We start from the raw sequence: 230,004 nt of genomic DNA, 5'->3' as shown, positions 1-230,004 counted from the left end.
CTTCCAGGGTCACTACTCCCGCTTCCAGGACATGCCGAGCGGGATGTAGGAACTCGGGTCGCCGCCGGCGTGCGGCGACCCCCAGGTCCGCCCAGCTCGGGGCGATACACTGAATCCAGACTGTGAAGGGGAACAAGTGAGCATGTCTTTCGCGCGAGACGGGAAATCCGGGGAATCCTCCGTGGCACCTCACCGTCGTGTCGACCTCTCGTTGCTCCTGCGCGCGGCGCTGCTCGCCGCGATCGGCTTCGCCGTTACCTTTACCGCGCCCCTGCACGAGGACGTCGCGTTCAATCGGTCCATCTTCGTGGTCCTGTGCGCGGCACTGGTCGCGCTTGCGGCAGCGCAGTTCTTCAGTGCGCGTCGCGCGGCTGAAGCGATAGACCGCTGGGTATTCGCGCTCGGCGCGATCGCCCTGCTTGCTGGCGTCGCCACGCTCGCCACTTCCGGGGCTGCGACCTTCGCCTTCATCGTGACGGTCTGGGCCGCTCTCGGCGCCGTGATTGAGCTCTGGCGCGGGCTACGCTCGGGCCACCGAGAATCGATCATGATGGGCGTCCTCTCCGGACTGCTCGCGATCGCGCTCACGCTCGCAGGGGGCGACCCGGTCGCGGTCATCGGCTTCCTCGGCGCCTACGGCATCCTCGCTGGCGTGTACCTGGCGATTGCCGCTTTTGACTTCTCCCCCGCGGCCGGCGCCACGCCGGTTCGCGCGAACCCCCTCGACACTGAAACCGCAGGATCATGAGCGCACCGTCCCCCAAGCCCGTCCCGAACACCCCGTCAACTCGCGACCGGCTCAAGCCGCTCGAGCTGCTCGGATTCTCCGGAATCCTCGCGATCTTCACCGCACTGATCGTGCTCATGGCGACGCGCGACTGGAAGCTCATGCTGATCTTCGGCGGCGCCGCCTTCATCATTTCGGTGATGATGATCGCCCTGATTGGCCTCGGCATGAAGCCGAACGCCCAGGACGTCGAGGCGCGCAAGGACCTCGGTACCGATGCAGGTGGCACGGATTCGGCCGGCACAGGCGTGAACGGCCACTAAGTAGTCAGACAAGAAACGGCCGGCAGGCCCCACGCTCGTGGAAACCTGCCGGCCGTTTCTTCTGTCAGTCGCTGCTTACAGCAGGTCGAGCAGCTCCGCCGCCGCCCCCGTGTAGGTCTCGGGGGTGAGCGCGAGCAGGCGCGCCTTTGCGGCATCGCCAATCTCGAGGCCCTGCACGAACTCGATGAGGTCGGCCTGGCCGATCCGGCGCCCGCGGGTCAGATCCTTGAGCGCCGCGTAGGGGTCAGTGATCGTAGAGCGTCCGGCGGTGACCTCGGCGCGAATCACGGTCTGGATCGCCTCGCCCAGCACCTCCCAGTTCGCGTTCAAGTCCGCGGCGAGCACCTCGGGTGCAGCGTCGATCTGGCCGAGCCCCCGCTTGATGTTGTCGAGCGCCAGCACCGAGTGGCCAAGGCCGACGCCAATGTTGCGCTGTGCCGACGAATCGGTGAGATCGCGCTGCAGGCGGCTCGTGACGAGGGTCTGCGCGAGGGACTCGAGGATCGCGTTCGAGAGTTCGAGGTTCGCCTCGGCGTTCTCGAAGCGGATCGGGTTGACCTTGTGCGGCATGGTCGACGAACCGGTCGCGCCCTCCACGGGGATCTGGCGGAAGTAGCCGATCGAGATGTAGGTCCACACGTCCGTCGCGAGGTTGTGCAGGATCCGGTTGGTGTGCGCGATCCGCGAGTACAACTCGGCCTGCCAGTCGTGCGACTCGATCTGCGTGGTGAGCGGGTTCCAGTCGAGCCCGAGGCCCTCGACGAACTCGCGCGAGATCGTGAGCCAGTCGGCGTCGGGGTCGGCCGCGAGGTGCGCGGCAAACGTGCCGGTGGCGCCCGAGAACTTGCCGAGCGTCTCGATCTCGCCGATCTGCGCCACCTGGCGATTCAGGCGGTGCACGAACACCGCGAGTTCCTTGCCGAGGGTGGTCGGGGTCGCGGGCTGGCCGTGCGTGCGGGCCATCATCGGCAGCTCGCGGTACTGCGCCGCCTGGCGCTCGAGTTCGTCGATGACGATCTGCAGCTTCGGCAGCCAGACCTCGGCGACCGCCTGCTTGATGGTGAGCGCGTACGAGAGGTTGTTGATGTCCTCGCTCGTGCAGCAGACGTGCGTGAGCTCGGCGATGCGCGAGAGGCCCTGGCGCTCGAGCTGCTCGCGGACGAGGTACTCGACGGCCTTCACGTCGTGCTGCGTGACAGCCTCGATCTCGGCGAGCTTCTCGATCTCAGCCTCGCCGAAGCCGGCGGCCCAAGCGCGCAGCTCGGAAAGCTCGGCGTCAGTGAGTGGGGTCGAGCCCAGGAGCGAGTGCGAGGTCAGGTACGCGAGCCACTCGACCTCGACGTGCACTCGAGCCCGATTGAGCCCGGCTTCTGAGAGGAAGTCGCCGAGTGGCAGCACCGCGCTGCGGTAGCGGCCATCGAGCGGGCTAAGGGGCTGCGGGGGCAAAACGGTCATTGCGAAATCTCCGAGGCTCGGTGGGGACTCATGTGTGGCGCAGAGAGGTTGCGTCCGCCTCTATTCTCCCCCACGACGCGAAGGCTTGGGTCCAGGGCGCAACCCGGCGCCCCACAGGTAGCGGACGGGACGAAACTAACCGATGACCGGTCCCCCAGTGAGCTGCGAGAACACCCCAGACCCGGCCCAGATCAGCGCAAGCACGATGACGATGAGAACGGGAGAGAGCAGGATGAGGACCGCGAGGATCAGGGCCCAGACACCAGCGGACTTGCGGGCGGACTGCACGAGCCCGATGACTGCCAACACCAGCGCCACCGAGGCTGGAATGAGGGCGAAGAATGCCAGCCCGTCCGAGAATGCGCCGACGCCGGCCAGCGCGATCCCGAGGGCAGAGGCCGCGAACGACCACCAAACGAACGGCGAGGTGCGGGACTTCGCCCGCGGAGCGCTGGCTGCGACCTGTGGCGCGGGCGGCGGCGGGGCAAGCTGACCCCAAGCGGCACCGTCCCACCACTGCAACTCGCCCCGGGCATTCGGATACCAACCGGCGGGGACTCCCGTTGCATGGCTCATGCCGGCCATTCTTCCGGAACACTCCGGTTCAACGCCAGCAGGAAGCCGAGCTAGCCCTTGGGGATCTTTGATTTCGTCGTGCCGAGCAGCCCGTTGAAGATGGCCGTCAGGATGGACAGCACGAGCGCGCCCAGCACGCCCCACCAAAACCCGTCGACGCGCAGCCCGAAGCCCGCGAGGTCCGAGACCCACGCCACCACCAAGATCAGGGCGCCGTTGACGAGCAGGCCGAAGAGACCAAGCGTGAGGACCCGCAGCGGCCAGGTGAGGAAGCGGGCGACGCGGCCGAGTGAACCGTTCACGAGGCCGAACAGGAGCGCCACGAGGACGAACGTGCCGATCCTGCCCCAGTTGTCCTCGCTGATCGGTTCGACCCAGAAGTGTTGGGGCTCGCCGCCGCCCACGATAAGGGTCGTGAGCCAGAGGGCGAACGCGCACACCAGGATGCGAATGATGGTCTTCATGTCCACAAGTTTTGCAGGTGAAACCGAGAGTTTGCGAGGGGGACGGCGAGCGTGGCGCGCGTATCCCGGCTCGGACATTCGGCCTCAGTACACTGGCAAGGTGAGCCCGACGACCGAGCCCCCCATCCGGATTCGTTCCGAGATCCTGGCAGTTCCCCCCTACCGACAGGGGGCTGCGCCGACGCGCCCGGGCTTCAAGCTGTCGAGCAACGAGAACCCGTTCCCGCCGCTGCCGGCGGTGGAGGCGGCGCTTGTCGCCCAGACCGGGATGAATCGCTACGCGGGCGCTGCGATGCCCGAGCTCCGCGCTGCGATCGGCGAGCGCTTCGGCCTCGATCGCGCCGCCTCCCAGCAGGCGGTGCACCTCGCGCCCGGCTCGGTGGCGATCCTGTATCAGCTGATCCAGGCGGTCGTCGGACCCGGCGAGAGCTTCGTGCACGCGTGGCCGAGCTTCGAGGGCTACCCCTTCCTCGGCCTGGCGTCCGGAGCCGAGTGCGTGAAGGTACCGCTCGCCCCTGGCGCGCGGCATGACCTCGACGCCATGGCGGAGGCGTGCACCGAGCGCACCCGCGCGGTGATCCTGTGCTCGCCCAACAACCCGACGGGCCCCGCGATCAATCGCGACGAGTTTGACCGCTTCATGGGCCTTGTGCCCGCAGACACCCTCGTGATTCTGGACGAGGCATACCGCGAGTTCGTCACCGACCCGCAGGCGGTGCGCGGTGAAGACGTGCTCGCGCTGCACCCCAACCTCGTCGTGCTGCGCACGTTCTCGAAGGCCTTCGGCCTCGCGGGCCTCCGCATCGGCTACGCGGTCGGCGACCCCCGGGTGCTCGACGCCGCCCGCACCACGGCGATCCCGCTGGCCGTCACGGCGCAGGCTGAGGCCGCGGCGCTCGCGACGCTGGCGCCCGACTCGCTCGCGACGCTTGAGCGTCAGATCGGCGACCTGGTCGAACGCCGCACCGCGCTCGTCGGGGGCCTCCGCGAGCAGGGCTACGACGTCCCCGACGCGCAGGCGAACTTTGTGTGGATCGAGCTGGGCGACGACGCCGTCGCGCTTGCCGACGCGTTCGTCGCCGAGGGCACCCTCGTGCGCCCGTTCCCGGGCCACGGGGTGCGCATCTCGGTCGGCGAGGCCGACAGCGTCGCTGAAGTGTTGAGAATTACCGCGGCGTTTGTTGCTCGCGGGACGGGAGGGGAAGCGTGAAGCTGACCGAGTGGATTGACCCGGAGCCGATCCGGTTCCTGGATGACGACGGGAATTACGCCCCGTCAGCGTCGGCGGCGGATTTCGCCGCACAGCTCGCGGACGTCACCGAGGCGGAGCTGCGCGAGTGGTACCGCGACATGGTGGTCACGCGCGCGTTCGATACCGAGTGCACGCACCTGCAACGCCAGGGGCAGCTGGGCCTGTGGGTGCCGAGCGTGGGCCAGGAGGGCTGCCAGGTCGGGCTTGGCCGGGCCACCGAACCGCAGGATCACATCTTCCCCGCGTACCGCGAGCACGCCATTGCGCGCATCCGCGGCGTTCGCCTCGTCGATATTGCCGCGCAGTTCCGCGGGCTCACGCACGGCGGCTGGGACGTGACGGACCCGAAGAACGGGAACTTCCACCTCTACACGCTCGTGCTCGGCGCGCAGACGCAGCACGCGACCGGCAACGCGCTCGGGCAGCTGCTCGACGCGAAGCGCCGCGCGGGGGTCACCTCGATGGACGCCGGCGAGCCCGGCACCGCGACCGGCGAGGCCACGATGGTCTTTTACGGCGACGGCACCTCGAGCCAGGGCGACCCCAACGAGGCGATGATTTTCGCGACGAGCTATCAGACGCCAGAGGTCTTCGTCGTGCAGAACAACCAGTGGGCGATCTCCGTTCCCGTCGAGCGCCAGTCGCGCACCCCGCTGTACCGCCGCGCCATCGGGTTCGGCATGCCCGCCGTGCAGATCGACGGCAACGACCCGCTCGCCGCGTACGCGGTGGGCCGACACTTCCTCGATCAGGCGCGAACCGGCGGCGGGCCCGCCTTCATCGAGGCGCTGACCTACCGGATCGGCGCGCACACCACGAGCGACGATCCCACGCGCTACCGCGAGACCGCGGAACGCGAGGCGTGGGAGCGGCGCGACCCCATCACCCGCTTCGGAGCCTACCTGCGCGCACAGGGCGTTCCCGAGGAGTTCTTCACCGAGACCGACGCTTGGGCCGAGGCCGAGGCGAAGCAGTCCCGCGACGAGATCCTGAATCTTCCGAAGCCTGACGCGGACTCGATGTTCGCCCATGTCTATGCCGAGCCGCACCCGCGCATTGACGAGCAGCGCGAGTGGCTCGAGCGCTACGAGTCCTCGTTTACGGAGGCAGACGCATGACTGAACTGAACACCCAGGCCCCCGCGGGCCTGCAAACGATGCCGATCGCCAAGGCGATCACGGCGGGCCTGCGCGCCGCGATGCAAAAGAACGACCGCGTGCTCATGATGGGCGAGGACATCGGGCCGCTCGGCGGCGTCTTCCGCGTCACCGATGGCCTGCAGGCCGAGTTTGGCTCGGCGCGCGTGCTCGATACGCCCCTCGCCGAGTCCGGCATCGTGGGCAGCGCGATCGGGCTCGCGATGCGCGGCTACACGGCCGTCTGCGAGATCCAGTTCGACGGCTTTATCTTCCCGGCCTTCAACCAGATCACGTCGCAGCTCGCGAAGATTCGCAGCCGCCACGACGGCCGGGTGGACTTCCCGGTTGTGATCCGGGTGCCTTACGGCGGGCACATCGGCGCGATCGAGCACCACCAGGAGAGCCCCGAGGCGTACTTCGCGCACACTCCCGGCCTCCGCGTCGTCAGCCCGTCGACCGCGAACGACGCCTACTGGATGATCCAGCAGGCGATCGAGTCGCGCGACCCCGTGCTGTTCTTCGAGCCCAAGGCGAAGTACTGGCAGAAGGGCCAGGTCGACCTCAGTCAACCGCCCGCCGAGCTGCACCGCACCCGCGTCGCGCGCGTCGGCACCGACGTCACCGTGGTCGGCTTCGGGGCGATGGTCACGACGCTGCTGCAGGCCGCTGAGGTCGCGCAGGCGGAGGGCACGAGCGTCGAGGTCGTCGATCTGCGCAGCATCTCCCCCATCGACTATGAGCCGCTGCTTACCTCGGTGCGGAAGACCGGCCGACTGGTTGTCGCGCAGGAGGCCCCGGGCACCGCGAGCGTCGGCAGCGAGATCGCCGCGACCGTCGCCGAGCGCGCGTTCTACTCGCTGCACGCCCCCGTGCTGCGCGTCTCGGGGTACGACACCCCGTTCCCGCCCGCCGCGGTCGAGACGATGTACCTGCCAGACGCCGACCGCGTGCTCGAAGCGGTCGACCGTACGATGCACTACTAACCGTGAACCACAATTCGAAGGAGCCACTCATGACCGAGATGGTGTTCAGCCTCCCCGACGTTGGCGAGGGGCTCACGGAGGCCGAGCTGGTGACCTGGCTCGTTGCCCCCGGTGATGAAATCACGTTGAACCAGGTCGTGTGCGAGATCGAGACGGCCAAGTCGCTCGTCGAGTTGCCCTCGCCGTTCGCCGGCACGGTGACCGAGCTGATGGTCGCCGAGGGCGTCACGGTGCCGGTGGGCGACCCGATCCTGCGCGTGAGCGCGAAAGCTGCGGCAGGATCCGCGCCGGAGCCCGCCGCGACCCCGAGTGGGGCGGCCACCCACGATGCAGTGGTCGATGCGACCGCCAGTGTGACCCATGAGGTCGACGAGAAGCCGGGCGCGGTGCTCGTCGGCTACGGCGTCAGCGGCGCGGCGAAGAGCCGCCGCCGCCGGGGCGGCGAACCGCTGCTGGACGGTGCCGCTACATCGGCACCCTCGCACTCGGTGATTCCGGTCGCCGACGCGTACCCGGTGATCGCGAAGCCGCCAATCCGCAAGCTCGCGAAAGACCTCGGCGTCGACCTCACCCGGATCGCCGGGTCGGGCATCGCCGGGGAGATCCTGCGCGACGACGTAGTGCGCCAGGCCGGGCAGGCGAGCGTCTTCCGCAACATTGTGACGCCCGAACCGTCGGCGCAGCGCGAGGAACGCATCCCGCTGAAGGGCATGCGCAAGCAGATCGCGAAGGCGATGGTGGCAAGCTCGAATGAGGCGCCGCACGTCGGGGTCTTCACCGACGTCGACGCGACCCGCACGATGGAGTTCGTCAAGCGGCTCAAGGCTTCGACCGACTTCGCGGGGGTCAAGGTCTCGCCCCTGCTGATCTTCGCAAAGGCGATGCTGTGGGCGATCCGCCGCAACCCGGCGGTGAACTCCACCTTTACTGAGACCGAGATCATTCGCCACAACTTCGTGAACCTCGGCATCGCCGCGGCGACGCCGCGCGGGCTGATCGTGCCGAACATTAAGGACGCGCAGGAGCTCAGTCTGCTGGAGCTCGCCCAGGCGATCGAGCAGCTCACCATCACGGCCCGCGACGGTCGCACCCAGCCGGCCGAGATGGCCGAGGGTACGATCACCATCACGAACATTGGCGTGTTCGGAATGGACTTCGGCACTCCGATCCTGAACCCCGGTGAGGTTGCCATTATGGCGATGGGCACGATCAAGCTGAAGCCCTGGGTGGTCGACGGCGAAGTGCGCCCGCGCATGGTGACGACGGTGGGTGGCTCGTTCGACCACCGCGTGGTCGACGGCGACGTCATCTCCCGCTTCGTGGCGGACGTCGCTTCGGTGCTTGAGGAGCCGGCGCTGCTGCTGGACTAGGCGGGAGCGGCTTCCGCGGGCTCGCGGTGGTGGGGCGGCGTGGCATGGAGCACGTGCTCCGAGTGCTGCAACAAGTTCTCGACCAGGAGCGCGACGTGATCTCCGCCGATCCGGTACCGGATGGAGGTCCCGTCGCGCCGCGGCAGCACGAGCCCGCCAGTCTTGAGCTTCGCGAGATGCTGCGAGACCGCGGGGATGGGGCGCTCGAGGCGGTGGCCGATTTCACCGACGGAGTGTTCGCCCTCGACGAGCAGGAGCTCGAGGATGCCGAGCCGAGTGCGGTCGGCGAGTAACTGAGAGATCTGGGCGGCCCAATCGAGCTCTTCGTCGTTCGCGCGGTGCAGGGGTGCGTTGGCACTGGGCTTACCCATGGCGCGCCTCCTCTTGGTCGTTCGTCAATTGTGCCCCATGCGAGGCTGGACGCTGCCACATGGTCTGTGCTGCGACGAGGCTGAGGAGGGCAATCGCGACGAGCCCAAGGGCGGTCGGCCCGTACCCGAGCGTGCTCGCGCCCCATCCGGCGAGCGGGTACGTGATGATCCACCAGCCGTGGGAAAGCGAGAACTGGCCAGCGAAGACCTCGGGTAGATCCTCGTCACGTGTGTTCTCGCGCACCACCCGGCCCATCGGCGTGAGCGTGGCCGAGTAGCCGAAGCCGGCCACAAACCAGAGCGCGCCAACGAGGACCATGGTCTGGGACTGGGGAAGCTGGGCGCCCAGCAGCGGCCACAGCAGCGCGATAGGGGCGATGAGCACGACGCAGCCGCCCATCATGAATCGGCGCAGCCCGATCCGGGGCAGCAGCGTCGGCATGATGACCGCGGCGACGATGGACCCGAGGCCGAACGGCGCGAGGATGCCCGCGGCCTGGGATTCGCTCGCCCCGAGCACCTCGCGCGCCAGGGGAATCGTGAGTACCAGGACGACGGGGCCGACCGCGGCGATAGAGAGCTGCAGCATGAGCGTCGCGCGGAGCGCCGGGGTGAAGAGCATGAGCTTGATGCCGCGGGTGACCGAACCGCGCGCTTGCCCCGAACCGAGGGCCGAGACGCGGGGAAGCGCAACGGAGAGGATGAGTGTCGCCGAGGCAATAAAGCCGATTCCGGTGCCGAGAAACAGCATTGACGAGTGCGTGACAAGCAGGAGCAGCCCGGCCAGGCTGGGCGAAACGAGCGCCTCAAGGTCGTAGGCGAGTCGCGAGAGGGCCAGGGCGCCCGTGTACTCCTTCTCCTTCGTGAGCACCGCCGGCAGCGCGGCCTGGTACGTCGGAGTGAACAGCGCCGAGGCGGCCTGCAGGATGAAGATCAATAAGTAGGCGGCGGTGATGCCGTCAACGAACGGCAGGGCAAAGGCGACCGCCGCCCGCGCGATGTCAGTGGTGATCATGAGCCGCCGTGCCCCGACGCGCCGCGCGATGGCTGGGGCTAGCGGGGCGAGCACGAGGTAGGTGACCATCTTGATGCCGAGGATGGTGCCGAGCACTGCGGCGGCCCGATCGCCCGCTAGGTCCACCGCGAGAAAGCCGATGGCGATCGTTGCGAGGCCGGTGCCGAGCAAGGCAACGATGTGGGCCGAGAGGAGTCGGCGGTAGACGCGGTTGCGGAGGGCGGAGAGCATGCGAACAGTATTCAAGTATTTGCGTAAGAACGCAAGTAGTGGGTGGCCGAGGTGGTCGCGCAGAAGCCTGCCGTCTTGTTACTGGGGCCGGGAGGTCGCAAGTGGGGCGCAAATTGTCTATTGGTAACAATCCGCACCAGGGCGTGCCGTGGGAAGTGTCTCATTCCGGAAACGAGAACGGTAGATTGTTGACAATCTGCATGAGCTTTGCCTATCCTCAAATTTATCACGTGCAACGCCGCCGTGACTCACCCGGAATGCTGGAGCACCAATGCACAGTCTCGAAGTGACCGACCTCAAGATCTCCATTGGGGGTCGTGCCATTGTGAATGGCACCACGTTCCACGTGGGCCAGGGTCAGCGTGTCTGCCTCCTCGGGGAGTCCGGTTCCGGTAAGTCTCTGACCGCGAGCGCAGTACTCGGCCAGTTGCCGCGCAACGCCGTGACCTCGGGCAGCATCAAGGTCAACGGCATCGAGGTGCTCGGTGTCCCCGCCTCGAAGCGCGCGAACGATGCACGCGTAGCGATGGTGTTTCAAGACTCCGCCGTCGCCCTGAACCCGCTGGTGCGTATGCGCGAGCAGCTGGTTGAGCCGTTGCGGCGCCACCGGGAGCTGTCTCGTGTCGATGCGTTGGAGCTTGCCGTAGAGCTCGCAGAATCGGTGGGTCTGCCCGACCCAGAGAACATCATTGACCGGTTCCCGGCCGAGCTCTCGGGCGGCCAGCGGCAGCGCGTCTGTATCGCACTTGCCCTCGCGTGCAACACCCGACTGATGGTGGCCGACGAACCGACGACCGCGCTTGACGTCGTCACCCAGAAGCGCGTGTTGGAGGTCCTGAAGAAGTACACCGCGGGGCAGAACACCCCGGCGCTGCTCTTCATCACGCACGACTTTGCCGTCGCATCCGAACTGTGCAGCGACGCGGTTGTCATGAAAGACGGTGATGTCGTCGAGCGCGGGAACGTCCACTCGATTTTCGCCGCCCCCAGGAACCCCTACACTCGCGAACTCATCCGCGCGGCCCGTTCCGCGACCGTCGAGCCCTACATCGAGAAGTTCCGCGATGAACTCGCGGCACTTCGTGAGCAGCACGAGGCCCCGGCGCCCGAGCGCAGAATCTTCTTCGATATCGCCAATGTGAGCCGCGAGTACGCGATGCCCCGAAAGCGCCCCTTTGCTTCGCGCGAGATGAAGCCGGCCCTCAACCTGACCAGCTTGGTCATCGGCGCCGGCGAGCGGGTCGGCATCGTCGGCGTCTCGGGGTCGGGCAAGACGACACTGCTGCGCATCATGCTCGCTCTCGAATCAACGGACACCGGCGCGATCGTCTGCACCGGCAAAGAGGTCTACCCCGCCGAGGTGAAGCAGCTGAAGTGGTACCGCCGCAAGGTGCAGTATGTGCCCCAGGATCCGGCCAGCACGCTCGATCCGCTCATGACGGTGCAGGGCCTCGTCAAGGAGCCGCTGGTGCGCCTCGGCGTGCAGGGCAATCACGACGAGATGGTGAGTGAAGCGCTACACGCGGTCAACCTTGACGAGCGTTTCTTGAACCGCCGAGCGAACGAGCTCTCGGGAGGCCAGGCCCAGCGCCTCGCGATCGCCCGTGCCATCGCCACGCGGCCCGACTTCTTGCTGGCCGACGAGCCGGTCAGCGGCCTAGATCTTCCGATGCGCGAATCGATCGTCAGCCTGATGCGTCAGGTCTCACAAGAGCGTGGCACTGGAATTGTCGTGGTGTCCCACGACCTCTCGATGGTGGCAAGCCTCTGTGAGCGCACCATCGTGATGCACGGCGGCGATGTGGTCGAAGACCGGCCCACGAAGCAGCTCCTCACCAGTCCGCGTCACCCGCGTACGCGGGAACTGCTCGATGCCATCCCGAACCTCCACATGGTTCCGGAGGGCCTGGAGATTCCCGCCTAGCTAGGGCGACCGAGCCCGGTACCCGACCCAGCGGTCCAGGTGCCCACCCCAGCACATACTTTGAGGAAGGAAAGCAGATGTCGGTATCTACGCAGGCTGTTCCCGCGCTGCGCAACGCCCAACGTCGAAACGCGCTCTCAGGCTCGTCGCGTGCGGCCATTATTTCGACCCTGTCGCGCATTATCACCATCTTCGCGGTGATCTTCATGCTGGGCATTCTGCCGCTTCTCTCCGGCCGCGACATCGCCGCGTCCGTGTACCGCTCGCGCTACTCAGAGGGCGCGATTGATCCCGAAGCGCTCGAGGCCATTCGCCTCGAACTCGGGCTGAACGGTGGCCCAGTGGGGGCCTTCTTCTCCTGGTTCGGAAACGCCGTGCAGGGAGACTTCGGCGTCTCGTGGACAACTCGCCAGCCCGTCATGCCAGAGATGATCTCGGCGCTCGGCGTCTCGCTGACCCTCATGCTCGCCTCACTGGTGGTCGCCGTGGTGCTCGGAGCACTGCTGACGATTCCGACCTTCGTGCGCGGCCTCGCCGGGCGGTCCGACCGGACGGGAGGCGGAATTGCCGCCGCGTTCACCGCCCTGCCCGAGTTCCTGCTCGCCTCCGTGCTGCTGGTCGTCTTCGCCGTCTGGCTCGGTTGGTTCCCTCCATTTGGGTGGCGCGGCATCAGCTACGTCGTCCTGCCGGCACTGTCCATGGGATTGCCCACCGGCGGCTTCCTCGGACGCCTGCTCTCCGACGCCCTCGCGAACACCTTCAGCGAACGCTGGGTGGCCACCTGGCAGGTAGCGGGCTTCTCGAAGACGCGCATCATCTTCGCCGTTATTCGTCGCACGCTCCCCGCCGTGACCGCGCCTATGTCACTGATCCTCGTCGGCATTACGGCTGGTGCCGTGGTGATCGAGCAGGTATATGCAATTCCAGGCATAGGCCGGGCAACCCTGGCGGCCGTGCAGTCGCAGGACCTGCCGATGCTGCAAGCCGGTGTGATCCTCCTCATGCTGCTCGCCGTGCTACTGGGCCTCGGCGCTACGCTGCTCCGGCGCGTGCTGCTCGGCCCCGCACTGCGCTCGAACTCGCTGCCCGCGGCTGTGCCCAAGACCCCGAGTTCGAAGTGGGCGCTCGTGTTGCCCGCGGTCATGCTCGTGCTGCTCATCGTCATCGTGGTCGCCGGCCTGCCTCGCGACCCCTACGCGCTCGATTACACCCGTCTACAGCCGCCGAGTTGGGAGCTTCCGCTGGGCGCTGATGCCAGTGGACGCGATGTTCTCGCCCGCATCTCGCACGGCGCACTCTCCACCATGGGTGTTGGGGTTCTCGTCGCAGGCATCTGTCTCGTGCTGGGACTCATCGTAGGCATGTTCCCCAACGCTGGCGCCGGACCGATCGAGATCACGAACGCGGCGCCGCCCATCATCGCTGGCCTGATCGTTGCCGCGGTGCTCGGTCCGTCGTCCTTCGGCGCGGCCATTGCAGTCGCCGCCGTCAGTTGGGCACCGCTGGCGGCCCACACTGCCGCACTCGTGTCAGAGGTGAAAGCCCAACCGCACGTCAAGATCGCGCCGGTGCTCGGAGTCGGAAAGACGCGGATGATGCTCCGCTACGTACTTCCGAGCGTCATCGGCCCAGTGTTTCGTCACGCGTGTCTGCGCCTTCCTGGAATCGCGCTCGCGTTGGCCGCCCTCGGCTTTTTGGGCCTGGGCCCGCAGCCGCCGCAGTCCGACTGGGGCCTGGTGCTCGCCGAGGGCATGCCCTACGTCGAGCGAGCGCCCCTCGTGGTGTTGGTGCCGGCCGGCGCGCTCATGCTCCTTTCGATCTTCGCCGTTTCCCTCTCGAGCCTGAGTTTCGACTTCCGCAGAGGCCGCAACAAGTTTGGTGCGGGCATCGACGCGGCGGGCAATGGCTTCACCCCCGGGGGCAGCACGCTTCCGGTCCTCGCTACGGCGCCGATTCAGGTCGAGCCGGCACCGACTCCCAAACACTCTCGCTAGCACCCCCACGAAAGGCATCTCAGTGTCCCTGGAAATTCCTCGCCCCAAGTACATCTCGTTCGACATCATCGGCACGCTCATCTACTTCGAGATGCGCAAGACGGTTGAGCCCATGATTGCTGACCGCCTGGACGGCGAGCAGCTGGAGGCGTTCTTCAGTAAGTTCAGCCTCGACCGCTACGACGAGATCATGGAATATCGTCCGTACGATCAGATTCTGGAGCGCTCATTTCGCCGGACCGCCGCGCGCTTTGGCCTGGAGATCACTGACGAGCAAGTGGCCACCGTGCAGCAGGACGTGCTGAGCTGGGGCGCACACCCGGACGTACTCGAGCCCCTCGCCAAGATGGCGGATCACTTCCCGCTGGTGGGTCTCTCGAACGCCGATGACCGCCACCTGAACGCCTTCATCCCCCGCCTCGGCGCACCCTTCCACGCAGTCATCACTGCCGAGCAGACCGGGGCCTACAAGCCTCGTTTCCAGGCATTCGAACACATGCTCGCAGAACTGGACGCGCAGCCCGAAGACTTCCTCCACATTTCCTCACACCACCTGTATGACCACGTCCCCATGGAACTGCTGGGCTTCCACAACAAGGTCTACCTGGACCGTGGGTACGACATCGACATTCCCGAATATGGCGCGCAGCGAGTGACCTCGCTCGACGAGGTCAACGAGGCGCTCGGCATCAAGTAGTGCGCTGATCCCCACCGGGGAATCCAGCAGACATCAGTTCTTCAAGAAAGGTCCCACGCATGCGCACAACGTTTGGTCCCAAAGTTGCGACGACGATCGCCATCGCCGCAAGCATCACCCTCGTCATGACCGGATGCGCCGGCGGCAGCAACGCCGCAGGCGGCGAAGGGGGAGGCAATGACCGCATCGAGCTCGTCATGATGCAGCCACCCACGGCGGCCCTGAACCCCTTCAGTGACGACGTCGCAAAGCTCTCGCGCTGGAGCACCGGCGAGACCCTCGTTCGGCTAAATGAAAACCTCGAGATCGAACCGTTGCTCGCCACCGAATGGGAGCAGGTCGATGAGCTGACCTGGATCTTCACGCTGCGTGACGACGTCACCTTCCACGACGGAACCCCATTCGATGCGGCAGCAGCGAAGAACACCTTTGACCAGGCGGCGTCCTCGACGACCCCGCCGCGTGCCCTCAAGGGCATATCGGTCACGACCGAGGCCACCGGCGACTACGAGCTCACGGTCACGACCGACGTGCCTGACCCGCTGCTCACCAACCGCTTCGCCAGCCCACAGCTCTCGGTCTTCTCTGACGCCGCGTACCTCGAAGACGGCACGGTGACCCCCGTTGGCACCGGCACCGGCCCCTTCGAGCTCGTGGACGTGCAGGGCACGACGACCGCGACCCTCGACCGCTACGAGGACTACTGGGGCGATGTCGCCCTCGCTTCGGGCATTGACGTTTCGTTCGTCCCCGATGGTGCGGCACGCGCCGGCGCCCTTCGCGCGGGCACCGCGGACGTTGCCGAGACCATTCCGGTCTCGCAGGTCACCCTCCTTGACCCCGAGATGGTGAATGAGGTCTTCATGCCGCGCTCGACCATCATGACCATGAACAACACGACCGGCCCCTTCGCCGACCCGGCCGTGCGGGCAGCAGCTCGTGCAGCGATTGACCCGCAGGCCATCGTGGAGACGGTGTACGAGGGCCAGGCGGACCCGTCCACCGGCCTGCTCGGCCCGGCGATCCCGTGGGCAGAGCCGATGCGCGGTGACGTCGAATCGGGCGTAGCCCCGGCCAAGGTCGACGGCATTGCAATCACCCTCGCCACCTACACGGATCGTGCGGAGAACCCCGAGATTGCGGTGCAGCTCGAAAAGCAGCTCGAAGATGCAGGCTTCGTCGTGACGCAGGACGTTCGCGAGTACGTCAACATGGAAGAAGAAATGCTAAACCCGGGCTTTGACGCTGTGATCTACTCACGCGGCACGATGCTTGACACGGGCGATCCGCTCTCGTTCCTCGCGCAGGATTTCACCTGCGACGGCGGATACAACGTCGCCCAGCTCTGCAACGCTGACGTCGATGCCCTCATCAAGGCGAGCCTGCAGATCCCCGCGGGCGAAGAGCGTCAGCAGGCGACGATGGACGCGGAAGCCGCGATCCTGCAGCTCGATGCCGTCGTGCCGCTCGTGCACGAGCGCGTCGTGCAGGGCGAGGCCGGAACATTCACCGACCTCGTACGTGACCCGCTTGAGCGTCGCCTCATCACCGAGTACACCACGCGAGTGAAGTAGTACACGCACCTCGGCCGGTCGGAAGCCACCGCGCTTCCGCCCGGCCCCCGGCCTCGGCCACCAGATTACGCAACACACATGAAGAAGACGGAGCACCCGAACGTGAAGATGCACTCCTACTGGCTCGATACTTCGACGCCGAGCGGTGACTACACCCAGACCGATATTCCCAAGGAGGTCGATGTCGCCGTTGTCGGCGCCGGGTTTACCGGACTGTCGACGGCCTACCACGCGGCACGCGCCGGCAAGTCGGTCGCTGTCCTCGAAGCAAACACGGTCAACTGGGGTGCATCAGGTCGCAACGGCGGCATGGCGACCACCGGTCTCGCGATCGGCTTCCGCAACGCGATCAAGCGCTACGGCGAGGAACGAGCGGTCAAGTACTTCACCGAGTACAACGACGCGATCGACCTCATCGAGAACCTCGTCAAGGACAACGACTTGCAGGTTGACTACGCGCGCACCGGCAAGATGAACCTGGCCTGGAAAGAGTCCCACTTCGAGGGGATGAAGCAGACCGCCGAGGCCCTCAAGCGGCTCGTGGGGCAGCCGGTGAAGCTTGTCGACAAGGCGAATATTCACTCTGAGATCGGCTCTGACGTGTATCACGGCGCCATGGTCGACCCCCTGGGCGCCGGCATGCACGTCGGCAAGTTCGGCCACGAGCTCGGACGTCTCGCCCTCGAAGAAGGCGCGACCATTCACGAGAAGGCGGAGGTGTATGACCTCACCCGCATCGGCAGTGGCACCGTGCACGACCTCAAGACCACTCGCGGGAACATCCGCGCGGGCAGCGTCGTGCTCGGCACGAGCGGGTACACCGGCAAGCCCTTCGGCTGGCAGCAGCGACGGGTGATCCCGGTGGGAAGCTTCATCGTGGTGACTGAGCCGCTGCCCCAGGAGCTCGTTGATGAGCTGATGCCGAACCGTCGCATGGCGTCGGATAGCAAGAACTTCATCTACTACTTCCGGATTACGCCGGACAACCGCCTGCTTTTTGGTGGTCGCGCACGCTTTGCACTGTCTGATCCCTCGCAGGATCGCGAGAGCGGCGAGATCTTGAAGAAGGCGATGCACTACATCTTCCCTCAGACGAAGAACGCACGCATTGACTACATGTGGGGCGGGCTGGTTGACATTTCGATGGACCAGATGGTGCACGCCGGCCAGCACAAGGGCCTGTACTACTCGCTCAACTACTCGGGTCATGGCGTGCAGATGGCGACCTACATGGGCAAGGTTATGACCGAGGTGATTACGGGCAACCCGTCGGCGAACGTCTGGGGCGACTTGAAGAACCCCTGGATTCCCGGCTACTTCGGAAATCCGGCTTTGCACCTTCCGGTTGGCGGGGCCTATTACGCCCTGCAAGACAAGCTGAGCTAGTAGCCGAGAACCGACGAAGGAGAACGTGAGCGATGAGTACCTGTATGTGTGAAACCGTCGAGATGCCCCAGGTCGGGTTTGAGCCCGGCTTGGAAGAGCGTCGTATCCCCGGTGGTGCATATATCGACGGGAAGTGGATCACCAGCGAGCTTTCGCTCGCGGTGACCGACCCTGAGGACGACAGCCTCATCGCTCACGTGTACGTCGGCGACGTGCACGACATGGACCGCGCCGTAGCTGGAGTGGAGCGGAGTCTGCGGGAGGACCCGTGGGAACTGTGGGAGCGACGAGAGACACTCGAGCGTGCGGCGGCCATCGTCCGCGACGAAGCAGATCGGCTCGCGCGGATCATCTCAGCAGAGAGCAGTAAAACGATCACCGAAGCGACGCGAGAGGCGGCTCGCACCGCTGAGACGCTGCGACTCTCGGCGGCCTCGGCGCACTTGTTGGAGGGCGAAACCCTGCCTCTTGCCGATACGCCCCGGGGTGCGGGAAAGATTGGGTGGAACCGTCGTGTGCCGCTTGGTGTCATCGCCGCAATCACCCCGTTCAACGACCCGATGAACCTGGTCGCGCACAAGATCGGTCCCGGCCTGATCGCCGGCAACGCGATCGTGCTTAAGCCGGCGCAGACGACGCCACTGTCGGCATTGGCGCTCGTTGATATTCTGCTGCGGGCCGGCATGCCGGCAAAGCGGATGGCGGTCCTCGTTACAGGGCGGGAGGCGGGCACGGCGCTGGTGAGCGACCCGCGCGTGGCGGCCGTCTCGTTCACCGGGGGACCGGTCACCGGCGACGCGCTCGCGCGTATTGCCGGTGCACGAAAAATGCTGATGGAGTTGGGCGGCAACAATGCCGTCGTCGTCTGTGAGGACGGCGACGTGTCGGCCGCCGCCGCCGGAATCGTCGACGGCGCCTTCGGAGTCGCCGGGCAGAATTGCCTGTCCGTGCAGCGCGTCTTCGTGCACCGCAGCCGCTACGACGAACTCGTCGCACAGGTGCTTGCGGGTACCGCGAAGCTCGTTGTCGGCTCGAAGAAAGATACCGCGACCGACGTCGGGCCACTGATCTCTGAACGCGAGGCGCAGCGCATGGCGGACTGGGTGGCCGAGTCGATCGCCGACGGCGCGCGCGTCGCCATTGGTGGCGAGCGTCGCGGGGCCTTCTTTACCCCCACCGTGCTGGTCGATGTTCCCGAACGCGCGCGCGTGCTCCACGACGAGATATTCGGACCTATCGTGTCGATCCTGCCCTTTGACGACTTTGATCGCACGCTTGACCGGGTGAACGACACCGATTTCGGCCTGCAGGCCGGCATCTACACCGCGTCGATGGCCACAGCGATGTACGCGGTGGAGCGCCTGCACGTAGGCAGTGTGCTCATCAACGAGACGAGCGACTTCCGTATCGACTCGATGCCGTTTGGCGGCTCGAAGCGGTCCGGCGTCGGTCGTGAGGGCGTCGCGAGCGCGGTCCGTGAGATGAGCGAACCAAAGAACGTCATCATCAGTCGACTGGGCTGAGCCCACCGGGCGAAGTATGGGGTGAGGCCGGGGCCGGGGGAGCACACGCGGCCCCGCGCGCCGTCGCGATATCGACTGCGCAGAGTTGGAGGACGCGCATGCAGCAATTCCCTCAGGTGATTGAGCGGCTGGGTGATCAGATCAGCACTCCGGCGCCGATCGTGTTGATCGACGTGGTCGACGACAACATTGCGCGCATGCAAGAGTTTGCCGATGCTCACGGCAAGGACCTGCGCCCGCACGTGAAGACGCACAAGTGCCTCGAGATCGGACGAATGCAGCTCGAGGCTGGCGCCATCGGTTTAACTGCCGGAAACCTGAGCGAGGCAGAGATCTTCGCCGAAGACGGCTGCGCGGACATTTTTCTGGCCTACCCCCTGTGGGCGGGCGGCGCCAAGGCTGAGCGCCTGCAACGGCTGGCGCAGGAGACGCAGCTGAGCGTAGGGGCAGAGAGTATCGCCGCCATCGATCAGCTCGCGGCCGCAATGGGTGAACTCGTTGGCCTGCTCGGCGTCGTGATCGAGGTGGACTGCGGTGCAGGGCGCTCGGGCGTACCCCCGGAAGCCGCGGGGGCCCTCGCGGCGCACGCGCAGTCGCGCGGCCTTGAGCCGCTCGGCGTGTTCACGTACCCGGGCCACGGGGGCAGGCTGGGGGCCCGTGAAGCCGCTGCCGCCGATCAGGCCGACGCGTTGCGCCGTGCGGTCGCATCGTTCGCGAATGTAGGTCTTGAAGCGCACGTCGTCAGCGCCGCATCGACGCCGACCGCGGCGTACAGCACTGACCCGGTGATCACAGAGATTCGCCCGGGGGAGTACGTCTTCAATGACTACGACAACGCGCGGTTGGGAGACTGCGAGACCGGCCAGATCGGCCTCTTTGTCGCGAGTACGGTGGTCAGCGATCAGGGTCACCGGCACGTCATCATCGACGCCGGAACGAAAGCGCTCGCCCGCGAGGGTAGCCCCGAGCGCGGCTTCGGTCAGGTCCCCAGCTTCGATGGTGTGCTGGCGAAGCTCAACGAATATCACGGATTTCTCGAGCTGCCCATCGGGGGCGAGCGCCCGACTGTCGGAGACCGGATCGCGGTAGTGCCGCATCACGTCTGCCCGGTGGTCAACGCGGTCGAAGAGCTCATCATCACTGACAGCTCCGGCACCTTCCACGGGCGATGGCGTGTCGCGGCCCAGGGGCAATTGAACTAGCGGAGAAAGTGGGCGCTGCGCCCGTTACACGCGCGCCGCTTCGTGGGCCTCGTCACGGCCGTGGCGCAGTGAACCGTCGGCATCGTGCGTGTGCAGCGGGTAGTCGTTGAGTGACAGGTGACGGTGGAGCACGAGGTGCAGCTCGGTCATATCGCCGCTGCGCAAGAGGTCAGAGATCTCGCGGTGCCCAGCGACCACGCGATCGGGCTTCGGGTACGCTCCAGGAAAATGCCTCAGGCAGATGAGCGCTTCGGTGGCCAGGGTGGCATAGGCGCGCACTAGGCGCGTGTTTCCTGAGTCAGCGACGAGCTCGGTGTGGAATTCCAGGTCGATGCGTCCAAGACCGGCCCAGTCGTCTTTCGCGAGTGCGACGGACATTCGATCGATGACGGACTCGAGGCTGTCGGCAAGCGCGTTTCGCCGCTCAGGCTCGAGTTTTGTGATGATCTCGGCGGCGGCGCACTCGATGACTTCGCGCGCCTCGTACACCTCGGCAACATCTCGCACGCTGAGTTCTTGGACGAAGACGCCGCGATTGGGGCGCGCGAGCAGCAGTCCCTCTTGGACGAGACGGTGCAGGGCCTCACGGACCGGACCGCGCGAGACATTCAGCTGGCTCGCGACCTGGGCTTCGTTGATCTGATCGCCCGGCGCGAAGGCGCCCTCAATGATGCTCTCGCGAAGCTGATCGGCAATCACCACGGCCGTGGGCCGACTCGTGATCGCGGACAGTGCGTTTACGCCATTCATGGGTGCCTCCGAGAAGCTTCAGTGAGGATGGTGCCATTCCACCACAGTGATTATTGTCGCATTGTAGACAATATTCCCGCCACTGTGGTGGATGCTGTGCAAGACCTACGAAGTGACGGGAGTATTTGGGCCTACGGGTGCAGGCTGTGCTCGTGTTCGGCGTGTGGAACCGGTTCGAGTTGCAGCGTGCAGTGGCTGGTGTCGAAATGCTCGCTGATGCAGGTGTGGAGCTCGTCGAGAATTTTGTGGTAGCCGCGAGAGTCGAGATCCTGCTCGTCAATCACGACGTGCGCCGAGAGGGCGTTGACGCCGGAGGTAATCGTCCAAGCGTGCAGGTCATGCACCTCTTGCACGCCGGGCACCGAGAGCAGGTGCTCGCGGGTCTGGTCGAGGTCAACGTCCTTCGGTGTGCTTTCCATCAGGATGTGGACGACATCCTTGAGGAGGCTGTAGGCGCGGGGGGCGATGAGGAGCGCGATCGCGAAGGCGGCCACCTGGTCAACCCAGTTCCACCCGGTGAACATGATGATGAATCCGGCCACAATGACCGCACCCGAACCGATGAGGTCGCCCAGAACCTCCAGGTAGGCGCCGCGGATATTGATACTCTCCTTTTGGCCCGACTGCAGGATCAAGAGAGAGATGACGTTCGCGACCGCGCCGACAATGGCGGCGATGAGCATTGGGCCCGTCTCGATCTCAACGTCGCTTCCGATGCGCTGGATCGCGCTGTAGACGATCACGACGCAGATGACGCTGAGGACGATGCCGTTGATCATCGCGGAGAGGACCTCGATGCGCATCAGGCCGAAGGTGCGCTTCGAGGTCGCGGGTAGCGCGGCAACAAATGTCGCGATCAGGGCGATGAGTACGCCGGTCGCGTCGGTGAGCATGTGACCCGCGTCGGCGAGCAGCGCAAGCGATCCCGAGATGTACGCGCCGATGAGTTGCACGATGAAGATCGTTGCGGTGATGCTGAGGACGATCACCAGCTTCTTGCGGTGCTTGCCGCCTGACGTCGCGTGGCCGTCCAGGCCGTGGTTGTGGTCGTGGCCGTGACCGCCGCCGTCTTGCGCCTCGGGGCGGGCGGGGTGGCCGTCGCTGAACTCGGTGCCGTGACTGTGGTCGTGCTCGTGGCTGTGCTCGTCGTGGGAGTGCGCGTCATTGCGATCCGGCGGAGTGCCCACGGAATTTTTGGAGGTCATGTGCCCACGATAACAGGATTGTAAATTGTTGACAATCCTTCAATCGTGTTGGGATCATTGAATCGGGCGGAGTTCCGCCACGCTCGGCGACGGTGCCGTGCGAATTCAAAGGAGACAGAGCGTATGACCAAGGCGATTGTGATCAACGATGTGACGACCTGCGAGGCTGGCGAGCACACGGCAAAGGCGACCGCCGAGATTGCCGGGCAGACCGAATCGTCGCGGACCGTGTGGGAGTCGCCCGAGGGAATCCGGTCGGGCGTCTGGGAGGTCACTCCCGGAACGTTCGCCAGCACGCGGCCGCGTTACCACGAGATGTGCCAGATCGTGATGGGCCGGGCGACGATCACCGAGCCCGACGGCACGACCTTCGAGGTCGGCCCTGGGTCGCTGTTCGTGACGCCCGAGGGCTGGACCGGTTCGTGGGAGGTCCATGAGACGCTGCGCAAGAGTTGGGTCACCATCCCGTTCGCGGCGCTCGCGGCTCACGCAGAATAGACCTCACGCGCAGGCATGCGGAAATGAGGTCGGCCCCGGAGCGCACACTCCGGGGCCGACCTCATTTTTTGCCGATACTTACGCCTTGGCCAGGTACTTCTCGGGGTCTGCATCAAAGAGCGGGCCGCAGGCGGCGCAGCACAGGTAGTAGCGCTCACCCTGGTAGTCGCGGAAGAGATTCTGCGCGACCGCTTCCTCCTTGTTCACGAAGTTCCCGCGCATCACGGGACATTCGGCGGTGTCTGAGACCTCGGCCTCGGTGGTGGACGCGTGGTTGTGTGCCTCGCACATGGTGATTCCTTTCGTGGGTGTCGATGCGGCTATGCGCCGACGTGGACTGTCGTCTTCGACGACTGCGAATCCACCGCGTGGCTCTTGAAGGAGCGCAAGCGGAGGCTGTTACCGACAACGAAGACGCTCGAGAACGCCATCGCCGCGCCGGCGAGCATGGGGTTGAGCAGGCCAAGTGCCGCCAGCGGAATCGCGGCAACGTTGTAGGCGAAGGCCCAGAACAGGTTTCCCTTGATGGTTCCGAGGGTGCGGCGAGAGAGCCGGATCGAGTCGGCCGCGCTGCGGAGATCGCCGCGCACCAGGGTGATGTCGGACGCCTCGATGGCGGCGTCCGTGCCCGTACCCATCGCAAGGCCAAGATCGGCCTGGGCGAGAGCTGCGGCATCGTTCACGCCGTCGCCCACCATCGCGACGACGCGACCTTCTGCCTGCAGCTTCCGAATAACGTCTGCCTTGTCACTCGGCAGCACCTCGGCAACGACGCGCTCGATGCCCACCTCTGCGGCGATCTGGCGAGCCACCGTCTCATTGTCGCCGGTGAGCAGGATCGGCGTGAGGCCGAGTGCGTGGAACTGGCGGATCGCCTCGGCGCTCGTCGGCTTCACCCGGTCGGCGACAGTGATGAGGCCCCGGATCTCGCCGTCCCACGCCACGAGTACGGCGGTGCGGCCCTGCTGCTCGGCGGCGTCCTTCGCTGCCTGCAGCTCGGGATCGGCCGCAACCGACCAGTCGTCGAGCAGCGATTGGCGTCCGACGAGGACGGCGTGTCCGTCCACGATGCCCGTGACCCCCTTGCCCTCGACGTTGCGGAAGTCTTCGATGGCGGGGAGGACGATGTCGAGCGCCTCGGTGGCGCCCTTGGCGATGGCCTGCGCGATCGGGTGCTCCGAGGCGTCCTCGATCGCGCCTGCCAGGCGCAGCAGGTCCTCGCGCGACGTTCCCACGGCGGGGATCGCGTCGATCAGCGTCATCTTGCCAGTCGTGACGGTGCCGGTCTTGTCGAGCACGATGGTGTCGACCTTGCGGGTCGATTCCAGGACCTCGGGCCCCTTGATGAGGATGCCGAGCTGCGCGCCGCGACCGGTGCCGACCAAGAGGGCGGTCGGGGTCGCGAGGCCGAGGGCGCAGGGGCACGCGATGATGAGAACTGCGACTGCCGCCGTGAATGCCGAGGCGACGGGGAACCCGGCGCCGAGCCAGGCGCCGAGGGTGACAACGGCGATGGCGATCGCGATCGGGACAAAGATTCCTGACACTCGGTCGGCGAGGCGCTGCACGTCGGCCTTGCCTGATTGCGCGTCCTCGACCAGCTGTGCCATCTGGGCGAGCTGCGTGTCGGTGCCGACGCGGGTGGCGCGCACCACGATGCGGCCGCTCGCGTTGACGGTGGCGCCGGTGACGGCGTCGCCCGGTCCAGCCTCGACGGGAACCGACTCGCCGGTGAGCATAGAGGCGTCAATCGCTGACATGCCCGAGACGATGACGCCGTCCGTCGCGATCTTCTCCCCGGGTCGGACGATGAACTCGTCGCCCACGGCAAGCTGCTCGATCGGGATCCGCACCTCGCCGCCGTCTTGCATCACCGCGACATCTTTCGCGCCGAGCTCGAGGAGGGCGCGCAGTGCCGCCCCGGCCTGACGCTTGGAGCGCTTTTCGAAGTAGCGGCCGGCGAGGATGAACATGGTGACGCCGGCGGCGACCTCGAGGTAGATGTTGCCGGCCCCGTCCGTGGGGCTGATCGAGAGCTCGAATGCGTGTGTCATGCCGGGTTCGCCCGCAGTGCCGAGGAAGAGTGCGTAGAGCGACCACAGGAACGCGGCGCCCGTGCCGACGGACACCAGTGTGTCCATCGTCGCGGTGCCGTGCTTGAGATTCGTCCAGGCGGCACGGTGGAACGGCCATGCGGCCCAGACGATGACGGGTGCCGCAAGAGTGAGTGAGGCCCACTGCCAGTAGTCGAACTGCAGCGCAGGGATCATCGCCATCAAGATGACGGGTACCGACAGCACGATTGACCCGATCAGGCGCTGGCGCAGTGCGATCAGCTCGGTGTCTGGAGCCTCGCCCTCATCGGTAGCGACCGCGTCGCCTCCTGCGGACGCCTTCGGCTGGGGCAGGGCGGCCGAATAGCCGGTCTTCTCGACTTCCGCGATGAGCAATTTCGGATCGAACCCCTCCGGAGCGACAATTTTCGCCTTCTCCGTTGCATAGTTGACGGAGGCCTCGACGCCGTCGAGCTTGTTGAGCTTTTTCTCGATGCGCAGCGCACATGACGCGCAGGTCATGCCGCCGATCTCAAGGTCATAGCTGTGGGTCGGGGTATCGGGTGTCTGAGTCGTCGACATCAGTGGGTGTCCTTGTCGCTGAAGAGTGCAGGGGTAAGTGACCGGGAGTTGCTAGTGACCCTCGTCGTGAGTTTCCTCTTCGACCGGTTCGCTCGCACCCGCGGCCGCTGGGGCGGCGTCGACGATGAACGGAGCCGAATACACCTTTCCGTCGACCTGGAAGTCGAAGTACAGGAAGTACCGGCCGGCAGTGGGAGCTTCGCTCGCGAAGACGACCTCGGGGCCGGAATTCTCACCGGGGGTGGGCTCTGCGCCCTCGGGGTGCACGTGCAGATAGGCAAGGTCTCCCTCGCGGAGGGCGACCAAGTGGCCGAACGCGCCGAGGTAGGGCTCCATCGTGGTGACGGGCTTTCCGTCGCGCGAAACGGAGAGCGTCAGCGTGGAGGCAGACCCCACGAGGAGGTCGCCCTCGAGGCTGACGTCGAAGCCCGAAACCTTGGCCTCGCGTGAGGTGTCGTGGGAGTCTGCTGGGGCGAACTCGCCAGCCACCTCTACCGTGCGGGTCAGGGTGACGGGGTTCTCCGAGCCGGCGGGAACGAAGTCGGCGAAGACGCGGTAACTGCCGGCGGCGTCCCAGCTCCACGGCAGCGACCAGGTGCCAGCCGTGTCAAGCGTCGGGTGGACGTGCCGGAATTCCGCCCCGTCTGAGCGGACCACGATCAGGTGCAGTTCTTTCTCGTGTTCTTCGACGTACTCGAGCATCGGCTCGCCGCTCGCGTCCGTGACTGAGAAGCTGAGCTTTCCATCCTCGCCGATCGCGTGGGGCGCTGCGACGGGGCTGAGCTGCAGCCCATTTGAGGCGAGCGTCACCCCCCGGGTGGACTCGGTGGTCGCAGTCACTGCGGTAGCGGTCTCGCCGTGTTCGGTGGCCGTCCCGTGTGCGGCCTCGGTGGCCGCCGCGCGATCGGCAACGGCCGCCTCGGGTGTCAACGCGCCTGACAGGGCAAAGGCGGCGCCGAAGGCGGCGACCAGGCCGATCCCATAGAGGCTGAGTCGCAGGGGAGTGTTCACGGGGTGGATCCTCAATCTGGTGCCGCGGGGCGCTTGGGTGGGGTTCCCAGGCGCCTCGCTCGGCGGGTGGGCAATTAGCGTGTAGCGGCCTCGTAGCCGGCCTCTTCGACGGCCGCGAACACTGCCGCGGTATCGACGGGATCGCCGGTCGTGGTGACCGAGAGGTGGCCGGTGGCGGCGCTGACCTCGATGTTCGAGACGCCGGGGATCTGGCTCACTTCGCTGCGAATTGATCCTTCGCAGTGGCCGCACGTCATACCCGTGACCTGGAATTCAGTGGTTGCCATGATGGTTCCTCCTGCGTGTGGGCCGATATTTCGGCGATGGTTTATACCCCAGTGGGGTATTGCTACAGTCACTATATACCCATGGGGGGTATCCCTGGCAAGGGTGACTGCCAGCCAATATGCAGAAGGAGCAAAATGTCAGATTCAGCAACTGGGGTGCTCATCGTGGGCGGCGGCGCCGCCGGGCACGCGTGTGCGGCGAAGCTGCGCACGCAGGGATTCGACGGACCCGTGCGCGTGCTGGACGCCGAGCCGGATCGGCCGATCAACCGCACTCTGGTCGACACTGGCGTGCTCCCGGGATTACTGACCCCCGAGCAGATTCAGTTGCATCCTGTGGCCGGGGTCGACCTCATCGCCGGTCGCGCGGTCGGCCTCAACATGGCTCGGCGCAGCGTGACGCTCGCCGACGGCCGCGAGCTTCGCGCCGACGCGCTCGTGCTGGCGAGTGGAAGCGTGCCGCGCGGCCTCGGCCCGGCGACAACGGTCGCTCGCGGCAGCCGGGTCTACCAGCTCCACACCGCGGCTGACGCACTGGCCCTGCGTGCAGCGCTTCCCGACCCTGCACGGACGCGCATCGCGATCCTCGGCTCGGGGTTCATCGGTGCCGAGGTCGCCAGCCACTTCAGTGCGGCCGGCTCCCAAGTCCTACTGCTCGGACGTTCCGCCCAGCCGCTTCGGGCCGCGGTCGGCAGGCGTATTGCGGAGCAACTTGCAGAGCTGCACCGCGATCGGGTCGACGCACGCTTTGGCAGCGACCTCGTCGCGGTTGAACCCGGGCGCGGTGCGCGGGCCGTGACGCTGACGCTGGGTGACGGGACTCGAGAGGATGTCGATGTGCTTGTCGTCGCGCAGGGAACCGTGCCGGCCACAGACTGGGCCCAAGCGGCAGGCGGGATTCGGGTGGACCTGGCGTTGCGCGTCGTAGGCGCCACCTCGGTCTACGCCGCGGGGAGCGCCGCGGTGCTGTCGATCGATGGGTCGCCGATGCGCATCGACCACTGGGACGACGCCGCAGCGCAGGGCGCGCACGCCGCGCGCACCATCCTGCATGATCTGCAGGGAGCGGAAGATCCGGGCGCCTATCTGCCTCGCTCGGGGTTCACGCTGCAGGTGTATGGCACGGTCATCGCGGCGCGAGGGATCCGGCCGGCTCAGGGGAGTGAGCGGGACGCCGCCGCTGCGCTCGAGCTCGAACCCTCGTTCCGGCCAGAAGGGCTGCTCACTGAACACCTGCACCGCGACGGCTCGCGTGCCGGGGTTGCGGGGTACAACGCCGGGGCGACGCTTGTCCGTCTCGCGGCAGGGATCGGGAGCGGGGCCTAATGCCGGTCAGTGCCGAATCGTGAGATACGTTCGATCCATGTCTGTTCTCCCGCTGCGCATCGGCTTCGTCGTGCTGCACACCTCGCCGCTTGATGAGCCGGGGACGAAGGACGCTGGCGGGATGAACGTCGTCGTGCTGGCGCAGGCCCGTGAGCTCGCGCGTCGCGGCCACCAGGTTGAGCTCATCACCCGGCGCAGCGCAGCGGAGCAGCCCGCCTCGCTCCAGCTCGCCGAGGGGCTGCGGCTGCATCACCTCGACGCCGGGCCCCAGCGTCTGCTCGACAAGGGTGCGCACGAGACTCTGATGCCAGCGTTCACGGCGGCGCTCGCCGCGCTCCTGGGGCGGCTCCCCCTCGACCTGCTCCACGCAGAGCACTGGTTCTCGGGCATCGCGGCGCTGCCCGTCGCCCGTCGCTTCGGGATCCCGCTCGCGCAGAGCTTCCACAGCATCGCCGCCGGGTCGGACACGCCACTCGCGTCGGGTGAGCGGGCCGAGTCGCCGGGCCGCCTGGTGGGTGAGCAGACGCTGGCGCGCGACGCCGACCTCGTCATCGCGGTGAGCGAGGCCGAGGCGGCGACGGTGCGCCAGCGCCTGGGCGGCGAGCGAGTGGCCGTCGTGCCCCTCGGCGTCGACGCTGCCGACTTCCACCCCCTCGGCGCGGGCGAGCGCGCCGCCCACCTGCAGCGCCGGCGCGCCGGCGAACCCGCTGAGGTCTTAGTCGCCGGCCGCCTGCACCCGCTGAAGGGCTTCGACCTCGCGATCGACGCCGTCGCGGCGATTTCGTCACGCGAGCGACCGGTGCTGCGGATCGTCGGCGCACCCCCGCCCGACGACGACGGGTACACCGCGCGCCTCCACGCCGCGGCCGAGTGCCTGAACGGCGCGGTCCGCTTCGACGGGGCCCTGCATCGCGACGAGCTGGCCGACCGGCTGCGGCACGCCGACCTGGTGCTCGTGCCCTCGCACTCAGAAACGTTCGGGCTGATCGCCCTCGAGGCCGCCGCGTCAGGGGTCCCGGTCATTGCCGCCGCCGACGCCGGGGGCCTGCGCGAAGCCGTCCTCGACGGCGAAACGGGACTGCTTATCGAAGGGCGCGATCCGGCGACCTGGGCGGCAGCGATCCGCGAGGTGCTGAGTGACGAGGCGGGCTGGATCCGCATGGGCGAGTCCGCGCGAGCGTTCGCCGAGCGGCGGAGCTGGTCCGCCTCGACGGACCGCCTGCTCGTGGCGTATGCCGGGATCCTGCCCCGCCGTTAGCGGGCGAGCCTCGCCTCCATCTGCGCCGCGAGCTGCAACAGCCGGATCTCGCCGCCGCGGGGTGCGATGAGCTGCACGCCCATCGAGAGCGGGCGGGCGGCCTGGGAGTTCGTTGCCGGGACCTCGATGGTCGGTACCGCGATGGCGGGCAATCCCGACACGTTCACCATCGACGTGAAGGGGGTGAAGAGGCACTGCTGGCGGTAATCCTCGTCGGGGGTGAGCGCGAGGTTTGACCCGATGCGAGGCGGCAGGAACGCGAGGCCGGGCGTGAGGACGACGTCGTACTTCCCCCACTGAGCGTCGGCGTCGGCGGCAAATTGCTGCAGGATCGCGCCGGCTTCTCGGATGCGCCCGGGGTCGCGCGCGATCGAGCGTACGCGGAAGGACCGCGCCAGTGCGCCCAAGCGCTCCACTGCACCGGCGTCGAAATCGAGCAGCGCGAGCGCCGAAGTCCACGCGGTCGTGAAGGCGTCGGTGTAGCGGGGGTCGTAGCTGAAGCGGGCCTCCTCGACCCGGTGCCCGGAAGCGCTCAGTGCGGCGATCCCCGACTCGAGGGCCAACAGTGCCTCGGGGCTGAGGGCAACATCCATCGCCGACTCGAACGGTGAGCGCAGGCTCACGCCGATGCGCAAGGGCCCGAGGTCTTCGGCCCGAACGACGGCCTCGAGCGCGGGTTCGCTCGTCGTGCCGGAGACCCGGGTCATGGCGTCGTAGAGCAGCGCCGCGTCCGCCGCCGAATGCGCGAGCGGGCCCGAGGTGACCAGGCGCGGGGCCCCAAACGGGTCGGTGTCGCCGAGGAGCGTGTCCGCGCGCACGGCGCCGAACCCGGGCTTGAGGCCGATGAGCCCGCAGGCGAGGGCCGGGATGCGCACGGATCCGCCCCCGTCGCTGCCCGGGGACAGGGGCAGCATGCCGGCGGCGACCGCGGCGGCCGCGCCGCCTGAGGAACCGCCGGGGGTGCGTTCGGGGTCAAGTGGGTTGCGCGCGGGCGGCGCGACGTCGTTCTCGGAGTAGGAGGAGAGGCCGAGCTCGGGGACCTGGGTCTTGCCGAGTGAGATCGCGCCGCTGTCGCGCAGTTGTTGGGCGATGGGGGAGTCGGTGTCTGCCACGCGGTGCGGCAGCGCGCGCGAACCGTGTGTCGTCAGGGCGCCGGCGACATCGACGATGTCCTTATGCGCAATCGGCATGCCCAGCAGCGACGGAAGGCCGGGGCGATCGCTGGCGGGGGTGGCGGCAACTTGGCGGTCGGCGGCATCGGCCTCGGCAAGTGCGGAGTCGGCGTTCACGCTGACGAAGGCGCCGATTCTCGGGTTTTCGGCCTCGATGCGGCCGAGAAAGTGCTCGGTGACCTCTCGGGCGGTGAGGCTGCCGGTGCGGAGCGCGTCGCGCAACCCGACGGCGCTGGTTGGTAATTCGAGCACGCGATCCCCATTCACTCTGTCTCGTGCCAGCCTAACGAGCGGCGAATTCCTCGGCGATGACCGGGGCCGCGTGTTGTTGCGAACGATTCTCATTACCCCTAGACTGAGAGTCGTTCTCAACTAGGAAGCACTCATGCGCACTGCATCACACCGATTCACCCTCAGCGCGGCCATCGCGGCGCTCGCCGCCGGCTCGCTCGCCCTCACGGGATGTGCCGTGACCCCCGACGACGGGGATGGCGGGCATCTGCGCGTCGTCACGACCACGACGCAGCTCACCGACTTTGCGCGCATCGTCGGCGGGGACGACGTGACGATCAGCGGACTCATGGCGCCCGGCAGCTCAGCGCACCACTTCGACCCGAGCCCGGCCGAACTGCTCGAGCTCTCCCGCGCCGATGTCTTGATTGTGAACGGGCAAGGCCTCGACACCTACATCGATGGCGCCATCGAGGCCTCTGGGTTCGCCGGTGAGATCATCGACGCGAGCAGCGGGGTCGACCTTGAGGCCGCTCGCGCCGCGACCGAGCGCGCCGCGCACGAGGCGGAAGATGCGACGGAGCACGCCGAGCACGCGCACGAGGATGAGCATGCCGACGAGCACGCCGCGGAGGAAACCGCGGAGGAGGGGCACGACGGCCACGACCACGGCGAGAGCGACGTCAACCCGCACCTCTGGACCGCCCCGATGATGGCGGCTGGCATGGTCGACGCGGTCGCCGACGGTCTTGCGGCCGCCGACCCCGAGCACGCGACAGGCTTCCAGGATCGCGCCGAGGCATACCAGCAGCTGCTCGCCGATCTCGACGACTGGGCCGCCGCCCAGTTCGCGCGGGTACCCCCGAGCGAGCGGATCCTGGTCAGCGGGCACGACTCGCTCCGCTACTTCCTCGACGCGTACGAGATCGCGTTTGCCGGGTCGATCCTGCCGAGTTTCGAGGACAACGCGGAGCCGAGCGTCGCCGAGATCGACGCCCTCGTCGCGAAGATTCAGGAACAGGGCGTTCGGGCGATCTTCGTCGAGTCCACGATGAACCCGAAGCTCGCCCGCACGATCGCTCGCGAGTCGGGGGCCACCGTGATCGACAGCGACACGCTCGCGGTGGACGCCCTGGGTGTGCCCGGTAGCGACACCGACACGTATCTCGCGGCGACCGAGCACAACGTTCGTGTCATCCTGGAGGCTTGGGGCTTCACGCCGGACCCCCTGCCCGAATCCCTCCAGGAGGCCCTGCAATGAACACCGACCAGGCCGCTGCACCGGGCGCCCCGGTGATTGAGCTCCTCGGCGCCTCCTTCGGGTATCGCGGGGTCACCACGCTTGCGGACATCACGGCGACGATCGAGGCAGGATCGGCCGTCGCGCTGATCGGGCCGAACGGGGCGGGGAAGTCGACCCTGCTGCGGGGCCTCCTGGGGCTCGCCGAGCTCACCGGCGGAAGCCTCCGCGTGCTCGGCGGATCTCCCCGGGCGGCGCTCGCGCGCGTCGGGTCGCTGCCGCAGGCCGACCGTCGCGACAACGAGCTGCCAATCACGGTGCGCCAGGCCGTCACGATGGGGCTCTACCGTGCGCTCGGCCCGGTGCGCCCGGTCGGTCGCGACGGCCGCCGCCGCGTTGACGCCGCCCTCGAGCGCGTCGGCCTCGCCCACCTCGCCCGCCGCCGCTTCGGCGAGCTCTCAGGTGGGCAGCAGCAGCGCGTGATCCTTGCCCGCGCGCTCGTCGTCGACCCGCAGATCCTGCTGCTCGACGAGCCCTTCAACGGACTGGATCGCGCCAACCGCGACATGCTGCTCGCCACCATTCGCGAGCTCCGCGTCGAGGGGCGCACCATTCTCGTGTCGACGCACGACCTCGAGATCGCCCGAGAGACCTGCAGTCACGTCCTCCTCCTCGACGGCCACCACGGCGACCCCGGGGCCCGGCCGACCGGATGCCTCGTCGCATACGGGCCGATCGATGAGGCGCTGACGCTCGACGCCGTCGAGCGCGCCTTCGCCGGCTCGACCGTCGAACTGGACCACCACACGGTCACCACCACGCGCGAAACCGAACGGCCGGACGAGCCCACCTCGCCCTGGAGCGCCGCGTAGTGACCCCCGGAATCTTCGAGCTGCAGGCCGCGTTCGGGCCGCTCGACGTCTTCGCGCTGCCGTTCATGTCCCGGGCGCTCATCACCGTCGCCGTGCTCGCGGTCGCGGCGGGCGTCGTTGGCCTGTTCATCAGCCTCCGCGATCTCGAGTTCATGAGTGACGGTCTGATCCACGCGGTCTTCCCCGGCCTCGTCATCGGTTCGATCGTCGGCGGGACCGCCGCCCTCCTCCCCGGCGCCCTGATCGCGGCGCTCGCCGCCGTCGTGCTGCTCACAGTGCTGGAGCGACGGGGCGTGGGCTCGGACGCCGCGATCGCCGTCGTGCTCACGAGCCTCTTCAGCATCGGCATCGTCCTCGTCTCGCGTCAGCAGAACTACGTCAGCCAACTCGAGGAACTCCTCTTAGGCCGCCTGCTCACCGTGACGCAGGAACAGCTCGTCCAGGTCGTCGTGGTGGCCATCGTCGCCGTCGCCGTGATCGCGTTCACCTGGCGTGCCCAGCTGCTGCGCGCCTTCGACCCCGCGGGCTTCGCTGCGGCGGGCTTTCGCACCACCCCCACCGATCTCGCGCTCGGCGCCGCCGTCGCGCTGCTCGTCGTCGCGGGCGTGCAGGCGCTCGGCACGCTCATGGTCCTCGCGATCCTGACCGTGCCCATGGCGACCGCGCGCCTGCTCACGCGCCGCCTCGCCTGGCTCATCCCCATCGCGATCCTCGTGCCCTTCGCCGCGGGGGTCATTGGGCTCTGGGTGTCGTTTTCCAGCTCGGTCGGCGCTGGGGTGGCGGTCTCGCCCGGCGCGGTAGTCGTGCTCGTGCTCGTCGCGGCGTACGCCCTCGCGGTCGGCTTCCGGCTGCTGGCACCTCGGCTGCTGCGGGCGCGGTTGCGCAGGATCCGGCCCGAGGGCACGGAGGTCGCCGCGTGAGCTACCTCGCCCTTGCCGCCCTCGAACTCACGCTGCTCGGCCTGCTCGCGGGCCTCGCCGGCACGCTCATCGTGCTGCGACGACGCTCGTTCTTCGCGGTCGCGCTCAGCCACGCCACCTTCCCCGGCGGCGTGCTGTTCGCGATCCTGGGGTGGAGCGTGCTCGCGGGCCAGGCCGCCTTCGCGGTCGTACTGGTCCTCCTCATGACCCTGCTCACCCGGGTGCCCGGGCAGGGACGCCAGGTCGTGAGCGGGGTCGTACTCTCGTTTGGCTTCGCGCTCGGGGCGTTGCTTGCGAGCCTGGCCCCCTCGATCGCGCTGCCGGGTGGAGCCGACGTCGTGGGGGTCGACGCCCTGCTGATCGGCTCGCCACTGGGAGTGAGCGTGTCCGACGTCGTTACGACCGCGGCGGTGCTCGTCACCTCGCTGCTGCTGCTTGCGATCTTCGGCCGGCGCCTCCTGTTCCACACGTTCGACCCGGCGGGCTTTCGCGCCGCGGGCTACCGGTCCTGGCCGATGGAGCTCGTGGCCACCGCGATGATCGCAGCCGCAGTCGTCGCCGCCATGCCGGCGGTCGGCGCGATCCTGGGCGTCGCCGTCCTGATCGGGCCGGCCGCGGCCGCCCGGCTGGTCGCGCCGTCCATCGGCTGGATCCCCCCGATTGCCGCCGGCATCGGCGTGCTCGCGGGGCTGCTCGGGCTGTGGGGATCCGCCGCCTTCGGCGTTGCGGCCGGGGGCGCGGTGGGTGTCGCCGTCGCGTTGCTGTTTCTCGTCGCGCTCGGTGTGCACCGGGTGAGTGCTCGCGCGGGAGCGCGCCGGGTTCGATACCGTGGGGCACAGGCATAACCATCAACCAGGCCACCGGGAGGCACTCGTGAGCGGCGCTCGACGCAACACTTGGCAGCGCGAGGCGGTGCGGGCAGCCCTCGCCGAGGCGCGCGGGTTCGTCAGCGCGCAGGAGCTCCACCAGCGACTGCGCGAGCAGGGCTCCACGATCGGGCTCGCGACGGTCTATCGCGCGCTGTCGGGGCTGACCGAATCGGGCGAGGCGGACTCGGTGCAAGCGCCCGAGGGCGAGAACCTCTTCCGATCGTGCGCGATGGAGGGTCACCACCACCACCTCATCTGCCGAAGCTGCGGGGACACCCGCGAGCTGGCGGCCGAGGCCGTCGAGACGTGGTCGCGGCAGGTCGCCGCCGAGTACGGCTTTGCGGAGATCGAGCACGTCGTCGACCTGTTCGGGGTGTGCGAGTCCTGCCGAGCCGCGCGCGGGTGACGGAAACATAACAATCCCCGCGGCCGCCGCGGCCGCCCGTGAGGGGATCGCACCGAGTTCTGACACGGGAACACGGGGAATTCCCTGGTTGTCAGCGCCACTGATCGCGAACACGCGAGTTATCCACACCCCTTGTGCCGACCACAGCAGGGGCCCAAGATACGGGCATGGGAGAAACGACGGCGGTCAGAGTGGTCCGCGATCGAGAAGATGCGCTCGTGACGATCACCGGTGTGAATAAACACTTCGGCGAACTCCACGTGCTCAAGGACATCAATACGCAGGTCGGCCGCGGCGAGGTAGTGGTCGTGCTCGGGCCCTCGGGGTCGGGAAAGTCGACCCTCTGCCGCGCGATCAACCGGCTCGAGACGATTGACTCGGGAACGATCACGATCGACGGCGTCGCGCTTCCCGAAGAGGGCAAGGAACTCGCCAAGCTGCGCGCAGATGTCGGCATGGTGTTCCAGTCATTCAACCTCTTCGCGCACAAGACCATCCTCGAGAACGTGACGCTCGGCCCCATTAAGGTCCTCGGCCTCTCGAAGAAAGAGGCAGAGGAACGCGCGATGCGCCTGCTCGAGCGCGTCGGCATCGCCAATCAGGCAAAGAAATTGCCCTCTCAGCTGTCTGGCGGGCAGCAGCAGCGGGCCGCGATCGCTCGCTCGCTCGCGATGGAGCCCAAGCTCATCCTGCTCGACGAGCCAACCTCGGCGCTCGACCCCGAGATGATCAACGAGGTGCTCGACACCATGATCGGCCTGGCCAACGACGGCATGACGATGGTGGCGGTCACGCACGAGATGGGATTTGCCCGACGCGCGGCCGACCGCATCGTCTTCATGGCGGATGGCCAGATCGTCGAGGAAGCGACTCCCGAGCAGTTCTTTGACAACCCACAGACCTCCCGCGCCAAGGACTTCCTCTCCAAGATTCTCGGCCACTAGTCGATGATCGCTCGCGGGACCCATAGGGCGGGCACAACCCCGCCCGCACACCAACGAAGGTAGGCACCCATGCGAATTACCAAGTACGCACTCGTGATTGCTGCGGTCGGAGCATTGGCGCTCTCGGCCTGCGCGTCCGGCTCTCCCGGGGGAGGCGGCGAAACAGCCGCTCCCGAGGTGGCTGCCGAGACGACCTTTGAGGCCGGCACCACGATGGCGAAGCTCAACGAGGCGGGCAAAATCACGATCGGCACGAAGTTTGATCAGCCGCTCTTCGGCCTGAAGGGCCCGAACGGGCCTGAGGGCTTTGACGTCGAGATCGGCAAGCTGATTGCCGGCAAGCTCGGCATTCCCGCGGACAAGATCGAGTGGAAAGAGGCCGTCTCGGCCAACCGCGAGCCGTTTATCGAGAACGGCGAGGTTGATCTCGTGATCGCGACCTACACGATCAACGACAAGCGCAAGGAAGTCGTCGACTTCGCAGGCCCGTACTACGTCGCTGGCCAGGACCTGCTGGTGCTCAGCGGCAACCCCGACGGCATCACGGGAATCGACGACGTCAAGGGTAAGAAGGTCTGTTCGGTCACCGGATCGACATCGGAGCAGAACCTGAAGGACGCCGGCGTCGAGGTCCTCGCGACCGACACCTACTCGAACTGCCTCGAGCCGCTGCGCGCGGGTGAGGTCGTCGCGGTCTCCACGGACAACGTGATCCTCGCCGGTCTGGCCGACCAGAACGCCGGCCAGTTCGAGGTCATCGACAACCCCTTCACGGAAGAGCCGTACGGCATCGGCCTGAAGCTCGGCGATGAGGACTTCCGCACCTTCATCAACGACACCCTCGAGGAGTCGTTCGAAGACGGCGCCTGGGCGAAGGCCTGGGAGTCGACCGCGGGCAAGGTGCTCGCGACGCCGACCCCGCCGACGATCGACCGGTACTGACCCACTGGTGGCCGGGGCGAGACGCCCCGGCCACCACACCCCGACATGAGAGGCGGCCCCAGTGGACGTGTTCTTCGAGAACATCGGCGCAGTCGGCACCGGGTTTTGGATGACCCTGCGCCTGCTCATCTTTGGCGGCCTCGGGGCGATGGCGATCGGTCTCGTCGTGGTGACGATGCGGATCTCGCCGGTTGCCTCGCTGCGCGGCTTCGCGACGGTGTACACCGAGATCATCCGGAATACCCCGCTCGTCATGCTCTTCATCTTCATGGTGTTCGTCCTGCCGCTCATTGCGCCGGACAAACCGTCGTACCCGATCCTCGCGATGATTACCCTGGCGATCTACACCTCACCGTTCGTGGCAGAGGCGTTGCGGTCAGGGATCAACGGCGTCCACGTCGGGCAGGCTGAGGCGGCCCGCTCGATCGGGCTGAACTTTGGGCAGACGCTCACGCTGATCGTGCTGCCGCAGGCGCTGCGCATGGTCGTGCCGCCGCTCATCAACGTGTTTATCGCGCTCACGAAGAACAGCTCGGTCGCCGGCGGGTTCTTCGTGGTTGAGCTCTTTGCGGTCGCACGAAGCCTCACGAACGAGAACGGGCAGGCGGTCATCCCCATCCTCGTGGGCATCGCGCTCTGCTACCTCGTGATCACCGTTCCGCTCGGCCTCATCGCCGGGCAGATTGAGAAGAAGGTTCGGGTGCTGCGATGAGCACGGCAACGGTTCTCTACGACGCCCCCGGCCCCAAGGCCAGGCAGCGCTCGGTCCTCATCTCCGTCGTCGGCTTGATCGCCGTCGCCGCAGTGCTCGGCTGGGCCATCTGGCGGCTCGCCCAGCCGCAGGTGGCGGTCAACGGCAACGTCACTCCCGGCATGTTCGACGCCTCCCGCTGGGACGTGCTCGCCTACGGCGAGGTCTGGGGCGCGATCGGCAAGGGCGTCGTCGCTACGCTGCTGGCCGCCGTCACCGCGATGGTCGGCGCATTCATGATTGGCATTCTCTTCACCTTCGGCCGGCTGGCAAAGTCGATGTGGATCCGGGTGCCCGTCGCCGTCGTGCTCGAGTTCTTCCGCGGCATGCCCGTGCTGCTCATGATGCTCTTCATCCTGCTCGTCGCCTCGACCGGCGCCTTCTGGGCCGTCGTAATCGCGCTCGCCGTCTACAACGGCGCGATCGTGGGCGAGGCGCTGCGCGCCGGCATCGTGTCCCTGAACAAGGGCCAGCGCGAGGCGGGGCTGTCAATCGGGCTCACGCCGATTCGCACCCGCATGCTCATCGAGTTTCCCCAGGCGTTCACCCAGATGTTGCCCATTCTCATCGCACAGATGATCGTGCTGCTCAAGGACACCTCGCTGGGCTACATCGTGGCCTACTCGGAGCTGTCAAAGACGATCAAGGACATGGGTAACTACTACGGCAACGCCTATCTCTTCAGCTTCTGGGTCGTGGCGGTGGTGATCTACCTGGCGATCAACCTCACGCTCTCTTGGGTCGGGAGGCGCGCGGCCCGGCTGGTCGAGGCGAAGAAGGCGTGACGGCGGGCGCACCTACGGGGGCACCGGAGCCCGCGTACGTCGACCCGTTCGACGGTGCCCGCTCCCCGATCGGGGTGCCGCGATGGCGCTCGGACGGGGGGCGACCGCTGCTCGTCACCCCGGGGGGCGGCATCGGCCGAAGTGAGATCGACAGCGCCGAGCGCAGCCTCTGGCGTTACCGGGCGGCCCTGCCGCTCGCGGTCGCGCGCCCGATCAGCCTCGGCGAGGGGTGCACGCCGCTCGTGGAGCGCGACTGGGAGGGCGCGCCCGCGCGCTTCAAACTCGAATGGTTCTCGCCTACCGGGAGCTTCAAGGACCGCGGATCGAGCGTGATGCTCTCGGTCCTGCGCCAGCAGGGCATCACGCGGGTGCTCGAGGACAGCTCGGGCAACGGCGGGGCCTCGGTCGCCGGCTACGCCGCGGCCGGCGGGCTGGGGGTCACGGTGTTTGCGCCGGCCACCACGTCGCCCGCCAAACTCGCACAAGCCCGCGCGTACGGGGCTGAGGTGCGCCTCGTCGACGGGCCGCGCGAAGCGTCCCAGCATGCGGCCATCGAGGCGTTCGCGCGCGGCGAGGGGTTCTATGCGAGCCACAACTGGCAGGCGTTCTTTCTCGAAGGCACGAAGACCCTGGCGTACGAGATCTGGGAGGACCTCGGCTTCACGGCGCCCGACCACGTGATCGTGCCGGTCGGCGCGGGCAGCAGCCTGCTCGGCTGCGCGCTCGGCTTCCGCGAGCTGCTGCGCGCCGGGGCGATCGACCGGCTGCCACGGTTACACGCGGCGCAGCCGCTGAACTGCTCGCCCGTCGACGCCGCCTTCCGGGGCGAGCGCGACGAGCGGCCCGTCCGCCCCACCGCGGCGGAGGGCACGGCGATCCGGAGCCCGCTTCGTCTCGCCCTCATGGTCGAGGCGCTGCGCGAGTCCCGGGGCCAGAGCATCGCGGTTCCGGAGGACGGGATCCTGCGCGCCCGAGACGCGCTCGCCCGCACCGGAATGTACGTCGAGCCCACCAGCGCGACCGCGGCTGCGGCGCTCACCCAGCTCCGGGCGCGCGGCGCGATCCTGCCGGGAGAGACCACAGTCGTCGTGCTGACCGGGTCGGGGCTCAAGACGCCGGCGGCCGGGTAGCGAGTCGCCACCCGGCCGCGAGCATTCGGTTTTTCCTCGGACTACGCCTCGGTCAGCGCCTCGATGTCGGCCGCGGGGCCCTCGCCGCGCTGCTCGGCACGGCGTTCGGCACGCGTCGCACGGCGCATCTCGCGCCGCTCGATGCGCCTCTCGCGTCGCCGCTCGACCAGCGTGTAGAGAATTGGCACGAGGATCAGCGTGAGCAGGGTCGAGGAGATGAGCCCGCCGATCACGACAATCGCGAGGGGCTTCGAGATGAAGACGCCGCCGCCGGTGAGCCCGAGCGACATCGGGATCAGCGCGAAGATGGTCGCCGCAGCGGTCATGAGGATGGGCCGCAACCGCAGTCGAGTACCGTGCTCGACCGCCTCGGCGAGCGAGGCTCCGTCGGCGCGCAGCCGGTTGACGAGGTCCATGAGCACGATCGCGTTGGTGACCACGATGCCGATGAGCATGAGCAGGCCAATCAGCGCCGGCAGGCCGAGGGGCGTGCCGGTGATGAGCAGGCCCAGGATCGCTCCCGTCGCCGCGAACGGAATCGAGACGAGGAGGACGAACGGCCCGCGGAAGCTGCGGAACGTCGCGACCATCACGAGCAACACGAGCAGGATCGCGCCGAGCATTGCCGCGCCCAGCTGGGCGAACGCCTCGTCCTGCTCGGCGCTCACCCCGCCGAGCTCGAAGCTGACGCCGGCGGGCAGGTCCACCGTTGCGATGGCCCGCTCGACCGCGGCGTTCGCGGCGTCGAGTTGTCCCCTGCGCGGGGTCACGGTGAGCGCGACCTGGCGCTCGCCGCCGGACCGGGTGATGGACGGGGCGGTGAGTTCCTCCTCGATCGTCGCGATCGCGGACAGCGGGAGCGCGGTACCCGAGACCTCCATGGCCTGTTCCTGCTCGGCCTCGGCGCGCTGCTGCTCAGCGAGCTGCGTGGCCGAGTCGGCCTGCGCCTGCCGCAGCGCCACGAGCTGCTCGTCCATCGCCGCGATCCCGCTCTGGGTCCCCGAGAGGGCGCCTTGCAGCGCGGCAATCTGCTCGGCACGCTCGAGCTGGGCGCGCTGCATGGCGTCCTCGTCGGGCGTGAGGGGCGGGCCGGGCACCACGGGTGCGGCGCTGAGCGCGGCCAACTGCGCGTTCAGTTCGCCGACCTGGCCGACGAGTTCGGCGCGCTGATTGGCGGCCTCACGCATCTGGTTCGCGAGCTCGTTGTTCCCCTTGATGCGCGCTGCCTCGGCCTCAGCCTTGGCCTTGTCCTGCAGCGCGTCCGAGGCGATCTTTTGGGCCTCCGCCGACTGCTGCGGGGTCACCGGCAGCAGGATCTCGCCGAGCTTTTCGACCGTGCGCTCGGTCCCCGGGGTGCGCACCATGATGGTGCGCTCTTGTCCGTCGAGCATGAGCTGCCCGACGGTCTGTCCTTCGAGGGCCTCCTGGATGGCCCGCGCGACCATCGCCCGGTCGAAGCCGAGCTTTGCGGCCTTCACCTCGTCGAGCTTCACGCGCACGACCGGCTGTTCGCCGGCGAGCTCGCTGCGCACCGACTGCACACCCTTGGCGTCCGACAGCTTCGCTTCGAGCAGGTCGCTGGCCTTGCGCAGCGCGACCGGATCGTTGCCGCGGATCTGCAGCGAGATGCCGCCGCCGCCCGCGCCGCCGACAAACGCGTCCTGCGTCAGGGTCTGGAAGTCGTCGGCGTTCCCGAGGCGTTCGAGCGCCTTGCTGACCGCGGCATCGACCTCGTCGACCTTCGCCCCGGTCTCCAGCTGGACGTCGTAGGAGATGGTCGGCGGGGCGTCGCTGACGTCGAGGGGAATCGACGTCATGATGTCGCGCACCCCGTCGACCTTGGCAAGGGCCTTCTCGACCGGCTCGGCAGCCTTGATGAGGTCGTCCGCGTTCTTCGTGCCCTTCGGCGACTGGGTCAGCTGCAGGCTCTCGTTCCCGGAGGAACCTAGGAAGTCGGTGGGGATGAGGACGCTGAGTCCGAGCGTGCAGAGCAGGATCACGCCCGAGGCGACGAGGGTGATGACCGGGTGGCGTCGAGTCGTGTTCAGCGCCGGCATGATGGCGCGCTGGAGCCGATCCGGCGGGGTGTGGATCTCGTCGAGGTCGGACGTCTCGGCCACGGCGGCCGGTGCGGCGGCCTCGAGCTCGGCAGTCGGCAGGTCACCGGCAGGATCCTGCTCGGCCGGCATCGTTGCCGCAGCCTGCGGCGCGCGACCTCGCATGAAGAGGTACGCCAGCACCGGGACGATCGTGAGCGCGACGAGCAGTGAGGCGAGCAGCGCGATCGTGACAGTGATGGCGAAGGGCCGGAACAGCTGTCCGGCGATGCCCGAGACGAAGGCGATGGGCAGGAACACCGCGACGGTGGTGAGCGTCGAGGCCGTGATGGCGCCGGCGACCTGGCGCACCGAGGCGATGACGCTCTCGGGGGTCAGCTCGCCCGGACCGCGGCGGCGACTGATGTTCTCGATGACCACAATGGAGTCGTCGACGACGCGGCCGATCGCGATGGTCAGCGCGCCGAGGGTCAGGATGTTGAGGGTATTGCCGCTCCACCACAGTCCCACCAGGGTGATCAGCAGGGAGAGCGGGATCGACACCGCGGCGATCAGCGTGGAGCGCCATGAGCCGAGGAATGCCAGGATGACGAGAACCGCGAAGAGGAGTCCCAGCCCGCCCTCGACCGAGAGGTCGTGGATTGACTGCTCGATGTAGGGGGCCTGGTCGAAGATCGTGACGAACTCCGCTTTGAGCTCGGGCGCGAGACGGTCGAGCTCTGCGGTCACGGCGTGCGAGATGTCGACGACGTTCGCGCCCTGGGCGGGAGTGATCTGCAGGGTCAGCGCGGGCTTGCCATTGACGCGCGAAATGGAGGTCGCGGGGACCGTCTCCACGTGCACGTCCGCGAAGTCCGAGATGCGCACCACGCCGTCCCCCGCAGTGATGGGCAGAGCGGCGATCTCCTCGACCGAGGTGAGCGCGGAACCGACGGTGATCGAGAGCGCGCCGTTTTCCGACTCCGCCTGGCCGGCGGGGAGGGCTGCGCCGTGCGATTCGAGTGCCGGGGCGATGAGATTGGGGTCGACCTTCAGGCGAGCGGCGTCGGCCGGACGAATGTCGATGACGATCTTCTCGTCCTCGCGCCCGGCGAGCTCGGCCTTCTGAACGCCGGCGACGCCCTGGAGCGCGGGGACCACGGTCTGCGCCATCTTGTCGGCAAACACGGCCTCGTCGCCGCTAGTGCCAGCGCTCAACACCATCGCGGGCATCTCGTCGGAGCCGCCCGAGAAGACGGTCAGTTCGGTGCCCCGCGGGAACGTCGGCTTCAGTGCATCTGCGGCCGCCCGGATCGCGCGGAGCGTGTCCTCGTCATCCGTGCTGAACGGCCACTCGACGGTGATCGAGGCGAAGCCGCTCGACGTGTCGGAAACCACGCTCTTGATGCCGGGGACCGCTTGTAGCGCCTGCTCGACCGGCTCCGTCACGGTGCGCGCCATCTCCTCGGGCGCGAGACCGGGCGACTGCGCCGACACAAATGCCATCGGCACCTGCATCGACGGCATCAGCTCTTGCTTGAGCGCCGACATGGAGAAGAGGCCCATGGCCGCGACCGCGAGGGTCAAGAGGCCAACGATGAGGCGATTCTTGAGGCTCGCGCGTGTGAGGAAGGTCATGGGGCCTTTCGGGTGATGCTTCGGCGCTCGGCGCCGGGTCACCGCAGATGTGCGCGGAAACGGCGCACCGACGCACGATGGCGGTGACGACTACTCCTCTCACTCTGGCGTGAGCCGCGCCGCCGGGCATCAGCCCTGGGTATGACCGGTGTCGTCCTACGGGATGATTCCCCGAAGCGCCGAGTCGCGCATTAGCGGGACCGTGTGGGAGAGACCTCGACCCAGGCGGGGTGCTTCGCGCTGCGACCGTCGCCGCTCGAGCGGCCGGTCAGGCGTCGCCCGATCCACGGCAGCATGTGCTCACGGGTGTAGCGCAGCTGCTCCCTCGTGCCGGGTTTCGGGACCGGATCGGCCAGCAGGGTCCAGTCCGCAGGGGGCTCGTAGCCGAGGGCGCGAAGCACATTGGCGGCGACGCGGTGATGCCCGACGGGGGCCATGTGGAGGCGGTCGGTCGACCAGTACTGCGCCTTCGGGAGTTCTGGGTCATGCCAGTTGTCCACCAACACGACACCGAGCCGGTCGGTGATGCGCTGCGTTCCCTCTCCGAGGGCTTCTGCCTTCGCCCGGAAGCGGGAGCCGCCGGGAAGGCCGCCGGTGGGGTCTGCGCCGAATAGCAGGATGGGTGTGGCGCCCGACTCCACGATCCGTGTCAGCGCCCGCTCGGTCTGCGCGAGGATGCTCGCCATATTGGTTCCCGGGCGCAGCATGTCGTTCCCGCCGCCGTTGAAGGACACGAGCGTGGGGCCGAGCTCGAGGGCCGGCTCCAGCTGCTCCGCCAGGATCGGGGCGATCAGGCGCCCGCGGATGGCGAGATTCGCGTACTGCACGGGTGCGCCGGTCGCGCGGGCGATGCCCTCCGCCGTGAGGTCGGCCCAGCCCCGCACCGATCCATCAGCGAGTTCGTCGCCCACGCCCTCGGTAAAGCTGTCGCCGATGGCTACGAACTTGATGTCAGTCACGCTCGTAGCCTACGACCGAATAGGGCCCGACGGTACCGACCGGGGCGGCACCTCGGCGATCCTGATTTGACCGACTGCCCGGGCGCGTCGTAAGCTTGATCTTTGGCTGGGCGGATTTCCCCGTCCAGATCGTATGTGAGCCTCGCGTCGTACTGGGTTTTGGCCCCGAACGGTTCGTGAAACACATGCCGACAAGTGATCTTGGGTAACGCGGTCCCGCGTTACGGTACTCAGGAGGAATACATCATGGCAGCAGTGTGCCAGGTGACTGGAGCCGTTCCCGGCTTCGGACACAACATCTCGCACTCGCACCGTCGCACCAAGCGTCGGTTCGATCCGAACATCCAGAAGAAGACCTACTTCGTGCCTTCGCTCGGCCGCAAGGTGACCCTGACCCTCTCGGTCAAGGCCATCAAGCTGATCGACGTTCGTGGCATTGAGTCAGTGGTCGCAGACCTCCAGAAGCGCGGGGTGAAGATCTAGTGGCGAAGCAGCAGGACGTCCGTCCGATCATCAAGCTGAAGTCGACGGCAGGCACCGGGTTCACGTATGTGACCCGTAAGAACCGCCGCAACAACCCCGACCGTCTCGTACTCAAGAAGTACGACCCGGTGGTCCGCAAGCACGTCGAATTCCGAGAGGAGCGCTAAACATGGCTAAGAAGAGCATGATTGCGAAGAACAAGCAGCGTCAGGTCATCGTCGCGCGCTACGCAGAGAAGCGCGCCGAGCTGAAGAAGGCGCTCATCGATCCCAACGGGACCGACGAGAGCCGCGAGGCTGCACGCGTGGGCCTCCAGAAGCTGCCCCGCAACGCTTCGCCGGTGCGCGTGCGCAGCCGCGACGTCATCGACGGCCGCCCCCGTGGTGTCCTGTCGAAGTTCGGTGTCAGCCGTGTTCGCTTCCGCGACATGGCCCACCGCGGTGAGCTTCCGGGCATCACCAAGTCGAGCTGGTAACTTCTCGTCTATCAAAAACGGGCGCGAATCCTTCGGGGTTCGCGCCCGTTTTTGCGTTTCCGGATCCGGCGAAACCCGCACAGTGCGGTTTCGCGCGCAGAGAAACCCCGGAATTCCGGGATTCTTCTCCCAGGCGCACTTGCTGCCCCGGCCCCCCGCCGTCGCCACACGGAGCGCGCACAGAACCCAGTGCTGATCTGGGGAAACCTGCCAAGGATCCGAGCGCTCTGCCGCGGCTGCCCCGATCGGGGCAGGGCTGCTAGCGCAGGGCCACGGCGCGAATCTGAGAAGATCAGCCGCAAAGTTCCGCGGATTTCCGCCGATGTGTTGTAGATTCTTAGCGATCACTTGATCGAAACCCCGGCGACGGGGATACCTGAACACGATCAGGGGCTCGGCTCTCGAGTCCGGTGCCCTGGGAGGACAGAACATGTCACTGAACAAGACTGAGCTCGTTGCCAAGATCGCTGCTGACACCGGTCAGAGCCAGGCCGCTGTCGCGAGCGTAGTTGACGGCTTCTTCGCCGCTGTTTCCGAGACCGTTGCCAAGGGCGACAAGGTCTCGATCCCCGGCTGGATCGCGTTCGAGTCGGCGGACACCGCTGCACGTACGGGCCGCAACCCCCAGACCGGCGACACCATCAACATCCCCGCCGGCAAGCGCGTCAAGGTCTCGGTTGGCAGCAAGCTGAAGGCTGCAGTCAAGTAGCTCACCCCGCATCTTGTGTGATGCCCCCGGCAGGCTCAGCCTCCGGGGGCATCGCTGCATCTCCCGCACGACGGGCGACGGCCAGGATCCTGCCACCGGCAACGCGTAGGCTTGGCGGGTGCCCTCTTCGTCTCGCACCCGCTCGTTCGGTGCCGCCTCCGGTCCCGCGCGCCTCGCGCTGATCCTCGGCCCCGCGGCCCTCCTCGTATTCAGCGTCGCGGCGCTCGCCGTCGGTCTGCAGATCGGCGGAGCCGGTGCGGAGCGCCAGCTGCTCGACCCCGGGGCGTTCGTCCGCTTCGCGGGCCCCCTGGCGCGCACCCTGGTGAATCTCTCGGGCGGGATTCTGCTCGGTGCCCTGATCTTCCAGCTCTGGTCGTACTCGACCGAGAGGCGCGAATGGCAGCTCGGGCTCGACCTCGCCGCCGGTGCCGCCGCACTACTCACGGTATCGGCCGCGACGACGCTCATCGTCACGTATGTCGACGTCTCGGGCCTGGCTTTCTCGTCGAGCGAGGCGTTTGGCGCCGGTCTCGCCCAGTTCGTCACCGAGATTGAGCTCGGGCGACTCTGGCTGCAGGTCGTGCTCGTCGCGGCGGCGACCTCAGTGCTGTGTTTCGCGGTGCGTGACCGGCGGTTGGCGCTGCTGCCGCTAATTGCCGCCGGCGTCGCCATGTTCCCCCTTGCCGCCCAGGGCCACGCCGCGGGGGCTTCAGGGCACAGTCAGGCCGTGAACGCGCTGCTGGTACACCTCGTCGGCGCAGGCGCCTGGATCGGCGGCCTCGTGAGCCTCGTGCTCGTCTCGCGCTTCGTCGACCGCCCCCGCCTCGCCGTGCTTGCCAGCCGCTACTCGTCGATCGCCCTGTTCGCGTTCATCGGGGTAGCCGCCTCGGGCGTGGTCAGCGGCTGGATCCGCGTCGGCTCCCTCGAAGCGCTCTTCGGCACCGGCTACGGGATCCTGCTGCTCATCAAGACCGGCACGCTCATCGTGCTGGGCGTCTTCGGTGCGCTGCAACGGCAGTTCTTGCTGCGGAGGATCGATCGCCCGGGCGCCGCGGGAGCGCGTATTTTCACCTGGTTCGTTGTGCTCGAGCTCGCCGTCATGGGGATCGCCTCGGGAATCGCGGGCGCGCTCGGACGCAGCGAGACGCCGGTCGCGCTCGAACCGGCGCGTGGCAGCAACGGCCTCGTCTCTCCCGCCGAATGGCTTACGGGGGACCCGCTGCCGCCCGAGCTGCTGCCTTCGAGCTTCCTCACGGTCTGGAAGTTCGATCTCGCGTGGACGCTCGTGTGCGTTTTCGCCGTTGGCCTCTACCTGGCTGGCGTGATTCGGCTGCACCGCCGCGGGGACAAATGGCCCATCGGTCGCACGATCCTCTGGGTGGCCGGCATGGTCGGCCTGTTCTACGCGACCAACGGTGCCCTGAACGCCTACGAGCAGGTGCTCTTCAGCATGCACATGCTCATGCACATGCTGCTCATGATGATGATCCCGCTGCTGCTCGTGCTCGGCGCCCCGATCACCCTTTTGTTGCGCGCGACGAAGAAGCGCCAGGACGGCTCCTGGGGTGCCCGCGAGTGGGTCATGTGGATGGTGCAGACCCCGTACTCGAAGTTCATCACGCACCCGCTCGTGGCTTCGGTCATCTTCGTCGGTTCGCTCTGGGTGTTCTACTTCTCTGGCCTCTTCCGCTGGTCGATGGAAGAACACCTGGGGCACCAGTGGATGATCGTGCACTTCCTCATCTCGGGGTACCTGTTCTGCCTGTCGATGATCGGCGTCGACCCGGTGCCCTACCGCTTCCCATACGCGTTGCGCCTGGTCACGCTGTTCGCCTCGATGGGCTTCCACGCCTTCTTTGGCGTCATGATCATGGGCTCGACCGGGCTGTTGCTCGCCGATTGGTACGGCGCGATGGGCCGCACCTGGGGGGCGACCCCGCTCGAGGATCAGTCCGCCGGCGGCGGCATCGCCTGGGGCATCGGCGAGCTGCCGACCTTTGCGCTCGCGCTCATCGTGGCGGTGCAGTGGGCACGCAGCGACGAGCGCGAGACGAAGCGCCGCGACCGAGCCGCCGATCGCTCGGGTGAGGCCGAGCTCGAGGCGTACAACGCGCGCCTGGGCAAGATTGCCGCCCGCGACGAGCGAATGGGCAAGCGGGAGGGTTGATCCTGCACTGCGTTTCTCTCTCGCCCTGATTACTTCACCTCGTTCGCGCATCTAGTGAGCGCAATAGGTGCTTTCACGAATCGTGAAGCAGCACTTTGCGCTCACTAGATGGGGGCGTGGCTGCGGGTCGCGGGCCGGGTTCACCCAGGCGACTTCGCGCAGGATCCCGGCAGAGGCAGACTGTACCCATGCAGAAATCGCCGACGGCGCTGGATAGACTGGTTCGGTCCCCCAGTGTCTTGTGGGATGCCCGGCGCCTGCCGCGGCCGACGCATCGCGCCAGACGCGAGGAAGGATTCACTGCCGTGAACCGACGCATGTTCCGCCAGATGACCGCAGCCGCAGGGTTGGTTGCTGCAGCAACGCTCGTGTTGAGTGGCTGCGCATCGCCGCAGGCCGGCGAGTCTGAGGGGGGTGCCGACGGCGCGACGCAGCTCCGCATGGGCACGCAGCCCTGGCTCGGCTACGGCCAGTGGTATGTCGCGGAGGATCAGGGATTCTTCGCCGATCAGGGCGTCGAGGTAGAGCTGACGAGCTTCAGCGCCGATGCTGAGGTGAATGCCGCCCTCGCGGCGAAGAAGCTCGATATGGCGAGCGTCGCCAGCCACACCGCCCTGCAGTTCGTCGAGAACGGCGTCGACGTATCGATCGTGCTGATGCTCGACACCGCCACCGGCGCCGACGCGATCCTGACCGACGGCAGCATCAGCTCCGTCGAGGGACTCAAAGGCCAGAAGGTTGCCTACGAGGAGGGTGCGACGAGCGAACTACTGCTCGGCGACGCGCTCGACCGTGCCGGCCTCACGTTCGACGACATCGAGCGCGTGCCGATGGGCGCCGACGAGGCAGGAACGGCGCTGATCGCAGGCAGCGTGCCCGCCGCCGTCACCTACGAGCCCTACGTCAGCTCGGCGCTCGGCGCCGGCAAGGGCATCGAGACCCTCGTGACGGCCGCCGAGCACGAAGGCCTCATCTCCGACGTACTCGTCGTGCGCAACGACGTGCTCGAGGCTGAGACCGAGGCCGTCCGGGCCGTCATCGCGGCATGGGGCGACTCGCTCGACTTCTACGAGGCAAACACCGACGAGGCCCGCGCGATCATTGCGGCCGGCGTCGGCAGCAACGTGGAAGAGCTCGCATCGGCGTTTGACGGCGTGCACTACTTCACCCTCGCCGAGAATGCCGAGATGCTGGACGGCTCGTACCGCGACGCGACCCTGCCGGCGATCATCAAGGTGGCCTCGCGCATCGGCATGATCGAGGGCACGGCCGACCCGAAGTCGATTGTCGACGCCAGCTTCCTGCCCCAGCCGTAGTCGCGCAAATCCGAGCCGCATATGCCTGAGACCACCGCAGTGACTTCTGCCGTGCCCGCCGTCCGCCGCCCTCGCCGGCGGCGGATCGGCGAGCGCCTGAGCCGGCGAGCCGCCCTCACCACCTCGGTCAGCACCTTCGTGGTGCTCATTGCGGTGTGGTGGCTGGCGACGAAACTGGGACTCGTCGACCCGATGTTTCTGCCGAGCCCCGAGGCCGTGGTCGGCGCGCTCGTCGAGCAGTCGGGCAATGGCGAGCTGTGGTCGGACATCGCGGTCAGCGTCTACCGCATCTTCGTCGGCTTCGTGCTCGCGACGGTGCTTGCGGTGCCGATCGGCACGCTCATGGGTGTGAATGCCCGCGTCGAGGCGGCGCTCGAGCCGCTCATGGACTTCATTCGCTATATGCCGGTCGTGGCATTCGTGCCGCTCACGATCGTGTGGGCCGGCATCGACGACGGTCAGAAGTTCCTCATCATCTGGATGGGCACGTTCTTCCAGCAGGTGCTGATGGTGGCCGACGCGGTGCGCCGAGTCCCGGTGGGACTGGTGCGTCTCGGCGAGACGCTCGGGCTGGGCCGCATCGCCATGCTCGCCCGCATCGTCGTTCCTTCGGCGATGCCGCGCATCTGGGATGCGCTGCGCATCACCCTCGGCTGGGCCTGGACCTGGCTCGTGGTGGCCGAGCTCGTGGCGGCTTCGAGCGGGATGGGCTACCGGATCACGGTCGCTCAGCGCTACTTCGCGACCGACACGATCATCGCGTACGTGTTGGTCTTGGGCGTGCTCGGGTTGGTGCTCGATCAAACGATGCGCTGGCTGGGCCGCCGCATGTTCGCCTACCAGGAGGGCCGCGCATGACGACGCCTGCTTCCACGCTGACCCCGAAGATCCGCATCAGCGGCCTCACGAAGCGCTTTGGCGACGTCACGGCGCTCGAGGGGGTGGATCTCGAGGTTGCCGAGAACGAGTTTGTCTCGGTCGTCGGCGCATCTGGCTGCGGCAAGTCGACGCTGCTGTCACTCATCGCGGGCCTGGAAGACCCTTCCGAGGGCTCGATCGAGGTCAGCGGAACACCGGTGCTCGGCCCCGGTCGCGACCGCGGAATGGTGTTCCAGCAGGCCACCCTGATGCCGTGGCTTACCGTGCGCGGCAACATCGAGTTCGCCCTGCGCGGCGAGGCGGGCCTGTCGGCTGCAGAGCGCACCGAGCGTGCGCGCGAGTTCATCTCGCTCGTGGGCCTCGACGGGTTCGAGCAGGCGCACCCGGCTCAGCTCTCGGGCGGCATGCAGCAGCGCGTGGCCCTCGCGCGGTCACTCAGCTACGGCCCCGATGTGCTCCTCATGGACGAGCCGTTTGGCGCGCTGGACGCGCTTACGCGGCGCACCATGCAAGAACTCCTGCTCGAGGTCTGGGAACGCCACAAGCTCACCGTCGTGCTCGTGACGCACGACATCGAGGAGGCGGTGCTCACGAGCGACCGCGTGGTCGTGATGAGTCCGCGTCCCGGACGGGTCCGCGAGGAAATCGCCGTCCCGATCGCCCGGCCTCGGCACCGTGCCGACGCCGAGGCGCCCGAGTTTCGCACGCGTGCAGCCCAGATCCTGCGCCTGATTCACGAGGGGTAGGCGCGTTCGGCCGAAGGCCAGGCGTCAGGCTGGGGGCGAGTATGCCGCCTGGGCATCGCTTCGCCGAGCTGCCCGTCTGAGGCGCGCCTCGTTCGCACGGGCGACCGCCTTGCGCGCGACCTCGTTCGCTCGGGCGTGTGCTCGCTGCGCCCGCTCGAACTCGGTGCCGAGCAACGCAAGCCCGCCGATCGCGATCAAGCTCCCCGGCCCAGGCAGCGGAATCAGGGCGAGCCCGACGACGAACGTTGTGCCACCCACGACGCCGATCGTGGTGCGGTAGACGCGGTCGGTCATCGGGTTGCGTCGAATAGCGGCGCGTGTCTCTCGGCCCGCGGAGCCAGCCGCTCGAGCGAAGGCGGAAGCGGCGCGTGCAGCAGTCGAGGGTGTGTCGCTCATGAGGGGAGTGTACGAGCGTGTGCTGAGTAGCAGGTGTGCCTCGGCTGTTTCACGCCCGGAGCCGCAGGCCAAGCGCCCCTGCAAAGCGCCCTAGCCGCCGTTTGCGCCCGCGTCGGTCGCAGTGACGTCGCTGCGGTGGAAGTTCACGAACGAGCGCGAGGCGGTGGGGCCGCGCTGCCCGAGGTAGCGCGACTTGTACTCGCCCGAGCCGTACGGGTGGTCGGCGGGTGAGCTGAGCTGGAAGAAGCACAGCTGCCCGATCTTCATTCCGGGCCACAGGCGAATCGGCAGCGTCGCGACGTTCGAGAGCTCGAGCGTGACGTGACCCGTGAAGCCGGGGTCAATGAAGCCGGCGGTTGAGTGCGTCATGAGGCCGAGTCGGCCGAGTGAGCTCTTTCCCTCGAGGCGGGCCGCGATGTCGTCGGGCAGGGTGACCTGTTCGAACGTCGAACCGAGGACGAACTCGCCCGGGTGCAGGATGAAGCCCTCCGCGGGGTCAACCTCGATGAGGCGCGTGAGTTCGGGCTGGTCCTCTGCCGGATCGATCACGGGGTACTTGTGGTTGTCGAAGAGACGGAAGTAGCGGTCAATACGCACGTCGATGCTCGACGGCTGGACCATGTCGTCGGACGAGGGATCCAGACGGATCCGGCCGGAGGCGAGTTCAGCATTGAGGTCACGATCTGAAAGCAGCACGTGTCGATTCTAGCGGCGAGGGCTCCCAGCCCGCCCCAATGATCGCCTTTGGTAACCTAGAGATCTGACTGGCCCAACGGCCGGTGTGGTCGAGCAGCGCGAAAGCGACATCGGTCCGAGGCTTGAAACCTCCGGCACTCACAGAGATCCCGGAGGTCTTTTTTATGTCTATTTCCCGACGCTCACCCAATCGTTGGTGGGCGCTGGCCGTGCTCTCGCTGACGCAACTCGTCGTCGTGCTCGACGGCACGATCGTCAACATTGCGCTGCCGCAGGCCCAGCTAGAGTTGGATCTCTCGGACAGCCAACGGCAATGGGTCGTCACTGCCTACGCGCTCGCGTTCGGGGCGTTGCTGCTGCTCGGCGGCAGAGTCGCTGACTACTGGGGTCGCAAGCGCGCCTTCATGGTGGGCATGATCGGTTTCGGCCTGGCGTCGGTGTACGGCGGCCTGGCAGGATCCGGCGCCGAACTCATTCTTGCGCGAGGCCTGCAGGGAATCTTTGCTGCGCTGCTCGCGCCGGCTGCGCTCGCGCTGCTGACGGTGGCCTTCCCGCGGGGGAAGGACCGGAACACGGCGTTCGCGGTATTTGGCATTATCGCCGGCGCCGGCGCGGCAGTCGGACTGCTCCTGGGCGGCCTGCTCACCGAATTCGCCGACTGGCGCTGGTGCCTCTTGGTCAACGTGTTCTTCGTTGCTGTCGGCATGATCGGCGGGGCCTTCTTCCTGACGGAGAGCAAGGCCGAAGGAAACAACCGCTACGACGTGTGGGGCGCGATCACGGTGACGCTCGGGCTTGGGTCGCTGGTGTACGGCTTTAGCCTCGCCGAGCATGGCTGGGGCGCGCCCGAAACGGTCGGGTTCCTGGCTGCGGGTATCTTGCTGCTCGCGCTGTTTGTGTGGATCGAGACGAAGGTTGCGGAGCCCCTGCTTCCCCTGCGGATCCTTGCCAACCGCGTGCGCGGCGGTGCGTTGCTCATTCAGGCCGTCACCGGCAGCGTGATGATTGGTGCCACGCTCTATCTGGCCTTCCACCTCCAGATCGTGCTGGGAATGGCGCCCTTCCAGGCCGGGCTCGCGAGCTTGCCCTTGACCCTCGCCATCATGGTCGTCGCGCCGATCGCCACGAAGATGCTCACGGCAGTCGGACCCCGGCTCATGATGATTGGCGGTCCGCTGCTCGCGGCGGTGGGGCTTGGCTACCTCAGCCAAATCACCGCCGACGGAAACTACTTCGTGCAGGTGCTGCCCGCGCTCGTAGTGATGGGGCTCGGCATGGGCTTCATCTTCGTTCCCCTGCAGAACCTCGCGCTGAGCGGCGTCGCCGCGCACGACGCTGGAGCCGCATCGGCGACCGCGAACTCAGCCATGCAGATCGGTGGATCGATCGGTGTCTCCGTGTTCACCGCGGTCTATGTCCAGGTCGCGGGGCCCACGGCGGGGCTTCGCGGGAACGCGTTGCTCGATGCCTTCGCCGAGGGTTACTCAGCGATCTTCGTGACGGCCGCCGTTGCAATGGTGCTCGCGTCGATCATCGCGGCAGTGCTGATTCGCGTGCCCAAATCGGAGCTCCTGCCGCAGAACGAGGCGCCGGTGTTGGCGCACGTCGGGTAGGGGGCCCGGGCCCCGAGTCCCCAGCGGGGGCGCACAAGCGATTGCGTTCATTTGTCGGGCGAACTTCGCATTACGCTTGCGTTCATGCACGTCGTCGCCGACAGAGTCAGGGCCAGCGCCCGGTACCTGACTCCTCGCCACCCAGCTCAGGGCATCGCTGCAGGCTTTGGGGTGGGGATCCTGGCGGGGACGACAGCGTTGATGCTCCCGATCGCGAAGACCGGCCCGGGAGGGGCGAGCTTCCTGGATGCCCTCTTCACCGCCACCTCGGCGGTGTGCGTCACCGGCCTGGCGGTGGTCGACACCGCCCAGTACTGGACCCCGTTCGGGCAGGTCGTGATCCTGGTGCTGATTCAGCTGGGCGGTTTCGGCATCATGTCGTTTGCCGCGCTCCTCGGCGTCTTGCTGGCCCGCCGCTTGGGGCTCAAGTCGCGCATCCAGGCGGCCGTCGAGACGAAGAGCACCGGGTTTGGGGACGTGCGTTCGATCCTGCTCGGCATCTTGCGCATCACCGTTGTCGTTGAGCTCGTCGTCGCGACCTTGCTCGCATTGCGCTTCGGCGTGGGATACGGATACTCCCCGGGGAAAGCGATCTGGATGGGGTTCTTCCACTCGATTTCGGCGTTCAACAACGCGGGCTTTGCGCTCTTCACCGACAACCTCATGGCCTTCGTCGGCGACCCCTGGATCTGCCTGCCGATCGCCGCCGCCATCATCACCGGCGGATTGGGCTTCCCGGTGCTGTTCGAGCTGCGTCATCGGTACCGCACGCCGGTGCACTGGAGCATGAACCTGAAGCTCGTGCTGAGCGGAACTGCAGTGCTGCTGGTGCTGGGGACGCTGTTCATCTGCATCCTCGAGTGGACCAACCCCAGGACGTTGGGCGCGCTGGGCATTGCGGATCGGGTGCTGGCCGGGTTCTTTCAGTCCGTCATGACGCGCACCGCCGGCTTCAACTCGCTCGACATCGGTCAGATGGACCCGGCTACCTGGTTGGGGATGGACATCCTGATGTTTATCGGCGGCGGCCCGGCCGGTACCGCCGGCGGCCTCAAGATCACCACCTTTGCGGTTTTGCTGTTCATTCTCCTGACCGAGATTCGCGGGGGTACCGCGGTCAACGTCTTCGGAAAGCGGCTCTCACGATCAGTGCACCGTCAGGCCATCACTATCGTGCTGCTCGCCGTCGCGCTGGTCATTGGCTCGACGATGGCGCTCATGCTGATGACGGACTTCGGCTTCGATCGGTTGCTGTTCGAGACGATCTCGGCGTTCGCCACGGTGGGGCTCTCAACGGGGATCACCGCGAGCCTGCCCCCGGCCGGCCAACTGTTGCTCGTACTGCTCATGTTCGTCGGACGACTCGGCCCCGTCACTCTTGCGTCCGCTCTTGCCCTCCGTTCGAGCAAGCTCCTCTACGAATTCCCCAAGGAAAGGCCACTCATTGGTTAAGCACCCCATCTTTGCCGGCAAGCGGATCGAGCGGATCGCGGACGCGGACGCGGTCGTCGTGATCGGACTCGGCCGCTTTGGTGGTGCGTTGGCCTTGGAGCTCGAGGCCGCGGGGACCGAAGTTCTGGGCATCGATTCGGACGAGGAAGTTGTTCAGTCCTTCAACGGTCTGCTCACTCACGTCGTGCGTGCCGACTCGACGAAGGAAGAAGTGCTGCGCCAGCTGTCGGTGCACGAGTTTGACCGGGCCGTGGTCGGCATCGGCAGCGACCTGGAAGCCAGCATCCTCACGACCTCCCACTTGCTGCGGTTCAAGAAGCCGACGATCTGGGCGAAGGCGGTGAGCCCGGCCCACGGGCAGATCCTTGAACAGCTCGGGGTGGAGCACGTGATTCGCCCGGAGCATGACATGGGTCGCCGAGTCGCTCACCTCGTCCGAGGGGCAATGCTCGATTATGTCGAGTTCGCGGATGGATTTGCCATGGTCAAGACCAGCCCGCCGCGAGAAGCCTTGGGTAAGCCCCTTGGCGAGACTGGCATGCGCGCGCGTCACCATGTCACGGTCGTCGCAGTCAAGCACCCGGGCGCGGACTGGGGGCACACGACGCTCGACACGGTCCTTAGCGAGGACGATGAGATCATCGTCGCGGGCTCAACGTCGGCGACTGAGAGGTTCGCGGCCCTGCTCTAGGTGCGGCCGGGGCTCGTTTTTGCCCCTCCCACTAGGCGTAGGTGTTGACTGTCCCCCGGATGTGGTCTGCGAAGTTGTAGATTTCAGCGGGTACCGTGATGGGGTGTCGAGTCTCGACCTTGTCCGCATCAAATAGCCCGATGTAGTACTGCGACGTGTTGAAGTGCAGTCGGGCGATGGGTTTCCGGTTATTGTCATCGAGGAGTACGCCGAAATAGGACTTAGTGTCCCGTTGTGAGATTCGGCTGACGGGCACCTCGCTGCACGCAATCGCACGCACGATGTGGAACGCCTCAAGCTCGTCGAGTGTGGTCGCGATTCCGTCGTCTGTATCGTCGGAGATCGAATTGCGCGCCACAACCGCGCTCGCTTCCTTGCCGATAACCAATTCCTGCTCGGTGCTTGCGACTACGGCTGGTCCTCCCAGTGCCGCTTTCAGCCTGTCATTGACGCGGTCGTTCAGGAACTGCTTGCCCGAGCGCTCTACGAGGACCGTGAACTGCTCCCGCACCTTCTGCGTGAATGCGCCGCCATAAACGCGATTGACGAGGAACTTTACCCATTCCTTGTCGGGGGAACTGAACTGGGCCGCGAATACGCGCTTCAGCTCCCCGATGTACTTGAGTTCCTCCGCGGCAGAAACGATCGAGTCGAGATCGAATGTGTCCTTTGACATCTTTCGCAGCTCGGGGACGAGCGACGCGTCTAGGTCCGTGAGCGTCAGGATCAAGAAAGGCTTCTCGTCCATCATGTTGGGGGAGTCGAGGTCTGTGAAGAACTGGTACTCGTCGCCGTTGGTGAGGATCGCAATTCGAGCCTTGGTGACGCCGAAGTAGCGGTACAGCTGAGAGGCATGCTTCACGTTCAGCGGCGCACCGATGTGTTTGCATTCGATCAGTATCTGGACCGAGCCGTCGTGAACGATTGCATAGTCCACCTTCTCGCCGCGTTTGATTCCGACGTCGGCGGTGAACTCAGGTACTACCTCGTTGGGGTTGAACACGTCGTACCCCAAGACCAAGGAAAGAAACGGCATCACGAAGGCGTTCTTAGTCGCTTCTTCGGTCTCTATCGATGCACGCTGCTGTTCAATCTTCGTAGCAAGACTGACAAGCTTCTCTTGAGTATCCATTGACTCCCCTTTGGGCCCATGACTGACTGGCCCTCAGCGTACTAGCGCGCCCGAGGAATGTCTCGGAAGACGCGAAGCTGCTTTGTACGGGGAAGGGTTCGCGCCCAAAGGAAGTGAAGTGTTGTGGAGGGGCTGACGGGAATCGAACCCGCGCTATCTGCTTGGGAAGCAGAAGTTCTACCATTGAACTACAGCCCCGTGGCGGAATCTCAACGATCCCGACCGCTCAACACTAGCAGAATCGCGGTGCGGCTTCGCTGCTCGCCAACCTGTCGGCACCCTGGAACGTTGTGGGAACTCTCTGCGTGTGTAAATATATTCGTATGTACGCAGATAATGAAGAGCTCGTCAACGGCTCCATTCCCGTCGCGGTTGAGATCTTCTCGCTGCTCGCCGATGCGACCCGCGTCCGACTGATTCTGGCGCTTGAAGATGGCGAACGCTCGGTTGGGGAACTGGCAGAGGTTGTCGGCAAGCCTCAGGCCACTGTCTCCCAGCACCTCGCGAAGCTCCGCATGAGCCGCATCGTCGTGACCCGTCAGGAGGGGGTGCGGGTGTACTACCGGCTCGCCGGCGAGCACGCGATCGAGCTCGTGCGCGTTGCGCTCTACCAAGCAGAGCACGCAGTCGGGGCCGAGGTGCGCCACCCGCACCCCGCCCAGCACGCGGCAGCGCTGACCGAGGCCGGCTAGTGGGCGCGGGCCACCACCACGGCGCCGCTGCCGCGACCGGGGGCGCGAGCAATCGCCGCAGGCTCACCCTCGCGTTCTGTCTGACATTCCTCGTCTTCCTCTCCCAACTCGTGGGATCGATCATCACGGGCAGTCTTGCGCTGCTCGTCGACACCGCGCACATGCTCACCGATGTGATCGGTCTCCTGCTCGCGCTCACGGCCGCGCGCCTCATGGAACGTCCCGCCACCGACACCCACACCTGGGGGTTCCGCCGGGCCGAAGCGCTCAGCGCGAGCCTGCAAGCGCTGATCCTGCTGGCGGTCGGCGTCTACGCGATGATCGAGGGCGTGCGGCGGCTCTTCGAGCCCGCTGAGCTGGCCTCCGGCACGATGCTCATCTTCGGGATCGTCGGCCTCGTTGCGAACGTCATCGCGATGGCGATCCTCGCGGGCGGGCGGGGCGCCAACCTGAATATGCGCGCCGCGTTCCTCGAGGTCGTGAACGACGCCCTCGGCTCGGTTGCGGTCATCGTGAGCGCGCTGCTCATCGCCTGGTTCGGCTGGGAGCGGGCAGACTCGATCGCCGCGATCCTGATCGCCGTGTTGATTGTGCCCCGCACCATCTCACTGCTGCGCAGCTCGCTGAGTGTCCTGCTCGAGCAGACGCCAAAGGGGCTCGACCTCGCCGACGTGCGCACCCACATTCTGGGTCTGCCGCACGTGCTCGCCGTGCACGACCTGCACATCACGCGCATTTCAAGCGACCTGCCCATTCTGACGGCGCACGTCACCGTCGAGGCGGAGTGCTTCACCGATGGTCATGCCCCAGAGATTCTCGCCTCACTGCAGACCTGCGTCGCCGAGCACTTCCCCATCAGGATCGACCACGCGACGTTCCAGCTCGAGCCCGAGGGGCACGGCGGGCATGACGCGCTGCACGGGGAGCCCGGTTCCCGGGATCCTGCGTAGCCCGGGCCCGAGAAACAACGAACGGGGCGGTCCAACGCTGGACCACCCCGTTCGCACTAATGATTGAGACTAGATCGCCTGGATCTTCTCGGCCTGGGGACCCTTGGGGCCCTGAGCCGGTTCGTACTCAACCTTCTGGTTTTCCTCGAGCGTGCGGAAGCCCGACGACTCGATTGCCGAGTAGTGAGCGAACACGTCGGCGCTGCCGTCGTCAGGGGCGATGAATCCATAACCCTTTTCGGCGTTGAACCACTTCACGGTACCGGTAGCCATAACTTCGTGTGTTTCCTTCTGATAGCGCTTCGGGCCAGAGAATCCGGGCCCGGTCGTCGCCGGATCACACGCACAACACCGGATCGTCCCCGTACGGGGTGACCCGCGCAGACAGCGCAGGATGGCAACTCCATTCGCCACAGTATCCGAATGAATACGCGCGTAGGTCACCAAATTGTCACAATTCGGGCACGCCGCGGTGAACGGTTCCGCGGGCTGAGCTGCGGATCCGACCGGAACAGGGCTATTCGGCGGGGGCTTCCTCGGCCGGGGCCTCCACGACGACGGGGCAAATGGCGGCCTCGGCGATCTGGGCGGCACGCTCCTCGGCGGTCCAGGGAATTTCGAGCTCGCCCGGCTGGCCAGCTGCCACAATGGCCGCGATCTGGAAGGCCAGGGCGCGCGCAATGCTCTGACCCGAGCCCGCGTTGTTCAGCGCGACCACGACGGTGAAGCCCGAGGACGGGTCGTGGAACGCGGCGGTCGAACTGCCCGGCATTGAGCCGCTGCGACCCCAGAGCGGGCCGACCTGCTCGACGCCAAAGCCCCAGTTGCTGGGCGAATCGGTCACCTCGGCGATCGGGTTGCCCTCGGCGTCGCGCTCGGGGTTCTTCGTGGGGCGGACCTCAGTGGTGACGCCCTGGGTCTTCTCCGACTCGAAATCGCCGCCGAGATAGGAGGCGTAGAAGTTCTTGAGGTCCGTGACCGTGGTGACGGTCGCGCCCGCGCCCGACAACATCGAGGGGGAGACCTTCTCGACCGGGGCAGGTTCCACGTCGCAGACGGGGGCGCCGCCGGCGCTCGGGAAGCTGATGCCCTCGAGGTGGTTCCCGCTGAGCGTGACGTCGTCGGTCCCAGGGAGCGACGAGTGCGCCATCCCTGCGGGCTCATAGACGTACTGCTCGAGCAGGTCGGCCAGGTCGACGCCGCTGCGCACGCTCAGCGCGCGGCCCAGCATCGCTGCGTCAGTGTCGCTGATGTGGACGTCCAGTCCGGGCCAAGACAGCGGCGAGGTCGCGATTCCCTGCGCGAGGAGCTCGCGGATCGGCCACGGCCGCGTCGGGTTGTTCACGAAGATGTCCGCGAAGGGGCCCTTGAAGTCTGCGAGGCCGGAGGTGCCGTCGCACAGCTGTCGGTACGTGATGCCGTCGATGCCGACCTGGCGCGTGAGGTCCATACTGACCTCGCGGTCGAGCGTGACCTGGCCGTCCTCGACCATTGCGAGCAGCAGTGCGCAGACGACGGGCTGTGAGGCCTGGGCGCCACGAATGGCGGAGTCGGCGTTCGCCTGCGGATCGCCTTCGGTGGCGTATGCCTGGACGAGGTCGCCACTCCACGGCGCCCACACGCCGATGACGGCTTCGGTGGACCGGCTTGCTCCCAGCGCGTTCGCAACGGCGGCGCTGACCTGTTCGCTCGTCTCAGTTGGCATGGTCGACAGTGCGGCGGATCCCGCGTCGGCGTCGGATCCCGTGCAGCCGGTGAGCCCAAGGGCGACCACGGTCAGCAGTCCAATGGAGGCGGCAGAGACGCGCGCGCCGAACTTCGGGATCACAGAACCACCTATTCGCCGAGGGAAGAAGTACCCGGTGAGTCTACCGGGTGCCGCCTGAGAGCCATGGGATTGGGTGCCCCGCGTAGACTGGAGGAGTGAGCGTATTTGATGAACAGGCCGTTGCAGGTGTGCTGCACCACATGAACGACGACCACCTGGCGGACAATGTGCTGATCGCGCGCGCATTTGGCTACCCCGAGGTGACGGCGAGCGTCATGACCGGCTTTGACGGCGACGTCGCTCGCTGGAGTGTGACCGACCCCGCTGGCGAGCACGAACTCGTCGTGCCGTGGCCCGATGCGCCGATCTCGGAGCGGCCGCAGGTGCGCGGCTCGGTCGTGCTCGTCTACCGCGAGGCGTGCGCGCGCCTCGGCCTCACCCCGCGCGAGCACTAGCTCGCCCCACTCGTTTCCACTCTTCCGCCCCCATAGGAGCCCCACTGTGACCAGCACTGCCATTCCCTTCTCCCAGGCCCTCCGCGAGGGCACCTGGTCGGACCACTCCGACAGCGAGGGCGCCGGCTTCATGGAGGGAATCATGCGGGGAACCGCGACCCGCGAGGACTACGTCGCGCTCGTCGTGCAGCACTTCTACATGTACGAGGCGCTCGAGGCGGTTGCTGCCGATCTGGCGCAGGATCCCGCGGTGCAGCCCTTCCTGAACGAGGCACTGATTCGGATGCCTGCGCTCGAACGCGACCTCGAGTTCCTGGTCGGCGCCGATTGGCGCGAGCAGATCACCGCGGTGCCCGCGACCGAGGCCTACGCGGCCCGGATCCGCGAAGTCGGGGCTGAGGGCTGGGCTGCCGGCTTCGTCGCCCACCACTACACGCGCTACCTCGGCGACCTCTCGGGCGGCCAGATGATCGCTCGCCGCGTCGCCAAGCAGCACGAGTTCGCGGGCACGGGGGCCGAGTTCTACGATTTCAGCTCGCTGGGCGACCTCGCTGAGTTCAAGACTGGCTACCGTGCCGAGCTCGACGCTCTCGGTGCTGGCCTGAACGACGACGAGCGCGCCCGCGCGATCGACGAGGTCCGTGCTGCGTACCGCTTCAACACCGAGGTCTTCATCGACCTGGCCCGCGCGAAGGCCGCCGCCGCAGCGTAGCCCGCGCGTCGGCCGAAAAGCCGACTACGCTGAACGAGTGAATCCCTCGAACATTTCGAGGGGTGCGGCGAAGATGGCGCTCCTCTCTCTGGCCATCGGCAGTTTCGGCATCGGCATGACCGAATTCGTCGCGATGGGGCTGCTGCCCGACATCGCGCGAGACGTCATGCCCGCTGTGTGGGCGTCGAGCCAGGAGGACGCCCTCGGTAAGGCCGGCTGGCTGATCTCGCTCTATGCGCTCGGCGTCGTCGTCGGAGCGCCCACGATTGCCGGCTTCGCGGCAAAGTATCCGCGACATCGCGTCATGGTCGTGCTGGCGCTCGCGCTCACGGTCTTCAATGCGCTCACGGTCGTGCTGCCGACCTTCGAGCTGATCGGCGTCTCGCGGTTCCTCGCCGGCCTGCCGCACGGCGCCTACTTCGGACTCGGAGCGCTCGTCGCCGCCGAAGTGATGGGGCCGGGAAACCGGGCAAAGGGCGTCGCCTTCATCCTGACCGGCCTGACCCTCGCCAACGTCGTGGGGGTGCCGCTCGGCACGTTCCTTGGACAGCAGTGGGGCTGGCGGACGGCCTTCCTGGTCGTCACGCTCGTGTTCGCGCTCGCGACCGTCGCCATTGCGCGATTTGTGCCCCACCAGGCAGGATCCCCGGGGCGCACGCTGCGAGCGGAGCTCGGCGTCTTCCGCGTGACGCAGGTGTGGTTCGCCCTCGCGATCGGGGCGGTCGGCTTCGGCGGGTTCTTCGCGATGTACAGCTACATCGCGCCGGTCGTCACCGAGGTTGTCGGCGCTCCGACCTGGGTCATCCCCATCGTGCTCGTACTGATCGGGCTGGGCATGACCGTGGGCAACATCGTCGGTGGGCATCTGGCAGACATCGAGATCAAACGCACCCTGCTGTTCAGCCTGGCGGCTATGGCGGGAGTGTTGGTGCTGCTCGCGCTGCTTTCGTCTTCGCTGGTGGCGGTGTGCATCCTCGTCTTCGCGGTGGGCTTCGTCTCGTTCGTCATGAGCCCCGCCATTCAGACCCGACTTATGGACGTCGCCGGCGACTACCAGGCAATCGCAGCGGCCCTGAACCACTCCGCGCTGAACGTCGGGAACAGCCTCGGCGCGTTCCTGGGCGGCGCTGTGATCGCGGCCGGATGGGGCTTCGCCGCCCCGGCCTGGGCGGGCGCAGTGCTCGCGGCCGGCGGCCTGCTCATCGCCGTGCTCGCCTACGCGGCGGAGGGGCGTCAGCGCGCCCGATAGCCCCTCGAGCAGTCTCGATCTGCGGCATCCCCTGAATTGAAGCAGCATGTTGAGACTGCTCGAGGAAGGCGGGGTGAGGCGGCGGGCGCTCGTTTCGCCTCGGCCGTGCGCGCGTGGACGCCGTGCGTTCGGGGGTGCGGGAGGGATGCGGCAGAGGCGGAGAAAGAGCGCCTAAGGCTTCGGGGTGGCAGCCTTGCCGGTCGACTTCTTCGTGGGGGACTTCTTGGCCGCAGCCTTCGTCGCCGCTGGCTTCTTGACGGCTGACTTCCTCTGCGTCGGGGACTTGGCGGGCGCGGCCGTCGCCTTCCCGGACATGGCGTCAGCTGAATCGGTCGTTTCGGTCGACTCGGCCGCCGCTGCGGTGATTGCGGGCCCCGCCGCGGCCACGCGGCGCCCGCGCATAAACCGCGCCACGTCGGCGTCGACGATGATGTCGTTCGGGCGCAACGGCCGGGCCAGGTACAGCCCATCCATCGAGGTCACGCGGCTGAAGGCCACATACGTTTGGCCGGCGCTGAACGCCCGCGGCCCGAGGTCGATAATCGCCGACTCGTACGTCTGGCCCTGGGCCTTGTGAATGGTCACGGCCCAGGCGAGGCGCAGCGGGAACTGCTCGAACTCCGCAACGACGTCCTTCGTCAGCGTCTTGGTGACGGCGTCGTAGCGGTACTTATAGCGCTCCCAGGTCGCGGGCTCGACCTCGAACTCTTCGAGCCCGCCGCCCTGGTCGACCTCGACCCAGACCGTGCCGGCAACTTTGGTCACGGTGCCGAGGGTGCCGTTGACCCATCGCCCGTCCGGGTCGTTGCGCAGGAACATCACCTGCGCGCCGATCTTGAGCTCGAGCACTTCGTCGGCCGGGAAGCTGCTCTGGTTGAACTCGCCGGTCACCTCGGCCTCGGCCCGCATCGATTGACCCGCGAGTGATTTGATGCGCGTCTGGTTGATCCGGTTGACGATTGCGTTGGTGGTGGCGAGCGTGATCACACCGTCCTTCGGTGCGGGCCGCGCGCCGGCGTCGTTGAGTTCGCCGGCCATCTCAGCCGTCACCACGCCGTGGCGGATCCCGTTGAGCAGTTGCTTGAAGCGGTCGTCGTTCTGCCGGTGGATCTCGGTGAGCTCGATGATTGAGAGGTCTGCGCCTTCCCACACCTTCGCGTCGAAGAACCAGGGCGAACGGTACATGTCGGCGAAGTACGCGCGCTCATCGGGGTCGCGCGGTGGCACGGGCGGCAGCTGGTACGGATCGCCAAACAGGATTACCTGCACCCCGCCGAAGGGGTCGTGCCTGCGGGCCCGCGCCTGGCGCAGTGCCCGGTCGATGCCGTCCATCAGGTCAGCGTTCACCATCGACACCTCGTCGATCACGAGCGTGTCGATCGCGCCGAGTAGCTTCTTGAGCTCCGCGGTCTGCTCGATTGCGTGGTCGGCAATGACCCCCGTGGGCAGCCGGAAGAGGGAGTGGATCGTCTGGCCGCCGACCCCAAGCGCCGCGACGCCGGTGGGCGCGCACACCACGATCTGCTTGCTCGTGTTCCACGACAGATGATTGAGCAGGGTTGATTTGCCGGTGCCGGCGCGGCCCGTCACGAAGACGTGCTCCCGCGTGTGCTCGATGCGGTCGTAGACGGCCTGCTGCTCGGTGCTGAGTTTCGGCCGTCCGGCGAAGGTGCGCGCCACGGTGCCTCCTCGGCCGGCTCGGATGGTGGGGCGCCAGAGAATTGGCGCCCCACCATGCTATCCGCGCCAGGCGGTGAGGAGAGGTGCCACCCCGTCCTGGGGTTCCCTCAGTGCGCCAGCGGCGGTCGCTCGTCCACGCCCGGCCTAGAGCGCTGGCCCAGGAATCGTCGTAATCGGCGCCGTCCGCGCGGCGGATTCTGTGCTCGGCACCATGGGTGACATCTGAGTGCCGTCCGCGCGGAGGACGTTCTCGTACTGACCGACGCCCGGGCGCCCCTTCCGGACGGGGCCCTGGTCAGCGAGCGGCACCGCGAGCACCGCCGCGGTCGTGAGCTCGTGGTGCTCTCCGCGGACTCTTACGGTGATGGGGCCGCCGGACTCGAGGCTCAGGCGCAGCTCGCGAGGGAGCACGGTGACGCGAATCGTGTGCCCGCGCCAGAGGATCGGGTAGTCGAGGCTGGGCCAGCTCTCGGGCAGTCGTGGATCGAAGCTCAGACTCCCGTCGGTGTCGCGCATGCCGCCGAAGCCGCTGACGAGTGCCGACCAGACCCCTCCGGCAGAGGCGATATGCACGCCGTCCGCCGCGTTGTGGTGCAGGTCGGCGAGGTCGACGGCGACGGCCTCGGAGAAGTACTCGAGGGCGAGATCCTGGTAGCCGACCTCGGCCGCCATGATGGACTGCACGACCGCCGAAAGGGTCGAGTCGCCGGTGGTCAGCGGGTCGTAGTAGGTGAAGTCCGCGAGCTTTTCTTCCGGGGTGAACTCGTCGCCGCGCAGGAACAGCGCGAGCACCACGTCCGCCTGCTTGAGCACCTGGAAGCGGTAGATCACGAGGGGGTGGAAATGCAGCAGCAGGGGTCGTTTTTCGGGCGGGGTGTGCGCCAGGTCCCACACCTCGCGGTCGAGGAAGAGCGAGTCCTGCGGGTGGATCCCAGCCGATTCGGAGAAGGGTATGGCCATCGCCTCTGCCGCGCGCCGCCAGGCCCCCGACTCGTGGGGTTCGATGTGCAGCCGGCGTACCGCGCTGGCGTGCGCGGGCGGGTTCGTCACCTCGAGGTCGTCGAGCGCGTCTGCCGCGAAGCGCAGGTTAAACCGTGCCATCACGTTGGTATAGAGGTTGTCATTGACCACGGTCGTGTACTCGTCCGGGCCGGTAACGCCGTGAATATGGAACGTGTCGACGTCGTTGATGCGGCGCCAAAAGCCCAGGGTCTCCCACAGCCGTGCCGTCTCGACGGCGATATCGATGCCCTCTTGCTGCAGGAAGGACTCGTCGCCGGTGACGTTCACGTACTTCGCGAGGGCCGAGGTGACGTCGGCGTTGATGTGGTACTGCGCCGTGCCGGCAGCGTAGTAGGCCGAGGCCTCCTCGCCATTGATCGTGCGCCAGGGGAAGAGCGCGCCCGCCTCGTTGAGCATGTGCGCGCGGCGCCGCGCGGCCGGCAGCATGAGGGCGCGCATTCTGAGGGCATTGCGCGCGAGCCGCGGCGACGTCGCGGCGAGGAAGGGGAGTACGTAGATCTCGGTGTCCCAGAAGTAATGCCCGCTGTAACCCGACCCGGTGACGCCCTTGGCCGCGATGCCAGCGCCGTCAGCTCGGGCCGCGGCCTGCGCGATCTGGAACAGGCACCACCGCACCGATTGCTGCAGCTCGGGCTGACCGCCGATCACCACGTCGCTGCGCTTCCAAAAGTCGTCGAGCCAGGCCCGTTGCGCCGTGAAGACGTCGTCGATGCTCTCGCCCAGCACCCGATCGAGGGTGCGGCGGCAGCGATCAACGAGCTCGCGGGCCGGTGCAGTGGGGGAGGTGTGGTAGCTGATCAGCTTGGTGACGCGGATGGGCACCCCGGCCTTCGCGCGCACGCGGAACACGTTCTTGGCAATGTCAGGCTCGACGAGTCGACGCGCCGACACCTCGTTTTCCGTCTCGACGATGTGGTCGGCGGCTACGGCCAGCGTCATGCCTGACGAGCTCGTGCGGTACGCGAGGATCGACCGGTACTCCTCCTGCCAGTGTTCCTGCGGCTGCAGGACGCGGGTAGCGATTTGCTCGCTTTGGCGGGGGTCGAACGAGGCGCGCGCGGCGCGGGGGACGCCGCCGTAGACGTCCTCCCCGTCCTGGCGGTTCACGAGTTGGCTGCTGATGGTGACGGGGGCGTCGGAGTCGAGCATCGTCACGGTCATGCGCTGCAACGCGAAGTGCCGCTCGTCGAAGGAGACGAGGCGCTCCATCTCCACCCGCACTCGCTTCCCCGAGGGCGTCTCCCAGGTCAGGTCTCGGCGCAGCACGCCGCTTTGCAGGTCGAGCTCCCGCGAGTAGTCCGTGAGCTCTGCGAAATCGAGCGCCAACGGCTCGTCGTCGACGTAGACCCGCATCACCTTGGCGTCCGGCGCGTTCACGATGGTCTGCCCCACCTCGGCGAAGCCGTAGGCCTGCTCGGGATGCTGAATGGGCCAGGTTTCGTGAAAGCCGTTGATGAAGGTGCCGTGCTCGTGCGCCTGCCGGCCCTCGGGGTGGTTGCCGCGCATGCCGAGATACCCATTGCCGAGGGCGAAGAGTGTTTCGGCAACGCCGGCGTCTTCAGACGACAGGCGCCGCTCGACGAGGCGCCACGGGTCTACGGGGAAGCGGTCGCGATCGAGCATGCGGATCCTTCTTCTGTTGCTGGGCTACGCCCGTGCGGCAAGGAACTCGGAGAGATCGGACACGATCATATGCGCTCCAGCTTTGCGGAGCGCGTCTGCGCCGGCGCCGCGGTCGACGCCCACCACGAGCCCGAAGCCCCCGGCCGCCGCCGACGCGACCCCGCTCACGGCGTCCTCGAATGCGGCGGCGCGGGCTGGGTCCGCCCCCAGCAGCTCGGCGCCACGCAGAAACACGTCTGGCGCGGGCTTCGAGGGCAGGTGCTCGCGCTCCGCGGTCATCCCGTCCACGACCACCGAAAAGCGGTCCCGGATCCCGGCCGAGCGCAGCACCTCCTCCGCGTTCTTCGAGCTGGAGACGACGGCGAGCGGACGGCCGCGCAGCGCATCAAGCAGCTGCAGGGATCCGGGGAAGGGGGTGATGCCGTCCTCCCGCAGCAAGAGCCCAAAGGCGATGTTCTTGCGGTTACCGATGCCGTTCACGGTGACGGCGTCGGGCGGATCCTGCGGGGTGCCGAGCGGCAGCGTGACCCCGCGAGAACGCAGCAGCGTGTCGACGCCGTCCGCCCGCTTCTTCCCGTCTACGTGCGCGAAGTAGTCGGCGTCGGTATAGGGCGGTTCGATCCCGAGTTCGGAAAAAGCCTGGTCGAAGGTGCGTTGCCAGGCGAGCATGTGCAGCTCAGCGGTAGGCGTGAGCACCCCGTCGAGGTCGAAAAGAAACGCACTGATCTCGGCGAGGGCGCCGCTCACCTGTTCCGTCATACTGTCCTTTCGGTGGGCCGCGCTAGTTGGACTGATCCGGCCCCCAGGCCTTGCTTGGCAGGTGCAGCAGCACGAGCCCGATGCCCGCGATGACCGAGTTTCGGAACGCTGGATCGAGGCCGTTCCAGGAGCTCGAGCGCCACATCTGGAACCACTCGCCGCCGATCGTGATGAAGCCGCCCACGAAGAGCAGGATGATCATGACGAGGCCGATGGTGGAAAGGGTGCGTGCGCTCGCGAATCCCTTGCCCGCGAAGCCGCGGAAGAACTGGACGCTCGCCGCGATCAGCACGAGGGCGGCGAGCGATTCCCACACGATGACCCCGATGTAGCCGATGTTCCAAATCACCGGGTCGGTGATCGCGCGCCACATGACGTCGGGGTCGAGGCCCGTGCCGGGCTCGCCACCGAAGTTGGTGGTGTCCATTGCGAGGACGTGTTGCACGAAGGCGAAGTTGGTGTCGTAGTCGGTGATGTTGCCGAGGGCGACGAGGAAGATGTAGAGGGCGTTGACGATGACCAGGCTGGCGGCCGCTACCGGAAGGGTGCCGAGCACTCTCCAGCCGCGCGGCGCTGCGGGCTGAGTGGAGTTGTTCATGCCCTCACCATAGGACTGCGGCCAGGAAAACCATAGGCTCACTGGATGAAATCTGAATGTTGAGTGAGAGTGGCTCAAGTTTACTCGACTTGACTTGACACCCGAGGGCGACTCAGTAAACTTGAGTGCAGACGGCTCAACCCGTCACGAATTTGATCCGAGGCCGTTGGCATTCGGACTTCGACCCTGATGCAAGGAGAGTAAACAACATGGCACGTGCAGTAGGAATCGACCTCGGTACCACCAACTCTGTGGTGGCCGTCCTCGAGGGTGGCGAGCCCACCGTCATCGCGAACGCAGAGGGCTTCCGCACGACCCCCTCGATCGTCGCCTTCACGAAGGACGGCGAGGTGCTCGTCGGCGAGACCGCGAAGCGCCAGGCCGTCACGAACGTGGACCGCACCATCGCTTCGGTGAAGCGTCACATGGGCACCGACTGGACCCAGGAAATTGACGGCAAGAAGTACACCGCGCAGGAGATCAGCGCGCGCACGCTGATGAAGCTGAAGCGCGACGCCGAGACCTACCTCGGTGACACCGTCACCGACGCGGTCATCACGGTGCCCGCCTACTTCAACGACGCCGAGCGCCAGGCCACGAAGGAAGCCGGTGAGATCGCGGGCCTCAACGTTCTGCGCATCATCAACGAGCCCACGGCGGCGGCGCTCGCCTACGGCCTCGACAAGGGCAAGGAAGACGAGCTCATCCTGGTCTTCGACCTGGGTGGCGGCACGTTCGACGTGTCCCTCCTTGAGGTGGGCAAGGACGACGACTTCTCGACGATTCAGGTCCGTGCGACCGCTGGCGACAACCGCCTCGGTGGCGACGACTGGGATCAGCGCGTTGTGCAGTGGCTGATCTCGCAGTTCAAGGCCACCACTGGCGTTGACGTCTCGGGCGACAAGATTGCGCTCCAGCGCATGAAGGAAGCCGCCGAGCAGGCGAAGAAGGAACTGTCGAACTCGATGAGCACGCAGATTCAGCTGCCGTACCTCTCGATGACCGAGAACGGTCCCGCGAACCTCGAAGAGACGCTGACCCGCGCGAAGTTCGAGGAGCTCACCAAGGATCTCCTTGAGCGCACCCGCAAGCCGTTCCTCGACGTCGTCGCTGAGGCGGGCGTCAAGGTTGCCGACATCGCGCACGTCGTGCTCGTCGGTGGCTCTACCCGCATGCCCGCCGTCACCGAGCTGGTCAAGCAGCTCTCCGGCGGCCGCGAGCCGAACAAGGGTGTCAACCCTGACGAGGTCGTCGCCGTGGGTGCAGCCCTCCAGGCTGGCGTGCTGAAGGGCGAGCGCAAGGACGTTCTGCTCATCGACGTGACCCCCCTCTCACTCGGTATCGAGACGAAGGGCGGCATCATGACGAAGCTCATCGAGCGCAATACGGCCATCCCGACCAAGCGCAGTGAGACCTTCACGACTGCTGACGACAACCAGCCGTCCGTGTCGATCCAGGTGTTCCAGGGCGAACGCGAGTTCACCCGTGACAACAAGAACCTCGGCACCTTCGAGCTGACCGGCATCGCGCCCGCTCCCCGTGGCGTGCCGCAGGTTGAGGTCACCTTCGATATCGATGCCAACGGCATCGTCCAGGTTCACGCAAAGGACAAGGGCACCGGTAAGGAGCAGACGATCACCATCTCGGGTGGTTCCTCGCTCTCGAAGGAAGACATCGAGCGCATGGTGCGTGATGCAGAAGAGCACGCTGCCGAGGACAAGCAGCGCCGCGAGGCTGCTGACGCCCGGAACAACGCCGAGCAGCTCGCCTACTCGGTGGAGAAGCTCATCTCGGACAACGAGGACAAGCTGCCCGCGGACGTCAAGTCCGAGGTGCAGGGCGATCTCGACGCGCTGAAGCAGGCGCTCGCCGGTGAGGACGAGGCTGCGGTGAAGTCGGCCTTCGACAAGCTGAACGAGAGCCAGGGCAAGCTGGGCGAGGCTATCTACGCCGCCGCGCAGGAGACCCCCGAGGCTGCGGACACGACCGCAGAGGCGAATGATGACGACGTCATCGACGCCGAGGTCGTAGAAGACGACGAGGAGAAGAAGTAATCATGGCGAATGAGGAACAGCGCACGCCCGGCATGGGCGACGAGGTTCCCGCCGCGGCAGGGCCGGAGGGTGCAACCTCCGGCCCTGCGCCGCAGGCGGAGGGCGACGCGGATCTGACGGTCGAGGACATCCTCGGCCAGGAGCAGAACGACGACGCGCGTTCGGCGGAGGATGGCGATTCCCCCGCTGAGGCCACCGACGTCGCGAACGAGTACCTCGAGGACCTGCGTCGCGTCAATGCCGAGTACGCAAACTACCGCAAGCGCACCGAGGAGAATCGAGTGATTGAGCAGCAGCGGGCGACCGCGGCCGTGCTCACCCCGCTGCTTGGCGTGCTGGACGATCTGGACCGGGCCGACGCCCATGGCGACCTCGTGGAGGGCACCCCCTTCCACGCGATCGCGCAGAAGCTGCGCGGCAGCCTCGAGCGCTTCGGGCTCGAGAGCTTCGGACAGGTCGGCGACCTCTTTGACCCCGCACTGCACGAGGCGATCGCCCAGGTTCCGGTTCCCGGGACCGAGGCGCACACGGTGCTCGACGTCGTTGAGCGGGGATACCGGATTGGCGGTGTCGAGTTGCGCGCCGCGAAGGTGGCGGTGGCGGTGGGGGCAGATGGCTAGTCAAGACTGGTTCGAGAAGGACTTCTACGGAATTCTTGGCGTCTCAAAGGACGTCAGCGAGGCCGAGCTGAAGAAGACCTATCGGAAGCTGGCGCGCACCTACCACCCCGATTCCAACTCGGGCGATGCGAAAGCCGAGGCGAAGTTCAAGGAGATCAGCGAGGCCTACTCGGTGCTCTCTGACACGGAGCAGCGCGCTGAGTACGACCAGATGCGATCGATGGGACCGGGCCACGCCCGCTTCACGCAGGGCGGTCAGGGCTTCGAGGACGTCTTCGGCGGTATGTTTGGCGGCGGCCAGGCTGGTTCCTACCAGCAGGGCGGCGGCCAGAGCTACGAAGATATCTTCAGCATGTTCGGCGGGGGTGGCGGGCGTGCCCGCGGCCCCCAGCCCGGGCGCGATATCACCGCCTCGACCACGCTCGACTTCGAGACTGCGGCGGCCGGGAACACCGTCACGCTGCAGACCCCGGATGGGAGCACCGTCAAGGTGAAGATTCCTGCTGGCGTCTCGGACGGCCAAAAAATCAAGGTGCGCGGGCGCGGGCAGCAAAGCCCGAACGGCGGACCGGCAGGGAACCTGATCCTGACCGTGAATGTTCGAAAGCACCCCGTGTTCGAACGCGACGGGCTGAACTTGCGGCTCACGCTGCCGGTGACGTTCGTCGAGGCCGCGCTGGGCGCGACCGTTGAGGTCCCCACACTGGGCGGCCCCCCGGTGAAGCTGAAAGTGCAGCCGGGCACCCCGAGCGGCCGCGTGCTGCGCGTCAAGGGGCGCGGCATCAAATCCGCCAAGGGCACCGGCGACTTGCTCGCTGAGGTCCAGGTCGTCGTTCCGGCGCACCTCTCGGACGACGCGAAGGCGGCGCTCGAGACGTTCCGGGAAGTCGAACCGCAGGACAACCCGCGCGAGGATCTCCTCGCACGGGCCCGCGGGTAGCATCACCTGCGTAGGCGGGGCCAGCAATGGCCTCGCCTTCGCGCGTCAACTGCAGTACAGCCAGAGTGGGAAGGAGCTTGAGATGACGGAGATGGACCAGTACACCCCGGTGTTTGCGATTGCCGCTGCCGCCGAGCTCGCCGAAATGCACCCGCAAACTCTGCGGCAGTACGACCGCATCGGGCTCGTGTCACCTCAGCGCACCCGCGGAAACACGCGTCGCTACTCGTTGCACGACGTTTCGCAGTTGCGTCAGGTCGCCCGCTTGTCGGCGGAGGGGCTGAGTCTTGAAGGGATCCGGCGGGTGCTGGCGCTTCAGGACCGCGTCGAGCAGTTGGAGGGACGTGTACTCGAGCTCGAGCGCGCGCTCGCCGCCGAAATGCTCAAGCGCCCCGATCGACGGGTATTTGCGGCGGGAAGTGCGGGCGAAGTCGTTTCGCTGCGCCGCGGGACGCGGACACAGCGACGCGCAGAGGTCGTCGTGTGGCGGCCGGGGCGGCACTCGGGCAACGGCTCGTGAGCGATGTGTTCGCGCAGGATCCTGCCAGTGGTGCGATCCCTGCAGATCCTACTTTCTTTGATTTCTCGGCGCTGAGCCGCGAGCCCGACGTCGAGGATGACGCGCTGCTCGCCTACGATGCGACCGACGAACTGCTGCTGTCGACCGCGGCCGAGACGCTCGGCTCTCTGGGCCCGGGCGAGCTGGTGGTCATCGGCGATCGGCATGGCGCGCTGACCCTCGGCGCAGCCCTCGGACACGGGGCGACCGACATTCGCGTCCATCAGGATCCGCTGCTCGGCGAGCTCGCGCTCGCGCGCAACGCAGAGCGCCTCGGGGGCGCTCGCGCATACACAAACCTCCCGCTCGGCCCGGAGCTGCTGGCGGGCGCCCGCCTCGTGCTCGTGCAGCTGCCGCGCGGCCTCGACGCGCTCGACGAGATCTCGAGCGCGATCGCCCGTTGGGCGGCACCCGATGTCTGGGTGCTGGCGGGCGGGCGCGTGAAGCACATGGCGCTCGCCATGAACGACGTGCTGCGTCGTTCCTTCGGTGAGGTGAGCGCCGGGTTGGCCGTGCGCAAGTCGCGCGTGCTCACCGCTTGCGCGCCGCGCGCCGCCAGCGAGCGCGGCCCTCTGCGCTTCCCGCTCTGGGGCACGGACCCCGACCTGCCGTTCGCGCTCGCCGCGTATGGCGCGACGTTCGGCGGGCCCACGCTCGACCACGGCACCCGATTGATGCTGCGTGCGCTCGGGGAGTCCGCCCGGGGGCGACTGGCCCGAAACATCGTCGACCTGGGCTGCGGCAACGGCACGATCGCGGTCTCGCTCGCGCTGTCACACCCGGAGGCGAGTGTACACGCGACCGACCAGTCGGCCGCCGCGGTGCGCGCCGCGCGCGAGACGGCGCTCGCCGCGGGGGTCGAGGATCGCGTGAGCGTGCATCGCGCCGACGCGGCCGACGGCGTGCCGGCGGAATGGGCCGACCTCATCGCGCTGAACCCACCGTTTCACACGGGCGCGACCGTGCACGCGGGCGTCGCGCACCGCCTCATCCGCGCCGCGGCTCCCGCCCTCGCGCCCGGCGGAGAGCTGTGGGTGGTCTTTAACACGCACCTTGGCTATCGGCCGCTGATCGAGCGCGTGATCGGGCCGACCCGCCAGGTCGCGCGCGACCGCACGTTCACGGTCGTCGTCGCGACGAAGCGCGGGGCGCGGGCGTAGATTCCGCGGTTCGGCGTGCACGCTGCGCTACCGCGGGGGTGACCCTCGCAGGCCCTGCGCCGCACGCAGCTCTGCGGTGGCCGCGGCCACCGCCTTCTCGGCCTCGCGCCGGCGGAAGTCCGCGAGTGTGGGGGCGCCATATTTCTCGTGCACGCGGTCGTGCGCCTGGGCCTCGAGGGTGACGATCAGGCTCGACGCGATGAGGATCACTTGCACCGAGAGGTTGATCCAGAGCAGCAGCGCGATCAACGTGGCGAACGACGCGAGCAGAGGGTTCGAGGCCGCGCCGCGCACGAACAGGCCGGAGAACTCTTGCAGCACGAGCAGTCCGACACCGCCCGCGACCGACCCTGCCCAGAGCGCCCGCGGTGCTGGCCGCACGCCTGCCAGCAGCCGGAAGGCGACCGCGACGGCCAGGGTGTTGATGGCGATGACCACGCCGAGCCCCACCAGCCGGGCTCCCCACTCGAGAGCGACAGCGTCCTCGGAGACCCCCAGCCAGTCAGCCAAGAGCGACCGACCACTCGACGACAGCAGGCTCACTGCGGCGCCGGCCAGCAGCAGGCCGCCAAACGCGAGCGCCACAAGGAAGTTGCGAAGCAGCATCCAGAGAAAGTTGGTTTCGTCGACGGTGACATCGGCGATGCTGCGAAACGCGGCGCGAAGGCTGCCGATCGCGCCGATCGCCGCGGCCACGAGACCGAGCACGGAAACCGCGCCGACCAGGGTAAATCCAACCGACAACTGCGCCTGGTCCAGATCGATGGCATCACCGATGCCCGGAATCGCTCCGTTCACCGTGTCGATGAGCGCACGCCGGGCGTCGGGGTTGGCGTCAAGCCAGAGCCCGGCGGCGGAGAAGAGCAAGAGTACGCCAGCGAATACGCTGAACAGTGCGCGGTAGGTCACGCTGTCGGCGAGGAGCGGGCCTCGCCGCGCGGCGTAGTGCAGCGCCGCGCGCACGATGCTCAGCCGCAGCGCCCACGCGATCGCGCGACCGCCGAATCCCTGTGGGTTCTTCGCCCGCGGTTCATGGTCCATGCTGCCAATGTATTGACGGTTGGGAGCGAGCGCACCTGTTCACCCCGGGCCGCGGTGTCGCGCTGCGGGGCGGGCAGTCTTCACCGCCTGGGCACGAACCGGGGCACCCAGCGCATAAACCCGGCAGCGCCCGCAATGCCGATCACCCCCATCGCCGCGGCCGCGAGCGGCAGCGACGCCGCTGAGGCGATCGCGGCGATCAGGAGCGGAGCCGCGGCTCCGCCGATGTCAGAGATCGTGTGCCAGGACCCCAGAAACGGGGCGGGATCGTGTTGCGGCGCGAGGTCGGCGCCGAGAGTCATCAAGATGCCGCTTGAGAGTCCGTTCCCGGCGCCGAGCACCGCGGATAGCGCCACGAACCAGGCGAAGGCGTCAGGGAGCGGCGAGGTGAGCGCGAGCGCGATCAGGCCGAGGCTCATGAGCGATACCGCGGGAATCGTGGCCCAGAGCCTCCCGAACCGGTCCATCACCTGCCCGCTCGCATAGAACAACGCGAAGTCGCATGCCCCCGAGATCCCGGCGACCAGGGCGATGGTGCCGGCGTCTGCGCCGATCGCGATACCCCAGACGGGAATGATCACCTGGCGTGCTGAGCGCAGTGCCGAGAGCGACGCCGCCGAAGACCCCAGTCGCACGAGCACCCCTCGGTGGCGGTGCATCGTGCGAAACACGCCGTCGCGCTCGGACCCGCTGGGGACATGACCCGCGGCCGACAGCGTGCCCGCGTTGGCAGAACGTAGCGCCACCGCACCCTCGGGGTCGGGGGCGAGCAGCACGAGCGCGACGGTGAGGACGAGGCAGGCCGCGAAGAACCAGGCCGCGGAGGCGGGCGATCCGGTCGCCGCCAGCAGCGCCGCGGCGATAAACGGACCAAGGAACATGCCGAGCCGAAAGGTGCCGCCGAGCAGCGCGAGGGAGCGCGCGCGGAACGCGAACGGCACGCGCGTCGTCATGAACGTGTGCCGGGCGATCCCGAACGCCGACGCGCAGAGCCCGATGATGAGGCCCGCGAGGGCGAGAACCCAGAGGCTCGGCGCGAGTGCCACCCCGGCGGCCCCGGCGAGCGCCAGGGTGCCCGAGACCGCCATCGTGCGGCGCTCGCCGAAGCGCGCCACGGCCCAGCCAGCGGGGAGATTCCCGCACAACTGTCCGACGACGAGCGCCGCCGCGATGAGCGTCGCGAGCGCGACGTCGGCGCCCAGATGCGACGCGATGACCGGGACAAGCGGGATGATTGCACCCTCGCCGATCGCGAACAATACGGTCGGCCCGTAGATCGCGGGGGCAAAGCGCCAGAGGGCGCGACCGATGGGTTCAGACATGATTCCCTCAGGCTAGTCCTCGGGCGTCTCGCTGCGGTCGAGGACGGGCACGCGCGGGACCAGGATCCTGGCGGGTGAAACTTGCGCGCAGATTCGACGCGATTCGCGTGAAGTGGCGGGTAAACCCCCGGGTACCGGGCTGGCCGCCAACGTACACTAATCCATGGAACGGGCACATCCCGCTCCCGTTGACCTGATGAAGGATGCCGAAACCTGTGACCCTCGCAAGCCACACGCCAGCCGATGCACACACTGAGACGCCCCTGCGGATCCTGCTCGCCTGCGACACCTTCCTGCCCGATGTAAACGGTGCCGCGCGGTTCGCCGAGCGCCTCGCCGCCGGTCTCGTGCGCGACGGGCACGAGGTGCACGTCGCCGCCCCGTCGATGGGGCACGGCGCCGCCGGCACATTCGTTGAGGAGATCGAGGGCGAGCGCGTCACGGTGCACCGCTGGGCGAGCTTCCGCTGGTACCCGCACGACTGGCTCCGCTTCGTCCTGCCCTGGCGCGCACGCTACCGTTCGCGCCAGTTGCTGGATGCGTTGCAGCCCGACGTGATCCACCTCCAGTCGCACGTCATCATCGGCCGCGGCCTCGCGATCGAGGGCGCCAAGCGAGGCATCAGGATCGTGGCTACGAACCACGTGATGCCCGAGAACGTGCTCGACTTCACGCTGCTGCCGCACTTCGCGATTCAGTCGTTCATCAAGTGGGCCTGGCGTCAGGCCGACAAAATCCTGCGGCTTGCCTCGGCGGTCACCACCCCCACGAAACGCGCCGCCGAGTTCCTCGAGCGCAACACGTCCATTCGCGGCGTGCGCCCCGTGAGCTGCGGCCTGCGCGCGTCCGACTACACGCCGAGCTTCGAGGAGCGCAGCGAACAGCGGGTCGTGTTCGTCGGGCGACTTACGATGGAAAAGCAGATCGACGTGATCTTGCGCGCCGTCGCGCGTCTCGGGGCGAACGTCAAGCTCGACCTCGTCGGCGGCGGCGACCAGCGCAAGAACCTCGAACGGCTGGCGCACGAGCTGGGCATCGACGATCGGGTGCTCTTCCACGGCCGGGTGTCCGACCAGCAGCTGCGGGCCACCCTCACGAACGGCAGCGTGTTCGCGATCGCATCGATCGCCGAGTTGCAGTCCATCGCGACGCTCGAGGCGATGGCGTCGGGCCTGCCCATCCTCGCGGCCGACGCGATGGCGTTACCGCACCTCGTCGAGGAGGGCAAGAACGGCTACCTCTTTACTCCGGGCGACGACGCCGAGCTCGCGCGGCGCATCGCTGAGATCCTGGAGCTGCCGCACGCGGACTACGTGCACATGCAGGAGGCGTCGCTCGAGGCGGTCAAGGTGCACGACATCGAGCGAACGCTCGCGACCTTCGAGTCGCTGTATCGCGGCGAGACTCCCGCGGCCTGAGCATGCACATCCTGATCGTCACCGACCAGCACGCCGAGTCGCTGGGCGGGGTGCAGGTGTCGATTCGACTGCAGCGGCGCTTCCTTGAGCGCCAGGGGCACACGGTGTCGGTTGCGGCCTCGGCGCTGCACCGGCCGGGCTACGTGGCGAGCGATCCGGCTTACCTCGATCTTCCCTCACTGCCCATCACGCGCGACCGCGAGTACGGGGTGTCGTGGCCCGGACGCCGCACCGACCGGGTGCTCGCCCGCGCGCTACGGGATCGCCCGCGCGTCGACCTCGTGCACGTGCAGGGCGACTTTTGGGGTGCCTTGATCGGCTATCGCGCCGCTCGCGGCCTGGGCGTTCCCGTCGTGCATACCCTGCACAACCACGTCGATGCGGGCACGCGGGCGGTCGCCCCGCTTGCCGCGGTGACCGCGCCCATCGCCTTTCAGGGGTTGCGCTTGTGGCGGGCGCTCGCGCTCGGGCGCTCGCGGCTCGCCGGCAACGTTTCAGGTGCAGGATCCGCCCGGCCGCGGGGTGCGTGGCGGTATCTCGCCGAGCTCGTCGCCGAGGCGGCGGCCGTCACGGCGCCGTCGCACCACTTCGCGGAGCTGCTGCGGGTGAACGGGGTTGCGGACCTCGTAGAGGTCACTCCGACTGGGGTCGACGACGACGTGCTCGCCGACGTGCTGGCCGCGGGCCCGCGCAGCGAACGGGCGCGGCCCAAGCTGATTTGGCTCGGGCGGATGAGCCCCGAGAAGCGGGTGCTCGAGTTCGTCGAGGCGATTGCGCGCAGCGACATCGACGCGGACGTCGAACTATACGGAGCCGGCCTCTTGCTGCCGCAGGTGCGCCGCCGCATCGCTGAGCTTGGGCTGGACGACCGCGTCACCATTCCGGGGCCGGTGCCCTACGCGGCGGCGCTCGCCGCAATGCGCGATGCGGATCTGCTGGTGCAGACCTCGCGCGGCTTCGAGACGCAGGGGATGACCCCGTTCGAGGCCGCGGCGCTCGGCACCCCGACGCTGTTCTCAGATGCGGACATCGCGGACGACCTGGGGGTTGAGCCGTCATGGCGTGTGGGGGCTGCGCGGCCGGGCGAGGACGAGGTCGCACCGCTGGCGCGTGCGCTGGCAGACGCGGTGCGCGAGCTGGCCGCGGAGCCCGCGGCGCGCGTGCCTCGCGCGGCCGGTTCGACGTTCCTCCAGTCGGCCCGAACGTTACAAATGGGTGAAGTCTATGAAAAAGCTTTACATTTGGCGCGCGGTCTGGGTTAGTCTCTCGCGGGAACGCCTCAATTCGTTGGGGCACACAGTTTTGCAGTGACGAACACTAAGGGGAACCCATGGCACTACGACGTGCACTGGCGGGCATCGCCACCGCCTCACTCGCACTGGGCGGCATTGCGCTGACCACGACGTCCGCAAGTGCGGCTCCCGCGGGCGGGGTGGTGCTTGCCTCGGACATCGTGGTCACGACCGACCCGACCTCTGAAACGGCCGCGTACAACGAGTGGCACTACAGCCCCAGCGCGAGCTACCCGGGGCGCGCGACCCAGGGGGGAAGCGGCCTCGTTTTCGCTGCCGCCGATCGATCGATCGCCGTTGTGGGCAACGGAAACAACAATGTTGCCGGCGGAACGGCCCCTGCCATGTCGCTCGAGGACACACTGAACGGCGTGAACGTCAATGCCGGGTTGGACGCCTCGCGGGTCTTCTACCAGGTACCGGTGTTCTACGGTTTTGACGCCCTTGCCGTGAATCCTTGGAAGTTCACCACGCTGCGCAAGAACGCCGCGACGGGCGGAGACTGGATCTCAAGCCAGGCGATCGGGGGGACGGTGGCCGCAAACACGCCCACCCCGATGGCTACCTTGCTCGCCGCACTCGGCGAGGACCCCTCAGCGACGCCGGTGGGCTCCGACCCCCGCGCGATCGCGACCGGCTTCCTGATCGAGGCGGGCGCGGCCGGTGTCCAGGTGAACTCCTTCACGGGGAACGGGAGCACGACGCAGTTTGCGCCGGCCATCCCGAGCTGCGTGCCGAACGCGGCGTCGGCGACCTTCGTCGATGCGGCCAACATCCGCCCGAACGAGGCGGCCTACCCGGGTTGGCACAACGGCCTGACCAAGACGGAGACCGTCAAGAACTTCGTGACCACCGAGGCCGGCTTGGCGGTCACGGGCAACGCGCAGATCCTCAACGGTCTCGCCGACCCTGCTGAGTTCCAGGCGAACTGCCTGAGCGCCGCCGCGGATATGAAGGTGGACGTCGTCCACGCCACCGGCCCCGTGGCCACGCAGGTCCCGGTGTTCTACTACCCGAGCGGTAACCGCGCAGGTGCGGAGAGCTTCACCACCATCCGCCTGGATAACGCGATGGATCTGGGTGACCCGAACGCGCTCTGGTCGACCTCGAGCCCGATCTGGGCCGATGACGCGAAGACCATCAAGCTGGCCGACGCAAACTCGCTGTTCACGCTCGATCAGTTCGTCGCAGCGGTTGGTGTCCACGACGTCATCGGTTTCGGCTTCTACGTGAACATCGATCAGAACGCGACCGTCAGCTCGGTCACGTTCAACAACCAGACGACGAACTTCGCGAAGCCCGTCGTTCAGCCGACCAAGCCGGTCAAGGTTGAAACGGGAGTTGCGGCGGCCTAGCCTCCCAGCTCACGACGCCCGGCGCATCGCGCCGAGTTCCCAACGAAAGAAGGGCCCTGCCAGCAGGCGGGGCCCTTCTTTCGTGCGCTCGGTACTACGCGTGCTGCAGCGCTCGAGCTGCGACCACCGGGGCCGGCTCGGCGGCCGAGGTGCGGTCTGACGTGCGCGCCCGCGCGGCGGCGAAGCCGGTGAGCGCGAGGCCCACGAGCCCCCAGAGCACGAGCAGTGCTGCCGCGCCCCCTGCCCCGGCTGCCCCCGACGCGATCGCTTGGAAGCCCGAGAACGCGGCCCCGATGGGGGTGGCGTCGCCGATGGCTCTGAGCATCGCAGGCGCGGTCGAGACGATGCCGCCCGCGAACGCGATGACCAGCGTCACGAACGACAGGAATCGGCCGAAGCCGCCGAGCAGCGCGGCGAGCCCCTGGTTCACGAGCGCGAAGGCCACGCCGGCCAGCACGCCGAAGCCGAGGAACGCGAGCGTCGCCGGCAGGTCGAGGCCGAGCGCGATCGGCATGGCGAGGCCGACGATGGCGCCCTGCGCCGCGCCCGCAAGGAAGCCGGGAAGGGCGCTCCGCAGCGTGATGGCGCCGAGGCCGCGCGCGGCCTCGCGCGTGCGGCGCCAGAGGGGGCTCAATATCAGGAAGCTCGCGAGCCCGCCGGCCCACAGCGCGATGCCGGTGAATAGCGGAACCCCGGCGGCGTTGAATAGCTCGTCGCCGCTGCCTGTGGCGACCACGGGGGTGAGCGCCGCCCGGGCGAGCGCGTCGCGCTGGCTCTCGGTGTAGTTCGGCACACCGTCGACCGCCTGGCCCAGCCCGCTCGCGAGGGTATCGGTGCCGGTCGCGGCCTGCTCTGCGCCCTCCGCGAGCTGGGCGGCGCCGTCGGCGAGCTGAGCCGCTCCATCAGCCAATGCCGGGGTGCCCGCCGCGAGCTCGCCCGCGCCGGTTGCGAGTGCCCCCGCGCCGCCAGCAAGCTCTTGCCCACTCGCTGCAAGCGCACCAACGCCGTTCGCGATGCCACGGCTACCTGCAGCAACCTGGGGTCCAGCCGCCGTGAGCTGCGCCAGCTGGGCGTCCAAGCCGCCGAGCTGCTGTTCAAGCTGATCCAGCTGGGGGCGGGCGGCTGAAACGGCAGCAACCGAGGTCTGGATGGTCTGTTTGATGACCTGCATCTCGACCGCGAGCTGCTGCTGCGTCGCCGTGGCAGCGCCGGCCTGCGTCTGCGCAGCAGCGACCGAGTTGTTCGTCGCGGACGTGGCAGCGGCAAGGCGGGCGCAGAAGTCTTCGCTCGCGCCCGAAGTCGCGCACTCGGCGACCAGGCCGTTCAGCTGCGCGCCACCACCGGAGGCAGAGCCGAGCGAGCCTTGCAACTCAGCGAGCTGCGCACCCAGCAGGGTGGTCTGCGCGGTCGGGTCGGGCATGCCGACGGGCAGCCCAGTCGCGGGGTCGATCTGCAGATTGTCGATCGCGTCCTTTGCGGCGGTAATCGCCTGGGTGATGGGCGCAAGCGCAGTACGCAGCCCGTCCACCAGCTGTCCGACGCCTGCCACATACTTCTCCGTGCCGTCGGCAGCCTGCGCCGCACCGCCAGCCAGGGCAGTGACCCCATTGGCGTACTCGCCCATGCCCGAAGCGATGCCGCCCACGCCGCCGGCGAGAGCGTTTGCCCCGCTCGACAGCTGCCCTGCACCCGAAGCGAGCGCTCCGGCACCGTCGGCAATACCGCTCGTGCCGGTCGCCAGCTGGTGCGACCCGTCCGCGAGCTTGTCCGCGCCGTCCGCGGCCTCGCCGAGGCTCGTGTGGAGCGTCCCCATGCCGACGAACACCTGGTCAATGAACGCCGTGCCGAGCTGCTCGTTGAGCACGCGCGTCGCGGTGCTCGTGACGACGTTGGAGAGCGCCGAGTCGATCAGGCGACCGCGGTCACTCGTCGCGATGTCGATCGTGGCCTGCTCGGCCGTGTCGGGGTCTCCGCCCGAGGTGGCGGCCGCCGAGAAGTTCTCGGGGATCGTGACGACGGTCGAGTAGCGGCCCTCGTCGAGCCCCTCGGCGGCGTCCTCCGCGTTTGTCAGGTGCCAGGTGAAGTTCGTCTCGTCGTCAGCCACGGTCGAGTCACCCACGAGCGCACCCGCGAAGACGCGGCCGAGCGGGGTCAGCTGCCCGTCGATCTCGACCGGCACATCGAGGTTCACGACGGCGGCCTCGACAGAACGCAGGCGTTCGGTTGGGCTCCAGAGGCCCCAGATGAACAGGCCGGCGATCGTGAGGGGCACCAGAAGGATGCCGAGCACCGCCTTCCATCCGAGCCGGCGGTTCGAGGCGAGGCCGCTCATCGTGCGGCTCCTTCCGTGAGAGTGGTGGCCGCGGGGAGCGAGCTCTCCGCGAAGTCAGGTGCGGTCAACGGGCGCGTCTCGGCGTGCACGATGTGCGTGCCAGCGGGCAGGATCCGCGCCGCGGTGTCCGCGTCGCTCAGCAACACGAGCGTGGGCATCGGTGCCGCCCCCCGGTCGGCCTCGACCGCGCGACCCTCGAGCGCCGAGCGGGCGGACAGGATCGCCGCCTCCGACGTCGGGACGAGCTGCGCGAGGTCGAGCACGAGGAGTTGGGGCCGGTCGGCAAGCGCCTCGCGGAGCCCGGCGAGCTGGGTCCGCGCGGCACGACGGCGCAGCGTCGACGCCCGTTCGGGCAGGAGGAGGCCGGCAACCTTGGCGGTGCCCACCAGCATCGGCGCGCGCCCGGTCAGCACCTCGGCCAGGCGGCGGTGGGCGGGATCCTGCGGGGAGAGCAGCAGGGCGTCGCCCGGCCCGACGCGCATATCGGCGACGCGATGCGTGCCGTCGGCCGCGACGAGCTCGAGCCCCTCGCTCGCGATGCGTGCCTCGGGCAGATCCTCGGGCCAGTGGGCGTGGGCGAGCTCGCGGCTGAGCCCCTCGCCCTCGACATCGAACGACGGCAAAATCTTGTCGAGCCAGCGCGGCATCTGCCAGGCGCGGTCGCCGAGCAGCGCGAGCACCGCGGGCACGAGCGTCATGCGCACGATGAAGGCGTCGACGAACACGCCAACGGCCAGGCCGAGGGCGATCGGCTTGATGCTCACGTCGCCCTCGGGGATGAAGGCCGCGAAGACGGCGAACATGATGATCGCGGCGGCCGTGACGACCTTGCCCGATCCGACGAAGCCGCGCCGGATCGCGTCGCGGGCGCTCGCGCCGTGCACGTACTCTTCGCGGATGCGGGCGACGAGGAACACCTCGTAGTCCATGGCGAGTCCGAAGAGCACGCCCATCAAGATGATCGGCATGAAGCTGAGTACGGGGCCGAGGCTTGCCACGTGCAGGGCCTCGGAGAACCAGCCCCACTCGAAGACCGCGGCGACGGCGCCGAAGGCGGCACCGACCGAGAGGAGGTAGCCGAGGGTCGCCTTGATCGGCACCCAGACCGAGCGGAACACCATGGCGAGCAGGATCAGCGAGAAGCCGACGACCAGGATGCCGAAGGGCAGGAGGGCCTCGCCGAGCAGCTTCGACACGTCGATGCCGACGGCGGTGAAGCCGGTGACCGCGAGGTCGACGCCGTACTGCTCGCTCCACTGGGGCGCCTTGGCGCGCAGCGCATCGACGAGCTGCGAGGTGCTCTCGGCGTGCGGGCCTTCCTCGGGGACCACCTGGATGATGCCCGTGTCGGCGCCCTGGTTGGGGGTCGACAGAGGGACCTCGGCGACGCCGGGGACCTGGCGGACCTCGTCGGCGAGGTCTTCCATGAGGCCGAGCGGGTCGTTGCTCGCGACGATCGAGCCGGTCAGCAGGAGCGGGCCGTTCACGCCCTCGCCGAAGTGCTCGCCGACGAGCTCGTAGCTGATGCGCGCGGGGGCGTCTTCCGACAGGCTCGAGGCGTTGGGCAGCGCGAGGCGCAGGTCGAGCGCGGGCACGGCCATGGCGCCGACGCCGAGCAACACGAGGATGATCGTGAGCGCCGGAATCTTCGTGACCGCGGCGACCCAGCCGCCGAAGAAGCGGTCGGCGAAGGGCTTGCGGGGCGCGGCGGGGACGCCGGCCGCGGCGTTCGAAGGCTCGGTGATCGGCCCGGATCCTGCGCCGTGTGCGCCCGTGACGGGTGCCGCTGCGGGAGCGTTGGCCGCGGACGCAAGCGTGCCGGCGGCCAGGGCCGCGCGCTGCCGCTTTGGCAGGATCTTGATGCCGGCCATGCCGAGGATTGCGGGGGTGAGCGTGAGCGCGATGAGCACGGAGATCGCGACGGCCGCCGCGGCGGCGAGGCCGAGCGCGGTGAGGAACGGGATGCCGGCGACCGCGAGCCCCGCGAGCGCAATGATCACCGTGAGCCCCGCGAAGATCACAGCGGAGCCCGAGGTGGCGGTGGCGCGCGCGATCGACTCCTCGATCGGCATGCCGTCGCGGATCTGCTCTTGATGGCGCGCGACGATGAAGAGCGTGTAGTCGATGCCGACCGCGAGGCCGAGCATGAGCGCCAGCATCGGGGTGATCGACGTGATCGAGACCACGGCGGTGGCGAAGAAGAGGCCGGCGATCGACACCCCGACGCCCAGGATCGCGGCGAGCAGCGGCATGCCGGCCGCGAGCAGCGAGCCCAGGGTCAGCACGAGCACGACGAACGCGACCAGCACGCCGACAGCCTCGGTGATAGTGATGCCCGGGATCGAGGTGGAGTAGGCCTCGCCGCCCTCGACCGCCTGTGCGCCTTCGGGAAGGCGATCCTGCAGGTCCGCGACGGCCGCGCTGATGCCCTCGAGGGTGGCCGGCGGGGCGTCGACGGAGGTGCCGTCGAGGGTGATCGAGATGAGCGCGGCGCGGCCGTCCTCGGAGAGTGCACTGTCGGAGCTCGCGCCCGCGGTGCCGCCGAATGGCGACTGCACTGCGGCGACGCCGTCAAGGTCCGCCAGCTCGTCGGCGGTGCGGGCGATCTCGTCGGGATAGGGCGAGGAATCGATGCGGGTGCCCTCGGGGCTCACCACGATGACCTGGGCGCTTCCGCCGCTCACCTCGGGGAACGTGCGGCTGAGCTGATCGAGCGCGGCCTGCGATTCCGTGCCGGGGATCGAGATCGGGGCGTTCGCGCCCTGTCCGAGGAACACCGCGCCCGCGCCGAAGATGGCGAGAATGACGATCCAGCCGATGAGGACAAGTGATCTCGCCTTGGCGGCCCAGCGGCCAAGCGAGTACAGCACAGATGACACGAGACTCCTCGGGGGCGCGATTCAGGTTTCGATACACGAGTGTATGCAAACTCCCTTGGAGCCAGCCGTGTCTGACACAATCGGAGCATGAGTGAGCCCCAGAAGCCCGTAAGCGCGCGTCGCCTGGAGACCCAGGAGCGCCTGATGGACGCTGCCTTCGGGGTCTGCGTCGAGCTCGGCCTCGGCGGCGCCTCGGTTGAAGCGATCTGCGCCGCCGCCGGGTTCTCCCGGGGCGCGTTCTATTCCAACTTTTCCTCAAAGGAGGAGCTCTTCTTCGCGCTGCTCGCTCGCGAGTATCGGCGCCGCACGGAAGACCTCGAGGCGCGCATGACGCTGCTCGGAGACGAGCTGACGTGCCGAGCGAGCGGGATCGGCCGGGAGGAGGCCGCGGCCTTTATCAGGGAGTTCTTCGTCGCCTCGTCGCTCGAGACGGATTGGTTCGTGATTGAGCAGGAGTTTCTCTTGCTCGCCCTGCGTGACCCCGAGCTGGCGCCCGACTATCTCCGGTACCAGGCCGCGTACGTCGCCGACCTCGCCGAGGTCGTGGCGCAGATCGTCGCGGTTGCCGGTCGGAGGTTCCTGATTCCGGCGGACGAGGCCCTGCCGCTCCTCACGAGCATCTACGAGCGCGAGCTGCGGCTAGCGGTGCTCACTGGCGGTAGCGCCGCAAGCGCTACGGCAGCGGACCTCGGCGAGCGGGTGGCGGACGTGTTGTTCGCGTTGACGGCGGCGGTGGGAGACCCCCAATAGTCCCGCCGTCCTGCCGTTCCTCGCGCAGCGGAGAGCCCGGTTGGATCGTAGACTCGAACCCTGCGCCAGAAGCGGCGCCCCAACGAAACAAACGGAGCGCACTATGACCGCTGGGACTCAGATCGGACGCGTCATCGTGTTGGGATCTGCCAACGTCGACGCGGTCACCTACGTGGACACCTTCCCGCAGCCCGGCGAGACCATCCTTGCGCTTGACGCACGAACGGGTCTCGGGGGGAAGGGCGCGAACCAGGCGGCCGCCGCATCGCTCACGGGGGCACGGGTCAGCTTCGCCGGCGCCGTCGGTGACGACGCCTCGGGCGAGTTCGTGCAGCGCACCCTCGCGGCGCACGGCGTCGAACTCGAGGCCCTGTCGGTGTTGACCGGCGTGCTCACGGGGTCCGCGGCCATCGCCGTCGACGGAGCCGGCGAGAACACCATCATCGTGGCGAGCGGCGCGAACGCTCGGCTTGACCCCGCTTGGGTCCGCAGCGACTCGGTTGCGGGACTGTTTGACGGCGCAGGATCCGCGCAGGTGCCCGTCGTCGGCCTCGCCCAGGGCGAGTTACCCGCCGCCGTGGTCGCCGAGTTCGCCGCGCTCTGCCGCGAACAGGGCGCGCGCTTCGTGCTCAACCTGGCCCCGGCCATCGCGGTCACCGCCGAGGTGTTGGCCGAGGCCGACCCGCTCATCGTGAACGAGGGCGAGGCCTTCGCCGTGCTCGGTGAGGACGCTCGGGATGAGCTCAGCACCAGCGAGGCGCTGCTGTTGGCCGAACGCCTGGTCGATCGCTGCCACTCCGTCGTCATCACGCTCGGCGCCGCCGGCGCGGTGTTCGTTGGGCGCGACGGCGCTGACGGCCGGGTGGCAGCCGCACACGTGCCGTCGCCCAAGCCCGAGCGCGTTGTCGACACGACCGGCGCCGGGGACGCGTTCGTCGGGGCGCTTGCTGCGCGCCTGTCGGCGGGCGACGCGCTCGCCGCCGCCGCGGCCTGGGGGGCTGCCGCCGGGTCCGCGTCCGTGCAGGCTCCGGGCGCCGTCGACTCGTACGGGGCGCTTGCTGAACTTCGCCTCGCCCGCTCCTAGACTTTCGGCCACCTCGGCCCCAACGAAACGGACTCCTCAATGACTTCCTCGCCCATCCCCGTGATCCTCGACGTCGACACCGGCATTGACGACGCCATGGCACTCATGTTCGCCGTGCGCCACCCGGCGCTCGACGTGCAGGCGATCTCGTGTGTCGCGGGCAACGCCTCGATCGAGCGCGTCGTGTCGAACACCCTGCAGATCCTGGATGTGCTGGGCGCACCCGAGATTCCCGTCGCAGCGGGCGCGATCCGGCCGCTGGTCGAGCAAGCGCGCGACGCCTCGTGGGTGCACGGCGAGAGCGGCCTCGGCAACCTCAGCCTGCCCGCCTCGGCGCGCACGGTCGAGCGGGTGCACGCGGTCGAGCTGATGCGCCGCACGATTGCGGATAGCGCCGAGAAGATCACCCTCATCGCCCTCGCGCCGCTCACCAACCTGGCGCTGCTGTTGCGCATGCACCCGGAGGTGGCGGACCGCATCGAGCGCATCGTCTGCATGGGTGGCTCGGCGTCTATCGGTAACGCGACGCCCGTGGCCGAGTTCAACGTCTGGCACGACCCCGAGGCCGCGCACGTCGTCTTCAACTCAGGCGTCCCGCTCACGCTCTACGGGCTCGACGTGTTTAATGTCGTCGAGGTGCCGAACGAGACGGTGGCCGAGCTGCACACGGTGCAGGATCCCGTCGCGCAGGCGCTCGCCTCGCTGCTCGGCTTCGAGGTGACCGACCCCGCCGATGGCACGAAGGTGACCCACACGCTGATCGGCGACGCCGGCGCCGTGTGCGCGCTCGTCGTGCCCGAGCTCTTCACGACGGAGCACCGCCGCCTGCAGGTCGAGCTGGCGCCCGGTCTGAGCCGCGGGCAGACGATCGTCGACCGCCGCTCGTTCGGTGGCGAGGAATCGGTGCACGGCACGGTCGAGCCGTGGCCGACCGCGGACGTCTGTCTCGGCGTGGACGTTGACGCGGTGCTCGAGCTCTTCCTCGGGACGGTGCTGCAGAAGTAGCGGGGCCCTGGGCGCCCCCAAACCTCATCGACCCGTCTCAATCTGCGGCTTCCCGGCGAATGAAGCAGCAGATTGCGACGGGTCGAGCGAAGGAATGAGGCCTGAGGGGCGAGGCGCGCGCTCCTGGGTGCGGCGACCACGCGCTCTGGCAGGATCCTGCCCGAAGTGCTGAAAACCGCGCGATCTACGGCGCTGAGGCCCCGCCGCGCGCGGCGAAGAAGCCGCGCAGCAGCGCGGTCGACCCCTCGATGTGTTCGAGCATCGCCGCGGCCGCCGCGTCGGGTTGCCCCGACAGGATCGCGGTGACGATCGCCGCATGCTGGGCGTCGGAGTGGGTGAGGTTCGGGCGCAGCATCGGGATCTCGTCGAGCAGCGCGTTGACCCGGGTGCGGGCGTTCGCGACGATCGGGACGAGGCTCGGCGATCCCGACAGCTCGGCGATCAGCAGATGCAGCCGAGAGTCGAGCCGGCGGTGATCGACATCCGACGACTCCGTGCACGCCGCGAGCGCGCCCGCGAGCGCCGCGCGGTCCTCGGCGCTGAGCTCGCGGCCCGCGGCCTCGCGGGCGGCGCCCACCTCGACGACGCGGCGCAGCACCGCGTTGTCCTCGACGTCGGCTTCGCCCAGTTCCTCCCGCTGCGGGTGCAGCGTGGACTTCACCGGCAGCTCCAGGGCGACGAACGTGCCGCCGGTCCGGCCGCGCCGCGACACCACGTAGTGCGCCTCGACGAGGGTCGCGAGCGCGTCCCGCACGGTGTCCCGGCTGACCTTTAGCATGCTGGCGAGCTCGCGCTCGGCCGGCAGCCGTTCACCGGGGGCGATCAGCCCGAGGCGGATCGACTGCAGCAAGCGCTGCATCGTTTCCTCGTAGGCGTTCGTAGGGCGGACGGCCCTGATGAGCAGTTCCACTCGGTCGGTCGGCGGGTGCATGCTGCTCCTTTCAGGGCCGTCGTTACGTCACAGCGAGTGTAGGCCCGTTTAGAGCGGCGTCGTGTACGCGTTCGTGAGCCCGCCGTCGACGAGGAAGGTCGATGCGGTGATGAACGACGCGTCGTCGCTCGCGAGGAACGCGACCGAAGCGGCGAGTTCCTCGGGGCGCGCGAAGCGGCCGATCGGCACGTGCACGAGGCGGCGCGCTGCCCGCTCGGGGTCCTTGGCGAAGAGCTCCTGCAACAGCGGCGTGTTCACGGGGCCGGGGCAGAGGGCATTCACCCGGATCCCCTGGCGGGCGAACTGCACCCCGAGTTCGCGGCTCATCGCCAGCACGCCGCCCTTCGAGGCGGTGTACGAGATCTGCGAGGTCGCGGATCCCATGACCGCAACGAACGAGGCCGTGTTGATGATCGAGCCCGAACCCTGCTTCGTCATGTGGCGCAGCGCCGCGCGCGAGCACAGGTAGACGCTCTTGAGGTTCACATCCTGCACCTTCTCCCACGCGGGCAGCTCGGTGATCTCGATCGAGTCGTCGTCGGCGGGCGAGATGCCGGCGTTGTTGAACGCGATGTCGACCGAGCCGTACTCGCGGGCGGCCGTGTCGAAGAGGTTGTTGACCTGGGCCTCATCGGTGACGTTGACCTGCACGAACAGGCCGTCGACCGAGGCCGCGGCCGCCTCGCCGCTGGCGACGTCCATGTCGCCGATGACGATCTTCGCGCCCTCGGCGCGCATGCGCCTCGCGGTGGCCAGGCCGATCCCGCTCGCGCCGCCGGTGATGACGGCGACCTTGCCAGCGAGGCGCTGGGTGAGATCGATGGGGGTGATGTCGCTCATGGTTACTTCCTTGTGGTGTGACGTGTGGATGAACGGGAAAGGGCGACGCTACTCGGACGCGAAGAACACGTTCTTCGTCTCGGTGAAGCTGAGCGGGGCGTCGGGGCCGAGCTCACGGCCGAGACCCGACTGCTTGAAGCCGCCGAACGGGGTCGAGTACCGCACCGAGGAGTGGGAGTTCACGGAGAGGTTGCCGCCGTCGACGCCGCGGGCGACGCGAATGCCGCGCGCGAGGTCGTTCGTCCAGATCGAGCCGCTGAGCCCGTACTCGGTGTCGTTCGCCAGCGCGATGGCGTCGGCCTCGTCCTCGAACGGCAGCACCGCGACCACGGGGCCAAAGATCTCCTCGCGGGCCAGCCGGCTGTCCCGCTCGGGGGTCACCACGGTCGGCGCAAACCAGGCGCCTGGCCCGTCGGGGCAGGATCCCTGGAACGCGATCGGGGCGCCCTCTGGGAGGAAGGAGGCCACGCTCTCGCGATGCGCGAGGGTGACGAGCGGCCCGACTTCGGTCGCCTCGTCCAGGGGGTCGCCGACCTTCACGTTCTGTACGGCGGTCTCGAAGTGTTCCATGAAGCGGTCGTACACGCTGCGCTGCACGAGCAGCCGGCTGCGCGCGCAGCAGTCCTGCCCGGCGTTGTCGAAGACCGAGTACGGCGCGGTGGCGGCCGCCTTCTCGATGTCCGAATCCGCGAACACAATGTTCGCGCTCTTGCCGCCGAGTTCGAGGGTGACTCGCTTGACCTGGTCGGCGCAGCCGGACATGATCTGCTTGCCCACCGCTGTCGATCCGGTGAAGACGATCTTGCGCACCTCGGGGTTCGTGACGAACCGCTCGCCGACCACCGAACCGCGCCCGCTGAGCACCTGGAAGAGTCCCTCGGGCAGGCCCGACTCGAGGGCGAGCTCGCCGAGGCGGAGGCTGGTGAGCGGCGTCCACTCCGCCGGCTTCAGGACGACGGCGTTTCCGGCGGCCAGCGCGGGAGCGAAGCCCCAGGCGGCGATCGTCATCGGGAAGTTCCACGGGGTGATGACGCCGACGACGCCGAGCGGCTCGTGGAACGTCACGTTCATGCCGCCAGCCACCGGGATCTGCTGTCCGAGCAGGCGTTCGGGGGACGCGGAGTAGTACTCGAGCACGTCGCGGACGTGGCCGGCCTCCCAGCGCGACTGCGAGATGGGGTGGCCCGAGTTCACGGTCTCGAGGTGCGCAAGGCGTTCGAGGTCGCCATCGACGGCGTCGGCGAAGCGGCGCAGTGCTCGCGCCCGGTCGACCGGGGCAACCCGGGCCCATTCCTGCTGCGCGCGAGCGGCCTGAGCGATGGCCCGGTCGGTGGCGTCGACGTCGAGATGCTCGACCTCGGTGACGGCCGCCCCGGTCGCCGGGTTGATGACGGTGTAGCTCATGACTGCTCCTTCGAAGGGACGGCGCCCGTTGGCGTCTGATCTGGGGTGTTGCGCGCCGCGCGATAGTCTCGCGCAGCCGACACGAGCCCCGCAAAGAGGCGGCGGTCGTCGGCATGTTCCTCGGGGTGCCACTGCACCGCGAGCCCGAACGGCACCGAATCAAGCTCGAGCGACTCGACGACCCCGTCCTCCGTGCGGCTAGTGACCGTGAGGCCGTCGCCGATCTCGCCGATCCCCTGGTGGTGATAGAGGTGCGCGGTCGCGCGCCGGTCGTCTCCGTAGACCTCGGCGATCAGGCTCTCGGGGTCGACCTCGACCTCGATCGGGTTGAAGATGCCCTGGCCAATTTGGTAGCGGTCGTCGCCCACCAGGTCGGGCAGGTGCTGCACGAGCGTGCCGCCGCGCGTGACGTTCAGCATCTGGGCGCCGCGGCAGATGCCGAGAAACGGCAGCTCGGCGTCGATCGCGGCCTGCAGCACGGCGGCCTCGAACTCGTCGCGATCGTCGCGGGGCGCCCCGGTACGCTCGTGGGCGGCCTCTCCGTAGATCGCCGGGTTGATATCGGCTCCGCCCGACAGGATCAGCCCGTCGAGCCCGGCGATTACCCCGCGCGCTACGTCCGCGTTCACAGGCTGGGGCGGCAGCACGACGGCGATGCCGCCGACCGCGGTGACTGCGTTCACGTAGACCTGTGGGAGGAATACGGCGCGCACGTCCCACACCCCGGTCTGGGCCTGCTCGAGGTAGCTCGTGATGCCGATGATCGGCGCGCGAGTGGTGTCAGAGGCGCTCAAAGCCGCGGATCCTCTCCCAATCGGTGACGGCGGCGTCGTAGGCGGCTACCTCGACTCGTGCGGCATGCACGTAGTGCGCAACGACGTCGTCGCCGAACACCTCGCGCGCGAGCGCGGACTGCTCGAACAGGTCGGCGGCCTCGCGCAGCGTGGTGGGGACGCGCTCAACGTCGCTGATGTACGCATTGCCCACGATCGGATCGCAGAGCTCAAGCTCGTGCTCGATGCCATAGAGTCCCGAGGCGAGCATGCCCGCGACCGCGAGGTACTGGTTCACGTCGCCGCCCGGCACGCGGTTTTCGACGCGCATCGCCTGGCCGTGGCCGACGACGCGCAGCGCGCAGCTGCGGTTGTCGTGGCCCCAGGCGACCGCGGTCGGGGCGAAGCTGCCCTCGACGAAGCGCTTGTACGAGTTGATGTTTGGCGCGTACAGCAGGGTGAACTCGCGCATCGCTGCGAGCTGGCCGGCGATGTAGTGGCGGAACATCTTCGACATCCCGTCCGGGGCGTCAGCGTCGGCGAAGACCGGGTCGCCGGCGGTGGTGCGCAGGCTCGAGTGGACGTGGCAGCTGTTGCCCTCGCGCTCGTTGAACTTCGCCATAAAGGTGATGCTCTTGCCGTGGGCGTCGGCGATCTCCTTCGATCCGCTCTTGTAGATCGAGTGGTTGTCGCAGGTGGCGATCGCGTGTGCGTACCGGAAGGCGATCTCTTGCTGCCCGAGGTTGCACTCGCCCTTGACGCCCTCGCAGTACATTCCGGCGGCGTCCATCGAGTTTCGGATGTCGCGCAGCAGGGGCTCGAGCCGGGTTGAGGCGTGCAGCGAATAGTCGGTGTTGTAGTCGCTCGCGGGGGTGAGGTCCTGGTACTTGCTCTTCCATGCGCTGCGGTAGTCGTCGTCGAAGACGAGGAACTCGAGTTCGGTCGCCACGTGGGGGACGAGGTCGTGCGCGGCGAGCCGGTCGACCTGCGTCTTCAGGATCTCGCGCGGCGAGACTGAGATGGGCGAGTGGTCGCCCGCGAGCCGGAGGTCCGCAATCACCAGGGCGGTGCCCGGAAGCCACGGCATGCGGCGCAGGGTAGAGAGATCCGGAAGCATGGCCATGTCGCCGTAGCCGCTCTCCCAGCTGGTGATCGCGTAGCCGTCCACCGTATTGAGCTCGACATCGACCGCCAGCAAGTAGTTGCAGCACTCGGCTCCGTGATCCATCACGTCCTCAAGAAAAAGACGTGCCGAGACGCGCTTGCCGACCAGTCGACCCTGCATGTCGGTGAAGGCGACGATCACGGTGTCGATCTCGCCGGAAGTCACTGCTTCTCGTAGCTCGTCCGGGGTCAAATTGCCGCTCGCCGGAATCATGTGCACTCCTAGGTTCTCTGCGTTGAGAAATGGTACGAATTTCGACCATTAAAGCATGTGTGGCTCGGCGATCCGCAAGCCCCTGCTGGGATCCGAGAACGAAAATCTTTGAAAAGGTTGCTGTACTAAACCAAAAGACGTGAATATAGTCGAAAAACACATGAGCATTCCCTGTGTGCTTGCAGCGACGCGTACGCAGGAAACCGGAAAATCACAACGACGTGAAAGGGGCCGCAATGGCCAAGGACACCCTGAAAGTCTCGGGAGTGACGTACACCACTGCCGAGTCGGGATACTTCGAAAAACGAAAGCTCAAGCGATCTGCCGGCGTATGGGGGCTGTGGGGCCTCGCTGTCGGGGCAGTGATCTCGGGTAACTTCTCGGGCTGGAACTTCGGCATCGAAGCAGCCGGCTTCGGCGGCATGCTCATCGCCTTCGCGATCCTGGTCGTCATGTACTACGGCCTCATCTTCTCGATCGGCGAGATGGCCGCGGCCATGCCGCACACCGGCGGCGCCTACTCCTTCGGGCGGGCCGCGATGGGCCCCTGGGGCGGCTTCGTCACCGGGCTTGCGGAGTCCATCGAGTACGTCGCGACGACCGCAGTGATCGTCTACTTCTCTGCAGGGTACGCAAACGGCGTGACGGAAAGCCTGATGGGCTTCTCGCTGCCGGCCTGGATCTGGTGGGTCATCCTCTACGTCGCGTTCGTCGGGCTGAACACCGCCGGCGCTGCGATCTCGCTGAAGTTTGCCATCATCGTCTCCTTCGTCTCGATCGGCGTGCTCGTGCTGTTCGGCATCATGGCGCTCGTCAGCGGTACCGCCGACTGGGGCAGCCTCTTCAACATCGAACCTGATGCCGGCCAGACGGCGTTCCTGCCGCACGGTGTCCTGCCGATCCTGTTCGCCCTGCCGTTCGCCATGTGGCTGTTCTTGGGCATCGAGGAACTGCCGCTCGCGGCGGAGGAGTCGCACAACCCCGTCCGTGACATCCCCCGCGCCGGCCTGTGGGCTCGCGGAACGCTGATCTTCACGGGCATGCTCGTGCTCGTCCTGAACACGGCCGTGCTCGGCGCGGAAGACACCGGTGTGGCTGGCGAGCCGCTGCTCGATGGATTCCGCGCGATTCTCGGCGACGACCTCGCTTGGGTGGCCGGCGTGCTGGCGCTCTTCGCCCTGTTCGGTCTGCTCGCCTCGCTGCAGGGCATCATGTTCGCCTACGGGCGCAACCTGTACTCGCTGTCTCGCGCCGGGTACTACCCGAAGTTCCTCTCGCTCACGGGCAAGCGTCAGACCCCTTGGATTGCGCTGATCGCCGGTGCGTTGATCGGCTTCGTCGCCCTCGTCGTCGTTGACTCCGCGGGTGGTGCAGGCGGCGTCGCCGGCGCGATCGTGCTGAACATTGCCGTGTGGGGCGCCGTGCTCGCGTACTTCATGCAGATGCTGTCGTTCATCATTCTGCGCAAGAAGTTCCCCAACGTGGATCGCCCGTACAAGAGCCCGTGGGGCGTTCCGGGGGCGGTCGCGGCCGCGGGTATCTCGGCGCTGATCTTCCTCGGGTTCCTCCTCAATGAGGCATTCCGCCCAGCGATTGTGGCGATTGTCGTCGTCTACATCGTCTTCTTGCTGGTCTTCTGGCTCTACACTCGCCACCGCCTGATCTTGTCTCCGGAGGAGGAGTACGCGATCTCGGGCGGCGTGCACCGCGACCCGCAGGCCGAGGGTTACGGCGGCGAGGTCGAGGACGAGCTGCTCGCGATCGACGGCAAGGACTAAGCCACAGGAAGTTATCCACAGAGAGCGGCCGGATCAATCCCTGATCCGGCCGCTTTTTGCTGCCTCCCGGGTGGCAATTTTTCGAAGGCATTTCTCTCGCAGACGTACCGTGGAATGATCTCGGACAGCGAGCAATCTGGGCGGGGTGTTCCAGCGTTCGCTCCGTGGCCCCTCCCGAGAGCAGATCCAGATGAAGCTTCGCGTATCCCTGGCCGAGTACCCGGCGACATCTCGTCAGCTGAGCACTGACGTCACACTGACCGTCGACGTCACCGCGACCGTCGGCGAGGTCGCGCGGGCCCTGGTGCGGGCGGGCGCCGGCGATCCACGCCTGCTGCACCTTGCGCTGCATCGGCATGCCCCGTTCACCCTTCGTGTGGCGTTTCCGGGCCGGGCCGGCCTGATCCTGGACGCGGGCGATCCCCTCGGAAAATCGGGGATCCAGTCCGGCAGCTTGGTCGAGCCGGTACTCGAGTCGAACGCGGGCGAGGGTCGGCGGACAAAAGTGGCTGTTGCCACGGTGACGGTGCTGACGGGTGAGCAGGCCGGGGTGGCATTCAACGTCGTGCAGGGCGAGAGCTTCATCGGCCGAGACCGGGCGAACCGGGTTGAACTGCATGACCCGAGTGTGTCGAGGCGTCACGCGGTGCTGCGTGCAGAGAACGGGGCACTGTCGTTTGAGGACTTGGGGTCAGCGAACAGCAGCTTCCTACTGAACCCGATGGACGGAAGCCAGCAGCAGGTCAATCGTCTGCAGGTGAAGCGCAGCAGCGTCGTGTTGCTGGGCGAGGTGCAAGTGCGCATCGATGCCGGGCCGCCGGCCGGGGCGGAGCCGGATCTGGACGCGTTCGTCGCGCATTTGCAGTCGCCGCGGGTCGACCCGGTGTACACGCCGGAACCGATTTCGCTTCCCGCACCGCCTGACCCGGCAGAGCCTGTCCGGTTCCCGTTGATCGCGATGCTCGCCCCACTCGTGATGGGTGCGGTGCTGTTCGCGGTGACGAAGTCGCCGCTGAGTCTGATCTTTGTCGCACTGTCGCCCATCATCATGCTCGGCACCTGGTTCGACAACCGGCTGACGCGCAAGCGCACGTTCCGGCAGAAGCAGGCAGAGTTCGACGAGGGGCTGCAGCTCGCGACGGACGAGCTCGCTGCCGCCCGTGCACTCGAGCAGCAGGCACGCACTCTGGAAAGCGTGTCGCCCATCGATTTGTTGGCGCTACCGTCGCAGCCCAATGGGCTGCTCTGGACTCGCCGGCCCGAGCATCGAGCGTTTCTGGAACTGCGGTTGGGCAAAGCGACGTTGCCGAGCCGCAAAGAGATCGAGATGCCTGCCCGCGGCAAGATCCCGGCAGACACGTGGAAGCGTCTGACCGCATTGCAGGATCAGTTCGCCACGATCGATGACGTTCCGGTGCTCGAACGGCTCGACCGGTGCGGGTCGTTGGGCGTCGCGGGCCCGCGCCTCTGGTCGGAATCGGTGGCGAGGTCGCTGCTGGTGCAGCTACTCGCGCTGCATTCGCCTGCCGATCTCGTGTTCACGGTGTTTGCCGACGGGCGCCAGGCTCAGGGCCACTGGTCATGGCTGAAGTGGCTGCCGCACGCCGACTCTGTCTACAGCCCGCTGGGCGTGCCGCACCTCGCCGATGATGAGCGCAGCTCGGCCGTGCTGCTCACCGCCCTCGAGGGATTGATCGCCACCCGGGCGGAGGCCGCGCGGGGCACGACCGTGCGTTCGCGCATCGACGACAGTGCGTCCGACAGCAGTGAGCGGCTCGCTGCGGTGTCGGCCCCGGCACCCACTCCGGCGGTGGTCGTGCTGGTGCTGGCCGATACGCAGGTCGAGCTCTCCCGCCTAGTGGGCCTTGCGGAGGACGGCGCCGATGTGGGCGTGCACCTCATTTGGCTAGCGGAACACTTGGGCGCGGTGCCGGCGGCTTGCCGCACCACGGTCGAGGTGACCGACAGCAGGTGGCGGGTCCACTTCGTGCGGCAGGGCGAAACGGTGACGTTGAGCCAGCTCGACGCGGTGGACACTCCGGTCGCTGAAACGTTCGGGCGGGCGATCGCACCGCTCGTCGATGCGGGTGCGCGGGTGCTCGATGAGAGCGATTTCCCGCGCTCCGTCACGCTTGGGCAGCTGCTTGAGAGTGACGTGATGGGGGCGAGTGACGCGGTGTTGTCGAACTGGCGCACCACGGACAGTCTCGTCGCGGGGTGGGAGCCGGACCGGGAGCGCGAGCCTGGACAGCTCGCCGCAGTCATCGGGCAAGGCGGAGCCGGCACGGTCGCAATCGATCTGCGGGTGCACGGCCCCCACGCGCTCGTGGGCGGCACGACCGGTTCGGGCAAGTCAGAGTTCTTACAGACCTGGATCCTGTCGCTGGCCGCGCAGTACTCGCCCGACCGGTTGACGTTTCTGCTGGTTGATTACAAGGGGGGTGCCGCGTTCGCGGAGTGCACGACCCTGCCCCACACGGTCGGCCTCGTCACCGACCTCAACACGCACCTCGTGCGCCGCGCCCTCACCTCGCTGCGGGCAGAGCTGCGCTACCGCGAGGAACTGCTCGCAGAGAAGGGCGCGAAAGACCTCATCGCGCTCGAGCGCCGCTCCGACCCGGAGGCCCCGCCGACGCTCGTCATCGTGATCGACGAATTCGCGGCACTCGTGAGCGAGATTCCTGAGTTCGTCGACGGCGTGATCGATGTCGCGCAGCGGGGCCGCTCGCTCGGCCTGCACCTCGTGATGGCGACGCAGCGACCGGCCGGCGTCATCAAGGACAACCTGCGCGCGAACACAAACCTGCGCATCGGGTTGCGCATGGCCGACCCCTCCGACAGCAGCGACGTGCTCGGGGTGACGGATGCGGCAGAGTTCGCACCCGACACCCCGGGCCGTGCCGCAGTCAAGATCGGCGCCGGAAGGCTCACCCACTTCCAGACCGGGTATCTCGGGGGCCGTTCCGAGGCGCAGCATCAAGAACCGGTCGAGGTGCGCACGTTGGGGTTTGGTGAACAGGCGCCGTGGGCGATGCAGCCTGAGGTGCGCAGCCAACGGCGCAGCGCGAAGAAAGGGCCGCGCGACATCGAGGTCTTGACGGCCAACATTCAGCAGGCCGCGGTGGGTGCGCAGATTTCCGCACCCCGCAAGCCTTGGGTGGATCAACTCCCCGAGTCGATCTCGCTCTCCTCGCTCCCATCCCGCCATGCACCAACAGACCGCCCGGCGCGGGGGCAGGCTGGCACGTTAAGCATTGTCGCAGGCCTGATCGATGAACCGCACCTCCAACGGCAATCGCCGTACGTCTGCGAGCTGGGCGAGGCAGGCAACGTCGTTATCTACGGCGGCGGCGGAAGCGGAAAGACCACCGCGCTGCTCACCATCGCAGCCGCGACGATCGCAGCCGACCCATCGGCGCATGTGTATGGCATTGACGCGAGCGGTGGACGACTGGGCGTGCTCGCGCAACTGCCCAACACGGGCGACATCATTCAGGTCGACGAGCAGGATCGGGTCGTCAGACTGCTCGGCATGCTCAAAACTCTCGTTGCGGAACGCTCGACCGCTCAGCAGGCAACTCCGCCATTGCTGCTGTTGATCGATGGGTTTTCCGCATTCCGCGACGCGTACGAACACCTTTGCGGCGGCGCCGATCCATTTGCGGACCTGGTTGAGATCACCCGAGCGGGGCGTGGGGCTGGCGTGCACGTCGTGTTCACGTCGGAGCGCGCGAACGGGTTCCCGGCCTCACTTGCCTCGAGCATTCCGGAACGCCTCGTGCTTCGCCTTGCAGCAGACACCGATTATCAGATGCTTGGCGTCTCGGCGGGAATGTTTGAGGGCGCCCCGGCAGGGCGGGCCGTGCGCATCGGTGCGGAGGACGAGATCCAGCTCGCCGTGCCCGGGGCCAGCAATGACCCCGCAGACACCGACGCCGCTCTTGCAGAACTCGCCGAGCAGCAGCGGGCGATCCACGGGCTCGCACCCGCGCCGGTGCCCCGCATCCCGCAGTCGATCCAGCGAAGCGAACTGCGCGTCGAGGAGCCCGACGGGGCACCGTTCGCGATTGACACCGTACAGCTCGAGCCCGTCCCCGCCCCCGAGAGCGGGTTCTTGCTGGTGACCGGGCCGGCCGGATCCGGCCGTACGACCGCGATCCAGTCCCTCCTGGAGGCCTTCGAAGAGCAGGCTCGCATGTGCGGGCAAGCCCTGGACGCGATCCTCATCTCCCCGAATCGGTCGACGCTGCGAGAACTGCCGCTCTGGCAGGAAACTGCCGATACCCCTGACGCGCGTGAGGCCGTCTTTGAGCGCCTCACGCGCGCCCTGGGCGGGACCGCGCCGGCATCGGTTGGCCTGACGATGCTGCCACTCATCGGCACAGGCCTTCCGGTTGAAGCGCCGGTCGCAGCCGAGTCCGCCGCGGCCGCGGTGTTTCCGGCCGCCGGGCATCGCGGGGTGGTTGTGGTGGAAGACATTGGTGGGTTTGACGGCAGCGGAAACGAGCGTGCACTCGCCGGGCTACTCAAACTGCTGCGGCGCAGCGATTTGACCGTCATCGTCGAAGGAGAGAACGCGACAATGGGGACCGTGTGGGAGCTTGCAAGCCCGCTGCGCGGCGCCCGCTGGGCGCTCGCTTTGCAGCCCGACGCGAACGATGCGCCAAGCGTGTTCACGACACCGTTCACTCACGCGCGCCGAGCGAACTTCCCGCCCGGCCGCGGTTTCCTCGTCGAGGGCGGGAAGCTTGGCGGGGTTCACGTCGCGCTCCCCGCACAGTCACCCCCGATGCTAGAGTGAGCCTCACTTGTGAATATTGGCTATCAAGCTGTGGCGGGAGAGTTCAGGTTCTCCTGACGCCGTAGGAGCAAACCCTCCCCGGGAATCTCTCAGGCACCCGTACCGCCACAGCATGGCAACTCTGGAAAGCAGCGCGTTCGCGCTCACCGACGGTGCAACGGTGCCCGACTCGTTCGGCCACCCGAATCTCTCAGGTCCAATCACAGAGCGGGGAGGATCCCACGCCCATTCGTGCGCCCGCACGTTGTTTCGACGGAGATCCTCTTGAGCATCACCCCCGCAGTACGTGACTTCACCGACCGCCACATCGGTGTGACCTCGCCCGCCGATATCGCCGTCATGCTCGAGCAGTTGGGCCTCTCCGACCTCGACGCACTGGTTGACTCTGCGGTGCCGCAGAGCATCCGGACGACCGAGCCCCTTGACCTGCCGCCGGCGCGCTCGGAAGAGGAGATCCTGTCTGATCTGCGAGAGCTCGCCTCGCAGAACATCGTGCACACGCAGATGATCGGGCAGGGGTTCTCCGGCACCCACACGCCGCCCGTGATCCGCCGCAACGTGCTCGAAGCCCCCGCCTGGTACACGGCGTACACGCCCTACCAGCCCGAGATCTCGCAGGGCCGGCTTGAGGCGCTGCTGAACTTCCAGACGATGGTGGCAGACCTCACCGGGCTGCCTCTCGCGAACGCCTCGATGCTCGATGAGTCGTCGGCTGCGGCCGAGGCGGTGCTGCTGATGCGCCGGGCCAGCCGAGCCGGGGCGACAGCGAAGGTCGTGCTCGACCAGCACCTGTTCCCGCAGACCATCGCCGTGATCCTGGGCCGCGCCGCGGGGCTCGACTTCGAGGTCGAGATCGCAGACCTGTCGGAGGGGCTGCCGGACGGCGAGATCTTCGGCATCGTGCTGCAGCAGCCGGGAAACCGCGGCGCGGTCGTCGATCACTCAGGCGTCATTGCCGCGGCCAAGGCGCGCGGCGCGATGATTACGGTCGTCGCCGACCTGCTCTCGCTCACCCTCATCGTCCCGCCGGGCGAGCAGGGCGCTGACGTCGCCGTGGGGAGCACGCAGCGCTTCGGCGTCCCACTGTTCTTCGGCGGTCCGCACGCGGCGTACCTCTCCGTGCGCGAGGGGCTCGAGCGGGCGCTGCCCGGCCGGCTCGTCGGGGTCTCAAAGGACTCGTCGGGGCGTCCCGCCTACCGCCTCGCGCTGCAGACCCGCGAGCAGCACATTCGGCGAGAGAAGGCCACGAGCAACATCTGCACCGCACAGGCGCTGCTCGCCATCACCGCCTCCATGTACGCCGTCTACCACGGCCCTGCGGGGCTCAAGGCGATCGCGGAGCGCACGCACGCGCACGCCCGCACCCTCGCCGCGGCGCTCTCCACCGCCGGCGTCCCGCTCGCCTCCGAGTCGTTCTTCGACACCGTCGTCGCCAGCGTGCCGGGCCGGGCCGACGACGTCATCGCGACCGCGCTCGCCGCGGGCATCAACCTCCGCCGCATCGACGCCGATACGGTCGGCGTCTCGACCGACGAGACCACGACGAGCGCCCACATCCGCGCTGTCGCGGCGGCGTTCGGAGCGGACGTCTCGGTCGAGGCGGCCCCGGGTGACTACGGCTTTGCCGCCGCGCTCACCCGTTCGAGCGACTATCTCACTCACCCGATCTTCCACACGGTCCGCTCCGAGACCCAGATGCTGCGCTACCTGCGCCGCCTCGCTGACCGCGACCTCGCGCTCGATCGCACCATGATTCCGCTCGGCTCGTGCACGATGAAGCTCAACTCGACCGCCGAGATGGAGGCCATCTCCTGGCCCGAGTTCGCCGGCATTCACCCCTACGTTCCCGAGGATCAGAGCCGGGGCTGGCGCGCGCTCATCGCCGACCTCGAACGCCGCCTGATCGAGATCACCGGCTACGCGGGCGTCTCCTTGCAGCCGAACTCTGGCGCGCAGGGCGAGTACGCGGGCCTGAACGCGATCCGGAACTACCACGAGGCGCAGGGCGAGCCCGAGCGCACGGTCTGCCTCATCCCCGCCTCGGCCCACGGCACGAACGCGGCCTCGGCCGTGCTCGCCGGCATGCGCGTCGTCGTGGTGAAGAACACCGAGGCGGGCGCGATCGACCTGGCCGACCTGACGGCGAAGGTAGAGGCGCACCGCCACGAGCTCTCGGCGATCATGATCACCTACCCGTCCACCTACGGCGTCTACGACTCCGATGTGCGCGCGGTGTGTGAGATGGTGCACGAGGCCGGCGGCCAGGTCTACATCGACGGCGCGAACATGAACGCGCTCGTCGGGATCGCCCAGCCCGGCAAGTTTGGCGGCGACGTGTCGCACCTGAACCTCCACAAGACCTTCGCGATCCCGCACGGCGGTGGCGGGCCCGGCGTCGGGCCCATCGGCGTCGCCGAGCACCTGCTGCCCTACGTCCCGAACGACCCGACCGGCACCTACACGGTGAGCGGGGGCGTGCCCGTCGTCGCAACACTGTTCGGCTCGGCCGGCGTGCTGCCCGTCTCGTACGCCTACATCGCGATGATGGGTGCCGAGGGGCTGACCCGGGCGACGAAAACCGCGCTGCTGAGCGCGAACTACATCGCCTCGCGCCTCACCCAGCACTTCCCCGTGCTCTTCACGGGCGACAGCGGGCTCGTCGCCCACGAGTGCATCCTCGACCTGCGCGACCTCACCGCGCGGTCGGGGGTCACCGCCGAGGACGTCGCGAAGCGCCTGATTGACTTCGGGTTCCACGCGCCGACGCTCGCCTTCCCGGTCGCGGGCACGCTCATGGTGGAGCCCACCGAGTCGGAAGACCTCGTCGAGATCGAGCGTTTCATCGAGGCCATGATCGCCATTCGCGGCGAGATCGATGACGTGATCGCGGGGCGCCTGGGCGTCGAGCAGTCGCCGCTGCGCGGAGCGCCGCACACGGCGGACGTCGTGATCGACAACGGCTGGAGCCGGGACTACTCGCGCGAGCAGGCGGCGTACCCGGTCGCGCGGCTGCGCGTCGACAAGTACTTCCCGCCGGTCGGCCGAATCGACGGCGCGTTCGGCGACCGCAACCTCGTGTGCGCGTGCCCGCCGCCCGAAGTGTTCGAGAGCTAAGACGACCGAGCCACCCGCACATCTTCCGAGAGGTTTTCACCGATGAGTACCCCGAAACACACCGCGCTGCACGCCGAACACAAGCAGTTGGGCGCGAGCTTTACCGACTTTGGCGGCTGGGACATGCCGCTCAAGTACGGCTCCGAACTGACCGAGCACCGGGCCGTGCGCGCGAGCGCCGGGCTGTTTGACCTCTCGCACATGGGCGAGATTCGGGTGAGTGGCCCGGATGCCGCCACCTTCCTGAATACCGCACTCGTCGGCAACCTCGCGGCGGTGCAGGTGGGCCGGGCCAAGTACTCGCTGATCTGTGCCGAGGACGGCGGGATCATCGACGACCTCATCAGCTACCGGCTCGCCGAGCAGGAGTACCTCGTCGTCCCGAACGCAGGCAACGCCGCGGTCGTTGCCGCGGCCTTTGCCGAGCGCGCGGCCGGGTTCGACGTCGCCGTGGTGGATGAGTCGAACCAGACGAGCCTCGTGGCGGTGCAGGGCCCGAACTCGGTGGCGATCCTGCACCGCCTCGTGCCCGAGTCGCAGCGCGAGCTCGTGAGCGAGATGCGGTACTACGCGGCGTCCCCGGCGACCGTCGCCGGCATCGAGGTGCTGCTCGCCCGCACCGGCTACACAGGCGAGGACGGCTTCGAGCTCTATGTGCGCAACGACCTCGCGCCGGCGCTCTGGCGGGCGCTGCTCGAGGCTGGCGCGCCGCACGGACTTATCCCGGCCGGCCTCGCCTCACGGGACTCCCTGCGCCTCGAGGCAGGCATGCCCCTCTACGGCAACGAGCTGAGCCGCGAGGTGACGCCGTTCGCCGCGGGCCTCGGACCTGTCGTCTCGTTCAAGAAGGACGAGCAGTTTGTCGGGCGCGCTCACCTTGAGCCGCTTCGAGAGGCCGCCCCCGAGCGGGTGCTGGTCGGGTTGCGGGGCACGGGTCGCCGGGCCGGCCGCGGCGGCTATGCCGTACGGGTGGCGGGCGAGAATGTCGGGCACGTCACCAGCGGACAGCCCAGCCCGACGCTCGGCTACCCGATCGCCCTCGCCTACGTCGCGCCCGAGCACTCCGCAGTGGGCACGCGCGTCGACGTCGACCTCCGCGGCACCGACGAGCCCTTCGAGGTCGTCGCCCTGCCGTTCTATACGCGCGGCGCATAGCGCCCCCCCGACCCATCACACGTCACCGAAACACCGAAGGAAAGAACACTATGAGCAAAGTACAGTCCGGCCGCCGCTACTCCGTCGAGCACGAATGGGTGCTGGGTGAAAGCCCCGCCACCATCGGCATCAGCGAGGTGGCCGCCGATGCCCTCGGCGACATCGTCTACGTCGACCTGCCCGATGTCGGCAGCGTCGTGACCGTCGGCCAGGAGTGCGGCGAGGTCGAATCGACCAAGTCGGTCTCGGCGCTCTACTCGCCGGTCGCCGGAGAAATCGTTGAGGTCAACGACGCCGTCGTCGCCGACCCCGCGCTGATCAATTCCGACCCGTACGGCGCCGCCTGGCTGTTCAAAGTCGCCGTGACTGAGGAGGGGCCGCTGCAGAGCGCCGAGGAGTACGCGAGCGCGAACGACGCAGAGCTGTAAGCCCGGGGAGCGCTGCCGGGGCAACCGACGGCAGCGCACCCCGCCCCGCAGGATCCTGCAGCACCCATCGCACCGGGAGGCATCGTGGCCGTCAGCGTGTTCGACCTATTCACCGTCGGCATTGGTCCGTCGAGCTCGCACACCGTCGGGCCGATGCGTGCGGCGCATCACTTTGCCGCGCGACTCGAGCACGCGGGCGTGCGCGGAAGCGTGCGCTCGCTGCGGGTGGACCTGTACGGCTCGCTCGCGGCGACCGGGCACGGGCACGGGACCTTTACGGCAGTTCTCCTCGGGCTTGAGGGGTATCGGCCGGAGGTGATCCTGCCCGAGGAGGTCACGGCTGCCCTTGAGCGCATTGCATCGAACGGGCGCCTGAACCTCGGCGCGGAGCTTTCGGCGGACGGGGCGGTGCCGGAGGTGATCGTCCCCTTCGTCGTGGCGGACATCGTGCTGCACTCGCTGACCGTCCTGCCGCGACACACGAACGGCATGCGCTTTGGCGCGCTGAACGACGCCGGCGAGCTGCTCGACGAGCAGACCTATTACTCGGTCGGCGGTGGATTCGTCGTGCGCGAGGGGGCCGAGGACGACATTCGTGACCGCCTCGAGACGGCGCTCGCGCAGCAGCCCTATCCGTTCGTCACGGCCGCCGAGCTGCTCGCGCACACCCGCGCGACGGGCATGTCGATCGCGGGCGTCATGCTCGCGAATGAGCAGGTCGCGCGCGATGAGGCGGAGATTCGTTCCGGCCTCGCCCACATCTACGCCGTGATGGAGGCCTGCAAGAACTCCGCCCTCGCGCGCACCGGCGTGCTGCCCGGCGGGCTGAACGTGCGCCGGCGCGCGCCCGACTGGCACCGCCGCCTCACTGCGCAGGATCCTGACCGAGACCCGAGATTCTGGCAGGAATGGATCAACCTCGTCGCGCTCGCCGTGAACGAGGAGAACGCGTCGGGCGGACGCGTGGTGACGGCCCCGACGAACGGGGCCGCCGGCATCATCCCGGCCGTGCTGTTCTATGCGACGCACTACGCCCCGGGATCTGAGGGCTGGGACGAGGAAGCGAGGCGACGCGTGGTCGCCGACTTCCTGCTCGCCGCGGCCGCCGTGGGCGTGCTGTACAAGGAGCAGGCGTCGATCTCGGGCGCCGAGGTCGGCTGTCAGGGCGAGGTCGGCTCGGCATCGTCGATGGCGGCGGCGGGGCTCACGCAGATCATGGGGGGCACCCCCGAACAGGTCGAAAACGCCGCCGAGATCGCGATGGAACACAATCTCGGCCTCACCTGCGACCCCGTCGGCGGGCTCGTGCAGATTCCCTGCATTGAGCGCAACGCGATCGCGGCGTCGAAGGCGGTCAATGCGGCGAAGATGGCGCTCATGGGGGACGGGGCGCACCACGTCAGCCTGGACCAGGTGATTGCGACGATGCGCGACACCGGCCGCGACATGCTCGCGAAGTACAAGGAGACGTCGCTCGGCGGGCTGGCCGTGAACGTGGTGGAGTGCTGAGTATCGCCTGAGTTCCTTGCCCCGCATCCAGTCTCCTGTTAAACTTGAGTCAAGTTCACTCAGGTTTTCACCGAGGAAAGGAGTCCCGAGATGCAGCCAGGAATGCAGCCCCCGCAGGAGGAGGCCAAGAGCGCCCTCGAGCAGTACGGCGTGAACCTCACTGAGGTCGCCCGCTCGGGCACGCTCGACCCCGTTATTGGCCGCGACGCCGAGATTCGTCGCGTCAGCCAGGTGCTGACCCGGCGCACGAAGAACAACCCGGTTCTCATTGGCGAACCCGGCGTCGGCAAGACCGCCGTCGTGGAGGGCCTCGCCCAGCGCATCGTTGCGGGCGACGTCGCCGAGTCCTTGAAAGACAAAGAGCTCATCTCGCTCGACATCTCGGCCCTGATCGCCGGCGCGAAATACCGCGGCGAGTTCGAGGAGCGCATGAAGGCGGTCCTCGCTGAGATCAAGGAGTCCGACGGCAAGTTCATCACCTTCATCGACGAGCTGCACACGTTGATGGGCGCCGGCGGGGGCGAGTCGTCGGTTGCCGCCTCGCAGATGCTCAAGCCCATGCTCGCGCGCGGCGAGCTGCGCCTCATCGGCGCGACCACCCTCGACGAGTACCGCGAGTACATCGAAAAGGACGCGGCCCTCGAGCGCCGCTTCCAGCCCGTCCTTGTGGGCGAGCCCTCGGTGGCCGACACGGTCGCGATCCTGCGTGGCCTGAAGGAGCGGTACGAGGCGCACCACAAGGTGACGATCGCCGACTCGGCGCTCATCGCCGCGGCCGCGCTGTCGAACCGATACATCACCTCGCGCCAGCTGCCGGACAAGGCGATCGACCTGATCGACGAGGCGGCAAGCCGGCTGCGCATGGAGATCGACTCGGCCCCGGTCGAGATCGACGAGTTGCGCCGCGCGGTCGACCGGCTGAAGCTGGAAGAGCTTGCGCTGAAAAAGGAGAAGGACGACGCCTCGAAAGAGCGCCTCGCGAAGCTCCGCGAGGATCTTGCCGAAAAGCAGGGCGTTCTTGCCGGGCTTGAGGCGCGCTGGGAGCGCGAGCGCGGCGGCCTGAACCGCGTCGGCGAGCTGCGCGAGCAGCTGGATCGACTGCGCAGCGATGCTGACCGCGCACAGCGCGAGGGCCGGCTCGAGCAGGCCTCGAAACTGCTCTACGGGGAGATTCCCGTGATTGAGAAGCAGCTGGCCGAGGCCGAGCATGCCGCGAACGAGACCGCCGAGAGCGACGAGCCGCGCATGGTGAACGAGCAGGTCACCGACGAGGACATCGCCGGAGTGGTGGCGGCCTGGACCGGGATCCCGGTTGGGCGGCTGCTGCAGGGTGAGACCGAGAAGCTGCTCGCGCTCGAACACGAGCTCGGCAAGCGACTCATCGGCCAGGAAGAGGCGGTGCGCGCGGTTTCGGACGCGGTGCGTCGCACGCGCGCCGGCATCTCTGACCCGAACCGGCCAACCGGATCCTTCCTGTTCCTCGGCCCGACCGGTGTCGGCAAGACGGAACTCTCGAAGGCGCTCGCCGACTTCCTCTTTGACGACGAGCGTGCCATGGTGCGCATCGACATGTCTGAGTACGGCGAGAAGCACTCGGTCTCGCGACTGGTCGGCGCCCCTCCCGGGTACGTCGGCTACGAGCAGGGCGGCCAGCTCACGGAGGCAGTGCGGCGCAGGCCGTACTCGGTCGTGCTGCTCGACGAGGTCGAGAAGGCGCACCCCGAGGTGTTCGACGTGCTGCTGCAGGTCCTCGACGAGGGCCGGCTGACGGACGGTCAGGGGCGGACGGTTGATTTCCGCAACACCATCCTCATCCTGACGTCCAACCTTGGCAGCCAGTACCTCATCGACCCCGAGCTGCCCTGGGCGGCGAAGGAGGAGGCGGTTCGCGAGACCGTGCGCCGCGCGTTCAAGCCGGAGTTCATCAACCGGCTCGACGAGATGGTCATCTTCCACCCGCTGAGCGAGGACAACCTCGGGCAGATCGTGGAACTCACGATCGATCGTCTGCAGGATCGGCTCGCCGAGCGTCGGCTGACCCTCGCGGTCACCCCGGCGGCCCGGGCCTGGCTCGCTCACGCTGGCTACGACCCGGCGTACGGTGCACGTCCGTTGCGTCGCCTGATGCAGAAGGAGATCGACGACCGGCTCGCCCGCGAGATCCTGTCGGGCCAGGTGCGCGACGGCGGATCGGTGCGCGTCGATGTGGCCGACGACGGCGAGGGGCTGAGCGTCAGCGCAGCGTAACCTCGGCGCCCTCAGCAATGAGGGGGGCGATGCTCGCGTAGAAATGGATGATCGAGTCGTCGGGCCCGCGCTCGACGCGGCCCGCGACTCGACTCATCGCGCACATGCCCACGTGGGCGCGAGGCTCGCCCATGAGCAAGATGATCGGGTCGGGCGCCTCGAAGCGCAGGTAGCGCCCGCCGAACTCACGGCGAGCCGTCTCGAAGAGGTACACGGCGACGCTCTGGTGCAGGCGCTCGGGCAACGGCCGGCCGGCGAGGTGCAGTGCGCCGAGCAGCGCCTCGATGTGCACGAGCGAGGCGCGCGTGAAGTCGAGCCCACCCTCGGGAACGGGCGAGGCGGCGTAGGGAAACGTCGCGACAAATCGCTGGGCGTCCGCCGCGAACGTGGCGACCACCGCGTCAGGGGTCAGCCCGGACGGGCGAAGCGCCGCCTCGGGCGGTAGCTCCACGACGCTCGGCGCGGATCCTGCTGCGAAATCGGCGGGCAGTGCTGAATCAGCGGGCACGCCGGAATCAACCGACACGTCGGAGCCTGCCTCGGCGCTCAGCTCAGAACCAGCGGCCTCGGCGGCGGCGTGCCGCCCGCGCGGCTGTCGTCGAAAGATCCCCATGCCGTAAGCCTATCCGGGGCGATCACGCGCCCGAAGAACTGGCGGGCGGTAGACTGGGTCGCGTGCGCCCGGTTCGCAAGGATTGAGTGTGCGCACACCCAAGATCCCCGCTTGCTCCTTGGAGAAAGAAGAACATGGCTGAGCAGTCCCGCCTCGATAAGGTCATTTCCCTCGCCCGCCACCGCGGCTTTGTCTTCCAGGCGGGTGAAATTTACGGCGGATCCCGCTCGGCATGGGATTACGGTCCCCTCGGCACCGCGCTCAAGGAGAACATCAAGCGCCAGTGGTGGCGCACGATGGTGCAGCGGCGCGAGGACGTCGTCGGCATCGACTCCAGTGTGATCCTGCCCAAGCAGGTCTGGGAGGCCTCGGGCCACGTCGAGGTCTTCTCCGACCCGCTCGTCGAGTGCACCCAGTGCCACAAGCGCTACCGCGAGGACCACCTCGTCGAGGAGTTCGAAGAGAAGAAGGGTCGCGCCCCCGAAGGCGGCCTCGCCGAGATCGTCTGCGTGAACTGCGGCACCCGCGGTCAGTGGACCGAGCCGCGCGCGTTCTCTGGTCTGCTCAAGACCTACCTCGGCCCCGTCGACGACGAAGCCGGCATGCACTACCTCCGCCCCGAAACGGCCCAGGGCATCTTCGTGAACTTCGCCAACGTGCTGCAGGCCGCGCGTATGAAGCCCCCGTTTGGCATCGGCCAGATCGGCAAGAGCTTCCGCAACGAAATCACCCCCGGTAACTTCATCTTCCGCACCCGCGAGTTCGAGCAGATGGAGATGGAGTTCTTCGTCCAGCCCGGCACGGATGAAGAGTGGCAGGAATACTGGATGGCCGAGCGCATGCGCTGGTACACCGACCTCGGCATCAGCCCGGACAACCTGCGCTTCTTCGAGCACCCGGCCGAGAAGCTGTCGCACTATTCGAAGCGCACCGTCGACATTGAGTACAAGTTCGGGTTCACCGGCTCGGAGTGGGGCGAGCTCGAGGGCGTCGCGAACCGCACCGACTACGACCTCGCGACGCACTCGAAGGCCTCGGGCAAGGACCTGGCGTACTTCGACCAGACGCAGAACGAGCGCTGGACGCCCTACGTCATCGAGCCGGCCGCCGGCCTCACCCGCTCGCTCATGGCGTTCCTCGTCGACGCGTACCGCGAAGAGGAGGTGCCGAACGCCAAGGGCGGCACCGACACCCGCACACTGCTTGCCCTTGACCCGCGCCTTGCGCCCGTCAAGGCCGCCGTGCTGCCTCTCAGCCGGAACGCCGCGCTGTCGCCGCTCGCCCGCGAGCTGGCCGCAGAGTTGCGCGAGGAGTGGAACGTCGACTTCGACGATTCGGGCGCCATCGGCCGCCGCTACCGTCGTCAGGACGAGATCGGTACCCCGTACTGCATCACGGTCGACTTTGACTCGCTCGAAGACAACGCCGTGACGGTGCGCGACCGCGACACCATGCAGCAGGAGCGCGTGCCCCGCACCGAACTGTTCGCATACCTGTCGGAGCGCCTGCGCGGGGCCTAACCCGCCCGCCTACCCTCCCTCATGAGCTCATCCGAGACGGCCGCCCCGGCGGATCGCGTCGCCTTCCACCGTTTGCTGCGGGAGGCGCCGCGGTTCCGCTGGTGGCGGCCGCTTGCGTTGATCGCGCTCACCGGGATCTACGCCCTGTCGCTGTCGGCGCTGGTGCAGACGCTCCTCACCCCACTGCTTGCGGCGACCGGAAGCGGCACACCGGCGGCGGTCGCGGCGCGCCTCGCTGGCCCGGACACGCAGGATCCAGTCGCGATCCTGGTCACCCTGGCGAGCCTCGCCTCCTGGCTGCTGGCGGTTCCCGCAGCGATGTGGTCGGTCGGCATCTCGCCACTCGGCCGGATCACGTCCGTCGCGCTGCGCCCCCGCTGGGGCCTCTTGTTGCGCTGTCTCGTCCCTGCGGCGGTCGTGCTTGCAGCGATTGAGGCGGTGTCGTTGGGCGTATCCGTGTGGGGCACGCCGGGCGCCGAGCTCGGGCGCCCTGCCGGCTTTGACGCCGGGTTGGCTCTGTGGTCAGTACTGATCGTGGTGCTGCTCGTGCCGCTGCAGGCTGCCGGCGAGGAGGTCGTGTTCCGCGGCGTGCTCCTGCAGTCTCTGGGGGCGTGGATCAAGAACCCGATCATCCCGATTGTTGTGCCGACCCTGATCTTCGCGAGCCTGCACGTCTATGACAGGTGGGGCCTGGCGCAAGTAGCCGTGCTCGGCGTCCTCTCTGGCTGGCTGGCCTGGCGCACCGGCGGGCTTGAGGCGGCCATCTCATTGCACGTGATCAATAACTTGGCCGTCTACCTGCTCCTGGCGAGCGGAATCACCGGGGTCACCGCGCAGACCGCGGGTGCCGCGGGGCCGCTCTCCCTCGTCGTCACGACGATCGGGCTGCTCGGCTACACCTGGGCCGCCGTTGCCATCTTCGACCGAGGCGGGTGGGCGCGCTGGAGCGGCGCCACCGTGGCCTCACCACCCGAAAGGAAGCCCGCGCGATGACCGATGCGTTCCCGCCACAGCCCATGAACCAGGAGCAGCCGTCGGCGCCGTACCTGCCGCCGGTCGTGCCGCCGGCGGGCTACGGTGCCGCGGTATCCCAGCCGCTGCAGGAGACCGAGCCGCTCGAGTATCACCGGCTCTACCGAGGCATCAGGAACTACCGCTGGTGGAAGCCGCTGCTGATGCTCGTGCTATCTGGCGCGTTCTACCTCGCGTTCAACGTCGTGATCGGGGTCGTGTTCGGGATCGTCGCGGTGATCGTGGCGCCGCAGTGGCTCGACCTCGAGTTCATCAACAGCCTGGTCGTGCCCGATACGCAGAACCCCGTGTCCATTGCGGTGGGGCTCGGCGCGGTGGCGCTGATGATCCCGGCGGTCTGGCTCGCGATGCTCTGCCTCGGGATTCGGCCCCTGGGGCGCGGCTGGTCAGTCGGTCTGCGCCTGCGCTGGGGCCTGATCTGGCGCACGGGGCTCCTCTCGATCGGCATCATGGGCGTCATCACCCTGCTCGACACGGTGATCTCGCCCCTGTTCAGCGGATTCTCCGCCGAGGCGACTCCGGCCGCCGCCTCGCCCGACTTTGATCCGACACTGGCGCTCTGGTCGGTCCTCTTTATCGTGCTGCTCGTGCCATTCCAGGCTGCCGCCGAAGAGTATGTCTTCCGGGGCATGCTGATGCAGGTGCTCGGCGCCTGGGTGCGCAGCCCATGGCTCGCGATGCTGCTGCCGACCCTGCTCTTCGCCCTGGCGCACATCTACGACATCTGGGGGCTGCTCGCCGTCGCCGCGATGGGGTTCACTGCGGCCTGGCTCGCGTGGCGCACCGGCGGGCTCGAAGCGGCGGTGGCGATTCACGTGGTCAACAACCTTGTGGCATTCGGCGTCTTGGCGACCGGGGTGACCGGCGAAACGGGTCAGACGGTCACGGGCGCAGGCCCGGGCACCGTGATCGCCCAGGTCATCGGCCTCGCACTGTTCGCCTGGTTGACGGAAGTGATCTGGAAGCGCGGCGGCTGGTCTCGGACGAGGGTCGATTTCGTTGCGCCGCGGTCCCAACCGGTGGCCCCCGCCGCATACGGTTCGCACACGAACGGCCAGGATAGCCTGGTCTAACGGCCTTTCCGACCGCGGCGCAGCCGTGACGAAGTGGAGCAGAAACACGCATGATCGACGTATGGGTAACCGGATCAAGCCTCTCGGCGCTGGACGCGGCACTCGCTTTCGCCGAGGTCGGCCTGAGGGTGCGGGTGAGCGTCGACCAGGCGGATAGCAGTCTTCCCGTCGGCCCGCAGCGAGACTCCGACGGAGCGCTCGCGGCGCTCGTTGCGCGGGTCGGCGCGGAGTTGCCGGGGGAGAGCGCCGGGGTGCACCCGGCGCCCGAGCTCGCGGTGTTCCCGCCGTCTGGCGTGCTGCTGCGCGGTGTTGACGGCGCTCTGCACCCACTCGAGGCGACCGCGGTGCTGGGCATTCCCACCACGCCCCTTGCCGAGAGCACTATTGCACTCCTGGGTGGCGGCGGCGCGTTCCGCGCGTATCTCGATCGGTTGCGTCCGCTGCTCAAGATCGGGAAGGAACAGCGCCTCGGGCCGCTCGTGCGCAGTCGCCTCGGGGCGAAGGTGGAGCGCGTGCTGGTCGACCCGATCGTGCGCGAGCGCGTCGGCGTGCCCGCGTCGGAGGTGGATACGGCTCGACTGGCCCCGGGACTGAACGAGGCGCTCTCGCGGGTGGGGTCACTTTCGGGCGCAGCGCTCTCATACGGGGACCGGAATGTTGCACGTGAAACGACGGTTGAGCCGGTCGGCGGCTGGGGCAAGCTGCGGGAGGCGATGCTGGCTCGCCTCGCGCTGTACTCGGTGGAGCTGGTAGCGGATCGACCAGTGGTGGCGATTGGGCGCCCTGCCGAAGGCAGCGGCTGGCTGGTGCGCTGCCATGGCGCAGAGCCGACCGCGGACGAGCGCGTGCGAGCCGTAGTCATCGATGTTGCAGACTCGACGTGTCGCGCGGACGCCCTCGGTTTCGCTGAGGATCCGGTGCTCACGGCCGCGGACGCTCGTGCATATGTCGAGATTGGTATTCAGCGACCAGCGTGGCTGCCCCCGGTGCTCGCGTCGGATGACGCCGACGCCGACGCGCTGCCCGTACTTTTGGCCTTGGACGGATTGGCGGAAAGCGTTGTCGGCTGGACGGCGCGCCTTGCACCCCACGAGGGCGCCTGGCGCGTTCGATTCTCTGGCCCGCGTCATTCCGCGGGCACGCGTCACGCGAAGCCCGATGTTGCCGCGCTGTGCACCGCAGCCCAGGTCACCGAACTTCCGGGAGGGGGAGACGGTCGGCTCGAGTGGTCGAGCGTTGCGTCGCCGTTGAGCATTCCCGACGAGCACGCACGGCTCGGGGCAATTGCCGAGTTTGACGTCGCGCACGCCGCACTTCGACCGACGGGCGCAGCGTGGGCCGGAGGGGATTGGGCGCTCGCGGTTGGCGAGGCCCGCCCGCGCATGATTGAGCTCAGACGAACGCTCCTGGGCCTCGCCTAGCGCCCTGCAAACGCTCGCAGGGAGGCGCCAAAGCTGCGCGTATGTCAAGATCGGAATATGCTGGAGCCCCGCGCGGGGTTAGGCTCGTCAATATGACGTGGCGGTGAGCCATGGGTCTGGAGGAGATATGAAGGGCAAGATCGCATTCGTGCTTGGCGCGACGGTCGGATACGTGCTCGGAACTCGCGCGGGACGCGAGCGCTACGAGCAGATCAAGCGCGGAGCACAGGCTGTGTGGGCGACTCCTCCTGTGCAGAGCGGGGTCAGCGCAGTGAAAGGCGTCGTCGGCGATCGGGTCGAGGCCGTGCAGCGTGCGGCCGCTCAGGCAAGCAAGGATTTCTTTACTTCGGTGACCCGTCGTGTCGATGAGACCGCGTGGCAGAGCACCGACGAGGCGCGCCGGGCAAAGGCCGACGCGACAGAGTTGTGAGCCGGCGTTCGGATCAGGCGGGCACCTTTGAGCTGCTCGCCCGTTTACCTCAGCAGATTGTCACGCTCGCAAAGGTTGAGTACGACAACGCGAAGCGTGAGGTCGTCAGCAAGGCGAAGAACGCCGGAATCGGCGCGCTCGCGATCATCGTTGCACTGTTCTTCCTGTTCTTTGCGCTCGGTTGCTTCATCGCAGCTGGCATCGCGGGGCTTTCGGTCGTCTGGCCGGTCTGGCTCTCCGCGCTCGTCGTCGGCGCAGGTCTGCTCGCGCTGGCGGCGGCGGCAATCGGGGCAGGGGTCCTGCTGATCAAGCGGGGGAACCCTGTGCCGGAGGAGACACTCAGCCGTCTCGAGGGCGACGTGTACGCATTTGGTGAGGTCCGCGTGAACGCCGATCAGGTCAGGCCTCGCGGAAACAGCACAGCCGGAAATGAGGGCGGGCACGCATGAACGATTACACGAGTGCACGACCGAGTGAGCGATCGCTAGGCGTCGCCGAGGCCGCCATGGCGCGGGAAGAGCTCTACACGACCCTTGCGCAGCTGCGCGATCGGCTCAACTACGCGCAGCGCGTGGACGATGCGGTTGACGACGCGAAGGCGCGCATTGCCGAGACGCGACGCTCTCGCCCGCTCGTCTTTGCCGCGGGTTGCGCCGGAGTTGCCGTCGCGGCAGGCCTCGTGGTGTGGGGCGTGGCACGGGGGATTTCTCGTCGCATCAACTAATTCCGCCGCGCGCTCGGGTAACGTTTGGGTCCCATCAGGCCTGAGAGGCGCCCTCGTTTTGCGTCCTGAGGCCCGCGCGGTAAGAATGGGACCATCGGTTGTTCCGCACGCCGGATCAATCACAACACGTCAGAGGATGGTCTCGAGAGGTTCCTCGAGCCGAGTGAGTGGGGGATATGACTGCTGAGGGCAATTCGCTCGCCGGCTTGCGCGTCCTCGTTCCACGCGGTGGATCCTGGGGTGAGCTCGTATCGAAGACTTTGCGCGAGCGCGGGGCAAGCTCCGTCATCGCGCCGCTCGTCGACTTCGCCCACACGAGCGAAGAAGAGAAGCTCATCGACGCGTTGCGGCGTCTCGAAGCCGGTGAGTTCGACTGGATCACCGCCACGAGCGCAACCGTCGTGGACGTGCTGGCGCACCACAACGCCGTCATTCCCGAGCGCACCCGCGTCGCCGTGGTCGGCGAGGCCACTGCTGCCGCGTTCCAGGCCGCGGGCTACTCGGTCGCCCGCACGCCGAGCGCGTCCAATAACTCGGCCGATGGCTTGCTGGAGGAATGGCCCGAGATCTCGACGGGCGATCGACTCAAGGTGCTCACCCTTCGCTCGAACGTCGCAAAGCCGGTACTGACCGGCGGGCTGATCGACCGCGGCCACGAGGTCACCCAGGTCGTTGCCTTCCGTACCGTGGGCGTCCCTGCGTCGTTGCGGATCCGTGAGGACGTCGAGTCGGGCCGCATCAACGCGCTGCTGATATCTTCGGCGACCATCGCGCACGAGGTTGCCACGCAGTTCCGTGTCCGCCCGACCAGCACACTGCTGGTGTGCGTGGGCCCGCAGACCCAGCGCGAGGCCGAGGCCGAGGGCCTGCGCATTGACGGTGTCGCGAACGAGCGCACCGCCCAGTCGCTGATCGACGCAGTTGAGTCTGTGATCGATCCGAGCGACATGCTCGACTAACTCGCGTCCTCCCCGGCCCCGTTCTCCGGCGACCTGCCCGGCCCCCGCTGCGGATTCCCGAGGAATCCTGGACGGATGCGTGCGCGCGTACGTGCGAAGGGGCAGACTAGAGGCATGGCGAGAATTGAGGTGCATGCGGACCGAGTGGTGATTCGACTGACGGCCTCAGAGAAGACCCTGTCGTTGCGTCGTCACGACGTCGTGATCGACCGTTCGGCTATCACCTCCGCGCTCATTACGGACGACCCGTGGATCTGGATCCGGGGCGTGCGGTCCCCGGGGACGCACCTGCCGGGCCGCATGGCCATTGGCACGTGGCGCAACCTCGCAGGCAAGGACTTCGTGATCGCGCGCGCTGGTCGCGATGCGATCGTGATCGACATTGACGTGCCCACCGGCGTCGAGGAGGACGGCGCCTGGGTGAACGAGTTCAGCGGGTTCTCGCGCGTCATCGTCTCGACCACGCACGCCGCAGAACTCATTCGCGCGCTGCGTCTCGGCGGCGACGAGCCCGAGGTCGTTTCGATCGAGGCTTAGCCCGCTGCCCCGCTCGGGGTATCGACTGCGGCTCCCGATTGTGCCGCGTACAGCCTGATGGCCCGTGTGGCTTGAGCGACCGTGATGCTGCCGCCCGCGACGATGTGCAGCCCGTACGCGTCCTCGAGCGCGACGAAGTTCATCGCGATGTCTTCAAGAGCCCCGGTGAGTGCGAAGTCGCCCGCCTCGACGCCTCGCGCAAGAATGTCGCGGTACAGCGCAAGCTGCTCGCGGTAGAGCCGCTGCACCAGTTCGTCGTGCAGCGGGGACTTTCCGGCGAGCACGTCGAACTCGTAGAGCAGTCGCATGAGCGCGTCGTCGGGGCCGCTCGGCAGCCCGGCGTCAATGGCGGTCGAGAGCTGCTCACGCGGGGTCGGCGCCGCGGCGACGAGGGCCGCGCGCTCCGCTCCCACGCGTGCCATGCCCGCTGAGTGCGCCTCGACCAGGATCGCGTCCAAGTCGTCGTAGTAATAGAGCAGGGCACCGCGCGTCACACCGGCCTGATTCGCGACGTCGGTGAGCGAGACATGGCGCAAGCCGCGCGCCGCCGCGGCATCGAGCGCTGCCTGAATCACTTCGATCCGGCGCTGTTCTTGGGTGTTGGGGCGGGCCATGTTTGACAGTATGCCAGTCCCGTGCGAAACTCTGCAGTAGTTATTTGACGCAACCGTCAAATAAACAATATGGGGCGAGGCCCTGAGTACTTCAACGCAAAGGAGCACAGCGATGCTGGCAGATACCCTGCTCACCGGCGGACGGATCCGGACATTCGACGACGGCCAGCCGTGGGCAGAAGCCATCGCGCTCACCGACGGAGTCATCACCTACGTCGGCCCCGCCTCCGAGGCGCCGCCCGCCCGCCGCACCGTGCAGCTTGAGGGGCGCCTGGTCACCCCCGGCGTGAACGACACGCATAACCACCTGCTGCTTGGCTTCGATGATCTCGCCGTCAGCCTCGAGGGTGTCACGAGCCTCGACGAGGTGCGCCGCCGCATCGCCGCGCACGCCGAGGAGCACCCCGAGCTCGACTGGATCTGCGCCGAGAACGCGCTGTACTCGGTCGTCGAGGGCCGCCGCCCGAACGCCGACGACCTCGTTGGCGTCACCGATCGCCCGGTGTTCATCACCACCTACGATCAGCACTCGGTCTGGTTGAACCGCCCCGCCCTCGCGGCGCTCGGCATCCGTAGCGGCAACGAGATCGCCTGGGGCCGTCCCGAGATCGATGCCCGCACAGGCGAGCCGACGGGCTGGGTCACCGACTTCTACACGAGCGCGATGACGACGGACGGCCTCGCCGGCCTGCAGCGGGACATTCCGATGTACTCGCCGGACCGCCGCTACCGGAAGATCCTCTCGAGCCTCGAGATGGCCGCCGAAGTGGGCATCACGAGCGTCGTCGAGCCGCAGGTCCCGCTCGCCGAGCTCGACCTCTTCGCCCGTGCCGAGCGCGAGGGCAAGCTCACCTCGCGCGTCACTGCCGCAATCTTCCACCCGGTCGGCGCCGACGGCGACTTCCGCAGCCGCATCACCGACGCCATCCGCGAGACCCCGCAGCACGAGCGCTTCACGCTCGGACCGGTCAAGCTCTACGCCGACGACGTGATCGAGCCGCACACCGCAGCGATGCTCCAGGACTACGCGAATCGTCCCGGGCACCAGGGCTACCCGAGCATGGATCCGCCGGAGTTCACGAAGCTCTTCATCGAGCTCGACCGTCTGGGGTACCAGGTGCACACCCACGCGACCGGCGACTGGGGCATCCAGCTCACCCTCGACTCGATCGAGGCGGCGCAGCGCGCGAACCAGACGGTCGACCGCCGCCACGGTATCGTGCACGTCGAATGCCTCGCGCCCGAAGACCTGCCGCGATTCAATGACCTCGGCGTCGTCGCCGCGATGCAGCCCCGTCACGCATCGCCCGACCTCGTCGCCGGCACCTGGATGGAGAACGTCGGCGAGGAGCGCTGGGATCGCGCCTGGCGTTTCCGCTCGATGATCGAGTCGGGCGCCCGCGTCACCTTCTCGAGCGACTGGCAGGTTGGCGAAATGGACCCGCTCGTCGGGCTCTACAGCGCGATGACCCGCGCGGGGCTTGACGGCTCGGGTGCTTGGACGCAGGACGAGCGCCTCGGACTCGACCCGACGCTGCGGGCGTACACGCTCGGCGGCGCTGAGGCGTTCCACACCGAGGACAAGCTCGGCAAGCTGACGGCCGGCTACCTCGGCGACATTGTCGTCTGGTCGACCGACCTGTATGCGGTCGAGCCTGCGGCGCTGCTCGAGCAGCGCGCCGACCTCACCATCGTGGGCGGCCGCGCCATCCACGATGTGCACGGCGAGCTGCCCGACGCGTAGTCGCCGCGCGCTACGCACCACCTCGCACCACCCGCACAACGACGTGAAGGAACACCCATGACCCTGCTGCCCACCCGCTCGACCGCTGAACCGGTCGAATCCGTTGCCCCGACGACGGAGGGTGGGCTGCGGCGTTCGCTGAAGCTGCACCACCTCGTCTTCATCGGGCTCGCCTACATGGCGCCGCTCGCGGTGTTCGACATGTTCGGGATCGTCGCGGACGTGACGAGCGGCCATGTGCCGCTCGCGTATCTCGTGGTGCTGGTCGCGGTGCTCTTCACCGCCTTCAGCTACGCGAAGATGGTGCGCTTCTTCCCGATCGCCGGGTCGGCGTACACCTACGTGCGCGAGGCGATCAACCCCCACCTCGGCTTCCTCGTGGGCTGGGCGGCGACGCTCGATTACCTGCTGTTGCCGATGATCAACGCCCTGCTCTCGGGCATTTACATGAGCGCGGTCTTCCCCGACGTGCCGATGTGGATCTGGATCGTCCTCACGATCGCGGTGTGCACCGTGCTGAACCTGTTCGGCGTGAAGATCGCGGCGAAGGCGAACGTGCTGCTCGTCATCATCCAGCTCGTCGTGGCCGTGGCGTTCGTGGTCTTCACGATCAAGAACATCGTCGATGGTGCCAACGGCGCCGAGTTCTCGTTCGCCCCGTTCTACTCGGCGGACATCTCGGCGGTGGCGATCACGGCGGGCGCCGCGATCCTGGCGCTCTCGTTTCTCGGTTTCGACGCCGTCTCGACCCTGGCGGAGGAGGCCGAGCGGCCCACCCGCGACATCCCTCGCGCGATTTTCATCATCGTCGGCGTCGCCGGGCTCTTCTTCATCAGCATCACCTACGTCATGCAGGTGCTCTTCCCCGACGTGAGCCAGCTCGGCGACATCGTCGGCGCGTCCCCCGAGATGGCGAAGTACATCGGCGGCGCCGCGTTCCAGGCGTTCTTCGTCGGCGGGTACATGATGGCGGTGCTCGGCTGCGGCATCACGCAGCAGCTCAGCGCGGCACGCCTGCTCTACGCGATGGGTCGCGACGGCGCGCTGCCGAGACGCGTGTTCGGGCGGGTCAACCCGAAGACCGGGGTGCCCGCGTGGAACGTCCTGCTCGTCGCCGTGATCGCCCTGTCCGCGATCTTCGTCGACCTGGATCAGGCCGCATCGATGATCAACTTCGGCGCGTTCATCGCCTTTACGTTTGTGAATCTCTCGGTGATCTTCGTGTTCTTCAAGTTCATGCAGCAGCGCGGCGTGGCCCAGGTTCTCGGGTACGTTTTTGTTCCCGCGGTCGGCGTCGTGATCAACGTATGGCTGTGGCTCAGCCTTGACTCGGTCTCGATGATCATCGGTGGTATCTGGATCGCCATCGGGGTTGTCTTCCTCGTCGTCACGACGCGCGGGTTCCGCGTGAAAGCCCCCGACCTCACCGGCCCGATCAACATCGGAATGATGCAGTAAGCGGCAGGATCCCGGCTACAGGTTGTTCAGCTTCTCCGTGTCGGCCGGGATCACGCCGTCCGCCTGCAGGCTCAGGGCCAGCCGTTTGAGTGCCGTGAGCGCGACGTTCTGCGGCATCGGTCCGTACGAGACGCGCGCGACGCCGAGCTCTTCGTACTCGGCGGCGCTGAGCGCGCCAGGCAGGCCGATCACGCTGATCTTGCCGATACCGATGCCCTCGACGAGCCGGCGGGTGGTTTCGGCGTCGAGCACGCCGGGGATAAAGACCGCCGTGGCGCCGACGTCAAGATAGGCGCGGCCGCGCTCGATCGCGTCGGCAATCCTCACGTCGAGCTCGCGCCCGCCCCCGATCGTGAAGGCGTCGGTGCGGGCGTTGAGGGCGAATCGCACTCCGGCGTGTTCGCCCGCGCGGACGGCCGCGGACATGACGGCGGCAGCCTCACCGATCGGGCGCAGCTGGTCCTCGATGTTCGCACCCGAGACGCCGATCTCGATCGCGCGACGAGTCGTCTCGCCCGCGTCACCGAAGCCGCCGTCGAGGTCGGCGGTCACGGGATGCGCGGTCTGGCCGACAATCTCGGCGATCGAGGCGAGCATGAGCTCGAGGGGGATCTTCTCGCCGTCGGCGTACCCGTGGCTCGCGGCGATGCCGTGCCCGGCGGTCGCAATGGCCCGGGTGTGAGGGAGGTCGGAGACGACGCGGGCGCTGACGGCGTCCCACACGTTGACGACGCGCAGAACCTCGGGGGCGGCGTAGAGGCCGTGAAGTACTGCGGCGTCGAGGCGGGCCCGCTCGGTGGCGAGGCGGAGGGCGAGTTCGTGGTGCTCAGGAGTCAGTTCGGGGGCAGTCATACCTTCACGGTACGCCGCCCCCGGCACTTTGCCCAGGGGTAGCCCTGGGCGCGCAGTGTGAGTTAGTCGTTGACGAGCACGAGCTCTTCGAGCGCCATGCGGGCGCGGGGCGCGGTCTCACGCTCGGCGAGCTGCTCGGGCAGCTGCTCGGGTGTGCCCAGGCGGCCAATCGCGGTCACCGAGATGACCGAGTGGCGCTCGTCGAGGTCGAAGGCGGCGGCGATCGCGTCGGCGTCAAAGCCGCCCATCTGGTGCAGGTGCAGTCCCTCTGACTGCGCCTGCAGCGAGAGGTAGGCGACGGCCTGGCCGAGGTCGTACACGGCCCACGGCTGGGGGTTGCCGTCGACGGTCTGGGTCTCGGCGATGTTCACCACGAGAGCGGAGGCCGAACCGGCCCAGGTCTGGTTGAACCCCATGAGGTTCGCGGTGATCTTGCCGAACGCTTCCGAGCCGCGGCGGGCGATGACGAAACGCCAGGGCTGGGTGTTGCTCGCGCTCGGGGCCCAGCGGGCCGCCTCGAAAATGCCGCGCAGGGCGCCCTCTTCGAGCGTGAAGTCCGTGTCGAACGCGCGCGGGCTCCAGCGCTCGGCGATGTGATCGAGGACGGGGGCGCTGGTGTCGGCGAGGCGAGAGGGAGTCGTCAGGGTCATTCGAGGCAACACTTTCTGGTCCTGCGGGCAATGCCCAGGGCCGCGATTCATTCGGGGGAGCTCTGGGTGTAACGGCCGAGGCCGCGCACCTATTCCCGCTTTACTTGTAGCTTTCACCAAACTGCATGCGCAGGCCGGCCACTAGGGCGGACAGTCCGAACTCGAAGTTGCCGCGCGCCATGCTCAGACCGCGCTCTCGCGCCGATTCTCGCGCGAGCTCTTCGGCCCGGAGGAGCCCGGGCGCACGCTCGGGGCTGCGTTCTGGCCGCATGTTTACCTCCGGGGCGAGCGCGTCGAGGGCCGATCCGATGATGAAGGACTCGAGCGCGACGAGGGCGGGCACGACAAGCGCCTCGGGGGCCCCGGCCCGCCGCATCGACTGGACGATCCGCTCGTAGTCAGCGATCGACGCGGGTTCGCTGTCGACCGGGTGTGTCGCGAGGGCCGCGATCGTGCCCGGGCTGCGACCGAGCACCTCGAGGTAGGCCCGAGCCCAGGGCAGTACCGCTTCGTACCAGGGCAGGCGATCAAAGCCGTGGTCGCCAATGCGCAGGGTGAGCTGGCCACGCATGCCGGCGATGACGTCGTCCTTGCTGGTGAAGTAGTTGTAGATCGCGGGCGGCTTCACCCCGAGCGTGCGCGCAATCCCCGCGATGGTGAAGTTTCCGCCCGCGCGATCCGCCACCAGGTAGGCGGCGTCGATGATGCGTTCGGGGGTCAGTACGGCGGTGCTCGGGCGCCCCGCGCGGCGCTTCGTGTCCGGCTCATCCATGGTGCGGCCTCCCAACCTCAGTCGCTCCGTTTGCAAGAACTATTTAATCAACGTAAATTAATTGACGATACGACTCGTTTCAACTATGCACCGCGGAGGGGCAATGTCGCTGATGACTGCCGAACTGATCATCGAGGGCGCCCAGCTGCGCACGCAGCTTCCCGGGCATGACGTGGCCGCCCCGCAGTCGGTCGCTATCGCGGGCGGCAGGATCCTGGCCGTGGGCGCGCCCGACGAGATTGCCGACGCATTCCGCGGCACCGCCACCCGCATCGACGACGCGAGCGGCCGCACGCTCACCCCGGGACTCATCGACGCCCACCTCCACCCGATTCAGGGAGTCGAGCTGACGCAGGGGATTGACCTGGGGGGAATCGGCGACCGCCGCGCGATGCTCGATGCTCTCCGTGGCGAGGCCGCCCGCGTGCGCCGCGAGACGAGCGGCGGGTGGGTGCGCGCGTGGAACCTCGACTACGCCGCGTTCGGCGGCGAGGCGCTCAGCGCGAGCATGATCGACGACGCCGTCGACGGGCTGCCCGCGATCATCTTCTTCTTCGACTACCACACGGCGCTCGCCAGCAGCGAGGGCCTGCGTTTGGCTGGCATCACCGGAGCCCGTTCGTTCGAGGACAGCTCGGAGGTCGTCGTCGACGGCTCGGGACGCCCGACCGGCGAGCTGCGCGAGGACAGTGCCTACGCGCCCATCCTCGCGATCCTGCCCGAGCTCAGCCGCGACGAGACACTCGCGTCGGCCCGTGAGATCCTCGCCGGCATGCGCCGCTCGGGTTTGACCGGCGGGACCATCATGGACGGCAATTCGGGCACGCTCGACCTGCTCGAGGCGCTCGACTCGAGCGGCACCGGGCTGCCCGTCCGCATCGTCAGCGCGATGGACGTCAAGCCCACCGCAACCGCCGAAGACCGCGCCACCATCGCCGCCCAGCGTGATCGCGCTGGCGCGCGCTGGCGCGGCGGCGTCATCAAGCTCTACGCCGACGGCGTCATCGACACGGGTGCCGGGTGGCTGTACGAGGCGGACGTCGACGGGCAGGGGCTCGCCGGGTTCTGGGGAGACCAGGCCGAGTTCGTGCGTGCGGTGCAGGAGTTCACCGAGGCGGGCTTCCAGATCGCGACGCACGCGATCGGCGACCGCGCCGTTGGCGAGACCATCACCGCGTACGAGACGGTCGGCAGCCGGGCCCAGGGCCGCGCGGTGCACCGCATCGAGCATCTCGAGTGTCTGAACCCCGCAGACGTCGCGCGCCTCGCGGTGAACGGCATCACCGCCTCGATGCAGCTTCCGCACCTGCAGTGGCGCATCGCCGACGGCAGTGATGAGTGGGCGCGGCGGCTCGGCCCGGCACGCGCTGCCCAGGGCTGGAACGCCGGATCCGTGCTGCGCGCGGGCGTCCCCCTCGCGCTCGGCTCGGACTGGCCGATCGCCGACCTCGACGCCCGCTTCGGCCTCGCCTGGTCGGTGCTGCGCCGCCACCCGGGCGACCGCGACGGCTTCGTGTACGAGCCCGGCGAGCGTCTGACGAACGCCGAGGCGCTGCACGGGTACACCCGGGGCGCGGCGATCGCACAGGGCGACGACGACCTCGGCGTCATCCGGGCCGGCGCCCGGGCGGACCTCGCGCTCTGGAGCGCAGACCCCACCCTGGTCGACGGCGACGACCTGATCGGCCTGCCGGTCGAGGCGACCTATCTCGACGGCGAACGGCTCGACAACGCGGCCTAGCGCGTGTCGATCGGCGGATCCTGCCGGGCTGTGCAGGGCCCCAAAGCCCCACTAAATTTCCCATTTGAAAGGCAAGCATGACTGAATTTGGCGCTCTCGCCCTCTTACCCATCGCCACGGTGCTCGTGGTCTCGGTGCTCACCAAACGCGCACTCCTCGGCCTCTTCTCGGGCACCGTCGTCGGAGCACTGTTGCTCGGCGGCTGGGGCTTCTTCGACACGCTCGTCGAATACGTCGGCATCTCCTTCTCGGACGCAACCGTGCACTGGCTCGCCATTGTTGTCGTGCTGTTCGGCGTCCTGATCGCACTGTTCAGCGCCTCGGGCGCCGTCCGCGACTTCGCCGATTGGACCGAGTCGTTCGTGAACACGCGGCGGAAGTCGCTGCTGCTCACCTGGCTGCTGACGATCGTCCTCTTCATCGATGACTACCTGAACGCGCTGACGGTGGGTACTTCCATGAAGCGCGTCACCGACCGCTACCGGGTTCCACGCACCATGCTCGGCTCGGTCGTCAAGCTGACTTCGGCACCCATCGCCGTCATCATCCCGTTCTCGACCTGGGCGATCTTCTTCGCGGCGCTGCTCGAAGCTGACGGCGTCACGGTCAACGGTTCGGGCTTCGCCGCGTATGTGCAGGGCATCCCGTTCATCTTCTTCGGATGGTTCGCCCTCGCGATCGGCCTGCTGCTCGCCCTCGGCGTGCTGCCCCTGGTCGGCCCCCTCAAGCGCGCGCAGCAGCTCGCGGACGAGACGGGCGACACCCTGCCCGCCGGGCTCACCGAGGAGGAGCGCGCCGTCGAGCTCGCCTCCGAGGACGAGGCCCCGCGTCGCGGCCGCCCGCTGCCGTTCAATTTCCTGATCCCGATCATCACGCTCATCGTCGTCACGCTGGTGCGCGAGATCGACATCCTCTCGGGTGCCGCCGCCGCCGTCGTGGTCGCGCTCGCGCTCTACCTGCCGCAGCGCAAGATCACGTTCCGCCGCCTGCCCGACGCCGTCTACGAGGGCGTCGTCAACATGGGCTACGTCGTCATCCTCTTCATCCTCGCGTTCATGCTGCAGTACATGAACACGGAGATGGGCCTCGCCGAGTACGTGATCGGTGTGACCGAGCCCGTGATGACCGGCGCGCTGCTGCCCGCCGTCGTCTTCCTCGTCTGTGGCGTGTACGCCTACGCCACCGGCGCGTTCTGGGACCTCGCCGCGGTCGTCACCCCCGTGGTGCTGCCGCTCGCGATCGCGATGGGTGTCGACCCGATCCTGGCCGGCACGGCCGTGTTCTCGGGTGCGGCCCTCGGCTCGACGACCTGCCTCTACGGCGACGGGATGATCCTCGCCTCGAAGTCGGTTGGGGTAAAGCCGGTGTCGCTCATGACGGCGATCCTGCCCTATGCCGGGGCCGCCGCGGTGCTGACGCTCATCTCGTACCTGATCGCGGGCTTCGTGATGGCGTAGGTTTCGCCGGGCTGAACCGTCGAGGGGTCTCAATCTGCTGCATCGCTTCGTGCGAAGGCGCAGATTGAGACCCCTCGATTGCGTTCGGGCGGGCTAGGGGCGGGTGAGTTCGCCCGCTACCCCTTGACGGCGTCGCGCAGCTTGACGCGCGGCCCGGTGCGCAAGATCGAGCCCGAGTAGATGCGCGCGCCGAGCACCCAGACGATCGCGATCGACACGATGAGGATGGCGATCGAGACGAGCGGCTCCCACCACTCGGCGGTCCCGAGGTACATCCGCATCGGCATGCCGACCGGGGCTGAGAAGGGAATGTAGCTCATGATCGCGAGCGCGGTCGGGTTGTTGTAGAACACGATCACGGCGATGTAGGGCATCATCACCAGCATCATGACCGGGCTCGTCACCGAGCCGATGTCCTCCTGGCGCGACACGAGCGATGCGAGCGCCGCGTAGAGTGCCGCGAGCAGCACGAAGCCGAACGCGAAGAGGATGCCGAACCAGATCAGCGCGCTGCCGAGTTCGCCCAGCAGCAGGTCCTGGCCCGTCGCGAGCATGCCCACCGATGCGAGGGCCGCGATGGCGACCACCTGGGCGAGCGCGAGGATGCTGTTGCCGAGGATCTTGCCCGCGAGCATGCTGCGTGCCGACACCGTGGCGAGCAGGATCTCGACGATGCGCGTCTGCTTCTCCTCCACCACGCTCTGCGCGATGGTCGTCCCAAAGGTCATCGCACTCATCATGAACACGACGCCGAAGGCGATCGCGATCAGGTAGGCGAGGAACTGGCTGGTCTCGCTCGGCACGAGCAGCTCGAGCGTCGGGGCCGCGGACAGCGCCTGGATGACCTCCACGGGAGCGCTGTCCTTCGCGAGCACAGTCAGGTCGACCGGGGTGTCTCCGCCCGGCACTACCGCGGCCTCGACCTCGCCATCCAGGACGAGCTGCTCGGCGGCGGCACGATCCTGGACGCTCGTGACCTCGAAGCCAGCGGCCTCGAGGGGCGCGGCGGCCTCGCCGACCGCGGCCACCTTGGCCGGGTCGCCGATGCCTCCGGACTGGGCGATGAACCCGCTCACGAGCACGCTCGCGAGCACGATGAGCAGCAGGATCCCGGTGGAGATCAGGAACGCCTTGCTGCGTAGGCGCGTGGTGATCTCGCGTTCCGCGATCAGCCAGGAGGCCTGTGCGGGGCCGAGGCGCCGGTGGTCGGAGAGGCTCGGGGTCTGGGTGCTCATCGCACTACCTCCTTGAAGATCTGGGCGAGCGTGGGGAATTCTTGGCCGAAGCGACGCACCGCGATGCCCGTGGCGTCCGCTCCTTGACTCTGCGCGACCGCTGCGGCCAGGACCGCCTGCGCGTCCCGCGGGTGCTCGGCATCGAATCGGGCGGTGCCGCCGTCGAGGTGGGTGACCGTGATCCCTGCCTGCTGGCGCACCCAGCCCGCGTCGGCGCTCGGGCCCTCGAGCTCGATCACGTAGCTTTGCCCCGAGTGCTCGGCGCGCAGCGACTCGCGCGAGCCTGCGGCCAGGATCCTGCCCCCGCCGATGACGACCACGTCGTCGCAGAGGCGCTCGACGATATCGAGCTGGTGCGAGGAGAACAGCACGGGGGCGCCGGCCGCGGCGTAGTCGCGCAACACCCCGAGCACGACCTCGACGGCCATCGGGTCGAGGCCAGAGAACGGCTCGTCGAGCACGAGGGCGGCGGGCTCGTGCACGAGGGCCGCGGCAATCTGGGCCCGTTGCTGGTTGCCGAGCGAGAGGCTCTCGAGGGTGTCGTTCGCGCGCTCCGTGAGGCCGAGGCGGTCGAGGAGCCCCTCCGCCGACGCCTTCGCCGCTGAGGAGCTCATGCCGTGCAGGCGGCCCAGGTAGACGAGCTGCTCAAGCACCTTCATCTTGGGGTAGAGCCCCCGCTCCTCAGGCATGTAGCCGAAGCCCGCGCGATCATCCGCCGTGACTGGCGTGCCGTTCAGCGCGACGCTGCCCGAGTCGGGCGCGAGCACCCCGAGGATGATGCGCATCGTGGTGGTCTTTCCCGCACCATTGCCCCCGACGAAGCCGGTCATGCGGCCGCTCTGGACGCCAAAGCTCACGTCGTCCAGTACGCGGCGGTCGCCGAACGAACGGCTGATCCCCTGAATCTCGATCATGAAGGTTCCTTTCGTTGGGTCCAGCCTGGCAGGGCGGTCGGGGCGGCGCTTCCCCCGGCTGGCTGAGTTTCCCTCGGTCGGTGGGGAGTGTCTCCGCCTCGCGGGGGATCCGCCGCCGCGGGGTGCTCGGTACGCTGGATCGCATGATCACGACTCGGGACACGGGCGAGTGGACTCGGCCTCGTCCGACCCGCAGCGACCTCCGCCTGGACGCCGCGTTGGCGCTCGGTCTCGCGCTCGCCGCGATCACGAGTGCGCTGCTCTACCAGCGCACCGGCATCTATGCAGAGACCGCGGAGCCCTGGGTGTGGGTGCTCGGGCTGGGACTCGTCACGCTGCCCCTCGTGGCGCGACGGCGGTGGCCCGTGCCGGTCGCGATCGCGGTGTCGGTGGGCTTCTTCGTCTGCGGCCAGTTCGGGGTCCCCGAACTGCTCATCACGAACATCGGACTCTTCATCGCGCTGTACTCGGTGGGGGCGTGGGAGCCCAGGCGCCCGCTCGCGTTCTGGAGCAGGCTCGGCATCAGCGTCGCCATGGTGGTGTGGCTCGTGACGTCCCTCATCGTCGTGTCTTCCGACACCGAAGCGCTGCCGGGGATCTCACGCAGCGGGCTCTTCTCGGCGTTTGCGACCTACGCGGTCATCCAGATTTTCACGAACCTGCTGTACTTCGGCGGCGCGTTCATCTTCGGGGAGCGCTCGTGGCTGGCCGCCCGCACCCAGGCGCAGCTCGAGGCGCAGGGCCGCGAGCTCGATCTCGAACGGCGCACGAGCGCCGAGCAGGCCGTAGCGCTCGACCGCATCGCGATCGCTCGAGAGTTGCACGACGTGGTCGCGCACCACGTCTCGGTGATGGGCATCCAGGCGGCTGCGGCAAGACGCCTGCTCGAGAAAGACCCCGAGCGGGGGCGCGAGCGGGCGAGCGCGGCGCTGGAAATCGTCGAGTCGAGCGCCGAGGCCGCGATCGCGGAACTCCGCGGGCTCGTGGGTACGCTGCGTGCGCCCGAGCCCGATGAGCGTTCCTCGACCATCGGCATTGCCCAGCTTCCCGCGCTCGTCGCGGCCTCGCAGAGCGCCGGGCTCTCGACCACCCTGATCGTCGCGGGCGAGACGCGCCCGGTGCCGATGCTCGTGGACGTTGCCCTGTACCGCATCGCGCAAGAGGCGCTCACCAATGTACGCAAGCACGCGGGCCGCGGGGCCGAGGCGGCGGTCCGGCTGCGCTTTGAAGCGGGTGCCGTTGAGCTTGAGATCAGCGACACCGGAGTGGCGCAGAGTCTCGGTTCGGCGCGCGACGGCGGGGGCGGCGGGCTCGGCCTTCGCGGTATGCGCGAGCGCGCGGGAGCGGTCGGCGGCACGGTCGAGACGGTCGCCCGTGAGCGGGGCGGGTTCCTCGTGCGGACCAGGATCCCGCTGCGGGGCGACCTGCCTGACGTGGTGTTGCCTGGTTCGGAGCTGCCAGGCGCAGGGTTGCCAGACGCGGGCCTGCCGGCGACGTCTGAGGTGACGGCATGATCCGGGTGCTCGTCGCCGATGATCAGGTGCTCGTGCGGTCGGGGTTCCGCATCATCCTCGAGACCGAACCGGACATCGACGTGGTCGGCGAGGCGGCCAACGGTGCCGAGGCGGTCGCGCTCTCCTCGCGGCTCGCGCCCGACGTGATCTGCATGGATGTCGAGATGCCCGAGATGAACGGCATCGAGGCGTCGCGGCAGATTCTCGCGGGGGCAGCCTCGGGGGAAAGTCGGCCCACGCCCGCGATCCTGGTCCTCACCACCTTTGGGCACGAGGAGTACCTTTTCGACGCGCTCGCCGCGGGGGTGAGCGGCTTCCTCCTCAAGACCGCGCGGGCCGATCAGCTGATCGATGCTGTCCGCACGCTCGCGGCCGGGGGCGCGCTGCTCGGCCCGGACGTGACCCGCGCCGTCATGGAACGTGCCACCCGCGATGCCGCCCCAGCGCCGCGCCCGTCGCAGGCAGACGGTCCGCTCGCCACCGCCGGGCTGACGGATCGCGAACAAGACGTGCTGAGGCTGCTCACGACCGGGGCGACGAACTCCGAGATCGCCGAACAACTCTTCGTGGGCGAGGCGACGGTCAAGACCCACGTTTCGAACCTGCTGCAGAAGCTCGGCGCGCGCGACCGCATCCAGGCCATCGTCTGGGCCCACACGCATGGCGTGGCCTCGAGCGTCAGGGGCGCGGGCCAAGCCTAGGGGCGCTGCGCCCCCGCAAGACACTCCCGCAGCTCGACCCGGGCGGTGAGCTCGCGGGCGATGCGCGCTGCGAGTTCCGCCGCGCGGGCGGCGTCGGCGACCCGGATCGCCCACAGGCGGGTGAGCCCGGGTGCTCCCGCGGTGCCCTCGGTCACCGAACCGTCGGCGGCGAAGCTTCGCGCGTGATCCGCCGGCGCGAGCACCTCGGACCATTCGAGCTCGGAGCTGGCCGCGAGCTCGTCTTCCAGCTGTGCGCAGAAGGCAACGGCCGCCTCGATGTGCACGGCCCACGAGTCGGTGTGGTGCTGCGGGGTCTCGGGCTCGCTGGCCAAGAGGAGGTATCGCATGACGGACTCCAATCCCGACGCGTGTCGTCATCGACCCGTGCCGCTGCACCTGTGTTCACCCATCGTGGCACGAAGGCCCGGGTGGCGCTATGCCTCGAGCGCTGCCTTGCCCTCCTCCTCCACGATCTGGGACAGCGCGTCGAGCACGGGCGAGTGCAGGTTCCAGCGCTGCCAGTACAGCGGCAGCTTCAGCGATCGCGACGGGGTGAGCTCGGCGAGGCGTCCGGCGGCGATCCCCTCCGCGCTCTGCGCCTCGGGCAGCATGCCCCACCCCATGCCGAGTTCGACCGCGCGTGCGAACTCAGCGGACGACGGCACGTAGTGCCGCGGCGGGTCGACGCGGGCCCGGGTGGCTGCGCGCAGGTAGCGCTGCTGAAACGTGTCATGCCGGTCGAACTCGAGCATCGGCGCCGCGGCGAGGCTCGAAGCCGAGGTGCCGTTCGGGAAGTGTTGGGCGATGAACTCGGGGCTCGCGACGGCGCGGTAGCGGGCGGCGCCGATCCTGGTGGAAATGCAACCGGGGACGGGCTCGCGCGTCGCCGTGAGCGCGGCGACGACCGTGCCGCTCCGAAGCGCGGCGGTCGAGACGGTCTCGTCGGCGCGCAGCACCTCGAAGTGCGCGCCGGTTTCGCGGGCCGCGCGGGCGAGCGCCGGCACGAACCAGGTGGCGAGCGAGTCGGCGTTCACGACGATCGGGATGATCGCGGGGCCGGATCCTGCCCCGGCGGGCCCGGCGCCCAGCTCGCGCGCCGCGTCGTCGACCAGGCGGTCGAGCTGGCGGGCGAGGCGCAGCACCGTCGCCCCCGCGGCAGTCACCGCGACGGGCCGGGTGCGCTGCAGCAATACTGAGCCGACCCGCTGCTCCATTGCCTTCACGCGCTGGCTGACGGCGGATGGCGTGATGCGCAGCCGCTTCGCTGCGCCCTCGAAGCTGCCCTCGTCGAGAATCGCAGCGAACGTGGCGAGGTGTTCGATGGGAAGCTCCATAGGCCCAGCTTAAGCAATGCTTCATCTGCATCAGAAGAATGATCCCTGCTCAATTCGTTGCGAGACGCCTCGGCATCGTAACGTCGAAGCATGCTCCTCCCCTTTCTCGTCGGTATTGGCAGCGGGCTGTCGCTCATCATGGCGATCGGCGCGCAAAACGCCTTCGTGCTGCGCCAAGGCATTCGCCGCGAGCACGTGCTGCCGGTGGTGCTCATCTGCGGGCTGACCGACGCGCTGCTCGAGTTCGCGGGAGTCGCCGGGATCGGCTTCGTGATCGAGCGGGCGCCCGTCGTGCTCGAGATCGTGCGCTGGGGCGGCGTCGCCTTCCTGCTCTGGTACGCGTTCACGGCGGCGATGCGGGCGCGCAAGCCCGAGGCGCTTGTGGCCGGCGACGGCTCGGCCGGCTCGCTGCGCCGCACCGTGCTCGCCTGCCTCGCGATCACGTACCTCAACCCGCACGTCTACCTCGACACGATGGTGCTCATGGGCTCGATCGGCAACGCCCAGGGCGACCCCGGGCGCTGGTGGTTCGCGGTCGGCGGCGCGATCGCGAGCGTGGGGTGGTTCGCCGCGCTCGGGTACGGCTCGCGCTACCTCACCCGCTTCTTCGCGAGCCCCCGCTCGTGGCAGATCCTCGACATCTGCGTCGCCGTGATCATGGTCGTGCTCGCGATCCGCATCGCGTTCGGGTAGTTCGGGCGGTCGGGGCGGCCTCCCGCCGCCTGGCTTTCGGCGCGTCAGATACTTGCGGTGTTAGGGCCTCACACCCGTACTTTGCGTCACATGGAGAGGAACTGACGCGTCTGGCAGGGGGGCATTCCGCCTCGGGCTGGACGCCCAGCAGGATCCCGCTACGCCTCAGTGGGCTACGCGTTTGAGGCGGCCCGCGACGCCGCACCCAGCTCGGCGAGCAGCGCGTCGACCGCGGCCTCCGTCGTGTCGAACGCGCACATCAGGCGGACGGCGTTTGTGACACCCGGCCAGTCGTAGAAGTGGAATCCCGCCTCGGTGCGCACCCGATCGGCGACGCCCGCGGGCAGCGTCGCGAACACCCCGTTCGCCTCGGTGGCCTGGAAGGCGCGCGCCCCGAGTGGCTCGAGTGCGTCGATGCCGGCGCGCAGCCGCGTCGCCATCGCGTTCGCCTGGGTCGCCGAGCGCAGCCAGAGGTCGCCGTCGTACAGGGCGAGCAGCTGGGCCGAGAGGAAGCGCATCTTCGAGCCGAGCTGCATGTTCATTTTGCGGACGTATTCGAAGCCGGGGGCGGCTCCGGGGCGCAAGGTGACAACGGCCTCGGCCCCAATCAGGCCGTTCTTCGTGCCGCCGAGGCTGAGCAGGTCGACGCCGGCGTCGGTCGTGAACGCGGCGAGCGGTAGGCCCAGGTGCGCGGCCGCGTTCGAGATGCGCGAGCCGTCCATGTGCACGATCATGCCGCGATCGTGCGCATGCGAGGTGATCGCCCGGATCTCGTCGACGGAATAGCAGGTGCCGTACTCAGTGGTCTGCGTGATCGAGACGGCGAGCGGCTGCGCGCGGTGCGGGTCGCCCCAGCCCCAGGCCTCACGGTCGATCAGCTCGGGCGTGATCTTGCCGTTCTCGGTCGGGACGGTGAGCAGTTTGACGCCGCCGACCCGCTCGGGGGCGCCGTTCTCGTCGACGTTGATGTGTGCGGTCTGGGCGCAGATGACGGCACCCCAGCGGGGAAGCGCGGCCTGCAGTGCGAGCACGTTCGCGCCCGTGCCGTTGAAGACGGGGAACGCTTCGGCATCCGGACCGAAGTGGCCGCGCAGTACCTCGCTGAGGCGCGCGGTCCAGCCGTCGTCACCGTACGCGGGGGCGTGGCCAGTGCTCGCCGCGACGACCGCATCGAGTACCTCGGGGTGTGCGCCCGCGTAATTGTCCGAGGCAAAGGACCGGTCGGCGGGGGAGGAGAGCACGGCGGCGCCTGAGAGGGATGCATTCACGGGCGCCAGCCTACCGGCGCGCCGGTGACGAACTGGTGCTTGACAACCGCGACGCGAGGTCACTAGGTTCATTAGTGAAGTAACTAACCAATGAACGAGCGGAGGTGCCGAGTGTTCGATGATACGAAGCCCATCTTCCTGCAACTGGCCGAACGCATCGCGGACGACATCCTGCAGGGCACGTATGCGGAGGGCGCGCAGGTTCCCTCCACGAACGAGTTCGCGGCTTTCTACCGCATCAACCCGGCGACGGCCGGCAAGGGTGTCAACCTCCTGGTCGACCAGGAAATTCTCTTTAAGAAGCGCGGCATCGGGATGTTCGTCTCGGATGGCGCGAAGGCCAAGATCGCGGCCGAACGTCAGTCCGGCTTTGTCGCCGACTTCGTGCGCCCCTTGCTCGCAGAGGCCGCCGCGCTCCAGCTCTCCCTCCCCCAAACACTTTCCCTCATAGAACAGGAAGCCACACGATGACTTACGCAATCGAGACCCGCGGCCTGACCCGCACCCACGGCGAAGTGCGTGCCCTGGACAACGTCTCCGTCAAGATCAAGCGCGACTCCATCACCGGCCTGCTCGGCCGCAACGGCGCGGGCAAGACCACGTTCATGTCGCTGGTCACCGCGCAGGATCGCGCCACAGCCGGCGAGGTGTTCGTCGAAGGCGCACACCCCTTCGAGAACGCGAACGTGCTCGAGGACATGTGCTTCATTCGCGACAACCAGCGCTACCCCGACGACTACGCGCTGCGCCACGTGCTGCGGGCAGGGAAGGTGTTCTTCCCGAACTGGGACCAGGCGCTCGCCGACGAGCTTGTGGCGCTCTTTCGCATTCCGAAGAAGCAGCAGGTCAAGAAGCTTTCACGCGGGCAGTTCTCGGCCGTCGGCATTGTGGTGGGCCTCGCCTGCCGCGCCCCCATCACCTTCTTCGACGAGCCGTACCTGGGTCTCGACGCGACGGCGCGCGGACACTTCTACGACGTGCTGATGCGCGACTACCTCGCTCACCCCCGCACGATCGTGCTCTCGACCCACCTCATCGACGAGATGGATCAGCTGCTCGAGCGCGTCATCATCCTCGACCAGGGCCGGGTGCTCCATGACGCCGAGGTCGACGAGCTGCGAGGAGCCTCGCACCGAGTCTCCGGCCTCGAGTCCGCGGTCCAGGCATACAGCGAGGGTCGCACAGTGCTTTCCCGCCACGTCGTCGGCGGCCTGGGCTCGGTCATCGTCGAGGGTCGCTTGACGGCGCAGGATCGGGTGGCCGCCGAGTCGGCCGGTCTCGAGATCGGCCAGGTGACGCTGCAAGAGCTCGTCGCCGCCTACGGATTCGACGGATCCGACACCCCCTCATCAGCCCCGACCGCTCGCTAGCCCGGAAGGAAACCATCATGCGTCACGTACAGAACGTCGTCCGACTTCACCTCAACAAGCCAGAGGTCACCTTCCTGGTGCCCCTGTTCATCCTCTTCCTGGTGCTCGTCATCTCGGCCATCATCAGCCTCACGCTGCAGCGCGTCGGCCTCGATCCGAGTAACCCCGATTTTGCCGAGGGTGCCCGCATGAACGGCGGGGCAACCTGGTCGCTTCCGGGATTCCTGGTCTACCTCGGGGTGCAGGCCGTCGCGACGACCTTCCCCTTCGCGCTCGCCCTCGGCAGCACCCGACGGGCCTACGTTGCCGGGACCGCGGTCGCAAACGTCATCCTGGCGGCGTACGTCGCCGTCGTCATGATGATCCTGCTCGCCATCGAGCTGGCGACCGGGCACTGGTTCGCGAACATCTACGTCCTCGACACGTTCTCGCTCGGCTCGGGCAACTTCCTGCAGCTCGGCCTCACCGCGTTCCTCGGCACCTTTACCGCGCTGAGTGTCGGCGGACTGTTCGGGGCCATCTGGGTGCGCTTCGGCGCGCGCGGTCCCGTGGTACTGGGGATCGCCCTCGGGCTGGTGCTCGCACTGATCCTCTTCCTGACGGCGCCCTCGCTGGCCACCCTGATCCCGCAGATCACGGGCTCGATGGTCGCGCTGACCGTCGCGGTACTCGCGCTCGCCGCCATCGTTGCCACCTGGGCGTGCATGCGCCGCACGGCGGTTCGGTAGCTTCACGCACACGCGGCGACCCCGGGGAAAGTTCCCCCGGGGTCGCTGCGCTTCTTCTGCTACCTCGCCGGCCTGTTTCGCCAGCACGTCAGATGGCCGCCCTCTTTCTTGACGATGACACACTCCGCAACGGAAATTGCTTGCGCGGGCGACACCTGGCTGCGAGCATGACCGCAAGACGATCACCTGACAGCAGGGAGCGGCACAGTGAAGCACAATCCGGCGTCACAGTTCATTCAGGAGCAACAGCGAGCGGCGCGGGAGAAGCTTCCATTCGCCGATACTCGTGATTTCGAAGATGCGGAGCGAGGCCTCATCGCCGAGTTCACTCCGGGTGTTGTCCATGATGCTGCGGGAGGAACCGTCTGGGACAACGATGGATATCGCTTTCTCGAAAGCGAGGCGCCGGATACGGTGCACCCCAGTCTCTGGCGACAGTCGCAGCTCTCAACGCGCCATGGGCTCTTTGAAGTCGTCGCCGGAATCTACCAGCTGCGCGGCTTCGATCTGTCGAACATGACGATTGTTGAGGGAGACTCAGGCGTCATCGTGATTGATACGCTGCTTTCGGCGGAGACCGCGGCCGCGGCGCTCGCCCTCTATCGAGAGCATCGTGGCAACCGGCCGGTGGTTGCGGTCATCCATACGCACAGCCACGCCGACCATTTCGGCGGAGTGCTGGGAGTGACTTCCCAGGCCGAGGTCGATGCCGGGATGGTACAGATCCTCGCCCCGAAGGGTTCGTAGAGCACGCGGTTTCCGAGAATGTGTATGTGGGAACGGCGATGAATCGTCGCGCTTCTTACATGTACGGTCCGGCACTTGAGCGTGGACCCGAGGGTCAGGTCGGTTGTGGACTGGGACAGACCGTTTCCACGGGTGAGATTGGGCTGATCGCCCCGACCCTCACCATTCATCGGACCGGTGAGGTGCATGTTATCGACGGGGTGCAGATCGAGTTCCAGCTCGCCCCTGGCACTGAGGCCCCCTCGGAGATGCACTTCTTCTTTCCGCAGTTCAACGCGTTGTGCATGGCGGAGAACGCGACCCACACGCTGCACAATCTCGTCACGCTGCGCGGTGCGTTGGTGCGCGACCCCCGTGAATGGGCCCGCTATCTGACCGAGGCCATCGAACTGTTTGGCGCGCGATCCCAGGTCGTGTTTGCATCCCATCATTGGCCGACTTGGGGGAGTGAGCAGATCGTGGAGTACCTCTCGCTGCAGCGGGATCTCTACGCGTATCTGCACGACCAGACGCTGCGGCTGGTGAACCGCGGATACACGGCTGCGGAAGCCGCCGAGATTTTCGAGCTTCCTCCGGCGTTAGAGGCTTCCTGGCATGCTCGCGGGTACTACGGATCCGTCAGTCACAACGTCAAAGGCATCGTGCAGCGTTACCTGGGGTGGTTCGATGGCAATCCTGCTCGTTTATGGCCCCACCCGCCCGCCGAGTTGGCCCAGCGCTACGTCGAGCTCATCGGAGGCATCGACCGCGTCGTTGACGCAGTTCAAGTGGCCTACGATTCGGGCGACTATCGGTGGGCCGCTACCCTGCTCGACCAGGCCGTCTTCGCCGATGAGCATCATCCCGCCGCCCGAGACCTCTACGCGGACACCCTCGAACAACTTGCCTATGGCTCAGAGAACGGTACGTGGCGCAATTTCTTCCTTTCCGGAGCGACGGAGTTGCGCGGGGAGAACTTCGGAACGCCCACGAAGACGAACGCCCCCACGGTGCTCGCCCAGCTGTCTCCGGAACAGCTCCTGGATGCCGTCGCTATCAAGATCGACGGTCACCGCGCCTGGGATCTCAATCTCTCCTGTGCGATTGAGCTGACCGAGCTCGGGCGCCGCTTCCGACTCACTCTCCGGAACGGGGTGCTGGTCTCCGTTGAGACGGAGGCCGGTGCAGTGGATCTCACGCTTCGACTCACCAAACACCGCCTCTTGGCACTGCTCGGCGGTGACGCTAGCACTGGCGGCATCGAGCTTGAGGGCGATTCCACGGTGCTCAGTCAGCTCCTCAGCGTGATCGACCCCGGCGATGACGCATTCGCGATCGTCACCCCTTAGATCGTGTTCCACCGATGACGTCTCCGATGGCGATCCGGACGCCACCTTTCGGGTCGTAGGCTACATTCTTCTCCGCTCAGCACATCGCCCTGGTGTGTGGCGGCCCGCCCCTAGTGCGCGAACCCCCGCGACACCGTCGGGCGGGGCAGCGGAGACTCAAGCGCGTCGAGGTAAGCGACCTCCTGCCGGATCACGTCGAGCAGCGAGCTCGCGAGGTCGAGCGTGAGGCCGTTGCGCACCACAATGCGCTGCACGGTGATCTCCTGGAGGTCCTCGGGCATCGGGTATGCCGGCACAAGCCAGCCGCGCATGCGCAGCCGATCGGACAGGTCGTCGAGCGTCCAATTCTCGGTGTGCCCGGGAGCGAGCCGCCACGCAAAGACCGGGATGGTCGAGCCGTCGCTGACGAGCTCGAACGCGTCCATCGCGCCGATGCCGCTCGATAAGTGCATTGCCACGCGCTGCGACTCGCCCTGCACCTCGGTGTAGCCGTCGCGGCCGAGCCTGAGGAAGAGATAGAACTGCAGCAGCACTTGCGCGCCCGGGCGCGAGAAGTTCAATGCCAGTGTCGGCATATCCCCGCCGAGGTAGCTGACGCGGAACACCATCGATTCGGGCAGGGCGGCCTCGTCTCGCCACACCACCCAGCCCAGGCCGGGATAGACGAGGCCGTACTTGTGCCCCGAGGTGTTGATCGAGGCGACGCGCGCCAGGGTGAAGTCCCAGAGCAGCTCGGGCTGCAGGAATGGCGCAACCATTCCGCCCGAGGCCCCGTCGACGTGGATCTGAATGTCGAGCCCGCGTTGCTTCTCGATCTCGTCGAGCGCCGCCTGGATCTCGGCTACCGGCTCATAGGCTCCCGTATAGGTGACGCCCAAGATCGCGACGACGCCGATCGTATGCTCGTCGACGTACGCGTCCAGCTGTGAGCCATCGAGCGCCGGATGTTCCGCGCTGACGGGGACGAAGCGAGGCTCAACCTCGAAGTAGTTGCAGAACTTCTCCCAGCACACCTGCACGGCGCTCGACATCACGAGGTTCGGACGAGCGGTGTCGAGGCCGGCGGCCTCGCGCGCGTGCTGCCAGCGCCGCTTGAGCGCGAGGCCGGCGAGCATGCAGGCCTCACTTGAGCCGATCGTCGAGGTCGCGGGGGCCTTGGCGGGGTCCGGCGCGTGCCAGAGGTCCGCGAGGATCCGCTGGCAGTATTGCTCGATCGCCGCCGTCTGCGGGTACTCGTCCTTGTCGATCATGTTCTTGTCGTAGGCAGAGCGGTACAGCTCGTCCGCCTCGTCGTCCATATAGGTCGTCACGAAGGTCGCGAGGTTCAGGCGCGCGTTCCCGTCGAGCATCGTCTCGTCGCGCACGAGGTGGGCGGCGGTCTTCGGGTCCATGCCGGTATCGGCGAGCCGGTGCTTCTCGACTCGCACGGGCTCTGCCTGGCCGGATCCTGCCCGGTGGTGCAATGGGTTGATCGTGAGCTGATCTCGGTTCGTCATTTCGCCCCCTGCTCGGGCGCCCCACGCTGGGCGCGTTTCCCGCACCCTAACCAGTTCTGTTGAACATCGGGAGGTCGTCTCTGTTGCTTCCGCGCGGCACCCGCTGGTGGGAGACTGGCCGCATGGCAATCCACCTCACTGACGACGTCGCCGCCGACGAGCTGCTCACGAGCGATCCCCTGGCGCTCTTGGTCGGGATGCTGCTCGATCAGCAGGTCGCGATGGAGCTTGCGTTTTCCGGCCCGCTCAAGATTCAGCAGCGCCTTGGGGCATTTGATGCAGCGTCCATCGCTGCAGCAGATCCGGAACGTCTCATTGAGGTGTTCAAGCAGACCCCGGCTGTGCATCGCTTCCCCGGTTCGATGGCGGCCCGGGTGCAATTGCTCTGTCGGGTACTCGTCGACGAATGGCGGGGTGACGCGAGCGCGCTCTGGACGGACGGCAACCCCGACGGCCCGACCGTGCTCAAGCGGCTGCAGGCGCTTCCGGGGTTTGGCGAGCAGAAGGCCAAGATTTTTCTTGCGCTGCTCGGCAAGCAGTGCGGCTTCGAGGGGGCTGGCTGGCGGGAGGCCGCGGGCGCCTACGGCGAGGCAGGATCGTTTCGAAGCGTCGCCGACATTGTGTCCCCGGAGTCCCTCCTCATGGTGCGGGAGCATAAGCGCGCCGCAAAGGCCGCGGCGAAGAAAGCGAGCCAGTAGGCGCCGGATTCGGCCCACACAACCTCGTCTCTCGAGGCAGATGCGCGATTGATACCGGATAGTTACCGCAGCACGCGAATTCGCTTTTCTCCCGGAATTTCGGCATTTTTATCCGGGTTTTCCTCAGCGTATGCCCGAATGACACGCCGAGTGGTTCAATCTGTACCATTGCACTGTTAGTGGTTCGTGTAGGTTGAGCCCAGAGATTCCGAGCACCCATGGTTGTGTGTCACGGGGGCACCACATCTCGCAGGTCCGAAGAATCAAAGGCGTTTCAACGGAAGGAAAACTGAATGTTCTCGAAGTCCAACTCGCGGTTCAAGGGCGCAATTGCCCTCACCGCCCTCGCGGCCAGTGCCGCACTCGTGCTCTCGGGCTGCTCGGGCGGACTCGCCTCGGGCGATGCCGGCGGCGACAGCGGTGAAGGCCCCATCAAGCTCGGCATGCTGGCCCCGTTCTCGGGCTCGGAAGCCGCTTTCGGTGACTACATGAAGAACGGCGCTCAGCTGGCGATCGATGAGATCAATGCTGACGGCGGGATTGACGGCCGCGACCTCGAACTCGTTGTTGAGGACGATGCCTGTGACGCGACGGCCTCCGTCGCTGCGGCGCAAAAGCTCGTGACCGCCGGCGTGCTCGGCTCGGTCGGTGGCTACTGCTCGGGCGCAACGCTCCCGACGCTGCCCATCTTCGCCGAGGCGAACATCCCCATGGTCATTCCGGCAGCGAACTCGAACGCGCTCGTCGGCCAGGGTGCCTTCATGATTAACGGCACCGGCGCACAGCAGGCGGCGTCGGGGCTGCAGTTTGCGACGCAGGAAGGCGCGACGAAGGTTGCCGTCCTCAACGACCAGACTGATTACTCGAAGGACCTCGCGACGACCTTCATCGCCGACGCCGAGGCCGCGGGTTCGCCCGAGGTCGTGCTGGACGGCGCCGTCAACCCCGACGACAAGGACTTCTCGGCCAACGTCAAGGCTGTGACCGACACGAACCCCGACTTCGTCGTCTGGACCGGCTACTACCAGGCCGGCGGCCTGCTGACGCGCCAGCTGCGCGAGGCCGGCTACACCGGCCCGATCCTCGTCGGCGACGGCACGGTCGATGCTCAGTTCTCGGAGATCGCGGGCACGGAGTTCACCGAGAACGTATTCGGTACCTTCACCAAGACCCCCGACATGCTTGAGAACGCGGGCACCTGGATCGCCGACTACGAGAAGGTCTCCGGCGGCGACGCCCCGGGCCCCTACTCGATGCAGGCCTACGACGCCGTGCGCGTCGTGGCACAGGGCATGATGGACGCCGGCTCGACCGACGGCACGAAGGTCAAGGACGCCATCCAGGCGATCGACGGCCTCGAGCTCTTCTCCGGTCCGCTGAAGTTCACCGAGGACGGCACGCTCTCGGGCGGTGGCTTCGTCATCGTCAAGGTCGGACCTGAGGGCACGTTCGTTCTCCACGACGACCTGCAGGGCTAACCACATCTGACAGCAGTTCGGGGTGGCAGCGTGCGCGCTCCCACCCCGAATTGTGTCGGTGGTCAGCCTCAAGCGAGAGGTAATTCATGCTTCAACTTATTTGGAACGGCCTGTTCGTCGGCTCGTTTTACGCTCTAGTCGCTCTCGGCTACAGCATGGTCTACGGCATCATCAAGCTGCTCAACTTCGCCCACGGCGACCTGTACATGGTGGGCGCCTTCCTGTCGTTCATCATCGTCGGCGGCCTCACGGGCCTGCTGGGCGTCGTCTCGATCCCGGTGCTGCTGCTCGTCCTGCTTATCACGATGCTGCTCACCGGTGGCATCGGCGTGGTCATTGAGCGCATCGCCTACCGGCCACTGCGCAAGAGCCCCAGACTCGCCGTGCTGATCACGGCTGTGGGCGTCTCGTTCACGCTCGAGTACGCGGTGCGCCAGATCTTCGGCCCGAACCCCAAGGTCTTCCCGGTTCGGCTCTCGGGCAACCCGATCGACATTCTCGGGGCCCGCATCACCGTTGCGCAGATCGTCCTCATGGTGGTCGCAGCGCTCCTCATGTTCTTCTTGCAGCGCTACATCATGCACACCCGTGAGGGTCGCGCCATGCGAGCCATCGCGCTCGATCAAAAGGCGGCGCTCTTGATGGGCGTGAACGTCAACAAGGTCATCTCTCGCACCTTCTTCATCGGCTCGGCCCTCGCCGGCGCGGCCGGTGTGATGGCTGCCGCATACTATGGCTCGATCGACTTCTTGATGGGGTTCGTGATCGGGTTGAAGGCATTCACCGCCGCCGTGATCGGTGGCATTGGCAACCTCTATGGCGCCATGCTGGGCGGGCTGGTGCTCGGCCTCCTTGAGTCGTTCGGCACGAACTTCTTCGGCGGTGAGTGGCGCGACGTCTTCGCCTTCGGGTTCTTGATCCTGTTGCTCATCTTCAAGCCGACCGGCCTGCTGGGCGAGCGCGTAGTAGAGAGGGTCTAGTCATGGCAAAAGCACTGAACCGCCTGCCCGCCCCGATGCCGTTTATCACGCGGCCCCCGCAGCCCAAGGGCGCCCTCGCCCCCGCGACCTTCATGAAGATCGTTGCGGCGGTGCTGTTCGTCGGTGCTGCGGTGCTGCCGTTCGTTTCGGCGACGCCCTACCTGATCTCGATCCTGACCTCGGCGTTCATCTACATCGTGCTCGCGATGGGACTCAACGTTGTGGTCGGCTATGCCGGCCTGCTCGACCTCGGCTACATCGCCTTCATGGCGGTGGGCGCCTATACCAGCGGCATCCTCACCACCCAGTTCGGGCTCTCGATGATCGAGACCATCCCGTTCGTCGTGCTCGCCTGTGTCATCGCCGGTGTGGTGATCGGTGGCCCAACCCTGCGGCTGCGCTCCGACTACCTCGCCATCGTGACGCTCGGCTTCGGTGAGATCATTCGCATCACCGCGAACAACCTCAAGGTCACCGGCGGCCCCTCGGGCATCCACGGTATTCCCACGATGTCGTTCTTCGGTTGGTCGTTCTCGGACGGGCTGAACCTGTTCGGGGTGCAGTTCAACTCGAAGGTCCTGTTCTACTACTTCGTGCTCTTCATCGGCATCGGCATCGCCGTGGTCGCCGTCGCCCGCCTGGGCCGCGGCAAGATGGGCCGCGCCTGGAAGTCCGTGCGTGACGACGAGGACGTCAGCGAGGCGATGGGCATCAACGGCTACGCCACAAAGCTCATGGCGTACATTATCGGCGCCGTCTGGGGTGGTTTCGCGGGCACGCTGATGGCGGCCCACTTAAGCGCGATATCGCCAAACAGCTTCGAGTTCTTGTACTCGGCGCTCGTGCTGATGGCCGTCGTGCTGGGCGGGATGGGATCAGTGCCCGGGGTCATCATCGGTGCACTCTTCGTGTCGCTCGCCCCCGAGTTCTTGCGTGAGTTCTCTGAGTGGCGCTTCTTGATGTTCGGCGTGCTGCTCGTGGTGGTCATGATCTTCCGCCCGAAGGGCATTTGGCCGGCGAACGCGATCCTGCCGTTCCTCAAGAAACGCGAGATTCCACCGCCCCCCGAAACTTCGACGGTGACCGTGATCGGTGAGCTTCCGAGCGAAGCGGAGGACAAGAAATGAGTGAGTCAACGCTGCACACGCCCGCAGCCGAGTCGCAGGCTTCTGCCGGGGGCGAGAAGAAGGTGCTCCTGCAGGTTTCGGACCTCGCGGTGGCTTTCGGCGGTATCAAAGCCGTCGACGGGCTGTCGTTCTCGGTGCGCGAGGGTGAGATCGTCTCGGTGATCGGCCCGAACGGCGCCGGCAAGACCTCGGCGTTCAACTGCATCTCGGGGTTCTACCGGCCTAACTCAGGATCGGTGACGTTCGACGGTGAGCCGATGACGCGCAAGAAGCCGTCGTACATCACGAAAAAGGGAATGGCGCGCACGTTCCAGAACGTGCGCCTCTTCTCAGACATGTCGGTGCTCGAGAACGTGAAGACGGGGATGCACGCCACCCTTGGCCAGAACATCTTCGACGCCATGCTGCAGAGCCCGCGCTACCGGCGCAGCGAAGAGCAGTGCACGCGCGACGCGCAGGGTTGGCTCGACTTCGTCGGCTTCCGTGCCGACGACGAGCTGCTCGTCACGCAGTTGCCCTACGGCGAGCAGCGCCGAGTCGAGATTGCGCGCGCCCTGGCGACGCAGCCGCGGCTGCTGCTGCTGGACGAGCCGGGCGCCGGCCTTAACCACAACGAGAAGGCCGAGCTGATCGACCTGATCCGGAAGATTCGCGACCTGGGCGTGAGTATCGTGCTGATCGAGCACGATATGGGCCTCGTGATGCAGATCTCCGAGCGCATCGTTGTACTCAACTACGGCAAAGAGATCGCCGATGGGACGCCCGAACAGATCAAGAACGATCCGGTCGTCATCGCGGCGTACCTGGGGGAGGAAGACTGATGAAACTCACCCTTGAAAATGTCGAGCTCTACTACAACCGAGTGCACGCGCTGCGGGACCTCTCCCTTGAGGTCAACGAGGGCGAGATCGTCTCGCTGCTCGGCAACAACGGCGCGGGCAAGACGTCGACGCTGTCGATGATCTCGGCGCTCGTGCGGGCGAAGAGTGGCACGGTGACCTGGGGAGATCGCGATCTCACCAAGCAGCAGCCGTGGGATCTCGTGGGGGCTGGCCTCCTGCACATTCCCGAGGGTCGTCGCGTCTTCTCGACGATGTCGGTGCACGAGAACCTGCTGCTCGGCGGCTACCTGGTCAAGGACCAGAAGCTGGTCGCCGACCGCGCCGATCACGCGTACGAGCTGATGCCTCGTCTTGCGGAGCGGCGCAATCAGCAGGGCGGCACGCTCTCGGGCGGCGAACAGCAGATGCTGGCGCTGGGCCGCGCCCTCGTGGGTGGCCCGAAGCTGCTGCTGCTGGACGAGCCCTCAATGGGGCTTGCGCCGCTGATCGTGAAGCAGGTGATGGAGATCATCAAGATGATCAACGCCGAGGGGACCACCATCCTCCTCGTCGAGCAGAACGCCCGTGCGGCGCTGCAGATCGCCGACCGGGCGTACGTGCTCGAGTCGGGTCGCGTCACGATGCAGGGTCCGGCTGCGGAGTTGGCGCAGGATCCGCGCGTCATCGAGGCGTACCTCGGTTCGTAGCTGCCGTGCGCTGAAAGGGGAGGGGACGCGTTGCGTCTCCTCCCCTTGGCGTTTGGGCGCCCGGCCCCGCGCGTAAGCCGGCGCCCGGCGCCCTGCGAGTGCGCCTTCCCCGGACAATTACGTACGCGAAATTAGCGTCCAGCGTGAGTTATCGTCCGGGGAACGAAGGTGGGGGAATCGCCATATTCGTCTACTTAAGTGCACGCTCGTCTACTTTTGTGGACAAGTGACTACTTTTGTGTCAGGCTTTCTCGTGTGTAGGAACAAGGGAGGTGACTGCACATGCGTCTGCAAAATCCATTCGCGGCGGTCAGCACCACCGGGCTCGATTCTCAGGTGTTGACGGTGCTGGCTCGCGTTGAACAGTACCTGTCAATACAGCAGATCCACCAGTTGTTGCCCGAGCACGGCTCGCCTCAAGGCATACGTAAATCAGTCGCGCGGCTTGCGGCGCAGGGAGTGCTCCTCGAGCGGAGTGTGGGAAGAAGCATCGCTTACGCGCTCAACCAGGACCACCTCCTGGCAGAGATCATTCTGAGGATTGCCGGAATCAAGAGCGAGCTGATTTCGCGTATTCGCCAAGACATTTCCGTGTGGCAGGTCCAGCCGCTCACTGCCAAGATCTTCGGATCCGCTGCGCGCAACGATATGCATGACGACAGTGACATCGACATTCTTGTCATCATGCCGGACGCGGCGACAGAAGAATCTGTGGAGGAAGCGGTGGGTCAGCTGGCGGCGCGGGTAACGCTGTGGACCGGTAACGATGTGCGTCCTCTGGTGTACCGCAGCTCAGAGGTGCGGCCTGCGAGTATTTTCGACTCGATTCTCGCGGAGGGCATCGATCTCGCGGGTGACCCGTCCTGGCTTCGTAAGCAGCTCCGTAAGGAAGTAGCGCACGCATGACCCCGAAGCGCGAAAACGCGAGAACCGTCGCTGCCGACAAAGCGGTCCGGCTGGGCAGGCTTGCCAAAGCTCAGCAGTTCTTGCAGGTTGCAGATGACGCGCGAGAACTCTCCGAGGGTGCAGATATCGCGGACGCCTGCGTGACGTTGTTCGTACATGCCGGTATCGCGGCGGCGGACGCAATTTGCGCTGGCGCATTGGGTAAGCATGCCAAGGGTGAGAACCATCAGGACGCGATTGCCCTGATCGCTTCTGTGGACAAGCAAGCAGCCAAATCTCTAGGGGTCTTGCTCGCGATGAAGACCCGTGCCGGCTACGGGCATGACCCCGTCAGCGTGGCCAAGCTCGCCAGCGCTGAGCGGGCGGCACGATACTTAGTCGAGAAGGCATCGCTCTAGGCTGAGGCAGCAGCGCCGCCCGACGCGCAGTGGCTCGTCTACTCGATCTCCGTCAGCGCCGAAAGCGGCACCGGTTGAGCGATCGGGCGCTTGGACGAGCTCGCCAGCGAGGCCTGTGTGGGTGCGCCAGCCCCGGCGATTGAGGCGGCGGCGAAGCCGCAGACCCGGCCCTGGCACCAGCCCATGCCGGCGCGGGTGACGCCCTTCTGGGAGCGGTGGTCGTCGCCGGAAAGCTCGCTGCGCGCGGCGCGGATGGTGCCCGCGTCGACCTCCTCGCAGCGGCAGACGAGGCAGTCATCGGTGACAACTTCCTGCCAGCCGGCGGGCACGGGGTGCGCCTGGTGCATCGCCGAGGCGAAGGCCCGCTGGCGGCGCGCGGAGCGCAGCTCGGCGGGACGCGCGAGGGCGGCACCCGAGGCGGTGCCAGAGACTGCACCCGAGCCGCCCCCCAACGCTTCAGCGGCGGCCACGCGGCCGGCGATGCGGCCCTCGAGCACCGCGAGCGCTGCGCCCCCGACGCCGGTGAGCTCACCCGCGAGCAAGAGCCCGGGCACGCTGCTGCGTTGACCGTCGTCGACCGGGGCGATGAGCGACCCGTCAACGTCGACCGCGGTCTGCACGCCGAGCTGCACCGGCAGTTCGAGCTGCGGGGTGAAGCCCCAGCCGAGGCCGACGCCGTCGATGCCGGAGATCGTGCGTTCGGTCCCGGCGACCGGGACGCCGTCACGGCCGACCCGGGCTGTGCGGACGCCGGTGACGCGGTCGTCGCCGAGAATCTCGGTGATGATGGTGCGCGGGCGGTAGGGAATGCGGTGGCGCAGGAAGGTCCAGATGTAGCCGGCTCCCTCCAACCCCTTCGATGGCACGCCGGCGGCGCGGTGCAGGCGGGGCAGCCAGTCGGCGAGGTTCGCCGACTCGAGCACGGCCGCCACGGTGCCCCCGGCCTGGGTGACGTTCGCGGCGACCGGCAGCAGGAACGGGCCGGTGCCAGCAATCACAAACCGTGAACCCGGCAGCGAGCCGTTCTGCTTCACGTGCGCCTGGATGCCCCCGGCCGCCATCACGCCGGGCAGATCCCAGCCCGGCACGGGCAGCTGGCGGTCGTAGCCACCGGTGGCGAGCACGAGGCGCGTGGCCTGCACAGCCGGGATCGTCGACGTTCCCGGGCCGTAGCTCGGAGCGAGGTCGAGCCGGAACTCCTCGTTCGGGCGCTGCCTGGCGAGCCATACGCTCGTGGCAGGGAGGTAGGTAAGGGCGCCGGAAGCGATGCCGGCGTCGAAGGCAGCCCGAAGCTCGAGGTATTCGCCCCAGCCGTGATGGAACTCACCGCCGTCGCGCACCCCCGCAGCCTCCGAGCGGTGCCGCCAGAACTGGCCGCCCGGCTGAGCGCCCGAATCGATTACGACGACACGGGCGCCGCCGGCGAGGGCGGTCTCTGACGCGGCAAGGCCGGCCGGCCCCGCCCCGACGATTGCGACGTCGAACCGGGGGGCCGTGCTGACCGGCTTCACGCGCCGACCCCGTCCGTCGCTGAGTTCATGTCGGTCGGTGAGCTCTCGCAGGATCCTGCTGGAGAGGCAGCGCCTTCTGCCGCGGCTGACCCGGCCCCGGCCCCGTCCGCGAACTCGCCCCCGTGAGCGCGCACGTCCATGCCTGGCGCGAGCGGAATCATGCAAGCCCGCTGGCCCGACTCGCCATCGACCTCGACGAGGCAGTCGAAGCAGACGCCGATGCCGCAGAACAGCCCGCGCGGCGTGCCGCCGCGAGTGGTGCGCCACGCCTGGCGCCCCGAGCCAATCAGGGCCGCCGCGATGCTCGCGCCGGCGTCGGCCTCGATGGGCTCGCCCTCGAAGGTGGCCTGTACGCGGTCGGGGGTCGTCTCGCTCATGCGGCACGCTCCTCATCGAATCGTTCGGGACGGAAGGCGGTAAGGGGCAGGTCGGTGTGCTCGCCGGCGAGCGCCTGCGCGAGCAGCTTTCCGGTGCCGACGGAGAGCCCGATGCCGGCGCCCTCGTGCCCGCTGGCGTGCCAGAGACCCGGAGTGCGGGGGTCGGGCCCGATGACCGGAAGATGGTCGGGGCAGTAGGGGCGGAACCCGTGGTACTGGCGCAGGATCCGCGTGCGCTCCAGGAAGGGGAAGAGGGTGATCGCGTTTCGCGCGATGGTCGCGAGCGCCTCGGGGCTTACCGTCCCGTCAAAGCCGATGCGTTCGCGGCTCGAGCCGATGAGGATGCTGCCGGCCGGAGTGCCCTCCACCACGGGTGAGGCCTGCAGGCCCTCGTCGGCGGTGGCGACGTTGTCGACGTACTCGGCGGCATAGACCTTGTGGAATACCCGGGGTGGCAGCGGCTCGGTCACGAGTACGAAGCCGCGACGGGGCAGGATCGGCAGCGCGACTCCGGCGAGCTTCGCAACCTCGCCGCTCCAGGGGCCTGCCGTGTTGACGACGTGGGCGGCGGAAAAGTCGCCGCGCGGGGTGCGCACCCCGGTGACCCGATCGCCGTCGCGCAGCAGCTCGGTGACGGGCGCGCGGGTGACGAGCGTCGCGCCGGCCAGCTGGGCGAGGCGCAGGAGGTGGGTCGCCGCCAGGATGGGCTGCACCTGGCTGTCCTCGGGGTAGAAAGCCGCGCCGAGGGCACGGTCGGTGACGTTCGGTTCGAGCGCGCGCAGCTCGCCGCTATCGAGGCGCTGGGCGTTGATGCCGAAACCACGCTGGGCGGACGAGAACCGCTCGAGGGTCTTCAGGCTCGACTCCTCGGACGCCACGATGATGCCGCCCTTGGCCTCGAACTCCCAAAGGTGGCCGAACTCGGCGAGCTCGCCTTTCCAGATGCCGAGCGAGTACTGCGTGAGTTCGAGCTCGGGGCCGAGCTCTTTGTCCGAGACGAGGATGTTTCCCTCGCAGCGTGAGGTGGTGCCGCCCGCGGGGAGGTCCCTTTCGACCACCGTGACGGACAGTCCCGCGCGAGCCGCGAAGTACGCGGTCGCGCAGCCAATGATGCCAGCGCCGATGATGACAACGTCAGAGGTTTGGGTCACGCGCTGCCCTCCGTGGGTGGTTCGCTGTCGCCGCCGGTCGCCCAGATCTCGCGGGCGTGGCTGATGTGCGCGCGCAGGAGCTGTTCGGCGCCGGCGCCATCGTCCTCCTGCAGCAAGCGCAGAAGCTCATGGTGTTCGCGGGACGAGTCCGCAAGTTTCTTGTTGCGGGCGAGTGCCGACAAGCCATACATGCGGGTGCGCAGGCGAAGCTTGGTGGCGAGGTCGACGAGTTGCGGGTTGCCGGTGTAGCTCAGCAGGCGCGCGTGGAGTTCGCGGTCGTGGCGCAGGTACGCCTCGAGGTCCTCCGCGATCGCGGCCTCCAGGCAGAGGTCGGCGAGCTCGCGCAGCTCGGCGAACCCGGTTGCGGAGATCTTGCCGACGACGCCGTGTATCGACGGCGGCTCAATGAGCAGGCGGATCGCCGCGAGGTCGTCGAGCTCCTTGTCGGACATGGCCGTGATCCGGAATCCCTTGTTCTTGATCGTTTCGACGAGACCCTCGCGGGCGAGGTCCATCATCGCCTCCCGCACGGGGGTTGCCGAAACTCCGAGCGCCTGACCGAGCGTTGGTGCAGACACCACGGTGCCCTCCGCGAGCCCGCCCGTGATAATCGCGGTGCGGAGTTGTTCGAGGACCGACTCACGCAGGTTCAACGGGCGACGCAGCGGGTTGAAGCTGGCTGAGTAGGTCTGAGACTCGATCGACATGTGGGCTCCTTGCCGCGCTACTTCGAGGAGTGAAGGTACGTCGCGTATGCGGCGGTAGCGCAGACAAGATCTTCCCACGACATGCCGACGCCGGTGTAGAGGGCGGGCCGACCGGCGGAACGGGCCATGCGCCCAAGCGCGAGGTCGCGGAGGTTCGCCGGGGGTCGCTCGCGCCAGTCGGCCTCGCTCCAGGTGGTCGCCAGGTTGCCGTTCTCGCGCTCGGCCGAGCCGCGTCCCTCGACCACGAGGTCGCTGCGGGTGACGAGGTGGTCGTCGACCTCGCGCATATCGAGGCCGTGGGTGCCGGTAGCGGCGACGATGGCGTGATCTTGTACGAGCCGGCCGTCGAAGAGCGGCGCGCTCGCGCTCGTCGCGCAGATGATGATGTCCGCGTCGGCGACTGCGGCGTCCACGTCGCTGGTGCGGTCAGCGACCTCGAGAGACGCGCTTTCGGGGTCGCCCTGAAGCTCCTGGATGAGCGCCGCCACGCGCTCAGGTCGGCGGCCGATGAGCTCGAACGTGGCATCCGGGAAGGCGACGTGGGCAGCCCGGATGTGGCTGAGCGCCTGGACGCCCGCGCCAAACACGAGGATGCGCGGGGCGGCCGGAAGCTCGCCGCCGGCAGGGGCGATCGCCGCGAGCGCCCGGACTGCGGAGATGGTGACGGCCGGCGTGCGAATGGCGGTCAGGCAGGCGCCCTCGAGGACAGCGACCGGGGCGAGCGCGTCAGACGAGAAGAGCAGGTAGAGGCCCTGGATCTTCTCGAGCCCGCGCGCGGGGTTGCCGGGTGCGACGGTCAGCGCCTTGAGGCCGCTGAACTCGGCCCCCTGGGCGGGCATGACCAGGAACTCGCCGCCGGGGGCGTCGCTGAACAGTCGTGGCCCGTCCAGCTCGGGATCGACGTGGGTGCGAAGCGCCGCGTCGAGCGCATCCATTGCCACGCCGAACGGGAGGGCGCGGCGCACCGCGTCCGCGTCGAGGAACGCGAGGCTCACAGCGAGAATCCCGTCGGGAACGGATCGCTCGGGTCGAGCATGTACTGGGCGGTGCCCGTGATCCAGGCGCGGCCCGTGATAGTCGGGATGACCGCGGGGATCCCGGCCACCGCCGTCTCGCCGATCAGGCGGCCGACGAAGCGCGAGCCGATGTACGACTCGTTCGTGAAGTCCTGGTGCAGGGGCAGCTCGCCGCGGGCGTGCAGCTGCGCCATCCGGGCGCTTGTCCCGGTGCCGCAGGGGGAGCGATCGAACCAGCCGGGCTGGATCGCCATCGCGTGCCGCGAGAGCGTCGCGTTCGACCCGGGCGCCTCGAGGTACACGTGGTGGCAGCCGCGAATGTCGTCGCGCTCGGGGTGTACCGGTTCGTCGGCGGCGTTGATCGCCTCCGAGATCGCGAGGCCCGCGTCGAGCAGCTGCTGCTTGTTGCTGCGATCCTGCCGGAACTCGATGCCCAGTGAGTCGAGCGTGACGATCGCGTAGAAGTTTCCGCCGAAGGCGAGGTCGTAGGTGACGCTACCGAGGCCCGGCACGTCGACCTGCGCGCCGCGGCGCACCGAGAAGGAGGGAACGTTCGTGATGGTGACGTGCTCGGCCTTGCCGTCCGCGACGGCGACCTCTGCCACGACGAGGCCGGCCGGGGTGTCGAGGCGGATAGTGGTGATCGGCTCGGTCACCTCGACCATCCCGGTCTCGACCAGCACGGTGGCGACGCCGATGGTGCCGTGCCCACACATGGGCAGGCAGCCGGAGACCTCGATGTAGAGCACTCCCCAGTCGGCGTCGGGACGCGTCGGGGGCTGCAGGATCGCGCCGCTCATCGAGGCGTGGCCGCGAGGCTCGGTCATGAGGAGGGTACGAATGTGGTCCGAGTTCTCCATGAACCAGGTCCGTCGCTCGGCCATGGTGGCCCCGGGAAAGACGCCGACGCCGCCGGTGATGACGCGGGTGGGCATACCCTCGGTGTGGGAATCGACGGCGTGGAAGACGCGGGATGTGCGCATCATGGCCTCCTGTCCAGGACGGGCATCATGCGCCCGAGAAGCGTTGGTGGACGGCCGGGGCGCGCCAAGATGGTGCGGCACGCCCCGGCCGGGTGAAGCGTGAAACGTGTTACTTACCGTAACCCTTGGCGACTGCGGCCTCGGTGTCGGCGATGATGCGCGCGGTGATCTCGGGGGAGAGCGGGCCACGCGGCGGACGGCTCTTGCCGCCCTTGAGGCCAACGACATCCATCGACAGCTTGATCGCCTGGACGAACTCGGTCTTCGAATCCCAGCGCAGCAGCGAGTGCAGGTCGCGGTACATTTCCTGGCCGCGGACGAGATCCTGGACATTGCCCGAGGTGCACAGGTTGAACAGCTCGATGCAGGTCTGCGGGATCGCGTTGGGGTAGCCGGACACCCAGCCGACCGCGCCGGCGAGGCCGACCTCGAGCACCGTGTCGTCGGTGCCGATCAGGATGTCGATCTCGGGAGCGAGCTCCTTGATCTCGTAGATGCGACGGGGATCGCCCGAGAACTCCTTCACGCCCACGACGTTGCCGGCGTGGAAGATGTCGGCGATCAGCTCGGGAACCAGGTCGACCTTGGTGTCGATGGGGTTGTTGTAGCCGATGATCGGCAGGCCGGCCTTCGCGACGGTGGCGTAGTGCTCCTTGACCTGCTCGTGGTTCGCGCGGAACGTGTTCGGCGGCAGCAGCATGACGCAGCTCGCGCCGGCCTCGGCCGCCTGGGTTGCCCAGTGAGCCGACTGCAGGGCGCCGTACGCGCCGACGCCCGCCATGACGGTGAATCCCTCAGGGGACGCGTCGACGGCGGTCTTGATGACCTGCGCGCGCTCGACGTCGCTGAGGTTCTGGTACTCGCCCAGTGAGCCGTTGGGGGCGACGCCGTCGCAGCCGTTCGCGGCCAGCCAGGCGACGTGTTCGCCGAAGGCGTCGTAGTCGACGGACATGTCGTCCTTGAACTGCAGGGCGGTGGCAACGATGACTCCGTGCCAGGGCTTCTTCTCGGTCACGAGAATCCTTCCGATAGATGAGACGAGCGGGCGGAAACTCCCCGCACTTCAGTGTGTGGCGTGTGACATTGCACAGCGTACCATGCGATGCGGGGGCGTGGGAAGCGTGGTCTGCTTCCTGCGCCCGGGAGGTGGCTAGCGCAGCGTGAAACCCGTGCCAAGCGCGTCGGCGGGGTCGAGCATGAAGCGCTGCTCGCCCGTGATGTAGGCGGTGCCGGTGACGGACGGGATCACGGTCGCGGTGCCGTCGGGGCGGGGCGTTCCGGCGACCCAGCTCGCGTGGAACACCGTGTCGACGATCGACCGATGCTCGAGCGTCGCACCGAGAGGCAGGGCGCCGAGGTCGGCGAGAGTGGTTACGCGAGCGCCGGTGCCCGACCCGCAGGGCGAGCGGTCGACCTCACCGTCGGCGAACACCGTGACGTTGCGCTGCGCGGGTCCGTCCGGTCCCGCGCCGAGGTCGTCCCACAGGATCGTGCCGTAGACGCCCGAGAGCCTGGGGTCGTCGGCGTGCTGGGCCTCGGCTGAGTCGTTGAGGGCCCACTTGATCTCGCGCCCGAGCGCGATGAGCTCGGTGTAGTGCTCGGGGGACACCGTGAGGCCGAGGTCGGATGCCTGGACCTGCGCGTAGATCGCGCCGCTAAAGCTGAGCGAGGCGAGCACGCGCCCGCGGGATGTCTCGACGGTGACCTTGTGTGCGATGACATGCGAGGGCACGTTCCGGAAGGTCGCCCCCACGAGCTTGCCGCCCGAGCGCTCGACGAGCGCGGCGACGCGCCCCGAGGGCACGTCGATGCGCACCTCGGTGATGCCGTCGGGGTTCGACTCGACGAGGCCCGTGTCGGTCGCCCAAACACCCAGCGCGATCGTGCCGTGGCCGCAGGCGGTCGAGAAGCCGTCCTTGTGCCAGAACAACACGCCCAGATGGGCGCCATCGTCGTCGGGCGGCACAATGAATCCGCCGTACATATCGGCGTGACCGCGGGGTTCGTTGCAGAGGAGCTGGCGTAATGTATCGGCGCCGCCTGCGTCGGCAATCGCTGCGACGCGGCGCTCGCCGACGGTTGTCCCGGGAAGCTGGGGCACTCCCTCGTGCACAATGCGGAACGGCTCGCCGGCCGTGTGGTAGTCGGTGGTGTTGATCCAACGTGCTGCGAGCGGGGTGGGCATATCTCGGGCTCTCCTTTGAACGGATACGTGGCGCCAGTATACCGTGTGACATTGCACAGAATCGAGAGGGGCGCCCGTGCGAGCCGGCCGTTGGTGGGCCGCCCCGCACACGCGGGCGCTAGCCGAAGATCATCGGGCGGTCGTCCTCGTCATCAAACGTCTCGCCCAGCAGGGTCGGGTCGATATCGACGACCACCGGGATGTGGTCGGACGGGGCGTCGCCCTTGCGCTCCTCGCGGTGGTGCGAGGCGCCCGTGACCGCGCTCGCGAAAGCGGGCGAGCCCAGGATGAAGTCGATGCGCATGCCCTCGTTGCGGGGAAAGCGCAGCTGCGTGTAGTCCCAGAAGGTGTATCCCTCGGGGACGAGTGGGCGCACGACGTCCTCTACGAGCGGGCTGAATGCGGCGATGGCCGCGCGCTCGACGGGGGACACGTGGGTCGTGCGGCCCACCTCGAAGCTCGGGTCGCCCATGTCGTGGTCGAAGGGGGCGACGTTGAAGTCACCCATCAGCGCGAGGGGAAGGTCGGGGTGGTCGGCGAGCCACCGCTCGGTGTTTTCGCGCAGCACGCGCAGCCACTCGAGCTTGTATGCGAAGTGCGGGTCTTCGAGTCCGCGGCCGTTCGGAACGTAGAGGCTCCAGAGGCGCAGGTCGCCGACGGTCACGCCGAGGGCGCGGGCCTCGAGGGGAAGGTCGTTCGGGCCGGTGCCCTGTACGTCTTCCTGGCCCTTGATGGGCTTGCCGAACCCCGGCATGCCATCGAACCCGCGGGTCACGTCCGTCATCTCGTGGCGGCTCGCGAAAGCGACGCCGTTCCACTGGTTCAGACCGTGAATCTCGAGCTGGTACCCGGCGCGCTCGAACTCGGCGGCGGGGAACTGATCCGGCCGGCACTTGATTTCCTGCATCGCGAGGACGTCGATGTCCTCGCGCACCATCCAATCGACGATGCGCCCCACTCGGGCGCGGACGGAGTTGACGTTCCAGGTGGCGATGCGCATGCTTCTCAGCGTATCCGGGTTCGTGGCCCACCTCACCCTCGCGAACCGTCACATTTGGCTCTTCGAGGTCACGGCGAGCAGCCAAATGTGACGGCTCGATGGGGGCTACCCGAGCGTGCCCGGGCCTGTGGCCTGCTCGGCAACCTCTGCGAGATGCTTGCGGTACGTCGCGAGACCGACCGCGCCGATGCTCGGCAGATTGGTGCTGGTCTCGCGCAGCCCGACCGCGCCGTCCGTGAGCTCACGGATGATGTCGGCGTGACCCACGTGCCGTGCCGTCTCGGCGATCATGTGCACCAGGATCTGGTGCAGGGTCACCTGCTGCGTCTCGGGCGACCACCACGGCACGTATCCGATCGCGTCGAGCTCGAGCGCGGCGATTGTCGCCTCGCTGTGGGCGCCCGCGTCCCGGTACAGCTGAATAATCTCGGCGCTTGACTGCTCGGCAGTGGCCCACATGTCAGCGTTGACGGGGCTCTCGTCGTCAAGCCAGGGGGTCGGAATGCCAGAGGGTCGGTCGAACACCTCGCCGAGGTAGCCGAGCTCGACTGAGGCCACGTGCTTCACGATCCCGAGGAGGTTTGTCCCGGTCGGGGTGAGCGGCCAACGCAGGTCACGCTCGCTCAAGCCGTCGAGCTTCCACAGCAGCGCCTCGCGCTGGCGTTCCAAAGTCATGCGGAGGGTCTCTTTTTCGTCGGGCATGCGGCCAGCGTAGGGGCCAGGGTGCCCGCAAAGCCAGGCATCTAGAATGAGGACATGACCGACGCGCGCGCCCAGCTCATTGACCTCATCACGACCGAAGCCGTTTTCCACGGCGACTTCACGCTTACGAGCGGCAAGAAGGCGACCTATTACATCGACTTGCGCAAGCTCAGCCTGGACCACCGCGCGGCCCCGCTGATCGGCCAGGTCATGCTCGACCTGATCGCCGACGTCGACGGCGTCGTGGCCGTGGGCGGGCTCACCATGGGCGCCGACCCGATCGCTTCGGCGATCCTGCACCAGGGCGTCCTGCGAGGCACCCCATACGACGCGTTCGTCGTGCGCAAGGAGCCGAAGGACCACGGCCGTGGACGACAGGTTGAGGGCCCCGACCTCGAGGGCAAGCGCGTCATCGTCGTGGAGGACACCTCGACGACGGGCGGTTCGCCGCTCGCAGCGATCGAGGCGCTTGAGAAAGTCGGAGCGATCGTAGCCGGCGTCGCGGTGGTCGTCGACCGCCAGGCGCCCGCGAAGGCGCGCATCGAGGCCGCGGGCTACGAGTACCGCTACGCGATCGGCCTCGACGACCTCGGGCTCGCGCCGCAGTAGTCCTCACCAATACGCATAAAGCGGGGCGGTCACCTTTTCGGTGGCCGCCCCGCTTTTTGCATTCGCCGAGCAATTGCCCGGCAGGATCCCTACAGGATCTTCGACAGGAACTGCTGCGTGCGCTCGTGCTTGGGCGCGGTGAACACGAGCTCAGGGTCGCCCTGCTCGATGATCATGCCGGCGTCCATGATGACGACCCGGTCAGCCACCTCCCGGGTGAAGCCCATCTCGTGGCTCACGATGATCATGGTCATCCCGGCCGCCGCGAGGTCGCGCATGACCTCGAGCACCTCGCCAACCATCTCGGGGTCGAGCGCACTCGTGGGCTCGTCAAACAGCATGAGCGCGGGCCGCATCGCGAGCGCCCGTGCAATCGCCACGCGCTGCTGTTGCCCGCCCGAGAGCGAGCGCGGCCGCGCGTCGGCGTGATCCGAGAGGTTGACCCGGGCGAGGAGCTCACGGGCGTACGCGATCGCTTCTGCCTTCGACTCACCCTTGACGCGCACCGGCGCGTGCCAGATGTTCTCGAGCACGGTCATGTGCGGGAAGAGGTTGAAGTGCTGGAACACGAAGCCGATGTCCGCGCGCTGCTGCGCGAGGGCCCGGGCCGAGATCTCTTTTACTCCCCCGCCAGGCCGCTCGATTTCGCCGATGCGCTGCCCGGCGACGTAGATCTCGCCGCTCTCGATGGCCTCGAGCCGGTTGAGTGTGCGCAGGAAGGTGGTCTTGCCGGCGCCCGAGGGCCCGACGAGCACCACAACTTCGCCTCGGTCGACCTCGAGTGAGACGTCGGTGAGGATGTGCTTGTCTCCGAACCACTTGTTCACGTGTACCGCGCGAACGATCGGTCCGTCGGTCAGCGGGACGGGGGTGGTGTAGTCGCTGAGGCTCACGCTGAGACCCCTTCCAGAGATTCGGCGATCGGGTTTTTGGGTGCGGTGCGGTCGGTTTTGATGCGGAACCCGAACAGCCGCTTCCAGATCGACTCGGCCTTGGGGAGGCCGGCCTTCGCGTTCAACGAGTTCTCGATGGCGGTCTGAATCACGGTCCAGATCGTGGTCAGTGCCAAGTAGTACAGCGCGACGACGATGTAGATCTCGAATACCTTGAATGTCGCGGCGCTCATCGAGCTGCCGACCTGGAACATTTCGGCGACGCCGATGATCGACAGGATCGAGGTGCTCTTCATGAGCCCGTTGAAGGAGTTGCCGAGCGGCGGGACCATGACGCGGATGGCCTGCGGCACGATGATCCAGCGCATCGAGCTGAGCGGAGTCATGCCGAGCGACAGTGCCGCCTCATTCTGGCCCTTCTCGATCGACTCGAGGCCGCCGCGCACGATCTCGGAAATGTACGCACTCTCGTTGAGCATGAGCGCGACGACGGCTGCTTGGGCTGCGCCCTTGATGAGGAAGCCGATGGTGACGTCCTCGAAGCGGAAGATGCCTGCCGCTGCGAAGCCCGTATAAATGATGACGAGCTGGACGAGCAGCGGGGTGCCGCGGATGATCCAGATATAGAGGCTCGCGAAGATGCGAAACGGCAGGATCCTGCTGCGCCCCATCAGGGCGATGACGAGACCGAGAATCAGTGCCAGGGCCATCGCGGCGATAGAGATCACGACGGTGAGGGCGAGGCCGTTGAGGAACTGAGTGCTCGGTGTGAGCAGGCTCTGCCAGAAGTAGTCCCAATCGAATTTCATGCTGGTGGGTCCTTGCGAGAGTGCGATGCGGGGCGAGCCGTTGCCGCGGCCCGCCCCGCAGGGAAAAGTGGGTCTACTCGGCCAGGGTGATGTTGTTGGCCTCTACGCCCCAGTCGGCGAGGATCTGCTCGTAGGTGCCGTCATCGACCATGGCCTGGAAGGCCGTGTCGAGGGCAGTGTTCAACTCGGCGTTGTCCTTCAGAGTTGCCGCGCCGATCTTGATCTTGCCGAAGGGCTTGCCGACCATGATGAAGTCGCCGTCGGACTTCTGCTGGTAGAAGCTGACGATCTCGGAGGTGTCCATGAACGCATCCACTTGGCCCGCAATGACCTGCTGCAGGGCGTTCGTGCCCTCGTCGACCAGGGTGATCTCGAGACCCTCCTCACCCGCTGCCTTGCACTCGGCCGACTTCTCTTCTGCCGCGGCGGCGCCGGTCGCGCCGGTGATGGCGACCATGCTGACCCCGCAGAGGCTGTCGTCGAAGCCCGAGATCTTCTTCGGGTTGTCCTTGTGGACGGCGACGGCGGTGCCCGAGAAGAGGTAGGGCACGAAGTTCGCGATTTCTTCCCGCTCGGGCTTGATGTAGAGCGAGCCCATGATGACGTCGCACTGCTTTGCCTGGAGCGCGGGGATGAGGCCAGAGAAGGCGTACTCCTCGAGCGCGACCTTGAGGCCGAGGTTTTTCGCGAGGCCGTTCGCGATGTCGATCTCGACGCCGCTGAGCTCATTGTTCTCGTCGTAGAAGATGTTGGGCGGGCTGTCGCCGGTGCAGACCTTGAGGGTATCTGCGGACAGGATCGCCGGGGGCGCGATGACCGCGGCCGAGTTGGAATCCTCTGGCGCTGCCTCTGAGGCGGCGCTGCTGCAGCCGCTCAGCGCGAGGGCGCCGCCGATCGCGAGGGCCAGGACCGCTCCGCCGATGCGGCGAGAGGGGGATACGGGGAAAGCCACGATGATTTCTCCTTGGGAAGACAAGCGCTGAAGGGTCAGCGCTCTGAAAGGTCAAGCTTCGGTCTTTTGCCTGATGGATAGTTGGACTAACCAACTCTCGAGCAGTATCTTGGACTGTACACGGCCTCGGCCGATATCGTCAACGTGGCATTCAGCCACCGAATGACGCCTGTATTGAAGGAAGCAAGGGGAAACTGTGGACTGGACTGGACTGACGAAAGCGACGACGCTTTCCGTGCCCGACCGGCTGTCGATCGACCTTGAGCGCCTCATCCTGGACGGCTCACTCGCCGCGGGCGAGCGCCTGCCAGCCGAGCGCGACTTGGCCGAGCACCTCGGGGTTTCCCGCGTCTCGGTGCGGCAGGCGCTGCACGAGCTCGAGACGCGAGGCCTCATCGACCGTAAGCCGGGCCGCGGCACGATCGTGCTGAGCCCGGAGGAGCACGCGTCGGTGCCCGCGGGGTTCGGTAAGTATCAGATCGAGGAGGGCGAGCTCGGCGACATCATGGAGCTGCGCGCCATTATCGAGCCCCCGATCGCGCGCATCACCGCGGCCCGGGCCAGCGCGCGCGATCTCACCCAGCTCGAGGAGCTTGTCCGCGCGATGGAGCAGGACATATCGAAGGAGCGCTACTCCGAACTCGACCGGGCGTTCCACCAGGCCATCGCGCAGTACACCCACAACCCGCTGCTGGCGCTCCTGACCGAACAGATCGCGAACGAGATCGCCCCGAGCCGCGCGAACCGGTACCAGACGAAGGCCCGGCGGGCGGCGTCCAGCGCGGCTCACCGTCGCATTTACGAGGCGATCGCCGCCGGTGACGGCGACCTGGCCGAGACCGAAGCCCGCACGCATGTCATCTCGATCAGCCAGCAGATCAACGAAGCCGCGCGCGCCGCCGCCGCGAAGAACGGAGCCACCGCATGAGCACCCTGACCCACCCCTGCGGCGCGATCTCGACGTCGCACCACCTCGCGACCGAGGCCGGAGCTGCCGCGCTCGAGGCTGGGGGCAACGCGATCGACGCCGCGCTCGCCGCCGCCGCAGCGCTGTGCGTCGTCTACCCGAACAACGTGGCGCTCGGCGGCGACCTCGTCGCGCTCGTGAGGAGCCCCGACGGCGTCGTCCGCTTCCTCAACGCGACCGGCACCGCGCCCGCGAACCAGACACTCGAGGCGCTGCGCGAGCGGCACGGCGAGCAGCTTCCGCTGCGCGGGATCGACACGGTGACCGTGCCCGGCGGCGTTTGCGGGTGGAACTCGCTGCACCAATACGGTGCCAGCCGCGACTGGGCGCAGCACTTCGACGCCGCGATCCGGTACGCGGCCGACGGCGTGCCGACCGCGAGTTCCGTGGCCGACGCGCTCATCGAGAACCGCGACTTCTTCTCGCAGGATCCCGGCGCAAGCGACATCTTCTACCCGGGCGGCGAGCCGCTGGCCGAGGGTGCTCCGCTCGCGCAACCCGCGCTCGCGGACTCGCTGCGAAGCCTCGCTGAGGGGGGATCCGCCGAGTTCTACACGGGCGAGCTCGCCCAGAAGTGGATCGCGGGCCTCGCTGCCCTCGGCTCGGAGATTACGCTGGCCGACGCCGACGACTACTCCGCCTATTGGGGCGAGCCACTCGCAGGCGCATTCGGGGAGCACCGGGTGTTCACGGGGCCGCCGAATACCTCGGGGTTCATGCTGTTGCGTGCGCTGCGCGCAATCGAGGCGGGCATCGACGACCCCCTCGGCGCCGGCGCCGGCGCGCTCGCGCGCGTCTTCGCGGAGAGCAACGCGGTCCGCGCGGCTGAGCTCGCAGACCCGGAGTTCGGCGGCAAGACCGGCGAGGAACTCATCGCCATGACCGCCCCACCCCACCCGCTTCCCGGACGGCCGAAGCCCTCGGGCGACACCGTCGGCCTGAGCGCGGTGAGTGCGGACGGCTGGGCCATCTCGCTCATTAACTCGGTCTACTACGGCTTCGGCGCCGGCATCGTCGAGCCGAGCACCGGGATCCTGTTCCAAAACCGGGGCACCTCGTTCTCGCTCGACCCTGCCTCGCCGAACGCGTTCGCGCCTGGCAAGCGCCCGCGCCACACGCTCATGCCCGTGCTCGTGATGCGCGGCGACGAGCTGGCCTGGGTTCCGTCGACGATGGGCGGGTCCGCGCAGCCGCAGATCCATACCCAGCTGTTGCTGCGCTCGCTCGCCGGCGCCACCCCGGACGAGGCGACCCACGCACCGCGCTGGGTGGTTGAGGAGCCGAAGGCGGACGGCACCGTCGTGGTGACCGTGGAATCGGACGTGCCCGCCGAGGTACAAGAGCTCATCGCCGCCTCCGGGTTCACGCTCGACGTCGTGCCGACGTACAGTGAAGACTTGGGGCACTCAAACCTCATCCGCATCGACGCGAACGGGTACTCGGCCGCGAGCGACCCGCGTTCAAACGGGTCTGCGCAGGTCGTGCCGGGCGAGACGGGCTGAGTGCGCCCCGCACCGAGCCTCCTATTCGCCCCGCACTGAATTGAGATGTACCCCGCATGAACCAGACTTCTCGCCCCGGCTTCTTCCCCCTCCTGCTGCTCGGTATCGCCGCCGGCACGCTCTCCGGACTCTTTGGGATCGGCGGCGGCGTCATCATCGTGCCCGCGCTCGCCCTCCTGCTCTACATGCCCCAGCGACTCGCGGCGGGCACCTCGGTGGCCGCGATCCTGCCGGCAGCGGTCGTCGGCGCGATCACCTATGGGATTCAGGGGCAGGTTGACTGGATCGCCGGGGCGCTGCTTGCCGTCGGCATCATCGTGGGAGCGCAGGTCGGCAGCCACCTGCTGTCGAAGCTGCCGGTACGCATGCTCCAGTGGCTCTTCCTGGGCTTCCTGCTCGTCGTCATCGTGAGCCTCTGGTTCGTCGTGCCGCAGCGCGGCGACGTGATGGACCTGACCGTCATCTCGGTGCCCGGCCTGATCGTGACCGGCTTCCTCACGGGTGTGCTTTCGGGCCTGCTGGGGGTGGGCGGTGGCGTCATCGTGGTGCCGGTGCTCATGTTCTTCTTCGGCGCGAGCGATCTCATTGCGAAGGGCACCTCGCTGTTCATGATGATCCCCGGTTCGATCTCGGGCACGTTCGCCAACTTCCGGCGGAAGAACGTCGACCTGCGGGCGGCCGCCATCGTCGGTGTCGCCGCGAGCGCGTTTTCGCCGGTCGGCGCGATCATCGCGGGAAGCATCGAGCCGCAGGTCTCGAACATCGCGTTCTCGGTCTTCCTGGTCTTCATCTTCGCGCAGCTGCTGTGGAAGCTGATCCAGGCGAAGCGACAGGAACAGCAGGGAAAGTAGCGGCATCGGCGGGGTGGGCACCGGCGCATTCGAGCGCTGATCTGGGACACTGGGTCCATGCACGAGCGCGCCGGAACCCCTGCCCTGCCCGAGGACCTCATTGACCTTGAGGCGCTTCTTGCGGCCTATACGGACATAGAGCCCGACCCGGCGGTCGCCGCCCAGCGTGTCGTGTTTGGCACCTCGGGACACCGCGGCAGCTCGCTCTCCGCCTCCTTCAACGAGGCGCACATCGTCGCGATCTGCGTCGCGATCGCCGAGTACCGCGCAGGCCAGGGCATCTCCGGCCCCCTCTTTCTCGGCGCCGACACGCACCCGCTCTCGGCCCCGGCCGAGCACACTGCCCGCGAGGTGCTCTCCGCCGCGGGCGTGCACGTGCTCGCGCGCTCCGGTTCGGGCGACGAGATTTACGTGCCCACCCCCGCGGTGAGCCGGGCGATCCTGGCACACAACCGGGCGCGCGCGACCGACGACCCGGGGCGCGCCGACGGAATCGTGGTGACCCCGAGCCATAACCCGCCGCGCGACGGCGGCTTCAAGTACAACCCCCCGCACGGCGGCCCCGCCGACTCCGACGCGACGAACTGGATCGCCGCGCGCGCGAATGAACTGCTCGAGGCAGGCGTCGAGGCGGTGCCCCGCTCGGGCACGCACGGTGTGATCGGCACTCCGGTCGGCCGGGCCGACTTCCTCGGCGACTACGTCGACGCGCTGGGCGACGTCATCAACCTCGACGCGATCCGGTCGGCCGGGGTGCGCATCGGCGCGCACCCGCTGGGCGGGGCGAGCGTCGCGTACTGGGCCGCGATCCGCGACCGTCACGAGCTGAACCTCACGGTGCTCGGCCCGGGTGTCGACCCGCGCTGGTCGTTCATGTCGCTCGACTGGGACGGGAAGATCCGCATGGATCCCTCGTCGCCCAACGCGATGGCGTCGGTGCTCGAGCACCAACAGCGCTTCGATGTCGTCACCGCGAACGACGCCGACGCCGACCGGCACGGCATCGTCACGCCCGACGGCGGGCTGATGAACCCGAATCACTTCCTCGCGGTTGCGATCGACTACCTGCTGCAGCACCGCCCCGATTGGCCCGTGGAGTCGGCGATCGGGAAAACCCTGGTGTCGTCGGCGATGATCGATCGAGTGGTCGCGATGCACGGGCGCCGCCTGCTCGAGGTGCCCGTGGGCTTCAAGTGGTTTGTCCCCGGCCTCGCCGACGGCTCGGTCGTGTTCGGCGGGGAGGAGAGCGCCGGCGCCTCCTTCCTCTGCTTCGACGGATCCGCGTGGAGCACCGACAAGGACGGGATCCTGCTGGCGCTGCTGGCCGCGGAGATCCGCGCGGTCACCGGTCAGTCGCCGTCCGAGCGCTACCGCGAACTGGCCGCGAAGCTCGGCGAACCCGCGTATGCGCGCGTCGACGCGGCGGCGACCCCCGCCCAGAAGAAGCGCCTTGCGGGGCTCTCGGCGGCGGACATCGCCGACACCGAGCTCGCGGGTGACCCCATCGCGGCGATCATGACGGAAGCGCCGAGCGGCGACCCGATCGGCGGGCTCAAGGTGCAGACCGAACACGCCTGGTTCGCCGCGCGCCCCTCGGGCACCGAGGACGTGTACAAGATTTACGCCGAGTCGTTCCGGGGACCGCAGCACCTCGCCGAGGTGCAAGAGGCGGCGCGCGAGATCGTGTCGCGGGCGCTCGCGAGCTAGAGCGGGCGCCCGCCCGATACGCTGAACCCATGTCCGATCACGTGAACCCCGCCCGCCGCCGCTACAGCTACCTGGGCCCGGCCGGCACGTTTACGGAGGCCGCGCTCGCGCAGGTGCCCGAGGCCGTCGGCCAGGACTGGCACCCGGTCGCGAACGTCGGTGAGGCGCTCGCCGACGTCGTCTCGGGGGCGAGCGATGCCGCGATGATCGCGATCGAGAACTCGGTCGACGGCGGGGTGACGGTCGCGCAGGACGCGCTCGCGACGATTCCGGGCCTGCGCATCATCGGCGAGTACCTCGTGCCCGTGCGATTCCTGCTCGTCGCCCGACCCGGCACAACTCTCGAGGAGGCCAGCGTCGTCGCCGCGCACCCGGTCGCCTACGGGCAGACCCGCAACTGGCTCGACGCGAACACCCCGGGCCACCGGCACATCCCGGCGTCGTCGAACGTGCAGGCCGCGGCCGACCTCTTCGAGGATTCCGGAGTCAACGCCGCCGTCGCGCCCCCCGGCATCGTCGATCACTACGACGTCGACGTGCTCGCGACCGGCATCGGCGACAACCCGAACGCTATGACGCGCTTTGTCCTCGTCTCGCGCACGGCCCCGATTGGCACTCCCACGGGGGCCGACAAGACGAGCCTCATCGTCGAGTTGCCTGAGGACCGCGCCGGTGCGCTGCTCGAGCTCCTCGAACAGTTCGCGACCCGCGGCGTCAACCTGACGCTGCTTGCGTCGCGCCCGATCGGCGACCGGATGGGCCGCTACCGCTTCGTCATCGACGCCGAGGGGCATGTGCTCGACGAACGTGTGGCCGACGCGCTGCTCGGCGTGAAGCGGTTCAGCCCGCTCGTCGTGTTCCTGGGCTCCTACCCCCGCGCCGACAAGCTGCCGGCGACGATTCGCTCGCAGCAGGACGACGACACGTTCCGCGACGCCCGCGACTGGCTGCGCGGCGTGGTCGAGGGCACGGCCGACGGCCTGAACTAGGGACCTCTGACGGCCTGAACGAGGGGTGTCTGGCGGCCTGGTCTAGGGACGTCCCCTCAAGGTCTCTTCCCCGCCCCCCCACCGCCCTGGCGACCTTGCGCAGAGGGCTCTTTCGCGCCCGGTGATGCAACCTTCTGCGCAAGGTCGCCTCAGCCTCAGCCTCAGCCATGTCCGGGGCGGGAGGCGCCGCCCCAAATCAACTTCCCCATTGCGCACTATTGCGCACTGCGTAGTAGTGTGTGAACCGTAAAGCGCAGCAACAAGCCGCGACGACGCCGCGCGAAGGGAACCGGATGGACACCACGCAACTCCTCAAGGGGGTGCTCGACGCCGCAGTGCTCGCGGTCGTGCAACACGAGGACGGCTACGGCTACGACATCTTGCGCCGCCTGCGCGATGCCGGGCTCGACCAGGTCGGCGACGCCTCGGTGTACGGCACACTGCGCCGGCTCTACGCCGCGGGGGCCCTGTCCACTTACGTCGTCCCCTCGGACGGCGGGCCGCACCGCAAGTACTACAGTATGACGCCGGCCGGCGAGGAACTTCTCGAGCAGCAGCGCACCGACTGGTCGCGATTCTCAGACACCCTGGGCTCCCTCCTCGGGACCACCTCGCTCACGACGGGAGACCCCGCATGACTATTACGCCCACCACCCCACTCCCTCAGGGCAGCCACGCGGTCGCCGCCCTCGCCTTCATCGAGGAAATCCGGCGCCAGTGCGCCGACCTGCCGGCCGAGGAGATCGACGAACTGACTGACGGCCTCGGCGCCGACCTCGTCGATCGCCTCTGCGAGGGAGCGGATCTCGGCGACCCGGCCGAGTACGCCGCCGAGCTGCGCGCCGCCGCCGGGCTGCCCCCGAAGGGTAATGAGAAGAAACGAGCCAGCCTGCGCGACGCGTGGTCCGCAGCTCAGCGCTGGTGGGTCGCGACTCCCCGGCGTCGGGGCGTCGCCGACTTCATGGTGACGCTGACCCCGGTCTGGTGGGTCGCCCGCGGCCTCATGGTCGGGCTCGTGTTTACGGTCCTGTTCCGTGGGCTGGGCCTCCTGACGCTGCTGCTGACCGCCGCCGCAGTGGTGATCAGCGTGCAGTGGGGTCGAGGCCGCTGGCAGCCGAACGGCTTCATCGTCTTCCTGCGACGAGCGTCCTCGGTGGGAGCGGTGATTGCACTCGTCCCGGCCTCGTTCATGATGCTCGGGAGCTGGTTCGCCATCGGCGGCCAAGCAGAAGCCAGCGAGCCGTGGGTGCAGCCGGGGCTCGTGGCTGACGGAGTTCCCGTCGAGAACGTGTTCGCATATGACTGCGCGGGCAATCCAATCGACGGGGTGCAGCTTTTCGACGCGGAGGGCCAGCCGCTCAACGCTGACGAAAATATGTCTACTTGGGACGAGGTCGCGCAGCAGGACTTCCCGATGGTGCCAAACGCTCTCGCGTCTCGGCCGGACGCGTGGAACGTTTTCCCGCTCGCGGAACAGGGCCGATTCGGGCCCACCAAGCCGCCGTTCGCGAAGGCTTCGGCGCTCAGTCATGACTGCCTGGTAGATCAGCCCGAAGCCGAAGTCGCGGCGAAGGGCGCAACGGCCGGCGCCGGCGCTGAGGGGCAGCCCGAGGCGACGCCGGAGGCGGAGTGACCCGCGAGGCCGGGGGAGCGTTTCACCGCGCCCCGGCCGCTACCGGAGTCCCGCAGCCGGAGGGATATGCCCCCGTCGCGGGAGATCTCGACCCGGCAGGATCCTGCCCGCCCGCCGCGGAAGCTCAGCCCAGCTGAACCTTGTCGGCCCAGCCCGGGAGCACCCGCAGGCGGAGCGCCCCGGGGTCGACGTTGCCGCGCACCGCGAGGGCCTCGCCGAAGTCATCGCCGTCGAGCTGCACGGGTTCGGGCTTCGCGACCGTCAGCGAAAAGGTGCGCGCCTGCAAGTAGGTGACGTGCCGGGTGTCGCTCACGAGGTTGATGATCTTGCGGCCCGTCTTCGACTTCCGCAGCACCCCGTTCTCCCAGCTGAGCTTGCTCCAAATATGGAGCCATGAGAAGGGGCCGAGCGGGCGCAGGGCAACGACATCGAGCACGCCGTCGTCGATCTTCGCATTGGGTATCAGCAGGACGCCCCCGGGCAGCAGGCCGCAGTTGCCGATCATCACGGTGTACACCGTCAGGGGTTTCTCGGGCGAGCCGTTGACGGAGTAGCGCACCTTGAGCGCGGCGTCTTTGATCATGGTGCGTAGGCCAGCATCGACGTACGCGAGCCAGCCGACACGTCGCTTGAGATTGCTTCGCGTGAGCGAGATGGCGCGCGCGTCGAGCCCCATGCCCGCCAGCACGAGGAAGACGTGTTCGTCCTCCGTCCCATCGGGACGGACGATCGTGGCGACGCCGAGGTCGAGCGGTCGATTCACCCCATGGAACGCGGCGCGCACCGCCTCTTCGAGGTCATTGAGCGGGGCTCCGATGTTCCGTGCCAGCAGGTTCCCCGTGCCCTGAGGGATCACGGCGAGCGCCGTCTCGCTGTCGCGTAGGCCCTCCGCGACCGCGCGCACCGTCCCATCGCCGCCCGCGGCGAGCACGACGCTTGCCCCGCTTTTCGCCGCTGTGCGTGCCGCCGAGAGCCCGGCGTCCTCCGCCGCGGTCTCGACCCACTCGGTCGGGGCCCATCCCGCAGCCGCCTCCTGGTGGTCCACCGCGACGCGCAGCTGGGCCAGGTTCGTCTTCAGCGGGTGGTACACAACGACCGCTCGGGGGAGGGTGTTGAAGCGTGGTTCTGGCATGGGGCCAGGGTAGCGCCCGCGCGCTCGAATAGACTGCATTGTGTGATCGATCCCACTCTCCTCCGCACTGACCCCGATGCCGTCAAGCGCTCGCAGCGCGCCCGAGGAAACGACGAGTCGGTGGTCGACCGTGCGATAGCCGCGGACGACGCGCGTCGTGCCGCCCTCAGCGAGTACGAGACGCTGCGCGCCGAACAGAACCAGTTCGGCAAGAAGGTCGCGAAAGCGTCGAAGGACGAGCGCACGGTGCTGCTCGCCCGCGCCTCCGATCTCGCGGCGCAGGTGAAGGCGGCCAACGTGCGAGCGGGCGAGGCTGAGGCCGCGTTCGCCGACATCGCCCTCACGATCGAGAACGTCGTGATTGACGCCGTCCCTGCCGGGGGCGAGGAGAACTTCGTCACGCTGCGCGAGGTCGGCGAGATCCCGAGCTTCGACTTCGAGGCCCGCGACCACCTGCAGATTGGCGAGGCACTCGGCGCGATCGATATGGAGCGCGGCGCGAAGGTGTCTGGCGCTCGCTTCTACTTCCTCCGTGGCATCGGCGCGCGCCTCGAGCTCGCGATCATGCAGATGGCGCTGAACCAGGCGCTCGAGCACGGCTTCATCCCGCTCATCACGCCGACGCTCGTCAAGCCCGAGATCATGCGCGGCACCGGCTTCCTGGGTGAGCACTCCGATGAGGTGTACCGCCTCGCCGAGGACGACCTCTACCTCACGGGCACGAGCGAGGTGGCGCTTGCCGGGTACCATTCCGACGAAATCCTTGACCTCACGCGTGGGCCGATCCGCTACGCCGGCTGGTCCACCTGCTACCGCCGCGAGGCGGGTTCGCACGGCAAGGACACCCGCGGGATCCTGCGCGTGCACCAGTTCAACAAGCTCGAGATGTTCGTCTACACGACGCCCGCCGAGGCCGAGGCCGAGCACGATCGCCTCGTCGCCTGGCAGGAAGCGATGCTGCAGGCGCTGGGCCTCAGCTACCGCGTCATCGACGTCGCCGCGGGCGACCTCGGTTCGAGCGCAGCCCGCAAGTTCGACATCGAGGCGTGGGTGCCGACCCAGGGTGCGTACCGCGAACTCACCTCGACGAGCAACTGCACGAGCTACCAGGCTCGCCGTCTGAAGACGCGCTTCCGTAACGAAGACGGCAAGTCCGAGATGGTGGCGACGCTGAACGGCACCCTCGCGACCACCCGCTGGATCGTCGCAATCCTGGAGACCCACCAGCAGGCGGACGGCAGTGTGCGCGTTCCCGAGGCGCTGCGCCCGTACCTGGGCGGCCTCGAGGTGCTCGTACCCGAGGGTGTCACGAGCGCCGCTGGGAGCGCCTCCGAGTGACCCGCCTGATTGCGCTCGACCTCGACGGCACCGTTCTCTTCCATGACGGCACGTTCGATCCCAGGATCGCGGAGGTGCTGCGTCTGCTCGAGGCCGCGGGCCACGAGATCGTCATCGCAACGGGCCGATCGGTGGACGCGACGCTCCCCATCGTTGAGCAGCTGAAGATTAAGCCGCGCTGGGTCGTCGCCTGCAACGGCGCGGTCGTGCTCGCGCGCGACCCGCTGGCAAACCGCGGCTACCGCGTCGAGTATTCCGAGACGTTCGACACGACCGAGGTACTCACACGCATCCGCACCCACCTGCTCACGGCGCGCTACGCGATCGAGGATGCGGACGGGTTGTTCCTCTATACCGAGGCGATCCCGGACGCGACGTTGCCGACGCGCAAGCGTCAGGTCCCGTTTGAGCAGCTGCTCGGCGTGCAGGCGACGCGTGTCGTCGTCGTGTCGCCCGACCACCAGCTCGAGGAATTCCTCAGAGTCGTCGAGAAGATGGGACTGTCGAGCGTCTCGTACGCTATCGGCTGGACCGCGTGGCTCGACATCGCGCCGGACGGCGTGACGAAGGCCTCGGCGCTTGAGCGCATCCTTGCGCGGCTCGAGATTCCGCGCGACCGCGTGCTCGCGGCCGGCGATGGCCGCAACGACATTCAGATGCTCGAGTGGGCCGCCCACCGAGGCGTCGCCGTCGCGATGGGGCAGGCCCCGGCGGACGTCAAGGCGGTCGCGAACCACGTCACGGGCACGGTCGAAGACGGCGGACTTGCCGCCGCGCTTGAGGCCGAGTTTCCGGAGATTCTCGCACCCCGCTAAGATTCCACGTGGAGGGTTGTCCGAGCGGCCGAAGGAGCTTGTCTTGAAAACAAGTGGGCGGAAACGCCTCAGGAGTTCGAATCTCCTACCCTCCGCCAAGTGAATCGTTCCCCGGTGCCAGGTGCACCGGGGAACGTTATTCTCGCCGCGAATGCGCAGGCTCTTCAAAGGGGGCACCCAGCGCTGCGGGGTAGCGTCGTCCTGCGAGGTTTGCGAACCGCGGCCTAGCCGCATACTTTTTCACGAGGAAGCAGGATTGATGGCGAAGCACCCGAAGGACGCCTCCGCGCGTCGATCGAATGTGCGCCACGGGCGCCAGCATCGGTCGAACGCGTGGATGAACGGCCTCCGCGTGGTCGCCACCACGGCCCTCGTGCTCGTGCTCAGCGGCGTATCGGTTGCCGCCTACGCGGTGTGGGATCTTGCGAATAAGGTGCAGACCGTCGACCTCGGCACGAAGGTCCCTGACGCTGCCCAGGTAGGGTCTGAGGCGGTGGAGGGCGAGCTCAACATCCTGCTCGTGGGCTCGGACAGCCGCGCCGGACAGTCACTCGACGACGGCGAGGAGGGCGAGCTCAACGACGTCACGATGCTGCTGCACGTATCGGCCGATCACCAGAACGCGACCGTCATCAGCTTCCCCCGCGACCTCATGGTGCCGGTCCCCAGCTGCACCGGTCCGGAAGGCGAAGAGGACTACTACCCCGCGGCAAGCGAACGCCAGTTCAACACCACGCTCGGTCAGGGCGGTCTGTCTTGCGTGGTCGAGACGGTCTCGGAGCTCACCGGCCTCGTAATTCCCTACGGTGGCGTCGTTACCTTCGACGGCGTGATCAACATCTCGAACGCCGTCGGCGGCGTGGACGTTTGTCTCACGGCTCCGATTGACGACCCCTACACCGGCCTGGTGCTGCCCGCCGGCGAGAACACCCTCGTGGGCGTTGAAGCCCTGCAGTTCCTGCGCACGCGCCACGGAGTCGGCGACGGCGGCGATACGAGCCGCATCAGTAACCAGCAGATCTTCATGTCGAGCATGGTGCGCAAGCTCAAGAGCGCCGAGACGCTGTCTGACCCGATGAAGGTGTACGGCCTGGCGAAGGCCGCCGTCGAGAACATGACGCTCTCGAGCGGATTCACCTCAATCTCGATGATGCAGCAGGTCGCGTCGACCCTCAAGAACATCGATCTCAACAACATCAACTTCGTGCAGTTCCCGAACTACACGCACCCGTATCAGGCAGGTCGCCTGGCCCCGGACATGGCATCGGCACAAACCATGATGGACCTGTTGCGGGCAGGCCAGCCGATCACCGTGTCGGCCACCGGTGAAGCGGTCGAGGTCGTCGGCGGCGAGGTCGCACCGGTCGACCCGAACGCGGTTGCCCCTGTCGAGGGTGCGCCGGTCGAACCGGTGGCTCCGCCTGCGGGTGCCCTGCCTGAGAACATCACGGGCCAGTCCGCCGCGACGGTGACTTGTTCGCAGGGGCGCACACAGTTCTAGCCAGAATCGCAAGCGGGGTGGTCCTTCGGGGCCGCCTCGCTTGCGTTCGCGGGCGGCGCGCGGGTTAGGGTTAAGTCGTTCCGCGATGGGGCGTGGCCCCGATGGGGTGCGCCTGCAGCGGCGGGACGTCCGCATCTAGGGCTGAGGAGCCTCATGAAGTTCTTGCGCTCAATGCCCTTGCTCGTCTGGGTCGTCGTCGCGATTGTCCTGGGAATCGTGACCGGTCCGGTCATGCCCACCTGGCTCGGCGGCGTCTTCCTGACCTACAACTCGATCTTCTCCGGGTTCCTGAGCTTCACCGTTCCCCTCATCATCCTCGGCCTCGTGACGCCGGCGATCGCCGAGCTCGGCAAGGGCGCCGGTAAGTGGTTGGGAGTCACCGCCGCGCTCGCCTACGGCTCGACCGTCCTCGCCGGCCTCCTCGCCTACTTCGTCAGCCGGTGGCTTTTCGCCCCGAGCCTGGCTGGCGGCGGGCTCGAAGCGCTGAGCGAGGGCTCCGGATCCGGCTTCTCGCCGTACATCACCCTCACCACCGGCGGAAGCGACTCCGCGACGGCCATCGTGCTGATGCCGGTCATCGACGTCATGAGCGCCCTCGTGCTCGCCTTCGTCGTTGGCATCGGCCTCACCAGCTTCCGCAGCCGCGTCATCTTCCGCGGTGCCGTCGAGTTCCGCACCATCATCGAGGCGCTCATCCGCCGCGTGATCGTGCCGGCGCTCCCCCTGTTCATCTTCGGCATCTTCATGGACCTCTCGGCCAGTGGCTCGGCCATCACCGTCGTGACGAAGTTCGTCGTCGTGGTGTTGGTCTCGTTCGGGCTGACGCTCGTCGTGCTGCTCGTGCAGTACTCGATCGCAGGCGCAATGTCGGGCGTAAACCCGCTCAAGGCCCTGTGGAACATGCGCGACGCATACTTCACGGCGCTCGGCACCTCGTCGTCGGCGGCGACCATCCCGGTCACGTTGGCCTCGACGAAGAAGAACGGGGTTGCCGATGCGGTGGCCGGCTTCGTCGTACCGCTGTGCGCGACGATTCACCTGTCCGGCTCGATGGTGAAGATCACCTGTTTCTCGATCGCGGTGCTGCTGCTTACCGGCGGCGACGTCTCGTTCGCGAGTTACTTCCCGTTCATCCTCATGCTCGGCGTGATGATGATTGCGGCCCCCGGCGTCCCTGGCGGCGCGATCGCCGCCGCCGCTGGGCTGCTCGTGCAGATGCTCGGCTTTGGCGACATCGAGGTGGGCCTCATGTTCGCCGCGTACATCGCCCTCGACAGCTTCGGCACCGCGACCAACGTCACCGGTGACGGGGCCCTCGCGATGATCGTCAACAGGCTCACGCGGGGCAAGCTCGGCGCGCAGGCGCAGGACGAGGCAGACGAGGACATCGACCCGCTCGAGGGCGACGTCGTAGCGCAGCACTCGCTGCCGAAACCGTAGCCCGCGCCACATACTTTCGATCAATTTCTTAAGGGAGAACACTGCATGAGCCTCGTCAGACTCAATGACGTCAGCGTCCGCTACGAGAACGCGCAGATCCTGCGCGAGGCGTTCTTCCGCCTCGAAGATAAGGATCGCGTCGGGCTCATCGGTCGCAACGGATCGGGCAAGACGACGCTGCTGAAGCTGGTGCTCGACCAGGTACAGCCCGACTCAGGCACCGTGAGTGTCGACGCCGGCACCCGGATCGGGTACTTCTCGCAGTTCTCTGAGCTCAACGGCCAGGCGACGATCACCGAGGTGCTCGACGGGCTCTTCGACGAGGTGCACGCCGTCGAGAAGGAGCTCGCCGAGATCGAGGCGGCAATCGCCGCGATGCCCGCCGACTTCGACGAGCTCATCCACCGCCAGTCCGAGTTGTTCACCGAGATGGACCGGCTCGACGGCTGGGACTATCACCGCAAGATCGACCAGGCGCTCACGACCCTCGGGTTTGATGAGGCGCGACGGGTCTGCTCCATCGATCAGCTTTCGGGAGGGTGGCGCAACCGCGCCGCCCTCGCGAAGATCCTGCTCGAAGACCCCGACGTGCTGCTGCTGGACGAGCCGACCAACTTCCTCGATGTCGCTGGCGTCGAGTGGCTCGAATCCTGGTTCCGCGACTTTAAGGGCGCCGCGATCATCGTGTCGCACGACCGCAAGTTCCTCGACGCGGTGGCGAACCGCATCATCGAGGTCGAGAATTACCACCTGCACGAGTACTCCGGGAACTTCGGCGCGTACATCATTGAGAAGCAGTTCCGGCTGAAGACGCTCGAGTCGCAGTTCGTGCATGAGTCCGAGCTGCTCGCCTTCGAAGCCGAGGGCATCGCCGACCGACGCGAGGCGGCGAAGGGCGGGAGCAAGAAGCTGGGCAAGCAGCTCTCGAACATCAAGAAGTCGCGCGCGCCCCGCCCGGTTGACCAGATCATCACCGAGATCTACGGCGGGCTGCACGTCAAGGACGTGCTGTGCCGCGTGAACGGGCTGGGCAAGGCGTACGGCGAGCATCTCTTGTTCGAGGGTCTCAGCTTTGAGGTGCGCCGGGGCAACCGGATCGTCGTGCTCGGCGCGAACGGCTCGGGCAAGAGCACCCTGCTGCGCGTGCTGACCGGCGAAGAGCAGGCCGACGCCGGCGACGTTGCCTGGGCGTCAGGCGCGAAGGTCGTCTCGTACAACCAGGTGCTCGAAGATCTCGACCCAGACGACACCGTCACGCACTCCGTGAACGCGATGCCCGATAGCCTCGCGCTGACGGCGACGCGGAAGTCAGTGGGGCGCTTTCTTTCGATGTTCCAGTTCTCTGAGGCCGACCTCAAGAAGCGGATCCGCGAGCTTTCGGGCGGCCAGCGCGCCCGCGTGGCAATGGCGCAGTGCCTCTTGTCCGGCGCCTCAGTGCTGCTGCTCGACGAGCCCACGAACCACCTGGACCTCGCGAGCACGCAGGTGATGGAGCGCGCGCTCGTGCACTTCCCCGGGGCGGTCGTCGTGGTCAGCCATGACCGTTTCTTTACGGACAAGGTCGCGAACCACGCCCTCGTGTTCGGCGCGGAGGGCGCCGCCGTCGGCGAGATCGAGGTTCGGGCGGCGTAGGGACGTGGTTCCCTCAGCGGGCAGCGGGCCAAGATGCGTTTTCGCAAACTCATAGCCTTGATGCTCGATGACCAGCGGGATGAGGCGTTCGAGCGCATGGAGTGATGTGCCGTCTACCGGGAGCGGCTCTTCCGGGAAGTCGCCCTCGGAGAGATTCATGTCCAGGAACGGTCCGAGCGCCTTGGAGCGTGCCCAAAACATGGCACCGACCGGGAAATCGAAGTGCGTGGGAACGTCGATTCTCGTCGAGAGTTCGGGAGCTAAACGCCCCAGCCAGTCAGGCACAAACTCGCGATTTCCATCCCAATCGGGCAGGCGACGATCCTCGGGGGCAACCAGCCCGAGGGTGGGGGACGCCGAGAAATCTGCGACAATCTGATCTGCAAACGCAGTACCGTCGCCGACGAGATGCGTCCACATGTGCCGACGCCACTGCTCGCCGACGTCGGTCGGGGCATGCGGGCTGCGCTTGCCGTGTACGTGGAGGACAAGGTCATGCTCGCGCGCCAACGTGGCCACCGGTCCACTCAAGAGTGCCGAGAGGTTTCTGCCGCGGTTGGGCACCACAAAGACGTTCGATCTCCCACCAGCTGGGTGGGCGCGGAGTATCTCTTCGAGCTCGCGTGCGGCATCGGGTGAGTGGGTCGTCAAGGCGAGTGTCCTTGGCCGCGAGTTCATCGCGAGCAGATCGAGCAGCTCGACCGCAAGGCCCGGGTAGAAGAAGTGCCCATGGATCAAGACGCGCAGGTCCGTCTCTGCGACGGCGCACGGCTCCGTGGGGCGGATGAGTCGCCGGCTCCACCGGCCGGCCGGCTCGCCGTTCTGCAGATAGTGGGCGAGAGGATCGCGCCCGTCGTCGGGAAAGTTGGGTGCTGACTCGGCGTATGCCAGCGGGTGAAACCCCGCGCGGGGCCGGATCAGGCCGACGGGTCCGGTCGGCCTCCGGAGCGGCGTCAGTGCACGAATCTGCCGGAGATAGTCCTGTGCAAGTTGGGCGCGGTCGTTCCCCGAGTCGCCGGTCGCGTAGGCGGCGTCGAAGCCGCCCGGGCCGAGCAGCACCGCCAGGTCCTCGTCGCTTCGGGCCGCTGCGCGCGCGGCACGAAGTCCCAGCGCCTCGGCCGTCGCGGCGTAGGAGAAACGGTCTGCCTGTGTCGCGTCGCGTCGCGGGGGCGGTCCAGCCGCCCCGTGAACGTTAGCCACAGGAACACCCTCGTGCGTGAGCGCGGTGGCGACTGGGTGTTGAGACGCTGCGAGGGTGAGTGCGTACTGAGGCGTGGTCGCTGCCGCGATCTCCGCGGCGAAGGCGCGCAAATCATCTTCCACGAGGCCCATTCGGCTTCCGAGCACCACCAGCATGCTGGGCTCAACCGCTCCCCAAACGATCTGTGGCGCATCGGAGTCTACGACGACAACGACATTGTTGGTCCGGGAGAGCTGTTCCACGATAGAGACGCACTCACTGCCGACGTCGGGCGAGAGATCCCCGAGCACGAGCACAAGCACGTTCTCCCGATCCGCATCTAGGTCTCGTCTGACGACGATGGCGCTGCGCAGAGGCGAGAGCGAGGTGCGACCTTCCGCCCGACCGAATTGCACATAGTGCGCGTGCAACTCGAGGTCGTCGAAGAGATCCAGGCTGGGGTAGCAGCGCCGATAGTGATCCGGGTCCAACAGCAACTCATTCGGCAGGATCGGCACTGGTGCTGGGATGGCTGTGGCGGCGGGTGGGGCCACCGTGCGCGCGACGGCGAACTGCCAGCGCCCGCGCGAGATCGTGCTGATGCTCGCGTTCCACGCCCGGCGCACTGCCCTCAGCGGCTGGGTGACACGCCAGGACAGCGTGCGATGGAGCGCCTCGATCTCGGCCTGCAAGTGCGCTGCGTGGTGCGCGTGCCGGATCCGTGCTCCCTCGATATCGTGCGCGATCTGATGCACCGAGGTCGAGAAGTCCCGCAGGGCGGACTCGCTCAGCTCTCGGGCACGGCGTTCGACCTCGTCTCGATAGGCCTGGGCTTCGCGGGCCGCATCGGACTCGCGCGCGGCTCGCTCGAGTGCGCCCAGTTGGGCGCGCAGTCCTGCTACCTCGCTCACGTGCTCCGCCGCTTCGACCGAAGCTTGTGCTTCCTGCATTGCCCGCTGAGCGCGTACTGCCTCCAACTCGGCGTGTGCGGCATCGAGCGAGGCGTGGAGGGCGTCGATATCAGCGCGGAGAGCGTCGTTGTCGGCCGACAAGCCCGAGACCCAGCGGCGCGCGGGTTCGGGCACGGAGTCGAGCGCAGGGGGCTTCATTGCGGGGATACCTCACACCAAGGAACGGAGAATGCTCCTTCTCGCGGATGCCGACGGCCCGAATCGTCGACGCTTCACGTGAAAGGTGCGTAGATGAGCGTAGTCGAATTTGCTCCAACTGAGTACAACATTAGATTGGTGCCAGCGAGGCGTCCTGAGTAAGCATCGGAGCCGCGCGGACAGCGTGCGCCACGGCGTCGATCGCCTGCTGTGTGACGCGACCGTGCAGCGGGATCGCCAGCACACTCGCCGCTACCCGATCGAGATCCGCCCGTTCGCCGCCGATCAGAGGAACCCGCGAGTATCGCTGGTTCTCTGCCGTCAGCGCAGGAAACCGTCGCCCAGCGATTCCTCGCTGTGCGAGATCTGCGAGCAGCTGTTCCTGGTCGTCAGGATCACAGCGAATCGCTTCCATCACGAGGGCTCGGGGGCAGCCAGGCGCGTGCGGGCGAACTCGCTCTGACGCTTCCACCACTCCTTGGTACGCGTCGCGCGTGGCCCGCCTGGACTGGATCTCCCTCGCCAACCCGGCGTGCACGGCCAAGCCGAGCGCCGCGCTGAGCTCTGACAGCTTTCCGTTGGTGCCCGGGGTGAGCGCACGGTCGCCCACGAGTCCGAAATTGCGGGCGAGGGACAAGCGCTCCGCGAATTCAGGATCGCTGGTCGTCACCAAACCGCCCTCGCCCGTGTGCATGAGCTTTGTGGCGTGAAGCGAGTACGCCGCAGCCGAGCCGCGCGCACTGATCCCGGGGAGGCCATACGCGTGCGCAGCATCGTAGACAATGGCGAGTCCGGCGGCCGCTGCGATGTCGTCGAACTCGGGATCGGCCGCGATCCCGAAGAGATGCACCGGCAGGATCGCGACGGTGCGCGGCCCAATCGCCAGGCACGCGGCATCGGCGGCAAGGTTCAATGTCACCGGATCGACTCCGGCGAAGACGGGGACAAGCCCAGCCGCTTCAATAGCGTGCACGGTCGCCGGGAAGGTGAGAGGACTTGTGATGACCTCGCCGCCGCGCGGGAGATCGCACGCGAGCAGCGCCAGCGTCAGAGCGGTGGTTCCCGACGCGGTGGTCAGGGCGCAGGCGCTGCCGAGATCCTGCGAGAGGACGTGCTCGAGTTCGCGAACCGTGGCTCCACCGTTCGTCCATCGACCTGACGCGGTGATGGCACCGATGAGCTGGTGCAGGATCGCGAGGTCGGGAGCAACCGGCTGCCCCAGAGTGATCACGCGCGAACCGGGCGCGCGGCGAGGATCTCGCTCCAGCGGCGAATGGAGAGCGCGCCTGGTCCCGAGACCGTCTGCCCTGGCCGGACGTCCCTGCCGACGATGGCCCCGGCATCGACGCGGGCCCCGTCCCCGATCACCAGGGGGCGATTGATCGTGCCGTTCTTGATGATTGCTCCGGCCCCGATGAAGACGTCGCGTCCGATCTGCACATGCCCGAGCACCCGCGAGCCGAACGCGAGGGTGGAAAAGTCGCCGACGGTGACGTCGTGAGCGATCATGTCCGCGAGCCCGATGACGCCGTCTCCGAGCCGCGTCGACAATGCGAGCCGGGTCGTGCTCGAGATGAAGGATCCGGTGCCGACGACCGCCTGCGGGTGCACCAGGTGGGGTAGGCCTCGAGAGCCCAGGATCGGGACGCCATGGTCCAACAACCGTTGGTATAGCGTGCGCCGCAATGCTGGGTCGTGGACCGAGAGCACCACGCCGACATCCTCGAGCGTGAGGGCCTCTGCGAACGAGTAGATCGGGAGTCCCGGTTCGACGATGCGTCGCGGATCGCGCACGTCATCGATGTATCCCATGAACTCGATTCCGGGTCCCGCCTGGTGTTGCAGGTCGAAAGCCACCTGCGACCCGGTGCCGCCCGCGCCGTAGCAAAGCATCCGGCTCGGCAAGAAACCGGTTGAACTCTGCAGCATCTGCTTAGGCTAGCCACCGTCCAGTATTCTTGTCCAGTGACCAACGACGATCCTTCCACGACTCCCGGAGCTATTCTCGCCGGGCAGGAGTTCTTCGACGCGAATTGGTACCGCGCCACCTACCCCGATACCGCGGGGACCGACCCTTGGCAGCATTTCGTGGACTTCGGAGATGGCGAGCGGCGCTCACCAGGCCCCGGATTTGACGCCAATTTCTACGCGAGTACGTACTTGCCGCTCGAAGCGGGTGGCGCGCTTCGGCACTACCTCGAAGAGGGCCGCGAGGCCGGATTTTTGCCTCTACCTCGGGAGTATTCGGCGAGCGAAAGCCGAGACGCGATGCGGCAGGCTCTTGCCGGCCTGAGTAACCCGGTCGTGCTCATTGGGAATGACGCGCAGCAGGCCGGGGCACCGCTACTGCTATTGGAAATCGCTCGACATCTGCGCGCGCGTGGGTACTCGCCCGTCATCTTGCTGCTTCGCGCGGGACCTCTTCTCCCGGCGTACACAGCCGTAGGCCCCACGTTGATTCTTGCCGAGGGGTACGACATTGCTGGCCTCGGGCACGCACTGGCGCCCGAGACATTTGTTGTGGGAAACACCGCGCTGAGCGCTCCGGTGCGCGTGGCGCTGGGCTCCGATCTGCCGGGCGGCATTCTTGTCCATGAGATGCCGGAGTTCTTGATGCGTGAGGGGTTGATCGAGGACGTGGGACGGTCGCCTCTCGTCGTGGCGTCGTTTCCGAACATCGCCAGTGGACTCATTGGTCGGCTTCCCCGGTCACGCGTAGTTTCGATCCAGCCGGGGCTGCTGCACGTATCCGTCGGGCCACAAAGCACTGCGCGAGTGCGCGACCGAATCAGTGCCTCCCTGGGGTCGTCCCACCCGATCTTTCTTGGAGCCGGGTACGCCGACAGCCGGAAGGGGTTCGACCGGTTTGTCGCTGCGGCACAGGCCATCCGTGCGCGGGAGCCGGCGGCCGGGTTCATCTGGCTGGGCGAGCTCAGCGCGTGGGCGCGCGGCATTGCCGACAGCGCGATCGCGGATGGGCTGCCGTTGATGCTCCCCGGGTTCCGTGCCGATGCAGCGGCCTGGTACGACAACGCCGACGTCTATCTGCTCACCTCCCGGCAGGATCCCGGCCCGACCACCGCGGTCGATGCCGCCCGTCGCGGAATGCCGTTCGTTGCTGCTCCGGGTGATCTGGGCTTGCAGAGTCTTCGATCGGTGTTCGAAGAGGTCGGAACGTTCTGCGAAACGGACGACGAGCTGGCCGGGCGAGCGCTTGAGGTCGCTCAGGGTGAGACGGATGCTGCTCGCGATCGTCGAGCATCGGTCATTGAACAGTACGCGAGCTTCCCGCGGTACGTTGACGACCTGTTGGAGGCGCTGCACCCATAGAAGTAATTCTGGGCGGCTACGAACGTCCGTCGACGTAGCGGTACTGAAACCAGCCGCGGTACTGCATCACGACGCCCACGATCGGGTTCTTGATGACGACGTCGATCGTCCGCCGATGACGCTTCGAGTCGTACCCGTCCTCCACGTGTGCGCTGACCCCGAGGAGCCGAGGCAGCCGCATCCGCGTGCCGCCTACGCGTACATGGGTGCTTCGCGAAGAAATCACCAGGTTGCCCTGCGGCGATGCCACGCAGGTCAAGACGAGGCAGAGCCGCCTCGATGCGCCGAGGTAGTTGATGAGTGTGCCGGGGGAGTCACCCGCCTCGAGCACGTCGCGAAACTGCTGCGGACCATCCGAGAAGTGGAACGTGCGCAGCGCCTCGAGCCGCATCCGCCCGTCGGCGCCCACGGCCGGAGTGTTGACGATCGTGAACGGCACGTTTCGGTCGATCCGGGTCATGAGCAGGTCTCGCCCCACGAACGGGCGAAAAAGCGCCATCAGGCGCCCAAACCGCGCCCCGGCGATCTCGAAGACCCCCTCGCCGACTCCATGAGCGCCCGTGGACTGGGGCGTCGCGGCCGGCCCCGCGACGTACTCGTATACCTCTGGCCGCAGGCGCGCGGCGTCCGGCCCGAGCGCCTCGAGGAACACGGACTTGCGCGGCACCTACTGGCTCGCTTGAAACGTCGGGGACGGATCCGTGGCTTCTAAATCGGCAGGCAGACAGTCGCTGTCGATGTCGACCACGATGTGGGGGTAATCGACGCCGATGTCGCCCTCGTAATAGAAAATCGTCTGCATGTCGTAGACTCCGAAGTTCTCGTGCCAGGCGGAGATGCCCAATGCGTTCACGCCGACCGAATCGGTGGTGAAATCGAACTCTTCGATATCTGACCAACCACGGGACTCGAGCCACGCACTGAGCCCATCGATCTCGGCTGCGGCTGTCTCCGCGTCTGCAGGGGACTGAGCCAGTTCCGAGGAGAACCAGGACCCATAGAAGGCGTAGGTGTCGGGGGCGTCGCAGGGGCTCAGGATATTTCCGCCGAGTGGCGGCTCCCAGTCGTCGTCTTGGATGAATGCGAGCAGCGCCTCAGCCTCGTCGGCGACTGCCCGATTGTGAATCTCGGCCGGCTGCACCGAGTTGTTCCTTCCCGTGGCCTCCTCGGCGAACTTCGCCGCCATGGCGGTCAGCGAGCAGGCGCTCAGTGACGACATGAGGGCGACTGCGGTTGCCGCGACAAGCGCTCGCCGCAGGAGAGGTCGAGTTCGCATACTCAGAGCCTACCCAGCGGGACGGCGCCCGAATGGGCCCCAAAACGCAAACAGCCTCTCAGTGGGAAACCCAGGTGAGGGGCTGTTTCGCTACTGCGGAGGAGAGGGGATTTCAACTTGCGGGAACGAATAATCGTCAATATTTGGAGAATTGCTCGACAACAGGGCAGGGATTGTTGAGAGGGCCCTCTCTTGGCATACGTGTACTCGGGAACTCGGCATCGCCTGGGCGGATCCTGCTGCCTTTGGCTCATGCGTATCTGGCGCCAGCACGAACGTGGACACGTCGCGTTCAATTCCAGGTTGATTCTGGCACCAAGGGCGGAAGCGCTATCTCGCTAATATTCGTGCTACCCCATCAGCAAAGTAGAGTCGGCCGTAATTTGACGCAGTGATCTCGCGAATTGCACCAAGGCTTTCGAGTTTTTGCACGAGGGATCGAGCCGTGCCATACGCGATCCCCCGGGCTTCGCTGAACTCTGGGATTGTGATGACGGGCTGGCCGAGAAGTACTTCTGCCACCTCCGTGGTAATCCCGCGGATACCTTTCTCGGCCGCCTGTGCAACGAGACCATCTCTGTATGCGAACAGCGCGTCGATTTGTTGCAATGCGTGGCGTGAGCGGTCCCTGACCGCTTCTGCGAACATGGCTACCCATGGATCAAAGTCGCCTGTCAGAGACACGTTCTTGAGCGCGTCGATGTATGAATCTTTTCGCGGTTCGAACCACGCAGACAAGTTGAGAATCGGGTACTCGACCTCGCCCTCTAGGAGAAGTTGTAGGGAGATAATGAGCCGGCCCAGTCGACCGTTGCCGTCACTAAACGGGTGGAGTGTCTCAAACTGGTAGTGAGTTAAGGCCAACTTCACGAGAAGAGGGTGGTCATCGTCGGCGTTTACCCAGCGCTCCCAGTCGGAGAACCCTGTCTCGAGCAGGTCGCCCGGGGGAGAAGGCACGAATCGAGCTTCTTCTACGGGCCTTCCCTTTTCTCCAATAAAGACCTGACGTTGTCGGAGAGATCCAGCGTCGTAGGTGTCACCGCGTGTGCCGCTGACCAGTGTTTTCTGGATTTGCTCCAGCATCCTGCGACAGATGGGAAGCGATTTCGCGAGCTCCAAGCCCTGGATTGCAGCTTCCACATAGTTCATGACTTCCCGGACGTCATTCGATTGGCGAGGTGGGTCAATGTGGTCTGCCGCAAGGATCTCGTCGAGATGCGCATAGGTCCCCTCCAATGCGGATGTCGCCTGCGCTTCTCGCTTCAGGGCGGGTCTGACGAGAAGGCTTGGATTGGGGAGGAACTTGATTCGTGCGTTCAGTGAGCCAAGTGCACGGTCGGCTTCACCCATCAACTTCACCGTTGATTGACGCATGTCAATGCGCGCGGGAAGGGGCGTTGGCACGAATGCGTAGTGGTCGTATGTCTGCCCAAGCTCATTGTCCCAACCGCTGATTGGTTCGAGCGAACCAACTGGGGAAGATTTGAAATTTGCGACATCCATTTTTCAAATATAGCCGGTATTTGAAATGTGGACAGGGGTGGTTTGAAATTCCACCTGCGTAATTTGCAAGTTTCGTCTGAAACTGAATTTCTAGGGCGATGGGAAGCTGGAGAAAAACCAAAACAGCCCCTCACCGGGAAACCCAGGTGAGGGGCTGTTTCGTTACTGCGGAGGATAGGGGATTTGAACTTTTGATAGTGCTGCCGCTTGGGAGTGCGCGGTAGCTCACGAAACCGCATGAAATCAACGATCTCGACATCTTGATGTGCCTAGGAATACGCCGTTCAGCAGCAATCTGCACCAGTGGTGCCCCATCGTTTGCCCCATGAAGGATCTCGAGGCAAGGGCGCCTGCGCCCGCGGCAGCCGCTCTGCTCGCCGCCCCGCATATGAAGCTCCGAAGGCGGCGAAGCTGGCATGTCTCGTGTGCAGCCAGCTCGGTGCCGCCTTCAACCTGATTGAGGGAAGCTGCACCATCTGGGGTCTGCTGTACGGCTAGGTGACAGGTTGAGCTGACCCGCTCTAGTTGTAAATTTCGATGAGGCTCGGGTCAGTTAATTCGATCTGAGCTACACCTTCGTACAGCGTGATCTGACCGGAGGTACACAGGGTCGCGCTTCCGGCAATCGACTCGAGGCTACCGATATCCCACACCACGATCTGGAAGCGTTTTGGGTCAGGGTAATCACGGCCGAGGTTGAGGAAGACGTCGTCATATGAGTTTCCGCTGCCTGCGAGAGGACCGCACACGCGCTGTGTCGTCCAGGCGTGGTCCACGGCCTGGTTCCATGGGATCCCACCTCCCGGCTGCGTTTCCGGCGCTGGGGCGGATAGGAGTGGATCTGAAGCTGAAGGCAAGGGCTCGGCCTGATGCACCCAGTCCCCGTTCTCGTCCACTACGCAACCGAACTCAGCGGCTTTCTGCTGGGCGAGACCGGCAGGTGCGGCGACAAGCATCGCGCACGCTTTGTCGGGGTCGACGGGGGTTGAGTCTTCGGTTAAGAGTTCAGTCTCATTGAGCTCGTCGTAGGAGTATGAACTCGAGCTGCAGGAGGTCAGTAGAGGTATCGAAGATAGGGCCGCGGCAGCTGCGAGCAGTGCGAATGGCGCGCGAGGCAATCTGGGCATGGCCACATGCTAGGGCATCGCCGACTGGTCGGCTATTTTCGGTAGGCATACTCCAGACCCAAGCCGAGTGAAGCTGATGCTGTGCTCGCGACTCTCCTGTGGACTTGATCGCTATATGGCGGCATTCTGTGATCGCTCCTTGGCGCCGAACTCTCCGAGATGCTTTGACCCGGAGAGCCGACTGCGTCGGAACAATCGATTCTGGACGAGGGAGCGCAGGCAGCGCTTAGCACGCGATATAGCCGTTGCACCGGCTCGCATTATCAGTTGGGTCGTCGTCGACGCCCTCCGGTTCGACGGGGAAGTGCTCCTCGCGGAATTGTTGGATCTGCTCCGCAGCGATCCGGTGCGCAGCGTCGTCGTCGGCATCAGGAGCCGATAGACGTCGGATCGTCTGATCCTCGCGGGGTCGTGGCTGCGGCGGACTTCGATGACACGCTCACAGCGTGCGATGAAGCTCGAGTTCGGTCGGGGCTGTCATATCCGTCGTAAGTCGACCGAGCCAGCTCGACTTCTTCGATATGCGACTGCGCCCATTGCCCCAGCGCTGCCAGTGGCTCCCGAAGAGTGAGCCCGAGTGGGGTGAGCGCATAGTCGACCCGTGGGGGCATCTGATCGAAAGCTGTCCGGGACACGATGCCGTCGCGCTGAAGTTCACGGAGAGTGTCGGCGAGAACCTTTCCACTGATACCGCCGACGGCTTCGCGAATCTCTCCGAACCGGAGCGGCCCGTCGCTGAGCGAGATGACGATCATCGCCGTCCACTTGTTCGCGATGCGCGCCAACGATGTGCGCGACGGACACGTAGCCAGCATGACATTCCACTCTGGTTGCGACATGACCACCACCTCCCTTTAGTTACGTTGAGGTAACCGGTTACCGGATGTAATCATGAATATACCAACCCCTGACAGGAGAAATGCAATGAGCGAGAGCACCCCTACTGCTGTGGCTAATGCCTACTTTGATGCACTCGGCACCGGCGACGTACCAACGGCGATGAGCCTGCTGAGCCCCGAGGTCGTCTGGCACCAGCCGGGAGCCAACCAGTTCTCCGGAGATCACGCCGGCCTGGATGGCGTCGGCGCCCTGCTCGGCGGCATGATGGAGGCCAGCGCCGGCACCTTCCAGCTCTCGGTCTCTGGGCCCGCCATGGTCAACGGCGAGCTGGTTGCCGTTCCGGTTCGCTTCGTCGGCAAGCGCAGCGACGCCTCGATGGACATGGGCGGGGTCGACCTGCTCACCGTTCGTGACGGGAAGATCGTCGCGGTTCACCTGTTCTCCGAGGACGGTGCCGCCGAGGACGCATTCTGGGGACAGGCCTGACCAACAGATTCGAGCGGTGGGTTCGGGCGCGCGGTGCCTGAACCCACCGATTCACTGACACACTGACGGCACCAGGAGACGCACACATGACCAGCAGCCAGCCAACGTCGATCACAGTGCGCGGCGCTCGAGTCCACAATCTCAAGAACATCGATGTCGATGTTCCGATCGGCCGCCTCGTCGCAATCGCCGGTGTGTCCGGTTCGGGCAAGTCATCGCTTGCGCTCGGCGTTCTGTACGCGGAGGGGTCACGACGCTACATCGAAGCGCTATCGACGTACACGCGTCGACGGATGTCGCATGCCACCCGCGCGACGGTGGACTCCGTCCAGCATGTACCCGCTGCCCTGGCGCTGCGGCAACGGCTCGGCGTGCCGAGCGTTCGGTCCACGTTCGGGACATCGACCGAGTTGCTGAATGTGCTGCGTGTGATGTTCTCCCGCCTGGGTTCTCACCTGTGTCCGAACGGGCATCGCCTTGCTCCGACTATCGACGTCGCCGCCAACAAGGACCTGGTCTGCCCCGTGTGCGGCGCCATCTTCTACCCGCCCGGCGCCGAATCGCTCGCCTTCAACTCGGACGGCGCCTGCCCTGTCTGCACGGGAACGGGCACGGTGCGCGACATCGACGATGACACCCTTGTCCCCGATCCCTCGAAGACGATCGACGGTGGAGCGGTGGCTCCGTGGGGCATGTTCGGGCTTTCCGTGATGCCACAGGTCGCCGCCGAGCTCGGTGTGCGCATCGACGTGCCCTACAGCGAGTTGACCGAGAAGGAACGGCTCATCGTCATGGATGGCCCCGCCGTGAAGCGGGAGATCCGAGTTCCGTCGAAAACGGGAAAGCTTTTCGACCTGAACTTCACCTACCGCAACGCCAGGCAGGCCGTGCGCGAGGCCATCGACAATGCGACCAGCGAAGCGGGACTCGTCCGCGTCAACCGGTTCATCACCACACACACCTGCCCGTCGTGCCACGGCACCCGACTGTCAAACCAGGCGCTCGGAAGCGAGGTCGACGGCATCAACCTCGCTCACGCGACACAGAAGGACCTTGACGAGGTTCTCTCCTGGGTATTGACCATCCCGAGCACAGTCGACTCCGACCTGCAGCCGATGGCGTCACTCATCGCCGACCAGTTCGCCGCGATGGGCCGGCGCCTGGTGCAATTGGGCCTCGGGTACCTCACCCTCGACCGCGCCAGTTCAACACTATCCACCGGGGAACGTCAGCGGGTACAACTCTCCCGGGCCGTGCGCAACGAAACCACCGGGGTCCTCTACGTCCTCGATGAACCGTCGATCGGCCTGCATCCGGCGAACATCGACGGCCTCATCGGAGTAATGCGCGACCTCCTCGACGACGGAAACTCTGTCGTCCTGGTCGACCACGATGTCCAGGTGCTGCGTGAAGCGGACTGGATGATCGAGATCGGACCAGGCTCCGGTGCAACGGGAGGAACGGTCCTCGCACAGGGAACCATTCCACAGATCAGTGCCGATCCCGCCTCCCTGATCGGCGACTACCTCGCCGGACGCGCGGACATCATCATGAGGAACCGCGCCAGCGAGTCGGAGGTGTTCGCCGAGGGAACGGTGCGACTCGAAACATCTGCAGTGCACACCGTCCACGCCCTCGACGTCCGCATCCCGAAGGGGCGGCTCACCGCAGTGACCGGCATGTCGGGGTCGGGCAAGACCACGCTGGTACTCGACAGCCTCGTCCCCGCCATCGCCGCAGCCCACGGCGGCGATCCGATGCCCTCGCACGTCCGCAGCCTGGACGCTGCCGGCCTGGAAACCGCCAACGTTGTCGATGCCACCCCGATCGGCACCAATGTGCGCTCCACCGTGGCAACCTACAGCGGCGTCCTTGACGAACTTCGTCGCGCTTTCGCAGACACCCCGGCCGCGCGTGGGAACGGCCTGGCACCTGCCGACTTCTCCTACAACACCGGCTCGCTCAGGTGCCCGCGATGCGAAGGCACCGGGCAGATCATGCTCGATGTCCAATTCCTCCCGGATGTCGGCATCCCCTGCCCAGACTGCAACGGCACCCGCTACCGACCCGACGCCGACGCCATCCGAATCTCCACCGCGCAGGGCGACCGGAGCCTGCCCGCGTTCCTCTCCACCCCCGTCGCGGACGCTGCCGACATGCTTGCCGACCGCCCCCGCGTGAAGAAGAAGCTCCAAACTCTCGTCACGCTCGGTCTCGGCTACTTGACCCTCGGCGAAGACACTCCGGCGCTGTCCGGCGGCGAGGCGCAGCGGCTCAAACTCGCAACCGAACTCGGCCGAAAGCACGCCGGGACCCTTTTCATCCTCGACGAGCCCTCCGTCGGCCTGCACCCGCTGGATATCCGAGTGCTCCTTGGCGTTCTCGACCAGCTCCTGAAAACCGGTGCGACCGTGATCATCATCGAGCACGACCTCGACATGATCGCCAACGCCGACTACGTGATCGACCTGGGCCCGGGCGGCGGTACGTCCGGCGGCCGCATCGTCGCCACCGGCCGCCCGGACGAGATCGCGGAGAACCCCGAGAGCGTCACAGGACGCTACCTCGCCTCAGTACTTCGCCGGGAGTGAATGACACGCCAATCACCTGCCACGCAACGCGTGAGCACGAGCGCCAACGCCCGGCGTCGGGGGCTCGTGAATAGCGGTGATCAGCGACGCAGCACACACGACGTTCGGCCAATGGAGGTACGTGCCCGTGCAAGCGGCTTTGAGCACTCGTGCAGACCGGCGCGAGAACCAACGACTCACGCTAACCCATCGAATCGGTTGGGTAGCGCGCCTCAGAAAAGTACAGCTTTATGAGACGTCAGAAGAGTGGTCCGATCGATGTGCTCTTCCTGCGCGGGAAGGCCCTCGCGTGTGTCTCGTGAAGTCGTCTTATCGGAGACTGCCTCAGGACCGTGCCTTCTATGGGTTTGTGAGTCATGCTTGAGGTATGAGGCTTCTGGGATACACACGTGTGAGCACCGCCGGTCAGGACGCACAGTTGCAAGTGGATGCGCTGGTCGGTGCCGGAGTGCAGAAGCGGGACGTGTTCTCCGATGTGACCTCGGGCAGCAGGACCGCAGCGGAGCGTCCCGGCATGAAGCGCCTCCTCGACTACGCCCAGGACGGTGACACCGTGGTGGTCTGGCGGATCGACCGGCTCGGTCGGTCCCTGATCGATGTCCTCAACACCGTCAACCTGCTGCGCGAGCGAGGGGTGAAGATCCGGTCGATCTCGGACAGCATCGATCCGGAGACCTCGTCGGGCAGGATGATGCTCGGGATGCTCGCCACCCTGGCCGAGTACGAGCGCGAGCTGATCACCGAAAGAGTCAATGCCGGTATCGCCGCGGCGAAGCAGAACGGCACCCGTTTCGGTCGACCTCCGGTCGACCCGGACGTGATCGCGGAGAAACTCGTGATCGCCGAAGACGCTCGTGCGAAAGGACGGACCGCCGAAGCCGCCGCCCGCTTGGTCGGCTGGTCCCGCGCGACGCTCTATCGCCACCAGCAGGCCGCCCGCGTTCGCGACGCGGTGTCCGAACAGGTGTGAGATGGACGGGCTGGACCGGTGGAGGATCCTTCGACTGCACGTCGAGGACGACATCCCGCTGACAGCCCTGGCCAGGGAGACCGGCACCGCCCTGCGCACCCTGGAACGCTGGCACCACCTCTACAAGTCCGGTGGTATCGCCGCCCTCGAACCACAGCGTCGGACAGACGCCGGCACCCGGCGTACACCGACCGAACTCGTCGCATTCGTCGAGCGCCTCGCGCTGACCCGCCCCCGTCCGAGCATCGCCGCGCTGCACCGGCTCACGGTCGCCGAAGCTGAACGCTTGGACCATCCAGCCCCGAGTTACGCGACAGTGCGCAACATCGTCGGCGCGCTGGATCCAGCGCTGGTGACACTCGCGCTGGACGGGCCGACTGCCTACCGCGATCGCCACGAACTCGTGTTCCGTCACCGCGCCGAGCGACCGAACGCGACCTGGCAGGCCGACCACACCGAACTCGACATCCTCATCACCGGCGCGAACAGCACACCGGAGCGGCCCTGGTTGACCACCGTGATCGACGACTACTCCCGCGCGATCTGCGGGTACATGGTCTTCACCGGCGCTCCCTCGGCGATGAACACGGCACTGGCGCTGCGGCAGGCGATCTGGCGCAAGGAAGAGCCCGCGTGGGCGATGTGCGGCATCCCCGATGTCCTCCACATCGACCACGGCAGCGACTTCACCAGCCACCATCTCGAATACGCCGCCGCCGCCCTGAAGATCCGGATGATCTTCTCCACCATCGGCCGCCCGCAGGGCCGGGGGAAGATCGAACGCTTCTTCGGCACACTGAACACCGAGCTCCTCTCCACCCTGCCCGGCTACCTCGCAGCCGGGACGAAGCCGAAACCATCGCTGGATCTTGCTGCTCTTGATCAGGCGATCGGCGGGTTCATCACGGTATACAACGAGCGAACCCATCGAGAGATCGGGACGAGCCCGAAAACGGCCTGGATCGCAGACGGGTGGCTGCCGCGCATGCCCGAGACTCTCGACGAACTCGACGGACTGCTGCTGACGGTGCCCAAACATCGCACGGTCCAGCGCGACGGCATCCACTTCCAAGGCCAGCGCTACCTCTCACCGACCCTGGCGCCGTTCGTCGGCCGACCGGTCACGATCCGCTACGACCCGCGCGATGTCTCCGAGATCCGCGTCTACGACCACGACACCTTCGTCTGCGTCGCCATCGACGAGGCACACCCGAACCAGCGGCTGAGCCTGCGCGAGATCGAGACCGCACGCCGGGCCCGCCGCCGGCAACTGCGCAAGGACCTCAACGACCGCATCCCCCGCATCGCCGACCGCGAGAAACCCCGCACCACCGCACCTGCCATCCGGCGGTCGAAGCTGCGCACCTACGAAGAGGATGAATGATGACCAAGGACTTCATCGTCACCAAGGAACACCGCCGCTTCATCGAATTCGCCACCGCCGTGCGCAAAGAACACACGATCGGCATCTGTCACGGCGACGCCGGAGTCGGCAAGACCCTATCGGCCCGCCGCTACGCCCACTGGGACACTCTGGAGCCCTTCATTACCGAATGGGGTCCCCGCACCGACGACGACGCAAAACACTACGCCGCCGCCAATCGCACCCGCACCGTGTTCTACACCCCGGAGGTCCTGCCTCGGCACAGACAACTCATGCGCGAGATCGAGCACTTCCAAATCAGGCTCGGGAGCTGCGTCGACGAACACCAGCGCAGTATCGGCAAAGTCGCCGGCGCCCACGTTGGCGACATCACCAGGTGGGTCGAGCTGCTGATCATCGACGAGGCCGAGCGCCTGACCCCGACCGCGCTCGAACTGCTCCGCGATCACCACGACCGCCACCAGTTGGCGATCATCCTGATCGGCATGCCCGGCATTGACCAGCGCTTCCGTCACTACCCCCAGCTGTACTCCCGACTCGGGTTCTCACACCGCTACCGGGCACTGGGCCGCGAAGAACTGCTGTTCGTCCTCGACCGACACTGGAAACGCCTCGGGCGCACCCTCGACCCCGATGACTTCACCGACGCACAAGCCATCGCCGCGATCGAGCGCATCACGCGCGGCAACTTCCGGCTTCTCGAACGCCTCTTCCCTCAAATCACACGGGTGCTCAAAATCAACCAACTCGAGACCATCACCGACGACGTCATCGAAGCGGCCGCCAGCATCCTCGTCATCGGCAACTAACGCCGCCAAGCGATCACAGAAAACCGCCAACTAGCGATCAGATCCACACGACTCTCCTCTATGACCCGAAGTAGGCGCAGTGCGCACGCGTCGCGAAACGTATGCGCCAGGCGCAGCCCGCTGACGGATCGGCTAACGGGCGCTTGTGCGGGACTCGCTGAGCGTTCCGTTGTCACGTAGCCTATCCGTCTCGTAACCCATGGGTTTGCGACACGGTTTGCAGGAAAAGCCTAATCAGAAGCGGCTGGGGAGGAGATCCTTCGAACTATCCCATCAAGGAAACGTCTTGCGGCTTTGTTCAATGCTGATCGGTTGTGAAGAAGCGAAGCGAGGGAAGGGCTGATGCAGTAATAGATTCGCACGAGCAGTCGGCCAGACGCGTTGGTTAGGAGATGCTGATCTCTAAATGCACGCAACGACAGAACCTCAGGAGCCTCGTATGAACCATACACTGCAGTCGCAATGTAACAGCCGCCGTCAGCGGACTGAGAGGGCGTTGGCGGCTGCGAAGACGGGTTGAGCCTTTCTTCGGTTACTTCCTCGATTTTGCTCACAGCCGCAGTCACCAGGGTTATCCAGTCGGAAGGACCTTCCCTGAGAAGCCCCCTGGCTTCGGAAAGAAACTGCGGAATCTGCTCTGGCTGGTCTAATTTAAGGAGTGCTATGGCGATGTTCACTCTCAGCACAGCACGCGAGATGGGCAAGCACTCTAAGAGCTCCCAGTGGCGTTTGCCGTCTTCTGCCGGTGAACTTGGAATCTCGCGGAATGCTCTGTCTGCTTCGCTAAACGCATCAAGAACACCAGAGTAGTCACCCTCCAATATCTTCCTTGCCGCGTAGTTGTTCCAGGCGATTCCAAGATCGCGTCCGTAATCGTGCTGTTCGGCAAAGTAGTGGGGAGATCGCGATGCAAGTTCCAATAGCGACGAAAGCTGCTTAACCTTACGCATCGCAGTCTCACCGTTAGGCACTTGAGTTAAGGTCATCTCGGTTTTCTCGTGAGGTGCGCCGCTTGAGATCAGAAACGTTGGTCGAAGCTCCCGGTTCAGGACTATCGGTCTCAGATCACCGCTCTCAGCAGAAAGTGCTGACTCGCCAGCGATTTCCGTGGGCACCTGCGACTGGTTATGGTCCTTTCGCCCCCAGGCCACAACCTTTCCATCCGCGCAGAGAGCCAACGCGAAATGAGTTCCCGCTGCAACCGCAGTCACCCCGTGCAGACCCTCGGGGATGTCTGTTTGGCCAAAATCGTTGTAACCCCAGGCGGCGACTGTGCCATCTTCTCTAAGTGCGAGACTGAAAGCGCCCCCCGCTGCAATTGCTTTCACGTTGCAGAGATCTAGGGGAACTCCAAGGTCAGAGGACGAAAGTTGTTTTTCTTCACCCCAGGTGGCGACGACACCCTTGTCGGACAAAGTCAGGCCGTGTGCAAACCCCCCAGCAACCTGCACGATTCCTGTCTGCAAAGCTTCAGGTACTTCTGGCGCGAGTCCGTGTAGGAATCCTCCAAGCTCGTGAATCGAAACGCGCCCGTGAGGATCAAGTGCTAAGGCAAATCCGCCGCTCTTTGAAACTGAAGCTGGTGGATTTTCGAAGTCCCAACGATCTTCGACAGCTGGATCGAAGAAAGACATTTTCTTCCACCCTACGACGTGACCGTCATCCAGCACTGCAAAACAGTAGCTTCCACCTGCCAGAACTTGCACTACTCCGGATAGTCCCTGGGGTACCGCCGTTGCACCCCATCCGACAACAGTGCCATCGTCTAATAGCGCCAGGCTCGTGTGTGCGCCGGCTGCAATCGATTTCACATTGCCAAGACCTTCAGGTGCTTCTGGGGCGTTCCCCCAGCTGATAACTGTCCCCCATTCTGTGAGAGCGAGGGCATGATCTTTTCCAGCAGCGATAGCGATGATTTTCATATGGCAGAGCACCTGACGTAATTGCTTCATTGAGGGGCGTGGGAAATCCACGCACGTTACTTTTTAAGGCTAAGTAAAAAGAATGTCGGTGCGTAGTAATTCGATTCAAGTAGTCAACAAATGTAACCAGTGACGTGTTTCAGTGGGTAGCGGTGTAACGGAGACAGAAGTGAATGCAGGTTTTCCAGCCTGTATGACCAGGCGGTGATAAGTCTTGGCAGCCTATATTAACCGGTTAAAGGATCCCCGCGATGTAAGGAACTCGAGGGTTGATTTTGGCCCTTTGTTCATCTCGTCCGCGATCGCGGTCGGGTACGGCTGATGCCCCGTGTTCTCGGTTCCCTTCGGGAATTCTCGCGAACCAGATCGTTGGTGTTCTTGTTCGTGTGCCATCCCCAAGGGATCCGAGGTGGTTCCCCGTTCGCCTCAGTCGGTGTCGACCTGCGTGACAGTTACTCCACTGACGCCCGCACCGCCCTTAGACAGTTTGAAGGTGCGTCCGTCGTAGGTTTCGATGTACCAGGCATGACTGCCCTTCCCAGAGCCGATGCGGTAGTCGAGGCGAATATCAGTCGGTGAGACCCCAGGGGTATTCTGTTCCCAAGCTTCGATGCGCTCCATCGGCACTGCCCGACGTGCAGAAGTGGTGCGGCCGGAATGTACAAACCAACGTTCGCCGTCAGCGTCGCTATGTACGAACCATCCGTAGTTGCCTCTTGTCGGCGGCTTGGTCGTTTTCTTTCTCCACTTCAAACGTTCGAAATCGAGTTTCGCCCCACGTGCTTTCAGCTCGTCGATCAGCGGTTGCGCATTCGCTGGTAAATCTGCGTCCGGTTCAGCATCCGGCCCCTCTTCGATGGAGGGGTCGGCAGCAATGGTTCGGTCACGAAGCTCGCCCAGCACAAGAGCGTTCTCTCGCGTGAGGTCTGAGACTTCAATGAGGACTTCCTGTTGCACGCCTGATTCAGCAGTTTGGCGTTTTGCGATGACCAGAGCGATGATCACGCCCGCAGCGCTGACAGCGATCCCAGAGATTGACAATACGAACGACGGTGTATCCACGGGTTCATTCTGACAGGGCCGGTTCGGCGGCGAAGTAGGAAATTGGGATTGGTCGTCCCTCTATAGTTCCCATCTCGCAGCATCTCGTGGCATCCGGTTGCCGGCGCAGGTGTAACGACTGGCGCGAAGAGCCGCCTAGCGCCGCGCATGGCCGCCACCTACAGCTCAATTCCACGCTTCTCTCGCGGTTTGATTCCGCGAACAAAATCGCCCGACACCGCCGCGATCCATCGCCCTATTTGTTGCTATTCGCTCTGCCCGTGTCTAGTTTTAGCCTCCAGCAGCGGCGATCATTCTTTGTGTCAGTTTGATACTGATATCAGTTAGATATCTAACTAGTTTCGAGCCGATACCAATACCAGGTGCATGCCGGCATCGATGCGAGAAACCCTGGCGGTAACTCTGTTTCAAATGTGCGTCCTCCTCAAGTTCGGTGATAGCGCGTGTTCAGTACCTCGGATCGGAATAGGTAGAACAGGCAGTTTTTTAGGCGCCCGAGAGGAGAAGCTGCTCAGGGCGCGAACGACCCTTCCGCTTGTCGACTCGCTTGTGTGAGGATCACTGAATGATCCCACCTCACAACTTTGACGAAGCGATGGACCGAGCAGTTGAGGAGTTGGCGCATGCGGGCTCCCGGGGCATCGATGCTGCGCTCGAGGCAATGTGGTGGGTAGTTAAGAGCTACGAGGATGACGATTTCTCCACCGAATAGATCGGCGCTAGGCGAGGAGGAATAGCTCGGGCCCGTCGCCCCGTAGCAGGCGCATCTGGTACTTGCGCAATGACCGGGTGCTGCATCGTGGCCAGCGGGAAAGTACCCGGTGGCCGATCGGCTTACGCGCTGTCTTGCTTTGCAGAGGTAATCGCCGGGCCCGATACGAATAGTCTGCGCAGAAGGTGCAAAAATGAGCGTTCTACGATTGGAGAAGGCATGGTGGGAGTCCAACGGAAGGCAGATGTCAGCGGGTGGATGCTGGCGGTCGCCCAAGTCTTGCCGCTCCCACATCGAGCTGTAGCGCCGTACACGCTCGGTGAAGCGGTTTCGGAGCTTGGTGAGTACGCTCAGGCTGCTGAGCCATTGTCGTGGAATTCTGGGTTTCCCAAGAAGAATCGCCAATCCTTGAGGCATGAGATTGACGTGCAGGCTGGCGCCCTCGGACGACGCCTTAGCGCGATGGTGGGTCCTCTTCTGGCTGACCTGGCCGAGGATAGCGACCCTGCGGCTGTCGCTGCCACAGTGGCAAACTTCAACAGGCTGTGGCGTTCCGAGCCTGCTATTGCCCAAGCGTTCCTCGATCTTTGTGACGAAGCAAAGGTTCCTGGCGCAACGAGCCGAAGGCTGCGAAGGCTGTCAACGATCCTCGCTTCACAAATTGGCCCGGCAGCGCGCGATTCATTTTCATTGCTCAGCAAGGCGGCCGACGTGCTTGTCAGGAGCGAAGAGGACCTCGCTAGGGGGTGGGGTCAGCCGCATTTCGAACAGTTGACGGAGGCTCGCAGGCTCGGGATGGCAACGGACATCCTCGCGGCAGCGCCTACAGGTCAAGTCGTCGTCTGGACTGTGTATTATCGAGCGACAATCTCTGGGATGAGGGAAGTCGCAGGTCCGATGACCTTTCTTCGACCGGATTGGGCCCTACCGAATGCCTTTGACCTTGGAGTAAATGACTTCCCAGAGCGAGCCGAGCTGCGCGAGATCCGTGAGGGATCGCCGTGGCTCGAGGACCTTCATGCCGAGTGTGTGAAGCTAGGGAACCAGGCGATTCTCATCCGTACCGATCTCGGGGAATGGCAAGCTGCCAGTGCTGCCGATGAGGCGAGGCGAAGAATTGATGCGATCCTGGCCATCGCTGTGGAAGCCGGCGGTACTTCGTGGCAACATGCTGGGGCAACGACTGTGCTCCTTGGTGGAAAAGTGTGGCGTTCTTCACTCGGGCTAGTTCTTCGGCCTTCTCGTGTAATCGAGGAAGACAGCTACGGGATTGGATCAACGGGGCAGATCGTAAGCGGTGCCGCGAGACAGCTCGACGATGCCCTTGCCAACGGCCCCATGCCTGTGCACCTCGTCGAAGCATTGAACGCCCTTCGAGAGGCACGGATGACGGATCATCGTGATGTGCACTTCTATGGCATTCGCCCGGTTTCTCCGAGAGTTGCCACCGCGCTCGAGGACCACGCGATGGAGCACTTTGCTTCTGCGCTGAATGTGCGAGCGGAGAACCTCACTACCGCCCTTCAGCGACGAGAAGCCCTCAATCAAGCGGACAATCTGGTTGCTCAACAACTGATGGCGCCTTTCCAAGAGGGGTGGTCACGCGAACCACACGAGAAAAGGCAGGAACTCGAGCAGAAGATCTCTGAATGCCGGCCAGCCGGTCGCGTTATCAATGTCTCCGGGGTCGTTGCTCTCCTAGACCAAATTCGCGCACTTCCGATGACCGACCTCGAACGAGCTGACTTCGAGGAAGCGATCGCGATCAGCACGAATCCAGTCAAAGAACGACAATTGCTTGAAGAGATGTGGTGCGAAACGGAGCTCCTCCGTGCCCGACATAGGCGAGTCAGGAACGCGGTCAATCACGGGTTGCCACTCAACGAGACGACGCTAAACAGCATCCGTCGTTTCGCTGATAGCACTTCAAGCACGGCCTTGAACCTCGCGCTAACATCTTTTAAAACCGGAGACGACGGCTCGACTCTGCTTGGCCGTGAGGAAAGCGCCTGGACGCACCGGATGGATCGGATATGTCGCGGCATGGACTGGGCCGCGGACGATCGGCGGGCAAGCGGCGACGCGTGAAAACGCTACAGACGGCAAAGTATTGATTCGCGCCAATCACTGCTAGCCATACGCTCGTTCCTGGACTTCTCGTTGGGCGTCTGCCTAGTTCACCGTTGCATCACTATAGGTAGCCTCTCGTTCTCCTGCGTGAGGTAAATATTGAACAGTACGAGATACTTTGGAGTGTGTCCGTAGAACTCTTAGCTGTCAACGCCGTAACCGACCGTATTGCGGCATGTGCGCGGCTATCTCCTGAGGTCGCATTTGGGGACAGGACTCCCATTACGGACGGCCATATTGACTTCTACACCTCCGAAAAGCACAGCAAGAAGACTCATGCGGGCCGCGTTCCCGTGCAGGTCAAGGGGCGAGTGACGAAGGCGAAGACTAAGTCTTTGCGTGACAGTCAGTCATTTCCTGTTGAGCGCGAGGTACTTCGGTTTTTCCGAAATCATGGTGGCGGCGTCTACTTTTACGTGCCGATGCGTGAAGGGGGTCTGCAACGGGAGGTTTTCTATGTCATTCTGCTTCCGTTCAAGATTGATCGCCTTTTAGACAAAGGCTCTCTGGAACAGAAGACGTTCTCCATCAAACTCACTCGTCTCCCCGCTGAGGCAGTGAAGGTCGAGAGTATCATCCGTCTCGCTTGGCACGGTCGCACTCAAAGTGCCGCAACGAGCAGGAATGATCACCTCCTGGACAAAGCAGAGAGCTTGACCATCCACTCGCTGGACGGCTTCAATGAGTCCCGCCCCACGCGCCTTGCGCTCGCCGAGACTGACTACGTGGTGGTTGCGCACCTGCCCGGAGGCATTGAAACTGCGCTCGATATTGACCTAGAGATCTTCCCGTCCGACTACTTGGAACGGGATCTCGCAGTTTCAATTGTTTGCGGGGGCGTCGAGTTTGCCAATGGCTCTGGGCGTCGAGTCGACGAGAGCACGGTGCTAGTGCAGCTCTCTGAGGGTCTTCAGCTTCAGCTCAAGTTTCTCAATAACAAGATCAGCACGAATCTCAACCTGACGCGCAAAGGCTCCTTTCGAGAACAAGCGAATAACTTCGATTTCATGATCGCTGCTGCCGCTGGAGACTCGTTAGTCATCGGGGGAGAGCTGCACGAACCGCATGACAGTGACCCCAATCTTGAAGAACAATTGCGTGAGATCCGCGCTGAGCTCACCTGTCTGATCGAGTTGTTTGATGAGCTTGGCGTTGATGACGATCAAACCTTGACCCTAGATATAGACGATGAGACGAAACGGACGCTCTTCGCTCTCCATGAGGGAGTTCTTCAGGATCGTCCGGTCCGTGGGACATCTGATGGGAGCGGGCGCATTGACATCGCGATCGGCGCCTACAAAATCATGGTCATTGTCATGCCCGCCCAAGACGAACGCTATCGGTTGATTGTTGATCCTTTCGATCCCACCAAACGTGATCGATTCCGCATCTACCGGCTCGACGACGAGGGGACACCAGAGTCGATCGAGCTCGGGACAGCGTATGAGGCCGTGACGCAGGAAGATATGGCTTCGGTTCTAAATCTGAGGTTGCAGGGCATAGTGGCCGTCTACGAGGAGCTTACGGATCGCGCTACAGCGCTCATCCTTGCCAACTTGACGTTGCTCCGACTTCTCTCGGCTACGGATTTGGTGCGTGAGGAGCCTCGACGCAACTACCTACTCCGAGGAGCTACCGACCTTTGCAAGTGGTTGTTGGCTGAAGACCCAGACTCGCTCATACATCGAATCAACTGGTGGCAGATTCAGCATCGTATGCGGACGCTTGGTGATCAGGACCGACGCGACATTCGTGCAGCGCGACGTTCTCTGAACAGGGAGGACAACCAAGCTGGCTTGCTGGAAGCTTGTCTGCTGATTCTGGTTGAGGACACGGAGGAGCTGGAACTCGCCATTTCGGAGCTTCGAGACGATGAGGTTGCGCAGTTGCAGAGTTGGCCCGTATGGGCCATCGCGAAACCCCGATCATGACTACATTCAGGTGCCGTCCGTAGCCAATACCGAAATGACTCGCGGGCCCTATGCCAATGTGTTTGCAGGACTCGCAACCCACTGAATCGTATTGCGATCACTCTCCGGGACCGCCGCTATGCCGTTCCACCAGTTGGGGCAACGAGCCGATTGACGAGCCCCGCCGCGTCGAGGCGGTGGCCGTTCAAGAGTCGCGCCACGTTGGAAAGGTCTGACCAGCCGCTGATTGCGAGCCCTTCAGCAAGCGCACGCACATCTGTCGTGAGCTCGCCAAGTCCCCTTGCGTTTAGCACGCGCATTTCGGAAGGTCCGGAGGCGGTTTTGTGTAACTTCCTTTCGCGGTGAATCATTACTGGCGTAGCCGCCTGGTCTGCGGGGTATTTACCCCCGAACCACTGCATTGCTTCTCCAAGCTGACCTGCATCCCTCTTGCTGATGAACTCGCTCACAGCACCACTCTTGATTTCAATCACCCAGAATTGGCCAGAATCGATTGCCCAGAGATTGTCTGGCCCCTGTCCGAGCTCCCTCTCTGGCCGCTGTGAGCCAAGACCGAGGAACAGCCCAAGCTCCAAGACGGCTTCTTCGAATTCCTCAGTCGCTGTCGGATCAAACTGGAGGCGATCGAGAATACCTTCCACCTCCACTCGCATGGCTTGCGGCGTACCGAACATGGCGGCGGCCCGGTGGGCCACCTTTGCAGCTTGTGAACCGGCGAACGTGAGCGGACGATACGCAATTCCCGTCAACGGACGCAACACATATAAATTCCTACTACGTGCTAAAGCAAGGAGACTTTGAGCTTGAGTTGGGTTATATCGTTCCGCGTAAGCAGCCGCTTGCTCCAGCAGCTGTCCTGCCTTTCTCTGGTCATCACAGGCTTCGGCAGCAGCCGTCAAACGACTCGCGCCACCTTCGAGATCTCCTGCATTAGCCGAATCAAACGCGCGACGCATCTCGACGGCCGAGTTCTCGACCCGGGCGGGGGAGGGAACGAGGGAGCGCAAGCGGCTTTTCGCGTACTTCACCCATGATGGGTCACGGGTGAGGGACTGCGCCGCCGTCTCCATAATCTTGCGAAGCGGCTGGTTGTCCATATTTTTGGCCATCACTCGTGATGCCTTGAGCTGCGCTTGTGTCGCTGGACTAAACCGTTCCAGCGTTCGCGGGTCAACTGTTAGTTGCGCGAGTCTGCGCCCGATAAGAAACACAACACAGTGGTCTTCATTGCTTCGGACTGCCCTACCCATACCTTGTTCGAGTCTCTGGACTTGGCGGTCGTCCACTCCGCCGATCCCGAGCTGCATCAGGGACTCCAAGCGCTCGTCGCCGCTGAAGGCTTGAGGTAGACCGTCAATCACCAAGACTCGGCAAGCATCGTCTGGAAGGTCAATTCCGTCGTATTTATTTGCGGTGACCACGAGTCCGACATGTTCCTTGGACCGCATCGCGGCTATGACTTTTGTCAGATTGTTCTTGGTCGCAATTGTCGGGCTGTGCTGGCGCCAAGTCTCCATTGCCTTGTCGCTAGGGACGATCACTAGGACATTGTGAGTCTTGCTGAGCTTCGCAATCTCTGCGCGAACTTCGTCCGCTGTGATGGAGGGGTTGATCTCTTGAGGCGCGAGGATCATTCGCTCGCCGATGTCACCCGCCGTGAGCGGCTGAATTGGCTCGCTCACTAAGACTGGGTCGGCATCGAAATCTGTGATCAAGGCGCTGTCATTTGCGAGGGTGGCGGTCAAGAAGACTCGGCGCTGAGCGTTGGCAAAACTGTGTACTCGACCTACGGGAGGTACAGGGGGAACTATTGTCAATGCCAGACGGGTGAAGACGATGCGACATATACCTAGGGAATCTCGGATTGCGTCCGCGCCGAAGTCGAACTCATTGTCGGGCTTGTACCTGCGAAGAATCGCCCGCGCCTGATCAAGCTTGTTTGATAGAGCCCAGAACGGAACCCGAGCGAACCCGCCACCAACTTTCTCTTGAATGTCCAGTAGGACGTCCGGTGCCTGCCGCTTAAGGTCTTCCTCGAACAGATCGAGCAATTCTTTGAAAGCGGGGTTGGAACTCGCAATCGTGACCGAAAGCTGGTCTTTTAGAGTTGCCAATACCGCGTGCGCGTCGTCAATTACGACTGCTCCTATTGGCACGCGCGGTGCACTTGGCCGGTTGTCGGAAAAAACGGTGCGCCCGTTGAATAGCTTCGCGCCATTGACTACAGCTATCGCTTCTCCAGCGAGGTAGGCGGGGGTCTCTGGGTCGGTGACGACTGAGATGCCGAGGTTGCCAGCTTCCTTTACTACTTGCTCGACGAGAAAATTGTTGGGTGCGACGTAAAGAGCTGGCCGAATTCCCTCATTGAGATAGCTCTGAAGAATGATGAGCCCATCGATGGTTTTCCCGCCGCCCGTGTTGACTTTGATGACAATGTCCCGCTGACTACGTTTGTCGTCCCATTTGGTGAGAATCTGCGCTTGAGCATCGCGGATGTAGCCGTAGTCTTTGGCCTTGAAGGGGAGCTGCTCGTAGAGTTCGCGTGGGTTCGTTGGGGGTGCGTCCTCAGAATCCCGCAATAATTTTTCGAAGTCCACGTTGTCTCCATCTTTGCCGGCGCCGTGTTGCCTATCAAAGTCAGCGTATCTCGCGAATGATTGTTCGCTATATGAAGTCCCGTGCGCGATCAAAGGAGCAATGCGCGGGCTGCGGGTGAGCGGCCCGCAAGCTTGCCGCTGAGTCGCCTCACACGCGCTGAGCGCGACTCATGCTTGGCGCCGTGGCCCGGAGTTCATTGTCGAAGGCGGATTGCCTCCTATCGGTAACGATCGGAGCGGCGAGCGCCGATGAACCGACTAGTCACACGGTTGGTCACTGAGCTGTGTTGAATCGTCAACGCTGGAAGCTAAGGTTGCCGCCGGCCTCACGGCCCCTCATCCGAATTGGAATTAGGAACCCTAATGGGGTCCGTATCGGCACTCAGAGTGGTCTGTGCTCGCGTCCAGGCGCGCGCGCGGCAGTTCGGTCTACAGAATCGGGCACGGACATTTTTTGGGGTGAACTGTTCCCCGCAAAATTCGCACGGGCGAGCCTTGTGGGCAACGGGCGGTCGGGTCCGAGAGCTGTCGCGGCAGATAGTCGAGCAATAACGGTGGTCAGGGCGCAGCTGGAAGATCCGCTCACGGCATTCACCCATCGCGCATTCGACTGTTGCGGCTTCGAAGCGCGCACGCTTGGCTTGCGCTTTGATGCGCTGGTCAGCACGCGCGCACGCCTCGGAGCAGAACCGGCTTTGTCTGGCGTTGGTAACGAACTCGCGCCAACAATCATCACGGGCGCATACGAGCCTCCACAGCCCGGAGTCTCCGCCAGCAGGTGCACCGCGATGTGCGAGCTTTCCACTGCTGTGACGGGGTCGCCAGAACTCACGGTAGGCGTAGCCGTGCTCTGCAGCGGAACGGTAGGCGCCCTTGGAGAGCGGATTCCCGTCTGCGTCAATACGGGCTTTCACCCCGTACGCAGAAACATTTCGCTCTCGCTCTGCCAGGTGCGCTTCGGGCTGTACATCAGGTAGCGCAGCCTGCTCGCATTTACGAGGATTCCGGCGAGCAACTTCGCGGCGCACTTGCTCTTCGAAGATACGTTGCTGCCGGGTCTTCACGTGATGGTCTTACGCAAAAACGGCGGGCAGAAACCCTCGAATGCCAGTCGTGTACGGCAAAAACGTCGGCAAGGTGAGTTGGGCAGGAAGCTGGTTGGCGAAGAAGCGTTCATAGAGTGAATGGATCGGTGATTGAAATGGGTCGAGCGATGTGAACGGCTGGCGGCGAGGTCGACAGTCAGCGAGCCCCTGTCGCCGAGTCTCAGGGTGATCAGTATCAATTTTCAGGCATCACGGTTCCTGGCAGCGGCGCGACTTTTTCGAGCCAGTCGTCGAGCATCTCGAATTCCTCCGGAAGTGGAAGTCGCTCAGAGAGCAGACCGAGTTGAGGGTGCGCTCGGCGAATGTCAGCAGCAATGGAGGAGTCGCGATCTCGGATTCGACCGGTTAAATCGTCTACGAAGTCTTGCGACTCGTTTAGGTAGACGGTGATCTCATCGACACGTCTTCCGGCTGCTCGAAGCGAGGCCAGGCTGTTGAGAATGGCCGATAGAAGGTGGTCGAGAGGTTGACCTGAGCCTAAACCTTCAATTGGTGCAGTGCTGGCCTGTGCCCGTGGCATGTACAAACTCATTGCGCTGGACAATAGGGCGGATCTCTCGAGATCGTGGCGCTGGGCGAGGGCAAAGGCGATTTCGAAACCGGCGCAGCGTTCCCCTACGCGCTTGCGCCACCCCGATAGTGCGTGGAATCCGTTGTGTTTCTCCCACCCGAATTCGCCCCTCACGATCTCGTACTCGACGCGTGTCAGCGCTGGCGGTTCGGTGAGCCTTGGGAAGACCGCATCGACATGGAGAAAAAGCACGCGGGCGGCTCGCCCTTGTGGGTTCAGATCGGACGCGCTGAGCGAGCCAGGGCCGTCGTAGACGTACCGTTCCCCGCTCATCGCTTTGCCGGGGGCGTCGTCGCGCATGAACCGAGGTAGGCATTCTTAGAAGACGGCACGAAGGTGCGTGTACTCATGAACCTGCCGCCTTCGCCATCTTCGTGACCGTTGCGAGGCCGTCCGTCTTGCTCTTGTTTTCTTGGATCCCCCATATCCAGCCGCCACTGAACCCGTCTTTCCAGGTACTGATCTCCGGGTTCTTGCAACGGCGCCGCGCGTCTTGAAGGTGACCTTCGCTGAATCCTGCCTCCTGTCCCTGCCGGATGGCCTCGTCCGCCGGCGATTGCCTCTGAGGCTGCTGCTCGAGGAAGTCGAGAAGATATTGCTGGGCGGGGTTCCTCCGTTTCCGTCGATCAACATCTTCGACCTGCCGCTCGTACAGCTCGGCAACGGAGATGCTCGATTCGCCGCACAGGATGGCCCGGGTGGTCTCGACCACATCGCCGCCGGAGGTGGGCAGAGACACCTCGCAGATCTCGTAGGCAAGGCTGAGGCCTTCTGCTTTCGAGTAGCTGCTCTTATCTGCGGAGAGAACCACCCGACCGGTCTCTTCGTCGCGCGCAATCACCAGTACTGACCTGGCGGCGTCGGTGATGGCAGCGGAGCCGCTTATTCGCTGCCGAACACGGTCCATCCCTTTCCTGTTGTGCGCAATCAGCAGGATTGCGACCTCTCTCTGCTGCGCCAGCACCGCGAGCCTGTCAAAACTCGCCCGCACATCCTCTCTACGGTCGAGATTGCCGCTGAGTGTCGATGCAATCGGATCGACGATGATCAAGCGGGCGCCTGTTTGCGCAATGGCTAGCTCGATCAGGGGAAGATCTCCCGGAAGCGAGACAGTTCCGTCGACAGCCCCTGTCTGGGTGTGACTCGTTACCGACACAAATCGTGCCTGATGCAAGTCGGCACCCGCGGCTTCAAGGCGCGGTCTTGTCACCGCAGCAGGATCATCCTCGGGTGAGACGATGAGCACTGGTGATGGAGTCTCGCTGAAGTCGCCGTCAAGATCGCCCTTTGTCGCGGCGGCAGCCCAGGAGAGCGCGAGTGTTGACTTTCCAATTCCGCTGTCACCAGCAAGCACTGTGATGGTGCCGACCGGAATCAAGTTCGTGAGGAGCCACTTAACTCGACGGGGACGAACGTCGCTGGCGTTGGTGAGCCTCAGTGAACGGTTCCTGGAGACCGAGGCTGGCGCATTCGAAGCGATGCTGTCCTCAATCATCGAGAGCCTCGAAAAGCTTCAAGAACTTGGCCCGTGGGATGAGAACCCGACGACCTAGCTTCACTGCCGGAATCGCGCCACTCTCTATTCCGGCGGTGACTGTCCTCGGGTCAACGCCCAATGCGGCAGCTGCATCCTTGCGGGTGATTGTTAGTGATCCCGAGCTACGCAACGTGCTCAAGTCAGGTTCCGGGGGGATAGCTTCCATGATTCACCTCAAATGTATGTCGCGGAAGCATCATATTGATGCCTCCTTGGCTACATAGAAGTGCATTGGCGGACCAGTGTCAACTTGGACGCACTTTGAGATCAAGATGATCGCGTAGTATCGGCGACATGGTTGACAAGGCGGGGATGAAAGAACTGGCCCTTGGGCACACGGGCCGTTTTGCTGCGCGAAACGTGCGCATTTATCGAGAAGGCATGGGGCTGAGCTACGCCCGGATGTCGGAGATTCTCGAGCGCCGTGGCCATCGAATCCCTGTGTTGGGTCTTCGCCGTATCGAGGCGTGCGCACGGCGGATGGATGTAGATGACTTGGTAGCGATCGCCGGCGTTCTAGGTGTAACGCCGGTCGATCTCCTGATGCCAAACTTTCTCGATTCGGAGGATGAGCCTAAGGGCACGGGCTTACCTGAAGATCTATCTATCGAAGAAGCCAGGGCCTGGGTCAAGGGAAACTCCGGTCTTGATCTCGAGGCTCGTGAGGAATTCTGGGCGAATGAAGTCGTCTCGCGAACTGTCGACTTTGATAAAGCTCAAGAGGAGGCTGAGGTAGCCGAGGAAACGGCCAAGGCCAGCCCGTTTGACAAGCAGCTGGAAGAGGTCGCTTTTTTAAGAAGGCGGGCAGTTCCTTCGCTTCGGGCAGCGTTGGACAACGCTAGGCATCGACGGCTGGTTCTTCGACTCCGAATCGAAGACAGAGGATGAGCGGAGTTCGCACTCGGAGGCGTGGCAAAGGATCGCTTCAGAAGTACTCCACGTCAGCGGGCGATCGGTGGCGTTTTCAGATTTGGGTGCCGGTTGACCCCGACCAGCTCGAGCTCGGAGAGAAGAAGTTCAGTCGGGCGGGATTCTCGACTGCTGACGAAGCTGATGATGCACTCCAGGAGGCGCTGAAGAAGCGTCGAAGTCAAGAAAAGTTCAGTAGTAAGGTTCCGGTTCTCTCCGCCTACGCCGGGGACTGGGTTGGGAGCCTTCGGCTGCAGGCCTCTACCGTGCAGGGCTACGAGAAGATCATTCGCAACCACCTGGTGCCTGCGCTGGGTGACATCCCAATCGATAAGCTCACGGCGACGCGGATTGGGCGCCACTACCGCGATCTTGAGAAGCATGGGCGACGCGATGCGAAGGGCTACGGAAAGCCGCTTTCCGCGAACACACTAAGCAAGGTGGATATGGTGCTTGGCTCGATCCTTAATGCGGCTGTTGATGACGGGTTTCTCGTTGCGAACCCGGCGAAGAAGAAGAGCACCGTGAAAGCGCCAACCGGACGTGATATTCGAGCGAGCAAGCCGGAGATTGTTGCCTGGTCGGCTTCGCAGCTCCAGCACTTCTTGCAGTGGGATCGCGAGGTGCTTAACGACGAGCTGTTCACATTGTGGCGAACCATGGCCTTTACAGGGCTTCGTCGATCAGAAGCTCTCGCGCTCAAATGGGGAGACATAAATTTCAAAACCGCGAGGCTAAGCCTGCGACGCGCGGCGGATGTCACTGCGCGCAACGTCACCAAACAGACGAAGACGGGTTCTGCGAGGTCCCTCGATCTTGATCGTGAAACCCTCGAAGCACTCAAGTCATACCGTGCGGTGCGAGGCTTGATCTCGCTCGACCTGGCGAGGCCGGAGTCCTATATTTTCGCAAACCTCGATGGGGAAATCCGTTCGCAGAATGAAGTGAGCCGACGCTGGGTTCATCGCGTCGAGAAAGCGCAGACTGCAATCGCCGATTTGCCGCGGATTACGCTTCATGGTTTGCGGCACACCCACGCGACAGTCCTCCTTGAGCTCGGGGAGCATCCGAAGATCGTGCAGGAGCGTCTAGGGCACTCAACTATCTCCACGACGATGAACATTTACTCGCACGTCACCCCAACGATGCAGCGCAACGCGGTTGACCGGCTGGCGCAGCACGTCGCGGAATCGTAGCTTGCCCCATATTTCGCCCCATGGGACCAAAACAGCCCCTCACTGTTCGGGATAAATCCCAGGTGAGGGGCTGTTTCGTTACTGCGGAGGATAGGGGATTTGAACCCCTGAGGGCGTGAACCCAACACGCGTTCCAGGCGTGCGCCATAGGCCGCTAGGCGAATCCTCCATGCTGGCCGCGAACAGTCAACGCTTTCTATCCTAGCGGAAGCTACATGCGGTTCTGTCCCGCCCGGGGCCGAGCCCGGCGCTACGCCCGAGGGTCGAGGGGATGCGCCGCCATCTGGCCATCGAACTCGTCCAGGTCAACGTGCGGATCGCATCCGGCGGCGGCTGCGAAGCTGAGCGCGGCGATGAGGCAGGCGAACGCGATGATCCCGAGCGGGTTGCAGATGCCGATGGACATACCGAGCGCGTCGGGCCCCGCCCAGAGGCTCAGCAGCGAGACGAGCTCGCCGTTCGGGTTGTCGGGCACCGTGATCCCAAACGCGAGCGCGCACGCCCACGCGAGCACGAGGGCGACGATGGGGGCGCGTCCGAGCGGACGACCCCGCTCGCGGGTGATGCGGATGCGGCGCGCGGTCCAGAGGCTGAGCCCGGCGAACACGAGCCCGATGGTCGGGAGATACCACCACGTGAGCTCGCCGCCGATGCCGAACAGCCAGCGCCCGACGCTCATCCAGAGCGCCAACACGACACCAATAATCGCCACAATTCGCGCGAACACGAAGCCACCTCCACGAGCCTGGCGCGGGGTATCCGCGCGGCCCCATTCTTCCACGTCGGGTGCCTCGGGGCGTCGGAGTTCGGCGCGACGCCGGGCCGGTTGTGGGGAACGTCAAGGCTCGTGACATCGCCCAGGGTCGTCGTGTAACGTGCAGAGTCCACCGGCTTTTACTCCGGTCCACAGATTCTGACACTGGCATCAAGGACACCGACATATTGGACGTAAGCGACCACTCACGCCCTCGGGGGCGGCGTGCAGCGCCGCTGACCCGTCGGGACATGCGTGAAGCGCGACTTGCTGAGGAGCGTCTGCGCTCCTCTGTTGCGTCGCCAGGGGCTGCGCCCAAGCCTGCGGAGTCGCGCCGGGAACGCCGCATGCGTGAGTTGGCAGAAGCCCCCCAGGTCACAGAAGGACCTGCTGCGCCTGCGCCGACCGAGCCGGTCTCGGTCGAGGGTGCCGTCAAGATTCTTCCGTCCGCGGCACCGCCCAGGATCCGCCCGCGCGCCGCAGTCAAGTCGCGAAGTTCTGCGGCACCGGCCATCGCCCAGCCAGCCGCTCCGGTGATCAAGGCAGTGCCAGTGGCCGCGCCCGTTCCTGCAGCGCCGGCACCGCCCGAGCCGGTCGCCCCGCCCGCGGTCGCCGAGCCCTCGACCGCGACCGGAGCGCAGCGTTTCCGCTTCGACATCGGCACGATCCCGCTCGCTCCGCACTCTGCCTCTCTCCCGCTGGCCGCCCCGGTCGCGCCGAACTTCGGCCGCGACGACCTTTCCGCCGTCACCGACGCTGCGTCGATCAGCCTCGGCGGGATCCTGCGCCGCTCGCTCTCAGTGACCCTCGCGGCCGCGAGCGTGGCGGGCCTCATTCTCACGGCCGCTATCCCGTCGCTCGCGCCGATGGGCGGCGAGGACCGCACGCAGGCCTCCGCGATCCAGCAGCTCAGCCTCGGCGGATCGACCGCATCAAATCTCGACGTCGACGTCGTGGAGGGTGTCGACGGCGCCGAGGTCGCGGCCGACGCGGCGCTGATTTCCGCGGACACGTTCGTCAACAACCCCTACGGCATCGTGCAGTACCCCTTCAGCAAGGGCGTCCCGCTGACCGACCCCTTCGGCTATCGCACGGCACCGATCGCGCAGTTCCACGACGGCCAGGACTTCGCCGCCGGCAACGGCGCCGCGATCCGGAGCATTGCCGACGGGACCGTGCTCGAAAGCGGCCCGACGACCGACGGATGTGGCACCGGCGTGAAGATCGCGCACGAGGTCGACGGACTGAGTGTCGAGAGTCGCTACTGTCACATGCAAGAAGGATCGACCCGCGTCGAGGTCGGCAGTGTGGTGAATGCCGGGCAGATGATCGGCCGAGTGGGCGCGACCGGTATGTCGTTCGGCCCGCACCTCCATCTCGTGATCCAGATCAATGGCGAGCCGGTCGACCCGATGCCGTTCTTCCAGAAGTACAACGCAATTTCCCGTTAGCGGGTGGCAGCACGCCCGGGCGTCTGGCCGATTTCATACGGCACGAGTTTTGGTGCTATTCTCTAACGGTTGTCATCGCAAGATGATGTACGCCCCGATAGCTCAGTGGTAGAGCACTTCCATGGTAAGGAAGGGGTCCCCAGTTCAAACCTGGGTCGGGGCTCTGTGGCTGAGTAGCTCAGTTGGTCAGAGCGCACGACTCATAATCGTGAGGTCGCGGGTTCGGATCCCGCCTCAGCTACCACTTACTCACCAGAAACCCCCGTCGCGAATGCGGCGGGGGTTTCTGCGTTCCGGCAGGATCCTGGCGCTGGACCTGACCCCGTTCGCCCCCACCTCTCGACGCGGCGACTCCCGCGGGAGTAGCGTGAGGCATGGCCACCCAGATCCACGCGATCGGCACCGCGCTTCCGCAGTTCCACCTGCCCCAGGCGAAGACGCGGGACTTTTTCATCGCGCAGGCGGGAATGGGCAGGCTGGCGGCACGGCTCATCGGGGCGGCATTCGACCAGTCCGCGATCGACAGCCGGTACACGGTCCTCGGCGATCTCGCGGGCGAGCCCGGCCTCTTTGTTGATGAGGATGGGCAGCTGCGGGCGCCGAGCACGGGGGAGCGCAACGCGGTCTACCGCCGCGAGGCTCCGCCACTCTTCGCTGCTGCCGCGCGCGACGCCCTCGCCCGCGCGGACGTTGACGCCTCCGAGGTCACCCACGTCGTCACCGCCTCCTGCACCGGTTTCTTCGCGCCCGGGCCCGACTTCCTGCTGGTCAAACAGCTGGGGATCTCGCCAAACGCCGAGCGCACCCACGTCGGCTTTATGGGCTGCGCGGCCGCGTTCCCGGCGCTCCGCGTCGCCACGCGCATCAGCGAGAGTCAGCCCGACGCGGTCGTGCTGGTCGTCTGTGCCGAGCTGTGTTCCCTCCATATCCGGTCCTCGCAGGATCCGGAACAGATCGTGGCGTCAGCGGTGTTCGCGGACGGAGCCGCCGCGGCCGTCGTATCGGCGCAGGAGCCGCGCACCGCAGGAGCCGTGTTCGACGTGGGGGCGTTTTCGACGTCGATCACCGCCGACGGCGAGCAGGACATGGATTGGAGCATCGGCGACCAGGGCTTCGACATGCGACTCACTGCCGAGGTGCCGCGAGTGATCGGCCGTGAGATTGCCGGGGTCGTGCGCTCGATGCTCGGCGAGCACGGGGATCCCACGGCCGCTGTCGATAGGACCGCCGTCGATGCGTGGGCGGTGCACCCGGGCGGGCGCAGCGTGCTCGACCGCGTGCAGGCGAGCCTTGAGCTGCCCGACGAGCGGCTTGCGCACTCCCGCGCGGTGCTGCGCGACCACGGCAACATGTCGAGCGCGACCGTGTTGTTCATCCTGCGCCGCATTCTCGAGGACGACACGCTTCCCCCGAGCTCCCGGATCGCGGCGCTCGCGTTTGGCCCCGGGCTCACGGTCGAGACGGCGCTGCTCACCCGCCGCGTGCCCCGCGGCAGCGGCCGGGCGGCGGCATGAGCCTCACGGATCGCGATCAGCACCTCGAAGAGCTGATGGACGATCCCGGCTGCGACCCCGAGCGGCTGCGGCGCACGCTCCAGCGCTTCGCGACCGTGAACCGCCTCGTCGCCGGCTGGGACGGCGTGTACCGCTCGCACCTGCGCCCCGCCCTCGCTCGGACGAACGGCCCCGCGCGCATCCTCGACATCGGCTGCGGTGGCGGCGACGTGCTCCGGCGGCTCGTCCGGCGCGCCCGCGGCGACGGCTTCGCGGTCACGGGCATCGGGGTGGATCCTGACGGGCGCGCGCTCGAGGTCGCCCGAAGCGCACCGCAGACCGAGGGGGTCACCTATCGGCAGGCGTTTGGCCGGGACCTCGTCGCTGAGGGGGCGACGTTCGACCTCGTGATCTCGAACCATCTGCTGCACCACCTGGGGGATGCCGAGTTCACGGGTCTGCTCGCGGACTCGGAGGCGCTCGCCACCACGCTCGCCGTACACTCCGACATCGCGCGCGGCCGCCTGGCGTACGCCGCCTACGCCGCCGGAATCACCCCGTTCGCACCCGGGACGTTCCTCCGCACCGACGGCCTCCGCAGCATCCGCCGCAGCTACACTCGCGACGAGCTCGCGGCCCGCCTGCCCAGGGGCTGGGCAGCCAAGCAGGTCTCGACATTCCGGCTGCTCGCGGTGCACCACACACAGTCGGGGCGACGGTGAGCGGGCCTCGGGCCCACCAGGTCGATCACGACGTCGTCGTCGTCGGCGCGGGCCCGAGCGGGCTGCTGCTCGCCGCTGAGCTCAGCCGGGCGGGCATCGACGTCGCCGTGCTCGAGCGGCGTGCTGACAGCGCGCCGGGCACGAGGGCGATCGGGGTGCACCCGCCGACGCTCCTGGCGCTCGAGGCGTCGGGGGCCGCCGAGCAGATCCTCGCGCGGGCAGCGCGGATCCCTCGCGGCATTGCCCGCACGCGCGACCGCCAGCTGGGCGAGGTGCGTTTCGACCGGACGGGCGCCCGGTTTCCGTTCGTCGCTGCCGTGCCCCAAGCGGTCACCGAGGCTGCGGTCAGCGCGGGGGCACCGGATCCGCTCCGCGGTGTCCTCGTGGGTTCGCTGCGAGATGCCGGCGACTTCGTGGTGCTCACGACGGACAGCGCGGCGGGCCCCGGCGAGCTGCGCGCCCGCGCGGTCGTGGTGGCGGCGGGTGCCTCTGGGCGCGCGCTTGTGGCGGCCTCACACGGGGTGCGCGCCCGGGAGTTTCCCGACCGGTATCTGATGGCGGATATCAAGGCCGCGCCCACCCAGCCTGAGACGACCGCGGTCATCACCCTCGACGGGACGGGCGTGCTCGAGTCGTTCCCCCTGCCCGGGGGCGGGCGCCGGCTCGTCGCGTGGGTCGGGCGGAGCGGGGAGGTCGTCGAGCCACCCGGCGAGCGGGCGGACGAGCTGCTGCGCCGGGCGGTCGCCACGCGCACCGGCGACGAGGCGCTCGCTGCCGGGGTAGCGAGGGCGCAGGGCTTCGGGATCCGGCGGGTGTTGCTCGGGCGCATGCGCCGAGGGCGCGTGTTCGCGATCGGCGATACCGCACACGAGGTGAGCCCGATCGGCGGGCAGGGAATGAACCTCGGCTTGCTTGACGCGGCGACGCTCGCGTCGGCGCTCGTGCGCTGGCTGCGGGACGACGAGGCGACAAGCGAGCTCGATCGCTGGGAGCGGCGGCGGCTTGCCTCGGCACGGACGGCTGCCCGCCTCGCCGGCGCGAACACGTCCGTCGGGCGGTCGCGGCCGGTCGCGGCTCATCTGCTCGCGACGACGGCATTGCGCGTGGCGCTCTCAGGCCCGCTGGCGCGGTTGGCGGCGAACGCCTACGCGATGGGGCTGGACGCGGACGCTACCCCGTCAGCCCGCCGGTGAAAATGAGCTGTGTCGCGAGCAAGAGCGCGGCGAGCTGCACGAGCATGAAGGCGAGACGTCTCGCGCCGGGGCGTAGCGACGCCACCAAGGCGACGATCGCCAGCGCGCTCACCGCCGCGAAACCCAACACGGGCAACACCTCGAGCCCGCGCCCGACGGCGTAGCCGGGGGCGAACGCGACGACCGCGGCACCGGCGATGAGCGCGGCCGCGGCGATGATGGCGGAACCCGTCGCGCCGATCCTGTGGGGCAGCCCGCGCACGCCCGTCGCGCGGTCGTCGTCGAGGTCGGGGAGGACGTTCGAGAAGTGGATGGCGACGCCGAACGCCGCGCCGGCGAGCGTGGCCCATGGGGGCGCGAAGAGCGGTGCGGGGAGGCTCAACGTCGCGAGCGACGGGAGCCCGCCGAAGGCAAGGACGAAGCAGAACGCCGACCAGACAGTGGACTTGAGCCCCGCGTTGTACGCCCACCCCGACCCAATGAGCACGAGGTGTACGAGGAGCATTCGCCAGCCGAGGACGGCCGAGAGCGCGACTGCCATCAAAGCGGCGGAGACGGCCGCGACCCAGGCGGTTCGGAGGGGCGCTCCCTCGCGCGCGAGCGGTTTATCGGTGCGCTCCACCGCCAGGTCGCGCGGGGCGTCAATCGCATCGTTCGACAGGCCGATCGAGACCTGGCCGGCGAACACCGCTGCGGTCAGCAAGGCGAGCCGGCCCGGCCCGAGCCCGACCGAGACCCCGAGCGCTGCGGCGATCGCGGTCACGACCAACGTCGGTCCGGGGTGGGTTGACCGCCACAGCACTGCCAGTGTGCGCATATCCCGATGGTAGGGCGTGCGGGGGTGTGATCGACGATGCGCGCCGGAACGCCGCAGAGGTTTCTGGGACGGAACCCTCGTTTCCGTCCCGCCTGGCTCACTCCGCGAGCGCGGGGGCCGCGAGGCCGAGCAGCTCGGGGAGGTCCCGCACGTCGCACACGTGGGTGTGCGGGAAGGTGGCGAGGTGCTCGGGCGACTGAGCACCGGTGCTCACCGCGACGACGTACTTCGCGCCGGCGTTGATGCCCGCGGCGAGGTCGAGCTCAGTGTCACCCGCTGCGAGGACCTGGTCTGCGTCGGTGACGCCCGCGCGCTGCATGGCGACCTGGATGAGCTCGGGCGCCGGGCGGCCGAGCGAGACGTCGTCGGAGGTGATGGCGAAGTCGACCGTGTGCTCGGGCGTCGGGCCGACCGTCCACCCGATCGCGTCGAGGATCATCTGGGTCACGCCGCGGTCGAAGCCGGTCGTGAGCGCCACCTGCATGCCGGCAGCGCGCATGCGCTGGAGTGCCTCGGCGACCCCGGGGAGGGCGGTGGGCGGCGTATCGCGGTAGGTCTGCTCGAGGCGGGCGCGGAACTCGAGGAAGAGGCGCTCGACCTCGGCGGGGTCGGCCTCGCCGCGGAAGGTCTTGAGGAACCCGGCGATCGCCTCGCGCTTGTTGGCGCCGAGTGCGGGGCGGAGGGCGTCGTCCGAGATCTGGACCGAGAGCGCTTCCTCGACGACCTCCTTGAGGCGGGCGTACACGGCGCCGCCCTCGTTGACGGTGGTGCCGGCGACATCGAGCGTGATCAGGGAAACCATCTGGGACTACCTTCTGTTCAATCGTGTTCGACCCGATCGACTGCGGGTCAAAACCAACGGTAGGGAGGGCGGGTCACCCGCCGACAACGCGGCGGGGAACCGGAAGTGAACGCCCCGGGAACAGTGGGTGTTGGTGCTTGACGGAGTCGGCTACGCCTCCGCCCCACTCGCGCTCGAGATGCCGGGGTAGTCCGCGACGCGATCGGCGATGACCGGGAATTCCGTGCGCACCCGAGCGACGAGGCCCGGGTCGATGTCGACGACGAGCACCTCCTCGCCGGCGCCGCACTCCCCGACGATGGCGCCAGACGGGTCAACGACCCGGCTGAAGCCGCCGAGCTCGACCCCGCCCTGGCTGCCGCCGGCGTTGCACGCGAAGATCCACACCTGGTGTTCGACCGCGCGCGCCTGGGTGAGCAGCCGCCAGTGTGCGCGGCGGGCGGCGGGCCAGGCGGCGGGCACGACAACGGCCTCGGCGCCTCGGTCGCTCAGCGCCTGCCACAGGCCGGGGAAGCGCAGGTCATAACAGGTGGTGCTGCCGAGCCTGCCGACCGCGCTGTCGACGACGCTCAGCGTCGTGCCCGGTGTGAGCAGTTCGGACTCGAGCGACTGATACCCGAAGACGTGGATCTTCCGGTACACCTGCGCGATCTTGCCGTCCGCGCCAATGAGTACTGCCGTGTTGTGCAGCGCCCCGTCCGGGGCCCGCTCGATGATGCTGCCGAGGTGCACCTGGGCGCCCAGGTCGCGTGCGACCCGCCGGCCCATCGCCACGGTCGGGCCGTCGAGCGTCTCGGCCAGCTCTGCGTACTGATCGAACGCGAAGTACCCGGCGCTCCACAGCTCGGGCAGCACGAATAGGTCAACGCCTGGCTGCGCCCGCAGGATCCCCTCGGCGCGCACGATGCGCTCGGCCTGCGTCTCCCCGTCAGGGCTTGCGAGCTGAATGAGGGCGACCCGGGTCATGCATTCTCCTTCTGGCCAGTGCGTGTTGCCTCAGTCTACAAACCGCGGCCCGAACTACTCGCGGCCTTCATGGCCGGCGGCCAGCCCCGCGACCAGGCGCGCAAACGCGGCGAGCATGCGGGCAGGATCCGCGCCAACGCCGTCGCGGGTGCCGCCGCTGGCGACCGCGATCGCGGCCTCGCGCAGCGCCCCCACGAGCAGGGCCGCAGTGAGCGCCTCGTCGACGTCTTGGCCGAGCTCGCCGTCCGCGCGGGCCTCGGCCAGCACCCCGCGCACGAGCTCGACGCTCGCCCCCGAGCCGCGCCCGCGCTCGGGCCCCGTGGCGATGAGGCCGGGCCCCGAGACGTTGTAGAAGTGGCCGACCCGGGGGTCACCGGCGAGCTCGATCATCTCGCGGGCGAGGGCGACGAGCTGATCCTGCCAGCTCGAGGCCGCCGAGACGGCCGCCCGGCTGCGTGCCACGAGTTCGTCCGTCAGTCGCGCGTAAGCGGCGCGCAGCAGATCGTCTCGCCCGCCGGGGAAGTGGGCGTACAGAGTGCCGCGGGCCATGCCCGATCGCGTCGCCATCCGCTCGATCGTGGCCGTGTCAACGCCGTCCTCGGCGATGATGGTGAGCAACGTCCCGATGAGTTCGTCGCGCGTGCGCTCGCGGCGTCGCTCGCGCAGCGAGGTTGCCGGTGCGGGCTGGGTCATGCGCACTTCCTCTCGGATCGACCCCAAGTCTAGGACGGACGCGCATGAAATTGATTTCTAAATGCAATTTCTGAACTAACAGTCTAGTTTTGTGGTGAGACCACTCCCCACGAATGAAAGGTCGCCGATGACCGAGCTCGTCACCCTCGCCAATGCTGCGGCGCTCGCCCGCGAGGCACTCCCGGCATTCGGCATCGCCGCCGACGCGCCGCTACGCCTCCTGAAGAACCGCGAGAACTTCGTGTTCGCGCTGGCGCACGCGGGTACCGAGTACGTCCTTCGCGTGCACCGCCGCGGGTATCACTCGGACGCCGAATTGGTCTGCGAGCTCGAGTTCGTCGAGGCGCTGCGAGCGGAGGGCGTCGCCGTCCCTCGCTTTGTGCGCACTCGCGACGACCGCACGTTCTGCGTTGTCGGGGCGGGTCAGTCGGTTGGCGCCCACCAGGTCGACCTGCAGCTGTTGCTCGAGAACCACGGCAACTTCGGCGACGAACGCACCGCCTTCGATGGCACCGCCGAGCTCGACCCCGACGACTTCGCCGAGCTGGGTGGCCTTGCAGCCCGCGCTCACGCCGCCGCCGAGCGCTCGGGCTTCACGCTCGGGGTGCCGCGCCAGAACTGGGACGCGGCCGGTCTCGTCGGTGAGCACCCCGTTTGGGGCGACCCGCTGCGGCTGCCCGAGCTCGCGGGGCAGGATCTCGCCGACGTGGAGGCGGCGATCGCCCGCGTGGCCGAGGTACTCGCCGCCTACGGGCAGCGCCCCGAGAGGTACGGCCCCATCCACTCCGACCTCACCCCCGAGAACATCCTGCGTACCGACGCGGGCCTGGTGCTCATCGACTTCGACGATTTCGCCGAGGGTTGGCACCTGTTCGACCTCGCCACGGCGATCTACTTCTTCACCCCGCACCCGCGCTATGACGAGTACCGAGACGCGCTCTTCGCCGGGTACGAGGCGATTCGGCCGCTCGATGACGCGGACCGCACGGCGTTCGCCGCGATCCTGCTCGCCCGCGGGCTCACGTACCTGGGCTGGGCGGCGGACCGCCGCGGCGAGGAGGCCGCCGAGTTCCACGCGGAGTCCGTGCTGCCACACGTGGTGCGCCTCGCCCGCGAGCTGCTCGCGCAGCCCGCCGTCTGACCAACCCGACCCGCTTGACGCAACCCGAGGACATCATGATCACCAGCAACGCAGAACTCATCGCCCGCCGAAACTCCACGATCGGGCCCTTCTCGCCCCTGTTCTATGCCGAGCCGCTGCAGTTTGTCTCGGCGAAGGGGGTCTGGTTCACCGAGGCGAACGGGCGGCGCTATCTCGACGGGTACAACAACGTGCCCCACGTCGGCCACGCGAACGACCGCGTCGTGCGGGCGCTCGCCGAGCAGGCGGGCCGCATCAACATCCACACGCGATACCTCAACGAGCGCGTCGTCGACTACTCGGAGCGGCTGCTGTCGACCTTCGAGCCGCACCTTGACCGGGTCTTCTACGGCAACTCCGGATCTGAGGCGAACGAGCTCGCGCTGCGGATCGCGCGCCAACTCACCGGCAACACGGGCGTCATCGTGTCGGATTACAGCTACCACGGCACCACGATCACGCTCGCGCAACTCACCACCGGGCTCACCACCCGCGAACCGCTCGGCGCGCACGTGCGCACCCTCCGGATCCCGGACCTCGACCTCGATCCGCGCCCCGAGGCGGAGGTGTGCGCCGAGACGCTCGCCGAGCTCGACGTCGCGATCGCCTCACTGCAGGCGGCGGGTTTCGGCGTCTCGGCCAGCCTCTTCGACCCGCTGTTCTCGACCGAGGGAATGCCGCGGGTGCCCGCGGGGCTTGCCGCGGGAATCGTGCAGCGCGTGCGCGCGGCCGGGGGGCTCGTCATCGCGGACGAGGTGCAGAGCGGATTTGGCCGCACCGGGTCGCACATGTGGGGGCACCGCTATCTCGGCATGGACCCGGACCTCGTCACGCTGGGGAAGCCCATGGGCAACGGCCACCCGATGTCCGCCGTGGTCACGACCGAGGCGATCCAGACTGCGTTCGGCTCGCGCAACGAGTTCTTCAACACCTTCGCCGGCAACCCGGTCTCGGCCGCGGTCGGCGAGGCCGTGCTGGTGGAGATGGACGAAAAGGGGCTGATGGCGCAGGCAAGCGAGCTCGGCGGGCTCGCGCTCGCGAAGTTCGAGGAGTTCGCCGGGCGCTACGATTTCATCCGCTCGGCGAAGGGGGCCGGGCTCTTCCTGGGGCTCGACTTCGCCGTTGACGGGGAGCCCGCACCGGCGCTCGCGAAGCAGGTCGTCGAGGCGATGAAGTCGCGCGGCGTGCTGATCTCGAAGATTGGGCGCCACGAGAGCGTGCTCAAGGTGCGCCCGCCCCTGGCGTTTAGCTCTGCGGAGCTGCCGATCCTGTTGGGTGCGCTCGAGGAGTCGCTCGACGAGGTGCGCGCCGCCTGACGGAACACCGCACTCGCCAGGGAAATGACAGAGGGGCAGGATCCGCGCGGATCCTGCCCCTCTGTGTAAGCGTCGCGAGTTAGCCGCGGCGGTACTGCGCCGTGATGGGGCACTCGAACGGGTCGCGAGCGGCCAGGCCGACGCGGTTCAAGTACGCGATCACGATGGCGTACGAGCGCCAGATTGAGGTCTCGGTGTACGGGACATCGAGCGTCTGGCAGGCCTCGCGCACGATCTCGCGAGTGCGAGCCAGCGCGGGGCGGGGCATGTTCGGGAACAGGTGGTGCTCGATCTGGTAGTTCAGGCCGCCCATGAACCAGGTGGCCATCCAGCCGCCCGAGACGTTGCGCGACGTGCGTACCTGCTTCGAGAAGAAGTCGAGGCGGGCGTCGTGCGCGAGCACCGGCATGCCCTTGTGGTTCGGGGCGAACGAAGCGCCCATGTAGACGCCGAACACGGCGAGCTGCACGCCGAGGAAGGCGAATGCCATGCCCATCGGCAGGAACATGAAGAGGGGCACGATGTAGAGCGCGTTCCGCACCGTGATCATGCTGAGCTCGGCCCAGCGCTGCTTGACGCCGCGCTGCGTGAGCAGGTGCTTGTAGCTCAGGTAGTGCAGGTTCAGTCCCTCGAGCGTGAGCAGCGGGAAGAAGAGCCAGCCCTGGTGGCGGGTGATGAAGAGAAGGGGGCCCTTGACCTTGGCGGCGTCCTCTTCGAGGAAGACGATCGTGTCGACATCAATGTCGGGATCTTTGCCTACGGTGTTGGGGTTCGAGTGGTGACGCGTGTGCTTTGAGTCCCACCACGAGTAGCTCAGGCCGATCGACGCGGCGAGCACGCGGGCCAGCCGGTCGTTCGAGGGGCCAGTCGCGAGGATCTGGCGGTGCGCGGACTCGTGAGTCAGGAACGCGGCCTGGGTGAAGACGATGCCGACTGCTCCAGCAATGAGCAGCTGGAACCAGCTGTCGCCGAGCAGGATGAATCCGGTGACGCAGCCAGCGAAGAGAACGACGAGTACAGCGCCAACCATCCGGTAGAACCACGGAGTGCGGCGGAGGAGTCCGGCATCACGAACGGTGCGGGAGACCTGGGTGTACGCGTGGGCGATCTTGGGGAAAGAATCGGTGCGGGCGTACGTCTGGCGAAGCGGGCCGAGATTGGTATCGACAATGCTGGTTGCGGAGATGAGAAGTCCAGTTCACTGTTGGGAACGCTGGACCGATCCGCGGGTAAAGAGAAGGTCCGGATCGATGGGGACTCTCGCAATCGAGAGCCCCCATCAAACCGTAAATACGACCTAGAGGGCGCGAATGTTCGCAGCCTGCGGGCCCTTGGGGCCGCGCTCGGTTTCGTACTCTACCTTCTGGGCCTCTTCGAGGCTGCGGTAGCCGCTGCCGCTAATCGCCGAGAAGTGAGCGAAGACGTCGGCCGAGCCGTCGTCGGGCTCGATGAATCCGAAGCCCTTTTCCGAGTTGAACCACTTTACTGTGCCAGTTGCCATGTTGCTTTTCTTCTTTCATTAATGCCGCAAGTGCGGCGTATGTGCTGTTTCGACTCAGTCGACGCAGACGATTGTGGGGGTGGGTGCCGGTGTGCGGCGATCGACACGAAGAGGTCGAGGCGGCTGATGCGGCGATAGAGATGGACTCAGCAGAGGGATGAAGCTCTGGGGCCCGTGGCCAGGACTCGCAGAATGCGAGGATCGCTGGAAGCTGTGTGTGGGGCAAGGGTGGTGCAGGTGGTGATAAGAAACTTCTTTTCGTTGGCCGCCGAGACTCGCCTTCGAGTGTTCGTCGGGACATGTAGCGCGGTTGAGCGCCTAATCAGAGTCTAGACGAAGATGCCTGCGGTTTGGGAATGTGTTCGCAAATTTCGGCCCGGAGCACTCAGGTAGACCCAGGGTTGTCCCGGGTGAACTACTGCGAGTTCGGCTCGGCGGCGCGCTCGATCGAGTCCAGAATGGCCCCGATCGCGGCATGAAACACGTTCATTCCGTCGAGCGCGACGAGCTGTTCCTGGTGCGCAACGATCAGCGGGTAATCAGACGAGTTCGGCAGCGAAAGCCGCTCGACCCAGGGAGCGGGCGAGCCCGGGGCGACGTGATCGTCGAGCGCCGCCTCGCGGGCCATTCCGGCGACGAGCGCGAGCAGCGCGCTGTCAAAGGCGGCGTAGGCGCGCACGAGCGCGTCGTCGCGATAGCCAGCCTCGTGGAAGGCGGTGAGCAGGAACTCCATCTCGGAAGCCTCGCCGGGGCCCTGGGTGGTGAGGGTTGCGGCATCCTGGCCGATGGTCGGGTAGACGAGCGCTGCCTCGGCAATGTGCTGCGCGAGGTGTTCGACGCGCGCGCGCCATGGCATGCCCGCCGTGGCCGTTGTCGTCGCGAGCACGGTGCGCTCCATGAGGCGATCGAGCGCCGCCCGCATGAGCTCGTCTTTGTTGCGGAAGTGGCGATACATCGCGGTGGCGTCGACGCCGAGGTCGGCGCCCAGGCGCTGAAACGTGAGGCGACTGCGCGGGTCCTCCTGTGAGAGGCGCAGCAGGGCGTCGAGGATCATTTCGCGGTCGATCCGGCCACGTCGCGGCCGAGTCGAAGTGTGCTCTGACATCGCGCCTCCTCGTCGTGCGCCCTCTGGCGCGTTAGGTCAGTGTATCGACGGTGCGCCTATGGTCGCCACAGTTTGCTTGTCAGTGACGTTGACGTTGTCCGCGGGCCCGAATACGCTGGTGGATGTACCGGGTGGTCGGTGCACCAAGGAGGAACAATGGTCAACGTCGACGTGCAGAACGCCCCGGTAGATGTGGTGTTTGAAAACGGATGGATCTATACCGGCGACGAGAGTGCGCCGCGCCGCGGCGGCGTCGCGGTCGCCGCAGGCCGCATCGTGAGCACCGACGCCGACGAGGTCGCGCGCCTGGCCGAGACCGCCGCCTCGCGCGTCGATCTGGACGGCCGCCTGCTTTTGCCGGGGTTCCAGGACGCCCACCTGCACCCCGTCATTGCCGGGATCGAGATGCTCAGCTGTGATTTAAGCTCGAGCGAGAACGCCGAAGAAGCGCTCGAAGCGGTCCGTGTCTACGCGGACGCCAACCCCGACGTCAGCTGGATCGTCGGCGCCGGCTGGTCGATGGACTTCTTCCCGGGCGGCACGCCCACCCGCCAGATGCTTGACGAGATCGTCCCTGACCGACCGGTCATGCTCGAGAACCGCGACCACCACGGCGCCTGGGTGAACACCCGCGCGCTCGAACTCGCCGGGCTTGACGCGAGCACGCAGGATCCTGCCGATGGCCGGTTTGAGCGCGAGCCCGACGGGTTCCCCGCGGGGACGGTTCATGAGGGCGCGATGTCGCTCTTCCACGGGGTCAAGCCCTCCGCGTCGGACGAGCAGGGCTATGCCGGACTGCTCGCGGCTCAGGAGCACCTGTACCAGTTTGGGATCACTGCCTGGCAGGATGCCGCCGTCGGACGTTTCATGGGGAGCCCCGATACGGTGCCGATCTATGAGCGTGCGATTGCCGAAGGCACCCTGAAAGCACGCGTGCGAGGCGCCCAGTGGTGGAGCCGCGAGGACGGCGAGGGTCAGCTCGCCGAGGTGCTCGAGCGGCGCGACCGCATCGCGGCATCCTGCGATCCTGACCGCTTTTCGGTTGGCTCGGTCAAGGTGATGGTTGACGGGGTCGCCGAGAACTTCACCGCGGCCATGCACGCCCCGTACCTTGATCCGCACGGGCACGACTCGGGCAACCGCGGCATCTCTTTCTTCGACCCTGAAGAAATGGCCGGTTTCGTGACCGAGCTCGACGCGAACGGTATGCAGGTGCACTTCCACGCCCTGGGCGATCGCGCGGTCACGAATGCCCTGGACGCCCTCGAGCAGGCGCGCACGGCGAACGGTGCCACCGATAACCGTCACCACCTCGCGCACCTGCAGGTCGTGCGTTCGGAGGACGTCGCGCGCTTCGCTCCCCTCGGGGCCACCGCCAACCTGCAGGCGCTGTGGGCCGCTCACGAGCAGCAGCTCGACGAGCTCACGCTCCCGTTCCTGCCCGCTGACTCCGAGCAGCACCATTACCCGTTTGGCGAGATTGCGGCGACCGGCGCGCACCTCGCTGCCGGCAGCGACTGGTCGGTGTCAAGCCCGAACCCGATCGAGGCACTGCACGTCGCGGTCAACCGAACTCACCCGGGAAGCACGCTCCCCGTGCTCGGCCCCGAGCTGCAGAAGTTGACCGTCAAGCAGTTCGTCGACGCGTACACGCAGGGCACCGCCCGCATCAACCACCTTGATCACGCGACGGGCCGCCTGGCGGACGGGTTCTACGCCGACTTCGTGATCCTGGATCGAGACCCCTTCGCCCTCGACAGCGAAGACCTCCACACTGTTCGGGTCGACGAGACCTGGATCGGCGGCGAGCGGGTGTTCGCGCGCGTGAGCGCCGAGTAGCCTGCCCGACGCAAGAAGGGCCCCGGATCACGTGATCCGGGGCCCTTCTTGCGTACTGGGTTACTTGATGAACGGGATATTGAAGATGAACTTCGAGGGGATGCCCTGCTTGAAGTTCTCGGTCGCCTTCACCGCCGCAATGATGTGGAATACGAAGAGCACTGCCGAGACGATCCAGAGCAGGACCGCGAGGATCGCGCCGAGGTACGGGATGAACGCGAGCACCCAGGTGGCGACGATCGGGATCATACGCACGAGCGAGAAGTTCAGGTTCTCGCGGTGGTACTGATCGGCGAGCGGGTTCTTCCCCTTCTCGACGAAGTAGAAGATGAGCGCCGGCAGCCACGTGAAGAACACTGACAGCCAGTAGTTCAGGGTGACCATGCTGGCGGCCTGCGCGGCCGGGTCAGCTGCAGCGTACTGGGGCTGCTGGTAGCCCGGCTGCTGGGGCTGCTGGTACTGGGGCTGCTGGTACTGGGGCTGCTGGTACTGCGGCTGCGGCGGAACCGGAGCAGCGGGCGCTGCGGGAGGCGGCGTGGGGGCAGCCGGGGGAACCGGTGCCGCCGGCGGGGGCACGGGAGCGCCGGGCTGCTGCGCCGCCGAATCGCCGTCGTTCGGCTCTGGGGGAAGAGTAGTCACGGTCATCTCCTTTGATCAGACACTCGGGTCAGCCCGTTCGCCGAAGGTTCCAAACGCGCGGGCCATTTCATTCTCAGCATAGCCATCTCGGGCGAACATGTCGCCGATTGAGGGTCAAGATTTGGAGTCAGTTCACCCTGCGATCAGGCGGGAAACGCCGCGGATAGCGCCTAGAAGATGTCCGGGCTCGGCGTCGCGGACTGCAGGATGGAGACGTCGGCGTGCCGGTCGAAGCGGTAGCCGGTGCCGCGCACCGTGCGCACGATGTCCTGGTACTGCGCGAGCTTCACGCGGAGGCGGCGGACGTGCACGTCGATTGTGCGCTCGTTTGGCACCTCCTCGATGGGCGCGTCGCTCCACAGCGCCTCGATGATCTCCTCGCGGGCGACGGTACGCCCCTCGCGCAGCACGAAGTACTGCAGTAGCTCGAACTCCTTGAAGGTGAGCGGCGCGACGACGCTATCGAGCAGCAGGCGCTTGCGCGACAGGTCGATGACGACGCCGGCTCGGGCGCGATCCTGCTCGTCCTCGACAGGCTTCTGGCGTGCGTGGGCGGCAGGATCGCCGAGAGCGAGGCGGACCACGTCGACGTCGCGACCGCCGGCGCCCTCGGGGGCAATGGCGACGGAGGCGTAGGTCTCGGCGGCGGGGGCGAGCTCGGCGACGAGCTGCTTGAGCTGTTCGACGATGGCGCCGAGGCGGGGGTCGCCCGCCGCGATCTTCGCATCGGCGAGCCCCACGTAGAGGGCGAAACCGCGAACCTCGGCGCCCTGCGGAAGTGCGCGGGCTGCGGTGGGGGCGGTCTGGGGAGTTGCGGAAGTGGTGAGGGTAGACATGATGATGGGTTCCTTCGAGCCGTGGCCCCCTGCTGAGCAGGTCAGGCCTGGCGCCGTCCTTGGCGCCGGATGTGCGTGAGCTAGGACGGGCCCTGTGGGAGCTCAATGCTCAAGGGGCGAGAACCGTCCGGGAGTGACCGCGAGTGCGGTGGGGGCGCTAAGCGCCCGGCTGTACCTTCGTAGCTAGCTGCACATTCGGCAACGCGCAACACCTGCACCGGCCATCATCATGCCGGTAATCCCAAAATTCACCTCGAGGGCGGACTGGGTGCGAGTGGTGTCAGACATGAGGCTTAGTAAATCTCAACTCTTCGTCACCTGTCAAGTGGGGTTTGAGGATTCGGGGTGAGATGGGCGCGCCAGGGAACAAAAAACTGCGCTACGCGGCGGCGCAACGCAGTTTTTGGTTAGTGGAACGTGGGGCCGATGGCCTGGGGCCGGATTAGTCGGCGGTGCCGTACAGGCGGTCGCCCGCGTCGCCCAGGCCGGGAACGATGAACGCGTTCTCGTCGAGGCCGTCATCGAGCGCGCCGAGGACGAGTGTCACCTTACGGTCGCCGGCGGCCTCGCGCATCGCCGAGATGCCCTCGGGGGTGCCGAGCACGCAGATCGCGGTGACGTCGTCCGCTCCGCGATCGAAGAGAAACTCGATGGCCGCGGCGAGCGAACCGCCGGTGGCCAGCATGGGGTCGAGCACGAAGCACTGACGTCCTGCGAGCGAGTCGGGCAGGCGCTCGGCGTACGTGGTCGGCTGGTGTGTGACCTCATCGCGCACCATGCCGAGGAATCCGACCTCTGCGGTCGGGACGAGCTTCACCATGCCCTCGAGCATTCCGAGGCCCGCGCGCAGGATCGGCACGATCAGCGGCAGCGGCTCGCTCAGGCGGACACCGGTGGTCCGCGTGACCGGCGTCTCGATCTCATGAGGCTCGACGCGCACCTCGCGGGTCGCCTCGTAGGCGAGCAGCGTCATCAGCTCCTCGATGAGGAGACGGAACGTCGGTTGAGGGGTCTGCGCATTGCGGAGAACCGTAAGCTTGTGGGTGATCAAAGGGTGATCCGCAACGAAGACTCGCATATGGGCGATTCTAGTCGCAGAAACCCGGGCACTAGACGAGTCCGAGGGGCAAACATGGCGCGGCGCACTGGCGGGATCCCCGCGGACCCACGCGACGAGCGCCTGATGGGCGTCGCCCTCGCGGTGGCCAGGCGCGCGGCCGAGGCGGGCGAGATCCCGGTCGGCGCGGTCATTGTGGATGCGTCGGGGGAGATCCTGGCCGAGGGCGGCAACGAGCGGGAGGCGAGCCTCGACCCGACGGATCACGCCGAGATTGTCGCCATCCGCCGCACCGCGCTCGCCATCGGCGACCGGCTGCTCGAGGACTGCACGCTGGTCGTCACCCTCGAGCCCTGCGTCATGTGCGCCGGGGTGATCGCCGCCGCCCGGGTGCCCCGCGTCGTGTTCGGCGCATGGGACGAGAAGGCTGGCGCGTGCGGCAGTGTCTACGACCTGTTGCGCGACCGGCGCTTGCCGCACCCGCCCGTCGAGGTGGTCGCCGGGGTGCGCGAGGCGGAGTGCGCGGAGCTTCTCGGCGAGTTCTTCCGCGCCCGGCGCTAGCGCGTCCGCGCGCCAGGCGCCGCTGCCCCCGGTCCCGGGATCCTGTGTTCTATCCGTCGCGCTCAATAGTAGATCCGCGCCCAGAAGGCGCTGGGAGGCCAAAAATCTACTATTGAGCGCGGATCTACTACTGGGCGAAAGTGCGAGGGGCCAGACGCGGCGGGCAGGATCCTGCTGGGACCGTGCCGAGAGTGCTAGCCGGCCGCGAGCTCGCCGGCCCGCGCGATCGCCGCAGCCAGCGCGGCGTCGAAGAGCGCTGGCAGGTCCGCGCCCTGCAGCACCCCGATGGCCTCGGCGGTGGTGCCCTTCGGGCTTGTCACCTGGCGGCGTAGCTCGGCGGGGCTGTCAGCCGACTGCGCGGCAAGCTCCGAGGCGCCGGCGAAGGTGCCCTGCACCATCACTCGCGCCTCGTCGTCCGTGAACCCGAGCCGCACAGCCGCTGCCGTGAGCTCCTCGATGAAGAGATAGACGTAGGCGGGGCCCGAGCCCGAGATCGCCGAAAGCGCGTCGATGCGCCCCTCGTCGACCACGAGCACCTCGCCGACCGTCGAGAAGTGCGCGCGGGCCGCCTCGGTCGCGGCGGCGTCAGCGGTCGCGCCGGCCGCGATGCCGGTCACGCCGCGGCCGATGAGGGCCGGGGTGTTCGGCATTGCGCGCAGCACCGAGATGCCCTCGGGCACGAGCGCTTCCATGCTGGCGGTGGTGATGCCGGCGGCGACACTCACGACGACGGCGCCGGGAGCGAGTGAGTCGGCGACTTCGCGCAGCACGTCGTGGATCATCCAGGGCTTCACCGCCAGAATCACCATGCGGGCCCCAGCGACCGCCTCGCGGTTCGCGTCAGGGGACGCCTCGGTCGCGAGCGGAACGACGCCCTCGATGCCCGTGAGCGCGCTCGCGCTGTCGATCGAGCGAGTGGTTACCCGGATCGGACCGTCCACGCTGACGCCGGGCGCGCGCATGCCGTGCAGGATCGCGCGCCCCATCGAGCCAAGGCCGAGGATCGCGGTGGTGGGGAGGGGGCAGATTTCCGTCGTGTCGGTCACCCGCCACATCCTAGGATGGAGTCGCGGCCAGGGCCAGTTCAGTGCCCGGGGGTTGAAGGGAATCGACGTGAGCGCGACCGGCGGAAACAAAGCGATCCTGGCGGCTTTCGCCGCCAACCTGGGCATCGCCGTGACCAAGTTCATCGCGGCCTTCTTCTCGGGCTCGTCCTCGATGCTCGCCGAGGGTGTTCACTCGCTCGCCGATTCGGGCAACCAGCTGCTGCTCCTGATTGGCGGCAAGCGTGCGAAGCAGGAGGCCGATCAGGATCACCCGTTCGGCTATGGTCGCGTGCGCTTCGTGTACGCATTCGTCGTGGCGATCGTGCTGTTCTCGGTCGGCGGCATGTTCTCCATCATGGAAGGCATCAAGAAAGCCCAAGAGCCGCACCCGATCGAGCTGTGGTGGCTGCCGATTCTGGTGCTCATCATCGCGATCATTCTTGAGAGCTTCTCGCTGCGCACCGCGATTCGCGAGAGCCGGCCACATAAGGGCGACGCGACCTGGGCGGAATTCATCCGCCGCTCGAAGGCGCCCGAGCTGCCCGTCGTGCTGCTCGAAGACTTTGCGGCGCTCTGCGGTCTCTCGTTCGCGCTCGTGGGCGTCGGCCTCACCGTGATCACCGGCAATGGCCTGTTCGACGCGATCGGAACGATCGCGATCGGCGTGCTGCTGGTCGGCGTCGCGGTCATTGTCGGCCTCAAGGTCAAGAGTCTGCTCGTAGGCGAGAGCGCGAGCGCTGGCGACCTCGAGAAGATCGAGGCGGCGTTGATGGCCGGCGACGACATCGATCGCATCATCCACATGAAGACCCTCTATCTCGGCCCCGACGAGTTCATGATCGGCGCGAAGATCAGCGTCGCCCCCGAGCTCACCGTGCACCAGCTCGCAGTCACGGTGAACCTCGCCGAGCGGCGCATCCGCGAGGCCGTGCCCGCGGCGCGCGTCATCTACCTCGAGCCCGACGTGTACCTCGACCCCAACAAGCGCGAGCCGTCGACAGAGTCGATCGTCTTCCTCGGCGAGGACTAGGGGTTCGGGCAGGATCCTGCCCCGCTGTGGTTCTCCACCCTTGGTCCCTTTGTCGAGCCGTCGCAATCTGCGGCTTCGCGCGTGCTCAAGCCGCAGATTGCGACGACTCGAGGGGCGCACATTGATCAATGAGCGCGGGTATGTCGGCGCGGGCGCGCCCCGGCAGGATCCCGCGCCCCGGCAGGATCCCGCGCCCCGGCAGGATCCCGCGCCCCGGCAGGATCCCGCGCCCCGGCAGGATCCTGCCCGAGCGCGGCCGGATCAGCCGAACTCGGGCGAGGGCCCGCGCTTAGCTGAACGCCCGGTCGAAGGCCGTGACGGGCGACGGCAGCGCCGTCTCGCCCATCAGGAACGCATCGACCGAGGCCGCCGCCGCGCGGCCCTCGGCGATCGCCCACACGATGAGTGACTGACCGCGACCCGCGTCGCCGGCGACAAACATGCCGGGCAGTGACGTTGAGAAGTCCTGCTGGCGCTCGAACGCGCCGCGGCTGTCGTGCCCGAGCGCGAGCCCGTCCTCGTCGATCGGCTCGGGGCCGGTGAACCCCATCGCGATGAGCACGAGGTCGGCCTCGATGAGGTGCTCGGTGCCCGGGATCGGCTCGCGGCCGTTCTCGGTGAACCCCGTCTCGGCGATGTGCAGCCCGCGCACGAGCTTGCCGCTCTCGTCGGCCACGAACTCGACCGTCGAGGCGAGGTACTTCCGCTCGCCGCCCTCCTCGTGGGAGCTCGACACCTCGTAGAGGGTCGGGTGGACGGGCCAGGGCTGCGCCTCGGTCCGGGTCTCGGAGGGCTTGCGCCCAATCGCGAGGTTCGTGACCGACCGCGCGCCCTGTCGGTGCGCGGTGCCGACGCAGTCGGCGCCGGTGTCGCCGCCGCCGATCACGACGACGTGCTTGCCCGCAGCATCGAACGGCGTCGCCTCAAGGGTTCCCGCTTGCACGCGATTCGAGGCGACCAGGAAGTCCATCGCGGGCATGACGCCCGTGAGCCCTCGGCCGGGGATTTCGAGCTCCCGCGGCACCGTGGCACCCGTGGCAATCACCACGGCGTCGTAGCGCCGCCGCAGCTCGCCCCAGCTCATGTCGCGGCCGATCGTCACGCCGCAGCGGAAGCGCGTGCCCTCCGCCTTTAGTTGCGCGATGCGGCGCTCGACGAGCTCCTTCTCCAGCTTGAAATCGGGGATGCCGAGGGCGAGGAGCCCGCCGGGCACCTCGTCCCGTTCGTACACGGCGACCGTATGCCCGGCGCGGGTGAGCTGCTGCGCCGCGGCCAGGCCGGCGGGCCCCGAGCCGACGACGGCCACGGTCTTGCCAGTGAGCCGCGACGGCGACTGCGGCTGCACCCAACCATTCTCGAACGCCTGATCGATGATGCTGTTCTCGATCTGCTTGATCGTGACCGCCGGCTGGTTGATGCTCAGCACGCAGGCGGACTCGCACGGCGCGGGGCAGGCGCGCCCCGTGAACTCCGGGAAGTTGTTCGTGGCGTGCAGGCGCTCGATGGCCTCCTGGCCGCGGCCGCGGTGGGTCAGGTCGTTCCACTCGGGGATGAGGTTGCCGAGCGGGCAACCCTGGTGGCAGAACGCGACGCCGCAGTCCATGCAGCGTGATGCCTGTCGCGCCACCACGGTGGGGTTCGCCGGGTCGACGACCTCGCGCCAGTCCATCAGGCGCAGGGCGACCGGTCGCTTCGGGGCGAGCTCGCGCTCGCGTACCGTCAGAAAGCCGCGCGGATCAGCCATTGGTTGCCTCCAAGATTTCCGACCAGACCTGGGTGCCGTCTGGGTCAATGCCGTGTGCGCTCGCGCGCTCGCG

The 230,004-nt window shown here is 66.8% G+C and carries 208 protein-coding genes, 5 tRNA genes, 1 pseudogene and 2 riboswitches (2 of these 216 cut by a window edge); of the genes and pseudogenes, 127 read left to right on the top strand and 87 right to left on the bottom strand.

From position 1 onward, the window contains the following. The 3 genes from dnaB to JW030_RS13350 form a co-directional block, all read left to right on the top strand. Positions 1-49 carry the end of a replicative DNA helicase gene (dnaB, locus tag JW030_RS13360; protein WP_188045102.1) on the top strand. It extends 1,328 nt beyond the left edge of the window, so the window shows 49 of its 1,377 coding nt (coding positions 1,329-1,377); its start codon lies beyond the left edge, outside the window; it ends in the stop codon at positions 47-49. A gap of 132 nt (positions 50-181) precedes the next feature. After that, on the top strand, positions 182-748 hold the full coding sequence (locus JW030_RS13355; protein WP_188045103.1) for a hypothetical protein: 567 nt from the start codon (positions 182-184) through the stop codon (positions 746-748). After that, on the top strand, positions 745-1,050 hold the full coding sequence (locus JW030_RS13350; RefSeq protein WP_188045104.1) for an ABC transporter ATP-binding protein: 306 nt from the start codon (positions 745-747) through the stop codon (positions 1,048-1,050). Before JW030_RS13355 ends, JW030_RS13350 begins: the two co-directional genes overlap by 4 nt. 75 nt (positions 1,051-1,125) lie before the next feature. On the opposite strand, the gene purB is transcribed toward JW030_RS13350, so the two are convergent. The 3 genes from purB to JW030_RS13335 form a co-directional block, all read right to left on the bottom strand. Continuing rightward, positions 1,126-2,505, bottom strand: a complete 1,380-nt coding sequence (gene purB / locus JW030_RS13345) for an adenylosuccinate lyase (RefSeq protein ID WP_188045105.1) — start codon at positions 2,503-2,505, stop codon at positions 1,126-1,128. A 135-nt stretch (positions 2,506-2,640) separates the two neighbouring features. After that, the gene (locus JW030_RS13340; protein WP_188045106.1) at positions 2,641-3,081 is read right to left on the bottom strand and encodes a hypothetical protein; all 441 of its coding nucleotides are present in this window, start codon (positions 3,079-3,081) and stop codon (positions 2,641-2,643) included. Between the two features lie 50 nt (positions 3,082-3,131). Beyond that, positions 3,132-3,545 carry a phage holin family protein gene (locus JW030_RS13335; RefSeq protein WP_188045107.1) on the bottom strand — a complete coding sequence of 138 codons (414 nt, stop codon included), beginning with the start codon at positions 3,543-3,545 and terminating at the stop codon, positions 3,132-3,134. A 100-nt stretch (positions 3,546-3,645) separates the two neighbouring features. Here JW030_RS13335 and JW030_RS13330 point away from each other — a divergent pair, with 100 nt between their 5' ends. From JW030_RS13330 to JW030_RS13315, 4 genes are read left to right on the top strand one after another with little or no spacing between them, the layout of a single operon-like run. Beyond that, positions 3,646-4,755: a histidinol-phosphate transaminase gene (locus tag JW030_RS13330; RefSeq protein ID WP_241095473.1), complete on the top strand. Its 1,110-nt coding sequence runs from the start codon at positions 3,646-3,648 to the stop codon at positions 4,753-4,755. Between the two features lie 2 nt (positions 4,756-4,757). Then, complete coding sequence (locus tag JW030_RS13325) at positions 4,758-5,915, top strand: thiamine pyrophosphate-dependent enzyme (protein WP_188045250.1); 1,158 nt, start codon at positions 4,758-4,760, stop codon at positions 5,913-5,915. After that, positions 5,912-6,919 (top strand): alpha-ketoacid dehydrogenase subunit beta, encoded by a 1,008-nt coding sequence (locus JW030_RS13320; protein WP_241095472.1) that lies wholly within the window; start codon positions 5,912-5,914, stop codon positions 6,917-6,919. Before JW030_RS13325 ends, JW030_RS13320 begins: the two co-directional genes overlap by 4 nt. A 29-nt stretch (positions 6,920-6,948) precedes the next feature. After that, positions 6,949-8,289 (top strand): dihydrolipoamide acetyltransferase family protein, encoded by a 1,341-nt coding sequence (locus JW030_RS13315; protein WP_188045109.1) that lies wholly within the window; start codon positions 6,949-6,951, stop codon positions 8,287-8,289. On the opposite strand, the gene JW030_RS13310 is transcribed toward JW030_RS13315, so the two are convergent. Together JW030_RS13310 and JW030_RS13305 are read right to left on the bottom strand one after the other, a co-directional pair. Further along, positions 8,286-8,660, bottom strand: a complete 375-nt coding sequence (locus JW030_RS13310) for a helix-turn-helix transcriptional regulator (protein WP_188045110.1) — start codon at positions 8,658-8,660, stop codon at positions 8,286-8,288. The genes JW030_RS13315 and JW030_RS13310 overlap by 4 nt on opposite strands. Beyond that, positions 8,653-9,906 carry an MFS transporter gene (locus tag JW030_RS13305; RefSeq protein WP_188045111.1) on the bottom strand — a complete coding sequence of 418 codons (1,254 nt, stop codon included), beginning with the start codon at positions 9,904-9,906 and terminating at the stop codon, positions 8,653-8,655. The genes JW030_RS13310 and JW030_RS13305 overlap by 8 nt, the downstream gene beginning before the upstream one ends. A gap of 271 nt (positions 9,907-10,177) precedes the next feature. On the opposite strand from JW030_RS13305, the gene JW030_RS13300 reads away from it, so the two are divergent. The 7 genes from JW030_RS13300 (at position 10,178) to JW030_RS13270 (ending at position 20,206) form a co-directional block, all read left to right on the top strand. Continuing rightward, entirely contained in the window at positions 10,178-11,830 is a 1,653-nt protein-coding gene (locus JW030_RS13300) for an ABC transporter ATP-binding protein (RefSeq protein ID WP_188045112.1), read from the top strand. Positions 11,831-11,907: 77 nt separating this feature from the next. After that, on the top strand, positions 11,908-13,824 hold the full coding sequence (locus tag JW030_RS13295; RefSeq protein WP_188045113.1) for an ABC transporter permease subunit: 1,917 nt from the start codon (positions 11,908-11,910) through the stop codon (positions 13,822-13,824). A 22-nt stretch (positions 13,825-13,846) separates the two neighbouring features. Then, the gene (locus JW030_RS13290; protein WP_241095471.1) at positions 13,847-14,521 is read left to right on the top strand and encodes an HAD-IA family hydrolase; all 675 of its coding nucleotides are present in this window, start codon (positions 13,847-13,849) and stop codon (positions 14,519-14,521) included. A gap of 59 nt (positions 14,522-14,580) precedes the next feature. Then, positions 14,581-16,095: an ABC transporter substrate-binding protein gene (locus tag JW030_RS13285; protein WP_188045115.1), complete on the top strand. Its 1,515-nt coding sequence runs from the start codon at positions 14,581-14,583 to the stop codon at positions 16,093-16,095. Positions 16,096-16,173: 78 nt separating this feature from the next. Continuing rightward, positions 16,174-17,481, top strand: coding sequence for an FAD-binding oxidoreductase (locus JW030_RS13280; protein ID WP_223159865.1), 1,308 nt, complete (start codon positions 16,174-16,176; stop codon positions 17,479-17,481). A gap of 32 nt (positions 17,482-17,513) precedes the next feature. After that, positions 17,514-19,004, top strand: coding sequence for an aldehyde dehydrogenase family protein (locus JW030_RS13275; RefSeq protein WP_206348584.1), 1,491 nt, complete (start codon positions 17,514-17,516; stop codon positions 19,002-19,004). A gap of 98 nt (positions 19,005-19,102) precedes the next feature. Further along, complete coding sequence (locus JW030_RS13270; RefSeq protein ID WP_188045116.1) at positions 19,103-20,206, top strand: alanine racemase; 1,104 nt, start codon at positions 19,103-19,105, stop codon at positions 20,204-20,206. A 24-nt stretch (positions 20,207-20,230) separates the two neighbouring features. Here the strand turns inward: JW030_RS13270 and JW030_RS13265 are convergent, their stop codons facing one another. Continuing rightward, complete coding sequence (locus JW030_RS13265; protein WP_188045117.1) at positions 20,231-20,956, bottom strand: GntR family transcriptional regulator; 726 nt, start codon at positions 20,954-20,956, stop codon at positions 20,231-20,233. Between the two features lie 131 nt (positions 20,957-21,087). After that, positions 21,088-22,161 (bottom strand): cation diffusion facilitator family transporter, encoded by a 1,074-nt coding sequence (locus tag JW030_RS13260; RefSeq protein WP_188045118.1) that lies wholly within the window; start codon positions 22,159-22,161, stop codon positions 21,088-21,090. A 123-nt stretch (positions 22,162-22,284) separates the two neighbouring features. On the opposite strand from JW030_RS13260, the gene JW030_RS13255 reads away from it, so the two are divergent. Next, complete coding sequence (locus tag JW030_RS13255; RefSeq protein WP_188045119.1) at positions 22,285-22,659, top strand: cupin domain-containing protein; 375 nt, start codon at positions 22,285-22,287, stop codon at positions 22,657-22,659. Positions 22,660-22,737: 78 nt separating this feature from the next. Here the strand turns inward: JW030_RS13255 and JW030_RS13250 are convergent, their stop codons facing one another. The 4 genes from JW030_RS13250 to JW030_RS13235 form a co-directional block, all read right to left on the bottom strand. Next, on the bottom strand, positions 22,738-22,950 hold the full coding sequence (locus JW030_RS13250) for a YHS domain-containing protein (RefSeq protein WP_188045120.1): 213 nt from the start codon (positions 22,948-22,950) through the stop codon (positions 22,738-22,740). A 29-nt stretch (positions 22,951-22,979) separates the two neighbouring features. After that, entirely contained in the window at positions 22,980-25,295 is a 2,316-nt protein-coding gene (locus JW030_RS13245; RefSeq protein WP_188045121.1) for a cation-translocating P-type ATPase, read from the bottom strand. 51 nt (positions 25,296-25,346) lie between these two features. Next, the gene (locus JW030_RS13240; protein ID WP_188045122.1) at positions 25,347-26,306 is read right to left on the bottom strand and encodes a heavy-metal-associated domain-containing protein; all 960 of its coding nucleotides are present in this window, start codon (positions 26,304-26,306) and stop codon (positions 25,347-25,349) included. Positions 26,307-26,380: 74 nt separating this feature from the next. Further along, complete coding sequence (locus tag JW030_RS13235; RefSeq protein ID WP_188045123.1) at positions 26,381-26,593, bottom strand: heavy-metal-associated domain-containing protein; 213 nt, start codon at positions 26,591-26,593, stop codon at positions 26,381-26,383. A gap of 135 nt (positions 26,594-26,728) precedes the next feature. On the opposite strand from JW030_RS13235, the gene JW030_RS13230 reads away from it, so the two are divergent. Beyond that, complete coding sequence (locus JW030_RS13230; RefSeq protein ID WP_188045124.1) at positions 26,729-27,919, top strand: FAD-dependent oxidoreductase; 1,191 nt, start codon at positions 26,729-26,731, stop codon at positions 27,917-27,919. A gap of 37 nt (positions 27,920-27,956) precedes the next feature. After that, on the top strand, positions 27,957-29,177 hold the full coding sequence (locus tag JW030_RS13225) for a glycosyltransferase (RefSeq protein ID WP_188045125.1): 1,221 nt from the start codon (positions 27,957-27,959) through the stop codon (positions 29,175-29,177). Here the strand turns inward: JW030_RS13225 and JW030_RS13220 are convergent. Next, the gene (locus tag JW030_RS13220; RefSeq protein ID WP_241095470.1) at positions 29,174-30,601 is read right to left on the bottom strand and encodes an amidase; all 1,428 of its coding nucleotides are present in this window, start codon (positions 30,599-30,601) and stop codon (positions 29,174-29,176) included. The genes JW030_RS13225 and JW030_RS13220 overlap by 4 nt on opposite strands. A 133-nt stretch (positions 30,602-30,734) precedes the next feature. On the opposite strand from JW030_RS13220, the gene JW030_RS13215 reads away from it, so the two are divergent. The 10 genes from JW030_RS13215 to JW030_RS13170 all read left to right on the top strand — a co-directional run bounded on the left by JW030_RS13215 (position 30,735) and on the right by JW030_RS13170 (position 39,439). Further along, on the top strand, positions 30,735-31,841 hold the full coding sequence (locus JW030_RS13215; protein WP_188045127.1) for a metal ABC transporter substrate-binding protein: 1,107 nt from the start codon (positions 30,735-30,737) through the stop codon (positions 31,839-31,841). Next, positions 31,838-32,692 carry a metal ABC transporter ATP-binding protein gene (locus JW030_RS13210; RefSeq protein ID WP_188045128.1) on the top strand — a complete coding sequence of 285 codons (855 nt, stop codon included), beginning with the start codon at positions 31,838-31,840 and terminating at the stop codon, positions 32,690-32,692. The genes JW030_RS13215 and JW030_RS13210 overlap by 4 nt, the downstream gene beginning before the upstream one ends. Continuing rightward, positions 32,692-33,612, top strand: coding sequence for a metal ABC transporter permease (locus tag JW030_RS13205; protein ID WP_241095469.1), 921 nt, complete (start codon positions 32,692-32,694; stop codon positions 33,610-33,612). The genes JW030_RS13210 and JW030_RS13205 overlap by 1 nt, the downstream gene beginning before the upstream one ends. Continuing rightward, positions 33,609-34,457: a metal ABC transporter permease gene (locus tag JW030_RS13200; protein WP_188045129.1), complete on the top strand. Its 849-nt coding sequence runs from the start codon at positions 33,609-33,611 to the stop codon at positions 34,455-34,457. Before JW030_RS13205 ends, JW030_RS13200 begins: the two co-directional genes overlap by 4 nt. Positions 34,458-34,485: 28 nt before the next feature. Then, entirely contained in the window at positions 34,486-34,887 is a 402-nt protein-coding gene (locus JW030_RS13195; RefSeq protein ID WP_188045130.1) for a Fur family transcriptional regulator, read from the top strand. A 167-nt stretch (positions 34,888-35,054) separates the two neighbouring features. After that, positions 35,055-35,831 carry an amino acid ABC transporter ATP-binding protein gene (locus JW030_RS13190; protein WP_188045131.1) on the top strand — a complete coding sequence of 259 codons (777 nt, stop codon included), beginning with the start codon at positions 35,055-35,057 and terminating at the stop codon, positions 35,829-35,831. 69 nt (positions 35,832-35,900) lie between these two features. After that, a complete protein-coding gene (locus JW030_RS13185; RefSeq protein WP_188045132.1) occupies positions 35,901-36,773 on the top strand; it encodes a glutamate ABC transporter substrate-binding protein in 873 nt (290 codons plus the stop codon). A 61-nt stretch (positions 36,774-36,834) separates the two neighbouring features. After that, entirely contained in the window at positions 36,835-37,485 is a 651-nt protein-coding gene (locus JW030_RS13180; protein ID WP_256434434.1) for an amino acid ABC transporter permease, read from the top strand. Then, on the top strand, positions 37,482-38,309 hold the full coding sequence (locus tag JW030_RS13175; protein WP_188045133.1) for an amino acid ABC transporter permease: 828 nt from the start codon (positions 37,482-37,484) through the stop codon (positions 38,307-38,309). Before JW030_RS13180 ends, JW030_RS13175 begins: the two co-directional genes overlap by 4 nt. After that, on the top strand, positions 38,306-39,439 hold the full coding sequence (locus JW030_RS13170; RefSeq protein WP_188045134.1) for a pyridoxal-phosphate dependent enzyme: 1,134 nt from the start codon (positions 38,306-38,308) through the stop codon (positions 39,437-39,439). Before JW030_RS13175 ends, JW030_RS13170 begins: the two co-directional genes overlap by 4 nt. A gap of 41 nt (positions 39,440-39,480) precedes the next feature. Here JW030_RS13170 and JW030_RS13165 read toward each other — a convergent pair whose 3' ends face one another. Both JW030_RS13165 and JW030_RS13160 read right to left on the bottom strand, forming a co-directional pair. Then, positions 39,481-43,113 carry an efflux RND transporter permease subunit gene (locus JW030_RS13165; RefSeq protein WP_188045135.1) on the bottom strand — a complete coding sequence of 1,211 codons (3,633 nt, stop codon included), beginning with the start codon at positions 43,111-43,113 and terminating at the stop codon, positions 39,481-39,483. A 191-nt stretch (positions 43,114-43,304) separates the two neighbouring features. Next, entirely contained in the window at positions 43,305-44,072 is a 768-nt protein-coding gene (locus JW030_RS13160) for an SGNH/GDSL hydrolase family protein (RefSeq protein WP_206348583.1), read from the bottom strand. 246 nt (positions 44,073-44,318) lie between these two features. Between JW030_RS13160 and rpmB the strand changes: the two genes are divergently transcribed. The 8 genes from rpmB (at position 44,319) to JW030_RS13120 (ending at position 50,847) form a co-directional block, all read left to right on the top strand. After that, positions 44,319-44,555 (top strand): 50S ribosomal protein L28, encoded by a 237-nt coding sequence (gene rpmB, locus JW030_RS13155; protein ID WP_188045136.1) that lies wholly within the window; start codon positions 44,319-44,321, stop codon positions 44,553-44,555. After that, positions 44,555-44,722, top strand: a complete 168-nt coding sequence (gene rpmG, locus JW030_RS13150; RefSeq protein ID WP_188045137.1) for a 50S ribosomal protein L33 — start codon at positions 44,555-44,557, stop codon at positions 44,720-44,722. The genes rpmB and rpmG overlap by 1 nt, the downstream gene beginning before the upstream one ends. 2 nt (positions 44,723-44,724) lie before the next feature. Further along, positions 44,725-45,030, top strand: coding sequence for a 30S ribosomal protein S14 (gene rpsN, locus JW030_RS13145; RefSeq protein ID WP_188045138.1), 306 nt, complete (start codon positions 44,725-44,727; stop codon positions 45,028-45,030). 430 nt (positions 45,031-45,460) lie between these two features. Continuing rightward, positions 45,461-45,739, top strand: coding sequence for an HU family DNA-binding protein (locus JW030_RS13140; protein WP_188045139.1), 279 nt, complete (start codon positions 45,461-45,463; stop codon positions 45,737-45,739). 118 nt (positions 45,740-45,857) lie between these two features. Next, on the top strand, positions 45,858-47,906 hold the full coding sequence (locus JW030_RS13135; RefSeq protein WP_241095468.1) for a cytochrome c oxidase assembly protein: 2,049 nt from the start codon (positions 45,858-45,860) through the stop codon (positions 47,904-47,906). Between the two features lie 305 nt (positions 47,907-48,211). Next, complete coding sequence (locus JW030_RS13130; protein WP_188045140.1) at positions 48,212-49,222, top strand: ABC transporter substrate-binding protein; 1,011 nt, start codon at positions 48,212-48,214, stop codon at positions 49,220-49,222. A 39-nt stretch (positions 49,223-49,261) separates the two neighbouring features. Continuing rightward, positions 49,262-50,080 carry an ABC transporter permease gene (locus JW030_RS13125; RefSeq protein WP_241095467.1) on the top strand — a complete coding sequence of 273 codons (819 nt, stop codon included), beginning with the start codon at positions 49,262-49,264 and terminating at the stop codon, positions 50,078-50,080. Further along, positions 50,077-50,847: an ABC transporter ATP-binding protein gene (locus tag JW030_RS13120; RefSeq protein WP_188045142.1), complete on the top strand. Its 771-nt coding sequence runs from the start codon at positions 50,077-50,079 to the stop codon at positions 50,845-50,847. The genes JW030_RS13125 and JW030_RS13120 overlap by 4 nt, the downstream gene beginning before the upstream one ends. 24 nt (positions 50,848-50,871) lie before the next feature. Here JW030_RS13120 and JW030_RS13115 read toward each other — a convergent pair whose 3' ends face one another. Both JW030_RS13115 and dcd read right to left on the bottom strand, forming a co-directional pair. Next, positions 50,872-51,243 carry a PGPGW domain-containing protein gene (locus JW030_RS13115; protein ID WP_188045143.1) on the bottom strand — a complete coding sequence of 124 codons (372 nt, stop codon included), beginning with the start codon at positions 51,241-51,243 and terminating at the stop codon, positions 50,872-50,874. 90 nt (positions 51,244-51,333) lie between these two features. Then, a complete protein-coding gene (gene dcd, locus JW030_RS13110) occupies positions 51,334-51,939 on the bottom strand; it encodes a dCTP deaminase (protein ID WP_188045144.1) in 606 nt (201 codons plus the stop codon). Positions 51,940-52,103: 164 nt separating this feature from the next. Here dcd and JW030_RS13105 point away from each other — a divergent pair, with 164 nt between their 5' ends. The 3 genes from JW030_RS13105 (at position 52,104) to JW030_RS13095 (ending at position 55,695) form a co-directional block, all read left to right on the top strand. Beyond that, positions 52,104-53,552, top strand: a complete 1,449-nt coding sequence (locus tag JW030_RS13105; RefSeq protein ID WP_188045145.1) for an MFS transporter — start codon at positions 52,104-52,106, stop codon at positions 53,550-53,552. An 84-nt stretch (positions 53,553-53,636) separates the two neighbouring features. Further along, a complete protein-coding gene (locus JW030_RS13100; protein ID WP_188045146.1) occupies positions 53,637-55,004 on the top strand; it encodes a TrkH family potassium uptake protein in 1,368 nt (455 codons plus the stop codon). After that, positions 54,997-55,695 (top strand): TrkA family potassium uptake protein, encoded by a 699-nt coding sequence (locus JW030_RS13095; protein WP_206348582.1) that lies wholly within the window; start codon positions 54,997-54,999, stop codon positions 55,693-55,695. Before JW030_RS13100 ends, JW030_RS13095 begins: the two co-directional genes overlap by 8 nt. Positions 55,696-55,726: 31 nt before the next feature. Here the strand turns inward: JW030_RS13095 and JW030_RS13090 are convergent, their stop codons facing one another. After that, positions 55,727-56,827 carry a type I restriction endonuclease gene (locus JW030_RS13090; protein ID WP_188045147.1) on the bottom strand — a complete coding sequence of 367 codons (1,101 nt, stop codon included), beginning with the start codon at positions 56,825-56,827 and terminating at the stop codon, positions 55,727-55,729. A 124-nt stretch (positions 56,828-56,951) separates the two neighbouring features. Then, positions 56,952-57,025, bottom strand: a tRNA-Gly gene (locus JW030_RS13085). Between the two features lie 125 nt (positions 57,026-57,150). Between JW030_RS13085 and JW030_RS13080 the strand changes: the two genes are divergently transcribed. Continuing rightward, positions 57,151-57,519, top strand: a complete 369-nt coding sequence (locus JW030_RS13080; protein ID WP_188045148.1) for a metalloregulator ArsR/SmtB family transcription factor — start codon at positions 57,151-57,153, stop codon at positions 57,517-57,519. Next, positions 57,519-58,469, top strand: coding sequence for a cation diffusion facilitator family transporter (locus JW030_RS13075; RefSeq protein ID WP_188045149.1), 951 nt, complete (start codon positions 57,519-57,521; stop codon positions 58,467-58,469). The genes JW030_RS13080 and JW030_RS13075 overlap by 1 nt, the downstream gene beginning before the upstream one ends. Positions 58,470-58,538: 69 nt before the next feature. Here the strand turns inward: JW030_RS13075 and JW030_RS13070 are convergent, their stop codons facing one another. Then, positions 58,539-58,742, bottom strand: a complete 204-nt coding sequence (locus JW030_RS13070; RefSeq protein WP_188045150.1) for a cold-shock protein — start codon at positions 58,740-58,742, stop codon at positions 58,539-58,541. A gap of 244 nt (positions 58,743-58,986) precedes the next feature. Then, positions 58,987-60,297 (bottom strand): beta-lactamase family protein, encoded by a 1,311-nt coding sequence (locus tag JW030_RS13065; RefSeq protein ID WP_241095466.1) that lies wholly within the window; start codon positions 60,295-60,297, stop codon positions 58,987-58,989. A gap of 95 nt (positions 60,298-60,392) precedes the next feature. Here JW030_RS13065 and JW030_RS13060 point away from each other — a divergent pair, with 95 nt between their 5' ends. The 3 genes from JW030_RS13060 to JW030_RS13050 are packed head-to-tail and all read left to right on the top strand — an operon-like array spanning position 60,393 to position 62,653. Next, entirely contained in the window at positions 60,393-60,692 is a 300-nt protein-coding gene (locus JW030_RS13060; RefSeq protein WP_241095465.1) for a DUF2470 domain-containing protein, read from the top strand. A 46-nt stretch (positions 60,693-60,738) separates the two neighbouring features. Beyond that, on the top strand, positions 60,739-61,404 hold the full coding sequence (locus JW030_RS13055) for a heme oxygenase (biliverdin-producing) (RefSeq protein ID WP_241095464.1): 666 nt from the start codon (positions 60,739-60,741) through the stop codon (positions 61,402-61,404). 37 nt (positions 61,405-61,441) lie between these two features. Then, positions 61,442-62,653, top strand: coding sequence for an MFS transporter (locus tag JW030_RS13050; protein WP_241095463.1), 1,212 nt, complete (start codon positions 61,442-61,444; stop codon positions 62,651-62,653). 171 nt (positions 62,654-62,824) lie between these two features. Here JW030_RS13050 and JW030_RS13045 read toward each other — a convergent pair whose 3' ends face one another. From JW030_RS13045 to JW030_RS13030, 4 genes are all read right to left on the bottom strand, one after another. Next, on the bottom strand, positions 62,825-64,333 hold the full coding sequence (locus JW030_RS13045) for an ATP-dependent RecD-like DNA helicase (RefSeq protein WP_188045154.1): 1,509 nt from the start codon (positions 64,331-64,333) through the stop codon (positions 62,825-62,827). 144 nt (positions 64,334-64,477) lie between these two features. Beyond that, the gene (locus JW030_RS13040; RefSeq protein ID WP_188045155.1) at positions 64,478-66,979 is read right to left on the bottom strand and encodes a glycoside hydrolase family 65 protein; all 2,502 of its coding nucleotides are present in this window, start codon (positions 66,977-66,979) and stop codon (positions 64,478-64,480) included. 24 nt (positions 66,980-67,003) lie between these two features. Beyond that, entirely contained in the window at positions 67,004-67,738 is a 735-nt protein-coding gene (locus JW030_RS13035; protein ID WP_188045156.1) for an HAD family phosphatase, read from the bottom strand. Between the two features lie 22 nt (positions 67,739-67,760). Beyond that, entirely contained in the window at positions 67,761-68,336 is a 576-nt protein-coding gene (locus tag JW030_RS13030; RefSeq protein ID WP_188045157.1) for a DUF2165 domain-containing protein, read from the bottom strand. Positions 68,337-68,545: 209 nt separating this feature from the next. Between JW030_RS13030 and dnaK the strand changes: the two genes are divergently transcribed. The 5 genes from dnaK (at position 68,546) to JW030_RS13005 (ending at position 73,669) form a co-directional block, all read left to right on the top strand. Next, positions 68,546-70,390 carry a molecular chaperone DnaK gene (dnaK, locus tag JW030_RS13025; RefSeq protein ID WP_188045158.1) on the top strand — a complete coding sequence of 615 codons (1,845 nt, stop codon included), beginning with the start codon at positions 68,546-68,548 and terminating at the stop codon, positions 70,388-70,390. 2 nt (positions 70,391-70,392) lie between these two features. After that, entirely contained in the window at positions 70,393-71,010 is a 618-nt protein-coding gene (locus JW030_RS13020) for a nucleotide exchange factor GrpE (RefSeq protein ID WP_188045159.1), read from the top strand. After that, on the top strand, positions 71,003-71,950 hold the full coding sequence (locus JW030_RS13015) for a DnaJ C-terminal domain-containing protein (protein ID WP_188045160.1): 948 nt from the start codon (positions 71,003-71,005) through the stop codon (positions 71,948-71,950). The genes JW030_RS13020 and JW030_RS13015 overlap by 8 nt, the downstream gene beginning before the upstream one ends. A gap of 91 nt (positions 71,951-72,041) precedes the next feature. Beyond that, complete coding sequence (locus tag JW030_RS13010) at positions 72,042-72,470, top strand: heat shock protein transcriptional repressor HspR (RefSeq protein WP_188045260.1); 429 nt, start codon at positions 72,042-72,044, stop codon at positions 72,468-72,470. Then, positions 72,467-73,669: a class I SAM-dependent methyltransferase gene (locus JW030_RS13005; RefSeq protein ID WP_370567022.1), complete on the top strand. Its 1,203-nt coding sequence runs from the start codon at positions 72,467-72,469 to the stop codon at positions 73,667-73,669. Before JW030_RS13010 ends, JW030_RS13005 begins: the two co-directional genes overlap by 4 nt. A gap of 27 nt (positions 73,670-73,696) precedes the next feature. On the opposite strand, the gene JW030_RS13000 is transcribed toward JW030_RS13005, so the two are convergent. Further along, positions 73,697-74,710 carry a YihY/virulence factor BrkB family protein gene (locus JW030_RS13000; protein ID WP_188045161.1) on the bottom strand — a complete coding sequence of 338 codons (1,014 nt, stop codon included), beginning with the start codon at positions 74,708-74,710 and terminating at the stop codon, positions 73,697-73,699. Between the two features lie 80 nt (positions 74,711-74,790). Beyond that, positions 74,791-76,032: an MFS transporter gene (locus JW030_RS12995; RefSeq protein WP_188045162.1), complete on the bottom strand. Its 1,242-nt coding sequence runs from the start codon at positions 76,030-76,032 to the stop codon at positions 74,791-74,793. 203 nt (positions 76,033-76,235) lie between these two features. Between JW030_RS12995 and JW030_RS12990 the strand changes: the two genes are divergently transcribed. The 3 genes from JW030_RS12990 to JW030_RS12980 all read left to right on the top strand — a co-directional run bounded on the left by JW030_RS12990 (position 76,236) and on the right by JW030_RS12980 (position 80,097). Next, positions 76,236-77,450 carry a glycosyltransferase gene (locus JW030_RS12990; RefSeq protein WP_188045163.1) on the top strand — a complete coding sequence of 405 codons (1,215 nt, stop codon included), beginning with the start codon at positions 76,236-76,238 and terminating at the stop codon, positions 77,448-77,450. 2 nt (positions 77,451-77,452) lie between these two features. After that, positions 77,453-78,712, top strand: a complete 1,260-nt coding sequence (locus JW030_RS12985; protein ID WP_188045164.1) for a glycosyltransferase — start codon at positions 77,453-77,455, stop codon at positions 78,710-78,712. Between the two features lie 68 nt (positions 78,713-78,780). After that, positions 78,781-80,097: a hypothetical protein gene (locus JW030_RS12980; protein ID WP_188045165.1), complete on the top strand. Its 1,317-nt coding sequence runs from the start codon at positions 78,781-78,783 to the stop codon at positions 80,095-80,097. Between the two features lie 94 nt (positions 80,098-80,191). Here JW030_RS12980 and JW030_RS12975 read toward each other — a convergent pair whose 3' ends face one another. Further along, a complete protein-coding gene (locus JW030_RS12975) occupies positions 80,192-82,429 on the bottom strand; it encodes a YhgE/Pip domain-containing protein (RefSeq protein WP_188045166.1) in 2,238 nt (745 codons plus the stop codon). Further along, positions 82,426-85,308, bottom strand: coding sequence for an MMPL family transporter (locus JW030_RS12970; protein ID WP_188045167.1), 2,883 nt, complete (start codon positions 85,306-85,308; stop codon positions 82,426-82,428). Before JW030_RS12970 ends, JW030_RS12975 begins: the two co-directional genes overlap by 4 nt. Positions 85,309-85,395: 87 nt before the next feature. Between JW030_RS12970 and JW030_RS12965 the strand changes: the two genes are divergently transcribed. The 3 genes from JW030_RS12965 (at position 85,396) to JW030_RS12955 (ending at position 88,147) form a co-directional block, all read left to right on the top strand. Next, complete coding sequence (locus JW030_RS12965) at positions 85,396-86,058, top strand: TetR/AcrR family transcriptional regulator (RefSeq protein ID WP_188045168.1); 663 nt, start codon at positions 85,396-85,398, stop codon at positions 86,056-86,058. A 103-nt stretch (positions 86,059-86,161) separates the two neighbouring features. Further along, positions 86,162-87,142, top strand: coding sequence for a ribokinase (locus JW030_RS12960; RefSeq protein WP_206348581.1), 981 nt, complete (start codon positions 86,162-86,164; stop codon positions 87,140-87,142). A 39-nt stretch (positions 87,143-87,181) separates the two neighbouring features. Then, positions 87,182-88,147, top strand: a complete 966-nt coding sequence (locus tag JW030_RS12955) for a nucleoside hydrolase (RefSeq protein ID WP_188045169.1) — start codon at positions 87,182-87,184, stop codon at positions 88,145-88,147. 184 nt (positions 88,148-88,331) lie between these two features. Here JW030_RS12955 and JW030_RS12950 read toward each other — a convergent pair whose 3' ends face one another. From JW030_RS12950 to JW030_RS12930, 5 genes are read right to left on the bottom strand one after another with little or no spacing between them, the layout of a single operon-like run. Beyond that, complete coding sequence (locus JW030_RS12950) at positions 88,332-89,078, bottom strand: FadR/GntR family transcriptional regulator (protein ID WP_188045170.1); 747 nt, start codon at positions 89,076-89,078, stop codon at positions 88,332-88,334. 48 nt (positions 89,079-89,126) lie between these two features. Continuing rightward, entirely contained in the window at positions 89,127-89,918 is a 792-nt protein-coding gene (locus JW030_RS12945; RefSeq protein ID WP_206348580.1) for a 3-oxoacyl-ACP reductase, read from the bottom strand. 48 nt (positions 89,919-89,966) lie between these two features. After that, positions 89,967-91,322, bottom strand: a complete 1,356-nt coding sequence (locus tag JW030_RS12940; protein WP_188045171.1) for an aldehyde dehydrogenase — start codon at positions 91,320-91,322, stop codon at positions 89,967-89,969. After that, positions 91,319-92,116 (bottom strand): gamma-glutamyl-gamma-aminobutyrate hydrolase family protein, encoded by a 798-nt coding sequence (locus tag JW030_RS12935; protein WP_188045172.1) that lies wholly within the window; start codon positions 92,114-92,116, stop codon positions 91,319-91,321. Before JW030_RS12935 ends, JW030_RS12940 begins: the two co-directional genes overlap by 4 nt. Next, positions 92,103-93,473, bottom strand: coding sequence for a glutamine synthetase family protein (locus tag JW030_RS12930; protein WP_188045173.1), 1,371 nt, complete (start codon positions 93,471-93,473; stop codon positions 92,103-92,105). The genes JW030_RS12935 and JW030_RS12930 overlap by 14 nt, the downstream gene beginning before the upstream one ends. A gap of 236 nt (positions 93,474-93,709) precedes the next feature. Here JW030_RS12930 and JW030_RS12925 point away from each other — a divergent pair, with 236 nt between their 5' ends. The 7 genes from JW030_RS12925 to JW030_RS12895 all read left to right on the top strand — a co-directional run bounded on the left by JW030_RS12925 (position 93,710) and on the right by JW030_RS12895 (position 108,505). After that, positions 93,710-95,251 (top strand): amino acid permease, encoded by a 1,542-nt coding sequence (locus tag JW030_RS12925; protein WP_188045174.1) that lies wholly within the window; start codon positions 93,710-93,712, stop codon positions 95,249-95,251. Between the two features lie 190 nt (positions 95,252-95,441). Beyond that, entirely contained in the window at positions 95,442-100,052 is a 4,611-nt protein-coding gene (locus JW030_RS12920; protein ID WP_188045175.1) for an FtsK/SpoIIIE domain-containing protein, read from the top strand. A 24-nt stretch (positions 100,053-100,076) separates the two neighbouring features. Further along, positions 100,077-100,167, top strand: a riboswitch (glycine riboswitch). Further along, positions 100,168-100,268: riboswitch (glycine riboswitch) on the top strand. A 48-nt stretch (positions 100,269-100,316) separates the two neighbouring features. Beyond that, on the top strand, positions 100,317-103,166 hold the full coding sequence (gcvP, locus tag JW030_RS12915; RefSeq protein ID WP_188045176.1) for an aminomethyl-transferring glycine dehydrogenase: 2,850 nt from the start codon (positions 100,317-100,319) through the stop codon (positions 103,164-103,166). Between the two features lie 42 nt (positions 103,167-103,208). Beyond that, positions 103,209-104,321, top strand: a complete 1,113-nt coding sequence (gcvT, locus tag JW030_RS12910) for a glycine cleavage system aminomethyltransferase GcvT (RefSeq protein ID WP_188045177.1) — start codon at positions 103,209-103,211, stop codon at positions 104,319-104,321. Between the two features lie 50 nt (positions 104,322-104,371). Continuing rightward, positions 104,372-104,749 carry a glycine cleavage system protein GcvH gene (gene gcvH, locus JW030_RS12905; RefSeq protein WP_188045178.1) on the top strand — a complete coding sequence of 126 codons (378 nt, stop codon included), beginning with the start codon at positions 104,372-104,374 and terminating at the stop codon, positions 104,747-104,749. 84 nt (positions 104,750-104,833) lie between these two features. Next, positions 104,834-106,258, top strand: coding sequence for an L-serine ammonia-lyase (locus JW030_RS12900; protein WP_188045179.1), 1,425 nt, complete (start codon positions 104,834-104,836; stop codon positions 106,256-106,258). Between the two features lie 90 nt (positions 106,259-106,348). Beyond that, on the top strand, positions 106,349-108,505 hold the full coding sequence (locus JW030_RS12895; RefSeq protein WP_188045180.1) for an ATP-dependent Clp protease ATP-binding subunit: 2,157 nt from the start codon (positions 106,349-106,351) through the stop codon (positions 108,503-108,505). Here the strand turns inward: JW030_RS12895 and JW030_RS12890 are convergent. Next, positions 108,492-109,118, bottom strand: a complete 627-nt coding sequence (locus JW030_RS12890; protein WP_188045181.1) for a hypothetical protein — start codon at positions 109,116-109,118, stop codon at positions 108,492-108,494. The genes JW030_RS12895 and JW030_RS12890 overlap by 14 nt on opposite strands. A gap of 134 nt (positions 109,119-109,252) precedes the next feature. On the opposite strand from JW030_RS12890, the gene JW030_RS12885 reads away from it, so the two are divergent. The 9 genes from JW030_RS12885 (at position 109,253) to JW030_RS12845 (ending at position 116,814) form a co-directional block, all read left to right on the top strand. Beyond that, entirely contained in the window at positions 109,253-110,638 is a 1,386-nt protein-coding gene (locus tag JW030_RS12885) for a glycine--tRNA ligase (protein WP_188045182.1), read from the top strand. A gap of 21 nt (positions 110,639-110,659) precedes the next feature. Continuing rightward, positions 110,660-111,631 (top strand): CPBP family intramembrane glutamic endopeptidase, encoded by a 972-nt coding sequence (locus tag JW030_RS12880; RefSeq protein WP_188045183.1) that lies wholly within the window; start codon positions 110,660-110,662, stop codon positions 111,629-111,631. After that, the gene (locus tag JW030_RS12875; RefSeq protein WP_188045184.1) at positions 111,628-112,743 is read left to right on the top strand and encodes a CPBP family intramembrane glutamic endopeptidase; all 1,116 of its coding nucleotides are present in this window, start codon (positions 111,628-111,630) and stop codon (positions 112,741-112,743) included. The genes JW030_RS12880 and JW030_RS12875 overlap by 4 nt, the downstream gene beginning before the upstream one ends. 50 nt (positions 112,744-112,793) lie before the next feature. Continuing rightward, the gene (locus tag JW030_RS12870; RefSeq protein WP_188045185.1) at positions 112,794-114,164 is read left to right on the top strand and encodes a hypothetical protein; all 1,371 of its coding nucleotides are present in this window, start codon (positions 112,794-112,796) and stop codon (positions 114,162-114,164) included. Positions 114,165-114,291: 127 nt separating this feature from the next. Continuing rightward, on the top strand, positions 114,292-114,594 hold the full coding sequence (locus JW030_RS13580) for a YtxH domain-containing protein (RefSeq protein WP_241095462.1): 303 nt from the start codon (positions 114,292-114,294) through the stop codon (positions 114,592-114,594). Then, on the top strand, positions 114,591-115,043 hold the full coding sequence (locus JW030_RS12860; RefSeq protein ID WP_188045186.1) for a phage holin family protein: 453 nt from the start codon (positions 114,591-114,593) through the stop codon (positions 115,041-115,043). The genes JW030_RS13580 and JW030_RS12860 overlap by 4 nt, the downstream gene beginning before the upstream one ends. Beyond that, on the top strand, positions 115,040-115,318 hold the full coding sequence (locus JW030_RS12855) for a DUF3618 domain-containing protein (RefSeq protein ID WP_188045187.1): 279 nt from the start codon (positions 115,040-115,042) through the stop codon (positions 115,316-115,318). The genes JW030_RS12860 and JW030_RS12855 overlap by 4 nt, the downstream gene beginning before the upstream one ends. 176 nt (positions 115,319-115,494) lie before the next feature. Continuing rightward, the gene (locus JW030_RS12850; protein WP_188045188.1) at positions 115,495-116,277 is read left to right on the top strand and encodes a uroporphyrinogen-III synthase; all 783 of its coding nucleotides are present in this window, start codon (positions 115,495-115,497) and stop codon (positions 116,275-116,277) included. A 114-nt stretch (positions 116,278-116,391) separates the two neighbouring features. Then, the gene (locus JW030_RS12845; RefSeq protein ID WP_188045189.1) at positions 116,392-116,814 is read left to right on the top strand and encodes a hypothetical protein; all 423 of its coding nucleotides are present in this window, start codon (positions 116,392-116,394) and stop codon (positions 116,812-116,814) included. Here JW030_RS12845 and JW030_RS12840 read toward each other — a convergent pair. Further along, entirely contained in the window at positions 116,811-117,428 is a 618-nt protein-coding gene (locus JW030_RS12840; RefSeq protein WP_188045190.1) for a TetR/AcrR family transcriptional regulator, read from the bottom strand. The two genes, JW030_RS12845 and JW030_RS12840, sit on opposite strands and share 4 nt — an antisense overlap. A 112-nt stretch (positions 117,429-117,540) precedes the next feature. Here JW030_RS12840 and JW030_RS12835 point away from each other — a divergent pair, with 112 nt between their 5' ends. Both JW030_RS12835 and JW030_RS12830 read left to right on the top strand, forming a co-directional pair. Further along, positions 117,541-119,172 (top strand): amidohydrolase, encoded by a 1,632-nt coding sequence (locus JW030_RS12835; RefSeq protein ID WP_206348579.1) that lies wholly within the window; start codon positions 117,541-117,543, stop codon positions 119,170-119,172. 57 nt (positions 119,173-119,229) lie between these two features. Continuing rightward, a complete protein-coding gene (locus JW030_RS12830; RefSeq protein WP_188045191.1) occupies positions 119,230-120,630 on the top strand; it encodes an APC family permease in 1,401 nt (466 codons plus the stop codon). A gap of 15 nt (positions 120,631-120,645) precedes the next feature. Here the strand turns inward: JW030_RS12830 and JW030_RS12825 are convergent, their stop codons facing one another. The 3 genes from JW030_RS12825 to JW030_RS12815 form a co-directional block, all read right to left on the bottom strand. Then, positions 120,646-121,482: an isocitrate lyase/phosphoenolpyruvate mutase family protein gene (locus JW030_RS12825; RefSeq protein WP_188045192.1), complete on the bottom strand. Its 837-nt coding sequence runs from the start codon at positions 121,480-121,482 to the stop codon at positions 120,646-120,648. Between the two features lie 62 nt (positions 121,483-121,544). Next, complete coding sequence (locus JW030_RS12820) at positions 121,545-122,132, bottom strand: nitroreductase family protein (protein WP_188045193.1); 588 nt, start codon at positions 122,130-122,132, stop codon at positions 121,545-121,547. A gap of 100 nt (positions 122,133-122,232) precedes the next feature. Then, positions 122,233-122,904: a TetR/AcrR family transcriptional regulator gene (locus tag JW030_RS12815; protein WP_188045194.1), complete on the bottom strand. Its 672-nt coding sequence runs from the start codon at positions 122,902-122,904 to the stop codon at positions 122,233-122,235. 112 nt (positions 122,905-123,016) lie between these two features. Here JW030_RS12815 and JW030_RS12810 point away from each other — a divergent pair, with 112 nt between their 5' ends. Beyond that, a complete protein-coding gene (locus tag JW030_RS12810) occupies positions 123,017-124,645 on the top strand; it encodes an amidohydrolase (protein WP_241095461.1) in 1,629 nt (542 codons plus the stop codon). A gap of 77 nt (positions 124,646-124,722) precedes the next feature. Then, positions 124,723-126,102: a Na+/H+ antiporter NhaC family protein gene (locus JW030_RS12805; RefSeq protein WP_188045196.1), complete on the top strand. Its 1,380-nt coding sequence runs from the start codon at positions 124,723-124,725 to the stop codon at positions 126,100-126,102. A 116-nt stretch (positions 126,103-126,218) separates the two neighbouring features. Here the strand turns inward: JW030_RS12805 and JW030_RS12800 are convergent, their stop codons facing one another. After that, the gene (locus tag JW030_RS12800; protein WP_188045197.1) at positions 126,219-127,337 is read right to left on the bottom strand and encodes an ABC transporter permease; all 1,119 of its coding nucleotides are present in this window, start codon (positions 127,335-127,337) and stop codon (positions 126,219-126,221) included. After that, positions 127,334-128,251 (bottom strand): ABC transporter ATP-binding protein, encoded by a 918-nt coding sequence (locus JW030_RS12795; protein WP_188045198.1) that lies wholly within the window; start codon positions 128,249-128,251, stop codon positions 127,334-127,336. Before JW030_RS12795 ends, JW030_RS12800 begins: the two co-directional genes overlap by 4 nt. Before the next feature lie 143 nt (positions 128,252-128,394). On the opposite strand from JW030_RS12795, the gene JW030_RS12790 reads away from it, so the two are divergent. Together JW030_RS12790 and JW030_RS12785 are read left to right on the top strand one after the other, a co-directional pair. Continuing rightward, a complete protein-coding gene (locus tag JW030_RS12790; RefSeq protein WP_188045199.1) occupies positions 128,395-129,765 on the top strand; it encodes a sensor histidine kinase in 1,371 nt (456 codons plus the stop codon). Beyond that, complete coding sequence (locus JW030_RS12785) at positions 129,762-130,466, top strand: response regulator transcription factor (RefSeq protein WP_188045200.1); 705 nt, start codon at positions 129,762-129,764, stop codon at positions 130,464-130,466. The genes JW030_RS12790 and JW030_RS12785 overlap by 4 nt, the downstream gene beginning before the upstream one ends. Here JW030_RS12785 and JW030_RS12780 read toward each other — a convergent pair. Together JW030_RS12780 and JW030_RS12775 are read right to left on the bottom strand one after the other, a co-directional pair. Beyond that, on the bottom strand, positions 130,463-130,813 hold the full coding sequence (locus tag JW030_RS12780) for a hypothetical protein (protein WP_188045201.1): 351 nt from the start codon (positions 130,811-130,813) through the stop codon (positions 130,463-130,465). The genes JW030_RS12785 and JW030_RS12780 overlap by 4 nt on opposite strands. An 87-nt stretch (positions 130,814-130,900) precedes the next feature. Then, positions 130,901-131,800 carry a LysR family transcriptional regulator ArgP gene (locus tag JW030_RS12775; RefSeq protein ID WP_188045202.1) on the bottom strand — a complete coding sequence of 300 codons (900 nt, stop codon included), beginning with the start codon at positions 131,798-131,800 and terminating at the stop codon, positions 130,901-130,903. A gap of 90 nt (positions 131,801-131,890) precedes the next feature. Between JW030_RS12775 and JW030_RS12770 the strand changes: the two genes are divergently transcribed. Next, on the top strand, positions 131,891-132,493 hold the full coding sequence (locus JW030_RS12770; RefSeq protein ID WP_188045203.1) for a LysE/ArgO family amino acid transporter: 603 nt from the start codon (positions 131,891-131,893) through the stop codon (positions 132,491-132,493). Between the two features lie 173 nt (positions 132,494-132,666). On the opposite strand, the gene JW030_RS12765 is transcribed toward JW030_RS12770, so the two are convergent. Further along, entirely contained in the window at positions 132,667-133,770 is a 1,104-nt protein-coding gene (locus tag JW030_RS12765; RefSeq protein WP_255499074.1) for a low specificity L-threonine aldolase, read from the bottom strand. A 102-nt stretch (positions 133,771-133,872) separates the two neighbouring features. On the opposite strand from JW030_RS12765, the gene JW030_RS12760 reads away from it, so the two are divergent. From JW030_RS12760 to JW030_RS13570, 5 genes are all read left to right on the top strand, one after another. Further along, positions 133,873-134,232: a GntR family transcriptional regulator gene (locus tag JW030_RS12760; protein WP_188045205.1), complete on the top strand. Its 360-nt coding sequence runs from the start codon at positions 133,873-133,875 to the stop codon at positions 134,230-134,232. Further along, positions 134,229-135,131, top strand: a complete 903-nt coding sequence (locus JW030_RS12755; RefSeq protein ID WP_188045206.1) for an ATP-binding cassette domain-containing protein — start codon at positions 134,229-134,231, stop codon at positions 135,129-135,131. The genes JW030_RS12760 and JW030_RS12755 overlap by 4 nt, the downstream gene beginning before the upstream one ends. Before the next feature lie 17 nt (positions 135,132-135,148). Further along, positions 135,149-135,859, top strand: a complete 711-nt coding sequence (locus JW030_RS12750) for a hypothetical protein (RefSeq protein WP_188045207.1) — start codon at positions 135,149-135,151, stop codon at positions 135,857-135,859. A gap of 207 nt (positions 135,860-136,066) precedes the next feature. After that, on the top strand, positions 136,067-136,606 hold the full coding sequence (locus JW030_RS13685) for an MBL fold metallo-hydrolase (protein WP_370567023.1): 540 nt from the start codon (positions 136,067-136,069) through the stop codon (positions 136,604-136,606). Between the two features lie 38 nt (positions 136,607-136,644). Next, on the top strand, positions 136,645-137,934 hold the full coding sequence (locus JW030_RS13570) for an alkyl/aryl-sulfatase (protein WP_370567024.1): 1,290 nt from the start codon (positions 136,645-136,647) through the stop codon (positions 137,932-137,934). 110 nt (positions 137,935-138,044) lie between these two features. Here the strand turns inward: JW030_RS13570 and JW030_RS12740 are convergent, their stop codons facing one another. Then, positions 138,045-139,430: a glutamate decarboxylase gene (locus tag JW030_RS12740; protein WP_188045208.1), complete on the bottom strand. Its 1,386-nt coding sequence runs from the start codon at positions 139,428-139,430 to the stop codon at positions 138,045-138,047. 122 nt (positions 139,431-139,552) lie between these two features. On the opposite strand from JW030_RS12740, the gene JW030_RS12735 reads away from it, so the two are divergent. The 8 genes from JW030_RS12735 (at position 139,553) to JW030_RS12700 (ending at position 146,545) form a co-directional block, all read left to right on the top strand. Next, on the top strand, positions 139,553-140,128 hold the full coding sequence (locus JW030_RS12735) for an HhH-GPD-type base excision DNA repair protein (RefSeq protein WP_188045209.1): 576 nt from the start codon (positions 139,553-139,555) through the stop codon (positions 140,126-140,128). A gap of 293 nt (positions 140,129-140,421) precedes the next feature. After that, positions 140,422-141,606 (top strand): branched-chain amino acid ABC transporter substrate-binding protein, encoded by a 1,185-nt coding sequence (locus JW030_RS12730; protein ID WP_188045210.1) that lies wholly within the window; start codon positions 140,422-140,424, stop codon positions 141,604-141,606. An 86-nt stretch (positions 141,607-141,692) separates the two neighbouring features. After that, positions 141,693-142,586, top strand: coding sequence for a branched-chain amino acid ABC transporter permease (locus tag JW030_RS12725; RefSeq protein ID WP_188045211.1), 894 nt, complete (start codon positions 141,693-141,695; stop codon positions 142,584-142,586). Positions 142,587-142,588: 2 nt separating this feature from the next. Then, a complete protein-coding gene (locus JW030_RS12720) occupies positions 142,589-143,713 on the top strand; it encodes a branched-chain amino acid ABC transporter permease (RefSeq protein ID WP_206348578.1) in 1,125 nt (374 codons plus the stop codon). Next, the gene (locus JW030_RS12715) at positions 143,710-144,534 is read left to right on the top strand and encodes an ABC transporter ATP-binding protein (RefSeq protein ID WP_188045212.1); all 825 of its coding nucleotides are present in this window, start codon (positions 143,710-143,712) and stop codon (positions 144,532-144,534) included. The genes JW030_RS12720 and JW030_RS12715 overlap by 4 nt, the downstream gene beginning before the upstream one ends. Beyond that, positions 144,531-145,241, top strand: a complete 711-nt coding sequence (locus JW030_RS12710) for an ABC transporter ATP-binding protein (protein ID WP_353055606.1) — start codon at positions 144,531-144,533, stop codon at positions 145,239-145,241. Before JW030_RS12715 ends, JW030_RS12710 begins: the two co-directional genes overlap by 4 nt. Before the next feature lie 282 nt (positions 145,242-145,523). Continuing rightward, on the top strand, positions 145,524-146,147 hold the full coding sequence (locus JW030_RS12705) for a nucleotidyltransferase domain-containing protein (RefSeq protein ID WP_188045214.1): 624 nt from the start codon (positions 145,524-145,526) through the stop codon (positions 146,145-146,147). After that, positions 146,144-146,545, top strand: coding sequence for a hypothetical protein (locus JW030_RS12700; RefSeq protein WP_188045215.1), 402 nt, complete (start codon positions 146,144-146,146; stop codon positions 146,543-146,545). The genes JW030_RS12705 and JW030_RS12700 overlap by 4 nt, the downstream gene beginning before the upstream one ends. 38 nt (positions 146,546-146,583) lie before the next feature. Here the strand turns inward: JW030_RS12700 and JW030_RS12695 are convergent, their stop codons facing one another. The 10 genes from JW030_RS12695 to JW030_RS12650 all read right to left on the bottom strand — a co-directional run bounded on the left by JW030_RS12695 (position 146,584) and on the right by JW030_RS12650 (position 156,177). Then, a complete protein-coding gene (locus JW030_RS12695; RefSeq protein ID WP_206348576.1) occupies positions 146,584-148,056 on the bottom strand; it encodes an FAD-dependent oxidoreductase in 1,473 nt (490 codons plus the stop codon). Continuing rightward, positions 148,053-148,433 carry a (2Fe-2S)-binding protein gene (locus JW030_RS12690; protein ID WP_188045216.1) on the bottom strand — a complete coding sequence of 127 codons (381 nt, stop codon included), beginning with the start codon at positions 148,431-148,433 and terminating at the stop codon, positions 148,053-148,055. The genes JW030_RS12695 and JW030_RS12690 overlap by 4 nt, the downstream gene beginning before the upstream one ends. Next, a complete protein-coding gene (locus JW030_RS12685; RefSeq protein ID WP_188045217.1) occupies positions 148,430-149,584 on the bottom strand; it encodes an FAD-binding oxidoreductase in 1,155 nt (384 codons plus the stop codon). The genes JW030_RS12690 and JW030_RS12685 overlap by 4 nt, the downstream gene beginning before the upstream one ends. Then, positions 149,581-150,291: a GntR family transcriptional regulator gene (locus JW030_RS12680; protein WP_188045218.1), complete on the bottom strand. Its 711-nt coding sequence runs from the start codon at positions 150,289-150,291 to the stop codon at positions 149,581-149,583. The genes JW030_RS12685 and JW030_RS12680 overlap by 4 nt, the downstream gene beginning before the upstream one ends. 17 nt (positions 150,292-150,308) lie before the next feature. Next, complete coding sequence (locus JW030_RS12675; protein WP_188045219.1) at positions 150,309-151,286, bottom strand: ornithine cyclodeaminase family protein; 978 nt, start codon at positions 151,284-151,286, stop codon at positions 150,309-150,311. Then, complete coding sequence (locus JW030_RS12670) at positions 151,283-152,290, bottom strand: proline racemase family protein (protein ID WP_188045267.1); 1,008 nt, start codon at positions 152,288-152,290, stop codon at positions 151,283-151,285. Before JW030_RS12670 ends, JW030_RS12675 begins: the two co-directional genes overlap by 4 nt. Before the next feature lie 109 nt (positions 152,291-152,399). Continuing rightward, positions 152,400-153,305 carry a dihydrodipicolinate synthase family protein gene (locus tag JW030_RS12665; RefSeq protein WP_188045220.1) on the bottom strand — a complete coding sequence of 302 codons (906 nt, stop codon included), beginning with the start codon at positions 153,303-153,305 and terminating at the stop codon, positions 152,400-152,402. A gap of 135 nt (positions 153,306-153,440) precedes the next feature. Further along, positions 153,441-154,475 carry a proline racemase family protein gene (locus tag JW030_RS12660; protein WP_188045221.1) on the bottom strand — a complete coding sequence of 345 codons (1,035 nt, stop codon included), beginning with the start codon at positions 154,473-154,475 and terminating at the stop codon, positions 153,441-153,443. 118 nt (positions 154,476-154,593) lie between these two features. Then, positions 154,594-155,475, bottom strand: coding sequence for an exodeoxyribonuclease III (locus JW030_RS12655; RefSeq protein ID WP_188045222.1), 882 nt, complete (start codon positions 155,473-155,475; stop codon positions 154,594-154,596). A gap of 105 nt (positions 155,476-155,580) precedes the next feature. After that, the gene (locus tag JW030_RS12650) at positions 155,581-156,177 is read right to left on the bottom strand and encodes a DinB family protein (RefSeq protein ID WP_188045223.1); all 597 of its coding nucleotides are present in this window, start codon (positions 156,175-156,177) and stop codon (positions 155,581-155,583) included. 54 nt (positions 156,178-156,231) lie between these two features. On the opposite strand from JW030_RS12650, the gene pyrE reads away from it, so the two are divergent. Further along, the gene (gene pyrE / locus JW030_RS12645) at positions 156,232-156,786 is read left to right on the top strand and encodes an orotate phosphoribosyltransferase (protein ID WP_188045224.1); all 555 of its coding nucleotides are present in this window, start codon (positions 156,232-156,234) and stop codon (positions 156,784-156,786) included. Between the two features lie 89 nt (positions 156,787-156,875). On the opposite strand, the gene JW030_RS12640 is transcribed toward pyrE, so the two are convergent. The 3 genes from JW030_RS12640 to JW030_RS12630 all read right to left on the bottom strand — a co-directional run bounded on the left by JW030_RS12640 (position 156,876) and on the right by JW030_RS12630 (position 159,440). After that, positions 156,876-157,679, bottom strand: coding sequence for an amino acid ABC transporter ATP-binding protein (locus JW030_RS12640; RefSeq protein WP_305798134.1), 804 nt, complete (start codon positions 157,677-157,679; stop codon positions 156,876-156,878). After that, positions 157,676-158,488: an amino acid ABC transporter permease gene (locus JW030_RS12635; protein WP_188045225.1), complete on the bottom strand. Its 813-nt coding sequence runs from the start codon at positions 158,486-158,488 to the stop codon at positions 157,676-157,678. Before JW030_RS12635 ends, JW030_RS12640 begins: the two co-directional genes overlap by 4 nt. A 73-nt stretch (positions 158,489-158,561) precedes the next feature. After that, positions 158,562-159,440 carry an ABC transporter substrate-binding protein gene (locus tag JW030_RS12630; protein WP_188045226.1) on the bottom strand — a complete coding sequence of 293 codons (879 nt, stop codon included), beginning with the start codon at positions 159,438-159,440 and terminating at the stop codon, positions 158,562-158,564. Positions 159,441-159,636: 196 nt separating this feature from the next. On the opposite strand from JW030_RS12630, the gene JW030_RS12625 reads away from it, so the two are divergent. The 7 genes from JW030_RS12625 to JW030_RS12595 all read left to right on the top strand — a co-directional run bounded on the left by JW030_RS12625 (position 159,637) and on the right by JW030_RS12595 (position 167,089). After that, positions 159,637-160,368, top strand: a complete 732-nt coding sequence (locus tag JW030_RS12625) for a FadR/GntR family transcriptional regulator (protein ID WP_188045227.1) — start codon at positions 159,637-159,639, stop codon at positions 160,366-160,368. After that, on the top strand, positions 160,365-161,909 hold the full coding sequence (locus tag JW030_RS12620; RefSeq protein WP_188045228.1) for a gamma-glutamyltransferase family protein: 1,545 nt from the start codon (positions 160,365-160,367) through the stop codon (positions 161,907-161,909). Before JW030_RS12625 ends, JW030_RS12620 begins: the two co-directional genes overlap by 4 nt. Positions 161,910-161,965: 56 nt before the next feature. After that, positions 161,966-162,760 carry a sulfite exporter TauE/SafE family protein gene (locus JW030_RS12615; protein WP_188045229.1) on the top strand — a complete coding sequence of 265 codons (795 nt, stop codon included), beginning with the start codon at positions 161,966-161,968 and terminating at the stop codon, positions 162,758-162,760. A gap of 57 nt (positions 162,761-162,817) precedes the next feature. Then, positions 162,818-164,467 carry a phosphoglucomutase (alpha-D-glucose-1,6-bisphosphate-dependent) gene (gene pgm, locus JW030_RS12610; RefSeq protein ID WP_188045230.1) on the top strand — a complete coding sequence of 550 codons (1,650 nt, stop codon included), beginning with the start codon at positions 162,818-162,820 and terminating at the stop codon, positions 164,465-164,467. 29 nt (positions 164,468-164,496) lie between these two features. Next, positions 164,497-165,456 (top strand): prephenate dehydratase, encoded by a 960-nt coding sequence (gene pheA / locus JW030_RS12605; protein WP_188045231.1) that lies wholly within the window; start codon positions 164,497-164,499, stop codon positions 165,454-165,456. A gap of 293 nt (positions 165,457-165,749) precedes the next feature. Next, positions 165,750-166,094, top strand: coding sequence for a PadR family transcriptional regulator (locus JW030_RS12600; RefSeq protein WP_188045232.1), 345 nt, complete (start codon positions 165,750-165,752; stop codon positions 166,092-166,094). Continuing rightward, positions 166,091-167,089: a hypothetical protein gene (locus JW030_RS12595; RefSeq protein ID WP_188045233.1), complete on the top strand. Its 999-nt coding sequence runs from the start codon at positions 166,091-166,093 to the stop codon at positions 167,087-167,089. The genes JW030_RS12600 and JW030_RS12595 overlap by 4 nt, the downstream gene beginning before the upstream one ends. 124 nt (positions 167,090-167,213) lie before the next feature. Here the strand turns inward: JW030_RS12595 and JW030_RS12590 are convergent, their stop codons facing one another. Next, positions 167,214-168,221: a diacylglycerol kinase family protein gene (locus JW030_RS12590; RefSeq protein ID WP_188045234.1), complete on the bottom strand. Its 1,008-nt coding sequence runs from the start codon at positions 168,219-168,221 to the stop codon at positions 167,214-167,216. A gap of 42 nt (positions 168,222-168,263) precedes the next feature. Here JW030_RS12590 and serS point away from each other — a divergent pair, with 42 nt between their 5' ends. The 6 genes from serS (at position 168,264) to JW030_RS12560 (ending at position 174,947) form a co-directional block, all read left to right on the top strand. Further along, on the top strand, positions 168,264-169,559 hold the full coding sequence (gene serS / locus JW030_RS12585) for a serine--tRNA ligase (protein ID WP_188045235.1): 1,296 nt from the start codon (positions 168,264-168,266) through the stop codon (positions 169,557-169,559). Continuing rightward, positions 169,556-170,374, top strand: a complete 819-nt coding sequence (locus JW030_RS12580) for an HAD family hydrolase (protein WP_188045236.1) — start codon at positions 169,556-169,558, stop codon at positions 170,372-170,374. Before serS ends, JW030_RS12580 begins: the two co-directional genes overlap by 4 nt. Positions 170,375-170,384: 10 nt before the next feature. Further along, a tRNA-Ser gene (locus tag JW030_RS12575) sits at positions 170,385-170,472 on the top strand. A 161-nt stretch (positions 170,473-170,633) separates the two neighbouring features. Then, positions 170,634-171,875, top strand: a complete 1,242-nt coding sequence (locus JW030_RS12570) for an LCP family protein (protein WP_188045237.1) — start codon at positions 170,634-170,636, stop codon at positions 171,873-171,875. A 153-nt stretch (positions 171,876-172,028) separates the two neighbouring features. Further along, positions 172,029-173,315, top strand: a complete 1,287-nt coding sequence (locus JW030_RS12565; RefSeq protein ID WP_188045238.1) for a dicarboxylate/amino acid:cation symporter — start codon at positions 172,029-172,031, stop codon at positions 173,313-173,315. 45 nt (positions 173,316-173,360) lie between these two features. Continuing rightward, positions 173,361-174,947: an ABC-F family ATP-binding cassette domain-containing protein gene (locus tag JW030_RS12560; RefSeq protein WP_188045239.1), complete on the top strand. Its 1,587-nt coding sequence runs from the start codon at positions 173,361-173,363 to the stop codon at positions 174,945-174,947. A 63-nt stretch (positions 174,948-175,010) separates the two neighbouring features. Here the strand turns inward: JW030_RS12560 and JW030_RS13565 are convergent. The 3 genes and pseudogenes from JW030_RS13565 to JW030_RS12550 form a co-directional block, all read right to left on the bottom strand. Beyond that, positions 175,011-176,279: pseudogene (locus JW030_RS13565) on the bottom strand (rhamnan synthesis F family protein); the annotation flags it as partial. A gap of 1,087 nt (positions 176,280-177,366) precedes the next feature. Next, positions 177,367-178,467 carry a DegT/DnrJ/EryC1/StrS aminotransferase family protein gene (locus JW030_RS12555; protein WP_188045240.1) on the bottom strand — a complete coding sequence of 367 codons (1,101 nt, stop codon included), beginning with the start codon at positions 178,465-178,467 and terminating at the stop codon, positions 177,367-177,369. Continuing rightward, positions 178,464-179,165: a hypothetical protein gene (locus JW030_RS12550; protein ID WP_188045241.1), complete on the bottom strand. Its 702-nt coding sequence runs from the start codon at positions 179,163-179,165 to the stop codon at positions 178,464-178,466. The genes JW030_RS12555 and JW030_RS12550 overlap by 4 nt, the downstream gene beginning before the upstream one ends. A 36-nt stretch (positions 179,166-179,201) precedes the next feature. On the opposite strand from JW030_RS12550, the gene JW030_RS12545 reads away from it, so the two are divergent. Then, a complete protein-coding gene (locus JW030_RS12545; RefSeq protein WP_188045242.1) occupies positions 179,202-180,566 on the top strand; it encodes a glycosyltransferase in 1,365 nt (454 codons plus the stop codon). 16 nt (positions 180,567-180,582) lie between these two features. Here the strand turns inward: JW030_RS12545 and JW030_RS12540 are convergent, their stop codons facing one another. The 5 genes from JW030_RS12540 to JW030_RS12520 all read right to left on the bottom strand — a co-directional run bounded on the left by JW030_RS12540 (position 180,583) and on the right by JW030_RS12520 (position 185,311). Further along, complete coding sequence (locus JW030_RS12540; RefSeq protein WP_188045243.1) at positions 180,583-181,233, bottom strand: DUF4166 domain-containing protein; 651 nt, start codon at positions 181,231-181,233, stop codon at positions 180,583-180,585. Beyond that, complete coding sequence (locus JW030_RS12535) at positions 181,234-181,842, bottom strand: hypothetical protein (RefSeq protein ID WP_188045244.1); 609 nt, start codon at positions 181,840-181,842, stop codon at positions 181,234-181,236. Between the two features lie 330 nt (positions 181,843-182,172). Further along, positions 182,173-183,345: a Fic family protein gene (locus JW030_RS12530; RefSeq protein ID WP_188045245.1), complete on the bottom strand. Its 1,173-nt coding sequence runs from the start codon at positions 183,343-183,345 to the stop codon at positions 182,173-182,175. A gap of 521 nt (positions 183,346-183,866) precedes the next feature. Next, complete coding sequence (locus JW030_RS12525) at positions 183,867-184,301, bottom strand: hypothetical protein (protein ID WP_206348574.1); 435 nt, start codon at positions 184,299-184,301, stop codon at positions 183,867-183,869. Positions 184,302-184,840: 539 nt separating this feature from the next. Further along, positions 184,841-185,311: a helix-turn-helix domain-containing protein gene (locus JW030_RS12520; protein WP_188046798.1), complete on the bottom strand. Its 471-nt coding sequence runs from the start codon at positions 185,309-185,311 to the stop codon at positions 184,841-184,843. Between the two features lie 85 nt (positions 185,312-185,396). Between JW030_RS12520 and JW030_RS12515 the strand changes: the two genes are divergently transcribed. The 5 genes from JW030_RS12515 (at position 185,397) to JW030_RS12495 (ending at position 191,552) form a co-directional block, all read left to right on the top strand. Continuing rightward, positions 185,397-185,798, top strand: coding sequence for a nuclear transport factor 2 family protein (locus tag JW030_RS12515; protein ID WP_188046797.1), 402 nt, complete (start codon positions 185,397-185,399; stop codon positions 185,796-185,798). Positions 185,799-185,884: 86 nt separating this feature from the next. Beyond that, entirely contained in the window at positions 185,885-188,389 is a 2,505-nt protein-coding gene (locus JW030_RS12510) for an excinuclease ABC subunit UvrA (RefSeq protein WP_188046796.1), read from the top strand. A 367-nt stretch (positions 188,390-188,756) separates the two neighbouring features. After that, positions 188,757-189,359: a recombinase family protein gene (locus JW030_RS12505; protein WP_101590133.1), complete on the top strand. Its 603-nt coding sequence runs from the start codon at positions 188,757-188,759 to the stop codon at positions 189,357-189,359. Between the two features lies 1 nt (position 189,360). Beyond that, positions 189,361-190,743, top strand: coding sequence for a Mu transposase C-terminal domain-containing protein (locus JW030_RS12500; RefSeq protein WP_188046795.1), 1,383 nt, complete (start codon positions 189,361-189,363; stop codon positions 190,741-190,743). Further along, positions 190,743-191,552, top strand: coding sequence for an AAA family ATPase (locus JW030_RS12495; protein WP_188046799.1), 810 nt, complete (start codon positions 190,743-190,745; stop codon positions 191,550-191,552). Before JW030_RS12500 ends, JW030_RS12495 begins: the two co-directional genes overlap by 1 nt. Before the next feature lie 230 nt (positions 191,553-191,782). On the opposite strand, the gene JW030_RS12490 is transcribed toward JW030_RS12495, so the two are convergent. Together JW030_RS12490 and JW030_RS12485 are read right to left on the bottom strand one after the other, a co-directional pair. Then, positions 191,783-193,525, bottom strand: coding sequence for a CFI-box-CTERM domain-containing protein (locus JW030_RS12490; RefSeq protein ID WP_206348573.1), 1,743 nt, complete (start codon positions 193,523-193,525; stop codon positions 191,783-191,785). Positions 193,526-193,900: 375 nt separating this feature from the next. After that, on the bottom strand, positions 193,901-194,536 hold the full coding sequence (locus tag JW030_RS12485; protein ID WP_188045513.1) for a hypothetical protein: 636 nt from the start codon (positions 194,534-194,536) through the stop codon (positions 193,901-193,903). Positions 194,537-195,101: 565 nt separating this feature from the next. Between JW030_RS12485 and JW030_RS12480 the strand changes: the two genes are divergently transcribed. The 3 genes from JW030_RS12480 (at position 195,102) to JW030_RS12470 (ending at position 199,309) form a co-directional block, all read left to right on the top strand. Then, positions 195,102-195,248, top strand: a complete 147-nt coding sequence (locus JW030_RS12480; protein ID WP_188045514.1) for a hypothetical protein — start codon at positions 195,102-195,104, stop codon at positions 195,246-195,248. Between the two features lie 876 nt (positions 195,249-196,124). Then, positions 196,125-197,336 carry a hypothetical protein gene (locus tag JW030_RS12475; RefSeq protein WP_188045515.1) on the top strand — a complete coding sequence of 404 codons (1,212 nt, stop codon included), beginning with the start codon at positions 196,125-196,127 and terminating at the stop codon, positions 197,334-197,336. A gap of 167 nt (positions 197,337-197,503) precedes the next feature. Further along, entirely contained in the window at positions 197,504-199,309 is a 1,806-nt protein-coding gene (locus tag JW030_RS12470; protein ID WP_188045516.1) for a hypothetical protein, read from the top strand. A 116-nt stretch (positions 199,310-199,425) separates the two neighbouring features. Here the strand turns inward: JW030_RS12470 and JW030_RS12465 are convergent, their stop codons facing one another. The 4 genes from JW030_RS12465 to JW030_RS12450 form a co-directional block, all read right to left on the bottom strand. After that, on the bottom strand, positions 199,426-201,906 hold the full coding sequence (locus JW030_RS12465; RefSeq protein ID WP_188045517.1) for a helicase C-terminal domain-containing protein: 2,481 nt from the start codon (positions 201,904-201,906) through the stop codon (positions 199,426-199,428). Positions 201,907-203,187: 1,281 nt separating this feature from the next. Beyond that, positions 203,188-203,883 (bottom strand): hypothetical protein, encoded by a 696-nt coding sequence (locus JW030_RS12460; RefSeq protein WP_188045518.1) that lies wholly within the window; start codon positions 203,881-203,883, stop codon positions 203,188-203,190. A 46-nt stretch (positions 203,884-203,929) separates the two neighbouring features. Then, complete coding sequence (locus tag JW030_RS12455) at positions 203,930-205,078, bottom strand: AAA family ATPase (RefSeq protein WP_188045519.1); 1,149 nt, start codon at positions 205,076-205,078, stop codon at positions 203,930-203,932. Then, the gene (locus JW030_RS12450) at positions 205,071-205,286 is read right to left on the bottom strand and encodes a helix-turn-helix domain-containing protein (RefSeq protein WP_188045520.1); all 216 of its coding nucleotides are present in this window, start codon (positions 205,284-205,286) and stop codon (positions 205,071-205,073) included. The genes JW030_RS12455 and JW030_RS12450 overlap by 8 nt, the downstream gene beginning before the upstream one ends. Positions 205,287-205,414: 128 nt before the next feature. Here JW030_RS12450 and JW030_RS12445 point away from each other — a divergent pair, with 128 nt between their 5' ends. Then, positions 205,415-206,008 (top strand): hypothetical protein, encoded by a 594-nt coding sequence (locus JW030_RS12445; RefSeq protein WP_188045521.1) that lies wholly within the window; start codon positions 205,415-205,417, stop codon positions 206,006-206,008. An 86-nt stretch (positions 206,009-206,094) separates the two neighbouring features. Next, complete coding sequence (locus JW030_RS12440) at positions 206,095-207,225, top strand: site-specific integrase (protein ID WP_188045522.1); 1,131 nt, start codon at positions 206,095-206,097, stop codon at positions 207,223-207,225. 84 nt (positions 207,226-207,309) lie between these two features. Here the strand turns inward: JW030_RS12440 and JW030_RS12435 are convergent. Beyond that, a tRNA-Ser gene (locus JW030_RS12435) sits at positions 207,310-207,394 on the bottom strand. Positions 207,395-207,475: 81 nt separating this feature from the next. Continuing rightward, positions 207,476-207,952, bottom strand: coding sequence for a hypothetical protein (locus JW030_RS12430; protein ID WP_241095459.1), 477 nt, complete (start codon positions 207,950-207,952; stop codon positions 207,476-207,478). Between the two features lie 374 nt (positions 207,953-208,326). Between JW030_RS12430 and JW030_RS12425 the strand changes: the two genes are divergently transcribed. The 6 genes from JW030_RS12425 to JW030_RS12400 all read left to right on the top strand — a co-directional run bounded on the left by JW030_RS12425 (position 208,327) and on the right by JW030_RS12400 (position 212,838). Beyond that, positions 208,327-209,430: a M23 family metallopeptidase gene (locus JW030_RS12425; protein WP_188045523.1), complete on the top strand. Its 1,104-nt coding sequence runs from the start codon at positions 208,327-208,329 to the stop codon at positions 209,428-209,430. A 91-nt stretch (positions 209,431-209,521) separates the two neighbouring features. Next, a tRNA-Thr gene (locus JW030_RS12420) sits at positions 209,522-209,593 on the top strand. Positions 209,594-209,597: 4 nt separating this feature from the next. Then, positions 209,598-209,674, top strand: a tRNA-Met gene (locus JW030_RS12415). Between the two features lie 130 nt (positions 209,675-209,804). Beyond that, positions 209,805-210,944, top strand: a complete 1,140-nt coding sequence (locus JW030_RS12410) for a type III polyketide synthase (protein ID WP_188045524.1) — start codon at positions 209,805-209,807, stop codon at positions 210,942-210,944. Then, complete coding sequence (locus tag JW030_RS12405; protein WP_188045525.1) at positions 210,941-211,645, top strand: methyltransferase domain-containing protein; 705 nt, start codon at positions 210,941-210,943, stop codon at positions 211,643-211,645. The genes JW030_RS12410 and JW030_RS12405 overlap by 4 nt, the downstream gene beginning before the upstream one ends. Continuing rightward, positions 211,642-212,838 (top strand): NAD(P)/FAD-dependent oxidoreductase, encoded by a 1,197-nt coding sequence (locus tag JW030_RS12400; protein WP_188045526.1) that lies wholly within the window; start codon positions 211,642-211,644, stop codon positions 212,836-212,838. The genes JW030_RS12405 and JW030_RS12400 overlap by 4 nt, the downstream gene beginning before the upstream one ends. On the opposite strand, the gene JW030_RS12395 is transcribed toward JW030_RS12400, so the two are convergent. The 4 genes from JW030_RS12395 to JW030_RS12380 form a co-directional block, all read right to left on the bottom strand. After that, positions 212,816-213,655: a UbiA family prenyltransferase gene (locus JW030_RS12395; RefSeq protein ID WP_188045527.1), complete on the bottom strand. Its 840-nt coding sequence runs from the start codon at positions 213,653-213,655 to the stop codon at positions 212,816-212,818. The genes JW030_RS12400 and JW030_RS12395 overlap by 23 nt on opposite strands. Positions 213,656-213,752: 97 nt before the next feature. Continuing rightward, a complete protein-coding gene (locus JW030_RS12390) occupies positions 213,753-214,457 on the bottom strand; it encodes a phosphonatase-like hydrolase (RefSeq protein ID WP_188045528.1) in 705 nt (234 codons plus the stop codon). Between the two features lie 150 nt (positions 214,458-214,607). Continuing rightward, complete coding sequence (locus tag JW030_RS12385; RefSeq protein ID WP_188045529.1) at positions 214,608-215,423, bottom strand: nitrilase-related carbon-nitrogen hydrolase; 816 nt, start codon at positions 215,421-215,423, stop codon at positions 214,608-214,610. 54 nt (positions 215,424-215,477) lie between these two features. Continuing rightward, positions 215,478-216,116: a TetR/AcrR family transcriptional regulator gene (locus JW030_RS12380; protein ID WP_188045530.1), complete on the bottom strand. Its 639-nt coding sequence runs from the start codon at positions 216,114-216,116 to the stop codon at positions 215,478-215,480. Between the two features lie 127 nt (positions 216,117-216,243). Here JW030_RS12380 and JW030_RS12375 point away from each other — a divergent pair, with 127 nt between their 5' ends. Both JW030_RS12375 and JW030_RS12370 read left to right on the top strand, forming a co-directional pair. Continuing rightward, positions 216,244-217,257 carry a phosphotransferase enzyme family protein gene (locus JW030_RS12375; RefSeq protein WP_188045531.1) on the top strand — a complete coding sequence of 338 codons (1,014 nt, stop codon included), beginning with the start codon at positions 216,244-216,246 and terminating at the stop codon, positions 217,255-217,257. A gap of 35 nt (positions 217,258-217,292) precedes the next feature. Beyond that, positions 217,293-218,573: an aspartate aminotransferase family protein gene (locus tag JW030_RS12370; protein WP_188045532.1), complete on the top strand. Its 1,281-nt coding sequence runs from the start codon at positions 217,293-217,295 to the stop codon at positions 218,571-218,573. Positions 218,574-218,652: 79 nt separating this feature from the next. On the opposite strand, the gene JW030_RS12365 is transcribed toward JW030_RS12370, so the two are convergent. From JW030_RS12365 to JW030_RS12355, 3 genes are all read right to left on the bottom strand, one after another. Next, the gene (locus JW030_RS12365) at positions 218,653-219,759 is read right to left on the bottom strand and encodes an acyl-CoA desaturase (RefSeq protein ID WP_188045675.1); all 1,107 of its coding nucleotides are present in this window, start codon (positions 219,757-219,759) and stop codon (positions 218,653-218,655) included. A gap of 111 nt (positions 219,760-219,870) precedes the next feature. Further along, positions 219,871-220,074, bottom strand: coding sequence for a cold-shock protein (locus JW030_RS12360; RefSeq protein ID WP_188045533.1), 204 nt, complete (start codon positions 220,072-220,074; stop codon positions 219,871-219,873). Between the two features lie 415 nt (positions 220,075-220,489). Beyond that, complete coding sequence (locus JW030_RS12355) at positions 220,490-221,179, bottom strand: TetR/AcrR family transcriptional regulator (protein WP_188045534.1); 690 nt, start codon at positions 221,177-221,179, stop codon at positions 220,490-220,492. A gap of 156 nt (positions 221,180-221,335) precedes the next feature. Between JW030_RS12355 and JW030_RS12350 the strand changes: the two genes are divergently transcribed. After that, positions 221,336-223,018, top strand: a complete 1,683-nt coding sequence (locus JW030_RS12350; RefSeq protein ID WP_188045535.1) for an amidohydrolase — start codon at positions 221,336-221,338, stop codon at positions 223,016-223,018. 60 nt (positions 223,019-223,078) lie between these two features. Here the strand turns inward: JW030_RS12350 and JW030_RS12345 are convergent, their stop codons facing one another. From JW030_RS12345 to upp, 3 genes are all read right to left on the bottom strand, one after another. Further along, positions 223,079-223,657 carry a DUF4870 domain-containing protein gene (locus JW030_RS12345; protein WP_188045536.1) on the bottom strand — a complete coding sequence of 193 codons (579 nt, stop codon included), beginning with the start codon at positions 223,655-223,657 and terminating at the stop codon, positions 223,079-223,081. Positions 223,658-223,827: 170 nt separating this feature from the next. After that, positions 223,828-224,493, bottom strand: coding sequence for a winged helix-turn-helix domain-containing protein (locus tag JW030_RS12340; RefSeq protein ID WP_188045537.1), 666 nt, complete (start codon positions 224,491-224,493; stop codon positions 223,828-223,830). Positions 224,494-224,935: 442 nt separating this feature from the next. Next, positions 224,936-225,571 (bottom strand): uracil phosphoribosyltransferase, encoded by a 636-nt coding sequence (gene upp, locus JW030_RS12335; RefSeq protein WP_188045538.1) that lies wholly within the window; start codon positions 225,569-225,571, stop codon positions 224,936-224,938. Positions 225,572-225,625: 54 nt separating this feature from the next. Here upp and JW030_RS12330 point away from each other — a divergent pair, with 54 nt between their 5' ends. Continuing rightward, the gene (locus JW030_RS12330; protein WP_370567028.1) at positions 225,626-226,111 is read left to right on the top strand and encodes a nucleoside deaminase; all 486 of its coding nucleotides are present in this window, start codon (positions 225,626-225,628) and stop codon (positions 226,109-226,111) included. A gap of 194 nt (positions 226,112-226,305) precedes the next feature. Here JW030_RS12330 and proC read toward each other — a convergent pair whose 3' ends face one another. Further along, complete coding sequence (gene proC / locus JW030_RS12325) at positions 226,306-227,157, bottom strand: pyrroline-5-carboxylate reductase (protein WP_256434432.1); 852 nt, start codon at positions 227,155-227,157, stop codon at positions 226,306-226,308. A 67-nt stretch (positions 227,158-227,224) separates the two neighbouring features. Here proC and JW030_RS12320 point away from each other — a divergent pair, with 67 nt between their 5' ends. Together JW030_RS12320 and JW030_RS12315 are read left to right on the top strand one after the other, a co-directional pair. Then, positions 227,225-228,187 (top strand): cation diffusion facilitator family transporter, encoded by a 963-nt coding sequence (locus JW030_RS12320; RefSeq protein ID WP_188045540.1) that lies wholly within the window; start codon positions 227,225-227,227, stop codon positions 228,185-228,187. A 128-nt stretch (positions 228,188-228,315) separates the two neighbouring features. Further along, positions 228,316-228,480 carry a hypothetical protein gene (locus tag JW030_RS12315; RefSeq protein WP_188045541.1) on the top strand — a complete coding sequence of 55 codons (165 nt, stop codon included), beginning with the start codon at positions 228,316-228,318 and terminating at the stop codon, positions 228,478-228,480. Here the strand turns inward: JW030_RS12315 and JW030_RS12310 are convergent. Both JW030_RS12310 and gltB read right to left on the bottom strand, forming a co-directional pair. Then, entirely contained in the window at positions 228,477-229,931 is a 1,455-nt protein-coding gene (locus tag JW030_RS12310) for a glutamate synthase subunit beta (RefSeq protein ID WP_188045542.1), read from the bottom strand. The two genes, JW030_RS12315 and JW030_RS12310, sit on opposite strands and share 4 nt — an antisense overlap. Next, positions 229,924-230,004: the 3' portion of a glutamate synthase large subunit gene (gltB, locus tag JW030_RS12305; RefSeq protein WP_188045543.1), read on the bottom strand. The gene runs 4,545 nt beyond the window's last position; 81 of the gene's 4,626 nt are visible here — the last part of the coding sequence; its start codon lies beyond the right edge, outside the window; it ends in the stop codon at positions 229,924-229,926. Before gltB ends, JW030_RS12310 begins: the two co-directional genes overlap by 8 nt.

Origin of the sequence: Leucobacter sp. CX169, from assembly GCF_017161405.1 — a bacterium.
Classification (GTDB): domain Bacteria; phylum Actinomycetota; class Actinomycetes; order Actinomycetales; family Microbacteriaceae; genus Cx-87.
Note: the sequence above shows the minus strand (reverse complement) of the source record. Positions and strands in the feature narration are given on the sequence as shown.

Bases quoted from the DNA above. Each gene is read 5' to 3' on its own strand.
- JW030_RS12775 (WP_188045202.1), bottom strand. From the start codon at position 131,800: ATGGAGCTTCCCATCGAACACCTCGCCACGTTCGCTGCGATTCTCGAC.
- JW030_RS13350 (WP_188045104.1), top strand. From the start codon at position 745: ATGAGCGCACCGTCCCCCAAGCCCGTCCCGAACACCCCGTCAACTCGC.
- JW030_RS12380 (WP_188045530.1), bottom strand. From the start codon at position 216,116: ATGACCCAGCCCGCACCGGCAACCTCGCTGCGCGAGCGACGCCGCGAG.
- JW030_RS12700 (WP_188045215.1), top strand. From the start codon at position 146,144: ATGACCCCGAAGCGCGAAAACGCGAGAACCGTCGCTGCCGACAAAGCG.
- JW030_RS12405 (WP_188045525.1), top strand. From the start codon at position 210,941: ATGAGCCTCACGGATCGCGATCAGCACCTCGAAGAGCTGATGGACGAT.
- JW030_RS12310 (WP_188045542.1), bottom strand. From the start codon at position 229,931: ATGGCTGATCCGCGCGGCTTTCTGACGGTACGCGAGCGCGAGCTCGCC.
- JW030_RS13015 (WP_188045160.1), top strand. From the start codon at position 71,003: ATGGCTAGTCAAGACTGGTTCGAGAAGGACTTCTACGGAATTCTTGGC.
- JW030_RS13570 (WP_370567024.1), top strand. From the start codon at position 136,645: ATGAATCGTCGCGCTTCTTACATGTACGGTCCGGCACTTGAGCGTGGA.
- JW030_RS12650 (WP_188045223.1), bottom strand. From the start codon at position 156,177: ATGCCCGACGAAAAAGAGACCCTCCGCATGACTTTGGAACGCCAGCGC.
- JW030_RS13245 (WP_188045121.1), bottom strand. From the start codon at position 25,295: ATGTCGACGACTCAGACACCCGATACCCCGACCCACAGCTATGACCTT.
- JW030_RS12390 (WP_188045528.1), bottom strand. From the start codon at position 214,457: ATGGTTTCCCTGATCACGCTCGATGTCGCCGGCACCACCGTCAACGAG.
- JW030_RS12350 (WP_188045535.1), top strand. From the start codon at position 221,336: ATGGTCAACGTCGACGTGCAGAACGCCCCGGTAGATGTGGTGTTTGAA.
- JW030_RS12960 (WP_206348581.1), top strand. From the start codon at position 86,162: ATGACCGCTGGGACTCAGATCGGACGCGTCATCGTGTTGGGATCTGCC.
- JW030_RS13070 (WP_188045150.1), bottom strand. From the start codon at position 58,742: ATGGCTACCGGTACCGTGAAGTGGTTCAACGCCGAAAAGGGTTATGGA.
- JW030_RS13300 (WP_188045112.1), top strand. From the start codon at position 10,178: ATGCACAGTCTCGAAGTGACCGACCTCAAGATCTCCATTGGGGGTCGT.
- JW030_RS12385 (WP_188045529.1), bottom strand. From the start codon at position 215,423: ATGACCCGGGTCGCCCTCATTCAGCTCGCAAGCCCTGACGGGGAGACG.
- JW030_RS12500 (WP_188046795.1), top strand. From the start codon at position 189,361: ATGGACGGGCTGGACCGGTGGAGGATCCTTCGACTGCACGTCGAGGAC.
- JW030_RS12995 (WP_188045162.1), bottom strand. From the start codon at position 76,032: ATGTCTGAACCCATCGGTCGCGCCCTCTGGCGCTTTGCCCCCGCGATC.
- JW030_RS13115 (WP_188045143.1), bottom strand. From the start codon at position 51,243: ATGAGCGACACACCCTCGACTGCTGCACGCGCCGCTTCCGCCTTCGCT.
- JW030_RS12480 (WP_188045514.1), top strand. From the start codon at position 195,102: ATGATCCCACCTCACAACTTTGACGAAGCGATGGACCGAGCAGTTGAG.
- JW030_RS12550 (WP_188045241.1), bottom strand. From the start codon at position 179,165: ATGCTGCAGAGTTCAACCGGTTTCTTGCCGAGCCGGATGCTTTGCTAC.
- JW030_RS12515 (WP_188046797.1), top strand. From the start codon at position 185,397: ATGAGCGAGAGCACCCCTACTGCTGTGGCTAATGCCTACTTTGATGCA.
- JW030_RS12955 (WP_188045169.1), top strand. From the start codon at position 87,182: ATGACTTCCTCGCCCATCCCCGTGATCCTCGACGTCGACACCGGCATT.
- JW030_RS12425 (WP_188045523.1), top strand. From the start codon at position 208,327: ATGCGTGAGTTGGCAGAAGCCCCCCAGGTCACAGAAGGACCTGCTGCG.
- JW030_RS12870 (WP_188045185.1), top strand. From the start codon at position 112,794: ATGATCGACGTATGGGTAACCGGATCAAGCCTCTCGGCGCTGGACGCG.
- JW030_RS12835 (WP_206348579.1), top strand. From the start codon at position 117,541: ATGCTGGCAGATACCCTGCTCACCGGCGGACGGATCCGGACATTCGAC.
- JW030_RS12855 (WP_188045187.1), top strand. From the start codon at position 115,040: ATGAACGATTACACGAGTGCACGACCGAGTGAGCGATCGCTAGGCGTC.
- JW030_RS13335 (WP_188045107.1), bottom strand. From the start codon at position 3,545: ATGAAGACCATCATTCGCATCCTGGTGTGCGCGTTCGCCCTCTGGCTC.
- JW030_RS12720 (WP_206348578.1), top strand. From the start codon at position 142,589: ATGGCAAAAGCACTGAACCGCCTGCCCGCCCCGATGCCGTTTATCACG.
- JW030_RS12880 (WP_188045183.1), top strand. From the start codon at position 110,660: ATGAGCTCATCCGAGACGGCCGCCCCGGCGGATCGCGTCGCCTTCCAC.
- JW030_RS12595 (WP_188045233.1), top strand. From the start codon at position 166,091: ATGACTATTACGCCCACCACCCCACTCCCTCAGGGCAGCCACGCGGTC.
- rpsN (WP_188045138.1), top strand. From the start codon at position 44,725: ATGGCTAAGAAGAGCATGATTGCGAAGAACAAGCAGCGTCAGGTCATC.
- JW030_RS12360 (WP_188045533.1), bottom strand. From the start codon at position 220,074: ATGGCAACTGGCACAGTAAAGTGGTTCAACTCGGAAAAGGGCTTCGGA.
- purB (WP_188045105.1), bottom strand. From the start codon at position 2,505: ATGACCGTTTTGCCCCCGCAGCCCCTTAGCCCGCTCGATGGCCGCTAC.
- JW030_RS12355 (WP_188045534.1), bottom strand. From the start codon at position 221,179: ATGTCAGAGCACACTTCGACTCGGCCGCGACGTGGCCGGATCGACCGC.
- JW030_RS12715 (WP_188045212.1), top strand. From the start codon at position 143,710: ATGAGTGAGTCAACGCTGCACACGCCCGCAGCCGAGTCGCAGGCTTCT.
- JW030_RS12740 (WP_188045208.1), bottom strand. From the start codon at position 139,430: ATGACGAACCGAGATCAGCTCACGATCAACCCATTGCACCACCGGGCA.
- JW030_RS12705 (WP_188045214.1), top strand. From the start codon at position 145,524: ATGCGTCTGCAAAATCCATTCGCGGCGGTCAGCACCACCGGGCTCGAT.
- JW030_RS12755 (WP_188045206.1), top strand. From the start codon at position 134,229: ATGACTTACGCAATCGAGACCCGCGGCCTGACCCGCACCCACGGCGAA.
- JW030_RS13255 (WP_188045119.1), top strand. From the start codon at position 22,285: ATGACCAAGGCGATTGTGATCAACGATGTGACGACCTGCGAGGCTGGC.
- JW030_RS12770 (WP_188045203.1), top strand. From the start codon at position 131,891: ATGCTCCTCCCCTTTCTCGTCGGTATTGGCAGCGGGCTGTCGCTCATC.
- JW030_RS13580 (WP_241095462.1), top strand. From the start codon at position 114,292: ATGAAGGGCAAGATCGCATTCGTGCTTGGCGCGACGGTCGGATACGTG.
- JW030_RS12620 (WP_188045228.1), top strand. From the start codon at position 160,365: ATGAGCACCCTGACCCACCCCTGCGGCGCGATCTCGACGTCGCACCAC.
- JW030_RS12510 (WP_188046796.1), top strand. From the start codon at position 185,885: ATGACCAGCAGCCAGCCAACGTCGATCACAGTGCGCGGCGCTCGAGTC.
- JW030_RS12950 (WP_188045170.1), bottom strand. From the start codon at position 89,078: ATGCACCCGCCGACCGACCGAGTGGAACTGCTCATCAGGGCCGTCCGC.
- JW030_RS13185 (WP_188045132.1), top strand. From the start codon at position 35,901: ATGCGAATTACCAAGTACGCACTCGTGATTGCTGCGGTCGGAGCATTG.
- JW030_RS12395 (WP_188045527.1), bottom strand. From the start codon at position 213,655: ATGCGCACACTGGCAGTGCTGTGGCGGTCAACCCACCCCGGACCGACG.
- JW030_RS12985 (WP_188045164.1), top strand. From the start codon at position 77,453: ATGCACATCCTGATCGTCACCGACCAGCACGCCGAGTCGCTGGGCGGG.
- JW030_RS12885 (WP_188045182.1), top strand. From the start codon at position 109,253: ATGGCTGAGCAGTCCCGCCTCGATAAGGTCATTTCCCTCGCCCGCCAC.
- JW030_RS12815 (WP_188045194.1), bottom strand. From the start codon at position 122,904: ATGGATGAGCCGGACACGAAGCGCCGCGCGGGGCGCCCGAGCACCGCC.
- gcvH (WP_188045178.1), top strand. From the start codon at position 104,372: ATGAGCAAAGTACAGTCCGGCCGCCGCTACTCCGTCGAGCACGAATGG.
- JW030_RS12830 (WP_188045191.1), top strand. From the start codon at position 119,230: ATGACCCTGCTGCCCACCCGCTCGACCGCTGAACCGGTCGAATCCGTT.
- JW030_RS12975 (WP_188045166.1), bottom strand. From the start codon at position 82,429: ATGAGCGGCCTCGCCTCGAACCGCCGGCTCGGATGGAAGGCGGTGCTC.
- JW030_RS12635 (WP_188045225.1), bottom strand. From the start codon at position 158,488: ATGAAATTCGATTGGGACTACTTCTGGCAGAGCCTGCTCACACCGAGC.
- JW030_RS13275 (WP_206348584.1), top strand. From the start codon at position 17,514: ATGAGTACCTGTATGTGTGAAACCGTCGAGATGCCCCAGGTCGGGTTT.
- JW030_RS12505 (WP_101590133.1), top strand. From the start codon at position 188,757: ATGAGGCTTCTGGGATACACACGTGTGAGCACCGCCGGTCAGGACGCA.
- JW030_RS12495 (WP_188046799.1), top strand. From the start codon at position 190,743: ATGACCAAGGACTTCATCGTCACCAAGGAACACCGCCGCTTCATCGAA.
- JW030_RS12925 (WP_188045174.1), top strand. From the start codon at position 93,710: ATGGCCAAGGACACCCTGAAAGTCTCGGGAGTGACGTACACCACTGCC.
- JW030_RS13225 (WP_188045125.1), top strand. From the start codon at position 27,957: ATGTCTGTTCTCCCGCTGCGCATCGGCTTCGTCGTGCTGCACACCTCG.
- JW030_RS13285 (WP_188045115.1), top strand. From the start codon at position 14,581: ATGCGCACAACGTTTGGTCCCAAAGTTGCGACGACGATCGCCATCGCC.
- JW030_RS12825 (WP_188045192.1), bottom strand. From the start codon at position 121,482: ATGACTGCCCCCGAACTGACTCCTGAGCACCACGAACTCGCCCTCCGC.
- dnaK (WP_188045158.1), top strand. From the start codon at position 68,546: ATGGCACGTGCAGTAGGAATCGACCTCGGTACCACCAACTCTGTGGTG.
- JW030_RS12690 (WP_188045216.1), bottom strand. From the start codon at position 148,433: ATGAGCGAGACGACCCCCGACCGCGTACAGGCCACCTTCGAGGGCGAG.
- JW030_RS12750 (WP_188045207.1), top strand. From the start codon at position 135,149: ATGCGTCACGTACAGAACGTCGTCCGACTTCACCTCAACAAGCCAGAG.
- JW030_RS12920 (WP_188045175.1), top strand. From the start codon at position 95,442: ATGAAGCTTCGCGTATCCCTGGCCGAGTACCCGGCGACATCTCGTCAG.
- JW030_RS12965 (WP_188045168.1), top strand. From the start codon at position 85,396: ATGAGTGAGCCCCAGAAGCCCGTAAGCGCGCGTCGCCTGGAGACCCAG.
- JW030_RS13140 (WP_188045139.1), top strand. From the start codon at position 45,461: ATGTCACTGAACAAGACTGAGCTCGTTGCCAAGATCGCTGCTGACACC.
- JW030_RS12535 (WP_188045244.1), bottom strand. From the start codon at position 181,842: ATGCGAACTCGACCTCTCCTGCGGCGAGCGCTTGTCGCGGCAACCGCA.
- JW030_RS12990 (WP_188045163.1), top strand. From the start codon at position 76,236: ATGCCGAAACCTGTGACCCTCGCAAGCCACACGCCAGCCGATGCACAC.
- JW030_RS13295 (WP_188045113.1), top strand. From the start codon at position 11,908: ATGTCGGTATCTACGCAGGCTGTTCCCGCGCTGCGCAACGCCCAACGT.
- JW030_RS13270 (WP_188045116.1), top strand. From the start codon at position 19,103: ATGCAGCAATTCCCTCAGGTGATTGAGCGGCTGGGTGATCAGATCAGC.
- JW030_RS13320 (WP_241095472.1), top strand. From the start codon at position 5,912: ATGACTGAACTGAACACCCAGGCCCCCGCGGGCCTGCAAACGATGCCG.
- JW030_RS12800 (WP_188045197.1), bottom strand. From the start codon at position 127,337: ATGAGCACCCAGACCCCGAGCCTCTCCGACCACCGGCGCCTCGGCCCC.
- pheA (WP_188045231.1), top strand. From the start codon at position 164,497: ATGTCCGATCACGTGAACCCCGCCCGCCGCCGCTACAGCTACCTGGGC.
- JW030_RS13235 (WP_188045123.1), bottom strand. From the start codon at position 26,593: ATGGCAACCACTGAATTCCAGGTCACGGGTATGACGTGCGGCCACTGC.
- JW030_RS13315 (WP_188045109.1), top strand. From the start codon at position 6,949: ATGACCGAGATGGTGTTCAGCCTCCCCGACGTTGGCGAGGGGCTCACG.
- gcvT (WP_188045177.1), top strand. From the start codon at position 103,209: ATGAGTACCCCGAAACACACCGCGCTGCACGCCGAACACAAGCAGTTG.
- JW030_RS12895 (WP_188045180.1), top strand. From the start codon at position 106,349: ATGCAGCCAGGAATGCAGCCCCCGCAGGAGGAGGCCAAGAGCGCCCTC.
- JW030_RS12475 (WP_188045515.1), top strand. From the start codon at position 196,125: ATGAGGGAAGTCGCAGGTCCGATGACCTTTCTTCGACCGGATTGGGCC.
- JW030_RS12315 (WP_188045541.1), top strand. From the start codon at position 228,316: ATGAGCGCGGGTATGTCGGCGCGGGCGCGCCCCGGCAGGATCCCGCGC.
- JW030_RS12840 (WP_188045190.1), bottom strand. From the start codon at position 117,428: ATGGCCCGCCCCAACACCCAAGAACAGCGCCGGATCGAAGTGATTCAG.
- JW030_RS12795 (WP_188045198.1), bottom strand. From the start codon at position 128,251: ATGATCGAGATTCAGGGGATCAGCCGTTCGTTCGGCGACCGCCGCGTA.
- JW030_RS13105 (WP_188045145.1), top strand. From the start codon at position 52,104: ATGTCTATTTCCCGACGCTCACCCAATCGTTGGTGGGCGCTGGCCGTG.
- JW030_RS12810 (WP_241095461.1), top strand. From the start codon at position 123,017: ATGACTGCCGAACTGATCATCGAGGGCGCCCAGCTGCGCACGCAGCTT.
- JW030_RS12455 (WP_188045519.1), bottom strand. From the start codon at position 205,078: ATGATTGAGGACAGCATCGCTTCGAATGCGCCAGCCTCGGTCTCCAGG.
- JW030_RS12680 (WP_188045218.1), bottom strand. From the start codon at position 150,291: ATGTCGATCGAGTCTCAGACCTACTCAGCCAGCTTCAACCCGCTGCGT.
- JW030_RS13265 (WP_188045117.1), bottom strand. From the start codon at position 20,956: ATGAATGGCGTAAACGCACTGTCCGCGATCACGAGTCGGCCCACGGCC.
- JW030_RS13080 (WP_188045148.1), top strand. From the start codon at position 57,151: ATGTACGCAGATAATGAAGAGCTCGTCAACGGCTCCATTCCCGTCGCG.
- JW030_RS12735 (WP_188045209.1), top strand. From the start codon at position 139,553: ATGGCAATCCACCTCACTGACGACGTCGCCGCCGACGAGCTGCTCACG.
- pgm (WP_188045230.1), top strand. From the start codon at position 162,818: ATGCACGAGCGCGCCGGAACCCCTGCCCTGCCCGAGGACCTCATTGAC.
- JW030_RS13230 (WP_188045124.1), top strand. From the start codon at position 26,729: ATGTCAGATTCAGCAACTGGGGTGCTCATCGTGGGCGGCGGCGCCGCC.
- JW030_RS12660 (WP_188045221.1), bottom strand. From the start codon at position 154,475: ATGCCCACCCCGCTCGCAGCACGTTGGATCAACACCACCGACTACCAC.
- JW030_RS13310 (WP_188045110.1), bottom strand. From the start codon at position 8,660: ATGGGTAAGCCCAGTGCCAACGCACCCCTGCACCGCGCGAACGACGAA.
- JW030_RS13305 (WP_188045111.1), bottom strand. From the start codon at position 9,906: ATGCTCTCCGCCCTCCGCAACCGCGTCTACCGCCGACTCCTCTCGGCC.
- JW030_RS12375 (WP_188045531.1), top strand. From the start codon at position 216,244: ATGACCGAGCTCGTCACCCTCGCCAATGCTGCGGCGCTCGCCCGCGAG.
- upp (WP_188045538.1), bottom strand. From the start codon at position 225,571: ATGCGAGTCTTCGTTGCGGATCACCCTTTGATCACCCACAAGCTTACG.
- JW030_RS12370 (WP_188045532.1), top strand. From the start codon at position 217,293: ATGATCACCAGCAACGCAGAACTCATCGCCCGCCGAAACTCCACGATC.
- pyrE (WP_188045224.1), top strand. From the start codon at position 156,232: ATGACCGACGCGCGCGCCCAGCTCATTGACCTCATCACGACCGAAGCC.
- rpmB (WP_188045136.1), top strand. From the start codon at position 44,319: ATGGCAGCAGTGTGCCAGGTGACTGGAGCCGTTCCCGGCTTCGGACAC.
- JW030_RS12670 (WP_188045267.1), bottom strand. From the start codon at position 152,290: ATGCGCACATCCCGCGTCTTCCACGCCGTCGATTCCCACACCGAGGGT.
- JW030_RS12560 (WP_188045239.1), top strand. From the start codon at position 173,361: ATGAGCCTCGTCAGACTCAATGACGTCAGCGTCCGCTACGAGAACGCG.
- JW030_RS12590 (WP_188045234.1), bottom strand. From the start codon at position 168,221: ATGCCAGAACCACGCTTCAACACCCTCCCCCGAGCGGTCGTTGTGTAC.
- JW030_RS12530 (WP_188045245.1), bottom strand. From the start codon at position 183,345: ATGGATGTCGCAAATTTCAAATCTTCCCCAGTTGGTTCGCTCGAACCA.
- JW030_RS13010 (WP_188045260.1), top strand. From the start codon at position 72,042: ATGGACCAGTACACCCCGGTGTTTGCGATTGCCGCTGCCGCCGAGCTC.
- JW030_RS12600 (WP_188045232.1), top strand. From the start codon at position 165,750: ATGGACACCACGCAACTCCTCAAGGGGGTGCTCGACGCCGCAGTGCTC.
- JW030_RS12340 (WP_188045537.1), bottom strand. From the start codon at position 224,493: ATGTCTACCCTCACCACTTCCGCAACTCCCCAGACCGCCCCCACCGCA.
- JW030_RS13190 (WP_188045131.1), top strand. From the start codon at position 35,055: ATGGGAGAAACGACGGCGGTCAGAGTGGTCCGCGATCGAGAAGATGCG.
- JW030_RS12460 (WP_188045518.1), bottom strand. From the start codon at position 203,883: ATGCGCGACGACGCCCCCGGCAAAGCGATGAGCGGGGAACGGTACGTC.
- JW030_RS12445 (WP_188045521.1), top strand. From the start codon at position 205,415: ATGGTTGACAAGGCGGGGATGAAAGAACTGGCCCTTGGGCACACGGGC.
- JW030_RS12725 (WP_188045211.1), top strand. From the start codon at position 141,693: ATGCTTCAACTTATTTGGAACGGCCTGTTCGTCGGCTCGTTTTACGCT.
- JW030_RS12520 (WP_188046798.1), bottom strand. From the start codon at position 185,311: ATGTCGCAACCAGAGTGGAATGTCATGCTGGCTACGTGTCCGTCGCGC.
- JW030_RS13030 (WP_188045157.1), bottom strand. From the start codon at position 68,336: ATGAACAACTCCACTCAGCCCGCAGCGCCGCGCGGCTGGAGAGTGCTC.
- JW030_RS12730 (WP_188045210.1), top strand. From the start codon at position 140,422: ATGTTCTCGAAGTCCAACTCGCGGTTCAAGGGCGCAATTGCCCTCACC.
- JW030_RS13210 (WP_188045128.1), top strand. From the start codon at position 31,838: ATGAACACCGACCAGGCCGCTGCACCGGGCGCCCCGGTGATTGAGCTC.
- JW030_RS12450 (WP_188045520.1), bottom strand. From the start codon at position 205,286: ATGGAAGCTATCCCCCCGGAACCTGACTTGAGCACGTTGCGTAGCTCG.
- JW030_RS13090 (WP_188045147.1), bottom strand. From the start codon at position 56,827: ATGGATACTCAAGAGAAGCTTGTCAGTCTTGCTACGAAGATTGAACAG.
- JW030_RS12790 (WP_188045199.1), top strand. From the start codon at position 128,395: ATGATCACGACTCGGGACACGGGCGAGTGGACTCGGCCTCGTCCGACC.
- JW030_RS12805 (WP_188045196.1), top strand. From the start codon at position 124,723: ATGACTGAATTTGGCGCTCTCGCCCTCTTACCCATCGCCACGGTGCTC.
- JW030_RS13175 (WP_188045133.1), top strand. From the start codon at position 37,482: ATGAGCACGGCAACGGTTCTCTACGACGCCCCCGGCCCCAAGGCCAGG.
- JW030_RS12785 (WP_188045200.1), top strand. From the start codon at position 129,762: ATGATCCGGGTGCTCGTCGCCGATGATCAGGTGCTCGTGCGGTCGGGG.
- JW030_RS13250 (WP_188045120.1), bottom strand. From the start codon at position 22,950: ATGTGCGAGGCACACAACCACGCGTCCACCACCGAGGCCGAGGTCTCA.
- JW030_RS12410 (WP_188045524.1), top strand. From the start codon at position 209,805: ATGGCCACCCAGATCCACGCGATCGGCACCGCGCTTCCGCAGTTCCAC.
- JW030_RS12845 (WP_188045189.1), top strand. From the start codon at position 116,392: ATGGCGAGAATTGAGGTGCATGCGGACCGAGTGGTGATTCGACTGACG.
- JW030_RS13000 (WP_188045161.1), bottom strand. From the start codon at position 74,710: ATGGACCATGAACCGCGGGCGAAGAACCCACAGGGATTCGGCGGTCGC.
- JW030_RS13120 (WP_188045142.1), top strand. From the start codon at position 50,077: ATGACGACGCCTGCTTCCACGCTGACCCCGAAGATCCGCATCAGCGGC.
- JW030_RS12330 (WP_370567028.1), top strand. From the start codon at position 225,626: ATGGCGCGGCGCACTGGCGGGATCCCCGCGGACCCACGCGACGAGCGC.
- JW030_RS12890 (WP_188045181.1), bottom strand. From the start codon at position 109,118: ATGGGGATCTTTCGACGACAGCCGCGCGGGCGGCACGCCGCCGCCGAG.
- JW030_RS12875 (WP_188045184.1), top strand. From the start codon at position 111,628: ATGACCGATGCGTTCCCGCCACAGCCCATGAACCAGGAGCAGCCGTCG.
- JW030_RS13280 (WP_223159865.1), top strand. From the start codon at position 16,174: ATGAAGAAGACGGAGCACCCGAACGTGAAGATGCACTCCTACTGGCTC.
- JW030_RS12850 (WP_188045188.1), top strand. From the start codon at position 115,495: ATGACTGCTGAGGGCAATTCGCTCGCCGGCTTGCGCGTCCTCGTTCCA.
- JW030_RS13215 (WP_188045127.1), top strand. From the start codon at position 30,735: ATGCGCACTGCATCACACCGATTCACCCTCAGCGCGGCCATCGCGGCG.
- JW030_RS12940 (WP_188045171.1), bottom strand. From the start codon at position 91,322: ATGAGCTACACCGTCATCAACCCGGCGACCGGGGCGGCCGTCACCGAG.
- JW030_RS12780 (WP_188045201.1), bottom strand. From the start codon at position 130,813: ATGCGATACCTCCTCTTGGCCAGCGAGCCCGAGACCCCGCAGCACCAC.
- JW030_RS12980 (WP_188045165.1), top strand. From the start codon at position 78,781: ATGGCACTACGACGTGCACTGGCGGGCATCGCCACCGCCTCACTCGCA.
- JW030_RS12655 (WP_188045222.1), bottom strand. From the start codon at position 155,475: ATGCGCATCGCCACCTGGAACGTCAACTCCGTCCGCGCCCGAGTGGGG.
- JW030_RS12615 (WP_188045229.1), top strand. From the start codon at position 161,966: ATGAACCAGACTTCTCGCCCCGGCTTCTTCCCCCTCCTGCTGCTCGGT.
- JW030_RS12820 (WP_188045193.1), bottom strand. From the start codon at position 122,132: ATGACCCTGACGACTCCCTCTCGCCTCGCCGACACCAGCGCCCCCGTC.
- JW030_RS12930 (WP_188045173.1), bottom strand. From the start codon at position 93,473: ATGATTCCGGCGAGCGGCAATTTGACCCCGGACGAGCTACGAGAAGCA.
- JW030_RS13040 (WP_188045155.1), bottom strand. From the start codon at position 66,979: ATGCTCGATCGCGACCGCTTCCCCGTAGACCCGTGGCGCCTCGTCGAG.
- JW030_RS13020 (WP_188045159.1), top strand. From the start codon at position 70,393: ATGGCGAATGAGGAACAGCGCACGCCCGGCATGGGCGACGAGGTTCCC.
- JW030_RS13165 (WP_188045135.1), bottom strand. From the start codon at position 43,113: ATGACCTTCCTCACACGCGCGAGCCTCAAGAATCGCCTCATCGTTGGC.
- JW030_RS12570 (WP_188045237.1), top strand. From the start codon at position 170,634: ATGGCGAAGCACCCGAAGGACGCCTCCGCGCGTCGATCGAATGTGCGC.
- JW030_RS12945 (WP_206348580.1), bottom strand. From the start codon at position 89,918: ATGAGCGACATCACCCCCATCGATCTCACCCAGCGCCTCGCTGGCAAG.
- JW030_RS12565 (WP_188045238.1), top strand. From the start codon at position 172,029: ATGAAGTTCTTGCGCTCAATGCCCTTGCTCGTCTGGGTCGTCGTCGCG.
- JW030_RS13035 (WP_188045156.1), bottom strand. From the start codon at position 67,738: ATGACGGAACAGGTGAGCGGCGCCCTCGCCGAGATCAGTGCGTTTCTT.
- JW030_RS12525 (WP_206348574.1), bottom strand. From the start codon at position 184,301: ATGCTTGTCGCCGCACCTGCCGGTCTCGCCCAGCAGAAAGCCGCTGAG.
- JW030_RS13340 (WP_188045106.1), bottom strand. From the start codon at position 3,081: ATGAGCCATGCAACGGGAGTCCCCGCCGGTTGGTATCCGAATGCCCGG.
- JW030_RS13260 (WP_188045118.1), bottom strand. From the start codon at position 22,161: ATGACCTCCAAAAATTCCGTGGGCACTCCGCCGGATCGCAATGACGCG.
- JW030_RS13100 (WP_188045146.1), top strand. From the start codon at position 53,637: ATGCACGTCGTCGCCGACAGAGTCAGGGCCAGCGCCCGGTACCTGACT.